This window comes from Caldisphaera lagunensis DSM 15908 (genome assembly GCF_000317795.1).
In the GTDB taxonomy this organism is placed as follows: domain Archaea; phylum Thermoproteota; class Thermoprotei_A; order Sulfolobales; family Acidilobaceae; genus Caldisphaera; species Caldisphaera lagunensis.
Genome location: NC_019791.1, coordinates 807,401 through 1,038,086, shown reverse-complemented (window position 1 = coordinate 1,038,086; position 230,686 = coordinate 807,401). Strand labels below are relative to the sequence as shown.

The window sequence follows — 230,686 nt, the reverse complement described above, 5'->3', positions numbered from 1 at the left end:
AATTTCATTAAATTTTCCCTTATATATTCTTCCCTTAAAGGAGGATTTACCCTATAATAACACCCTTGATTTTTGCTGTTATAAAATAAATGGTGCGGTGTTGTATCTACAGTATAACCGAATTTTTTTGCTTCTAAAACTGTTGAAGGACAGCTTGCATGGGTTATATGAACCTTTGCATTTTCATTAAATTTATGAATAACATCTACAGCTGCACCTTCTAGATGGCAACCTCTTAATATGCCTCTTAAAAGGTTTTCTTCATCATGGATTTTTTCCGCCTCAGGCAATTCAGGATGAACTATTGTAAACCTATTTAATTTTAAAACCTCTTTTATCATATCTTTTCTATTCCCAATATCTTCAGGATAAATTTTAAATCCTGCAATTGGTAGTTTTAAAACCTCTTCCATATCTTTTGTATTCTTTGGTATCGCTGAATAAACTCCATAATCCGTATAGCTTTTTTCTTTTAAACTATTAAGCTTTGATTTGATTGCTGAGTAATTATCTAGTCTAGGTTTTGTGTTTGGCATATCTACAACTAAAGTGATTCCAGATTTTAGAGCGGATTTGGTTCCAGTTTCTTCATCTTCTTTATATGATAGATCCAAACCCCTTAAATGTACGTGAAGATCAACTAAACCTGGACCAATAATATATTTTTCAAATTTGTAAACTTTTTCCATCTTTGGCAATTTGCTAATTGAATCAATTGTACCTTGATCATTTATGTTAACACAACCATTTCCTAAAAATCCTCTATAATCATACAAATAACCACAAATAGAAATCATTGAGATTCGCCAATAAGTTCCTTTATTATATCGTCTTCTGTTAATATTGATCCACAATAATCACATTGTAACTTTATTTTATCTTTGCTTAGTAAAGTAAAGCTACTTGTTATTGGCTCATTGGATTTTCTTGTTATGCATGTTGGATTATTGCATTTTAATGTGCCTTTTATTTTAGACGGTATCTCAACTTTGTATTTTTTCACAACCTCATAGTTTTTTATTATATTTATTGTTGCGCTAGGGGATATTAGGCTAATTTTTTCTAAATCTTCGCTATTTGGATAATAGTCCTCAAGCTTTACTATATCTTTTTTGCCCATTGTTGTGCTTGGCACATTCATAACAATTGCTATTCTATAACCTTCATTACCTTTTATGTTAAGTATTTTTAAAACAACCAATGCCCTACCAGAATTTATGTGGTCAATAACTGTTCCGCTTTCAATTTTGCTTACTAATAACTTATCATCCTTTTTTATACTCAAATTCATTCACCCCCAAGAACTAAAGATAAAAGTGCCATTCTTAATGGGACTCCTAGACTTGCCTGTGTAAAATATCCTTGGTAGCTTGTTTTATCGACATCTGGACTTAATTCATCAACCCTTGGCAAGGGGTGCAATACTTTTGCAGTTTTCTTTGCATATGTTTCCAATAATTTTTTGGTGATCTTATAGCTTCCTCTAACCTTTTCATATTCTTGAAGATCTGGAAATCTTTCTTTCTGGATTCTTGTTACATATATTACATCTGCATCAGAAATAACACTGATATCTTTTTCTTCCCTAAGCTTTAAACCATGATTCAATGCAAATAATTTTATTTCTTCCCTAAGACCTAGCTGAGGAGGTGATATTAAAATAATTTCCTTGGGTTTAAACATAGAAAGAGCAAAGATTAAGCTTGAAACAGTTCTAGAATATTTTAGGTCTCCAACTAAAGCAAATGTTAATCCATCAATTCTATCAAATAAAGTTCTCGTTGTATATAAATCAAGAAACGCCTGTGTAGGGTGATGCGACCTTCCATCACCTCCATTAATGATTGGATGTTCTGCTACGTCTGCAGCAAACAATGCAGCTCCTTCATACTTATGTCTTAAGACAATGGCATCAACATACGAATCGAGCATCTTAATCGTATCAGCGAATGATTCTCCCTTAGCAACGCTTGTTCCTTCTTCTCCAGTAAAACCTACTGTTTCTGCTCCAAGTCTTTTTGCAGCCGTTTCAAAGCTCATTCTTGTTCTTGTTGATGGCTCAAAAAATGCTAATCCTATTATTTTATCACTTAAAATTTTTCTAACATGATTTTCTTTTAGTTGTTTTCTCATATCATCTGCCTTTGAGAAAAGTAATTCTAAATCTTCTCTATTAAAATCTAACACGTTTACAACATCATGACCTGACCATACCATAAAATCACCCCCAAATTAACCATAAAGTTCATTAATTATATTATTAAATGTATTATCATTTATGATATTTTGCTTAAGCAAACTCTCCAAAATTTGCTTTAGTGTAAATAGGTAATGTAAATTTATGTTTTCTTTTCTTAAATTTTCAATACTACCTTGGCCTCTATCTACTATTACTAAAGAATAATTTACAATTCCTTTATTTTCTCTAACAGTTTTAGCTGAATTAATTAAACTTTCTCCGGTTGTTGATACATCATCAATTATCAATCCGTGTTTATTTACTACATCAGCTCCTTCTATTTGGTTATTCAATCCATGACCTTTTTGTTGTCTTACATAGGCCATTGGTAAATTAATAAGATATGAAGTTACCGAAGCCCAAGGTATTCCTCCTGTTGCTACCCCAATAATTACATCAATATTGTCAACCTTTTTTATTTCATTTACTTTTTGGCTAAGTAAATTACCTATTCTTTTGAAACCATCTACATTACCAAGCATTTTTCTCATATCTACATAAATTGAGCTATATTTTCCGCTCGCTAGCAAAAATTTTCCTATTTTTATTGATCCGGTTTCATACAAAATTTTTGATATAACATCTATCTCTTGCATTCATACATCCCTCTTTTCTGTTCATATATTATAACTTTTGTAGCTTCCTTTGGATCTGGAGCATTCATTATAGATCTACCTACTATTTCATAGTCTGCCCCATAACATAAAGCCGTTCCAGGCTTTGCTCCCTGGTAACCAATTCCAGGTGATAGAATTTTTATTTCATTTCCAATTTTGCTCCTAAATGTTCTTATAATCTCAGGTCTAGTAGCAGGTAAAACTACACCCCATGGATTAACATCTTTTATTATATTTATTATGTTATTAATTTCTTTATCATAAATTTCCTCAGATCCCATATGGCTCATTGATCCTACTAAAATCAATTTCATGTTATTTTTGTCAAGGAAATTCTTTAACTTATCTATGCCATCTTTTTTTCCAATAAATGAATGGGCTATAATGGAATCTGCATAATTCTTAAATAATTCAGCAGTTTCAACCATAATATCTCCAATATCTGCCAACTTTAGATCTAATATTATATTGTTGTTGCATATTTTTCTTATATTTAATAGCAAATTTAAATCGTGTTTTAGAAGCAAAGGCATACCCAATTTAACTCCAGCTACCATGTTGCATATTTTTTCTAAAACTTCTATTACATCTCTTCCATCGGTTGTATTAGACCTATCTATCGCTACAATTAAAGTCAAATGTACCCACTTTTTACTTTATGTACTTTAAGTTTAAAAGTTTAAATGTTACTGAACCATGATATAAATGATTCATGCAATTTACTTAAATTAGAGCTTGATGGATCCATTAAGCCATTTATACTTAATATGCCATCTAATAAATTGTTTGGTAATGAATCAAATAATCTATAAGTTAATTCTCCATAACCTTGAATTAAATAAGATCTTGTTATAGCTATCTCTTGGCCGCATTTCATTTCTGGATTTATTTTAAACGGTTCAAAAACTGCAATAACTGGTTTACCATAATAACCAGCTATTATGCTTGCATTTTTTGTTCCCACTTTATTAAAGAGACAACCATCAATCGTTATGTTATCAGCTCCAATAAGTACTAAGTTAGATTTCTCTATAGCATTACTAATTGATGCATCAGGATATAATTCAACATCAATTCCATAATTCTTAATTTCTGTTGCAAATATAGCCCCTTCACTACCTGGGTGTGATTCTGAAACCAAAACCTTTTTTATCATATCTTTATTTTCCTTTATGACGCTTAAAACATTGCTGCTATTGCTTATGGTAAATATCTTTATTTTTTCTTTAAATAATTCATAGCTATGCCTTATTATTAATTCTCTTGAGTAACTAATATAATTTAGAAATTTCTCAGCAGCTAAATAAAGTTCCTTCTTAGCTGCGCATGAATTTTTTAAGATTAATGATAAATTATATAAGCTTCCCATGGCTGGATTCGCATCTACTATTATTTTCGAAATTTCATTAATATCATCGCATGATACAACTTTTGTTTTTGATAACTCATATACAGCTTTTGCCATAGCTTCAGCGCTCCACGACGCACCTCTTACCCTTTCCCTAGAAACTTCATTTGCTATTTCTATGAGTTTTTCCATTTATAACGCCTATAATATCTAGTATAGGAAAAGATTTATTAATTAGTAATAACTGGATAGGGTATCCAGAGGTGGAAGTGTGAAGTCAGGAAACTTAATAATAGCATTGCTAATCATATTAATAATAGGGATAGGGGCTCTAGGTTATTCTATGATGTCTTTATACAATGAAATGCAAAAGGAAATAAACAACCTTAATTCTACTATATTAAATTTAAACAATAAGACACAGATTACTTATAATGAAAAATTATCAGAATTAGCAAATAAAATAGGTTCTTTAGAAAATAGTATTAATAATTTTAATTCCAGCGTTAATACTCAAATTTTAAGTCTTCAACAACAAATAAATTCATTAGAAACACAAAGTCAATTTCCAGTTACTCTAATAGATGCAACAAATACAAGTGTTACGATAACATCATATCCTGAAAGAATTGTTTCCTTGGATCCCGCTACTACTGAGATACTTTTATCAATAAATGCAACTAATCAATTAGTTGGAGTAGATAATGATAGCTTTTATTATTTACCTCCGCAATATGAAAATGAGTTATGGAAGTTATACAATGAGGGTAAGATAATTAATATAGGTAGCACTTATTCTGAACCAAATATAGAATTGATTTTGTCAGCAAAACCCGATTTAGTTATAGGGACGTATCAGTGGTCATTTTCTGCAGTTGCCCAAGAATTGAAAAACTATGGAATACCAACAGTTCTTCTACCTTCATATAATTCATTAAGCGATCTTTACAATGCTATTATAATGGCTGGAAGGTCTACGGGAAACATAAAAAATGCTGTTAATTTAGTAGAATCCATGTCTGCAAATATATCATATTTTAGATATTTGATTAATAATATATCTCCCCAAAATGTTTCATATTTGCTATGGATAAATCCAACTTATGTAGCAGGAGGTAATACGTTTCAAAATGATATGTTCATCTTATCAGGAAACAACAATGTTTTCTCTAATATATCTGGATGGCCTATAATAAGTCCAGAAGAATTATTACAAGCTAATCCTAGTATTATAATAATAGATAGTAATGGAGGATTAATAAATGAGACAACCCTTATTAGTTGGTTACAAAGCTCTATTGGGAATGCATATCAAAACATTTCAGCAATAAAATATAATAGGGTTTATACAATAAATGGGTATTATTCTGATTATTTAGATGAGCCAGGCCCTATGGTAATTTATGGCATAAAGTTATTGATGATGATAACTCATCCAAGTTTATTCAATTTAACCACTGTTCCAAATAATATTTCGCCAAATACATTTCCATTAAATAAATAGGCGAATGCGTTTGAAATCTATCAATAAAATATTAACAGTTTTTTTAATTTTATTGCTTCCCATATCGTTTTTATTATCATTGTCTATAGGCCCCTATAGTAAGGTTAGCATATATCAAGTTATCTTTTTTATTCTAGGAAAAAATTTGCCTTCTACATATATTGATATATTAAAATATAGGTTAATTAGATCATTAGCTGCATTAATTTTGGGAATAGGATTATCTTCATCAGGATTAACATTACAATACACATTAAAAAATCCTTTGGCTGATCCATATTTATTAGGGATAAGTTCTGGGGCAATATTTGGAGTAACTATTGCAATGTTTTTTGGATATTATTCTTTTTACCAATTATATATAATTGCTTTATTAAGCGCATTACTTAGCCTAGGTTTTATCTTATTAATTTCGACAATATTTAAATCCTCCTCTACTACAATAATTATAGCAGGAATTTCTTTATCTTATTTATTAAATGGGATAACAACAATATATATGATTAGACTAGGCCCAAAGATTCCTAGTATTTTATTTTGGTTATTTGGTAGTGTTGCTTTTACTACGTTAAATACCTTAGAAAAAAGTTCTATTTTGGTTATAATTTCATTATTTTTTATGTTTTATTATTGGAAGGCAATCAACACTTTAATGTTGGGAGAAGATGTTGCAAAAAGTCTTGGTGTTAAGGTTTCATATATAAGAATTGTTTCAGTATTATTTTCTTCAATATCTACAGCAGCATTGGTTGCTATGGCAGGGCCTGTAGGATTTATAGGATTAGCGGCTCCTTGGATGGCTAGGTTAATTATAGGAAGTAATTTTGGGAAGGCATTATTGATGAGTTTATTAACTGGAAGCCTTTTAGCTATATTTAGCGACATATTAGCTAGGTTGGTTATATATCCTAGTGAGGCACCATTAACAGCAATAACAAGTATATTTGGTGCCCCAGTTTTGATATATTTGACACTTAAATATAAGGGGAGGCTATAATGCAAAGCATTATAGTAAAAGATGTTTCCTTTTCAATTAAGGATAAGGAAATAATAAAAGACATAAGTTTTGAACTTGAAGAAGGAGAAATTTTAGCTATATTAGGGCCTAATGGAGTTGGGAAGACTACTTTACTTAAAATAATAGCTGGCTTAATAAAACCAACGAAAGGAGAAGTCCTAATTTATAAAAATCCGCCAGAGAAATCAAGAAAATATTTGTCTTATTTACCAGCTAATGCAAATATAGATCAATACGCAAATGTAGAGGACATATTGTTAGCAATGCTATATGGTAAGGATAGGAAATTTATTGTAGGAAATGATGATATAAAGAAAATTAAAAATTGGTATTTTAAATTATTAGAAAAAAATTATTTAAAGACGTCATTTAATAATTTAAGTAGCGGAGAACAAAGATTGGTATTGCTTTCTGGCTGTTTTGCTAGGGAACCAAAAATAATTCTTTTGGATGAACCAACAGCATTTCTTGATATAACTAATCAGGCAAAAATATTGAGATTTATTAAAGAGATGGCGTTAAAAATGAATATAACAGTTATATTTACCATGCATGAAATATATTATGCAAACATAGCAAACAAGGTTTTATTAATGAAAAATGGTAAGATAAAGTCATATGGTAAGCCTTCTGATGTTTTAAAAAAGGATATTATTGATGATGTTTATAAAATAGATGTATTGGAAATACCTTATGATAATAAAAAAATATTTTTCCCAAGTGTTTTTTAAAGCAGATTCTAATAAGAAAAAGTTTATATTAAGATTTAAAATCCAGATGGATAATATAATAATTGAGGCGAATTAGTATGGTATCATATAAGAGGTATGAACTTCCTCCATTGCCTTATTCGTATGATGCATTGGAGCCTGTTTTAAGCAGAGATATATTAACATATCACCATGATAAACATCATCTAGCCTATGTAAATGGGGCTAATGCAGCTATGGAAAAGTTAGAAAAATATCTTAATGGCCAAGAACAAAGCATAGATATTAGAGCAGTATCAAGAGACTTTGAATTTAACTATGGAGGTCATTTACTTCACACATTGTATTGGCTAAATATGGCTCCTACAGGTAAAGGAGGAGGAACACCAGGAGGAACAATTGCAGATGCTATAAATAAGAACTTTGGGTCTTTTGATAAATTTAAAAAAGTATTTGGAGATGCTGCTAAATTAGTAGAAGGAGTTGGATGGGCAATTCTAGCGTTAGACCCTGTTACAGGGGATTTAAAGATAACGCAAGTAGAAAAACACAACGCTGTTATAACAATGAATTTAGTTCCATTACTTGCATGTGATGTGTTTGAGCATGCATATTATTTACAATATAAAAATGATAGAGGTAGCTATGTAGATAAATGGTGGGATGTAGTAAACTGGGACGATGTTGAAAAGAGATATCAAAAAGCTTTAACTTTACCAAAGCTCATTTTGTAAAAAATTAAAATATTTCCATTTTACTTTTTTCTTGGTGTAAACGTTGAGGGTTATTGTTACGGCATCAACTAAAGGTATAGGTTACGGCATTTCTAAGGTTTTATTGGAAAATGGTAATGAAGTTGTTATTTCAGGCCATAATGGAGAAAATTTAGCAAATGCCTTAAATAACTTAAAAAATTATGGAAAGGTTTATGGAATAATATCAGATTTAAGAAATATAAATGACGTTAGAAACTTAATAGATAAATCAGTAAATATACTTAAAGGATTAGATGCAGTTGTTTATGTGGCACCCCCTCCAAAACCAGGTAATTTTGAAAGCACACCTATTGAGATGTGGGATGATGCAGTTAAATCATTACTTTTAAGCGCAGTCTGGGTAACAAAATTCTCTTTGCCATATATAAAGGAAAGTAAAGGATCTTACGTTTATTTAAGCAGTTTTGCAATAAAAGAACCTCAAGAAAATTTGATATTAAGCAATGTCGTAAGGATTTCTTTAGCGGGCCTAACAAGAAGTCTTTCTAAGGAATTGGGTAAATATGGCATAAAGGTTAATATGATAATGCCAGGTTGGATAGAAACTGAAAGAGTTGAAGAGGTAGTAAATTCTAGGGCAAAAAGTGAAGGGAAGAGCAGCGAAGACATTAAAAAAGAAATAGAGAAGGGAATACCATTAAAAAGAATGGCAAAACCAGAAGAAATTGGTGAATTAGTTAATTTTTTGATAGCAAAAAACACATATATAAGCGGGGCATCAATTCCATTTGATGGGGGTTTACTAAATAGTGTTTTTTAAATACTAGACAAATATTTTATTATTGCGTTTGCCGCATCCATTCCACTTTTTAATGCAGGTCCTAGTTGGCTTGGGCCGTGAACAACGTCTCCTGCAGCAAATACTCCCTTTCTTGTTGTCATTAAATTCTTATCAGTAACTATTGTTCCCCAGTCAGTTAATGTTATACCACAACAGTTGTTTGTAAGAGGTGCAGTTGGTCTCTCTCCAACTGCTTTAGATGCGAAATCGAATTCAGTTTCAAATTCGCTTCCAGGTATTGGAACTGGTTTAGGTCTTTTTTCTCCGGGAGCGTGAACCAATTGGTTCCTTATTATTTTTACTATTCTTTTTCCATTTTCTTCCCTAAATTCTGTTGGAACAGTTAATTCCCATATTTCTATACCAGCTGCCTCTAGATTATTCATTTCCATTACTCCCATTGGTGCCTCTTTTTTGCTCCTTCTATAAGATAATACAACTTTTTTCATTTTGTTTTTGAATTCATCATATGTCATTGGTATGTAAGCAGCATCCTCAGCAGTATATCCTCCTCCAATAACTAATAATCTTCCAGATAAATTTGGCACGATATCCCAAGGTCTATAACCAAATTTAGCTAGATGTGTTGCTACAATAAATTCCATTGATGGGAATACCCATGGTAAATCTTCTCCTTTTACTTTCATTTTATTGCTTTCCCATGTACCTGTTGCAATTAGGGTTGCATCATGTTCCTTTATTATATCTTCCAAATCTACTGATTGTTTAGGACTTATTATCTTATCCATTATTCCATAGCTTACATTTGCATTTATTTTTGTATTTAATACAAACTCTACTCCAGCATCCATTAATTCTTTAACCCCTTCCCTAACTGGGGGTTTTGGAATTCTATATACATGAATGCCAAATATTAACATGCCCCCTGGTTCTGGTAACATATCATATACTGTTACTTGATAACCTTTGCATCTTAAAAGTCCTGCTGCTCCAAGCCCCGCTGTCCCAGCCCCAATAATTGCTACTTTCTTACCAACTCCAGTTGGGACCTGATCCGGCTTGCACCTTAAAAATTTCACTTCTAATATCACCAGCATAAAAAATATAGGTAGAGATTAATAAATTGGTAAGATAAGAAAATATAATATGTGGGAAAAATGTCTTGTCAAGAAAAGAAAAGCGAGGATTGCAAGTCAAGGTGGCTTATTTGTAGGGAAGGACTTCCTAATGAAGTTAAAGATTATTTGAAAAATTTTAGAGTGTTGATGCCAAATGTTCTTTTAACAGGCGTTTCACAAGATATGAGCAATGTATATTATATGTTTTATACACAAAGAGGATCAGGCTTTTTTGTAGAGATGGATAATACATACTTTAATTTTTCAGAATGTAGGGAAATTATTAAAGGGGATTTATTAACAAATATACCTAGATTAGTAAGAAGTGATGAAAATTTAAGATTAGTTGAATACATAATAGATAATATAATGTTTCCCTCATGATTTCATCTATCAAATGTTATGCTAGTACATCTGACATGCTCTTAACAGTAAAGGGTCCACTTTAGAACATTTCTTGTTTCCATTAAGATTCTGATTATATATCTCATTTGAGCAGACGAACAGTTAGAGAGTGTCTGACTTTGCTAGATCCTATTTACTGGTTTAGATCTTTGATATGCCTACTCTTCTATTTAATTTTCTCTTAATTGTTAAGAAGTATGTTTGTGAACTTCATCATTAGTATCAATTGAAATAATAAAGCACTTCTCCATGATCTCTAGCGTGTCTTAAAGTCATTTGTAGACTATATATTATAATTTAAAAACATGCTCTCTATAAATAGAAATTGTGATTAGAATGAGTAATCAGCAGTACGATTATAGAGGAAAAGAATGTCCTGAAGGATATATATTGGTAACAAGACTATTAAGCAAACTAAATCCAGGAGAAACTATTGAGGTAATAATGGATTCATGGAGATGCGCTACTATGATAGCATATGAATTTGCTAAAGTTTCATCGATTGAAATGAAGGTAGATAAACTAAATCAAAAGGATATAAAGTTTGTATTTAAGAAGAAAAACTAATAAAATTTCTCCAATAAGCTTAAATCCTCTATAATGCATTTTTTGTCTACTTTTCCATTAACAATTTTAACTCCTTCTGACTCAAGTAGAGATTTTTTAAAATTCTTTCCATAAGGAGTATATCCTCCTAATTCTCCATTACTCATTACTACTCTATGGCATGGAACTATTATTGGATTTTTATTGTTTTTTAGTAAATAGGCAACCTTTCTTTGATTTATACCTAAAAATTTTCCTAAAGCTTTATATGTGGTCACATAACCCATCGGTATAAATTCCAAAACATCATATAGAATTTCTTCATCCATTTTCTCACTACTTCCTGTTAAAAACGAAACGCCCGGCCCCAGCTTGAAGTGCCTGCGAGCCCTTTCGGAACTCACTGGCAACTTCAACGCGGCCGGCTTAACTTCCGGGTTCGATACGAGTCCGGGTGTTACCCGGCAGCTATGGCCGGGCCAGGCAATAATCTAAGTTTTTAGTATACAAATATAAGCTTTACTATTTTAAAGTTATAAACTAAAAATAAAAATAAAAATTGGGGGAGGGGATAGATGGGCATTTGTGAATTAAAGGCTAAAAAAGGACTAATTAGGGTTTCTTCTCAACAAGATAAAGGAAAAATAAAGAGTATCTCTATAACAGGTGATTTTATGGTTTTTCCTGAGGATGTAATATGGGAGATGGAAAAAGGATTAATAGGAATAGATGTTGATGAAAAAAATATAAGAGAAATGGTAAAAAAATATTTATCTAATGCAAAACTGATGGGGTCATCAATTGATGATTTTGTTGAAGTAATTATTTGTTCTCTAAGGGGTGAATAAAATGAAATTAAGAGTCTTAATGTTTGAAACTCCTCACGATGGATATTATAATATAGCATTTGAGGAGGCGTTAGCTAGGGCAAGGGGTTGCAATATTATAGATGATACCTTAAGGTTTTTCAGAAATAAAAATGCTGTAATAATTGGCTATTTTCAAAAGGCGGAGGAAGAAGTAAATCTAGATTATTTAAAAAAGATAGATGCTCAGCTAATAAGAAGGCCTACTGGAGGTGGGGCTGTATATCATGATTTAGGAAATTTAAATTATTCTATTGCAGTATCTTATGATAAAGCAAAAAATATGAGTCCTGTTGATTATATATTTTCCGTTCTTATTAAAGGACCAATAAATGCTTTAAATTCATTAGGTTTTGATGCTAGACTTGAAAATATTAATGATATAGTAGTAAATAATAGGAAGGTAAGTGGAACAGCCGCAAGCACTTCTTGGAATACGTTATTTTTCCATGGAGCAATGCTTCTAAATACAGACATGGAAAAGCTTTCGTCAGTCTTAAAAATTTCTCAGAAAAAATTAATAGATAAAGGAGTAAGCAGTGTTAAATATAGAGTAACTAATTTATTTGATATTAATAACAAAATTAAAATCGATGATATTATTAATTCTTTCGTAAATTCATATAAACAACTTTTGAATTATGACGATGTTTATTATTCAATACCAACTAAAAAGGAAATTGAAATTGCTAGCCTGATATATGAGGAGAAATATACTAAATATGAGTGGAACTATAATAGGGAGAGCCATTCTGTCTTTCAAAAATTAGAAGAACAGATAAAGGAACTTTGCCAAGTGATATCAAATTGATAGAAGGAAGCGTAACATCTTATGTAAAGCAACAAAATAAAGTTATAGTTTATTTGTCCAATGGTAAAAGCATTGAATATGAAAACGCAGAATTGTATATAACTAAGAAAAGAATAAATTTCATTAGAGCCATTTTTTCATTAATTTTCTTTTCATTAATTTCTTTTTCAATAATATATTATTTACCTCCATGGAAACTTTATGGATTAAAACCAGGAATACAATTTGCTTTTTCACTAGCCCTTTTTGCAATATTGGTTGCATCACTTTATTCTATATATATTTCAGCAGATTCTTTAAGAAAATATCCAATTTTAATAATAAAGCTAAATGGTGAAATTCATGAATATCTTTTACTATCTAAATATAAGAATCAAGAAAGTAAAGGCTAATTGATGTAGAAAGAACATCTAATGCAGAACCTGGACTTGCATTATTCCATAAGGATTTTAAATAATTAATAGAAAAATCTATTCCGTATTTATCAGCAATTCTTAAAGCAACTTTTGCATCCATCATCATTTTCTTATAAAAATAAAATCCATTTCTCTTAGCAGTTAAGGTATCACCATAGTTTGAAATAATAAACAATAGGCCTCTAAGGAATCCTTCCTTTACGTTTTTAAATTTCTTTATGTAATTTAAAGCGTTTAAAGAAATGCTATAATTATTTATTAGCTCATTATTTACTAAATCCCAACTGTATGCCTTTAATACTTCATAAAGGCTTTTTGGATAAGAAGTAAATATATCAGGCATTATTCCAATGTATTTTCCTAGGTATGATGGGGTAAGGATTCTTAATATATCGTAATAAATTTTTCCTTCTTTCTCTCCAGAATTTTTTATAATATTTGAAGCATTTCGCGTTAATTCCATAATATTAGTTGAATTTTTAAGGGATATTGCTAAAGGGATATGGAGTAGAAATTCTCCAAATGCTACGTTTTTCTTAATACCATAATTTATTAAATACTCTTTATATTCTATAAGGGCATTTAATAATGAATTTTCCTCATTTATGCATGCATCATGCATAATCTTTGAAGATATAGATGCATGAATTAAAAAGTCAAAGTAATTCTTGTCATCATGATTAAAGGGAGTAATGCCTCCAGGTTTTGGATATAGACTTGGCTCAACATATAAGCCCATAGATAAAATTGGTATCAAATCGCACTGCATTTTTATTACCTTAGATTACTCAAGAAGTCATCTAAGGTCTCTGATTTTAATAGGGCTTTTACGACTAAATTATTTGATCCAACTTTCCTCTTTAATTTATATAAAGATTCCAAAAACAATTCTTGAGGCATTGAGTCTGGGCCGCATCCTCTTTTGCTATAAAACAAGTCTAGTGCATAATTTAGTTGCATGTCTTTATATAAAATTAAATACGATACAATAACTGTCCCGGTTCTTCCACAACCAGCATGGCAATGTACATAAATTTTCTTTCCTTTCTTTAGATTATTTTCAATTATTTCAACTGCCTTACCTATATTGATTATGGGCTCAACATCAAAGTCCTCTATTGGCAATACTATTCTGTTATTATTTCCTCTAACAACACACGAGGGATCTAAAGTTATTATCAAATCAGCATTAATATTAAATTTTTCTAAATCAATACATCCTGGGCCAGCATATAGATTGCTTATTATTTCTTTTGGTAATCCTGCCAAAGTTATTCACCTATCAACTCTTTTGCCTTTTTAAATACATTTACCCATTGTTCCCATCCCATAAGCCCTGTGTTTGTATTCCTCGCGCTAGGATGATAGCTTGCTATTAATTTTTTATTTCCTGGCAAATCATAAACTGCTAAATGCTTAAATTCATATTTTACATTATATATGTTCGTTATTGTATCAAACGCTATTTTTCCTAAGGTTATTATTACTTTTAAATTTTTTAATAATTTTAATTCACTTAACAAATAAGGCAAGCAATTAGATATCTCATCTTTATTTGGCTTGTTTTGAGGAGGTGCACAATGAATTACTGCTGTAATATAAATATTTTTTATTTCTAATCCATCATCTTTACTTATGCTTGTTGGCTTATTTGCAAATCCTGTTTCATACAGAGCTTTAAATAGCCAATCACCTGAATGATCACCAGTAAATACTCTACCTGTTCTATTTCCTCCATTTGCTGCTGGTGCTAATCCAACTATCGCTATTTCTGCATTTTTGTCTCCAAAGCTTGGCACAGGTTTGGCCCAATAATTCCAATCTTTAAATCTCTTTGGCGGATGTTTTGCAACATCATTTATGTAATTAATTAACCTAGGGCATTTTCTACATGAAATTATTTTTTGGTTTATTTCTTCTATGTCTTCCATTCTATACCCTAATAGATTAATAACTCTTAAATTTTTAATTTATTTATAAATACTTCTATATCATTGGAGGATATGGAATAAGAATCTTCTTCAAACAAAATGTTTGGGTCTTTTAGCGCATGTCCAGTTAAAATTAAGACACCTTTATCATATTTATTAAGATAGCCATTATTAAGTAATTTATGATATGCTGCAATAGTAGAGGCGGATGCAGGCTCAACTCCTATACCTTCTTCTCTAGCTAGTTCTTTTTGACCTTCTATAATTTCTTTATCATCAACTTTTATTGCATATCCATTTGAATCTTCTATAGCTTTTATTGCCTTCATGTAATTAACAGGTTTTCCAATCCTTATTGCTGTAGCAATAGTTTCTGGATTTTCAACAAATTCAATTTTTTTCTTTTTTCCTATAATATAATCAGCAATGGGAGAAGATCCTGAAGATTGCACTGCAATCATTTTGGGAATTTTTTCTATTAAACCTGATTTTTCTAACTCCTTGAAGCCCTTCCATATTGCATATATGTTTCCAGCATTTCCAGTTGGAACAATAACGAAGTCAGGATTACCTATTTCCTCAAATATTTCAAATGCTATAGTTTTTTGTCCTTCTAATCTCCAAGGATTAAATGAATTAACAGGATAAACATCTTTATTCTTATTAAATAACTTTTTCACTTTATCCAATGCCTCATCGAAATTTCCATTTATTTCAACAATGTGGGCCCCGTGAAGGATTGATTGAAATAGCTTTCCTTTAGCAACTTTTCCTTTAGGTAAGAAGAGAATTGTTTTGAGTCCAGCCCTTGCTGAATATGCAGATGCTGATGCTGCAGTATTTCCTGTTGATGCTGCAACAACAATTTTATATCCTAAAGTTGCTGCAGAGCTTATCGCAATAGTCATACCTCTATCTTTAAAGCTACCTGTAGGATTAAGCCCTTCAAATTTAAAGTATAGGTTTTCAAATTTCCTTGATTTAATTAAAGGTGTATTTCCTTCATTTAATGATACTATTTTTTTATAATTACCAGGTATAAAATCTTTATATCTCCACACTCCTTTGCCTTTTAATCTTTTAATGTCTATTTCTTTCTCATTTATTATTTCTAACAAACCCCCACATTTAGGGCAAACTATAAGGTTTTGATCAATATCGAAAGTAGAATTGCAAGAAATACATTTCATGAATCCATGCTTGTCAATCATCCCACCACAAATTTAAGCATTTTCAGCATTTAAAAATTTAATGCTTTCATTGTTAACCCCCCGGTTAACAATAACATTAATAAAATTTGAATGAACAAAATATAATCTGTGGAAAAAAATGAAACTTTGCGACAAAGAAGTAGGTAAAATAGGATTCGGTACATGGGGTATTGGTGGGGGTTATTGGCAAAAAGATTATTCTAAAGATAAGGAATCAATAGAAATTTTAAGATATGCTTATGAAAAAGGGTTTAGACTTTTTGATACAGCAGAAATGTATGGTGATGGACATTCTGAAGAACTTGTAGGGAAGGCCTTAAATGAATATGAAGACGTTTTAATTGTTAGTAAAGTATGGTCAAATCATTTAAGGCATGATGATTTAATAAAATCAGCAATTAATAGTAGAAAAAGGTTGGGAATTAAATCAATAGACCTTTATTTAATCCATTGGCCTAATAATAGAGTACCAATAGAAGAGTCGATAAGAGCTATGGAAGAATTGATTGATAGTGGGGTAATAAGATGTATGGGAGTTAGCAACTTTGACGTAAAACTATTAAAAGATGCAATGCAATCTGCAAAGAAATATGAAATAGCTGTTAATGAAATTGAATATAACGTATTCCATAAAAGTCCTGAAAACGATATTATTCCATTTGCAAAGGAAAATAAAATAGAAATTATAGCATATTCTCCCTTAGCAAAAGGTGAGGTTATTTATGATAGTATTTTAAAGAAAATAGGGGAAAAATACAATAAAACATCTGTTCAAATAGCCTTAAATTATTTATTGAAAAATTCTATTCCAATTCCAAAGGCTTCTAATAAGAAACATATAGATGAAATAATGGGATCAATAGATTTTCAAATAAATGAAGAGGATTATGAAATATTAAAAAAATTGTAATTATTTAAATATCTATAATCTTATTAATAAAAAATTATGCTACAAATGGTATTTGAAAGTAAGGGATAAATAATCTTGGCTATTTGAATTTATGTTTTTATAAAAAAGAAGAATATAAGGTTTAAAGTTCATATAAATATTAGAGGAAAAGTTCATAGAAATATACGTAGAATGGTAAATAAAAAATGAAATCTGAAGAAATAAGAGAAGAAATAAAGAAAGTGTTAATTGATAATCCTTCAATAATAGCCGAAGCTATAGCTCAGAGGCCAGAAATAATTTATGAGGTATTGGCAAAGCTTACCCCATGGCAAAACCTCGCGACTAAAGATGATATTAGGGATGTGAAAAATTCACTCTCAAAATTAGATGCAAAGGTTACTGGCTTAGAAGAAAAAGTAGGGAACTTAGAAAAGCAATTTGCCACCAAGGAAGACATCTCAAAGTTAGTTACAAAAGAAGAAGCAAAGCAATTTGCCACCAAGGAAGACATCAAAAGGCTTGAAAATATTGTAAATGCCTTAGGTGCTAGATGGGGAATTTTATCAGAAAGTTCCTTTAGAAATGGTATATATGAAATTTTAAAGGATATAGGCTGGGAAATCAAAAATGAATTGATTTATGACAAAGATGGTTACGTTTATAATGATCCATCAGAAGTTGAAATAGATATTGTAATCAAAGATGGAAATATTATTATGATAGAAATAATGTCAGCACTAAAGAGAGGAGATCTACCTATAATAAAAAGGAAGAAGGAGCTTTATGAGAAAAAGGCCGGAGTTAAAGTTAGTGAAATAATCGCTATTACTCCTTTTATACATGATAAATATCAAGACAAAGTAATAGCTATGGCTAAAGATATGGGGATCAAGATAATTACTTCCTTAGATAATATTAAATAAACCTTATTAACTAATATTCAAATGATCTGGCTTCCTCCTAACTTTAACTTAATTAATGATTAGTTTATCTCTTTTTCCAGCATATCCCACGTTTAAACCACCATTCATGTTATCTACTTATATTTTAAATCCATATAAGTTTAATCCATATCGGAGTTTTTATTAGTAGAAAAGTCAAGATGCATATAGTAATATAATAAAAAAGGAAGATATTCACTCTCAAACTAAGATAGGCGAAAAGCCTGGGATATTAATGGTTCGCTAACACAATAGTTTCTGTTTTCTTTTTTGATCCAAGAGTGTTTCATTAGTTGCATTAAGTAATTATAAACTTCAGAATCACTTATTTCAATTCCCTCTTCAAGTTCCAAGGCTTTTTTCACATCACTCCAAGTTTTACATTCCTTCAATAAATTCATTATTGTCTCATACCTTTTTCTTGCAACTTCTCTTCCAATCAAAAAATTATTGAATTCTTTAATGATTAATTTTTTAGCGTATTCAAGCGTTAAATTTATACTTTCTTCAAGATCCTTCTTTTCCATATATGTAAAGCCAAAATAGGTCAACCAACCAGGAATTCCTCCAATTTTTTCGTATACCGTTTCATAATCTTTAAAATCAATGTTAATCTCTTCAAAACCTCTTTTAAGAAATTCTATTGCTTTTTCCCTATTAAAAGGCTTTAATTCTATAGTTGAAAATGCTCTTCCATAAAGTGGACTATTTGGATCATCAATTTTTAGAAATTCATATAGCATTCCCATCTCAGACCCACTTAATATAATTTTTATGTTTTTTAAATTATCGTAAGCATATGCAAGTGATGGTAAGATATTTATACCTTTTAATTTAATAAGCTCTTGAGCTTCATCTAAAACAATAATTACCTTCTTCCTAATTTTTTCCATAGCACTTAGAATAGAAGAAAAGCTTGGCCTTTCTTTTTTCTTCCAGTTAAATTTTATTTCATTTCCAAATATTTTTATACCTTGAATTTCTTTTAAAAAATCAATTAAATAGGGAAATTTATTTGCTAACTTGTTTATTTCATTTTGGAGTTCTAAAGAAAATTCCTTATAAGACAAGTAGTTATTTTGCTCAAACATTCTTAAGTCTAAGTAAATATAAGGCAAATTTAACTCATTCAAAGATATCCTTATTAAAGAAGATTTACCAGTTCTTCTTAATCCTAAGACTAATAATATAGGGGTCCTTAGCTCTTTTAACTTTTCTATTTCTTCTTCTCTATCAAAGAAATCCTTTCTATTATGTTTAGGCGTTATGTCGAATAGCACTTCTACCCCTAGAAGTAACTTCTACCCCTAGAAGTAATAAGTTTATCGATAAATGGGTTTTTATTATCATATGTGAAACTTACTGAAATTAATGATTTCTTTTATTAAATCTTATATCTTGTCCTGTTAATCTGTTTGTCTCATTACTTATCAAAAATGAAATTAGAGAAAAATCTTTTTTAAGTGGCTTGTTGTCTTATTCAAGACAAAATTTATTATCTTATAATTAATCATTTTTAATATAAAATTTTAAAATAGAACTTAGATTTAAAATTTAAAATATTAATTATATGATTTAACCTTTTGGGGGTTTAGGGGCGAAAGTCCCCTTCCATGAGGGATGAATAGCCCCCTTATAGAAATGTTTTTATGGTTATACTAAAACAATAAATATAAGGCTTCGGCTGAAAGTGCTGGGCCATACCCTAGGGACTGGGGATTAAACCTGTGGTGAGCAAACCCTCCATAACCTCTCTTCCACATGGGGCATAACGAAACGGTTCCATTCGATGGAATCTCCGCTGTGGGTGTAGGGGAATCGAGGTTGCTCTAAGAATCAGGAAATCCTACCGCGAGGTGGAGATGCTCCGTCCGTAAGAGCAGGGTAGTTTACTAATTGAGTTAAGTAATTATAAACTTCAGAATCACTTATTTCAATTCCCTCTTCAAGTTCCAAGGCTTTTTTCACATCACTTCAAAATAATAGTATTTATAGAAGGGAAGCCCATACAATTTAAATTCTATAATAAAAAGAAAACTTTTTATTGATAGAAATCAATCATAATCTTTATAAGCATCTCTAGTTATTTAATTTAATATAGCAGATCCCAGTTTCTATTTTAGATAATATAAAAACAATTTATTTAAAATAACTCTTATCTCCTTCTCAATAAAATAACTCCAGCAACAATAATTAATACAACTGCAACAATAATTATAAAATCAATCGAATTATTTGAAATTTTTGGAGCTAAAGGTGAAGATGAAACAGTTGTTGTAGATACACTATTTGTTGTTGATGAGCTCGTAGGAGTAGTTGATGTGGTTGTCATTGATGTTGTACTACTTGTTGTTGATGTGGTTGTCATCGAGATACTTGTTGTTGATGAGCTCGTAGGAGTAGTTGATGTGATGGTTGTTGTTAATGCCGTTGTTGTAGTAGTAGGAGTTGTAGTAGTAGGAGCCTGTATAAATGATACATGAATATCAGCACCAGTTCCATTAACAGTTATTTTTCCCGATGAAGGCGTTACATTATAGCCTTTAACAGGACTTATGGTATATGAGTAAGTACCGTTGGGCTCATCAAATGTTATTGTGTTAGATGTAGATGATTTGGTTATACCATTAAGAATTACAGTCCATAATGTTCCAGATGGCAGACCTGATTCTGTAAAGGTAACGGAATAAGCGACAACGGGAGATAAAATTCCCGTTGGTAGAATGGTTACTGTATCTGAACCTGAGTTTGCGACATACATATACCCATTCTCAGGATCATAAGCAATACCTATAGGTTCATCCTCTACATTGACGATTTCTATTACTGATGTATTTGAGATTACTGAAACTGTATTAGAAACAAAGTTTGTAACATACATATACCCATTCTCAGGATCATAAGCAATACTAATGGATGTAATCCCAACGTTAATATTTGCAATTACTGATGTATTAGAAATTACAGAAATGTTACTGGAACCTAATCTGATAACATACATATACCCATTCTCAGGATCATAAGCAATACCTACAGGCGCAATGATTTTATTAGTGGTTTGTATTTGAGGGCCTAGAGTAATATTTGCAATTACTGATGTATTAGAAATTACAGAAACCTTGTTAGAATTAATGTCAATAACATACATATACCCATTTGCAGGATCATAAGCAATATTAGCTGGTCCGTTGCCAACAGTAATATTTTTAATAACTGATGTATTTGAGATTACTGAAACTGTATTAGAAACAAAGTTTGTAACATACATATACCCATTCTCAGGATCATAGGCAATACCTACAGGCCAATTCCCAACATTAATGTTTTCAATTACAAATTTATTAGAGATAACCGAAACTGTATCAGAACCTACGTTTGTAACATACATATACCCATTCTCAGGATCATAAGCAATACCTATAGGCCCACCGCCAACAGTAATATTTTTAATAACTGATGTATTTGAGATTACTGAAACTGTATTAGAACCTGAGTTTGCGACATACATATACCCATTTGCAGGATCATAAGCAATACCTACAGGCCAATTCCCAACAGTAATATTTTTAATAACTGATGTATTAGAAATAACAGATACCGTATCTGAACCATAGTTTGCGACATACATATACCCATTCTCAGGATCATAAGCAATGCCATTTGGTGCATTCCCAACAGTAATATTTGCAATTACTAAGTTATTATAAATAACAGATACCGTATCTGAACCATAGTTTGTAACATACATATATCCATTTGCAGGATCATAAGCAATACCTATAGGCCAACTACTAACATTGACGTTTGCAATTACTAAGTTATTAGAAATGATAGAAACTCTATTAGTATAAAAGTCAGTAACATACATATATCCATTTGCAGGATCATAAGCAATACCGAAAGGCCCACCTCCAACGTTAATAACGAAGACAAGCGGGGAGAGCTGTGCCATTTTTGAATCCTGAGGTTGTAAATATTTGATTAGTTTATTTTCTCCTTGAGAAGATGAAGAAAATGTTTGCATTACTCCTCCTGAAGAATCTAGTCTTTTTACATGTTTATTTTCTATTTCTTGAGAAATTGAAAATAAGTAGCTTAAATTATTTGTAGAAATAAAGATTGAAGGTTCCATCATATTATTATCTAGCATCTTTTTGATTAGAGTTTCATTTAAAGAAGGTTTAAAATATCGCGTTTGATTATTGGCAAAGGCAATAGAAATGGGACCCACTAATGATACAACAAATAGAAGTATTAACAATATAGAAGAACTTTTTTTAAATGGGTTTTTAAAATCCACAGGACTCCACCTCTAATAAAACATTATATTAAACCTCTTTTTATATATTTTTCTATATTTTATGCTGTGTCAAATAATTAAACAAAATAAATGGGAATATGTTGAAAATGCTTTTGGCATCATTTTTCCTTCATTTTTATATTATAAAAAGATATAACCATCATATTATTGTCTTATGATCTCTTCCTTTAATCTTCTTTCTCTTGAAAGCAAAATTTTTAAAAATGTTTTGCAAAACTAATAAAAATTATTACCACTTTCATCATATCTTTACTATTTATCTTTTAACTCCTACTTCCTTTTATTGCCAGATTAAGCGTCTTTCGGCCTTCTCATTTCTTAATTGTTCCTAATAATCTTGATTCCAGAGTATTAGCCTTATTGATCAGATTTCATTTTTAATATACATCTCTATTTACTTCATAAGTCCATTTTTTCTATAAATCGGATCTTCCTCTACATGAAACTAAAAATAAGAGCATAAAAGCCCATGTAAACTATCCCACCTTCACACACAGGGCTTTGGAGTTTCCATAATTATTAATAGTAAATCTTCATTACTCCTTTGTTATGTTTGCATATTGTGGCCCGTATCTCTTATTAAGGCATGGGTTATGTTTATGCTGTTTCTGTCTATATTTCCAGAAAAACATCTCTTCATATGAAAACATTCCAGGATTCATATTTCGTTAAACACTTTGTTTTATGATTTATACACTCTTCTTAGAGGGGGATCTTTAGGTGATATCTTAGAAATTTATGATATGAGGCGCCGCGGGCGGGATTTGAACCCGCGCGGGGATTAACCCCATCGGCTTAGCAGGCCGACGCCCTACCGGGCTGGGCGACCGCGGCATCAACTCTTCATTCACATTATAATATCTAAGTTTAAGGTTTTTAAGGTTTTCAATATCGTTGGTTCGCGAATTTTAAATAATTTGTTTAAAACAACATGATTGAAAAATTTTTATTATAAAGATTTATAGTTTAAATATATTAAATCAGATCGGGGATGCTTGTGTATGAGATAAGAACCTTAACAATTCATTATGGAAAATCCCTTTCTGATGATATGGAAGACGCTAAAGATGAAATAGAAACTTTTTTGTCAAGGTTTTCAGAAGAAGTGGATAACTATAAAAGTCAATTTGGTATAAGCCCAACATATTTAAGGATCGCATTTCCAAATCCACCCTTTTTGGATGATTTGGAAAGCTTTGTAAAGTTATTAGAAGACCTAACAGAAAGATATTCTATTAATTTGGGTCAATTAGATTCTAATTATAACAGCTTATCTGAAGCAATATTATTGATCGCAAGCAATAAAATGTTTGCATCAATATTAATGAAAGGTAATGATTGGGATGAGGCTATAAAGATATCAAAGGCATTGCATGAATTAACATCTAATTCTCCAGAATTGGGAGCAAATATTGGCGTGAACACATTAAATGAAAAACATTTTATAACACCATATTATCCATTAGCATCAGCAATTCCAGGTAAAATTATGATATCTGCAGCATTAACTTATCCGAATTATTTAAAGGATTCTTACACAAAAAATGGTTATGATGGAATGATTTCTTCTATTATAAATGCTGGGAAGATCGCTGAAGATATGGCCATGCATGTTGCAAATGCATTAAATATAGAATATGCTGGCGTTGATTTAAGTGTTTCTCCTTGGATGGAAGAATCGAGCTTAGGGCTTGTCGAACAAGTTTCAGGGGTAAGATTACCTAAGCCTGGATTCGCATATGGGTTAAAAAGAGTTAATGATGCCTTATTGATTTCCTCTAAGAGTTTGAAAACCACTGGATTTAATGAGGTAATGCTACCAATTGCAGAGGATTCAAAATTAAAAGCAAGGGCAAGTGAAGGAGAATTTAATGCAAGAGATTTGGTAAAATTAAGCGGTGTTTGTTTGGCAGGCTTAGATTTAGCAGTAGTTCCTCATAATATAGTTGATGTTGCAGGTTTGTTATTAGATGAATCAGCATATGCAAAAATGAAGTCAAAAGCATTAGGGGTAAGAATTATACCGGTTGAAGGTGTAGAGCCAGGAGATAAAGTAGACCTAGGCAGATTCGGAGAAACCCCAGTTATCTCCATATAAAATTTTTGTCCCTTGTGCTGGCCTCACTATTTTAGCCTCAGCATTTATGTTGCATTTCTTATAAATATTTAAACCTGTATTTATTAGATTCTCTGCATTTTTCTCATATAGAACAATTATTGATGGTCCTGCACCACTTATTGCAACTCCATAAGCGCCTTCATTATGCAAGGCTTCTTTAATTTCCATAAAACATGGAACAGCCTTTGCTCTTGCATTTGTAACAATAGTATCATTCATTGCTTTCCCTGCAGCTTTAAGATCACCCTTCAATAATGAAGAGATGAGAATTCCCAAATTTGCAGTATCATGTATGTGATGTTTAAATTCCACAAATTTTGGTAATAAGGATCTCATATATTGTGTTTTATTTTCTAGGTAATAATTAATTGGTCTAAATATAATGAAAGATGCATTAATATCAAAGCTATAAGCAAGTATATTATCATCAATATTTCCTACAACAACAAGCTTTCCTAATAGAGATGCAGAAACGTTATCATAATGAGGAACTCCTGCAGAAACTATTTCCCCTTGGCCTGCATATTTTATTAATTCTTCCCTTTTTAGGCCTAAATCTAACACATTCGATAATGCAAAAACAGCTGCGGCAGCACTTGCTCCACTACCTCCTAAACCAGATGAAACAGGTATTCCTTTCCAAATTTTGATACTTATATCGTAGTTGTTTAGTTTTAAGTCATTCATCATATATCTAATAGCATAAGAAGCGCTATTGTTTTCGCTAACATTAGATGAGAATGGCCCATCAATTTTTTCAACTTTAATATCCCCGGCACCATTTTTTGCTGATATAGAAACTACATCATAGTAGGCATCGTGAGCAAGAGATAAAACATCAAATCCAGGTCCTAAATTTGCAGAGCTAGAATAGGCTTTAGCCCACACTTCTTCCATCTTAATCACCTTTTTGCTAAAAACGAATAGTTTAAGAAATATAAATCTTTATTTTGTGTTTGATATGATAAGTTTCATATAAGGAAAAAAATTATAAATTTAAATAAAAAAGAACTATAAATCTGCTAATAAGAATAAATAAGGGATTTTTATTAATAGTTATGTAAAAATAATGAAGCTTTTTTAATTAATAACTAATAATTTTTGCATCAGCTAATATGTTAAATAAATTTATAAGATCTTCATTATTAACATTCTTTTTACCATATTCAGCTAATAAGAGAGTGTAAACTTCTTTTAGAGGTCTCTCTTTTGATAAGAAGAAAGCTTCTCTTAGATAAACTGTTGTGCCTAAAGGACTTCTGTTTAAAATTTCAGATATCTTTAATGAAGCGTCTAAATTATATTTTGCAATAGCTCTTAACCCTTCTACCATTGGTGGTTTATTTTTTATGATATTATCTCCACTTGCTTCAATTTTTATATCTATATCTCTTTTTTCTAAATTAAATAATTCAGGTAAGTATTTTAATGCAAGCTTAGCTGATATTAAATCATTATTTGATAAATGATTTATTATGATTTGATTTAATAAATCATTGTAAAACATTGAAGTATCAACATCAATTAAAGTTAACGTATAAGAAGCTAAAGAAGCAATTGAAGAAGAAAGCTTAAGCATAAACCTAGATATCCTATTCATATCATCTAAATCAGTATGGTATGCGTAATCAGGCCATTGATTTAGCATAACTGATGGTATACCATAAGATATTGTAACATCATGATCACTTCCTCCATCATATGGAGTCAAGAGGAATCTATCAAATCCCATTTTGTTTGAAATTATTTTCGCTGCATAATATATTGCCGCGCTTGATTTAGATATATTGCTTATGCTATTGCTAATAATTTTCAAAGGCCCATCTCTTTCACTTGGATAAACCCCAACCATATCGAGGTTTATAGCTTCTGTAACAAGGCTAGATAACCATGAATTAAAAACCACGCTGCTTCCCGTATATTCTGGGAACCAAATAAATCTAATTGTTTTATCTGGTTGTTTTATTTCACCTTTTTGTATCATTTCGCTTAAAACAATTGCTGTTTCCATCAATGAAACTGTACCGCTTCCGTTATCATTTGCTCCAGGACTTGGATGACACATATGAGCCATTAATATTGGTCCTTTAGAATTTTTATCCCCAATCCAGGCTAAAATATATGGAAATCCGGGATCCTTCTTAACATCAGCATCTAAATACATAGATACTTCCTTATCCTCAATATCATTTACCAAATAATTTGGTATAGATATAGCTGGAATTGTATATTTTGCTGCTTCTTCTCTACTTAAAAATAATGATTTATAAGGAACAGCTTCTGGAGGAGAATTCTTTGAATAAAGAAGTACTCCTAATGCTCCATTTTCATATGCAAGCCTATAAACTATGTAAGACAAACCATCTGATACAACTATTTTTCCTTTAGCCTTTTTATATTCTTCAGGATCATTCCATTTGTTTATTTTTACTGCTTTACCAATAACCTTTCCATCAGATGGTGGAGAATGAGCAACTGGTAATGTAGGGTGTTGCTTGCTATTTAATTCTACATCACCTATTTTTAACCATGTAAATCTGTGTATCCAACCTGTTGGCGCACCAATCCATTCTGGAACTGAAGTTCCACCAAATTTTAGAAATTCAACATTTAATATATCGGGAGAATTTTCTATTAAGGTTTTTTCAATAAATTTTGCGGCATCTAAAATTTCTGCACTTCCCTGAATTCTATTATACCTTGTATAATTTGATAAAAATCTATAAACCCTATAATCATTTGTATAATTAATAAATTTGTTATAAAGGTTTCCTAATGTTTCTATTTCATTTATCATGGTTATCCCCAATAATTTTGTTAATTTAAAGATTAAATATTAATTATGCGCTTTTTAAGTCCGAAAACTCTAATAAAATGGGGTTAGCTATTGGTACTAGAAGGATTAAGGAATGCAGTAACGAAGTTTTTAAAAGGAGGTAGCACATATAAAGATTCTGTTGAAGAATTTATTAAAGATCTCCAAAGAGAACTAATAAAATCCGATGTTAATATAAAATTAGTTAAGGAATTAAGTGAAAATATAAAGAAGAAAGCATTGGAAGAAGAACCTCCTTCTGGTATAAGTAGAAAAGAATGGTTTATAAAAATAGTATATGATGAATTGAGCAATTTATTTGGGGGAGATACAACTCCAGACGTTGAGCCTAAAAAAATACCATGGATAATATTATTAGTTGGAGTCCAAGGTTCCGGAAAGACTACAACGGCTGGAAAATTAGCAAGTTTTTATGTTAAAAAGGGTTATAAAGTAGGTTTGGTTGCAGCAGACACTTATAGACCAGGTGCATATGAGCAACTCAAAATGCTATCAAATTTAAGCGGAGCAATGTTTTATGGAGATCAAAACAATAATAAGGCAGAAGAAATCTCAATAAATGGAGTTGAATATTTTAAAAACAAAAACGCTGATATAATAATTATAGATACAGCAGGTAGACATGGTTATGGTAATGAAAAGAGTCTTCTCGATGAGATGAGAAACATATCTAATAAAGTCAAACCTGACGAAGTAATACTTGTTTTAGATTCTTCAATTGGTCAAAAAGCATTTGATTTAGCTAAACAATTCCATGAGACAACACCAATAGGTTCAATTATAGTAACAAAGCTTGATGGAACTGCTAAAGGTGGTGGAGTATTATCAGCAATAGCTGCAACGGGGGCTAGAGTTAAATTCATAGGCACAGGTGAAAAGATAGATGAACTAGAACTTTTTAATCCATCAAAATTTGTCTCAAGGTTACTAGGACTAGGAGATTTAGATGCATTACTTGAAAAAATAAAATCTGTCCAAGATAATATAAATATAGAAAAATTGCAAGAAGATTTAGCTAAAGGAAAAATAACTATGAGGACATTGTATGCACAATTAAAGAGTTTAAGGAAAATGGGGCCTTTTAGCAAAATATTGCAAATGTTACCAACAAGCTCATTACCTGTTCAAATAAAAAATGAACAATTAAAGATTGGTGAAGAGAAGGTTGATAAATGGCTACATATAATAGAAAGCATGACCTATGAAGAACTTGATAACCCTGATATCATTGATAGGAAGAGAATGAGAAGGATTGCAATTGGTAGTGGGACAAGTATTGAAGATGTTAAGGATTTGATTGTTTATTATAAAAACTTGAAGGCAATAATGAAAAGGATTAAAAGAGATAGGGGAATATTAAAGAAATTAGGAATGCAAAATATAGAAGATTAAATAGCTGGTGCATTTTTCCCTTTATTTATTGTTATTTCTATAGAGGGTAAGGTTTTCTTACTTCCTTTTTCATCACTTATCTCTTCTGAAAATATATTTAAATCTTTAAGAGTTAAGTCTTTATAATACATGTTTTTAAGGTATTCGACCAAATCAACTGCTTTGCATATATTTGACCCTCTAGCCCTTATTTTAATTTCTTCAGCATTTTCATAATTAAACATCTGTATGGCTACCAAAGCGTAATTCATTAAAGGTTTTCTACCAATATAAATCAATTTTTGCTGATTTTCTGACAATTCTTTCACCTATTTTAATTTTGAAATAATATATTAAAAGCGTTTGTTTTTGCTAATTATTTTAGCGATCTTCTCAAAATTATTTCAAGGACTATTGATATAAGGATTAATAAGATGCCTAACTCTATACCTAAAGATAAAGATATGTGACCATACCCCGTTACTTTGAAATTTTCATTTATTAATACAGTTGAAGAATTTGGAAATGCTAGCACAACAATGCTTTCTTCAGGATTAACTGTTTTCTTGACTATATAGCTATTTCCTACCTTTTGCGCATTTTTTACTAGCCCTTGAAATGCCTGTTCTGCAGTTATCGGATTTCCTTGAAGACCTGTAACTACAAAATATACTCCTGTTTGAAAATCGTCGTGGGAGATGGTATTAACAGTCTTTAATCCTAGACCTCCCGCTTCTCCCAATAATGTAAGGGGATTACCAGTTAAGTTCATGTAAAGGGCTTGAGAAACTCCAGTAATATTTATTTGTGCAACACCAGAACTTGTGGGCACAATTGCAGCTAAAATAGATGGTGCTGATTTTCCATCATATCCAATGCTCCATGATGAATAAGTTTTCACACCATATTGAGTTGCAAATACTGATGCTATGATTAAAGCTATGGCTATCCCAAAAATTATCCTAGGCAAAAGTTTTTTAAACCAAAACATTATGGTTCGAACCTCCTAGTAAAGTATATTATATAAGTTATGAATAATGCTAAAAATATTAATGGAACAACAAAAATTTCCCATAATGGAGTTGAAACTTTAGTTATCATATCATATACAACATTATATAACCCCATGGAATTTGCTATTTTAGTTAAAATTTCAATATTGTTTAAAGATCCTATTAATGCCAATATAATACTTGTAACAGTAAATCCAAAATATCCGGTAATGCTAATTACTGCTGATGTACCAGAACTTTTTGTTTTTATAGATGCTAAGATAAATATAGATCCATATAATTGGGCTTGAATTAAATAAGAAACCCACATTATTAAGAATTCTCCAATATTTCTTCCAACAACAGGGTATAACATTACACCTGAAACTATAGCTGGTATTCCCAATAATATAAGAGAAGGTATGAAAACCCTTGTTAAGTAAATAATTAATGAGGATTCTCTTCTTGATATAGGATAAGTTAGATATAATGGCATAACCCCTGTTTGGACTAAGTTAACTAAGTCTGATGATGCTCTTAAAGCTAAATAAAGAGAGGTAACAAATAAAACAGCCCCTAAAACAGCATTTGCAACTGCAGGAGGAGTTGTTACTGGTTCTAATACAGATAATATACCGCTTAAAGCTGATACTAAGATTAACATTATATCAAAGCTCGGTGGCCTTAACGAATCATATAGATCTATTAGAGCAAGTTCCCATGATTTCTTAATAGACATGTCTATCCCTCCAATATTTCCTCAATTACAGGCTCTATTAGTTCGATTCCATATATTTGTTGTCCATTTTTTATCTGATCAGAAAGGAGATTTAATAGCTTTGATATCCCCTCTTGGTTTTCTGTTTTTACATATATATTTCCTCCTTCAATGCTTAATGAGTATCCATTTTTTTCTAGGTTTTCTTTTATTATTCTTACATCTTTACATCTTATCCTAGCTATTGATATATTTTTGATTATATCATCTGGTGTACCTGTTTTAATAACTTTACCTGATTTCATTATTGCTATGCTTGTTGAAACCCTTAAAACCTCTGGCAAGACATGACTTGATATCATTATTGTTAGGCCTTTTTGCTTATTTATTTTTAAAAATAGCTCTAATATTTTGTTCCTTTCTAATGGATCTAAATTGCTTGTAGGCTCATCAGCAATAATCATATCAGGATCAGAAATTAATGCATGTGCAATGGCTGCTCTTTGCCTTTGGCCAGCACTTAGCTGAGAAAAAGGCTTATTTTCATAATTTGATAGACCAACTAAATCTATTGCTTCTTTAATTATTTCAGAATTTTTATTATAAATTTTCGTTACATGAGACAGAAATTCTTCTATTGGCATACTCATTGGCAATGAAGGTCTCTCAAATATTACTCCAACCCTTTCTCTTGCTGAAGACTCATAAAATGGATCTTTGTTAAAAAGCAGAACCTTTCCTGAATCTCTTCTTAACAAACCTAAGGATGTTTTTATTAAAGTAGACTTTCCTGCACCGTTAGGACCAACTAATGCCATTATTTCCCCTTTTCTTACTTTTAATGAAACGTTATTTAAAACTGTGAAATTTCCATATTTTTTTGTTACATCTTCTATTATCAGATCATCCATTTTTCCACCAGCAATATTGTATTGACAGAAATTTAATAATTATTATATTAATACTCCTTATTATTGCTTATAAATAATTCAACAAAGGCTACAAGATATGATTATTTTAAAAATTATTATAGGTAAATTAAAAAAGAATATTTATTTAACCTTTTTTTCATTATTAACTTTACCAGTTAAGCTAAACCTCATAACATCTAGCTTTAATAACTGTATTGCTAAAGCTGGATCAACACCTATAGGGCAAACCTCAGAACATGCTCCGATAAATTCGCAACCCCATACGCCATCTGGAGTATCTATTCTAACCAACCTAAGCTTTTCTCCTTTATCTCTTGAATCACTATTATATCTATATGCCTGCGCTAATGCTTGAGGGCCTAGAAATGCAGGATTCGAATTGCTTATTGGGCAAGCATCAACGCATAGGCCGCATTTTATGCAGTAAGAAAATGGTAAATAATAATCTAGCTCCCTTCTATCCTGTTTGTATTCAACCTTTGGATTAAATTTTTCTTCTATATCATCAGTATATATCCAAGGTATTACATATTTATGTTTGCTAAAAAACTCATCCATATCGGTAACAAGATCTTTTAATATTGGATGTCCCTCCATTGGTCCTACAACAACTTCATCTTTTTTAAGAGTTTCGATATGAGTTTGGCATGCCAATCTTGGCTTTCCATCAATTACCATACCACATGATCCGCAAATTCCCATCCTGCAGCTATATCTTATTGCAATTGATGGATCTTGAGTTTCTTTAACATTTATCAAAGCGTCTAGAACTGTTGTATATTTGTTAACTTTTACTTCATATGAGAACTCCTTAATTTCTCCCTTATCAGGCAAATACCTTTTTATCTTAAGCTTAACAGTTCTATTTTTATTACCATTCAACTCCTACCACCTTTTAAATAAACCTCAAAGAGGCCTATGATGCCATAGGCTATTGATCCAATAGCTATTAGTGCAAGAATAGTTTCCCTAATGTATTTGATTCCATGAAATGGTATCAATATTAAGCTAATAATTAAAAGTATTGGTATGCCAAACATAGCCAAATATTGCAAAAATGTAACCTTAGAAAACATAATACCTTTCCCTTTCATGGATACCACCAGATTATCATTGCAATGAAACCGATTATCCATATGGCCAAAACCAAATATGGAGCTAGCCTTAGATGAACCAAGTTTTTCTTATATCTTAATCTATATAGATGTGCATATTCATTGTTTAGTTTTCCAAATACCATACCTCTGCTCATTGATAATGCTAAGCCTTTAACGCTCTCAAATAGTTGGGGTATAAACAAAATCCATACTAATGCTGTGAAGGCCTTAACTGTTAAAGCAAGTCCTGGGTAAAATAGCCAAGATAATAAAATTATACCATATATTATAGATACTGGAATTTGAATTCTGTAGAAGATTGCATGAATAAATCCTTCTAAATAAAACGATCTAAGTCTAAAAATTCTTGATTGTGAGCCTCTTAAATCTTTTAACTTTTTCTTCTCTCCCATCTTAATACACCCTTTCTGTAGGCTTCCACTTTGTTATCATAACATCAATGTATGAAACTCTTGGATAGGAATCGGTTCTGTAAATAAGCGTATGTTTAAGGAAGTTAGTATCATCCCTCTTTGGATATTCAATCATAGCATGCGCCCCTCTTGTTTCTTTCCTGTTAATTCCCCCTTCAACTATTGCCTGAGCTAACTCTATCATGTTTCCTATTTCTATAGCCTCCTTAAGATTTGAATTGTATACCTTATTCTTATCAGTTATTGAAATATTTTTATATCTCCTCCTTAACTCAATTAATTTCTTTTTAGCAATTTCCAAACCTTCTACTGATCTATATACATAAACATATTTATCCATAGTCTCCCATAATTCTTTCCTTAAGTTATATGGATTTTCATTCCCATCGCTTGAAAGCATCGAGTCTATTTCTTTTTCAGCCTTATCTATATCATCTTTAATTTCATTAATTTCAGGAAAATCTGAATTTTCTAGTGCAAGTTTGGCTGCTGACTCTCCAATCATCCTGCCCCAAATAGCGCATTGACTTAGCGAATTACTACCTAATCTATTAGCACCGTGAACACTAACACAACCACATTCCCCTGCAGCCCATAAACCGTATATAGGTGTTTCTTTATCGGCCATAACTTGCCCATATAAATTAGTGTGGATACCTCCCATTGTAAAATGAGCTGCAGGCCTTACTGGTATAGGCTCTTTTGCAGGGTTGAAGCCCATCGATTTTATTACTATTTCTTTTATCATTGGCAACCTTTCATCTATTTTTTCCTCCCCCAAATGTCTTAAATCTAATAATACATAACTAAGACCAGAAACTTCATCAAAAAATCCTCTTCCTTGCTCAATTTCTGTAACTATTGCTCTAGATACTATATCTCTAGGGGCAAGCTCCATTTTTGATTTAGCATATTTCTCCATAAACCTTTTACCTTCATTATTAATTAAATAACCACCTTCACCCCTGGCTGCTTCCGTAATAAGAATTCCTGATGGCACCAAAGCTGTTGGATGGAATTGAACAAATTCCATATCTTTAAGGGGTATTCCTGCTTTATAAGCTAAAGCTATACCGTCACCTGTACTTGAATATGCTGTTGTTGTAAATCCATAAACCCTAGAGGCGCCTCCTGTAGCAATTATACATGCTTTTGCAATGAAAATCTTTAGCTCACCATTTGATAGATCCATTACGATTAATCCCTTAAATTTATTATTTTTTATTATTAAATGTGTAGCAAAATGTTCATGATAAACGTCTATATTTGAAAAACTTAGTATATTATCATACAATGCATTAAGCATAAAGAATCCGGTTTTATCAGCGGCAAACGCTGTTCTGGGTATTGTCATACCTCCAAAAGCTCTAAGCATTATTTTTCCATCTTCTGTTCTATTCCAAGGAACTCCTAGATGATCAAAAAACCTTATTTCATTAGGTGCCTCATTTACTAATATTTCGATAGCTGGCTGATCTCCTAAATAATCCCCTCCTTTTACTGTATCTAATGCATGCAATTCTATAGAATCCCCATTTTCACCAGGATAAAGAACTCCTGAAATTCCTCCTTCAGCTGAAACAGAATGACTTCTCATTGCATGAACTTTCGATATTAAAGCTATATGAAGTTTCCCTTTAGATACATAAGCTGCTTGCAAAGCAGCCCTCATGCCAGCTATTCCAGATCCAAGGACTACAATATCGTATTTCAATGTCTCCATTTTAAAGTCACCAAAATATTAGATATCATAGTTTGAACAAATTGGTTGTGTGATAGATAGAATTACAGTGTAAGATTTTTTCACCATATTCACCATTATCATTAAATAGAATATAATTACTATTAAACCTATCTCTATATTGTAAAATTGTGTGTAAATACGAATATTAAATTTAACTGGATGGGGATTAAGGGGGAGAAAGTCTCCTTCCTCGAGGAAGAGGATATATACCCCCCTTATAGAAAGTTTTTTATTATAATTCATCAATTCTGGGGAAAAATATTAGGCCTCGGCTGAAAGCACTGGGTCATACTCTAGGGGCTGGGGATTAAGCCTGTGGAGAGAAAACTTTGTAATCTCTCTTAATGGGACATAACAAGACGGTTCCGTTCTATGGAAACTCTACTTTGGGTGTAGGGGGATTGAGGTTACTCCTAGAATCATGAAATTCTATGCTAGATCGGGATTCCCCATCAGTCATAGGAAGTAGTTCAATGTTATTAATAACCATATTTTAAAATATTTAGATGCCTCTTATTGGTTAAACCATCTTTATTACCAAAGTTTTTTAAAAACAATTGTCTTGTAACTCAAATACTATGCTCTCATAACCACTAATTTTCATTCCTTTTTGGATGAAGATAAAAGAATAGTTACCATAAATATCGTAGATACCTTGAGAATCAATCTTAATAAACTTTCCACACCTAGGGAGAATCCATGTAACAAAATAGTCATATTCTGCGGTTGTTTCTTCATATATATTCTCATATGTGTTTTTTCCCTTAATCAAATTAAAAGGTATTTCAATATAAAAAACAACGAAGGAAATTTTTGGTATCTTATATCCTATCTTTGCATATTTGATAACAGGAAAAACATGATTTCCGTTGATTATGGTTTTCTCAGTGTTTATTTCCTTTTGCATTTCTTCTTTTAATCTTTTCTCTTCATTAATTTTATTACTTTGTCTTTTTATTAAGTTATAATATTCTTTGTTCGCATCATAATAATCAAACATTATTGTGTAGTGTATAGACTCTTTTGCCACATTAAATATTCCAGTCCCATAAATCGGTATAGCCATATTTAAAACCTCACTTTTTTAATTTTTATTTATATCCTATTAATTGGTGATAATTATGAATAATAAATGTAATGCTTTGGTAACAGCTTCTACCAAAGGCATAGGATTTCAAGCTGCATTATCTTTAGCTGAAAAAGGGTGTAATGTGGTAATAAATGCAAGGAATTATGATGAAATAAAAGAAGCTAAGAAAAAATTGAAAAGAGGAAGAAATAAAGTATATGGAATTAAAGGGGATTTATCTAAGAAAAATGAGATAGATAAGATATTAGACAAGGCATTACAGAAGTTAGGTAGCATTGATGTAGTAGTAATGAATTATGGAAATCCTAAATGTGAACCATGTAATCTCGTAGATGCAGATTATAATGATTGGCTATATGCATTTAATATGTATATTTATTCTACAGCTGAGGCCATGAACTATTTATATAAACATAATGAGAGGAAAGTAAATTTTATAATAATATCTAGTTTTTCCATATATTCCCCCATGCAATCAACAGCGTTATCTGATATAATTAGGATTAGTTTATTGTCTTTAGTAAAAACGTATTCAAAATATTATTCAGATAAAATAAGAGCTAATGCTCTTTTACTGGGTAGTTTTAAAACAGAAGGAGCAGAGAATTTAATAAAAAAGCTTTCTTCAAACATGGGCATAGATGAGCAGGATTTTTGGGATAAATATGTTAAATCGTTATCGCCATTAAATAGATTAGGAAGGTTTGAGGAACTTAGAGATGTTATATCTTTTCTGGCTTTTTCACCAGAATATTTGATGGGCTCGTTATTATTATTTGATGGGGGTTCTTTAAACTGCATTATCTGATAAAAAGAACGACAAGCCTTGCCTTAAAAAGTCAAGGTAGAATTTTGTGAACTATCCTGCCTTCACTAACGGAGCATCCCCACCTCGCGGAAGGGGACTTTCCCCCTTAACCCCCATCTAGTTAAATTTTTATCACTCTTTCTTTTAGGAGAGGCATAACAGAGTAGTTCTCATAAAAGGGAGTAACACCCAAGATCATGGCATAACATCGTCCTTTTGGGCTGGTATGATATTATACTACACCTCTACTATGTATTTTTTCATAATAGAAAATACATAGATGAAGATTAAAAAAGAAAGACTAAAAAATTTTAAAAATAAAATTAATATGGTGTATAAAATGGACGAAAAAATTGAAGGTAGAACTTATAAAAGCCTAGAGTCTGCAGTAAAAGGTAAAAATGTATTTGTTTTTGGAGCAGGCGGTGGGGGAGATATTGTTGGTGCTTATTATATATCAAATAAAGTAAAAAGATTTGGTGGAAATCCTTTAGTAGGAAGCGTTGTATGGGAAAGGTTTTCTGTAGATCCTTATCCTGGTCCAATTCCTTTAGAAATGATGGTTAATGTAGATCCGATAGGTTTTTCATCAGCATTAGTTAATTCAGATTCTTATGCTTTAAGATATGGAATGGAAATTGAACCTCAAATAACCAAATTTGTAAAGCTTATAGGGGAAAAGGCAGTATTTATTGATTTAACAAAAGGAACTGAAGGAGTTATAAGAGCTTTATATGATATATCTCAAAATTTTGATATAGATTTAATTATAGGAGTTGATGTAGGAGGAGATATTTTAGCTTTAGGATGTGAAGAAAATTTATGGAGTCCTTTGGCTGATTCAATATCATTAAGCGCTTTATATAATATAAATATGGATAGCTTATTGGCTGTATATGGCCCAGGAGGAGATGGGGAGTTAGAAACAAACACTATTTTAAAATACATTAGTGATATTGCTAAAGAAAATGGGCTAATAGAAATATTGGGTATGAATATGGAAGAAGCAGAGATCCTTGATAATTTAGTAAAGCATGTAAATACAGAAGCCTCATTAATACCTTTGATATCGTTTAAAGGTGAATATGGTAATAAGATGATAAGGAACAATACAAGAAATGTAATGCTTTCTCCTATATTATCTACATCTTACATATTAAATGTAGATATTGTTTACAAAAGGAGTGAATTACCAAAGTTAGTTAAAAATACAGGAGGTATTGGGCAAGCTAATCAGGCACTAAATAATCATTGCATATATACTGAGTTAGATTTGGAAAATGACTTGATGAAGCTCAGAGGGGAATCATCAAATAATCCAATTAATTTAATTGAGCTAAGAGATCAAGGTATAAGGAATCTAATTAAAAGAAACTGTAACCCTATAAAATGCTAAGTTATGCTTCTTGCTCTTCACTTTGTTGTACAACTCTCTTTTTAGTTTTATATTCTGTTAATAAATCTTCTAAGCTATCTATTCTTTGGATTAGATAATCTAGGGTTTCTTCTATCTGTCTATACTTTCCTTCCAATAATGTCATCTTAACTCTTACATCTTTTTCAACTTTATCTAATCTATTAGACAAATTTGCAATTATTAGGTTATCTTCGTTTTTATTTGAGAAACCACCTTGTAAACCTGTTTTGATATAGAGTTTTATTAAATCTGTTATCTGAATTCCTATTTCATCTGATTTGTTTTTGAGTTCGCTATACATTTGGTCACTTATAGAGAGATGTACTGTAGGCAATAGTAGTCTCCTCCTATTAAGAGTAGTACTGCAGGAGCCCTAATATATTAATATGCTCTCTGTATTCCTATTGTAAGAATGCTCTTGATAAATGTATTCCGTATTCAATAAAACTCTTCCTTGTATTATAGGAATTGGGTGTTACTGAAATAGGTGATTGATAGATGAAGGTGGTATCGTTTAAATTGGAAGAAGATTTGTTAGAGATTTTAGAGGAATACTCAAAGAAAAGGAATGTACCTAAAAGCGAAATAATAAGAAGGGCTTTGCAGAACTATATTATGGCCGATAAAGATAAGCCCTTTGTAACAAAAAGAATAAAAATATATACTTAAAATTTAAAAAGGAAAATAAAAATTATTCTTTAGGCATTTTGATTATTACAGGTTCTTTCTCCATCTGTTTCAAATCCACTCCTGGTAGTGTTGTTGCTTCAGGAGGTAATGGAACTCTTTCACCTTTTTCTGGTGGAGGAGGTAAGGGTTGTGATGACTTCTTCTTATAGAGTCCTAATCTATATTTAAATAATTTGCTACGTAATCCTTGAATCGCACCGGCAGGGTCTACAGCTTTTGGACAAACGGCACTGCATGTTGCTGCAAAATGACATCTATGGCATCCATGCTCAGTATCAATTATTGCAAATCTTTCTTTATGCCCCTCATCTCTTATATCATTGATGAACCTATATGCATACATGAGAGCCTGTGGACCTAAATATTCAGGATCTGCTGCTACTACTGGACAGGAGGAATAGCAGAGACCACAAAAGATACAATTGCTGAATTGCAAAACGTCAATGAATTCTTCAGGATTCATCTTTAGATGGCCTTTTGGATTTTCTTGTTCTTCAGTATCTTTTCTTATTAGATATGGTTTAACGCTTCTATGTTTGTTGAAGAAGTCTGAAAATTCAGTCATTAGATCTTTTACAACTGGAAAGTTTGGCAATGGCTCAACCGTAATTACATTTCTTGCATCACTTGCAACTTGGGAAACCTGGGTTTGGCATGCTAACATTGGTGTTCCATTAATGCTAACTCCACAGCTTCCGCAGAGACCCATCCTACAGCTATATCTTATAACTAGTGTATGATCTATTTTTTCCTTTATTTCTAATAATGCATCTAACATTGTCATTCCTTTATGTGTTTCCACCTTATATTCCTGCCACCAAATTCTTTTTGTTTCTGGATTATACCTCCTAACCCTTATTATTACGACCTTTGGAGGAAGTTTTGTTGCAGCCTCAATATCTAATGCCATCCTTTCTCACCTCATATTGGGGGTAATTTTATTATTGTAAGAGCTGCTATAGCTGAAAAAACAATAAATACTATCCAGAAAAGAACATTTATTATTTTGTTATAAGTTTCTCCTTGATGTAATTCAAACAGCATTCCTCTTACACCATTTAATCCATGGAATAGAGCAACCCATGCCAAAAGCAATAATGCCCAACCAGCTTGTTGATATTGATTATAAACGAAAGAGCTCGTTAATGTTTGATCAAAGGTAGAGACATTAAATAGCCATGGTAGTCTTTGTAACAAATGATATCCTAATAAGAATATAAGAAGTATAGCAGTTATATACTGCCAAACCTGGATATTAGATGCTTTTCCTGCCATCTTTTATCACCCAAAAATTAAAAAGGCTGAAAAAGCCCACAATACTATGGCAACAATAAATTCAATATATAGCCATGTTCTTTGAGGCGCATTTAAAGTGGGTGCTTCATAAGGTGGCTTTGGTTCAACGGGTTTTCCAATACCTACTCCAAAGAATTCTGTTAATAATAATCTAAATCCATTTAATGCATGGAAGAAAACAGCGCCTGCGACTATCCACTCACCTAATTTAGCCCACCATGCCGATTCTATACCCATTATATATGTCCATGCTGCCCATCCAGAATAGCCATGTATTGGGTAGTATTGAGTCCAAACTGGTGAATCAGTTTCTAAAATGTGAGCTAATAAGAATGCTATAATTATGAAGCCAGTAACTCTATGCAATACAAATGCAACCCTCTCAGGGTTATTTTTAGCACGAATTAACCAAGGATTTAAACTAGCTCTCCAAAAGCCTTGTCTATTTTCCATTTCTATATTTTTCTTACCAAAATATTCTTCTTTTTCCGACATAATAACACCCCCTAATATTTCCTTTCAACGGGCTTCCAAGTATTTATTGTAACAGGAGAATATAATATTGAGACATCATCATTCCCATTTCTTATAACTAATGTATGTTTAAGCCAATTGTTATCATCTCTCTTCGGGAAATCTGTTCTGAAATGAGCACCCCTACTTTCTTCTCTATTTAAGGCAGCCTTTGATATCATTAATGCATTATCTAATAAGTTCATTGTTTCAATTGCAGCAACTAAGTCAGTATTATAAATATAACCCTTATCTTCAATGTATGCATTATTAATAAACCTCTTCCTTAATTCTAATATCTTTGATAGACCTTCTTTCATACCTTTATCATCTCTAAAAACATAGAAATCTTTAGACATCGTTTCTTGCAATTCATGTTTTATTCCATATGAAGGTTCCCCGCTTTCCCTCTTTAACAACCCCCATACCCAGTCCTCTTCTTGTTTTGTCCTCTTAGGATCTGGACCATCTGGGAAATCTGAATTTAATGCATATTGAGCAGCAAGCTCCCCTGTTATTCTACCGCTTGTTAAACATTCTGCAGTGCTATTGCTTCCCAATCTATTTGCACCATGTATTGATGCTGCACTTGCCTCTCCAGCTGTAAATAGACCTCTAATCCAATTTCCATGCTCATCTAAAACCCTATAATATGGATCTGCATTAATACCACCCATATGATAGTGCATTGATGGGAAAACTGGCAAGGGTTGTTCAACAGGATCAATACCATCATATCTTATAGCTATTTCTCTTATAGATGGTAATTTATCATTTATTTTTTCTTCACCTAAATGAGTTAAATCCAATAATAAATATGGCATTCCAGAGGCTTCATCTATAAAAGCTCTCCCTTCTAAATACTCCTTTACCATACATCTGCTAACAACATCCCTTGGTGCTAGTTCTTTCATTTTTGGAGCACAATCATTTCTTAACATAAACCTTTCTCCTTTATTGTTTAATAAAACACCTCCTTCCCCTCTAGCACCTTCTGTAATCAAGATACCGTTTGGAACTAAACCAGTCGGATGGAATTGAACGAATTCAGGATCCTTTACAGGCACACCTGCTCTAAAGGCCATTGCAGTTCCATCGCCAGTCGCAGAATGCGCATATGTTGTAAATGTATATAATCTTCCTACTCCTCCTGTTGCAATTATTGCTGCTTTGCTCTTAAATAAATACAATTTACCATCTTTCATGTTTATCGCATATAACCCTTTATAAACTCCATCTTCAACAACAAAGTTTGTTGCAAACCATTCATCATATCTTTCCCATTTATCATATTGCAACAATTTATTATATAAAGTTCTTAGTTCAGCATGACCTACTTTATCTCCTGCATATGTTGCCCTCGGAAAAGTTAAGCCTCCAAATGGTCTTTGAGCAATTCTACCATCTTCTCTTCTACTCCAAGGCATACCCCAATGATCTAATAAAAGAATTTCTTCCGGCATAAGTTTAACAAAGGTCCATACTGCATCTTGATCTGCTAAGAAATCACTACCCTTTATTGTATCCCATGCATGTAATGCTAAGCTATCCCCTTCTTCAGGATATAAAACGGCTGAGGTTCCTCCTTCTGCAGAAACGCTATGACTTCTCATTAAATGTATTTTGCTTACGACTCCAACATCTAATTTATCCCCATATTTTCTCTTTATTTCTACCGCAGCCCTTAAACCGGCAAGGCCGGCACCTAAAACTATAATATCATGAGTTATAGTTTCTACTGTCAACCCGGTGTACGCCTCTTAATTCACAATTATTATCATAAATATCCGAATTTAAAAGGTCTATTATAACACTTGTATAATACAATATATTAATTAATAATATAATTAAAGAATATATACACTATAAAATTGTTATTATTTCCTTTTTGCTATATCATCAACATATGACTTATGATCTAAGAATTCATTTTTATCAATGCTTTTTGCCTCTATTAAGGCAATCCATCCATTATCATATGGTTCTTTATTAATTAATTCTGGTTCATCCAATAACCTTTCATTTACATCTAATACTTTTCCTTCTATTGGTGAATATACTTCAGCTGTTGCTTTAACTGATTCCAATACTGCTAATGTACCGTTTTTATTTATGTTTGACCCTTTCTTGGGTAAATCAACCCCTACAATATCTTTCAATTGTTTTTGAGCATAATCTGTTATACCTATTCTTATTTTATCTCCTTCAAATTTTACCCATTCATCACTTTTTGTATATAAAAGAGAATCGTCAATTATAACATTTTGATTACCTACCTTAACTTGATACCTACTCATAATTTTCACCTCTTTTTATTAGTAAGTTTAAAATTTTAAACTTTAGATTAGCTTTTTATTTTTAATAATAGTTACATAGAATAATTAAAGATTGATGTTTTTATTATATAGCTAAGTTGAATAAAGCTAAAAGAAAATCTTGAGCATATAAATTTGGGTTAAATAAATTAATCTATGATAAGAAATTCAATTTATTCATAAGAAGAGAGTGTATTTTATTTAAAGATAACGAAAAGAAATCAAAAGGGACAATTAATATCTTTTTTGCTATTAAAAGCCCTAGCGAAGCATCCTCCTTGGCATAACGAGTTTATAGAGCAACTTTTACATTCCTCCTTCTCCATATACCATTTATTCCTAAATCTTGTGAAACCTTTTTTCCATATTTCTCTCAGATCATCTTTTAATGCATTTCCTTCTTTAAATAAAGGATTTATTAGGAGTTCACATCCATAAATATCTCCATTAGCATCTATAATAAACCTAGATCTACCTGCAGGACATGAGTAGTAATTATTTATTTTATTCTTTAAAGAAAGATAAACATCAAATAAGTTATCAATGAAAAATCTAAAACCATTTGTTGTTATCTTTATTTTATATTTTTTATTTAATAATCTAAGCTTATTATAAACTTGTATTGCGGACTCTCTTTTTAATAAGACATTATTTATTTTTGCTCTTCCAAATTGTTGTACAGGTGAAAAATTTATAGATTTTACATTTAATTCTTCAGCAATTTTAATCATATCTTCAATGTAATCTTTATTCTTTTCTGTTATAACATAACTTAACGATGTTGGTATATTTTCATTTATTAAATTCTTTACCCCTTCTATTGCTAATTTGAAGGAATTTTTACCTCTTATTAAACTATTTATTTCTTCATTAGGCCCATCAATGCTTATTTGTATTTCATTAATATTTGATTCTTTCAATTTTTTAGAAACTCCCTTTGTAATAACCGTTCCATTGCTACTTAGGCTTGTATATAATCCTAGAGATGTGGAATAAGAGATTATATCAAAAATTCCATGTTTTAATAAGGGCTCCCCTCCTAATATATACAATACATTTGTACCTATATCATTAAGCTTATTTATAACTAGTTTCCATTCATCTTTATTAAGTTCATCATTTAATGGACTTCCTGCTGAAATATAACAATGTGTGCAATTTAAATTGCATTCCCTAGTAATATATATTGTTACTTGATATGGGCCTTCTGACATAAGATATTTTCCATCGTTTTCTAGATGGGATAAAGGTGTTGCAGGACAATCTGTAAGAAATGCCTGCTCATCAAAGGTTAGGTACATTATTGTCTCCTATTATACTTTTAATAAACGAACCTTTAATAATGAATAGCTATAAATGTAAATATTTTATTTATAAAAATAGGTAGGAGGCCTAAAGAAAAAGAATAATCTTATATTTATTAAATTTGAATAAATCTAACATCATTTGATGCTTTTTATTAATTTATTATATAAATCATCAATAGAAAATAAAATGTTTTCAGTTTTTATACCTTCTATTTCAATTTTTTTAATTCTTGCCTTTATTCCATAAAAATACACTTCATTAACTGGAGTTCCTTCTAATGCTAAAATAGAAGTTATTGGTTCCATTGGAGGAGAAGCATAAAAATTGCCAGTTATTAGAACCTTGTCTATGTAGTTTTCTAATAATTTTGCGGAGAAGTTTACATAAAAACCTTCATTTCTTGATGAAGAATTGAATTCATAATCTTTATTCCCATAACTTATCCAGCTTTTCTTTAGATACGAGTCTGAGGAATATTTATTAGGTATAACATTTATCATTTCTTCATTTACATTATTTATATTACTTTTCAAACAATACTTTATATCATTTAGGTTATTGTTAGTTATTATTTCAATTACACTTATATTACCTATTTTTGTTATACCATAAGCAAGTTTTTTATCTCTAGAAATAGATAAACCTCCATATATTTCTGTTCCAGATATACATTTTGAGAATAATTTAGCTCTTTCGTTAACTTTTTTAAGAGTTTCAACCCTATTTGTTAGTATACTTAAGTATACATAATTTTCATAAAAATCTATTTTTGGCCCTCCAGTAATTCTTCTATATGTATTTTCTCTACCTTCATATTTGTAATATAGACCTATAGAATTTCCATCGTCTTTTAAATGAGTTAAAAATAAATATGTGGAACCAGGTTCCTTAAATAAATTCCCTATGAGTTCTTCATTAAATGCTTGAGATTCATTAAATTTTATGTTTTTTTCATTTATAAAAAATTTAGCAGGCAAATTTTCACCATATAAATGTATCTATTAGAAAGTTATTTGCTTTATGCCAAGCTTAACCCCGTTACTATCATCTTTCCAGAATAAACTTTATTATATGATGATACATCTTTTGTAAACCCTAAAACATTATTGATGAGCTGTTTTATGTTTCCTGAAACAATTATTTCTCTGAATCCTCCATCTTTATCCCATGCAACATTTGCTGAAACACTAAAGTCTCCTGTTTCAAAATTGCTAGTATGTACTCCTTGGACTTGATCTATATAAATTGCGTCGCTATCTTCATTTATTATTTTCCCTTGAAAAACCAAGTTGCTTGTAGAAATTACAGGTAAAGAAGTAAATGCTCTAAAAGCTGAATGTGTATTATCCATGTTTGCTTTCTTAGACCAATAAGTATTAGATAAGAATTTTTTGAAAACTCCTTCCTTAATTATTTCAGTTTTCATAGATGGTAGTCCTTCTGCATCAATTTCTCTTGACCAAGGCAAGTAAGGATTTAATGGATCATCAACTATAGTTACTTTTGATTCAAAATAGTCATTTAATTTAAATGGCGTCCTATTCCTATAATAACTTTCTAAACTAATTCCATGATTAATTAATGGGACAACAAGATCATCTAACGCTTTTTGAGTAAAAATTACATTGTATTGCTTCTTTTTGTTTTCAAACTTCCTTCTTTTCTTCATTATATCTATCTTAAATGTAAGATCATTTAATAATTTTTCTATATTAATATCATTAAAACGCTTTGATGAAATACCCTCAAAAATCTCAGGTCCTACTTCATCTCCCAAATAATTAGCAACTGCCCCTACGTATATAAATGATGTCTTTGAATTGACATTTAACCCATTTGTATTCATTATTTCTATTATTGTATATCCAGCAATAGCTCTTTGGTTTATAAAATTAAGTTTATCTGATATAGATCCTAGAGATTCCATATAGTATTTTAGTTTATCAATAGGGTTATATATTTCTTCATCAAATATACCATTTAATCTTGTTACTTCTTCTTCGTTTGGAAGGTAATTAGCGTTATCTTCTTTAGATGCATTTGATGAACTAACAGCAAGTTCATATAAATCATCAGAAATTTTATTCCCATAAGAAAATCCTAATTTTTTATTTTTTATTATTCTTAAGCCATAACCGTCTTCTTCATATGTCATACCATGTTGTTCATTTTTATCATTAGCAATTTCAAATATTTTTATTTTACTATGAAAAATTTCAGCATCAATTTTATCATTTAAAGCCTTTTTTATAATAAAGCTTAATTCTTCACTCATTTACACCACCAACTTTAATTTTTTCAACCTTAACATATGGACCACCAGTACCTACATAGACTCTTTGACCCATTTTTCCACAAACACCAGGCCAAACAGCAAAATCTTTTGATATGTCAGAAATTTGAGATAATGTATCTAATGTATAACCTGCTATTCCAACGTTTCTTAAGGGGTATTTAATTTCGCCATTTTCAATTTTATATCCTTCTTCTATGCCAAATTGAAAAGTACCATCAGAACTAGTTTGACCTCCTAATACCGAGCTCATTAAATATCCTTCTTTTATATCTTCCATCATTTCTTCTAAGCTTGATTTTCCTGGTTTAAAATATGTATTTCTCATTCTTATTAAAATACTGCTCCTAAAATCTTCGGATCTTCCATTTCCCGATGGTAATTCGTTTGTATAGAAAGCATAGGTTCTGTTATTCATAAATTCTTTAACAACACCATTCTCAATAATTTTAACTTCCCTACCTTCTACTCCTTCATCATCATAAGGAGTTATCCCAATAGCTGTTGGATATTCTAAAAATGGTGAATCGGAAACATTTACAAATTCTTTAGCAATTTTCTTCCCTTTCATTTTTCCTAAAACTCCAGAAGCTGCTAAATCTGCTTCAGCTAAATGACCAAGAGCCTCATGAGCAAATACACCACTTACTTCAGGAGATAAAATAACTCTAGCTTCACCAGCTTTTGCAGGTTTTCCTATTAGTTGCTTTGAAACTCTATTCAATACTTTTTCTATAGATTCATTTATATCAAAAACTTCTAATGGATATCCTAAGTATGTAGAAAGAGAAATATGGGCGCTTGCATTTATATCGTTTTCTTTAGCAACAACTGAGATAGACAATGAGGTTATCTTATAATTAACCTCAATATACCTGTTATCACTGCTTGCATATCTTTTTTCTATTGAGTTTTCTGAAAACCTTATGTTAACTGATTTTATTCTTTTATCTGATTTAAATATATCATCTTTTATTTTTGATATATCATAAATTATCTCTTCAGGTTTCTTATAGTTTGGGTATTTTTCTTTAATAATAATTCTATCCTTCTTTTCTTTAAGTTGATACACCTTAGTTTCTCCTTTACCTATTGCAAGAGATATTACATCTTTTAGATCTACATTTTCAAGATTTGTTGTAAACTTGTATCCAAAATTTCCTTTATATAATGCCCTTAATGCATACCCTTCAGATATACCATTATTTGTTATTATATTTCTTATTTCACTACTATCAGCTACCAAAGTCTTTATTTTCATATATCTAATGTCAGCAAAATCAGCACCTAGAGATAAAAGTGTGTTTACTTTATCCTCCAATCCAACCCCAAGAGAACTTATAATTATCTGGAAATTAATAAGTTTATCTTAAAAGGAAAATTCAATAATAAAAACTATTTTTGTTTTTCTTCCATTATCTTAAATATTGCTGAATTAATTATTATCAAAATGCCAGTTATTATGAAAGTTATGGGAAATCCTGTATAATTAATCATATAACCTGATATAAAAGATCCAATTGTAAAGCCAAAAGCTATTAATGTTTCATAAATCCCTAATGTTGATCCTTCTTTTTCTGTTTTAGTAGTTTCTAAAACCATTACGTTCGCTGCTGTAAAAAATATGGAATAAGCTAAACCTCCACCTAAAGAATAAAAGACAAATTGTGATAAAATTAGATAAGTTTTGTTGAGAAACAAAAACATTGATAACCCTATCATGAAAAAAGAAATCCCCCTTAATGATAGTGTAATCCAAGAAGCCCTTATTTTTCCATATGTATTTATGAATCTAGGAGAAAAATAAAAAGAAATTATTTGGGAAAATGTACCCAAGGAGAAAATCGCTAAAATTATGCTATCAGATATACCATAAATTTTTAGACTAGCAGAATATTGAGTTAAGATAATTCCATAGGACAAATAGAACAAAAAATTTCCCGTATATAAAAGAATGATACGCATATTTTGTATTTTTTTGTTCTTGAAATCGAAGGCTTTTTTTAATGAAATCTTTAAGAATGAAGGGTTAAAAATCTTAGACATAATTCTTATTTTAATTAAGAAAGATTTTAAGACGTTAATCCATGATAACTCTTTATGATTATTTTCAATTTTAGGTAAAAAATAATAAGACAGTAAGGAAGATAACGTCATTAAGATGCCAGTCATTAAAATTAAAAAGTTAACTTTAAAATAAATTGCTAAGGCAGAAGATCCAAGAAAGCCTAATAAATAACCAATTGTATTCAAAAAATTTAATTTAGCGTTCTCAATTACCCACATTTCTTTTGCAAAAGTTTTTATAATTATTAAATATAACGAGATTATAAGAGCCGTATTAAAGAAACTCCAAATGCCATATAAAATTTCAACTTCCACCACAGATTTAGCATATGCCATAGGTATTACAAATAGTCCACTTGTTAATAAACCTAATATGGTTAGTTTTTTCAAATCATAATAATCTGATATGTATCCCCAAACAAAAGATCCAATAATCCAGGTTATGTTTCCTAAAGTTGCTGTATATGATATATCTATTGCATTTCCTCCTAGTTTTAAAATAAGCAAGGGAAGCATTATTAAAAATGGCATAAATCCCATGCCATATGGTATTAAAGTATACATCCATTTATCATTGTATTTTATTTTTTCCATCTATTGTCCCTTTCTTATGCCTCATTAACTTAATTAATAATTTGGTAATATAAGAATTCAATATTATATTATAAATAACATATTGCAAAAATAATTTTTAAAGGAAAATATAATATTCGTTTTACATTACGTCTTAATCATAAATAATTAAAATTCAAGATAATATTTTATAAAAATTGTAAATAAAAATTTTATTAGTATCTTTTTCTATATGATGGTTTTCTACCATAACTGCTATAACTTCTCCTTTCTTCTTCAACAACCTTGTCTGACATATTATTACCTGTATTTACATTTTCGATTTCCTTTTCAGAAACCGTTATTGACCCATTGTTTTTATTTAAAGAGAGTCTCATGCTTCCTTTAAATGTAGAAACAAAGGCATTCTTTATGTTTATTGTTTCTCCTTCTTTTACTTTGTTTATCGAATTATCCCATAAAGTCATAATTATTGTTCCACTTTCATCCCCAACTAAGACATCAGAAACCTTGTGTGACATACCATCTTTACCAAAAACATTCCTTGGCTCTGATACCTTTATGACCTTTACACTTATTTCCTCAACAGCGCTTTTAGGCGCTAACTCATTTACCTTCAATTCTTTCGCCAAATATTAGTTGGGACAGATGTTAATAAGCTAATATGGAATTATCTAGGTAATCTTTCAATTGTTTTAAATATATATACATTAAATAATAATATTATACCAGCTATTATGTAAGTAAATCCAAAACCCATATATCTAACCATATAGCCTGAAACGAATGAACCTAATGTCATAGCAATACCTGTTAGCGTGCTATAGACTCCTAAAGTAGAACCTTCCTTACCGCTTTTCACTATCTCAAATATCATTATGCTTGATGCTGTATAAAATGCTGAAAATGCAAGTCCTGCTGCTATAGGATAAAATATTATACCAGATAAAATTAATGATATCTTATTAGCTATTATAACAGTTAAGAGTCCAATAATAAAATACGAAGATCCCCTCATAAGCAATGAGATCCATGAAGTTCTAGCCTTTCCTAATTTATTAATAAATCTAGGGGATAAGTAATAGGAAATTATTTGGAATAACATGCCAATTGAAAATATTATTAAAATTAGGCTATTTGAAAGTCCTCCCTCTTTTAGTCCTGCTGGATACTCTGTATTGAAAATACCTGATGCAATGTAAAATAAGAACATACCAATGTATAGAAGAGGGACGTAAGCAGAAACTAAAGATTTTAACCTAGATAAAGAAAATATCTTAAATGAATATTTTGAAGGAAAATGAATGAAAATGGTTGGTATCTGTTTTAATCTAATTAAGAATGACTCTAGGTTATGAAGTAGTGCTGTTCTTTCAATATGTAATTCTGGCTTTGGTATAAAATAATAAGATAATCCAAACGAAATTAAGACTAGTATTCCCATTAGTATCACTATAAAATCAAGCTTAAAATATATAGCTAATAAGGAAGACCCTAAAAGGCCTATCAAATATCCTACTGATGACAAATAGTTTAATTTTGCATAACTGGACGCCCACAAATCTTTTCTTACTGTGCTCATTATTAGTAGAGATAATGGTGTGGAGCTTGCAGTATTTAAGAATGATAGTATAGAATATAAAATTTCTATTAGACTAATTGATTTAGTATATGAGATAGCTACTAAAGTTAACCCAACTGTAGATAGGCTTAACAATATTTGTTTTTTCCTATCAAAATAATCTGCTGCAAATCCCCATATTAATGATCCTATAATACTGGTTAGATTTGCTAATGAAATAGTATATGCAACATCTATTACATTCCCTCCCAATCTTAATATTTGCAATGTTATAAGTGTAGATAGAGGCCCCATGGCTATATTATAAGGTATTAATGCATACATCCAATTATCTTTGTATAGCTTTATCCCCACCCTCCCACCCTCTTATGATTTTTATTGATTCCTTTCACATTTTAAGTCAAACAGCTATTTTTACAGTAATAAGATTTATATTTTTATCTTTCAGATTTCATAAGATTTTTATTATAAAGAAAGAAGGTATCATAATGCAAGCAGGTTGGGAATGATTTCTAGTTGTTTTTCTATTATTTTAATTATGTTAAATGTTACCTTTACTTAATTAATAGAAAGAGATAATAGTGGAATCATTAAATGATTATTTCATAGATCTAGATATCCTATCTCATAGGAGTATAAAAAGATTGGTAATTTTTAGCCTTTTTGTCATTATAATTTTAATATTTGAAACACATAATTTTGTATATGTTTTTTCTCAGAAAAATTAAAAAATATTAACTTTCAAATAAAAACTTTTATTGATTAAAAGTAGTTGGTGATAAAAATGACCATAAGGGTTTGGATAGAACCAAGGGAAAATTGCATAGCTGATATGGTTTGCGTTAGTCTAGCTGGAGACGTTTTTGAAATGTCAGATGTTGATGGAAAATCTAACGTAATTGCAAAATGGAGAAAGGATCCGAACAACATAAATGAAGGATTTGTTCCAGATGATCTAAAAGATGCTGTTGATGCAGCTGTTCAGAGTTGTCCTACACAGATAATTCACGCTGAACCTTCACAAGAGATTATACAGCAACAACCAGCATAAATTAATTCTACTTTTTGGAATAAAAATAAATATAACCAATTTTATATATAATCTGGGATAAATTTGGTTGATATAATAGGAAAATATAGAGATGGAGGAATTAATTACACTTTTAGATATGCAAGTAGAGAAGATAAAAAAAGAATAATAGAATTTTATGAATCAATGGATAATGAATCAATATATTTTAGATTTTTAAGTTTTTTTAAAGATTTTTCTTCTCATGTTGAAAAAATTTTTAGTGAAAAAAATAAATATGGATTTGCGGTTATTGGAGAAGATGAAAAAGGAAATATAGCAGCATTAGGCGAAAATTTTTCATATAGTTTAGAAAGCGCTGAATTGGCATTTATAGTTTCACCAAATCATAGGAGAAGGGGATTAGGATCAATTGTAGCAGCCTTTTTAATTTTGGGCTCATATGCAAGAGGAATTAAAATTATGGAGGCTTATTTTCATGCTGAAAATTCTCCTGCATATAAAATAGGTCTAAAGATGGGGCTTAATATGGATTTTGAAGAAGATGTGTATCATGGAAAAGCCCCTCTTGAAAAAATATACAAGATTGCATTAAATGCATTAAGAGAAAAAAACGTTGAGCTATACATGAATATAAAATAAGTATAAATATTTTAGTTTACTGTTGTTATTTTAATTTAATAAACTAATGAATTAATGTTTTGATATAATTAACATTTTATATTTCTTCATTTCATTTATAAGGGGTGAGAAATTAGTGGTTAGGATTGCTATGTTCTCTGGGGGTAAAGATGGATTAAGAGCTGCGCAAATAGAATGGCCTGTTGACGCCTTTCTCTTTCTAATTTATGAGTTTCCTGAACCAAGTCCTCATATAGTTAATTTACAGACAACAATTGCTTCTGCATCTGCAATAGGGGTACCCATAGTTGTAAAAAGGTTACATAAAGGTAAGGAATTTATAGAAACAGTTGAACTATTAAGAAAACTTAATACTGATACATTAATAGCGGGAGATGTATTTGTAGAGGATCATCTAAAATATATGGAAAACCTTGTTAGAGAAGCTGGAGCGAAATTAAGAGAACCTTTGTGGAGTTTGGATACATTAGAAATTTTAATGAAAGATATTGAAGATAATTATAGCTTTAAAGTTCTGGGAGCAAGACCTAAAAATTTAAGGGAAAGCGTTGGTAAAATAATTAATAAAGATAATATAAATTGGTTTTTAGAGTTAGCTAAAAAAGATAATGCAGATCCTTTGGGGGAAAAAGGGGAATATCATACAATAGTATTAAAAAGTCCATTGCATAAAGAAGAGTTTTCAGTTAAGGATTTAGAAATCAAGGAATTGGATTGCTGCAGAATTTTATTAACGAGTAGCTATTTTAATCAAAAAATTTTTTAAAGATCACATAAGTGGGAAAATTTATAAACTGGTTAAAACAAATTTAAACGCAGGTGGTGTTAATTGTCGACGCACTCGTTGTTGATAACGTACCTGATAGGCTAGTTTTTTTGTTAAGACAAGGTGGAATTAATGTAGACTATGTTCCTGGATTACAAAGGGATAATTTAATAAATGTTCTAAAAAATTACGAAATTCTAGTTTTTAGAAGTAGATTAAAAATAGACAAAGAAATTATTGATAGCTCAAATAAACTTAAATATTTAGCAAGGTTTGGTGTTGGTTTAGATAATGTAGATATAGATTATGCAATGAAAAAGGGTATTAAGATAATAAATGCACCCAATTCCCCTAGTAAGAGCGTTGCTCAATTAATAATATCAATGATTCTTATTTTAGAAAGGCATCTCTACACAATAATTGAATCAGTAAAAAAAGGTGAATGGCCAAAAGGCAAAATATTAGGTAATGAAGTTGAAGGCAAAACATTGGGTATCATAGGATTTGGTAGGATTGGGAGGGAAACAGCTAAGATTGCACATTCATTGGGAATGAAGATACTGGCAAACGATATTATTGATGTGAGCAATGATGTTAAGAAATTTGAAGGTATGCAAGTTTCTTTAGACTATTTATTAAGGAATAGCGATATAATTTCTATAAGCGTTCCACTAACTCCTTTAACATATCATATGATAAATAAAGATACTATTTCATTGATAAAAAACAATTCAATATTAATTAATACAGCCAGAGGGGAAGTCATTGATACAAAGGCTTTATTAGAAAACATTAACAAATTTAAAGGTATTGGATTAGATGTGTTAGAGCAAGAGCCTCCTAAAGATAATTTATTTAAAGAGTTGATATCACATGAGAATGTTATTGTAACATCTCATATAGGATCTGAAACTTATGAGGCAATGGATAGGCTTAGCGAAGAATTAGCAAAGAATATAATAGAAGAGGTGAAGAAGAAATGATAAAATATATGACGCCAGGACCTATACAATTACCTAACGAAGTTTTGGATTATATTAAAAGACAACCTTATTTTCATAGATCAAATGAATTTAAAGAAATATTTTCTTCAGTTTTGGAGAAGATGGAAAAAATTGTTAAAGGAAATGCGATAATTTTTCCAGGTACAGGAACCTTATCTATAGATACTATGGTATACAATTATGTTAATCCAAAAGAAGAAGTTATATTATTAGATATAGGTGAATTTAGCAAAAGACTTGGTGAAGCCCTTATATCAAGAGGGGCAAGGTTGTATGTAATAAAAAGTGAATTAGGAGAAGTTGTCCCTCCTGATGTCTTGCAAGACTATGCGAAGAAAATTAAAGATTTGAAGGCAATAGCAATGGTTCATAATGAAACGAGCCTAGGTGTTGCTAATAGATATGTTGAAAAAATACAAGAAATTGCTAAATCATTAGATGCAGTCCTCTTAGTTGATAGCGTTTCAGGAATACCAGCTGAAAGGATTGATAAAGAAATAGATGTTATAGCAACTGCATCACATAAAGCATTTATGTCAATACCAGGTGCATCAATTATTTTTTATAATGTTAAACCAAGAAACCTAGATAAACTCCCCTTAAGTATGGATTTAAATAAATTCATTAATATGAAAAACAAATTCGAAACTCCATATACTCCCCCAATAAATGTTATATATGGTTTAGATTATTCAACAAGTTATATACTAAAAATAGGTTTGGATAGATATACGGAAATTCATAAGGAAAGAAGCGATTATTTAAATAATTTGATAAAATTAAAATCAATTGCAAAAGATGAATTTAAAAGCAATACAGTTTCAGCATTTTACACAAACAATGCTGAATTAATTGTTAAAAGACTAAGAGAAAAAGGATATGCAATAGCAACAGGTATGGGAGATCTTTCAAAAAAAGTAATAAGAATAGGCCTTATGGGAGATATAGATTTTAATGATATTAAAAACGTTGCGGAGGTAATTAATGAATATGATTGATGAGAAATGTAAGCTTTGCTTAATTGAAAATAGGGTCAAAGATTTAATAAGATTAAAAGGAGGAGATAAGATACCATATTTGTTAAAGGACTTGTCTTATCAATTGGAATCAAATAAGGATAGGGATTCATTGTTTGTTGATAGTTTTAATTATATAAAGAAGTTAATTAAAGATGAAGATCCATATAAAGAATTGAAAATGAATTTAAATAAAATTGGTAAAGAAGCTTCTTTAATAGTAAGAAAAGAGCTTATAGAAAACAACTGGAACTTAGATCTTGCATTAAAATTTTCTGCCTCAGCAAATATAATAGATATAAATGTTTTAGGTTATGAGTATGTTGATTTAAAAGATGCTTTGCATGATGAAGTAAAAGTATATGAAAAAATAAATTTGCCTAAAGAAAAGGAAATTTATTTAATTTTTGATAATTCTGGAGAAGTTTATATAGATCTTTTATTAAAAGAATCTTTAATAAAAAATGGATATAATGTAAAAACAGTGATAAGAAAAAATAGCTATGAAATCGATGTAACATCAGATGAAATAGATGCAGATATAATTATTGATGGCAATTATTCACCAATTAAAAAAATAAATGAGGGATTTATCATAGCTAAAGGAATAGCTAATTTAGAGGCATACTTATTTTCTAATAAAAAAATTGATACCCTTCACTTGTTTAGAGCTAAGTGTGAAGTATTAGCAGAAAGATTTAATGTTAAGAAAAATACGCCTATAATAATAAGTGGGAAAAATTTATTAAATGTTTTAAAAATTAATAATTTAACTTTTCATAAGTGATGCAAGATTCTACTATTATATCCCCTTTCTCTTCTGACCTCCTCTCCACACTAAAAGGCGAGGCTTGTCGTTCCTCTTTTCAACCTTAAGAGAAACCTAGCCCTAAAAGGTAAATCATTTGTTACATCGAAATCAGATCATTAATATATAATTTTTTCTTTCATATTTTTATCTTATGTATATTTTTATTATTAAAGAATTGTTGATATGTTTTAAGTATTATAAGAATGCTAGATTATATGATTATTAGAGGTATTAAAATTATTTAAGAATTTTTTTAAAAAATATTACAAATTATTTAAGGTAAATATTGTTATCTATAATATTTGCATTTAAGAAAATTTTTTATTGCATATAAATTAGTTTAGCGTATCCTCTTAAATGAATGACGCAAGACTTTTTTTGATATCATAATTTCATTATTTTGATAATTATTAAGCTTGACAATAAATTATTGATTATTTAAATTTTAATTATTTGTGTTATTTAAATTATTTAAATTATGTTTTCCTCTTAATGCAGACGCAATAGCAGCTATTATAATGATTATAGATGATATTAATAAAACAGATCTTAGAGCATACATAAATGCTGGAGCAATAACCTTCGGGAACCATGTATTGCTTAGAACTTCGCTTAAACCAGATGGATCGCTATTTCCAAGTTGAGAGGCTAAGTTAGGCAAACTACTTAGGACTGACTGCATTGGATTATATCCTAGAAATGCTGCAAATAGAGCAGCAGTTGGAGGCATTTTTGATATCATATATGCTATATTATTTGGAAAACCAGCCGAAATCAAAGCAGTATATAAAGTATTTGGTAGTTTAGCTTCAAATGCGGATAACAATAAGGAAAAGTATAATGCAATGCTTGTAGTATTTGCTATATTTGTCATAACCGCTCTCATACCGGAAGCAACGCCCCTATGATTTGCTGGAACAGAATTCATTATTGATGCAGTATTAGGTGCAACGAAAAGGCCATTTCCAGCACCAGCTAAGAAAATGAAAAATGCAAATTCTGGGTATGGAAAGTCATATTTTAAAGTTATCAATAATAAAAATGAAATTAAAACTACTATCATACCTCCTGTTGCTAAACCTCTTGCTCCATGTTTATCAGACAAAGCTCCGCTAATAGGGCCAAATGCAACGAAGCCTAGCATTAATGGTATCATATAAATTCCTGCCCATAATGGGGTTACTGAGAAGGAATAACCATGTAATGGTAACCAGATACCTTGCAATAAAACAACTAATGTTATCATTAGACCCCCATAAGCTAATCCAGCTAATAAAGCAGCAAAAATTCCTGCTGAGAATAACCTCGATTTAAATAATTCAAGTCTAAACATTGGATACTTTACTTTCATCTCAATAAATGGAAATATTGCTAGCAAAGCAGCCCCAGATATTAATAAACCAATTACCATAGGATTATACCAACCTAAAGGATAGTTTTTGTATGGTTCCAATGCATAGGTTATTCCAGTTAAAAGCAATACTATACCTAAGATAAAATCTATGTTACCAATTATATCAATTTTTTCATTTCTATTCCTTATGCCTATTTCTTTTAAAGATTTATATGACCATATTGTTCCTATTATCCCAAATGGAACGCTTATTAAAAATACTAGCCTCCAATTTATTGTTGCTAAAATGCCTCCTACGATTAAGCCTAATATGCTTCCCAATAAACCTGAGATCTGGTTTAAACCTAATGCCTTACCTCTTTCAGTTAATGGAAACGCATCAGTAATTAATGCAGTGCTGTTAGCCATTAATAGTGAACCACCAATAGCTTGAATAACTCTAAATGCTATTAATTCGCTTGCGGCAAAATCCCCTTTGCCAAAAGTAATTGATAACAAGATTGAACCAATGGTAAATATAATGAAACCTAATCTATAAAGCTTTACCCTACCATAAATATCAGAAAGCCTTCCTATTGATACAACTAAGGCTGAAGTAGTGACACCATAGCCCATTAATAGCCATAGAAGATAGGAAAAAGAGGATGGTAATAATGGATTTATGTTTATTCCTTTAAATATTGCTGGCAAAGCTATTAATAAAACTGTAGAGTTCATCATGCCAATTAAAACCCCTAATGTAGTATTTGATAATACATTCCATTTGTATTCCATGATCTCACCAGCATTATATTTTTTGCCTATATTTCCTTAAAATACATAAGAGAAGAGAATTTATAAGTTTTGATGCAAATTAACCTTTAAAAAATATTTAATAAAAATTAAAAAAATATTATCCCTTAAACCACCAATAGAATAGAGAATCCCCTCCGCCTCCTATCATTGGATTTTCTTGATAACTTATTTGATTTTTATATGGTATCATATATGGTTTTATTATCCAATACATATTCTCTTGATAAGTGTAGACATATAAATATAAGTTAACTGCTATTTGTTCGGCCTCTTTATAATATTTAGCAGCCAAAGCGTTATTTCCAGATAAAGCAGCATTATTTGCCAAGTTTATTAAATTATTCAATTCTTCATATTCTTGAGACTCATTAGCAAATAGATTTGCAAGATAGGAATTACCTTGGGATGCAAAGTATTTGCTTAGGTTTTCAAAGTATGATACATTCCAACCAGCAGCAGCTGGGAAGAACCCTCCCTGTAAATACATAGCATTTGTAAAATCAGAATCTAGTGGGAAATCTGCTATCCATCCACCAGTAAATATAGGTTGTCCATTTAATCCAGGTACCCAGTAAGACATCATAGTTGATCCGGGCATATAAATGGGTGTTGCCTTTATGTTTGGATCCATTTCATTTAATAGTTGGCTCCACATCTGTGCTCCAGTAAAATCAGTTATATCACCACTAAATATTACGATTGGGAAGTTTACTGATATGTTATAAAATCCAGATTCTTCCATTAATTGCTTTGCATATGTTAAGTTAAATGTTGGACAACCTGTTAGCTCCGTTGGTGGAATATAATTTGGTAATCCAGGTATTATAACTCCACAATAATAATTGCCAAAATCAAAATGATACTTAACATCACCTAATATATCATTTAGATATTCTGTATAATTAAATGCATATGCAAATGCTTTTCTAACCAATGGATTAGCAAAGTAATATGAAGGTATTGAGTATTGTGCACCTAAAGCTTTTAGGTTTGGTTGGCTTATATTAGCGTTAAATACATAAAACAGCTCAGTTAAAGCAGGGAATGTGTAAATCTTTGCCTGTCCTTTGCTTTCTAATTGCTCAACCAAAGGTATATATTGTGTTGGTATATCTTCTAAGATATCAGCTTGTCCAGATGCAAACATTTCATATGCAGTGTTTGGATCTTTAACCCAATATATTATAACAGTATCATTTGGTTTAGGTATATCAGGAAGTCCTGGATAGTATGGATTAGGAGCTAAAACAATACTTTGTCCCGGTGATAATGATTTAACCATATATGGTCCTGAACCCATAGGACTCCATTCTACAACTTGGTTATAATTACCAACATTTGCTTGCTGCTCATATTGATAAAATCCAGCTGGAGTGAAATTAATTCCTGCTCCAACTTGTTCTAACCATTTAGCGTCTAATATACCAGTGCTTAATGGATCAGCTAATGCGGTATATAAGGCCTGAGGGGCAGTAGGCCTCCATAAATGAAATATAACTTCATTTGTTTGATTATTATAAGTAACAGAATTCATTATTTCTTCAAATGCTTGGGTATCATTAGGTGATGAGACTATGGGAACACCTGCAGTTACATTAGGTATTAAATATTGTGCAATTATCCAATCAGGAGTTCCTGGTAATCCCCCAACAAATAATAAGGCCCTAATTATTGAATACCATACATCATAAGCAGTTACAGGATCTCCATTAGAGAAATACAATCCAGATCTTATTGGAAATATATATTCAGTATAATTATTTTTTATCAAGCCATTTTGTACAGTAGGAACCTCTGCTGCAGCATATGGTATAAATGATGTTGTGTTTGATCCATTATATAATAGCAATGTCTGGTAAACATTTGCTATCACCTCAAATCCTACTACTTCATAATCTATATCGGGATCTAAAGAATAAGGACCTCCAGGTTGATTTTCTGCTACTTGTATAACACCTGGGTTTGGTACACTACTTGAAAACTCAAATAATGAAAATGCCATATTTATGCCTGATACTGCAATGCTTTGATATGTTGTATAGTTATATGTTTTCCCAGATGAAACGTTTTTAGTTATTACTGTTAATGATACAGCATATAATCCTGGTGAAGAATAAGTTACATTAACTGGGTTTTCTTCAGGTAATAATGTTGTTTGGTTTGCCATAACAGTCATTGTTTGACCATTACCAAAGTTCCATACATATTCATATATTGTCATGTTTTGACCAGATGGTGGTTGCAAAAATCCTCCTGATAAATAAACTGTTTCACCTGTTGAGAAAATTGGTGCTGTTGGATTTCTTGTTATGTTAAATGTAATTGTTGGAACTGTAACTAAATCTGATAGGCTTGATGGTACATTTGGTGCTACTGTTATTTCTATTAAATTACTTAATGAAGAACCCATTAATGAACCGCTTTGATATACATTATAATAAACTAAATAATGACCTGGATAATTATAGGTTACATTAACGTATTGTGATGTTGTGTTTATTACTTTCCCATTACCTGCATAGAATAATGCATATCTATTGCTTGATGGGGTAAATGATGATAATACAAAGTTAATTGGTGTTCCTGCTACTGATGCATATGTTGATGTTGCAACTGGACTTAATGTTGAAAATGTTGTTGGAGTTGTTGAGGTTATGGATGTAGTAGTACTTGTTGTAGTGGTTGTAGCAGTTGATGTTGTTGTAGATGATGTAGTAGTACTTGTTGTAGTTATAGGCTTTTTAGTTGCATAATATGCTGCTACTCCTCCAACAATAATTACCACGATAATTACGATTATTATTCCATATAACGCGCCTTTAGATAAGGATCTATCTTTCCTACCCAATATTATCCCACCCCACTAATTAATTTGTACTAAAAACACACTTATATAAATTAATGAGAGGTAAAAATGCATATAAAATAAACTGAACTACTAACTTACTGGAGTTTCATTTTACATTTATTAAATCCCATAAGTTCAAATCCTGCATTACAATATAATAAAGAATTTTTCTTATTTTTAATTAATTAAAAATTTATATTAAATGTATATTATCTTTTAATAATCATTACAGCTGCAATTAAAATAACAATAATTGCTATATAAATATAGCCTAATATTTGATTTTGTCGTTTTAACTTGTGTATTAGAATAGGTACTACTTTCTGAAGAAGGACTTGTAGAAGTTTTTGTAATGTGTCTTATATTACTAACTGGTATCTCACTTATAGCATATTTGCCTATCAATAGTCAATAACTAGATATTGGTATAATGCTAACCCCTAATTCTGCATTGCTTATAGGAGAAAACTCATAAACAGTTAGCTTATTATCGCTAGCAATCAAATTTACGTTATTTAAAAATACATTTGATATTTCAGGCTCTATAGCTATTTCTCTGCTAATATTTTTAGTATTATTTGAAATAACTATGTTTAATTTAACTGATATATTGAATCCTTGGGTTAAAGAATTGTTAAACCTTATCATTAAGGTATTATTAACAGTTAATAATGATGAATTTATTGGGAAGATATCGTTAAATGGCTTTTTAACATAATTAATAATAGCATTATCATAAATTATTGGTTGTTTTGCTAACCAAACAAGCCCATTATTTGGAGGACCTGCTTGGAATGTCAAATCGCTTCCTTCGCTTACATATAAGTAATTCCAAAGAGTATAATACATATAAATTGGATTAATCTTTTCTTGAATATTACCATAATTCAAAGCATACAATGTCATATTAGTTACTCATTAAATCCTATTATACTAGCATTTAGAGAATATTTGAATGATAATGGAACAATTCGTGATATGCTTTGGTTTAATAATGAAGAGAAAGCAATTAAATATTCTCTTGCTAAACTTACATTTCTCCATCTAAAGCAACAACATCAACACTTCCTGGATATTCCATGTATATCTTAGCCAAATATTGTATTAGCTCTTCTTGGGTCAATTTTGGTGATTGGATAAAGTAAATAAAATCAAATAGATTTGATAGATTTGTATCCCTTAATATATTTTTTGGCCTGCAGAGTTTTGTATAAAATAAATACCATGAGGTCCCAAGTTTAAGTTTTAACTTACAATAGTTAAATCTGGTACCATTTGTATAAATGCTTGGTAATCTACATCAGTTACATTGATTCCCACATCATTATATAGCCATATAATGCTCATGTTAAACGCTTGCTCTGGAGTTCATGCAGCATATTTGCATTTATATCAAATACATATTTAGTCATGTTTTTACCATTAATAGCTATATTAAAAGATCAGGCGACCTTCCATTATCATATTCTATTATAGTTATTAGATGATAAAATGGAACAATTAATACTTACAATCTTCTTGCAATAATTGCTTATAAAGCTTAATTGTCTCATTAGTTGCTATTAAATCATGTGTAATATTTACATTACCTCCTATAAAATAAAGCGAAGTTTGATGTAAAAATGATTCCCATTTATATAATAAAACTGATGGGTAATCAATATTAAAGGTCGTTTTATATTTTTTATAAGTATTTTCAGCAATTCATAAACACCTGCTATTGAAGGTGAAGGATTTCTGTTAAGGCTTATTCAACAGGCTCTATCAAATTTAATAGAAGGGATGAGGTTAATTTTGATGTTAATACAAACTCAATAGCTGTTTCCAATAAAAAATCTGGGATTAACCTTTTAAGAGTTTGGCGTAATTTACAAAAAATAAGTTTATATTCCAATTTTTTATTAATAAACTTGGTGGAAAATGGAGCAAATTAATAATTTAAACGTTATTATTCCAACATTAAATGAGGAAGATGGTATTGGTTTAACTATTGATGAAATAACACAATATGTAAACAAAGAAAACATAATTGTTGTTGATGGAAATAGTAAAGACAACACAAAAAATGAAGTAGAAAAAAGAGGAGTAAAATTTTTCATTCAAAAAGGGAAGGGAAAGGCAGAAGCAATAAAAGAGGCATTAAATCATGTTAATAAAGAAATTGTATTGATAATTGATGGTGATTATACTTATCCGGCTAAATATATTAAGGAAATGCATAGCATATTAATGAATGATGAAGAAGTTGATGAAGTTATAGGAGTTAGGAACAGAAAAAACCAAAGTATTGTTTATAGGTTTGGTAATTGGTTTCTAACAAATTTTTTTAGTTTATTATTTGGTGTACATTTAAATGATGTATTAAGCGGTATGTATATGATAAGGAAAAGGGCATTAGAAGGAGCTCTATTTGAGATGAGGGGATTTAGTGTTGAGAGTGAAATAGCTGCCCACATTTCTTCGACTGGAAACAAAATAGCTCAAGTTAATATAGATTATAGAGAAAGAAAAGGTAAGAAGAAACTTGGTATAAGACATGGAATTAAAATAGCTATTGATATGTTAAGGCTTTCTTGGAGGTATAACCCTGTAACCCTATTTTTCTTTGTTGGGTCTTTATTGATGATTCCGGGTTTAATAATAGGTTTCTATACAGTATATGATTATGTTTTTCTTCATATAGACCACTTTGTTAAGGCAATCATAGCACTTATATTAACTGCAACAGGTTTTCAAAGCTTAATGCTATCAATACTAAGTATGTATTTGAAAAGAATGGAATTAAGGATAAAGAGCTATTTAAATAAGAAATAATTATCTTTACATCATAATAATTAAGATAATTAAAATGGAATAATTGCGGGTAAAGCAATTGATGTTTAAAAAAGATCTTCGATTTAAATAATAGCTTGTTGTCTTTAGTTAGTAAAAATCCGAGCGTTAACCTAAATACTCACTCTTCATATATCAGAGGCTAACTCGGATCAGAGATTCATTTTCATCTTGGATCAGTTTATATTTATTTGGTTTAACTATGACATTAGCTCAAATACTAGGTAAATTGAGGCATGTACCAGTAGCTTAACTTCTCTCTATCATTTATCATCTAATCTAGGTTCAAGCCCTAATAAATAAAATGGAAATTAAAATTATATAAAAGAAAGACAAAGATCTTTTATTATTGATATTCAAAAATTATATTTATAATATTTAAATAATATTTAAAATATAGATAATTAATAATTAGATATATAATATAACATGATATTAAAAAATTTCAATTTAATTTATTTAGGGTAACCTCCTATTAATTTAATATTACTCAATAGAATAGTTATGGTTTAGTCCAAAATATATAATATATTTTGGTTAATACTAATATATTTGAGAATTAAGCCAGCCTGTTTAATTGTTATAATAGGTTTTATTTAATTAAGAAACAAAGATTATAAATAATTAATTTTATTTAACTTATTAAGACTAGCTAATTAAAAAAGGAAGAAATCAAAAAATTATTTTAATCCTATGCGTTAAACTATTATTGGGCCGTGGTAGCTCAGCCTGGTGGAGCGCTGCCCTGGTAAGGCAGAGGTCCCGGGTTCAAAGCCCGGCCACGGCTTTTTAATAATGCTATATAAACCATTATTTTTAGATAACAAAAATTAATAACTTTAATTTTAATATTTTTTCTATAATTTATTTAAATTAATTCCTTCTTTTGCTATGTAAATTATTGAGCCTTTCTGATTATATTATTCCGTCTTTAGGTTTATCTTTATTCCATTTTCATCTCTTACTTTTATTAGCAGAGCATTTTTATTCATAATCTTTTCTGATATTTTTTGCTTTTTTCCACAAAGAATGAGGTAAATTGTTTTCATATATTTAATCTATAGATTTAGCTGTTGTGATAAGATCAATCTTCCGATATAATAGGATCGTTTAATTAATTTTGATAGTAATTTAGCTGAAAAATACCCCATTATTATGTGATATGTATCAATGATCTTAGTATAATCAATGGCATCTATAGTTAGCATTTCAACAACATCATATAACTTACTGTTTAACTTCTTTATCATTAGTACTGTTATAATTATCTTTGTATCAACCTAGGATGAGTTTGCATTATTATCAATCTTATCAAGCTAAATAATAGCCTGTATTGTTTTTCTACATTAGTCTTCCTTAAATCCTTCTCTTTTAAACAACTTTAACTAATAAATCCTACTTCTTTAATCGGTTAGGATTGTAGATTTGCAACTAAAACAATATCTTTTTTTATCTACTTTATTATTTCATTAACAAATTCTTTACCAATTCTGATCCAATTACATATTATATTATGATTTAATTATATCGTTTTTGGTTTCACCAAGTCTTTTTGTCATGTTAAATCTTCCTATTTTACCTGAAAGCTAGCAATAAATACGGTTAAAGGATCAATGCCAAAAAATTGCTACTTAATTAATTTTATCCAAAAAGATGCAACGTGTGTATCTTCATAACCTACTGTTGTTATTGATTGAATTTCAAAAAGTTTTAATATTACCTAGAACATTTCTTCCTAAATTATATTCTGAAAAGGTACTATAAATAATTATTGATATTAGCAGAATAACTATTTATATAAATATGTTTCCCAAAAAATTCATTAATTTTATAATAAAGTAAAATAGAACCATTCTCATCTGTTAATTTAATATAATGCTGAGATATAAGTTTATAATGAGATCAATAAAGTAAACTGCTCACATCCTTCTAGGACATAATTTCAAATAGAAAAGATGGATATTTGTAACGCCTTTTAATATAATTGATTGTATTTCATTATACAAACATTTATGCTTATTAATTTTTTATCTAATTGATTTATATTAAATAATTTTTTATCTAACTATTAATATTTAATTTTATACAATTAAGAAGAATTGGGAGAAAAATTGAAGGAAAAAATTGCGATAATTCATGCTCTATTTGATGAAATTGGCGGAGGAGAAAAACTAGCATTATCAGCAATAGATGCCTTGGTTAATGGAGGCTATGATGTAAAGGTTTATACAGGAACAAAAGTTGATCAAGAAAAGATTAAAAATATATTAGGCTATAGCCTTAAAAATGACGATATTATACATATAAAATCAAAACTATCTATTTTTTTAGCTAATATAACTGGAAATAAAGCTGTGAGATTAAGAAGGCTTATGATTTATAGAAAATTGTTTAATAAAGAATTTTTAAATAAGTTAAGAGATAATTATGATCTTATCATTGATACACAAAGCAACCTTCCAACACCAACAGATATTACATATATACATTTTCCAGCTACAATTGGTACAACAAATAAAAGAAACTTTATTGAAAAATTATATGATGATATAGTTTCTTTAGCATCAAAAGGATTAACAAAAACTAGACCTGGAAGGACTTTAACAAATTCAAAATGGACAGCAAATAAAATTTATAAAGAATTTGGAATAATAGCTGATATATTATATCCTCCAGTTGATCTCGATTACTTTAGCAAAGTATCTTATGGAAGCCATAACAATAAGAAAATAATAACTATTTCTCGTTTTTCTCCAGAAAAAGGATTGGATAAGATTGTTGATATTGCAAAGCAGTTGAAAGAATTTGATTTTTATATTGTTGGAGCAACTACACCAGTTTTAAGCGATAAAGTTATTAACACTATAAAAAATAAAATAAAAAATGAAAACGTAAAAAACGTATTTTTAATGCCTGATCTTCCAAGAAATGAACTATTGAAAATTATGGAAGAATCAAAAATCTATCTCCACCCACCATTTGCTGAACATTTTGGAATTAGCATAGTTGAAGCTATGGCATCAGGCTTAGTACCTGTTGTATACAAAGATGGTGGAGGTTGGTATGATATTGTCTCTAATATTGATAAAAATTTAGGATATAAAGAAATTAATGAAGCTGCTAATTCTATAAAATACGCATATGAAAAATATGATTCATTAAAGCAATTATCAATAAATATTAGCAAAAAGTTTTCCAGAGAAGAGTTTAAATTAAATATACTAAAAATGGTTAACTACGCCCTAGAAATAAAGCAATTGGAAATGCGATAACTTAGCTCAAACCTCTTTTTTTAGGAAATAGTTAAACGATATTCCTAGATCATATATCAATAAAGTTTTGACGAAAAATAAAAAGGAATAAATTTCCATATATAGTAAATATGAAAGCAATAAAAAGTAAGCCAATGGTTATTAAAAACTCATTATGTTTAGTTATTGATATAAGCAATTCACTCTAACAGTGAGCAGAAAGCCTGAATCCTTCAGGGTGATGATAAATGTCCACAAAATTTTTAATATCTTGCAATAATTAAATTTTAACATGGTTTGTCAATGAAGCTAGCCCGATTAAGAGAGGAGAAAAGCGGTTCCTAAAGATAACTGTAAATAAATATGGGGAGAGAAGGAATAAGAATAAAGAAGAAAAAGAAAGCTTCATGCTCTCTGGCCTATGGCTATTGAAGTTAACATGAGCAGCATCGTTGTAGGAAAAGATTACAAAAACTACGTAAAGATACAAACCCGCTTAAAGAATGCTCATAGCTATAAGACTCTTACTAAACTAATATAGAAGAAGTACCAAAAAAGATGAAAGGAGAATAAAAGAATATTTTTAAGGACAAAGATTTTTTTAAATCAAAGCTAGAAATGTCATGGTTTGTAAAGAAGATTGGCAAACAGCTTGTTGATGTAGCTAAAAGTAAATTCCAACATTATCATTTTGGAAAACTTAAATAATATGGTTAAGAAAGTGAAAATAGGAAAAAGTATAGAGACGGACTTTATTTGATTCGATATCGCTGCGTTCAATACTGGATTGATTAGAAGACCATCAAGCATGGTCTAAAAGTTATTTATGATTCATCATATTCCTCTACTCATTACCCAAAATGTAGGAAGGTAATGAAGGAAGTCTCTCATAGATGATTCAGATGTTCATCTTGTGTTTATGAGAATGATAGTGTGTTATCATGCATCATGAATTTATGTGGAAGGTGTTCTCTGATCCTTTCTGTGTTCATATGGGAGATGTAAACACGAATTGATAAGAGGAATTCTCGCTATCACGGGAGGAAGTCTGTTGGTGGACTGACTTGATTTATTGAAATATACTTAATAAGTATTGTTCCATTTATATTATTTGATAACATTGTAAAACTTAATGGACTTACAAAATTGGAAACTACTATTTCAAAGCTTAGAGTTATCCATTTATCTTGTTGTAAGTTATCAGTAAAATAAGATTTTTCATATAAATAAGTATATGAATTATTAGTTATTGTATAAACTCCTATTGTTATGTTATTTCTATACATATCATTAACATAAACTATATAGCTTATGTTATATGTACCAGGAGGTAATCCATATAATCCTGTAGTAAAAATTAGTTGTATTGTTTTATTTAATTGATTATAATAATCAGTAATATTTATTAAATTATTTTTTATATAATTTGAATAAATAGGATATATATCTTTATATGTAAAATTATATTTTAATGGTATATACATCTTTAATGAACCATTATATCCTCTTTGTAATATATACATACCATCTACTTCTGCTAATAAACCAAAATCATTATTATAAAATAGTTGAGATAAATTATAAATTGTGGTTTCCATATTTGATCCTACTTGAGAAATCCAAAAAGGACTCCATGGATCCCCAACAATATAATTTACATAGCTAATAGGGGTTTCTCCTTGAACTAATAGGTTTCCTCCATCAGGTCTAGGTAGAAACTCTGGCATGTTATTCTGGATAGCTAATTGATTCGTGTTGTTTGGTATTAATGAAATCATCTTAACAAAATTATTATATACAGTAAAATTTGCATTTGTTCTTTCTTGCATGTAGAAATTCATTGATGTTCTATAATTAAATGGACCATATGGTTCAAAAAATAAAGCAAAAGAAAATGTTGTTAAAAAGATCAATGCTGATATAAATATTACTAGATTAATTTTACCTTTATGCTTCTTTCTTACGTTTTTCTCATTTTTTGAATAATTTTTTCTCTTATTAAATACACTTAAACCTTCAATTGCACCTAGAAAAACAAATGCAATTATAATCGATGGATATTGTATGATAAATACTGTTGGATATTTATACCATGGGTATGGAGAAAATAGTATTAAGATTACATATGATATCAAAAATATTGACCATCTCCATGATAATAACGTTAAAAATAACAGTGGCGCTAAGAGAAGCGTTAAAGTTAAAATAGCCCAACCTAAGAATGTTGTTTTAATTATACTAACACTAGATTGAAAAGAAAAAAGAGGTGGAAGAAGAACTTGCTCATTCAATTGTTTTAAAAATGCTAATATACTATCTTTTGAAAAAGCTGCTGAAGGTTCTTCAAGGCTTTGTATTCTAACTGTTGAAGCTAAACTTTGTAATGAAGATTTGATAGGGCTAATTTGATTATGCTGCATATACAACATTGGTAAATTTAATGAAAATAGTAAAAATAATACTGACAAAGATAAAACAGATAAACCAAATATTGCTTCTTTTTTAGCAAATTCTCTTTTTTTAAGATAATCAAATAATATTGAAAATAATATTATAGTTGAAAACATTATTGGATATATCTCATATGGAAACCTTACTATGCCGCTTAAAATTAATAATATACCTGAAAAAATGTATTTTTTCTTTAAGTAAAAAAGTAAAAATAATAAGAAGAAATAAACAAAGTTGGGAACAATGCTTGTCTATGAACATCAAACCAGTTTATTCCAGCTAAAGGAAAATATATAAGCCAGCTAAGAGATATAAACAATGATGATAAATCGCTTTTTAAGAAATGCTTTGCAATACCATATAATGGAAACACAGCAAGAGCTAAGAATATTGTTTGAAAAACTATTAATGCTTGAGATCTTATAGGGTATAAAAACTTTAAGAATGGAATAAAGAAAATTAATGCACCTTCTGATCCCAAATAATTTAAAATTCCTAAAAAGTTGCTGTGCATAAAATCATATGTTGATTGTAAAACTATTCCTAAATCTCCAACATTTGCATTTAATGAATAGTATCTCATTAATGCTATATAAGACCATGAAATTACATAAATAACAAATGATAATATTAATATTATTTTTGTTATATTAGATCTCAGAAAACTTAACAATTTTGCTCCTATTCTTTCAATAATATGTTTTAGCTTAAAAGTTTATTTGTCTCTAATGACTTTTACTGCTTACAAAATACGATTATTCAGGATAGCAAACAGGAACTTGGATATAATATTTTTAATGCTAAATAAACGGTAAAACATGAAAATACATTATCTGGCAATGATTTTAGAAGTTCATTAAATTTTGTGCTATTAATAAATTTAATTAATAATTGTATTGCATATTAGTTTGTCAGTTATATCATTCTTAGAATTGTATTACAATTTTTAAAATCATATTAATTTAATAATATAAAAACTTAATATGGAAATTTACTTGACATATAACTATATCATTTAATTTTAGTGCATGGATTATTCGTGTCTTTCGATTTTTTCCATTAATTAAAAATTTTTAGAAATTAATCTAATATAATCTTATACTATAGGTTAATTTTATAAAAAATACTTTATCAATTATCCTTAAAAATACTTATTAATTATGATTGTTTTGATATGACTAAATTAAATAATAAATAACTAAATAGGTTTAATCTATTAAGATTTAGAAAGAAAGTTACTAAATATTTTTGATTATACAAATATATTTTTTAATAATACAATCAAATTAGCTAGACTTTATTTTGTATACTTCTGCTTTCAAAAAAGAGACTTTTTCTAAATATCCTAAATCAATAAGTTTAGATAGTTTTCTATTCAATTTATTTTTATTAATATTTGTTTTAATCATTATTTCATTTATATCCATAATCCCTCTATTCTTTTTTATTGTATATAGGATTAGTTTATCTTCATCATCAAGATATTTATTAATCTTATCTTTAATATTTGTTATGAATAAACTAAGTCTCGAAGGTAAATTCTTATTAAATACAAAAAAAGATAATGTTGCAAGATTTATAAACATGTTAAATAGGCTAGTATTAGATAAAATTGAACCTAATAGAGAAAATTTTAATAATCTCCATTGAGAAATAGGTAATTTTAATTGTTTACTATCAAGATTTAAAGCTCTTATGTTGGCTAAATAATCAAATGCTAATTTCTCGCAAAACACATTTGATGATTTTTCACAATTACTTTGAAATTTTTTAAAAAATGAAATATCTGTTTGAAAAGATTGATAATTTGCTAAAAAGGTAAATGACGTATTTGTATTATATAATTGTTCATAGCTATTTTGATTTTTTAATACATTTTTATTAATATGTACTCTATAGTATGTTAACCTTTTACTCGTATAGAATAAAAGACCTTCACTAAATGATGATATTGCCATAATAGCCAAATCAATCATACCCCCTTTTAGACCTTTAATATTTTCAGCTATATTTCTATTTACAGCAATGGAACTATTATTACTATAAATTTCATATTTTGCAATAATTTTTTCCCATCTGGGATCATCACTTTTCATTATTATGTTAAATGAAGGTTTAATGGCAAAAAATTTTTTATCTATTATATTGTTGTTTTCATCAATTACATCAACATCATTACTTATATATATTAGGTTTTTAATTTTTTGAAAGCTTTTATATATATACATTAGCCTTTCTGGTTTATACATATCATCATCTTCCAAAAAGGTTATTATATCTCCTTTAGATTCGTCTATACCTAAACTAAGTTTTTCTCCTAATGTATTGTTCTCTTCTATTACTATATTTTTCCAATTATTTCTTTCTATTATTTTATCAGATAATTGATCTTCAAAATTTTTTATAACAATTACTTCAAACTTATCCTTATCTAAGGTTTGTTTTTCTAAACTTTGCAAAGCATATGGTAAATATTTCTTTCTATTATGAGCAGTAACTATGACCGAAATTTTTGGATATTCCATACTATACGCCATTATTAATATTAATAGTAAGATTTAAAAGATTAATTGAAAAAATAAGATAAAATATTAATGTCGATCCTTAAAACTATACAAAAACCTTTATTATTTTGTAATTATCACAATACTTTTTCAATTTCAAACTGTATTTAGATCTTTTATGGAGATTATCTTTAAAGTTTTCATAATTAAAATGTTTCACCTCTCATTTTTCTAATTTTTACTATTAAAAAATCCTATTGCTTACAATTTGCAAATATTAACATTATTTTGAAGAGTAAGAAATTATTAATAGATTTTTATCAACAATATCAAATAAATCACAGTTTTTATGAGCAATATTATTCAAATTTTTTATTATACTAGCTTGGTATATTATTAGCTTCTTAGATAAAATCGAGTTACTGTCAATCTTCCTTCGTTTCCCAATTCCTTATAAAAATCAATATTTATAGGATAACACTAATTTATAATTCCTTCACATATTTTATCGATAATTTTTATCTTTAAAGTAAATTTTATATTATGAGATATTTATCATCTAGTAATATAACAGTTTTTACAAGGGGGAATCTATCAAGATTAGGATTTTTAACCAATCCTTATATTCGAAAATAGTATATATTTTTGTAGCAATCTTCTGTTAAGGCTTTAAACATATTTCCTTTAGTTTTTCATACTATTCTCCATGAAATTTCTCAACAAGATCCTCTTTATTTTATTTTCTTTCCATGATAGAACAGATCTCGATCCATTTTCATAATCTATATAATAAGGCTAGTATGGATGTGTTTATGAGGAATTGTTATAGGAATTTTAACCCTAATTCTTGCATTACTCATAATATCTGTTCCCAAACGAGAAATAAAGAAAAATACTTTACTAATCTCCCATTAATAGCAAGACTTCATTATTTAAAATACCAATTCTATTTTATTTCTCTTTATCCTTGCCTCTGAAAAAAAATAATCGTTTTATTATCGATGTTCTATTTATGCTAGAATTACCTATTATGTCTCAAAAATTTTCCCTCAAAGCTTGTTTTAGGGTATAATAATTTTTAAAATTTTATTTAAAAATTTTATACGATTAGATCTTATTTCCTTTTTCATCAAATATCTTTATTTTGTTTGTTCTAACAAACAAATTCATCTCAGTTCCCGCCTTTATATGTCTTTCCGTGTTTACGTCAAACTCAATAGATTCATCATTAATTGGACTAACAACGGCCTTAAATATACCTGCCACATAGCTTGTAACTTTAACCTTAACTTTACCTACATTTACAAACTCAGGAATCTCATTAGAATCTGATATTCTAATATCCTCAGGTCTAATTCCTATATATACAACTTGTTTTTCTATTTTTCTATTGTTTATTGGAATTATAATATTTCCTAGATTAATTGCGTTATTATTTATTTCTGCTTTAATAATGTTTATATCACCTAATAAACGTGAAACTGTTACATTTACTGGGTTATCATAGATTTCAGAAGCATTCCCCTTTTGAACCAAAATGCCATTAAAAATTACTCCTACTTGTTCAGCAATAGAGAATATATCTGCTGGATCATGAGAAACAATTATAGTTGTTAGCTTTAATTCTTTCTGGATCTTTTTTACTAAAGCCCTTGCACTATCTCTTATTTGTGCATCTAGGTTACTGAAAGGCTCGTCTAGGAGTAATAATTTAGGATTTTTTACTAAAGCCCTTGCTAAAGCAGCTCTTTGCATTTGACCTCCAGAAACTTCTCTTGGATAATGGTCTAATACATTCTTTATATTTAAGATCTCTGCAACTTCATTTACTTTTTTACTTATTTCTGCTTTAGGTACTTTTTGATTTCTTAGGGGAAATGCTATATTATCAAAAATTGTCATGTTTGGATAGAGGGCCCAGTTCTGGAAAACCATTGCTATTCCTCTATCAGCTGGATCTATTATAACTTTATTAGGTGCAGAAACCATTACATTGTCAAAATATATGTATCCATCTGTAGGTACCTCTAACCCAGCGATAAGCCTTAGAAGTGTAGTTTTTCCTCCTCCGCTAGGGCCTAGTATACCAAAAGACTCTCCATCATTTACCTCTAGAGAAACCTTGTTTGCAGCATATATTAATGCTTTTCCTTTCTTAAAAATCTTCGTGAGCTCCTTTAGGATAACTTTTGCCATTAATTATTTCCCCCTAATATTTCAATATATACATATAAATTACGGTTTAAAGACTTTAATAAAAAGATAATTAAATAATAAATTAATATTATTTATAAATATTAAAAATTTGAAATATTATGCATCAATTAATATTGCTTTATTTTTCTACAACCATAGATCCATCGTTGCTTTCAACTATGTTATAGAAAGAATTATATTTGAATTCCCTGATATATTCACTATGTATATTATTAGCAATAATTTCAGCCTTATCTTTATATGCCAATATTATTGCAGACCCCCCAAATCCTGCTCCAGTTAATCTAGCACCAAGAGCACCATATTTTACTGCCCTATTTACTATAAAGTCAAGCTCTTTACTGCTAACTTCATAGTTTTCAGCTATATCTTTGTGTGATTCTACAAGAATTTTTCCTAGCAAATCAAGATTATTTTCTTTCAGGGCATCTCTTGCAATTAATACTCTTCTATTTTCTCTTATTATATATCCCATCCTTTTCTTATATAAGCTGTTTAATTTCTCTAATTCTTTTTCTGTTATTTCCTTAGATGATTTTTTATTAAGATATTTTAAGCTTTCTTCAACAATTCTCTTCCTTTCTGTATATTCAGTTTTTGCAAGTTCTCTCTTTACACCAGTATTATAAACTATTATTGATATATCCATTGGAAATGGTATGTATTCATAGAATAAATTTTCTGTATCCAAAAAAATTGTATAACCTCTTTTCCCGAATTCTATTGCAAATTGATCTAGTATCCCAGAAGGAACGCCAACAAATTCATTTTCTGCCTTTTTTCCTATCAAAGCCATTTGGATTTTATCTAGGTTTAATTTGTATGTATAGTTTAACGCAGTAATTATTGCCAATTCAATACTTGCACTAGAGCTTAACCCAGAGCTTATAGGTAAGTTACCATATATTCTTCCATTAATACCTCCAGGTTTTAGGTTAATTTTATAAAGCGCATTGTATATACCTAATACATAATCAATCCATTTGTTTTGTTTTTTATTAACTTCACTTAAATCTAATTCTATTTCTTCATTATATGCATCAGAACGAATTTTAATTTTATTATAAGGAATATATTCAAAATAATTCCCCAAATTTATTGCCATAGGCATAACATATCCAAAAGAATAATCTGTATGCTCTCCTATTATATTTACTCTTCCAGGAGAAAATACCTTTGGCATTTTTTCACCTCAATCTACACATTTGCCTTTATATGGTTTATTAATTTTTTTGCATGTTTCCTTAAGCATTTTTGCATTTTCTTCAGGTACTCCATCATATGTGAAATCCCAAGTGCTCATTTCTATTCCCGCTGCATATTTTATTTTATCCTTATCTCTAAGTATCGGGTATATTTCTAAATGCATATGGAATATATCATGATAATTTCCCCTCAAAGGTGCTTGTATTAAAGCAAACGAATATGGCATTTCTCTGTTAAATAAGTTGTTTAAAACACTTAAGGACAATTTTAATGCATCAGCAAAATCAATAATTTGGTCTTCATTTAATTGAGTTATATATTGTAAATGATTTTTTGGATATATGTGCAATTCAAACGGCCAACTTGCATAATATGGTAAAAAAGTTATAAAGTTTTGATTTTCATAAATTACTCTAACCTTTTCTCTTGCTTCCTCTTTTATAATCTTGCAAAATATACATTCATTATATCTTTTAAAGTAATTTCTGGAATTTTGTATCATGTTTCTTATCCTTAGCGGAATAAAAGGCATAGCATAATATTGCCCGTGAGGATGTGTTAAACTAACCCCTATTTCTTCACCTTTATTTCTGAATATCATTAAATATATTATTCTCTTATCTTTGATATATTTTTCTGTTATATTTATCCATTGCTTAATGACTTTAACCAATTGCTCTATTGAAAATTCATCCAAATCTTTAATATCATGAATAGGTGTTTCTATAATAACCCCACATTCCCCATTAGCTTTTGTTTTTCTATAGAATCCTTTGCTCTTTACATCTTCAGATTCAAAGCTTAGGACTGCAAATTTATTTAGTAAAACTAACGTATCCCATCCATATCCAGTTTCTTCTGCTCCGGGACAAAATGGACAGTAATTCGTTGGTCTCCATCTCCTTTCCCTCCTTACAGAAGATACCATAATCCATTGGCCAGTTATTGGATTATATCTAAGCTCTCTCAAGTCTCTCGCCATGATATATGCAATAATTTGTTCTAATATATATTAATTCTATGGGAAATGAAAGAAGTTTAGGATTATGGTTGAGAATAAATGAATTAAGAGTAAATGAAAGAACTCTATATAGTTATATAAAAGAGTTTTAGAGGATATAACGTTATAAAAATGTTAGATATAAAATAGGGAAATTTGAGTTTGTATACAACAAAAAAGTCTAAAATAAAATGTCAAAGAAATTAATATAATTTAATCTATGGTATTTAATGATCTGTTTAATGATAATAGTATTGTATAGAAAATTAGGATTTGATAATTGATTACTAATAGTTGAATTTAAACAATCTTTTATTATTTATATTATTGGTGTTATTAATAAAGCCTTTGATATAGCATATAAGTTAAAAATAATAATTTATAAAACATATATTTAATAGATTTATATAATTAATAACAAATATTAGGGGGATTTTAATATTATAATAAGTTTCTGATGTTTTATAAAGTTAATATTTTAATTTTTTTATATAATTATGAAAACTTAAAAACTTTAAATTACATAGTAATAAGCAGAAAAAAAAGTATGAGAAGGTGTATTCCTTTTGAAAGACAGAGGAAAAGGTATAAGTAAAGGGGCATTGTACGGGATAATTGGTATAGTAATTGTTGTAATAGTTTTGGGAGGTGTCGCAGCTTACTATGCAACTAAAAAGCCAGTTACAACGACAGTCCCTACTGTAACAACAGTCACAACATCAGTCCCAACGGTTAGCACAACAACAGTTACCACATCAGTTCCAACAACAGTATCAACAACAACAGCTCCAGTAACGACCGTTTCATTTTTAAATTGGTGGGGTCCTGAAGATCCTCCAGGTTTAGAATGGATAGCAAGTAACTTCTCTAAAGAATATCCTGGATATACTGTATCTTATACATCAGTACCTGGTGCAGGAGGAACAGTAGCACAATTCGTTATATTAGGTATGATAGAAGCAGACAAACCACCTAATTCGTTCCAAGCTCATTATTCTCCAGTTATGTGGTCATATGTAGAAGTAATGCCGCAATTAGCCAAGGACTTCGTTAACTTTACTCCAATTGCACAACAGACAGGATTTTATAATTTAGCTGTTAAAGAGGGATTATTGGCAGGCATGTTTAATGGAACAATGTTCTCATTACCAGTTGAAGCACATAGAGCTATATTATTGTATTATAATCCTCAATTATTAAGAAAATATAATATATCATATCCAATTATGACCGTGCAACAATTGGTAAATGATACAGAATACTTAGCATCTAAAGGTGTAACAAATATATGGGTCGTTCCAGGTGGCGATGGTGGTTGGGATCAGTTGAATTTATGGGAAAACATACTATTAGGATTAGCCTCTGAGGAATATGGACCTAATGGTGGAGCAAAGATTCTAAATGAAATAATGTATGGTGTTATTAACTTAAGTGATCCTAATATACAATCATTGATAAATCAAACCGATTATGACTTTTTGTTGCTTACAAAATATGACTATTCTGGATGGCAAACTGGAACTTGGTCTTCTGGGCTAGCTAATATAATTAATGGAAATGCTTTCTTCCAGACAAATGGTAATTGGGTCACAGAATACGCATATATATGGTATCATGTTAATGCCTATGCGCCTGTACCTCCATACACAAATTGGACAAATGTAACACTTATGGAGCAACCATTCCCCGGAACTTGGGGTAACTATGTAGTTAATGAGGATTCAATAGCTGTACCATCAGTTTATAATCCAGCAGAACAATTAGCTATAACATTTGCAAAATTCTGGGATTCATATAATGGAATGGAGATATGGACGTCTAGCGGAAAAGGTGTAGAAGTTTGGAGCAACGGTACAGATTTCTATCCTACAACAGCGCAATGGTATGATTACGTAACATTCAAGAATATTTCAGCAACAGATCCAGCTGCATTCACTATATCTCCGAGCGACGAATCTTTGTTTACAGATACTTTCTCTGCTATGATATCACAGGCATTAGCATTACAAAATGGTGGAACTGCTTATATTTCAACATTTAACTCACAATTCGCTTCAATAATGCATCAACAATGCAGCGAGTGGCAAACAGCAGCACAGAATGGCTTTGGATTCTTAGGTATGAAAGGTTCACCATTTGCAGATTACTTGCCTCCATGGGTTAACCCAACAACTTATACATATATGTCAAACTATACATGCCCCTCATATACTTGGTAAATTTTTTATTTTTTAAATTTTTTTTATTATAAATAGGTTTATAGCTTGGCTTATACAAAACTTGATATAGGGGAGAATTATTATGAAGAAACAGGCATACCTAATGGTAATACCGACACTATTTTTTTCTGGACTATTATTAGTTACAGTAGTGTGGAATTTATGGCTGTCTTTTCAAAATTGGTCAATACTTGTTCATAAGCCAAAGTTTGTAGGATTATCTACCTATCAGTTTTTGTTTTCCCAATATTTCTTTAAAATTTCTACAACACATACAATAGTATTTACAATAGGTTTGATAGCTATAGGAAATTTATTAGGTTTATTTATAGCTGGGCTTCTTTATTTTATACCAAGCAATGTACAAAGATCTATTTATCTTTCAATTTTTATATACCCTTTAGCAATAGCAAGTTCAACAAGCGCATTGATATGGGAATGGCTTTTAAATCCAACTATTGGGATTGATTGGTTATTGAAATTAATGCACTTACCAGCCCCCTATTGGCTTGGTACGCCTAATATGTCTTTGCTTTCTATGGTTATGATTGAAATATGGGCATATACCGGTTTAGCTGCTCTATTCTATTTAGCAGCATTTATGGGCATTGATAAATCCATTATAGAGGCAGCTAAATTAGATAAAGCTGGTAATTTTAAAATACTATTTAGAATTTTAATACCAAATTCTATGAATGGATTTATAATTTCAACTGCATTACTATTTTTGTTTTCATTTAGATTGTTTACAATTCCATTTGTATTAGGAGGTTCCGCAACTTCACCGACTTTAATGACTTATGTTATGTATGTCTATAATTTGTTTATATCAGAATATTTCTCTGCATCAGCAGCAATGGCAATAATTGTTACAATTATAGCAGCAGCAGTTATACTTCCATTTGCTATATTTGGCCTAATGAAATGGGTATTTAAGAGGTGAGAGAAATGGGTTCTGAAATTGGTGATAAAAAGTATAAAAGTGAAAATTACTATTTTAGAGTTATTAAATATGCAATACTACAATTAGTAGCTGCAGCATTAGTAATCTTATGGTTAATACCCTTATATGCATTATTCATAGGAGGACTAAAATCCAATATAGCTGCAGCATCTACTCCAGCATTATTACCACCATCAAAACCAAGCGGAGAAGCATTTTATTTTGTGTGGCATGGCTTTGGAGGTATATATGGTTTAATAGGATTAGAATATCCTTTAATTAGGGAAGCATTAATTGCTTTACCTGTTGCTGCACTTGCTACATTATTAGGGACTATGGGAGCATATTTCTTCTACATAATAATGGATAGACATTATATTTTAAGTACTATAGGATTTGCAATTATATCTCTTGCAACATATTTACCAATTGAAACAACTACTGTTCCATTAATTCAGATAGTTTCAAGCTTACATATATATAATACATATTATGGAGTAATCTTTGCTTATTTTATGTTCTACACTCCAATGGCAGCTCTATTAATGTCAATATTTATGCCATCAATTCCAAAGTATTTATTGGAAGCAGCAAAGATTGATGGAAGTAATGATTGGATAGTTTTTTGGAAAGTTATGATGCCGTTATTAGTTCCAGGATTTTTATCAACATTCATATTCACATTTCTAGAAATATGGAATAATTTCTTTATACCAATTCTATTAGTTTCAAATCCAAATTTGATGCTTTTATCTATTGGAGTTAGGCAATATGCAGGAGGTTATGCAATAATTTATAATAGATCTTTCGCAGCAGGTGTCATAGGATCAATAGTTCCCTTGGTAATTTTTATATTATTAGGTAGGTATTTTATAAGAGGTTTAGCAGCTTTAGGAGGAGGAGCTAAAGGTATATAGTTTATTCATTTCACAAAATTTATTTAAATTTTTTATTTTAATTATAATAAATAATATATAATGATTTCTTGTTAATTTATTTAATTTAAAACCTATTTTAATTACCACATATACAATCTACACAAAAACAATAATTCGAATTTCCTGTTTCCCTATTTCTCTTCCTTTTTTGTCTTCGAGTTAAGAAAGATAAATAAATGAAGATAATATAGGAAATATTGTTAAAATCAGTCATATAAAATATTACTAGGTCATCCTAGTTGTAGTATCGATTTCTTCTGCAAGCAAGGTTTTTGTTTGTTAAATGCCATAACATCAGAATCAGAATTGAATTTTTATAAATATGTTGCAACATTAACTCCAATAAAAAAACCCATGGCCTATCGCTGGACAAACAAATCATTGTGAACAAATCCCAATAGCTAGTAGTGATGAAAATAAAGGCGATAGATCACAAACAAATGAACACTAAGGTAATCTTTTAGGGAAGTAGGTCATTTGATTTTAACATATTTTTCTCTTTTTATCATTTTTTACTTCCTTAGAAGTAGAGATAAAAAATACCATAACTAAAAATTCCAGTTATAGTTTAATTTGAAAGCATTATTTTGATATGCGATGTTTTCCCTGAACATCACATATAAAAAGACATAAATTATTTTATAAAAATACTTTATTATGAGTGAAAAAATGAAAGTATTGGTATTGGGTTTAGACGGGCTATCACCTCAAATATTAAAAAATGCATTAAAAAAAGTTGATTTACCAAATCTAGAAAAAATTATTAAAAAAGGAGAAACCCATAGCTTATTATCAATACCACCTGTTACACCAATTGAATGGACAAGTATAGCAACTGGTGTAAACCCTGCTAAGCATGGGATATGGGGTTTTACTAAATTAATAAAGATCATTGATGAAAGAAAAGATGCAAATGAAAAAAGTTATAAAAAAATTACTGCTAAATGGAGATACTATACAAGCAAAGATGTTAGGTTTCCTCGTTTTTTTGAAATTTCATCATTTAAAAGAAAAAATACTTTAGTAATAAACTATCCATTAACTTGGCCAATAGAAGGAAATTGGAATACAGCAAATTCTGATATAATAAGTGATACACTTATCTCGCCTAGAGTAGAAACCAATAGGGATGATTTGAAAAAATTTTTGAAATATTTTGATCCTGGATTAAATCCTTATGATAAAACAATCTCATATATAAAAGGATTTGAAAAAATTATTGAAGAGAAAAGTTATGAGTTATATACAATCATTTTACCCTTCCCTGATCAAGCTTTTCATAAGGATCCCGATGAGGTATTAAATATTAGAAAAAGGTCAAGAAATATATGGGAAGAAATAGATTCTCTATTAGCCTTTTTTTTAAATTTTGATAACATATTTATTGTATCAGATCATGGTTTAGCAGCTTATAGAAAATATGCAAATCCTCTTGTGCCCATATTATATGGTAATGGATATGAAAAAAACATGTTTACAATTGCATATACAATAGTTGATAAGCTTTCCCTCTATTTAAAAATTCCTTTTAGATTAATAATAAAAAAGACATTAATAAGAAAATATTTTAATTTTTTGAGGTACAGAAATGAATTATATAAGTTAAATCAAATAGAAGCATTTACTGGTTATGAAAGCGAAATAGAAAAGATTGGCTTTAGCCATGATATGCATGATCCAGCCGATGTATGGACTACCTATTTTTTAAATGATGAAATTAGAGATGAAATAATAAAAATAATAAAAAATGATGAAGTGAGCAAATATGTTGATATTAAAAAATGTGAGGAATTGTTCAATGGTATTTATTTTCCTGATTTCCCATCAGCTCTATTTATTCCTAAATTTTTTAATGACACATATCTTGACTTTTCTAGATATCCATTCTCTCTATCAAGGCTTAGATTAGATTTAAGAACAAATCATCATATATATGGTACATTTATAGCATATGGAAGGGGTATTAAAGAAAAAGGCAAAATCAATTTATCATCACCATTAACTAATTATGATGTTTCTCCAACAGTATTGAGTTCTTTAGGATTGCAAATACCAAGAGGTATAGATGGTAAAGGAATTATAGAACCCATAGGTAATCCTTTTCCTTACGATATAGCTATGAGAATTAAAAAAATATAATATAAATTAAAAATCATTTCCTGATAATTTTTACGATGTAAAAATATTCTTTTTCTCTTAGAGACCCCATCCAAAGAAAGACGCGGTTAATTTACATTAATATAAACAACTATTAAATTATTTTAATGTCTTCTCTTTTCTTACTTTTACTCCCCTCTTCTCTTTCTTTCCTACTTAAACCTTTATTAACAAACCTTTTCTTTATTAACAAACCTAGCTTCTTTAATTTTCCGAATATAAAAATCAAGATTATGTTGGTAACAAATAATTTCTACATCTTTACCTAAAACTCTAGCTTTCTCTTCATCAATGCTGAGTTTATAATTTAGCTATAATCTTAGTCATAGCTTTACTCCTTAAGATATCTACTTTTCTTAAATTTCTAAATCAAGCCTTTGTGAATAGATGACATCTTTATAGTAATCTAATGCTAATTTTAATTATAATCAGTATTCTCTTAATATTCTATAAATTCTACGATATAATATCTCTAAACAAGCAATTTTGTTTTGAAATAACCACACTAAATCAATCTTTTAGCATAACATAAGAATTAACTCTATAAGAAATATAGAGAAACTCATAGTTAATGTACTTACGATTCCCTTTGATTGACTATGCTTTGCATAGCTTAATCTCTTGATAAGTTAATTAATAATGTTTAAAATTTTATCAAGCCTTTGAAGAAGGTAGTTCTATTGTTAGTTTGTAGGTTATCATTAAGATAATTTTTAATTATAATATAAAATGCGGCGGCCGGGATTTGAACCCGGGACCTCTGGCTTGGAAGGCCAGCGTCCTAATCCAGGCTAGACTACCGCCGCCCAATTATATTGATTAGATTACCTCTTTTTATTTTTACTGTTTTACCTAGCTATTTTATAAATTATTTCGAGTATTTTAAAAAATTATTGCTTTTGTTGATTATCTAATATATAGTACTATTCTGACATACTTCCCCACGCTAAGGAATTCCCTTAGGGTTTATTGGTTTGTGGTTTATAGCTTTCATCTTCATCATCTCATAGCTAGTGGAGGGGATTCACTCAGCTCCATTTGTCTAGCAGCATATAATGGTTGGATCTTCATTATATTACTTCTATCCATTTGGGGGCGTTACCCTCAATTCCACTTCATCGAGACTCAGGGAGATATGTTTTATATAGGGACACTGGAACAAACCGCGTTGAACTCACCATGAGGGTAATTTTCCCCAAAACTGTATTGCCTTTCATTTTAAAGTATTCGGGCAGTCAAAAAACTTTACCCCACCATGAATAGAGAGACTTGTTGTTTTTTATCACTGTTAAGAAAGTATGGAAACCAATAGAGGGATTAGAGAGTTTAGAAAAAAGTTTTCAGAATTATACAACAAAACATAAGGAAAAGATACTAATATTAGTGTTATCCCCTCAAGTAAATAGAATGTGTGAAGAGGATATAGTAAAAAACCAGTAAAACAAATAATAGCATTGAATCAAGAAAATTGATAACTCTTGACCCATTTTTATTCTGCTAAACTAATAAACTCTATATCACAATTCAACTATATCGTATGAGTACAATTGGCGATGTAAAAATCTATATTGAATTTGATGGGGAATATGTACAACTAATAACAAAAGACATTAGAAAGAGGAGCAAATGAAGTTCAGACTAATCGTTTATAGAAAGGAGAAGATAATATAAACAAGTACTTTGCCAGGGGCCACAACTGATTTACCAAAGGATCAAGTATAAGATCTATGTAACAAAGTAAGAAATCCCATAGAGGCATCTTAATGAAATCAAGTCATTTCTTTTGTTTACCAGCAACTAAGTATGTTTAGAACTCTAGTATTTCTGTATAGTAATGCTTATCTATTTCATATTCACCATATACAAAGAGAAGATCTTGTCTACTCATTTATTTATTGATAGCATATTTAATGAAATATTGTTTAGTTAAAGATTAAATTAAGTTTATTAACTATATAGGTTTATTTTTAAGGAAGGTAGATTTTGTGTTACCGATTCAGATGGAGCTTTGGGGTTTCTAGTACCTTCATGATATACCTTTATTCTCCCCTTGGGATGCTTACATACTTCTACTCATACCTCTTATTAAGGCATCGGCTATGTTCACGGATGCATTCACTTCTTCTTTCACGGAAACATCCCATTTATATTTGCAAGCCTATTTATATATGGATAAAATAAATATGTGTGCAATTATTCCAGTCTTTGAAATTATAGTAAATTATATTTATGGTATTCTTTATTGTTTGTGAAAATTCTGGATAATTAAAGTAGATAACTGCTATAGCCCTTATAGTTGCCATAAACAATAATAACATCTGATAAGAATGGCTTATATATAAATTAGAAACAAAGGTTTGATTACCAACAACTGTTAAAGTTGACTTTAGTGCTGGTATATTCCATAGTGATGACATTAGCGCAATTACTTAGTAAATTGGGTATGCGAATCATGGCTTAATTCCTCTCTATTCTCTCCTTAGATGTTACTTTATGATTGAAAGTCCTTTGAACTGCAAGAATAATAACAAAAACAAGTCTTAACATGATATAAGAGTTCATGTAAAAACATATCAATTTAACAGAATTATTTAGGCTTAGAATTTAATATATAGAGTCAACCAAAATCACCTCTCTTCTGGGTGACTAGATGTAAAATATCAAAGCATGGACGATTTCTGCGATTGGATTGAGTTACACTTTCTAAAAATATACAAAAGTATGAACACACTATTTGATTTTACTATGTTTTAATATAATCAATATAAATAAAATTATTATAAATTAATAAATTTAGCAAGGATTATAGATAATGCATTATTATTAAATAAATTAAGTATTGATTTCATTTATTATTATTTCAAAAATTCTTATTCATGTCTCATGAATGACACAACCTTGATTTACAATAAAAAATTTATATAACAAGTCATAAATTTGTAGGATTATGTTTCTTCTAAGGAACTGATATCAAATCTTTATTTCCGTCTTTTTCCTTGAAATATTGTTTTGATATTAATTTATTATAATTAGTTTTTTAATGCTATCAAAAAATTTTTGATTTATAGAATTTCAAATTATAAAAAACTTTTAAATTTTTATAATAGTTATTATAGTAGGATTAAAAATGGAAATCTTCATGATAGGACCTGCAGATATTAATGGAAAATTAGGGGGAAGTGGAATTCATAATGCAGAAATAATAATTAGATTACCACATTTAGGTTTTAGAGTTATTTATTCTCCATATCCTTCTACATTATTTTGGGCTTTAAACGATGAAGCCTTAGTTGATTCATTACGTAAAACATTAAGAATTATGGAACAAAACAAAGTTATTATTCCTAGCATAGTTTTTTCCTATTTGGAAGAAAAAAATAAAATATTAAAAAGGCTTAATATTGAATCTAATTCCTTTAGCAAAGCTGAAGAATTTATTAAAGAAAAATTAAAATATATTCATTATAAGAACTTTCCTCAATTAAGAGATGAAGAAATAAAAATTATGAAAAATATTATAAGTGATGTAGGTGATGTTCAATATATAATGAATCTTGTTGCTGAAGTTCCATCAGAATTTATTTATTTTGCTAAGATTTTTAAAAAACGTATTTATAATATAATTCACCATAATCCTTTTAACTGGTATATGGCGTTACGTAAAACTGCATCTATGTTTTATACGAATTCTATATCCAATATTAGAAATATGGTTGGATTAAGTCTTTTTTCTCCCTATTCTAGCATTAAATATTATTATGATAAATTAATTAGCCTAAATTTACCTATAAATTTTATATGGATTAATCCTGCTTCATATTTTCAATTTAGAAATTCCATGAATTTAAATAAAAACATAAAAAATTACTTTATTTACCCAGCTAATGCAATTGATCCTCTAGCTTTATCAAATGAAAGCTATGATAAAGAGAATTATTTTGTTTATGCAGGTCATCTAGATATTTTTAAGGGTTTATATGATATGCCTTATATATTAAAAGAATTAAAAAATAAAATCGATGATTATATTGTTTTTGTTGGTCATTCTTCTAATGAAACAACTAAATATATAAATAAATTGAAGAAAATATACCCTAAAATTAAATTTTTAGGTTTTTTAAAAAATAAAGAAGAACTATTTAAAATATATTCAAAGGCAAAGGGTCTTATTTACCCAACACATATAGATGGCTATTCTTTGGTGATACTTGAATCTCTAGGAGTTAAAACACCAGTTATTACTTATGGAATTCCTGAATTGGTTTATTTATATAGAAATATTAAACCTGTTAGGATTGTAAACGAGTTTGATTTTAAATCATTTGCAAACGAAATAATTAAGCTTTCAAAAACAGATAATACAAGAGATCTTTTTGATAATACTGAAAGTTTTATAAGAATTCATAGCTCATGGGATAATGTCGCTAAACAATATGCAAAGATATTTAAAGAAACTATGAAATAAAAGAAATAAAGTTAATAAATATCTGCAATTCTTTAGAAAGCTTTATCAAATTATTATTTAATTCTTTTTTTTTTACTCTATCAAAATGAACTTCTTCTAAACATCCCCAATCAATAAGTTTTGATAGTTTTCTATTAAATTTATTTTTATAAATATTTGTTTTAATCATTATTTGATTTATATCCATAATCCCTTCATTCTTTTTTATTGTATATAGGATTAGTTTATCTTCATCATCAAGATATTTATTAATCTTTTCTGTCATATTTTTTATGAATAAACTAAGTGTTGAAGGTAAATTCTTATTAAATACAAAAAAAGATGATTTTGCAAGATTTATAAATATGTTAAATAGGCTAGTACCAGATAAAATTGAACGTAATAGAGCAAATTTTAATATTCTCCATTGAGAAATAGGTAATTTTAGTTGTTTACTATCAAGATTTAAAGCCCATATGTTGGCTAAATAACCTAATGCTAATTTCTCGCAAAACACATTTGATGATTTTTCACAATTATTTTGAAATTTTTTAAAAAAAGAAATATCTGTTTGAAAAGATTGATAATTTGCTAAAAAAGTAGATGACGTATTTGTATTGTATAATTGTTCATAGCTATTTTGATTTTTTAATACATTTTTATTAGTATGTACTCTATAATATGTTAACCTTTTACTTGTATAGAATAAAAGACCTTCACTAAATGATGATATTACCATAATAACCGTATCAAACGAATTCCCTTTTAGACCTTTAATATTTTCAGCTATATTTCTATTTACAGCAATGGAACTATTATTGAAATGAATTTCATATTTTGCAATAATTTTTTCCCATCTAGGGTCATCACTTTTCATTATTATGTTAAATGAAGGTTTAACGGCATATAATTTTCTATCTATTATATTATTTTCATCAATTACATCAAAATTATTACTTATATATATATTAGGTTTTTATTTTTTGAAAGCTTTTATATATATACATTAGCCTTTCTGGTTTATACGTATCATCTTCCAAAAAGGTTATTATATCTCCTTTAGATTCATCTATACCTAAACTAAGTTTTTCTCCTAATGTATTGTTCTCTTCTGTTACTATATTTTTCCAATTATTTCTTTCTATTATTTTATCAGATAATTGATCTTCAAAATTTTTTACAACAATTACTTCAAACTTATCCTTATCTAAGGTTTGTTTTTCTAAACTTTGCAAAGCATATGGTAAATATTTCTTTCTATTATGAGCAGTAACTATGACTGAGATGAATTGATTGTTCATTAGCAGTTCCCTTATTTTGTAATATAAAAACTAGTATTTATATAATTAGTATGGCTAAAAAATTGAATAAAATTATAAGTATTAATTCTGTTAAGGTTGTTACTATTTTGCAGTATTAATATTGTTTAAATTTATTAAATAATAAACCCAAATATATCAAAGAAGAGTATATAATGTAATAATTTAAAAAAATGCCTTTTTTCCTTATAATTATACTATTTAAATGATCAAAAATAAATCTTTTTAAAACTTTGTAAACTATATATGAATTATGATCTATAACTTAAAAACTAAATTATTTTTATTTAGTTATCCTTTTCTACCTTTAAAGAATAATATTCACTTTTCAATATATTTAAAGCATTTTCTGTCTCATAAAAATTAATATCAATAAACTTTTTTGTATTATCAAAATTAAGAGAAGAATCTATAGGCCTTTTAGCTTTCCATTTCATTTCATTTATATATGTTTTTCTAATTAAATCAGTATCAAAACCCATTTTCTCTGCTAGTTTTACGGCAAATTCGTATCTGCTTAACCTTTCACCTCCAACATGAAAAACCCCTATTAATCTCTTTTCTGCTATTTCTATCAACGCTTTGGCTAAAAGAGTTGTATTCGTCGGTGATGTGAACTGATCAACTACAGCCTTTATCTCTTCTCCATTTTTTAATTTATTTATTAAATACATTGCAAAATTTGATCTTCCAATACCTATACCATAAATAGTACTAGTTCTAACTATGGCGTAATTAGTTAAAGTCTTTACCGAACTTTCTCCTAATAACTTTGTTAATCCATAATAATTTATTGGATTTGGTGTTTCATTTTCTTTATAATTACCTTTTTGACCATCAAATACATAGTCTGTTGATAAATAGATCATGTGTATATTGAATGCGTTTGAAACCTTCACTATATTTAATGTTGATAAATAATTAGAATTAAAACATTTTTCTTTTTCTACTTCACAGTTATCAACATCTCCCATACCTGCTATATGTATAATTGCATCAGGTTTTTCTTTTATTATTATATCTTGGGTTAACATTTTATTGGTTAAATCCGCTTTAATTAATTTAATTTTTAAATCAGGAATTTTTTCATGATATATCCCAACTATTTCATGATTTTTTTCAATACCCTCAATGACCGTTTTATAGCCTGGTAAGCTTGTTATTCCTGTTATTAATAATTTCATTACCATTTCACCTTCCAAGGTGTTTTATTTAATACTTTTTCATTGATTAATGGTTTCCACCACCATTCATTACTTACATACCATCTAACTGTTAGCTCTATTCCTTTTTCAAAATTATATTTTGGATACCAATTAATCGATTTTTTAATTTTCTCAGATATTGTTTTATACCTCTTATCATGTCCAGGCCTATCTTCTACAAATTCAATAAGTCCTTCATCCTTATTTAATAATTTTAAAATCTTTTTTACTACTTCAATATTTTTCACTACATCATTGCTAGATACGTTATAGATCTCACCATATTTATTGCTTTTTTTACTAATCTCATATATTGCATTACATGTATCTATAACAAAAGTCCATTGCCTTTCTTGATTTCCATCTCCATATAATGGAATCTTTTGATCGTTTAATGCCTTTATAATAGTTTTGGGAATAAGCTTTTCTGGGAATTGATAATATCCATAATTATTTGATGGTCTCAATATAATTGCATTAATATCATAAGTTCTATTGTAAGAAAGAATAAATAAGTCTGCTGAAGCTTTTGCTGCAGAATATGGGCTTGAAGGTTTCAATGGGAAATTCTCGTCTGCTTCACTATTAAATAGATCCCCATATACTTCATCAGTTGAAATATGAATTAACTTTATTTCATTTTTTCTTTTGCTTTCTCTAATTATTTCTAAAATATTAAAAACTCCAATCAAATTGCTATGCAAAAATGGCTCTGGATTTGATATACTTCTATCAACATGAGTCTCAGCAGCAAAATTTATTATTATATCTATGTTTTCAATTAATTTTTTCATAATATTTTTATTGGCTATATCTGCATTAATTAGTTCATATTTTCCTTCTAATCCCTTTAAATTGTTAATATTTGATCCTATTCCCATATAATCAACTATTGTTATTAAATTATTTTCTTCTTTATAATTTTCCAATAAATATCTAACAAAATTGCTCCCTATAAATCCTAATCCACCAGTTATTAAGTATCTCATTAAATTTCACCTATAGCTCAATTTCAGAATAATCACTAACATGTAACTTAATAACTTTCCTTGAATTTTCTTTTATTTTAGAATTTCTTCCTATTAGGCTATCTTCAATCCTTTTAACGTTTTCTATAATTGTATTGTCTAATATTATACTGTTTTCAATTTCAGAATTAACAATTTTTACGTTATTTCCTACGCTAGTATAAGATCCAATAAATGAATTTCTTATCTCTGAATTTTTTCCAATAATTAGTGGACCCCTTATTATTGAATTTTCTATAATTGTTTTTTCATCAATTTCTACTCTTCCCCCAATGTTTGAATTTGTTATAATAGCCGAATTGCTAATTTTCTTTTGAATTTTTTCATCTAAAATTAATTGGTTTGCTAAAATTATATCATCTTTTTTCCCAGTATCTAGCCACCATCCATCAACTATGCTAAAACCCAATTTGTATCCTTTTTTTAACATTGTTGATAAAGCATCTGTTATTTCCAATTCTCCTCTTTTACTTGGCTTTAATCCCTTTATGATATTAAAAATCGATGGCTTTAAAAAATAGATACCTGTTAAGGCTAGTTTGCTTATGAATTCCTTTGGCTTTTCTATTAGATCTATTATTTTATTATCCTTTACTATTGCAACTCCAAAGCTTCTTGGATCATCAACTTCCTTTAGCAATACCATTGCATCATAATCATTTTCCTCAAATTCTTTTCTATATTTAGATATACCATATTGCAATAAATTATCTCCTAAATATACAATAAAAGGCTCTTCGTTAACAAATTCTTCTGCCATTAAAACTGCATGGGCAATCCCTAATGCTTCACCTTGATAAATATATGTTATATTTGCATTAAATTGTTTTCCATCCTTATAATAATTTACGACGCTTTCTGGATATGTATTACCTAAAACAATTGCTATATCTTTTATCCCTGCATTTAATAAATCATCTAAAACATGATGGCTAATTGGTTTGTTAGCAATTGGAATTAATTGCTTAGGACCGCTAAATGTTAATGGTCTTAGCCTAGTTCCTTTACCGCCATGAAGAATTATGCCTTTCATCTTTTTTCACTTCGTTCATTTTCTAAAAATTGTTTTAAAGTTGGCCATGAGCTATCCTTTTTTGATAATATTGGTTCTTTTATTGGCCAATCTATATTTATATCTTTATCATTCCATATTATTCCCCCTTCATTTTCTGGAGAATAAAAATTGTCAACCAAATAAACTACTATAGCTTCATCGCTTAAAACTTCAAATCCATGAGCAAAACCTCTTGGTATGTAAAGCATTTCCTTATTTTTATCAGATAAAATTGCAGAAACATATTTTTTAAATGTTTTTGAATCAGGCCTTATATCTACAGCAACATCAAAGATCTCTCCTTTAATAACTCTAACGATTTTTGCCTGAGCAAATTTACCTTTTTGAAAATGAAGACCTCTTAGAACCCCTTTTCTTGAATATGATTGATTTTCTTGAATAACATTAAAATCAAGATTGCTAAAAGATCTTTTCTCAAAGGTTTCCATAAAATATCCTCTATTATCTTCAAATACTTTAGGTCTTATTATATAAACGTTATCAACACTTGTTTTAATAAATTCAAAGGGCATGCTGCACCACAATTAATTTGTGTTATAAAATATATATTTATTTGTTTTCACAATGCAAAATGGGGGTATGATGAAAAATATTATTAATGTTATGCTAATCTCTATATTATATTCAAGATCATTCCTATTATTAATGATAACTCTTTCTATACCTGTTGCATTATCAAGCTCATTAATATCTGTACCTTACTCAATTTCTTATTCAACACATTTAATTCAGACTACAAACCTAAACATTTCAATGGAACTATATAAATTTAATAACAAAAATATCATGATTTTTGGATCAAAAAATGAAAGCTATCTTTTAAGCTATTTGAATTTAAATATTATAACTGGAAAAGAAGGTGTATTGATTAGCGGCAATTTGAATAAAGAGGTTAATTCAACGATTTCTCTATGCTTAAATGATGGGTGCAAAGCATACAATATTTCTGGTATAATAACTTCCCCATATAATATTACATTAATAATATTACCATTTAATTTTAATGCAACTCAAATATCATTAACCAATAATGGAGTTAACCTTGCATTAATTGGATCTAGCCTATCATTAATAAAATTGGTTTTGTTGCTGTCTATAATAATTTTAATTTTTTCAATACCCGCCCAAGTATTTTCATATGAAAAAATGGTAAATAATATGGAATCAACATTTGCTAATCTAAAGACCATGGGCTTATCAAAAAATAATATAATTTTTTACTTTATAATATCATCTTTAATAGTATCATCATTAATAATTTTATATGGAATTTCTTTAGGCATATTTATTTATCAATTAGGTCTCTTCTTTCTCTCTAGATTAAACCTTGTTTTGCCTTATGGTATCCCAGACCCATTAATTATTAGTCTATTATTTTTTATCTCAATATTAACCTCACTTTTATCATCTCTAATCTCAATAGGTGAAAGAATTGATAAGATATCAATTTAACAAGGCTACATATCTTTTCCTAATATTAGTGTTTACTTCAATAGTTACATCATCTCTAATAATATCAGGGGAAATTATGGGGGTTTATAATTTATATAACATAATACAATCATTAGGAGGTAAGAACAGCTTAATAATAACAGGATATTCAGTTTCTCCATATACTTCATTAATAAATAAAAATGATTTGTTAAATAAACTAAGAAATACAAGCGGTATAGAAAATATTACTTTTTTAGTTATTTCCCTTGGTTATGTTAATGGAAAAGATGTTGCATTTATAGGAAATAATAATGTTAGTGATGCGTATTGTGCATATCCTAGTTATTATGTTAAAAATGAACTCAACTTAAAGATAAACCAAACAATTCTTGTTTATCCAGCATTATCTAATTTTCCTATTATACTTAAGGTTTGTAATTTTTCAAATCTTTATCCATGGGCTATTTCTGTTAATATAAATACTGCATACTTAATTCATGGAGGAGGGATTAATTATGGTTTGGCATCTCTTGCAATAATAGATTTTAAAAATTCATCCTATAAACTATCAGCTATGAAATCTTTAAGCCTAACTCCTGTCCAAAAATCTTTAATAAACACTGCTTTAATATTAGTTCAGAATAACCAAGGCGAAAAGATGCTTTTTAATGAAGCATCTCAAGCATATTTTAACAAACTTGGAATACCTAAAATAGCATTTTTATCTCTTGCAATAGCATCAGCATTAATAATTTCGATAGCCTCTTATACTATTGGCCTTATTTTTAACTTAATAGATAAGGATAGGATAGAAATATTAAATAACTATGGTATATCAAAGATGAAAATCATGTTTAATTCAATTGCCATAAGCCTTTTATTATTGCTAATTTCTTTTATTATATCTCTATTTATTTTTAATAAAATAAAGTATTTATTATCAACAAATTTATTAGGTCTTCCATTAATACCCTCAATAAACATTTATATTATGTTATCAACGTTAATATCAATAATGGTAATCTCTACTATAAGTATTATTATCAACAATGGTGATTATAATGAATAATAAAAATAAAAGAAAGGATACATATTATTATTTATTATTAATAATTTCTCTAGCTATATTTATCAGATTATTACCTTTATTTATTTTAAGAGAACCCCTATCAACAGATGTTTGGCCATTAATAAGAGAAACAAACATAATAGTAAGCAATAGTAATGTCAGGATATGGAATAATTCAGCTTTAGGAGGATATAATAATAGAATTCCTGGAGTATTGCTCTTTGCATCAGTTGTATCGAAAGCAACAGGAATTTCTCCGTTTTATGTATATTCCGTAATCAATTCATTGATTATAGGTGAATCAATGTTGCTTTTTTATTTATTTATAAAGAAACTAGGAGGTAATGGATTAATATCAATATCTTTTACTTTTTTCTCTGGACCATTTCTCATATTTACATCATCATTATTAAAAGAAGTGTTTGCTTATCCCTTCTTTTTTGCAATTCTTTTACTATCATATTTTGCTAAAAATATTAAAGATTTAATCTTAATTTCATTAACATCGATTACATTAGTTATAACACATCCGTTACCAACAATTTTTCTTGTATCAACCTTATTATTAATCCCTATCCTAAAATTTAGCATAAAATATATTTATGGTAATAGAAAGGAATTATTATTAAAATATAGAAATAATGATAAGTTCTTATTAATTACATCTCTAATCTTGGCACTTTCTTTTTTAATATATTATATTTCTTATGGAGTTTATGGAGTTAAAGGATATTTAGTAAACTCTATTACTCCAACTTTCTCATTTTATATAATTTTAATAGTTTTTACTTATATATTCTTTATGCCAAAGTATCATATATATTTTAAAAGCTACTACTATTTTTTATTAATTTTTCTTGGATTATCTATACTTTACATCTCAACCTTTAATTTCATAGTTCTGTCAAACAAAAAATATGATTGGCAAATAGCGCTTATAGGTTTACCATTAATACTTTTAATACCTTTGTGGACTGAGTTTGAGTTTTTTAAACCAAAAGATCATTTAGTAGTTTCTTCCCTCTTTTTGGTATTTACCTCATCATTTCTATATGCAATAATTTCAAATACTGCTTTGCAATTAATTTCATATAGGTTTGTAAACTATATAATAATAGGAGGAGGCATTGTTTCAGGTCTATTATTTAACACAATACCTAAAAGGAGATCCTTAATTTTTTCTGAAATAATTCTATCAATAATTACGGGAATCTTAACAATTTCAATAATTTCAACAAACCTTTTATATAGCCTTCACTGGTACCTTTCTTCCCAATGGAGGTATTCTTATGGGTTTGTTAATAGTGCCTTTACTGTATATAAATTAAACACTGGAAATTTTCCTTTATATGGAGATGTTAAGGTTGCTTATTTATTTAATAGTTTAACTAATATAAACATGATATTAAGCGGAAACATGCATGGTCTTCTAATTTTATATAAAGAGAATTTTGAACTCGGTTTTTACACTCCTATAAATGTTTATAATTTAAATATTCTTCCAATAAACCTTAACTCAGATGTTGTAATGAGGTCTCCCTACATATATGTTATATATTATAGGTGACAGGAATGATTAAACTTATAGAAATAAAGGTATCAAAGAATAAAAAAGAAATAATAAAAAGGGCGAATTTAACATTAAACAAAGGAGAAATTGTTGAAATATATGGAAAAAATGGATCAGGAAAAACCACTTTACTGAAGGTGTTATCACTTATTCAAAAGGTAGATGAAGGTAATGTTATTTATTTTAATAAAAATATAACAAACTATAAAGAAAGTAATCTGTCTAAGATAAGGCTTAATTATATTGGATATGTTGAACAACAATATAGACTAATTCCGGGATTAAATGTATTGGAAAGCATATCATTACCTTTATTACTTAAAGGAATTAATAAAAAGGAGGCCGAAAAAATTTCTATTGAATTAATAAATGAGATGAATTTAAAAGGAAAAGAAGGTGAAGTTGTTGATAATTTAAGTGGAGGTGAAAAGCAGAGGGTATCAATAGCTTCAGCAATTGCTAAAGATCCCAAGGTATTAATACTTGATGAGCCTTTCTCTAACCAAGATGATATAGGAGAAGAAATAATAATTAAAAAGTTAAAAGAACTTAAAATTAAAGAAAAAATAATAGTTTTTTCATCACCTTACATGATTGAAGGTATTGCAGATAAAATTTATATAATGAAAGAAGGTATTTTAATGGAAAAAGATTGATTACTTTTTTTCTTTTTTCCATACAATCTCCTTGTTAAAGAAGTTTTTAATTTGTGAAATTGCTAGCAAAAACTGCATTATAACCCACGTTCTTATTTGAGATGATAATAATGAAATGAAAAATGCAAATATTAAAAATAAAGAGATAATGTTTCCTAAAAATGACGATATCAAATCAAGAGACAAAGCTATAATTAAAAGCCATGGGTTAATTAAATGAATATAATATTCAATAATCAATATTTTTTTATAACCTTTATCCTTTACTTTATTTATATCACGAATTGCTCTAGAAAAGTGTTGAATTAAATGTTTGGCCCTTCTAATCCTCCAATGAATGTATCCTTCTTTGGGAACAAGCTCGCTGCATATTATATCATTTACAGCAACAAACCTTTCCCCCTTTAATGATATTTCATGAGAAGAACTGCTATCATCTGCTCCAATTTCCTCATTAAAACTTTCAATTAAACCTCTTCTAAATGCAAGGAACTCTCCATGGGCTATTGGAGTTGAATAAATACAGCTTTCTCCTAATCTTAACACGTTATATAGATCCCTATAGGTACTTTCAATTGAGTTATTTCTTACTTTTTTAATACATGTTACTCCTCCAAATTTTTTTAAATAGATTACTGCTTTCTTTATTGTATCTAAAGTTTCCCAAGATGAATCAGCATCTGTTATTATAACAATATCTCCATTTACATTTTTTAAAGCATAATTTAATGCATTTGCTTTCCCTCTTCTCTCACTTTGTTGAAAAACCTTCACATTAAGCTTCTTTGCTATATTTACAGTATTATCATTACTTGCTGAATCAACAACTATAATTTCCATTTTATCCTTTTCATAATCTTGCCTAAGTATATCTTTAATTTTTTCCTCTATAGTTTTTTCTTCATTGTAAGTTGGAATAATTATAGATACTAAAGGGTAATTATCTAAATCCAAATCTTCATTATTTTTAAGATTGCATTTAGAATTACTTAACATGTATCTATAATAAAATGTAGGAATTGATATGTGAATTATAAATATAGATATTGCTAATATGAGCAATATTGTTGATATTATCAACTTTTTCTCCTATTTTTATTATAGTATAGGGGAATTTATTTTCAAATTAATTCTTAAAGGAAGAAAACTTAAATTTAAAATAGTATCAAATAAAAGGGGGGCACAATTGAAACCTAAATTAGTGTTGCTAACAGTAATATTTTTGGTGTTGCTAATACCGATAATTTCAAACATATCTTTTTCATCCAATATAAGCTGTAATGAAACCTTTAATGAAATTCAAAATGCTTATAACTATATTTCAAAGGCATCATCCTTAGGATATAATATATCTAAATATGAGTCCTTGCTTAATGAATCTTTAAATTATTATAACAGTGCATTAATTTCAAATAGAAGTAATCTATGCAACTTATCTTATAATATTGCTAAAAACATAAGTAATAATGGTACCCTTATTATTAAATCAGCAGAAAGTCATTATTATTTTATTGTTGCATTAAGGCTTCTTTATATTTTTGTTTTCTTATTGCTTTCATTTATACTATATAAATTTTCACCATCTATATTTTGGAAGCTTTGGATAAAATCACATAAAAACTATGTGGTGGAGAAAAATGATAGACGATAAAATTAAGTATATTTTATCTGGCTTCTTTATAATCATATCGATCACATTTTTGGGGAACTTTTTAATGACATATTGGAAACCTGGGCCTTATAGCTTGCTTGCAACTCTAAATACTAACAAAGAATTAGGAGGATATCCTAATAATGTACCAGTAAACTCTACATTTACTTTATATGCCTATATAGAAAATCATGAAAACAAAATTGGATTTTATGAAGTAAATGTCTATATTTTAAATGCATCAATAGATGTTAATTCAACATTTTATTTGCATAAAAAGCCTTATTTAAAAATATACTCAATAATAAACAATAATGGAAATTCAACGATACCATTTAATGTAACATTTGAAAAATCTGGTCAATATAAGATAGCGTTGCTACTTTTCCTTTATAATGGAACAGATTTTCAATATACTAATCTTTACAATCAGCTATACGTTAATGCAACGGTGGGATAAATGGGATTGAGAGAAGAAGATATAATAAAAATAATTGAGAAAAATAGTAAAATAAAAATTATAGATATTATTAATAATATGAAAAACAATAATATTAAAGATGTTGATATAGCAAGGTTTATATACAAATTAATAGAAGATAATAAAATAAAGTATACTAATTATCCAAGAAATTTTCTCTCATATTTTTTTAGTATAAGAAACTCTTGGGTATTAATTTCTTTATTAATAATATCAGTATCTATGATTTCTTCAATTTTTATACCTGATAAATATATTTTAGTTAAAGGAATTTTAGTATCACCAATTCTTTTCTTTTATCCAGGTTATGGAGTTGTTGAAAGCATTTATCCAAATAAAAATGATTGGGGAGAATTGGAAAGAGTTGCGATATATATAGCAATAAGTTTAGCTATAATACCTTTAATAGGTCTCATATTAAATTTATTACCTCAAGGCCTAACAGTTCTTTCAGTATCTTTATCTTTATACATTTTTTCACTATCAATGCTAATACTTTCTTCATATAGGAAATTTAATTACTATTTGATGAAGGTGTTATAATAATGAAACTTAAAGAACTAGGTATTTTATTATTATCAATATCAATTCCAGTAATGGTATTTTCCATATTTGTAATTAACTATATGGAATTATTTTATGTTTTCTTGGGAATCTTCATAATTGGTCTCGCCTCTTTTTCAATATCAGATAATTATATTTTTCCTTATGTAATTAGGGAAATGATAGAAAGTTCAGCATTAAATATAGAGGCAATATTAGAGGAGTTTGATGCAAGGGGAAAGGGAATTTACTTAAATAAAGAAGGTAGAGATATCGCGTTTATACCTTATGAAGAAAATGAGTATTTTGAAAAAGATCATGTGAATAAAATAATTAGCTCTCCTTTAAGGATATTAAATGAAAGAGGTGTAACAGTTTTCATTCCAACTCCTCCAATAAATAAGGAAGGTGATGAAAGAGATGAATCTTTTTTAAAGAAAATTTTGATAGAGCATCTTGATTTAGCTGACGATGTTAAGCTAATTAAAAATGATGTTGAAAATAAATCAGAATTAATAATAAATATTATAAATCCAAAGGGAAGGTATTTAAACATACCTAGATATGAGAAGTGTTTAGGTCATTTAGAAAGTAGCATCGCTCTTTCATCCCTATCAAAATATTATGGGAAACCAATACATTTTGTTAGGGAGGCAAAAAATCAAAATGGTATCATATTAGAGGGTGAAATTTTAAATGGATAGATCTAATAAGTTTATTCTAACAATATCAATATTAATATCTTTATCGTTTATATCTTTAGCATTTCTTAATGTTAATGAACTTGGACCATATATAGGTTTATATGCTCTAATATATTTGGTATCATACCGTATAATAGCTCCACGGGCTAAAAAGAATTATATAGGTATAGCATTGTTATTATTATTTATCTCTATAGCTTTATTAGAGGTGTTAAGTCTAATTGGTATACCTGTCCCGAAGGTATGATATTATAATAACAATAGTATTGATAGCTATAATTATAGCGACAATAGCCTATCCTTTAATTTACTTTAGGTCTTATTATTCAGAAAAGATAGCAAATCCTTATGAAATAACAAGTCAAAACCTATTGCTATCGTTGGCTTATTATAAGGTAATGCATGAAACATATTTAGGAAATTATTCATATGCAAAATCAATTTTAAAATTAATAAGCAATACTTCTTTCATCAATAATCCTGAAATCAATGATTTAGTAAAAAGGTTTAACACTTATATCAACATGATTATTACACAACTTAATGAAACAGAAAATAATATTTCTCTAGGTTATCATTACCTAGAAATAGGGAATTTATCATATTCATATAACCTATCATTAATAGCATTAAATACGTTGAAGAAGGCTAACGCTTCTACACTATGGCTATCATATCTGGGTTCTGTTTTAAAAAATTCGATCGGTCCTTATTCGTATTTAACAAATGGTATAAATGAAATAAAGAAGTCTGAGGGGAATTTAACTTCTTTCATATATGAATTACAAAATGATATATATGAATCAAAAGGTAATGTATCTGTAAAGCTCTACTCAAACGTTTCATCTGCATGGCTTGGAAATACAACAAAAATTTATGGCAATGTCACATACTTAAATATAGGGCTAGCTAATGCTACTGTTATGATATTATTTTATAATAATGAAACCAATTTAACAACAAATGATTCTGGTAATTTTTCAATAAATTATAAAATACCTTACATTTATGAGAATAAGACATGTATTTATGCATATTTTATTCCTTATAAATATGAAAATCTAAGAGAAAACTCTTCATTTGTTTGTATTAAACTAAATTATTTCAAGCCTAAAATAAATTTAAACACAAATAATACTAATGTATTGCCAGATACCTATATAAAGATATATGGAAATTATTCAGAAAACAATACTTATAGCAACTTTGGTCAACAATATTTGTTTATAGAATTTAATAACAATTTAATAAAGGTAAGATTAAATTATAATGGTACCTTTAGCTATAACTTATTAATTCCAAATGTAGAAAATGGAAATTATACAATAAAAGCATTTGTACCATCTCATGAATTATATTATAAATCAACTTCATCTATAAATATAAAAGTTTATAGGCTTTTTACTAATATTAGTGTAATTACACCTTTGATAGCAATAGCAGGCCAGACAATAACAATTCATGGCAAGTTATTTTATAATTCAACTCCGATAAAAGGTATTATAAATGTTTATGCATTTAATGAAAATAAATCAAGCATAACTAATCCTGATGGAAGTTTTTCATTAAATATCAAAATACCAATATACTATATGAATTTTTACTCAACAATACTAATAAACTCAACAGCTAATGAGAACATTTATAATCCTGCATATGCAACTAAAAGAATTATTATAATTAATCCTCTTTTTATAGCCTTTGGTATAACTATATTATTTGGAGGATCAAGGTATGCCTATGCTTTAAACAAGGAAAATGAAAGAAAGAAGAAGAAAGAGAAGAGAGGAGAAGAGATTAGAAATGAAGTTAATAGAAAAAGACAAAACAAAATTGATTTAAAGAGAGAAGAGATTAGAAATGCATTTAATGTTTTTATTAATAATGTTAAAACTTTTTTGGGAATAGATTTGGAAGAATATATGACATTAAGGGAGTATTTTTCACTAATTAAGAATAAAGTTAGGAATAAAGAAGATATGTTTGATAAGATTAACAAATTACTAGAAAAAGAAATTTATGGATATGGATTAAGTGAAGAAGAGAGAAACGAATTGCTAATACTCTTATCGGTGAGGTTAAATGATTAGCAAATTAAATATTGGTTTATTTATTTCTATTTTTATAATTATTTGTCTAATAATCTATTTTCCAACATACCAACCATTTTCACCATTTAATAATGCTTGGGATGGATTTTCTTTATTATATAAAAACTCATCAGGAATTGTTGATAACCCATCTCAATTATCAAAAATTAATGGAATATTAATATTACCTGTTCAAATTAAGCCTAATAATTTAAATCTATATTATTTAAATTCATTTTTAAACAGAGGAGGAACTTTAATAATAGTAGGAAATGGATCAAATGTAAATTACTTGCTAAATGGTATTGGATCTAGCATATACACTTATAATTATACTGTTTTAGACAATGTTTTTAACTATAATTCACCTCTATTTCCATTAGCAATATTTAATTCAAGTAAAATTGTTCTTTTTTCAACTTCATATTTAAAAAATGGGAATACATTAGCTAACACATCATTCTTTTCATATATAAAACTAAAAAATAATGTTACATATGGTCCCTTTTCAGTTATATCAGAACAAAGCATAGGTAAAGGGGAAGTAATAGTTATTTCAGATCAATACTTTTTTACTAATTATTTAATTAGAATTAATAATCACAATAACATAGAATTATTAAAATTAAAGAAATATTATATAGCAACATTCCTGCTACCACAATTACCTCAATATAAAATGAAATTGTTAATATTGAACATATCAGAAATTTTTAATTACCCTTATGTTCAAGTTTTAATTTTTGCCTTATTATTTTTAATTTCATCAATTATTTACAACATATACCCTTCATCAAAAGAAATAAATTATCCAAAAATAGCAGATTTGATAAGGGAGCACCCAGATTGGGATGAGAAAATTTTGAGAAAAATACTTGAGGAGAGAAATAATGAAGCCTGAAGGAGCAGCTAAAATAAAAAATGAAATAATAAATACCATAGGTAAATATTATGTTGGAGGAAAAGAAGTTATTGAAATAATGCTTGAAAACTTAATTTCAGGAGGACATATATTACTTGAAGGATACCAGGGATTAGGAAAGACAACAATCGCGAAGCTTTTTTCCCAAGCAATTGGAGTTGAATTTAAAAGAATTCAAATGGTATCAGATTTGCTACCTTCTGATATAATAGGTACATCTATATGGGATCCTGAAAAAAAGGAATTCAAGATAAGAGAGGGACCAATATTTAGCAACATTGTTTTAATAGACGAGTTTAACAGAGCACCTCCAAGAACACAATCAGCATTATTGGAGGCAATGCAAGAAAAACAAGTAACAATAGATCTAAATACAATAAAATTACCGGACCCATTTTTGGTAATAGCAACTCAAGTCCCATATGATACTGGAGGCATTTTTCCATTAACAATAACTCAAATAGATAGGTTTTCATCTAAAATTGTAATTAGTTTACCTTCAAGAGATGAAGAGATAGAGATATTAAGAAGGGTAGATATTTTAGATACCCCATCTATTAAGCCAATAATAAACAAGGACTTAATATTTGATATGAGAGAAAGCATAAAAAATGTTAAGATAAGTGATGAGATTTTGGGATATATTTTGGATATAATAAATGAGGTTAGGAAATTTGGTAATTTGAGCGTTAGATCTTCTCTCTGGGTGCTTAAGTTATCAAGAGTAAACGCATTTTTAGATGGTAGGGATTATGTTATACCAGATGATGTAAAGAAGGTCTCATATCATGTTTTGAGACATAGAATATCAAGTGAAAGTGCTAATCCTGATAATATAATAGAAAATGCTTTAAGAAATGTTAAGGTGCCAAAGATTTGATTGGCAAGATCTTTTTAATTTTTTCATTATTTTTGATCGCATTTGGTATTTCATTTAAAATAATTGATTTTCTTGTTATTTCTTCCCTAATTTTAACATTTTCTATTATTGATTATTTATCAATAAGAAAGCCTAGATTCTATTTAAAACCTTTAATAAATTATCTAGAGATGAAAAGAGGGGAAGAATATAGCTTAATCCTTCATATAGAAGGCGATAGAAAAGGTGAAGAATTAATACCTCCATTTAGTTTTTGTAAAATTAACGAAGATAATTCAAAAAATTCTTTTATCATGATTATAAAACCTAATAAATCTGGTATCTATGAGTTAAATTCATTAAAGGTAAAAAAGAAATCATTTCTTTTCGAAAAAACTTTTTTAGTAAATGTTAACCCCCCAGTAAAATTTTCTGTTTATCCTAAATCACTAACAAAAATTAGAGAATTTTTATCTTTAGGCATAGGATATACAAATCCATCAAACATAACTGGTTTAGGTGAAGAATATGCCTATACAGATGAATTAAGGTCAGGAGATGATACAAGGAGAATTGATTGGAAGAAAACAGCCAAAACGGGTAAAATAATGGTAAAAAAATTTTACTGGGATTTGTATGGCGGTAGCAGTATAATAATAGACTTGGAATCAACAGATGAAAATTCAGCAGATGATATAGCTACAGAGGCTTTAAATGCCTTAAGGTTTTCATATTACATGAATTCAAAAGTCTACATTTATGATGGAGAAAAAATCAAAAGCGTTAACAAAAATATTTATAATGCTTTACTTTTAATTTTAGATATGCTAAAAAAATATTATCCCGAATACAATAGGTTATTGGATTATTATAAAAAAAAGACTGAAAAAATAAAAGAAAACATTAAAGATCTCGATTATATGCGTTCAGGAGATACAAAGGTAATTATAGTTTCACAGCTTTTAAGTGATTTGATTTTTAAAATTAAAGAATTATTTAATGAAAAAGTTATGGGTATAATAATACAGCCATCAAAGCCATGGATTTATATAGATGATATTGAGGTTAGCTATAATATAAGAAAAAGATACGAAATTAATTATGAATATGCAAAAAATAATGGATTTGAAATTTTTAAAAGCTTTAATGAAATTGGTGGACTAAATGAATAGGGATAAAATTGTTTTGATTTCATTTTTAATTTCTTCAACTGTGATAGGTATTGTATATGCTTATTACATGTTTTTATCAGGGAATGAAGGGGTTTATGGAATTTATGATATTTTTGGTCCCCTATCTAGGTTTCCTATAATATCTATCTTGTTTATTTTAATGGAATCATTGCTTTTAATTGCATCTCTAATCTCAACAAAAAAAGAAGGTAAAATAAGCACATTAATAATAATTTATTCTATAGCCATAATAATTATATTAAGGTATTTATGGCCTGATATATCAAATTACTATTACATGACAGATTTTGAGGATTCTTTTAATCATAACTTGCAAGCTACATATATAACGACTAATGGTCATATACAGCAAAATACATTTTCTTCATTGCAACCAGGTTATTGGTTAACCTTAGCCTTTTTTATACTAGAAATCTTTGGGAAAACTTCTTCAATAACTTCTCCACCATTTTATTTTATAATAAAGTGGTGGACATCAATATTTGTTCTATTATCGCTTCCATTTGTATTTATCATGTTTAGATTTTTTGGATTAAATAGAAAAGAAACGGGGGTAGCAATTATAACATATTTGATTTTATCACCAAGTTTTTCATATGTGGTTTCTAATGATTACGCATTGATACCTTTTGCTTTATCTGTTGCGTTTTTTGTTAGATCATTAAAAACCGGAGAAAAGAACGATTATATAATGTTCTTTATATCTTTTTTATTTGCTATTTTTAATCATCAACTCATAGCTTTATGGCTAGAGTTTGGCGTATTAGGTGTTTCCATTATATTGTTAATGTTTAAAAGGTATAGAATAAAATCATTTTATTTGCTATCATCATTTTTAGTCGCATATTTAATGAGGATAATCTATGCTAGTGGAAATTTGTTACAACAAAATTTTATTCCTGTAACAAATGAAATATCTTCTGGAGTTAAGACATTACCTCATTTATATTCAGAGGCAATAAGAGCTTTACCAGCTTATACATATGCAGTAAGCATTAAAGCAGATGATTATATATCGCTATTGTCTATTTCCTTTATAATTTTGTTATTATTCAGCCTAATTTATAAAAAAATTGAAATCCTGATTCCATTTATGTTTATGTTATTTAGCGGTTTAATTGCTGCATTTCAGGTATTAGGCATGGGAGGTGTTGGATGGGCTGATAGATTGCCTAAAGATCTTTTACCCTTAATTTCTTTTGGTTTTTCGTTACTATTATTTTATAAAATTAAAGATAAAAATGAAAATAATAAAAAAGATAAAAAAAATAAATCAAATAATATAAATTATGGTGTTAAAATTTTAGGTGTTTCATTAATAATTTTTGTCTCAATATTTTCATTATATGCAACTTGGGCAGGTTATTCAACTGTAGCTTTTCCATATAGCGAGCCTTTTGGTGAAGCTGGTATAGGTATAGGAATAACTAGTTATTTATCACCAAATTTTGATTTCCATTATTATATTGACTTTGGCCCACCATTTTTAAATGTAAATTCCTCTACAGGTTATTATGAATTTTCTTGGTCTTATTTTATATATGGTGTTTACGCCTTTTACCCTAATGCAACATATGATATAAATTCAATAAATTATGTTGCGAATGAATCAAATATAATTTTGATGACTCCAAGTGTTTATATAATAGGGAAATTCAGATAAATTAAAATAAGAATCATGTTAATGATTTTGTTTATTTATATTTTTAATAATCTTCAATTGACGTATTTATTCTATGGATTTATAGACATACTCTTATCAGATAAATTTGATTACCTCTTACCTTTTTTGATTTAGGTATTTTAATAAAACCTAGAGAAAAATTTTTAAATATGACAATTTCAAATTACAATAATTACAAATCCCTAGAATTTTTTTCAATATAATCTATTATAAAATTTATTTCAATAATCTTTAATATTATTAAAAATATAGGCAAAATAATATATATTTCAAATAGATATTTATATATTAAAATAAATAATCAAATTAGGGGATACTATTGAAAATAGCCATAACACGATACGGAGATCTAACAACTATAGACGGAGTAAATAGATATATATATATAACTTAGCAGAATATTTTATAAACAAAAATCACGATGTTTTGCTTATCTCTAATATTATATCAAAAGATCCAATAAGGTTTGGAAAAGAGATATTTAGTGTAAACTTAGAAAAGGCAAGATTTTATAGTTTTGGAAAATTTAATAATAAAACATCAGATATTCTTTCGTGGTACTATAAGGGTAGCAAAGCCGTTAAGAATTACGATGTTGTTATATTAAATGGCATTGTTCCAATTAGTCATAAAAGGAAAGTTGGAATTATTCATCATCTTTCTCCAAACTTAAAATCTATGAAATTTCTAATCTATAAATTTCTTTATAATAATAATAAAATAAACGTTTGTGTCTCAAATAAAGTTAGATATGAGGCAGTTAAAAAAGGCATTAATTGTGATCATGTAGTTAATCCTCCTATAAAATCTGAACTTTTTTCAATAAATAATTGTAAAGATAAAAATGAAAAGTTTATCTTACATACAGGAGCAGATTATAGAAAGCACCCAGAAGTTTCCTACGAAGCTGTAAAAATTTTGAATGAAAAGTTTAATCTTCAAATAAAATTAAAGATTGTTTTAAACTGGCCAATAGATAAGACCTTTAGTGATATAGAAACTAAATGTTGTATAAGCTTAAAAGAACTATTAGATCTTTATTGCAATTCTTATTTATTGTTAGCACCATACGAATATGAAGGATTTGCTTATACTATTGCTGAAGCACAAAACTTTGTACCAGTTATAGCGGGACCAGGAATACCTGATGATGCATATATAGATGGTCTTACTGGTATAAAAGTAAATACGCTAGATCCTTTAGATTATGCAAATGAAATATACAATTTGATAAAAAATGAAAAACTATATAATTTGATGAAGGCAAATGCAATGATATTCTCTAAAAGATTTGATATTGATAACATTGGCGAAAAATTTGAAAGCATTTTAAATTCTATAATATAGGCGAATTTTTATCAAAATCTTTATTTACATATATATTTAATTTAATTGAAAATTTAAATATATAATTATCTCGAGATAAGGATTTGTTTGGATACGAACTTAACCTTGATACATCATCAATAATAGAAGATCGTAAAAAATCATGTAAAGATTTTAAAGAGCCCATAATAATGATTGTTAATAGTTTCAAAATAAATTATTAGTAAACATAAATTACATTTTATACAATTTGTTAAAGAATTTATTATCATGTAAAGATTTATACAGTTTGTTAATAATATAAAGATATTTCTATTCATCAATATTTTATATGCCATATAGTTATTAAAAATAAAAATTATATTAATTATAATAATTTTTAAAAATTTTTAAATTTATGGCTAAATTAGACTAAAGAAATTCAATATATTTGAATTCACATTTTTAATTTTTTAAAATATTATATTAATTATTTTTCTGGCAAAACTTCATTATTTTTGTTTTTAAAATTATATAGAGAATCTCTTATTCCTTTAAATATACTTATAAATCGCATTGGTCTATAGGATATTATTATCATTGACGCCATTACGAGTTTAGATAAGAGTTTAATATTTTTTTCCCATTTAAGTATAAATGATGTTGATCCGAACGATTTCCAATAAAGTCTTTTATTTTCATCCATATTATTCCTATCACCACCTTCTTCGATATCTAAATGTATTATCCAAGCCCTCGGATCAAAAACTATATTAAAGCCCAATGATCTTATTTGTCTTTGTAAATCACTTTCTTCCCTAAAAGCCGTTGGCGTATCATATAACTTATCGTATCTGACCTTATTTAATATATCCCCATCTATAGAAAAGAAATGTGGAACATACTTGGCATATCTTGGACCATGCTTTATATCTAAAAAAACATAGCCAGTAATATCTGATAAGTTATCTGCAATTATAGTGTTTAAGAAAAAATCAGGATCAATGGATCTTCTTGCCAGATTTATAACTTTTCCTCCACACATACCTGCACCATTTTTTATATGTAATGAAAGTATTAGAGGCGTTTTATTATCTATTAAAATATAATCATCATCTGCCATTATTAATTCGTCGCATCCAAGTTCGTAGCCCAAGATAAGTATTTTATTCCTTGAATTCACACTCCCACTTCGGCCAATATTTACTTGATAATAAATTTTTTTATTAAATTGGTCCAAAATTTGCTTATACCTATTTGCTTCAACTTTTTTATCGGCATCAGCAACCACTAATATCAAATCTATATAATTATTGTTGTAAAAACTTAAAAGGGATCTATTGAATATTTCGGATCTATTATATGTAGGTATCCCAACACAAATCATTTTTATCCCAAATAAAAGATTTTAAGCAAGTTTATAAGTTTAATTAAATTAATAAATGAAAGATTAGAAATTAATAGCCAAACACTTTAAATCATTAATTTTGTAAAAATAATTTTCTAAAATAAATTCAAATAAAATACTTCATATATAGACATAATAGAATCTATAAAATTAAAATTTATTATAAAAAATATTATTTAGCCAATATAGAGGGATTTAAATACTTACATATTATAAAAATAATAAAGATTGTTGTCTTAAAATAATCATTAATGTATATAAATATAATAACTAAGAACCATATATATTTATATTATATTTTGCATACAATAAATTAATAAAAAATAAAGCTTTATTTTAGGCTGGGCATTAAAAACAAAACTAAATATTTTATGCGTTTAAAAAGTGATATAATAGATAATGGTTCAATTTTGATCTTATTGCAAAATATCACGATGTTATTATATATTGGGAAACAATTTCCAAATATTGATTAAAGAAATTTGTATAATACTATCCAAAAACAATTTTAGCTTATGCATTGAATAAATAAAATTAATATAATAAAATATATTTCGTAAATATTGGTCATGATATTATTAAACACTAATAAAATAAAATTTAAAATAGTTTAGTGTTCATTTGAGATTAATTTATTAAAATCTAATAATCTTGAGTTTAGTTTATCTATAAAAATCTTTTTGTATTATGAACACGTATAATTTTATAATATAGGGAATTATATAAATATAAAAACTTAGTTTTCTCATTAATAAATGGATTTAATTATGGATAATGGTTTAATTATAGAAGATGGTTTTAATAATAATTACGAAATGCAGACATTAAAATACCTTCTAAATACAAAGTTTTTAGAAACTATTAAAAGCTTTGATATAATCTTAAAATACAATAAATCTAAAAGTAGGAAAGTCAAATTAAAATTTAACAACAAAATTTACTATGCAGATTTTCCAACATTAAAATCGATACTATATGCTAAAATTTTTGGTTATAACATCGAAAGCAATGAAATAATAGTCAATTTCTTGAAATATAAGATAGGAATTCCAATAAATAAAATAGCAGGCCTAGATCCTCTTTGGGAATATATTAAGATGTTAATTAATTGCAAAAAACACAATAATAATTGCCCATATCCTACAAAAGTAAAAGGGTATGACATAATAGACATTGGTGGTTATATAGGGGATTCAGCTTTATTCTTTTATAACTTTGGAGCAAATCACGTTAAAGTTTATGAACCTGTATATTATGATTTAGCAGCTAAAAACCTTGAAAGGAATGGATTGCCTATAGATGTCGAAGCAAAAAGCGTTGGATATGATAAAGAAATGTGTGTCTCTGAAGATTTAAATGCAACTGGATTAAGAAAAGGAAATTTATGCTTTCAACTAATTACTCCTGAAGAAATTATACAAGATAACTATGATTTAGTTAAAATGGATTGTGAAGGACGCGAGATATCATTAGTTAACACTCCATGCAGTTATTTAAACAGAGTTAATTCATATGTTATGGAAGTACATTTTAGTTATGATAACGTTACAAAAATAATAGATAAGTTTAAGCTATGTGGTTTTAATAGATTTAGGGTTGTAAGAATAACCCCAAATGGATTTTTGCATTATTTATATATAAATAAGAAGTGAAAATAATATTGTTTTTATTTTGAGACATTAATATTTATCCATTAAGTGTAGCAATATCTTTCCAAAATATTAGGTCCCATTTTTAAACCTAACGGAAATAAAAATGTAACTGAATGAAGGTCCTATCATAGGATGAATTCAGCAACTTAACACCTAAAAATTTTTAGTAATATCTAAAATTATTCAAATAATTATTCTAATAATCTATATAACTAAAACAAATTTTAGTAATTAAGATATTAATAAAGAATAATTAAATCGGCTCGCGATCTAATAAATTCATAAATAAATGGTAATTCTTTTTATTGCAAAAATTTTCTATATATAATTGAATAATTTGTAATTCATATAAGCAGTGGCCAAGCCTTAATCCTAACTGAAAATTTATTCTCATAATCTATATGAGAATGAAATCTATATAAAGTCAAATGAGAATTATCAACTAGATTTATACTATTATCACAAGATATCAAGAGTAAATACACAGTTTCTTTTTCATTACTTGGAGATCTAAATACAAAATAATCTTTTTTATTTAATTTATAAAATTTATTAAATTTTCTATCTAAAACAAGTTTTAATAATAATTAATTCATATGTTTCCAAAGAAAGAAAAATTATTTCTGTAGTATTTTAAATATTTAACTTTATCAAAGAGTGTATAAATACCCAAGCTAGCTTGTAGAAATAGATCATCATATTCAAGATAAGAAATCTCTTCACCTTATTATTCTTCAATACCAACAGAATATTGATGTACAATATTTTTTATTTATTGTTAAGTATTTACGTTATTTAACCATCGTATTAATAACTAAAATTGCTAATTACTAGCATATCAAACTGATCTCTATCTAATATTTTAATCCTTAAACTATCTTCTACGTGATTTAAAAACTGATTTCAATTATATGCTTTAACTGCAACTGACATAAAAGGTCATGCTCCAATCTAACCCATAAATCAATATTTATTAAGCTAAAAATTTTTATGAAATTTTTATGAAATAGAACTAGATAATAGCTTATTACTATATTATTTGGTTTCTAATTTAACTCAATAAATTTATTTTAAACGCAAACAAAATAAATTTAAGTAAAGTATAGCAATAATAAAACGGTGCAAAATTTGAAAATATACCATATTACACATACCTATTATCCAAATATTGGAGGACTTGAGAATGTAATTAATAAGCTATCAAAAGCACAAACGAAACTTGGACATGAAGTTTATATAGTAGCACCAAAGATAGGTAATAATGCTTACTTTGATGATGAGAATGTGCTTAGAATAAAGTATTTTAAACTTGGGTACAATGATTTATCGTTTCCCCTTGAAGATACCCTTAATAAAATTAAAGATGCTGATATAATACATGCACACTCTCATTCATCATATTTTAACATTAGTATAATAAAAAAAGCAAAAAAGAAGGGATTAAAAACTGCACTATATTATATGGCAGTAGATTCTTTAAGGGATCATCCTAACCCAATAATAAGAAATGTTGGCTTTTTATATGCAAGATATTTAACAAAAACAAGCTTTAATTATACAGATTTAAAATTATCAAGAAGTAAAAGAGACATTGAAATACTAAAGAAAAACTACGGAATAAATGATGTACATTATCTTCCAGATGCCATTGATGAAAAAATAATGACGATGCCATCTCATGAAGAAGAATTTAGAAAGAAATTTAATATTTATAATGAAAACATTTTTGTTTATGTTGGCAGAATGCACTATTTAAAAGGTATAGAAATATTATTGAAAGCAATACCACATGTAATAAATGAAGTCAAAGATTTAAAGATATTGCTTATAGGTCCAGGAGATAACAGGAGATTTGTAAAGTTAGCAAAAAAACTAAATATTCAGAATTATGTAGAATTTTTAGGTTTTTTAGATGAGGAATTAAAATATGGAGCAATAGATTCTTCTATTGCTTTAGTATTACCTAGCCTAAGTGATCATGTAGAAGTTTATTCTGTTGTAGTTTCTGAATCATGGGCTAGGAAAAAGGCCGTTATAACAACAAATGTTGGAGAGTTATCTTACAGAATAAAAAACATGGAAAACGGAATATTGGTTAAGCCTTATGATCCTATTGATATTGCAAATGCTATGTTATTGCTTATTCAAGATTCTAATTTAAGAAAGAAATTAGGAGAGAATGGGCATAAAGAGATAAAAACGTGGGATAAAATAGCTCAAGAATCGATCAGATTATACAAAACTATTTAAAACATTTTATTGATTTACGTTTTTATCGTAATATTAGATTCTCAGACAATTTATAAAAGATTTTAAAAATTTTTAAAAGTGCTAGCTTTGTAAAGATCCTAGCTTTGATTAATTTTAAATCTATGATAGAAGAGATATATAGCAGATATCAAAATATATATTTAGGGAATTAATATGACAGAGCCTTATATATCAGTTATTGTTACTGCATATAATAGAAAACAATTTCTTCCCTAAGCTTTAAAAAGCCTTGAAAATCAAACTTTGGATCACAACAAATATGAAGTAATAGTTATAAAAAATTTAGTGATATAAATTCCTATAATATAATCAATAGAAACTCATGGAAAAACATAGTTACAAACGATACAACCCATAGTGGAAAATTATCTATAGGCATTGAGCAATCAAAAGGAAGTATTATAACATTCTTAGAAGATGACGATTTATATATGCCTGAAAGATTAAGTTATATATTATATTATGAGAATCATGTTAAGAATTAACGCTATTGTAGGGAAATGATATGTTTTCATAATGGAAGAAAAGATATCTATGTATTTGGAAATGAAATCATGCAAAATAAAAATTTTGAATATGAATATATCGTAAATCTAGGTTTAAGGAAAAATTGACTATCTAAACTTATTCTTAAAAAGAGGTTTTTTATTTTAATCTTAGTAGTATTGCCGTAAAAACAGATATTATTGAATAGGGGATTCATTTTTGAAAAGGAATATCAATGTGTCTTATCATTTAATTTTTAATATTGTACTAAACTATCCTTACGAAGTATGTATGATATTCGATCAAAAAATTAACTTACTTTAGGCATTCTTTATCATCAACCTCTAATCGTGCTCCAATAGAACAATTCGATATAAGGAAAAAAGTGCAAGTTTCTGACCTCCTCCCTGCCATAAAGACCAACGCTTGTCATTCTTTTTTCCTACAAAGATTTAACTTTATGGGGGTTAAGGGTGGGTCTCCTACCGTGAGTGAGGGGATGAATAGTCTCCTTATAGAAGGATTTATTATTTCGGGGAGAAGATTATTAGGCTTCAACTGAAAGCGCTGGGTCGTACCCTAGGGACTGGGGATTAAACCTGTGGTGAGCAAACCCTCCATAACCTCTCTTCCACATGGGGCATAACGAAACGGTTCCGTTCGATGAAACCTCCACTATGTGTAGGGAGATCGAGGTTGCTCTGAGAAGCAGGAAATCCCCATCTTGAGGTGAGGATGCCCTCCGAAAGGGCGGGGTAATTCACTGCTATCCAAAGCCTTAATTTATTGGAATTGAAATTTGGTAAAAATTTATTTAGTAAAGACGTTTGTAATACCGAAATTGAATTAAATACTTGCTTTATAGACAAACACAATTATTTTAGATCGCCATGTGACTTAATAAACTATTATAAATCTATGATGTATCAAGATTTTAATCCGAAATTATTTTTAATAAAATCTGCAGAATTTCTAATAGGATTTTCTTCCATTTTTATTAAAAAGTATTATTAGCTAATAAGATATAGCAGATACAAAAGAAATATAGACAAATTATAAGAAATTAAATTATTTTATTAATTAATTATATTAATATTATAGATAATTGGATAAATATTTAATTTTATGTATATACAGAATTTGCTCGATAAGTGATAATAATGAGATTAAAACTTTTAGTTATAGATGATACAGATTTATCAAGCTTTGACAAAGGGCAGCAATACAGAACTTATAATACCTATTTTTCTCTTTCTAAATATTTAGAAATAAATTTTCTATTACAAAAATTATCAAATCCTTCAAAATTAAGGTGGGCAAACTTTTATGTAGTAAATGATTTCTCAAGAACAAACAGTTTATTATATACGGACTACATATCTTTGTTTAATCTTAATTTATTTAATAATATAATGAAAATTATCAAAAATATAAATCCAGATCTAATAATACTTGAGCACATTTATGGTATAAACAGGCCATCATTACTTGCATCTAAGTTTTTGGGGGAAAAAATTATTTATAATAGTCATGGAGAAGAAATTGAGGTATGTAAAAATTCTAGATGCAAATCATTAATTTATCCCGTAGAATACAGTTTTTATAAGCTATCAGATTACATTTTTTCAATAAGCTATGAAGATGCTATAAAAGCTTGCTATTATTATAATTTGCCAATTTCAAAGTTTAAAATATTACCTATGGGTATAAGAAAAATAAGATGTAATAAACTTAACAAAGATTTAATAAGAAATAATGAGAATTCTAAAATTATTGCAGTATTTCATGGTAACCTTGATTATGAACCAAACCTTATTGCATTTCAAAAAATCTTAAATATTTCAAAATATTTTCAAGATATAAAATTTATAATATTGGGTAATTCGTTAAAAATTAAACCATTTAAAAGTGAAAACGTAGAATATTTAGGGTATGTAGAAGATATAGACCATTATCTTTGTTTATCGGATTTTGCAATTGCCCCCTTAGTGGAAGGAACTGGTGTAAAAACAAAGATTTTAGACTATATATCTGCTAGGTTGCCTATTATTACAACAAGGAAGGGGATTGAGGGAATAAACGTTAAAGATCTAGGTAATTATCCCATATTTGTATACGATGAAGTAAATAAAGACTTTTTAACTGGTATACAATACATTATGAAAAACATTGAAACTTTAAAAGAAAAAGCAATAAGGGCAAACATAAAGTTACCCACATGGGATGATGTTCCTATTTTAATGCTTAAATACATTTATGAAATAATAAATGTAAAGGGGGAATAAAATGAAATATTGCCTATATGGTACAGTTTACAATAATGTCAATACTGTAGAAAAAGCAATAGAATCAGTATATGATGCAATTTTCGACCAGATAGTAATTACTGATAATTTTAGTAATGATGGTACATATGAGAAACTTATAAAAATGAAAAAAGATTACAATTTAAAGATTTATAGGCTTAAATCATCAAGAGGTTTAGGGATGGCATATTCGTTAAAAAAATGTCCAAATAATTCGTTAACTGCATATATACATTTAGATGTAATATATAATAATATGTTAATAAAAATTATGGAAACTGAACTCTCAAAAGTAATAATATCAAATATCTTTCAATGGAGCTATGTTGCAAAAAAAGAAGAGATAATTAATAAAGGAAATTGGAGAGATTTGCAGGCTGCAGAAGAAATGGATCTCATATCTCGGGTAGGTATTGATTATTCAATACCAATTGTTATTGGATATAATGCTAGTTGGAAAATGAAGGATTCTGAAAGAAGGTATAGCAATGGATTTTTCAATTATGTAAAAAGAAAGTATAGGATTTATCTTGATCATATTAGAGGAAATGGTATATCAAAAAATTATTTAAAGCTAAAAATAAAAAACGATAATGAAAATAAAGAAATGCTATATAAGTTAATTTCTCCAGTATTTTGGAACATTTTATTCAAAATATCAGATCTTTATGGAAAATACCATAACCATGTGATCCCAAACGATTTATATGTTTATTTAAATATATATAAAAAGATCATTGATCCAAAAGATGTAGGATTAAATAATGAAAAATTTATGGCCTATTCTCCTAAAAAAATTTATGGAATAGATTTCATAACATATGCTGACAATGAAATAAAAAAGAAAATAAGCAATATCAAATGTGATTATATTAATAATAATGTAAAAATTTATTATATTAATAATAATGTAAAAATTTATTATAATCTATCAACATAATTAATGATAAAACTATGATTCAATTTCATTTTTGATTAAATTTAGCATTATTTTATCTTCCTCTTTTGCTTTGTTATTTTTTGAAAGGCTTTTATGATAATAATGAAAAACAGGATTATCTGGTACATATAAATAAGATAATCCTTTTTTGACTAATTTTACTCCTATGTATTGTTCATACATATGATAATATTTTACATTATTAATTTCAGGAAAATCTATATCATTGATTTTTTCTCTAAAAAATGCCATATTTACACCCCTAAATGGTAAAGATATACATTTCCCCTTTGGAATACATGATCCATGAAATATTTTATAGTTTTTCGATATAAAAACACCGTTTTTAAAATCCTTAAATAATATATGTGGTTTAATAAAATACTTTACATAAAAATTCCTATATAAAGATGTGATTAGTTTATCATCTGGACTTTTTATAATTTCTTTATTTTCATTTATCCATATATCCCTACTGCAAACTCCTGCATAGTTTTCTTTTAAACTATTAAAATAAATTTCATAATTTTTTATCCAATCCTTGGGTAAAATTACATCATCATCTGTTATTACTATTATATCGCCCGAGGCCTTATTTTTGCCAATATTAAGAGCATTTGTAACATGTCCTTTCTCTTGTTTAACAAATTCCATAGATAGATCTATATTATCAATGAGTTTTTCTATTATGTTATTACATTTATATATAACTATAACTTCATCTGGCTTTCTTTTTTGATTTTCTAATGAACTAAGGGCTCCTAATAAAAACTCATTACATAGGGTGGGAATAATTACTGATATCTTTAAGTTTTTCAAAGTTTTTCCCTTGCCTCATAATTATATTTAGCGTATTTTAGTTTAAAATTTATTAGGTAATTTTCAAATAAAAGTAAATATAAAAACTTTTTAGAAAATTTAATAAAGAATTTCATAATTTAAAACATTAAATTAATGAAATATAGCATGATTATATAATCTCCAATATTAAAATTTTTAAGTCACAGTTTTGGTTAAATACTTAAGTCTTATTTGTATGGTGCGATTCCTTTGCTAAATAAAGGATTTATAAACTGATAAATAAGGATCCAATTGATCCTATCGTATTAAAACATTTAATAATAAAATAATATTAAAAAGATAATAATATTCAAGGTTATTTTAAGCATAAATTTATATGAAAGGTGAAAAATAATAATGATTATTTAAAAGATTTATATGACGTTAAGTAATTAATATATATGTTAAAATTATTGATCAGGCTATCGAAATAACTCTGAAATCCAAATAAGTAGATTTTATTATGTTGATTCAATTATGGAATACAATTCTTTAAAAAAATTGCAAATAAAATAGAAAAGAATTATAATATTTTCTAAATCTCAAGAATTTTTAATCAAGATTTGATCATTAAGGAATATGTAGTTCAGGAATCTTAAAGGATTTAACAAAATATAATAAATTACCTGAGAATTTCTACTGATCAAATATAGTGAATGTTCAGGAATGATTAAGAAACGGCATTAAGTAAAAGATTATAACATTGTTAATATTTTTATACATAATTATTGATTAATCAAGCATTAATTAGCCAAAATAAGTAAAAGACTTAGTTTTATGCAATTAAAATAGATAAAGGCTAAAATTATATTTGATTATTATCAGAGACGTATGAACTAGTCTATTTAGATAAGAAATTTTAAGTCTATAAGCATTATAAGTTATTTTAATTTAAAATATTTGTGAATAAAATAATTTGATATCCTATATTAGATTATGTAATAGAAATATCTTAGAAAATTAAGGGGTAAGCCTTAGCTGTTTTGATTTGAAACTTTTTACTGCATAGCGTAAAGTAAGTCGTATTTACTATGGATATAATGTTATAAAAAATTTAATGTATCCTTTAAACATTTTTGTTTTATAAATCAATAGACATAGCTGATTAATCATAGACATTAACGTTAAGCCAAAATTTAATTAATTTAACAATATAACAGATATAACATGATAACATTAAATAATTACTAAAAACATAAATAATGCCAAAAATAAGTATTCTACAGGGTAATTATAATGTCTTTACCATATATAACAGCTATTGTTACAGCATATGATAGAAAGCAATACATAAGACAAGCTTTAGACAGCATTTATAGGCAAACTTTAGATAAAGATAAGTTTGAAGTAATTGTTGTTGCAAATTATGAAGATATTAATTATGATAAGTTAAAATACAACTGGATCTATACAAAGGATCCTAGATTAGGGACTAAAATTGTTTTAGGTAGTAAGGAAGCAAAAGGAGAAGTTATATCCTTGCTAGAAGATGATGATTACTGGTTAAAAGATAAATTAAAGTTTGTTTATAACAAATTTAAAGAATACAATTTAGATTACCTAAGACATCAAGTATTAATAACTGATGAAAATTTAAAACCCCTAGATAAAAATTACCAGCCAAGAAATAGCATATTTTTTGATAGGATATTTTATTCGAAAAAAATTAATAAAAAACTAATAAATTTAATGTTCATTGTATGGAATAATAGTTCAATAAATATTAAAAAAGATATTATAGAGTTCATATCAAATAAATTAAAATGCTTAAAGATGTATGAGACTGATAAATTAATAAATATTTCATCATTAATATTTGGAAACAAAATACTCTTTTCATCAAAACGTCTTTCTTTATATAGAATGCACAATTCATCAAGTACAATTTTGAAGGACTGGAGCAATTATTATGATAATAATAGAAAAAATATAAGATATAAATTGCTCTTAGCAATAGATACATTAATAATGTATAGAATTGTTAAAAGCTATATGGAACAAAAACTAAAAAACAATTGGAATTTAGAATCATATAAAAACAGGGTATATGATTCTTATTACAAATATAAATTTAGAAAAGATAATGAAGATTTTCGGGAATTAAAACATTATGCAGTAAAACAAATATTAAATAATTTTTTAAAAATACATGACTATGATTTTTTTGAATATTTAAAAGTTTTAAAAATACCTATTTGTGATTTATTCTCAATAAAATCAGAATTAAATATAAATTGTCCATATTTTAATAATCCAATTTATTTGATTAAAAATCTAATAAGATTGTAAATTTTTCATAGAAATTTATAATATTATAATATTTATTTTAATGATAATATTCTTTACTGATTAACTATAAAAATATAACTCTGCAGTATTCAATAACTCAGCAGTCTAAGGCTTAAAAACCTCAGGATACATGTGACCTAGGCTGGTAATATATGAAAAATAGAAATTAGAATTTATACAACAGACAGCAGGCTGATAGAGGAAATAATAATAACCATATTTTATAAAGAAAAGAAACTGCGCTGGGAAGATGAGCTTCTAAAATTGAACGAATATAAAACGGGAAAATCATACGAATATCCAAACATAATAATATTATTAAGTTTAAAATGAAATGTGTATTGCACCTAGATAAGATAGAGTTACAAGGTTACATGGAAGATTTATGCAATTTCCCTATGTCCGACCTCAGGACTTTCTGGTGGGAGAATATGCAAATTGGAAAAACAGAGAGTCAAGTTTTCTGAATCATCAACTGATAAGTATTACTGTAGGATTATTCCGATTTAAAAGTAGTGTATTGTAGCTAGTACAAAACGAAGAAGAAGTATAATAGGGTAAAATCTAGGGCAAAATTCCATGCTACCGTGAGCGAGGAAATAAGAAAGTGCGTTAACATCATTATAATAAAAGACATTGTAGGCCCCTCAAAAGAGTTTGAACTGCTTGTAGATCGTATATTTGACATTATAGAAAAGGTAGACACATAAGCATACAATAGGAACAACATTTTTAAGTATTGCAAATAGCTCTAAATCAAGGGAGTAATACCTGTAAAATCTAGCGCGTTGTAGTGAGGCAGGGGCACGCAATATAAGATAATTAGATATCAATCGGAATAGATAAGAAACCAAGATGAGGGAAGACCTTATACTCGTATTCTTAAATTGGATACGCACGATAGGAAAGAAATGCAGGATAAATAGAAGAAGAATATGAATAATAGAATGAAATGGATGCAGAGGTATTCTACTCGTGTTCCAATAGTAATTTGTAGAATAATTGCTCTCAAGGAAGAAAACAGCTATATAGAATGAGGTCTCAAGGAATTCAAACTTACTGAACTTGTTCGTTATAATGTAAAATTTTTACTATATCAATAAATTATAATTGTTTGCATGACTTGCCTTATAAATATTTTCTTACTTTTCTTAACTAAAGATAAGGAAATGTTTAGTCAACTAAAGGATTGTATTATAAACAATCTTTTAAATAATATAATCCTTATATATAACTTTGATAATATAAATCTATCTATATGGATTTTAATATTTAATTTTTGCAATCAATTTCAACTAAAATTTGAGTTAAACCTAAATTGCTTATTTAACGGCTCAATTCGTATTTTAAAATCTTACTTAGGTTGTAAATTCTATTCTTTAAGCTTATGATTTTGGTTATTAAAAGTATTTTTATAATATTTTTATAATACATATCAACATATTAAGATATTACATTTTCCCCATAATAACAGAGATAGTTATCCTTTCATTGATTATAATATTGATAAAGGATTAGTACTTTTGTTTTTCATTACTCAATTTAATTGAGAGAATTACACTTAAACTCTCATTTTATTTCAATAACCGTGGTTATTTCTTTATAAATTCCTTTAATTAAGAGATCCATAACAATAATACCTACAAACCAATCAGTATGGATATTAAAAGTTATTATTCGCATATTAACTATATCATTAAATGTAAATTTGAATGGGCAAATATGTTGTTTTTATAAATTTAAATTTCTAAATTTAATACAAATAATTAGGAATAAAACTTGCTATATAATTCTTATTACTTTATAAACAAATATTGTTAGAGCTTTTATTTACGAGATACACAATAAATTGTGTAGGTGAAAATATAATACAGATAGATATAATTATTACATATAATTCCAATCTTTCTTTACTAGCTAAACCAATAATTCCATAGATGGTTTTGCAAGTCATGTAATTATAGTTGACAGTAACTCAAACGATAAAGATCAAATTAAAAACTTTGTATATCCTCCAAATTGTACTTTATAAAAATAGATTATAATTCTAGTATATCTGATGGATTAAGAGTTGTTGTTAATTATTTTGTTAACAAATACAATCCTGAACTATTATTATTTTTAGATAAAGCAATAATACCTTAAGATGTCGGTAAGGTCTTTTAAAAATTTTTAAGAAAGTTAACTAAAAAAGTAGCAGCATTTACAATTGGCATTAGCAGAGATAAGTGCAAACATTTTTATAATATGTATGGAATATTTTCAGTTACATATATGGTCATCTGAAACAATTAAAGTTTGGCACGGAGAAGTTTCTCAGGATCAAGCTGACTTTGATATATTTTATGGCATAAGAAAAAAGGATATATAAGTTTATTCACTAGTTATGTATCTATGTACCATGAATTAGGGTATATAGAAATTACACTTTTTTAAAAAGTGAGCCAGGTGATTATGAACCGCCTTTGAGAATTTATTTAATATTATACCGTACTATTTATTGATGACAAAATAAAATTTTATATTGTAATTCATAATTAAAGTTCTTTATGAGTATTGAACTTTTAAAATATAAAAGAAGAGTATTTAGAATCATATCTCTAGATTTTTATGCATGGACTGATGAAAAGCTAGGTTACGTATATAAACAATATTTTAACATAGATGAATTCATTTAATATTTATGTTTCGAATATTTTAACAATTATTCATAACATGAATAGTTGATATTATTTTCCTATTATTTTGAAATAATCTTTATTATGATCTTACAATTAATTATTTGTTTTTCTTTTAAATAATGCAAGATTATTTTTGCTTACCCATCTAATTCTCCAATATAATTCTCTTAATTCACTAGGTAATTTAGAGACAATAATATCTAAGAAAAGAACAGCTAACAATTTTTTATCTCCAATAAACTTATGTTCTTTTCCCAGCTTATATAAAATTAGAAAATCATAAAATGATGATATAGGTCTATTTTTAATAGCCCAACTCGGAGTAGAAGATGCCTCGATTCTTCTTATTAGTTCATATGGTTTTATGTAGTCAATGCATGGTATATTATTAGTATAATCAATAATTTTTCTAGCATCAACCGCCCATTTATTATATGTTTCTGCAAGAGTTATTAATGACTTTTTAAAATCTTTTCTATAGACATATCCATGAGGCGTAGATGAACTCATGTGTATTCTGTATCTAGTTAAACTTTGACCTGATAAATATAAAGAACCCTTTTGCTTAATTGCTAAAGATAGCATAGCTAAATCTGGAGAGCTCTTTATTGTTTTTAATAAATTTAATGATTCTTTTCTTTCAATTATTTCTTTAGCTATCGCAATAGAGCTAGCATTATGAAACCCACCGGGATTTATAAAAAGCTTATCGCAATATCTGCTTGGATCTTGAATGTATATATCTGGATATATCATATTCTGATCAATGATGTTACCATTTTCATTTATTATTTTTTGGTTATTATGAAAATATATTAAATCATTATATTTTTGAAATGTTGAATAAATATATTGCAATCTATTGCTCTCATATACATCATCATCCTCCAGAAATGTAATAATTTGTCCTTTTGCTTCCTTAATACCTATTTCATACTTTAAGCCCAAATCTGCTGTTTCTGGAATAATATTTTTCCAATTCATGCAATCTATAAAGCTATCTATTTTAGGATCTTCAAAATTCTTTATTACGATTACCTCAAATTTATTTTCATCTAATGTTTGATCTTTTAAGCTTTTTAATGCATCTAATAAATACTCCTTTCTTTTATATGCGGTTACCAAAACTGAAATGCTTTGATTATTCATAGACATACCAATTTATTATTAGATTATCTCGGAGATATAATAAATTTACTATGCTATTCTTTAGGAAGATCCAAAAAACTCCAAATGATCTCAAAGAAAAATTTTAAATTATTAGGCAAAACTTCATTTAATGCAGTATAATCTTCTTTATCAAGCATTTTAAAAAATTTGAAATTAAAAATTATTATTAAAATACCTAATGTAATATACAAAGGTAAATAAATAACATTAAACCCAGTTAAGTATTCGACAAAAAGTAAGCCAAATAATAAGATAAGAGATGATATGGAAACTTTTAAATACTCATTTAAATTTATTTTTAGTAAACCATGCTTTCTCACCCTAGGTAATGCAACAGCTATAAAGCTAATAAATCTAGACAAAACGTATGCTATTGCGGCTCCAGTAGCAAAGTATAAATTTATAAGATATGGAGCAAGAAAACCTATTATTATTGCTCCTATTACTGATTGTAAAGCTAAAGCCTTTGAGTCTTTTTTAGCGCTTAAAGCAATTGTTATAGGTATATCATAGCTCATTAATGCATGTCCAACAGTGAGTATAGTAAAGGCTTTCCAATCATGAACAAATCTTTGTCCCAACAATAATAAAATTAAAGGTTTTCCCATAGCTCCAACTAATAATAAAAAAGGTATTGATAAAATTGTTGTATACCTTATAGATTTTTCTACTATTTCTTTATTTAAACCATTTTTCTCTTCTAAACCTAATAATGCAGGACTTAATGATGCCGCGATTGAATTTGGTAACATCTGTGGAACCGAAGATGCAAGCATAATAGTTGAATAAATACCCAACTCAGCTAAACCTAACTTATACAAGACAAACAACTTGTCTACATTACTTAATAATGTAACAATTAATGATCCCAAAACTAAAGGTATAGCATAAGAAATTATTGGCTTTAATTTGCTCCTTGTATCCTTTCCAAATATGAGCTCTCTGCTCCACATAGTATAAAAAATTGAATTAATAGCATCACCTATAACCCAACCTACAACTAATCCAAAAGCACCATATCCCATAAAGAGTAATAGCATGCCGGTAAGATATCTTCCTAATGCCCATAAGATCTGTATTATTCCCATTTTACCAAACTTCATTAGTGCATTAGGACCTATTCCAGCATATGAATTATAAGATGATAAAGCTATATCAATACCTAAAATTTTAACTATGTTACTATAAACGGGAGATCTATAAAGTAATGAAGAAATTTGATATGAATACAGAAACATTACTATAAATATAACGAATCCGCTTGTTAATCCAATAATAATTCCTAATCTATATAAATATCTTGCTTCTTTCTCTTTTCCACCTTGATAATATCCAATAATAAACCTAGAAAAACCGTTTGATTCCCAAGTAGCAGCTAAGCTTATAAATGTTAATATTATTACTGAATCAAAATAAGAACCTAAACCGTTAAATCCTATTATTCTAACTATAGTTAGATAAAATATGAATTGCATTATTGTTACTGCTGCATTTGCTGAAAGCAGCTTTGACATACCTTTAAATACTTTTGCTCTAATTGACATAGCCATCAATTATAGAAGAAAATATGCTAAATTAAAAACTTAAATTAACAAAATATTTCTTATTGTTACATTTAATTTAAATATTTTAATTATTATGATATCAATGTAAGGGGTATTATTATAATTTTTATGTAAAATTTTAATAGAATATAGAATGTTCAGTGATTTGCTGACTGTAAAAAGTTTTATATTTATTAAATAAAATTTTTATATGCCAAAAATTAATGGGATTTGATAATAAATGTCATTTATTTAGGTTTTACAAATATTACTTATTATTACAATCAAATACAAAACACATTAAGATTTTAATAATCTAAATTTTATATAAATTATATAAAAAATTTTAATATACAATAAAGTTGTATTCGACTGATTTAGTTATCATAAAGTCCTGCATTTTATTCATAAATAAAATAGATTAAACCATTAAAATATCAAACATGTAGTGTTATTTTATCTTATTTTTTCAATTAATCTTTTAAGCCTTACTATTAATATTAATAATGGCGTATAGTATGGAATATCCAAAAATTTCAGTCATAGTTACTGCTTATAATAGAAAGAAATATTTACCATATGCTTTGCAAAGTTTGGAACAACAAACCTTAGATAAGGATAAGTTTGAAGTAATTGTTATAAAAAATTTTGAAGATCAATTATCTGATAAAATAATAGAAAGAAATAATTGGAAAAATATGGTAATAGAAGAGAACAATACATTGGGAGAAAAACTTAGTTTAGGTATAGATGAATCTAAAGGAGATATAATAACCTTTTTGGAAGATGATGATATGTATAAACCAGAAAGGTTAATGTATATATAAAAGCTTTCAAAAAATTAAAAACCTAATATATATAAGTAATGATGTTGATGTAATTGATGAAAACAATAATATAATAGATAGAAAATTATATGCCATTAAACCTTCATTTAACATAATAATGAAAAGTGATGATCCTAGATGGGAAAAAATTATTGCAAAATATGAAATTCATGGTAATAATAGTTCCATTGCTGTAAATAGAAGTATAGCTGAAAATATTAAAGGTCTAAAAGGGAGTATGATTGATTTAGCTATTATGGTAATATCATCATTTAGTGAAGGTCTTTTATTCTATACGAGTAAAAGGTTAACATATTATAGAGTACATATTAATAAAAATGCATTAAAAAATCAAAAAAGCTATGAACAATTATACAATACAAATACGTCATTTACCTTTTTGGCAAATTATCAATTTTTCCAAACAGATATTTCATTTTTTAAAAAATTTCAAAATAATTGTGAAAAATCATCAAATGTGTTTTGCGAGAAATTAGCATTTGATTATTTAGCCAACATTTGGGCTTTAAATCTTGATAGTAAACAACTAAAATTACCTATTTCTCAATGGAGAATATTAAAATTTGCTCTATTACGTTCAATTTTATCTGGTACTAGCCTATTTAACATATTTATAAATCTTGCAAAATCATCTTTTTTTGTATTTAATAAGAATTTACCTTCAACACTTAGTTTATTCATAAAAAATATTAAAGATAAGATTAATAAATATCTTGATGATGAAGATAAACTAATCCTATATACAATAAAAAAGAATGGAGGAATTATGGATATAAATCAAATAATGATTAAAACAAATATTAATAAAAATAAATTGAATAGAAAACTATCAAAACTTATTGATTGGGGATATTTAGAAGAAGTTCTTTTTGATGGAGTAAAGAAATATAGAATTAAATAATAATTTGATAAAGCTTTCTAAAGAATTGCAGATATTTATTAACTTTATTTCTTTTATTTCATAGTTTCTTTAAATATCTTTGCATATTGTTTAGCGACATTATCCCATGAGCTATGAATTCTTATAAAACTTTCAGTATTATCAAAAAGATCTCTTGTATTATCTGTTTTTGAAAGCTTAATTATTTCGTTTGCAAATGATTTAAAATCAAACTCATTCACAATCCTAACAGGTTTAATGTTTTTATATAAATAAACTAATTCAGGAATTCCATAGGTAATAACTGGTGTTTTAACTCCTAGAGATTCAAGTATCACCAAAGAATAGCCATCTATATGTGTTGGGTAAATAAGACCCTTTGCCTTTGAATATATTTTAAATAGTTCTTCTTTATTTTTTAAAAAACCTAAAAATTTAATTTTTGGGTATATTTTCTTCAATTTATTTATATATTTAGTTGTTTCATTAGAAGAATGACCAACAAAAACAATATAATCATCGATTTTATTTTTTAATTCTTTTAATATATAAGGCATATCATATAAACCCTTAAGAAGATCTAGATAACCTCCATAAACAAAATAATTCTCTTTATCATAGCTTTCATTTGATAAAGCTAGAGGATCAATTGCATTAGCTGGGTAAATAAAGTAATTTTTTATGTTTTTATTTAAATTCATGGAATTTCTAAATTGAAAATATGAAGCAGGATTAATCCATATAAAATTTATAGGTAAATTTAGGCTAATTAATTTATCATAATAATATTTAATGCTAGAATAGGGAGAAAAAAGACTTAATCTAACCAATTTTATAATATTGGATATAGAATTCATGTAAAACATAGATGCAGTTTTACGTAACGCCATATACCAGTTAAAAGGATTATGGTGAATTATATTATAAATAGGTTTTTTAAAAATCTTAGCAAAATAAATAAATTCTGATGTCGATTCAGTAGGATTCATTATATATTGAACATTACCCACATCACTTATAATATCTTTCATAATTTTTATTTCTTCATCTCTTAATTGAGGAAAATCCTTATAATGAATATATTTTAATTTTTCTTTAATAAATTTATCAACTTTGCTAAAGAAATTGGATTCAATATTATGCCTTTTTAATATTTTATTTTTTTCTTCCAAATAGGAAAAAACTATGCTAGGAATAATAACTTTATTTTGTTCCATAATTCTTAATGTTTTATGTAATGAATCAGCATAAACTTCATCGTTCAAAGCCCAAAATAATATAGAAGGATATGGAGAATAAATAACTCTAAAACCTAAATGTGGTAATCTAATTATTATTTCTGCATTATGAATTCCACCTCCACCAATTTTTCCATTAATATCTGCAGGTCCTATCGTGAAGATTTCCATTTTTAATCCTACTATCATAACTATCATGAAAATTTAAAAGTCTTTTATAATTTGAAATTCTATAAATCAAAAATTTTTTGATAGCATTAAAGAATTATACTAAATTAATATCAAAACAATATTTCAAGGAAAAAGATAGAAATAAAGATTTGATATTAGTTCCTTAGAAGAAACATAATCCTACAAATTTATAATTTGTTATATAAATTTATTGTATATCAAGGTTGTGTCATTCATGAGACATGGATAAGAATTTTTGAAATAATAATAAAAGACATCAATACTTAATTTATTTAATAATAATGCATTACCCATAAGCCTTGCTAAATTCATCAATTTATAATAATTTTATTTATATTGATCATATTAAAACATAGTAAAATCTAATAACTATTCATATTTTTACATATTTCTGGAATGTGCAATTCAATCCAATGCAGAAATCTCCATATTTTGATACTCTACGTATTGGTCATCAAGAAGAGAGTGACTTCAGTTAACTCTACCTATTAGATCCCGAGCCAAAATGATTCTGTTAAATTGGATTGTTTTTACATGAATTCTAATATCAGGTTAAGACTTACTATTAGTATTATCATTGCGAGTCCCAAGTAGTTCATGAAATTATTAGCTGTAAAATTGAATGTGATCTTTGTCTTCTCTTCTGTTTCTATAGTATTTGGATAGCATATAGAGGACATGGTCAAATCTTTTCTAACTATGGGGATTATGTAGAATAGCATTAATAAGACTTAGCTTTTGATACAATGGTCGATGGAATGAATAGTGTAGACGTGAGGCATAAGATGATGTTGGTTAATGACCAAAAATTTCAGCATAAACTGTTCGAATCAAAAAAATATAAGAGAGGAAACACTTTAACTTAATAGAAAGTTTCAGGGGGAAATTTTAATGATTTTTAAACAAATATATTTAAATCGAAAGTTATACTATGAAATTATGAGACAGAAATATGGTTTTCATAACGCTTTCAATATTATCTTTAAAAGAAACAGAAAATTAATTACTAACAATGGATATATAATGAAATATAACTATCAAAATAAAAAGGATATTTTTCAAGTATTCTTGCTTTCTTTTCTTCATGGAGCTGAATTTAGGGATAGAGAAGGTTTTTGGCATCTAGATCAGGAAAATGATATTGTTATTAACCCCTAATGGGTTAAAATTCTATATTGAGAACTTCGACCCGCTAATATTTTCAGAGACCTTTATTTATGATATACATTATTCTGATAATCTTAATGGTAAAATAGTAATTCAAGCTGGCGGTTTTACTGGAGATACGGCATTGTATTATGCATCAAAAGGGGCAAGAGTTTATTCCTTTGAGCCAGATCCAATTAACTATGAATTGGCTTTAAAGAACATATCTCTTAATCCTCATCTAGCGCAAAATATTATTATGAAAAATTACGCGCTTGGAAAAGACGAAATAATTGACTTTCCAATTACTGGTACTGGATTCTCATCAGCTTATAATCTAAATACAGGCAAAACCACTAAGGTAAGAAGTATATCAATCACTCAAATAATTAAGGAATTTAATATAACAGATCCATATTTATTAGATCTTGATATCAAAGGCAAAGAATTCGAAGTAATTAATGATGAATCTTTATCCCTTTTTAGGAAAGTTAGAATAGAATATTCTCCTGATCTAGTAGGATTGAAAGATTATGGATTTAAATCAATAAGAGTTTTTAAACATAATTGTTTAAATTACGATTTACATTATCATGGGACAATTGAAGCAACAAAATGAAATAAGAGATTCGGTGCCATAGTGAAGATTCGTATTAAAGATATATTATAACGTTAAGATAAAGATATAGATACTTCTGCAATTGGCAGGTTCCTTTTTTCTAAGAATGCTGAAAGATAGAATTTAAAAGAATTACTTGTTTTATTCTGCAGTAATGGATCTAAAGGATACAACAAGAGTATATAGCTAAAAATTAATTTATCCTTAATCAAGCTTTCTAATTAAACATATCAAGTTAATTCATAATTAACGTTATTTTATAATTATTTTATTTAAAATTAAAATTGAGGTCTTTAAATTCTGCTCATTAATATTTATGGGCCCGGGGGGATTTGAACCCCCGACCACAGGGACCCGATTCGGGTGCATATGCATACCCCGCATCCTGCCAAACTGGACTACGGGCCCTCCATATTAAATTAATATAGAAAATTTTAAAAATATTACTAAGCAATGCTTATCAAAACTTGTTTTTTTATCAATCAAATTAAACGCAAACTTCCATATATAAAAATGATCTTGATACAAGAAAAGCCAATAATGTTGAGGTCTATTCTTTGCTATACTTATTTTTCTCTATAATAAATATATCTTCTTGTTTATAGGAAATGTATTTAGATTTGATTATTTTATTTTAAAATCTTTATTATCTACATCTTAAATAATATTAAATAGCAAATAATATTATTTTCTTAAATAATTACTATTAAGGGTAAGAAAATGGCAACTCTAAAATTTGATGAAACTAAATTTAAGCCAATATCTTTTCATCCCTATGAAAAAAGATTTTTTAAAGATGGTTGTATTTATTCAGATTACGGTAAAATATGTTTCTCATTAGTTGATAAAGGTATTATAAGAATTGGAAACAATATTGAAGGAAACACAAATGAAACCTTTATAACAAATGGTTTTAAAATAAGTATTTTACCAAAACTAACCATTTATAATAATGAAAAAATTCTAGAAGAGTGGGGAACTGGAGAAAAAGAAGGAGATAGATCTTGGTTTGACCCTTTATTTGATCCAGAATTAATGGGAGAAAATAAATCAACAATAACAACTGGATTATTAACTTGCAAAGATGGTAAAACATGTTATTCATTTGCTCTTTCTTTATCCCCAAATGAACCTATTTATGGTTTAGGAGAACATTTTGGGCATTTAAACAAAAGAGGTTTTGATTTCATAACATGGGCAGCTGATATGCCTTCTACTCCAAACTATGCAACTTATATTCCAATACCTTTTATTTGGTCCCCTAAAGGTTGGGCCATTTTAATAAATACATCTTCACCAGTTTATTTTGACTTAGGCAAAGCATCTTATGATAGATTATTAATAATAACTAGAGGTTATTTTGATGCATATCTATTTTTAGGGAATGTAAAGGAATTATTTAAATCTTTATATAAAATAGCAGGAAAGCCAAGTAACGAATTACCAAAATGGAGCTTTGGTTTTTGGCAAAGTAAGTGTGCTTATAAAACCCAAGAAGAAGTATTAAATGTTTCTAAAGAATTAAGAAATAGAGGTTATCCAGGAGATGTAATTCACATAGATCCTCCATGGGAGGGTAATTGGGATAAATATGGTTGCGATACAATAGATTTAGAATGGGATGAAAAAGCATTTCCAAACCCTGAAGAAATGATTAAAAAGTTGCATGAAATGGGCTTTAAATTGTCTTTATGGATAAATCCATATATTGAACCAGAAACTAAGCTTTGGGAAGCTATGAAAAATAAATTGATGAAATCAAAAAATGGGGGTAAAGCAGTTCCTTTAGCTGATTGCCAAACTATAGAAAAAGCAGGAATTCCTGATTTGTTTGATAAGGAAGGATTTGAGACATTTAAGAATATATTAAAGGAAAAAGTGCTAAAATATGCTGATGTAATTAAGGCTGATTATGGTGAAGGCGTTCCTTATGATGCAATATCAAATGGATTAAGTGGTGAAGAGCTTCATAATTTATTTTCTCTTTATTATATGAAAGCTGTTTATGATGCAACAAAAGAAACAAAAGGTTATGGAATAGTATGGGGTAGGTCAGGTTATACTGGTGTTTGGCAATATCCATTACAATGGGGTGGAGATACACCATCTTCTTGGGAAGGGTTAAGGCAAGCTATAAGGGGTTTGTTATCATTTCATTCATCAGGTAGTATGTTTGCTTCATTTGATGTTGGTGGATTCATAGGAAAGCCTAGCGAAGAGCTATACATAAGATGGTTGCAAGCAGGAATTATGGTAAGTCATGTTAGGGCTCATGGAAATAGTGAAAGAGAGCCATGGAAATATAACGAGGAAATTACAAAAAAGATTTTGAAATTAAGGTATAAATTGTTGCCTTATATTTATAGTGAATCAATAAGATCTGTTAAAGAAGAAATACCACTTATAAGGCCTCTATTTTTTGAAAATCATAATGATCCAAATACTTATAATATAGATGATGAATATTATTTTGGTAAAAGCTTACTAGTTGCCCCTATTACTCAAGAAGGTAATAGAAGGAAAGTCTATTTACCTTCTGGTGAATATTTTGAATTCTTTTCAGATAAGATTTATGAAGGAAACAAATGGTATGATTTAACATATGATTTAGATAAGTTTCCTCTATTCGTAAAATATAATTCAATTATTCCAATGTTAAGCAAGGAAATTAGTTATATAGAAGATAAAAAGTACTTTGATGAATTGGAATTTCACGTATATGGCAAAGATGCTGAAATGGATTATTATGATTATGAAGTAGAGGCAAAAATTGTTTGCAAAAATGGAGAATGTAATGTATATAATTTACCAAAAGTAAATTATAAATTTATTTTCCATTAAATTATTCAACAACTTTTCCACTACCTATAACTGTAAATGGATTAATTCTTTCTTTTGGAGCAATTATTGCACCTAATTTTACTTCTCCAAGAAATTCTGTTATACCCTTTAGTCTATCTGGTAACATTTCTGGGGTACCTTCTATTAGATGGGAACTTTCTTCAATTTTAGCACCTTCACCAATTACAGAATTCCTTATTTCTGATAATGCTCCTACATAAGCATCTTTCATAATTAAAGAATTTGAAACTATTGTGTTTTCCCCAATAACTGCATTTTCCTCAATGCTTGTATAAGGTTTTATTATGCTTCCAGCTAATATCTGCGCCCTTCTACCAATATAGGCTGGACCAATAATTATCGCCCCTTCTTCTATTGTTGCATAATCATCTATTACAACTCCATTAGAAATTATTGCAGATCTGCTAACGTTTGCTGTATTGTTAATTTTAATTCCAGATGTATTTAAAATAATTTTTAATGCATCCAATAAATCCCATGGATATCCCACTTCAATCCACTTATTATTCCATATTATACCTCCAACTATACCTTCCTTTGAAACCATAGCCATTGCACTTTCAAATTGATCCTTTGATAATCTTTCTAATTGGTTAACATCTGAAACAATTAAACCAGCAAATACATAACCTCTATTTTTTAACCATGTTCTTGTTTTTTCATCAGCCTGGTTATAGCTTGTTATTTGCCCCCTATAATCAATTGTTACAAATCCATATGTTTCCAATCCTGTTGAAACAGAAGAAACACCTATGACTATTGGATATCCTGATGAAGCATAATAATCTATAACAGCTTTACCAATGCCTGGGCTTGCTAAAAAACCAGAATATGCTATCATAACCTGATCTTCATTCCTCTTTTTAGCTTCTAAAACAGCTGTATAAATTCCCCCTCTTATGTCTTCACCTTTTTGCCCTACAATATAAACATCTTCATCTCTTGGAATTGCCATGTTTTCATAACCTGGTGGAACTATAACAACGATTTTCCTTATGCCTGCATTTCTCAAAATTTCAACACTATAATCTAGCAATTGTTTACCTCCAATTTCTAGAAAAGACTTTGGTTTTTCTTTAGTTAAAGGCAAAAGCCTTTTTCCATACCCTCCAGCTAACACTACTCCAATCATTTTTATCACCTACTCAACAGTTACTGTTTTAGCCAAATTCCTTGGCTTATCCGGATTATAACCCCTCTCAACAGCTAATCTATAAGCAAGTATTTGGAATAACGGAGTTAAAATAAAAGGTTCTAATTCCAAGATATTATTTGAGGGGGGCATTTCTGCAAAATAAATATTTCTTTTATCTTCCTTTAACTCCAATCTCAAATCAGCTGGTTTCACAACTATTACTTTAGCATTTCTAGCTGCCATTTCTATCGCATTTCCTGCTATCTCATATGCATCGCTTGTAGAAACTATGTAAACGGGGAAATCTTTTTCAATTAAAGCTATTGGTCCATGTTTGCTTTCTCCTGCTGGATATGATTCTGCATGCAAATAAGTTATTTCCTTAATTTTTAATGCCCCTTCCATTGCTATAGCAGATCCTAATCCTCTACCTAAAATATATGATGAGTTCTTTTTATGAAAGTTTATTAAAAAAGGAATTAAGGTATCGCTTGCCTCTAATGATGACTGTAATAAATTAGGTGCATATTTTAGATAATTTAATATATTATTTTTCTCATCTTTATCTATTGTTTTTATTTCATAAGAAATAAAGGAGGAAAGCATTTCCAAGAGCATTATTTGAGACAAAAAAGTTTTTGTTGCAGCTACCCCAATTTCAGGTCCGGCCCTAGTATATAATGAAAAATCAGATTCTCTAACTATAGCGCTGCCTAAGACATTTGTTACAGCTATAATTTTAGCCCCCATTTTTTTAGCTTCTCTTATTGCTTGTAATGTATCATAAGTTTCTCCACTTTGAGAAACTGCAATAACTAGATCATCGCTCTGAAGAGAAGAAGAAACATAGCTCATCTCAGATGATATTATTGGATATGAAAAAAGCCGGGCTCTCCTTGCTAATATCTTAGAAAAAACTAAAGAAGCATGATAACTTGTCCCTGCTGCTGTCAAAAAAATTCTATTAGATGATGAGATCATTTCAGCTGCTTTTATTAATGCAGGATCCTCAATATTTCCTTCAAATGTTTCCCTTATTGCATTAGGTTGTTCATAAATTTCTTTAATCATGAAGTGCTGATAACCACCCTTACTAGCTGCCTCTGGTGTTAATTCAACAGTTTTTACTTTTAATGCTATTTCCTCAACGCTTAATTTTCTAAACCCTCCTCCAGGTAATAACTTATAAATTTCAAAACCTGTTGGGCTTATATATCCAAATTCTCCATCTTCTAGCAATAAAACAGTCTTTGTCATATCAAGTAAAGCAGGTAAATCGCTTGCTATTGCCTTTACGTTTTCATTAAATCCAATGATTAATGGTGATCTCATTTTTGCAAAATAAATTTTTTCGCTTTCTTTTTTATATAATATTCCAAATGAATAAGTTCCATCAATTTTGGATAATGCATTTGCTAATGCTTCAATAAAATTGTTATTTTTATTTACTTCTTCTTCCAACAGATGAGCAAACAATTCTGTATCTGTTTCACTAATTATTTTATGACCTTTGCTTTCTAATTCAAATTTTAATGAGGCAAAATTTCTTATAACTCCATTGTGAACAACTGCTATGTTACCTGTGCAATCTAGATGAGGATGAGCATTTTTATCATTAACTCCTCCATGGGTTGCCCATCTTGTATGAGCAATTCCTGTATAACCAATTAAATCTGATAGGTTTACCCTTTTCATAACAGATTGTAAATCACCAGCTCCTTTTTTATAATTTATAGAATCATTATTTATCACTGCAATTCCTACGCTATCATAGCCTCTATACTCTAATCTTTGAAGTCCTACAATAAGTTTATCAACAATATTGCATTTTTTATTAGTTATACCTATTATACCGCACAAAATTTCTCCCTCAAAATTCCATTTATTTATAGTTTACAAGGATTTTAAATTTTACCAAATAATGAAGGCTTTGCTGATGAGGAGAAAGCTAAATAAAAACAAGGAGTAAGCCAAATAAACAAGGAATAAATAATTTTAAAATATTAATAGGATAGCTTTAAGCTTGTTTCTAATCTTAGAAAAGGCTATCTAGAGGCAATTAATAAGAATTCTGGATTTATGTTTATATCAAATAATAGCCTCAAATAACGTTTATTTTAGATTTTGAAGGTGAACCATATAAGTATCAAGCCAATAAACCAAAAAGGAAATACTAAAAGTGATTTAGCAGTATTACAAGTATAGATTATAATGCCGTAATGGGATTGTAAGAATTACATGAATAAGCATTAACTATCATTAGACTTAATAAATGAAAAGATTTTAGATTGGGAATACATATCATATAAGAATTATTAATTTTATTTTTTAAATTTTATTAAGCTTTTTATACTAGTTAAACAAATTCTTTATATAGAATAATTAAGGTGCAAGATTAATGAGCATATTATCAACAATAAAACGGATAAATTATTATAGAAAAGTTTACGCTAATTGGATAAGCGTGATTCTCAATGTAAAACGACATAAGGAATTAATTCATGTAAAATTTAGAAACGAGAAAGCTATTAAAAATTCAGGGATTTGCACGTTACCATGTAGTTATGGATTGGTAGACCTTGTTGAACATGGCTTTCTTAATCCTAAACTATTATATTTTAATTCTGATGGAAAACTTTATTATAATGGCCATGAGGTAATTCAAGACTCGTATTTGTCTTTTCTTATATCTATCTGTGGATTTATGAAAAATGGAAATATATGGTATCATCCCCAATTAAATGCAAAGTTCAAAGAACCAATTAATTATTCCATTTATGAGGTCTTTTGTTTAGAAGATTATGGAGGGATTGATGTAAATGGTAGAGAAGTTGTTGATATAGGAGGAAACGTAGGAGATTCAGCTATTTATTTTGCTTTAAAAGGCGGCAAATACGTTTATTCATTTGAACCATTGCCAAATGTTTATAATGTTGCAATTGAAAATATTAAGTTAAACGGATTAGAAAACAAAATCAAGATAATAAATGCGGGAATAGCATCAAAAGAGGGAGAAATTTTAGTTCCTTCAAATTTTGATGTAGAGAAATCACATGACTTTTCAGTTAATAATAAAGGTGATATTAAAATACCAATATATTCGATAGAAAATATAAGGAAAATGATTAAAGATCCATATCTTTTAGAAATTGGATTGTGAAGGTTGCGAAGCTGATGTAATTCTCAATTCAAAATTAGATTTTGAAAAAGTTATATTTGAATCTCATTCTGGAAAAACCAATATTTCTCATGAGACATTGGTTAAAAAATTAGAAAATGATGGGTATAAATGTAAAACTAAAGGTATACATTCTAAAGATCTTGCTGTGATTTATTGCTCAAAACAGTAAATTATCATGCCTCACCGGAAGGGGTTCTCTGGTGAGGAGGATGAAACAATGTTCATGTCTATTAATTTTACTATACTACCTTTTTAAGCTAAATCTAAACTCCTTATTTTAAAGGTATATATTATTTTCTACTATTTAATATATCGAAAATTTTTGAAAACTGAACTAAAAGATTCAAAAATATTTAATGTAAATTAATATGTGAGATTAACATAAAGAAAAAGGAAATTTATGTTATTGGTAATCCAGAATATAATTTTTTATAAAACTAGGTTTAGAGGATATAAAATATATCAAGACTACGCTTTAGTTAATTAAGAGATGATTAATACTTCTTATAAATCTGAAACTGCAAGCCTGATAAAAATTTGAATTATTAACACTAGACTTGATGTATGGTAATAATATTGATATTTTAAATAAATACAATTCTTCTATTGGTACTCTAAGATTAGATAGTAGTAAATTGATACAAAATTTTGATTCCATTTTTAACCTTTAGAATAATTTATTTTTCTTATATATTTAGAGTAACGAATGATATAATTAATTAAATACAGAAAAACAATTTTGAAAAACCTTTATTATTTATCTCTTTTCTTTCAATACGATTCATTAATGTACAAATATTTCGATGTAAAAGGTTTATTTATTAATTTTTCTTATAACCAATGCATACACATTGTTAACTGGGGAGTTAACAATTACAAACCATTATTCACCCTCACTCATTGTTAATTGCATTTAAAGATGTTTAACTTTTAGGAGTTAATAAAGTAAATATACTCTTTCCTTAAGATTCTCTTATAATAAGATTTAGAAAAATGATAACATAGGCTTACCTGATTATGAGACTCAAGTTATCGAAGATTTAGAAAAATTTACATACATGAAGAACTAACTATGCTTAACCTTTTCAGTACGGATCGAAACAAAACAGTTTACGTTATTGGAACTAACGCTGTGTATTAATGAATATAGGTTACCCTGATAAGTAAAACTCATTGAGAAATGATCCACTATCAATAAGGATGGAATAGTTCACCATAATACTATTATAAACCAACAATATTCAAAACCTTTATCTCTTATAATATTGTTTATCATGTGTGTTAGTATTTGGATCTATATTTCCTCTAATTTCAAAACATTTCTCTTAAAATTCTATAATTAAAACTTTACACTCAATGGATTATTTGATAATCATAGTTTAAGGATTATCATGTATAGACCATAATAATTTCCTATCATTATATAAGATAAAACGTGACTAATTTATCACATTTTTCATGAAAAGGATATAGAAAAATATTGATTCTGAATAATTATCTTTTAACTAAATTTTTTTTATAAGGAAAACCGAATAACCTTAAAAAATAATAATCATAGCAATTATTTTAAAAAAAGGAATTATATTAAAAAGAACGAAGTGTTTTATATTATCATAGTAATTTGTTAAGCTTTATAGCATTTCTTATTAAGAGAACTATATTTTTTTAGAGAAATCTATACATAGAGAGATAAAATAAAAACAAATATGTAATTATAGATAATACCATAATTTTATTTTTAATAATTGGTGATAAATGTGGGTGAATTAAAGGAAATAGTAGATAATAAATGGCTTCTTGATCACTTGAAAGATGAAAATGTTAGAGTTATTGAGGTTGACTATGATCCAAACACAGCCTTTAATATATGGCATATACCTGGTTCTGTTTTGATAAGATGGAGAGAAGATTTAAGGCATAAAGTTTTAAGGGATTTCCTAGAGCCTGAAGAATTTGAAAGACTTATGGAATCAAAGGGAGTTAACAATAATACTACCATTATTCTATATGGAGATTATAACAATTGGTTTGCAGTGTATGCATTTTGGCTATTTAAGGCATATGGTCACGATGACGTTAGAATATTAAATGGAGGAAGAACAAAATGGGCTAAAGACGATTTACCGATTGAAAATGGGGATAAGGAAACTAAATATAAAGAAGGAAAATATAAAATAAATAAAGTTGATTGGGGAAGCCATAGAGTATTCTTCTGGGAATTGTTACAAAAAGTAACAAAAAATGAAATAGGAAAGACAACAATACTTGTTGATGTTAGATCTCCAAAGGAATTTAGTGGTGAGATAAGGGCACCTCCTGAATATGCAGATGAGCAAACACAGGTTGGAGGCCATATTCCAGGAGCTATTAGTTTTCCATGGTCACAGGCAGTTAATCCTGATACAGGAGAATTTAAAAGCAAGGAGGAATTAGAAAGATTATTCGAAAATGCTGGTATAAAGAAAGACAAAGAAGTAATAACATATTGTAGAATTGGAGAAAGAGCATCTCATACATGGTTTGTTCTAAAATATTTGTTAAATTATCCTTCAGTTAGAGTATATGATGGATCATGGGCTGAATGGGGAAATATTGTTGGTGCTCCAATAAAGAAAGGAACAGAACCATGAGGACAATTAATAAAATAAAAATTGATAAAATGGATGCGTGCGGAAATAAAAGTCCTATAAGCATTATGCAAGAAAGTATAAAGATGATAAAAAATTGTGATGAAAAAGTTGAAATAGAATTTAATGATTATGATTTTCTTGTTTCTTTGAAATATATATTAAAGATAATGGAGAGTCAATTCAAGTTGAGAATTGAAGAAAATGGAGTTAGAGATGGTTTTATCTCAATAAGTATAGTTCCAGAATGTTAATTTTTTTGATTGTTAAATCTGATTTTGAAAAAATATTTTAATTCAGGTAAATAAATGAATACAGGGATGAAGATACCACGGGTTTGATTGATGAAAGAACCTGTCTCAACCGACCAGATTTATAATTTTTAGAAATACTAAATAAATGGGTGAGAGCTTGGCTAAAGAATATTTATTTAAGGAAGGTAAAGAATTTTCTCTTATTTCAGATAGTTTCAAAAATGGAGAGGTTATACCTAAGAGACATACATGTGAAGGAGATAATATAAGCCCTAAATTAAGTTGGAAATTTGATGAAGCAAAAAGCTATACATTAATTGTTTACGATCCAGATGCCCCTATGAAAACATTCATTCATTGGGTTATTTATGATATACCTTCTTCAATAAATTCTCTTTATGAAGCAATACCAAAAAACGAAAACGTTGATGTTGGAAAACAAGGTAGGAATGATTTTGGAGAAATAGGCTACGATGGTCCATGCCCTCCAAGGGGTCACGGATTTCATAGATATTATTTTGCTTTGCATGGGCTAAATGTTGAAAGTCTTGATATAAGAGGGGAAGCAAATGCTAATAAGGTTTTAAACTCAATGAAAGGAAAAGTTATAGGATATGCAGTCTTGATGGGAAAATACCAAAGAATTTAAATTGTTGGTAATTAGGGGAAAACCTGCGTGAAAAAGGATAGTTTATATTGTAGGGGTTGAATATGCAGGGAACAGATGGAACATATACATGGTTATTGCATCAACCCCTACTAATGTAATGCCTGTTAAAATAAACATTACTGATAAGAATAAATAAAATGATCTAACACTTCCAACCTTTGTTATTGCTAATATATATGCATTTATAACAGCTAAAATTACTGAAAATGCTATTGCACCAATGTTTAATAATACTATCATACCTGGTTGAGGTGAAATAAATCCTGGAAATGTTGAAGATAAACCTGAGCTTAATGGGACAAGGAGAGAGTTAAAATAATAAGTTATTAATGCCATAAATTCTAGTATAGCAATTATGCTAGCATGCATTATAACTAATGCAGAAAAGAAATTTCCAAATACCTGCAATTTCCTTTGCCTAAGAGACAAAATCATGTTATCGAAATCTGATATTGCTACACCTACGTCCATTAAATTACCTCCATATTTCTCTGAATCTGAAAATATCTTTAATCCTCTATAAATTGTCTCGCTATTTGTATCCAACCCAAATTTCTGCATTGCAATATCGTTTTCAACCCCTAATGAAATAGTTGAATGTAATTTTTTAAGCAAACCCTTTAGTTTACCCAACTCAACCTTTGCCATTTCTTTTATTGCTTGCTTTAAATTTGGTACTTGAGATAAGTAGTTTCCTAAGCTTCTTATCATAACAGGGAAAAAGGTATCATAATCATTTATTATATTTTCCATATCATTTATTATATATCCTGATGGTATTAATAATAAACCAATTATGATTAATGATAGACCTATAGTTACATAATTGACCGCATCCGTTATAATATAATAAGACATAATTGAACCAACAACAACGCCAATTAAAGCTAAGATATCTGAAAACCTAGCTGTTGGATTTCTTGATGCCTTTGCTTCAAAATAATCCTTTGGGGCCTTTATTATTACTAGAGCACCCAAAATAACAATAATAAACATAGCGGCGATATAACCAAGTATAATCATTTTTAGACTTGAGCCTCCGAAGAAAAATGACAGCATAAGCATAGTTGATATAGCAAAGATAACTGAAACCATTGTTGATGTATAAACACCATAATATACATTTAATGATTCTAATGATCTATTATACATGTTTTCAAAATTAAATCTAAGTGTTTCAAACTCTACTTTTAAAAATTGTGTTATTTCTTCTCCAACTGATGATACAACAGCAAACCTTTCTAAAAACTCTTTAAATGCCTTATTTTTTTCCTTTAATGAAATCAAATTAACTGATTCAGGAACAGTATATCCCCACTTCTTTGACAATTCCCCTGCCTTCTTGAAGACTTTTGAATACCTTCCATGAGGGCCATCACCTGTTACCCTTAAAATAACTCCTGGAGGTTGTGATCCTGTTGATACTGAATACATATGAAGTAATGCATATAAAAAATCAAAATCTATTTTAATATAAGTTCTATTCCTTAAATAATTTGCTAAAAACAATAGCATTCCTATGCCCATTATAGAAAAGCCATAAATTAAAAATCTTCTACCAAAAATTATTATAATTATTAAACCAAAAAACATTAAAGCAATAGATATTATATTAAATGGACTTAACTTAATACCCCTTATATTTTTTAGAATCTTACTCATTTAGATTAAGCCTCCCTGATGTTAACTCTTTTAATGCATTTTCAATTCCAATTGATTCGGCTATAGTTATTGCTTTAAAAACCTTATAATAATCAAATATTTTTTTATTAGCCAATTCTCTCAGATATTTAGCTCTATATTCAAGTTCATCATATATTAATCCAAAATTTTTTCTGCTTAAACCTCTCATCCTTGCAATTTTTTCTTCTAATAAATAGGAAGAACCCTTACCTGAGAAGAGAAACTTGTCTGTGCTTGGATCCCAATTAAAAATTGGTATTGCGCTTACCTGATCGCTATTAGGATCATATCCTACAAGCTCATATAATGATAAGAGTCTTCTAACGAGTAGGCCTGTTTTAGAATATGTAGATGCCTGGAACCATGCAAAATTAAGATTATCCATATATGGTTTAGGTATATTAATTGGATTACCAGTTAATCTTTGTATTAGTCTAGTTAAGTCTCCCGCGTGAAATGTTGCCATAACTGGATGTCCTGTATCTTCAATTGGTATTGGATATCCATTATTAAAGCCAATATAATAATGTGCTCCATTAAGAACTAAATCATATGTATTTTCTTCTCCTCCATCTTCAACACTAATTACTTTTGCATACTTCCTATTATCTAAAAATATTAATCTATATTTTGAAAAAACTAAATCTGTTGAGTACATATAGCCAGAAAGCCATAAATCTAAAAGGACCCTAGAAAATTCTTCTTTTTTCACGCTTAAGTAATATAAATTTATATTTTTATATGATTTTATTTTTCCAATTTTGATATCATCTGTTTGAATTTCTTTTATTGCTTCCTTATTTATTATTATTTTTCCAATTTTGATATTAATTTTCAACTTTAATTCATTATTGATTATATCTAAATTCGTCAATAAGTTGTTTTTTCCATCAATAAATCCTTTTTTTATTAAAACAACTTTTTTATTACTTTTTGCATTCAAAAGACCTAATAGAAAATATTTTATTGCATCTTCTTTTATTTCAGGCCAATTTCTTATTATTTTTTGTTTTTAATTTCTATAAATCCATTTTTTATTAGCCAATCAACGAAATACAATTCTAGTTGATAAACATCTTTACTTTTTTTCATTTTTTTAATTGGCAATAAACTTATAAATGATTCATCAATTTTTTCTTTTATATAAAATCTTCCTTTTTTCCTATATATTTTGCCTCCTAAAACCAAACCTGTTAGATACCAAAAAATTGGGCTTGATAACATTAAAACACCTTTTTTAAATTTATATCTTCTTTTTATAATTTTATTCTCAAAGTTTTCAACTCTCTTAACTAAAATTTCATTATTCTTGTATAGGGATGCGATTTGTTCACTGCTTATTTCACCTAAATTCGTTATAAATTTATGATTTCTTGTTACATCAAAAACATTCCCATCATCTAATGTAATTCTTATTAATTTTTCTTTTGGCATTTTTGCAATAGCTAAAACATTTGCTTTCTTGATAACACCTTTATCATAGCCTGGTATTTCAATTTTATCCTTTAGATAAACAATTTCTTTTCCATTTGACAATATACTTCCATATTTGTTTTTATAGTTTGTAAAAAGTTCTCTTATTTCCTTAGCTTCATCACCTAAAATTACTTTCCCTTCTTTTATACATTGCATTGCTTGGAATGCAATTGCCCCTTCAGCACCTCTTATTTCACCAACAATTATATAATCTGGCCTTTGTCTTAAAGCGGCCCTAAGCAAATCAAATAATGTAACGCTAGTTTCTGGCCTACCAGTATCTCTAGCAAGCTCCCTTGTCCAGTTTGGATGAGGTAGTTGAATTTCCGCAGTATCTTCAATTGTAACAATTTTATGTGTTGGTTTTATAAATGTTGCAATAGCATTTAATGCTGTTGTTTTTCCAGATGCAGTTTCTCCACATATAAAACCGCTCATTCCTTCTCTTAATAATATCCATATATAGGCAGCTATCCTCTCATCAACAGTTCCCCAATCTATTAATAAGGTAGCCGGTATTACTATATGATCAAAGATAAGACCATAATGAAACTATTACACTGCTAAAGCTCATTGCTAATGCTGCAAATTCAGGTGGTAGATAAAATATTGGATATAAAATTCCAGCAGCAATTGGAACTAAAACACTATTATATCCAAAAGCCCAAGCCAAATTTTGCTTTATTTTATTTTCTAACTTATTTGATATATCAAAAAGATCATCAACCAATCTAATATCTCCAATTATTACATCTCCTGCAGTTTTTGCCAAATCAGTTCCTGAATTTATAGCAATCCCTATGTTTGCTTCTGCAAGGGCCTGAGCATCATTTATTCCATCGCCAACAAAGGCAACATAATGATTTTCATCTTTTAATTTTCTTATTAATTCAACCTTGTCCTCAGGCCTTAAGCCAGAAAAAACCTTTATTTCTTTAAAATAATCAACATTATCTTTACCTGTTGCGATAATTATATTTACATTCCTTTCTCTTAATTTATTAAATAAATCATAAATTCCTTCTCTTAATTTATCCCCAATATTTATAATACCGCCCAATTTTCCATTTATACATATAAAAATATCTCCATCCATTTCTTTAAAATCGCAATTTTCTTTAACAAAGCTCTTTCTACCAACAATAACTATGTTATCATTAATTTTTCCATAAACTCCTTCTCCCACAAATTCCTCAAATTCTTCTACTTTTTCTTTCTCATTGCTTAGATCTGATATTGCCTTTGCTATTGGATGATTACTAAGACTTTCAACGCTAGCAGCCATTTTGATTGCATTAGGCAAAAATTCTTTATATGATCTAACAAGGACTTTACCTTCAGTTAACGTACCTGTTAGGTCAAATACAATAGTATCTAAGTTTTTTATGTTGCTAAATATTTCACCATTCCTTATTATTATACCTTTTTTAACTGATTTATTTATAGTTGCTACAACAGCCATTGGAGTTGCTAACCCTAAAGCACATGGACAAGCAGATGCTAATACAGCTATTGCAAATAGCATTGATGTAAACAAGCTCTTTCCTAAAAAGAAGTGCCATATTATTAACGATAATATAGAAGCAATTAAAATAATTGGGACAAAGATAGCAGAAACCCTATCAACAAGGTTTTGTATTGGCAATTTTATTGCCTGTGCTTCTCTAATTGATTTAGCCACTTGATTTATATAAGAATTTTCTCCTGACCTTGTAACATATAGCTTTGCATAGCCATTAACAATTGTTGATCCTGAAAATAAAGGTAGGCCTTTACCTTTCTTAACTGGTATAGGCTCTCCTGTTAAAACAGATTCATTTACTTCAACAATCCCTTCATCAATTATTCCATCAACAGGTACCTGATCTCCGCTTTTTAAAATTATTGTATCACCAACATTTACCTCAGATACATCAACAATTACTTCCTTATTATTAATGATCTTCTTTACTTTTGTATTTACACTACTTTTTACTGACATTGAAAGCTTATATTTAAAGTACGATTCAAGCGTTTTTCCAATTAAAACAAATGTTATTAGTAAAACTGTTACATCAATTATTATAGGTAAACCTGATATTAAAGCATAAATGCTGTAAAAGAATGCAATACTTGATGATAGTGAAACGAGAGTATCCATATTACCACTTTTATTTTTTGTTGCCCTGATAAAACCTTTATGATAAGTGTATCCAGAATAAAAATAAACAGGTAGTGATGCTATCAATGCATATAGGTTTAAACCTGTGAATTCAAAAAATAAAGAAATTGCAGAGAAAATAACTGCAACAAAAAGCCTTGAAAGCATGGTATGAAATTCTTTTCTTTCCAATTCTTCAATTTTTATTTCTTTTTCAATTAAATTAATTTTATAACCTTTTTGATTTATTAATGATATGATATCATTTGTTGATATAGAAAGTGGATTAAATTCAACTTTTAAGAGACCATCTGCAGAAATGTTTGCCTCTATTATACCATCGATTGATTCTAAATAATTTTTAAGATTTGTGATTTCTTCAGGGTTTATGTTTATCTTACCAACTATTTTCTGAGTTAAAACATCATAGCCTGAATTCCTTATGTTTTTTACAACATCTTTTAATCTTAAATTACCAGTTATTTTTGCATCTCCAGTTGCTAAATTAACCTCTGCGTTTTCAACACCATTAACCTTTTTGATAGCATTTGAAACAGTTATTGCACATGTTGCACAATGCATACCAATTACTTTTATTTGTTGTTCTTTGTTTATTCTAAGCCCCTTCTTTTCTTCTTTATTTTCTTCATAGTTTTTATTCATTATGATCCCTTGGTAGCTATAATTTATTGGTTATATGCTGTTTAATAAAATTAATGAGGCATTCCTTTAGGGCCTTCCTTTAAATACTTTTCTGGATCCTTTTTAAATGAATTTAAACAATTTTCACTGCAAAAATAATATACTTGTCCTTTATACAATGTTTTGTATTTTGAGCTTTTATCAACTTCCATACCACAAACAGGATCTATCAATTGAATCACCAATATATAATTAGAGAATTTGTTTAAAGGTTTTTCTATATACTTTTTCAATTTATTTAATTATTAATTAATAAAATTAATATATTAAATGTCCTTATTGTATTTATCATTTATAGACTTTTCGCTCAAAGGTATTAAAAAACAATAATTTAAAATAAAAATTAAAGTATTTTTTCAATTAAATCATAAAACTTTAATCCATTTCCAGTTAGCATTAATACATAATCATTTACATCATAATTTAACTCTATAAGTCTAATTAATGCTATATAAGATGTTGCTGAAGTAGGCTCTACCATATATCCCATTTGCCAAAGTTTTTTCAATCCTAATTTTATTTCATCATCATCTAATACTATTAATCCCCCATTACTTTCTTTTAACGCTTTTATTGCATCTTCTCCTCTTGGAGACTTTTTTAATGCTAAACCATCTGCAAGCTTAGATTCTTTTCCTTTTGATTCATAAATAGGATCAATAAATTCTTTTAGCGATGCAGTTTCAATTCCTTGAACTGCAAACATTTTTGCATTTATACCAATCTCCTTTAATCCATAATATGTTCCTAAAAATAGAGAAAAGCTAGAGGAAGGTATTATAACACCTCTAGGTTTAATCTTCTCAATTTCTTTCGCAATACTTTTCATCCCTTCAATAAAGAATGGATTCCTTGCATGGGAAACATAAAAACAGCTCCTTGATAAATCCTCAGCAATTAAAGAAGCTTCATCCCTTGTATTAGATTCGATGATTTCGGCATTTAATGACTTTAATAATGCTTTCTTACCTTGGGGAGCTGTCTTAGGTATAACAATCTTACTTTTTAATCCAAGCCTAGATGAATAAGCAGCCGTTGATATACCAGTATTTCCACTAGAATCTTCTACAGCGCATTTATATTTTAACGATGAGGCTAATTGTAGGCTGTATGAAACACCTCTGTCTTTAAAGCTTCCTGTAGGGTTAAGATACTCCATTTTGAAATAAACTTCATAGCCATTTATATTTTCCTTTACTGAAGGAGTGTTTCCTTCCCCTAATATAGAATTGAATTTTGGCTTTTCCCCTTTTATATATAGAGATGATTTACAAACTGGACAAAAGGGATAATATTTATCTTCTTCTCCTTCAAACCCACATTTTTTGCAAAATAGCTTCCACATTTTAAACACAATTAATTTTTTGTATAAAGGGATAAAAAATTTTATCTAAAAATTTTAAAGTTTAAATTCTATTTTAATTTAGGGAGTGAACATGATTAAATATTATACTGATGAGATTCTCATGACTCCAGGTCCGACACAAATTTCCTTGGATATCTATAAGAGCATGATAACAAAGGCTAAAAATACTGATCTAGATGAAGATTTCATTAATTTTTATAATGATTTGAGAAAAAAGGTATTTAATTTATTAAACATGAAAAAAGGGGACATCTATATTATGTTAGGAGAAGCAATGCTTGGATTAGAAATTGCTGTTGCTAATACAGTAAAAGAAGGGGACAAGGTTTTAATTATAGATAATGGGGTTTATGGTGATGGATTTAAAGATCTAGTCAAAATGTATAGAGGAATTCCAATAACCATGGGTCTTGATTGGAGAAAGGAAGCTGATCCAAATGAAATTGACAAAGCATTTGAAAAGAACAAAGATATTAGCTTAGCAACCTTAGTTCATTGCGATACTCCCTCTGGTATGTTAAATAATTTAAATGAAATATCAAAAATTGTTAAATCTCATGATTCATATTTGATTGTAGATGCAGTATCAAGTATTGCTACAACAAATGTTGAATTTCAAAATATAGATATATTAATTGGTGGTTCTCAAAAGGCATTAAATATACCTGCTGGTTTAACAATAATGGCAATTAGCGAAGAAATATGGGAAAAAATTAAGAAAGTAAATTATCAAGGATATTATATGAATTTAAGTTTATGGAAGGAGATGTTTGACTATAATAAAACCTTCCCTTATACTATGAATGATACATTAATATATGCTTTAAATACATCAATTGATAAGTTATTTGAGGAAGGATTAGAAAATGTTTATAAAAGACATGAATTAGCTAAAAGAGCCTCCTTAAATGCTCTTAAATCTTTAAATTTAGAATTGTACCCTGAAGATGAAAGATATTCTTCCCCAAGCGTGACAGCTTTTCTTTTACCTCAAGGAATTAATGATAAAAAATTGAGGGAAATTACGTGGAAAAAATATGGAGTTATGATAGCTGGAAGCTGGGGTAAATTAGAAGGTAAGGTTGCAAGGATAGGCCATATGGGATACCAAGCTTCATTAAACAACTTGCTCATAGCTTATTCTTCATTATCAAAGGCTTTAAATGAATTAGGCTATAAGAATTCTGTAAGCGAAGTTTTAGGTAGTATTGAAGAAGTATATACTTAATTTTGTTGAACGTTCAGCAATACAAATATTTTAATTTTTCTTATCATATATCTGTGAAATATCATGGCTGAGATTAATAAAATTGATTTTGGGCCTTTAAACAAATATCAATGGCTTATCATAATCTCTTCTTCTTTTAGCATGTTTATTTATGGACTTGTTTTAGCATTACCATCAATTTCAACAACATGGAATTTTGTTCCAAGCAATGATTATGTTTATATATTTTTATCAATACCTGTAGGCACCCTTATAGGCAATATAATTATTGGAAGATTTGCAGATTTAAAGGGAAGAAAAAATATGTTCATCTTAACCCTTCTCCTTTATGGAGTTGGGTCACTTATTGTTTTATTATCAAATAGCTTTTCTTTTCTAATAATAGGTCTTTTTGTTTCTCAGATCGGTTTAGGGGGTGAAATGCCAACATTATTAACATATTTATCTGAAATGATGCCTATAAAATATAGAGAAATTGTATTAATTTTCACAACTAATATAGCTAATATTGGCGTTTTAATGGGAGGTATCTTATCATTAAGGCTTGGCTTGCTATCAATAAGCCAAGAGAGATTTTATTATTTAATTTCCCTTATTGCTTCTATTATATTAATGCTCATATTTAGATTGATGATACCAGAATCGCTTAGATGGAAAATAATAGAAACTCAAGGTAAAAAACAGATAAAGGTGGAGAAACTTTGGTTTAAAATTTACTTTTTAACATCTTTAATAATTGCAACAGCTTTAACCTATGCTTTGCTTGCCTTAACTATTGGTCCATATATTTTTCCTAATTTAACATCAATTTTATTAATAGTTTACAATCTAGGCGAAAGCATTGGGGGTTTTATTTCACTATATTTAGTTAAAAAAATAGGGACAAGGATTTTTACATTGTTTTCATATCTAGGAGGATTTATAACAATGATATTTGCAATCCTCGATTTCATGTTGTTTAAAAGTATTTTATACATTTTCATCACCCTATTATTTATAAATGGTTTATTTGGTGAATTTGCATGGGCAGCTAGGGTTTCATTAGAGCCTGTTATTTTTCCAACAGGTTTTAGATCGACTGGAATAGCGTTATCTAGGCTTTTACCATATTTTCTTTATGCTGCTTCAATTTTCTATGCTGCATCATTTAATGCTATGCAATATTTAATATATAATTTAATATTATGGGGTATTGGAGGACTAGCATCAATTTTATGGTACATCTATGGTATGGAAACTACAAATAAAAAATTAGAAGAAATAAATAATGAGCTAAGCTAATAATTTTATAACATCATCATATAATTCTTTAGCCTTTTTTAAATCATCTTCATTTTCAACGATTGCTAGACCATTATTCATTAAAATTATTTGTATTGCATTTCTTTGTATTCTTATACTATATTTATTTATTGTTATAACATCATATTTCCTTTTTATTTTCTCAACATTTTTATAAAAATCTATACTTAAAAACCTTTCAGGCCTTATTTCTATTGCATGAGTTCCACATATTCTTTCAGCACCTCTTTTTTCTTTTTTATTTAAAAATTCGTAATAGTGAAAACCACATGTCGGGCATTTATCATTTTTTTCTATCTTTATTTTTTCAATGCTAAAATCCCTACCATCTATTACAAACAGGACTCCATAAGGAACTTCGTTCCCTGCTAAATATCTTATAGCTAAATTAGATGAAAAGGATGAAACCAAAGAAGTCATAGTTCCAATTGAAGGTATAATATCACAGCTTTGATTTTCATTATTATTTTCAGGTATTAAACATCTTAAACATGGCCCTACATTGGGTTTAATAAACATTACATTACCATACCATGAATTTACCCCAGCATAAATCCAAGGAATATTATTTTTCACTGATACATCATTTATTAAAAATCTTGCATCCAAATTATCTGTACCATCTATTATTAAATCAACATCTTTCAAAAATTCTTCAGCATTTGTTGAATCAAAATCATCTATAAGCGTTTCAACTTCTATATCGTTATCAATTTCTTTAATGCCTTTTTCACATACTATAGCTTTTGGCAATGAATTTAACGCATCTTCCTCTTTAGCCATGTGTGTTCTGTGAAGATTGCTTAAATCAATATAATCCCTATCAATTAATTTTATTTTACCAACCCCAGCTCTAGCTAAAATTTCTCCTTGAGTAGAACCTAAGGCTCCGCAGCCTACAATAGCAATCTTAGAATTCCTTATTTTTTCCATACCTTCATATCCAATATCTTGCATTAAAATCTGTCTTGAAAACCTTGATAAGATATTTTTATCAATCAATTTTGTCCCCATAAATTAGAAAAAACGGAAATTTTTATTTGTTAAGTAGTTTTAATAAATCCTTCCTATAAACTGGGAATAATAGTTTTTTTTCTTTATCTATTACAGCTATAACAGATAAATCATTATCCCTTATTTTTCTCATAGCATCGCCTATTGTATTGTTATAAAGCAATGCATCAACTGGTTTCAAATAAGTATCGCATACTATTGTTGATTCATAATTATAAGAATCTATGTATATTAAATTCTTAACTGAAAAAACTCCTATTGGAATTTTGTCACGATTTACTACAATTATTTCAGATATATCCTTTTTTGAAAAAATTTTTGCAACTTCTGATAAACTTGTATCACAATAAACTATATCATAATTATCATTTTTAAGAGAAGATAAAGGCATTGATAATTTTATATTCATTTTTTCTTCTCCTACAATCTTATATTTTCTTAAAAATATTGGAGAAAGTATTGCAACAACAGCTATTGCTAAAACAGAAAAAGAATATTGTTGATTGTTTATAAAACCGCTTAATAAAGAGACCAATAAAAGGGAAGTATCTACTCCTCCTTTTGCTGTTTGAGCCCATGAATTTAGCCATTTATCATCTAATTTGATAATATTTGCTGATAAATAACCTGAGAGAATTTTTGTAAGCATTATTATAGCAATTAATGATAAAGATATAAATACAATATCAGGTGTTATTTTAACTACTTCTAAGCCTATATCTGCAAAAAATATGGGCTCAAAAAATCCATAAGTTATACCTCTTATTCTTTCAATTATTTCAGGTCTATCTTTGAAATAATCTCTAAAAAGGTAACCTAAAAATAATGCTGATATAGCTGCGTTAAATCCATAATAATCTGAAAAATAGCCAACTATTAAAATAATAGAAATTATTAATGCAGTTTCTATTTCTCTAGCCTTAAGAATGTGCATTACCTTTGCAAAAATTTTTGAATATAGCTGCCCTAAGGCAAATATTGCTATTACAACAATTGATGTTCCAATAAATGCCTCTAAAATCCTTCCCTTTTGACTAAAACCTACAAACAATACAATAAATATTATTTCTGTTATTATTGCTTGATAAAATAGTGTATTTCCTATTTCTGTTTTTGATATGTTAATTTCTGATAAAGCTCTAGCTAATGGACCAGTACTTGTCATAGCCAATGGAATTGCTAGAATTAAGGCTTCATTTATATTTAATATTTTAAATAATAATAAAATAAAAATTAATGGAATGAAGACTTGGATAAGAGAAGAAACAAATATTCTTAAATTAGGTTTCTTATCTAAAGTAAATTCTTCTACCCCTGCTAAAAATAAAATAAAAGTAATACCTAATTGAGATAAGAAATTTATTGATTGGTTTGGGATTATAAATTTCAAAACAGCTGGTCCAAGTATTATTCCAGAAACTATTATGCTAACAAATGCTGGTACATAAAATCTCTTCAAAGCCTCCTCTAGAACTTTAGATATTAATATGATCAACCCAATATATAAAAATGATAATATGGTATTACTTATCATTAAATAATTTTTCCTCCTAATCTAAAGGTATAAACTTTAGATCTAAGTTATATTGGTCTGCTATTTTCTTAATTGCCTTAACTTTTCTAGCAGTTACTTTTGAACGTCTTAAAATTCTTATTATAATACTCCCTTCCCCTATCTCAACCTTTGCATCTGGTATTATTTTATTAACTTTATCAATTATAGTTAATGCATCCTCTTCAGAGATGTTTTCATTACCTAATTTTCTCCCTTCTCTTCCCTTTTTCCTTACTGGAATAACCATAGTTTGTTCTCCAAATGTGTATAGTTCATATTCAAGTTCTCCTGTTATGAAATTCTTTACCTCTACAACTGGCCTTGCTAACTCGGCTTCTCTTAACCCTGTTGGCAATTTTACTGTTATTTCAACATCATAAACCTTTTCAACGCTACCATTATTAATGAATATAACTGTATCTATTATGCTAGGTATCATACCAAGCTCAACTCTTGTTGCAATTCTTTGTATAGCATCGATGGGGGTAGTTGCATGAGTAACGCCTACCATACCTATTCCTGCTAATCTTAAATCAACATATAGCTTAAAATCATCGTCGTCTCTTAACTCATCAAAAAAGGTATAATCAGGCCTTGATAAAAGTAAAATATCATGCAATTCTGTCATATTAGCATAAGTTTTTGAGTATTGGGTAACATCTGGAGGTAATCTCATATCTCTTGGGGATTCAATAGTTTTAACAATTTTTCCCTTTGATGAATAAAATTCTGCTAATGCTTGTGCAAATGTAGTTTTTCCTGCGCCTGGAGAACCACTTATTAGTATACCTTCAGCTCTTTCTAATAATCTCTTCATTAACTTTTCAGGCAAATTGTAATCCTCGAGTTTAAGCTTTGCTATTGGTCTCACAGCAGTAATTTCCCATCCATCACTTAAAGGAGGTCTAGTTATTATTATCCTATAATTTTTAAGCTGTATAATTGTTGATCCAGGTCTATCAATTTCAACAAAACCTTCTTCCATTGTTGATGCTCTTTCTATAATCTCCCTTGACATTTCCTCAATTTGAGATCTATCCATTTGTTTGTCTGAAAGTTTAACAAATATCCAATTCCCAGGTTTTCCTAACTTTGCTAATGGTAATGCACCTTCTTTTAAATGTACGCTCATTGTTTTTTCATCGAAGAATTCCTCTATTTTTAATTTTCCATATTTTCTAGAACCTGTATATAAAACAGGTAAATTTAATGCCTCAGACGATTCTAACATCATCAAATCGCTAGTTATAATTATTGCATTTGATTTCCATGCATAATCTCTTACCTCTTTTTTAATCTCTTCATAACTTAATTCTTTTAAAACCTTCTTATCTGAATCGATTATATCTATTTGAATCCCCCCTTTCTTTATGTTAACAATTTTTTTAATTTCATCAAGCCCTGTAAATCCAACACTCATACCTTTCTTGGCCTGATTATAAAAGTATTCAACTAAGTCTTTTAATATAACAACTCTTCCTATAGGAACCATACCTTCTTCAATTGCCTTCCTAGCACTACCATCTAATATTGCTTCAATATCAAGTAAGTATAGGCCTGAATTTTCTACCAATTTTTAAATCCCCTTACACTATTTTTAATATATAAACAGAGTAATATATTATATATTCTCTTACATCTAATCAAATAAAAAATATTTATAACATTTATACTTTACGAATTAGATTAAAAATGGTGAAAAAATGGTCTCAATGCTAATTACAGGCTCAACGATATTTACTGGAAAAGAATTAATTAAAGAAGGGTATGTTTTCATAAAAGATGGTAAGATAAAAGAAATTGGAACACAACCAGTTCCAGATGAAATTAGTGAACCCTCCCTATTATTAGGGGGTAAAGGAAGGATTGTTGCTCCATCACTTTCAGCAATAGCAGATATACCAATTTTTTTGATGAGATTTTATAAGTTAAAAATGAATAAGAGGATTGAATTTTATAAAATGTTAACTCAAAGAGATCTTTTTACATTATCCTTGCCAGCTATTTATGAATTAAATATGCATGGAATTACAACAATTTTCGCAGAGGCAATAAACATTTCTTATGTTTTAGATCTTAAAGATAAAATTGGCGGGTATTATGGTATTGCTAAGCCAGCTTGTATAAAGGACTTAAAAATACCTCCAAGTTTAATTGGAGAAATTGATGTTAAAGGTTTTGGATGTGATGGAGAAGGAATTAGCGATAATGATAGCAAATACTTGTTGCTTTTAGGTAAAAACAGTTATAGCATATCAGGCATTGATAACATTTATGAAAAAAGCGAAAAGTTAAGATCCCTAGCTGGTTTACCTCCTAATGTGATAAAAGAAAATAATAATGCTGAAATTGTTATTTATGATACATCAAAGCCCCCTGCTATGAATTTTTACAAATGTGATCTAGATTGTATAAAAAACGTATATAATGAAAATGCCATAATAGAAAGCTTGATTGCAGGAGAAGATGTTTTGGTTGATATAGGTGGACATTTAAGGATTGGACAAAAACATTTAAAAGAAGCTGAAAGTTTAGCTGAAAAAATAGCTAATGATGAAAAGTTTCGACAAATTTTATCTTAGGATTTATTTCATATAGATAAGGCATATTACTGCTTCCAATTTTTTCAACTTTTGAAGAACCAGAGGCTATAGCAAATTTCAAAGCTAATTCTTCATCATTTGTCTCTTTAAAAAATACATTATAAGATGCATCAAATGCATCTCCAGCACCTGTAGGATCTAATTGTTTAATATTTAAATTAATTTTCGCAGAAATTTTCTTATTCTTTTCTAATATTTCTGCTCCTAATGAACCTTTTTTAATGACAACAAATTTCAATCTATTATCAAATAACTCATTTAATTTGTTTTTCAAATTTAAGCAAGAAAATTCTTTTTCATTAATTAATAGCCAATCAATTAAATGCAAATTATTTATTATTTCTTTATTATAACATGCTTCTCCTCCCGGATCATAACTGATAGTTACATCTTTTCCATTAATTTTTCTGATATCGTTGCAATACTTTAGCAATCTTGGATTAATGCTTGAAAAATGAATGTGATCCCCAACAATTTTTATATCTTTTAAATCAAGTCTTTTATTTGCATTTATAGATGAAATCATTGTTCTAGTTGAGTTCCTCCTATTAACAATTATCATAACAACCCCGGGCTTTTCTTTAGTTATTTTTATATCTGATATGTCTACACCTTCTTCTTTAAGTTTATCTAGGAAGCCTAGCTTAATTATTTCTTTACCTGTTCTTGCAATTAGTTTAGATGCATGATTTAATCTTGAAACAGCAATTGCATAGTTTGTTGCTGCTCCTCCTAATCCTATCCACACATCTTTTGACTCAATACTTGAATCTATCTTTATCTTTTTGTTTATAAATGAAATAAAGTCTATATTTATGTTTCCTATTGATACGTGCAATTGCTTTTTATTTTCCATCATTTTTCCTCGTTTAATATCTGTATATTTTCTATTAAAATTATTCATAAGATAAATTATTTATACATATGTTTAAGATATATAAAAAAACTTATATATTTAGATTATATACATTAAATTGGGGAATACTATGGAGACGGTAATTGAAGTTAAGAATTTAACAAAGAAATATGGAGACTTCGTTGCAGTGGATCACATTAACTTTAACATAAATAAAGGAGAAGTATTTTCATTGTTGGGTCCTAATGGGGCAGGAAAAACAACAACTATAGGTATGTTATCAACCATAAAGAGGCCAACAGAGGGGGACGCATTTATTTTAGGACATAGTATAGTTAAACAAAAGTATTATGTTAGAAAATTAATAGGAGTTTCACCCCAAGATTTAACAGCGGATGATGAACTAACAGGATATGAAAATGTTTTGATAATGGCAAAACTTTTTGGCTATAGAGGAAAAGATGCTGAAGAAAGAGCTAAATGGGCCTTAGAATTTATGGATCTGTGGGACAGTGCATTTAAGAAGGTTAGAGAATATAGCGGTGGAATGAGAAGAAGATTAGAGGTTTCTATGAGCATTGTCCACAATCCTGCTGTTGTTTTTCTAGATGAACCAACTGTAGGTTTAGATGTACAATCAAGAAGGCATATATGGGAATTAATAAGAGATTTGAAGAAAAATGGAACAACTGTTTTGCTTACAACACATTATATGGAGGAAGCAGAATCGCTATCAGATAGGGTTGCAATAATAGATCATGGGAAAATTATAGCCATTGGAACCCCTGATGAATTAAAAGCAAAAATAAAAGGGGATAGAATTTATGTAACATTAAAAGATACAGATCATATGGATGAAATAATAGCAAAAATAAATGATATATTGCCAAATTCTACAAATAAGGTAGATGGACAAATACTAATTAAAACGGAATCATCTAGTGAATTTTTACCTCAATTAATAAAAATTTTATCAGACCATGAAGTTGTTGAGCTGAAAGTTGTTAAACCTAATCTAGAGGAGGTCTTTTTAGAATTAACTGGGAAGGGCTTGAAGGAAGATGAAGGAGGATTTGATAGATTTAAATATATGAGAGTTGTAAGGGGTGCAAGAAGATGATGCAGGAGGTTTATACATTAACTATTAGGGAATTGAAAAAATGGTTAAGTAGAAGGGGTACATTTATAGTATCATTAATAACACCTCTATTTTGGTTAGGCTTATTTGGAAAGAGCCTAAACTTTGCTTCCATGTTTACTCCAACTAATATCCCTCCTCAATATTCATCATTGCTTTCTCAATACGTTAATCAACAACTTTTAAACCTATTTGGAACAACAAACTATTTCACATATCTAGCAAGCGGTATGTTAGTTGTTTTTGGTTTCTTCCAAAGCGTTTTCGGAGGAACAAATTTGGTTTTTGAAAAAAGGCTTGGATATTTAAATAGATTATTAATGACACCAACACCTAGATCTGGAATATTCTTATCAAAGGTATTCGGTACATTAGTTAGAATAATGTTTTATGAGGTTGTTCTATTATTAATAGCATATGGTTTAGGATTCAGGTTCTATTCAGGAATAAACGCATTAAATATCATATTAGCAGGAATTGCAATAATTCTTATTGCAATAGGTTTTGTAAGTATTTTTGCAGCAATTGCTTTTAATGTAGATAATGTAGAAATTATGTTTGCAATTGTTAATTTAATAAACTTGCCATTAATGTTTGCATCTAGCGCATTATTCCCATTAAAACAAATGCCAAGCTGGTTACGAGAAATAGCAAAATTTAACCCAATAACATATGCAGCTGATATAGTTAGACACAACTTAATAGGAACACCAATTTCAAATTATTTGATAAGCTGGGTTATATTAATAGTTATATCTGCCGCTTTATTCATTATAGGAATGATTGCAAGCATAAATGCAATGGAAAGAGCATAAAAAAATAAAAAAACAAAAAATTTAAAAAAATTACTTTCTTTGTGACATCGGAACATATTTTAGTCCAACAGGACCTTTGTAATCTTCTGTTGGCCTCATTATCTTGTTTTTCTTTGTATCTCCTTCTCCTACTTGTTCTATATAATGAGAAGACCATCCAACGATTCTTCCCATAGCAAATATTGGTGTATACATTGGTATTGGAATACCTAGTTGATAATACAAAACCCCTGTGTATAAATCAATATTTGCTGGTAAGTTCTTTTCTTTCTTCATAACTTCTTCTGCTTTCTTTAAAACGTTTAGCCACATTTCTCCATCTTTTAATTGCTTAACAAACTTTCCAGCTACATCAGTTCTTGGATCATGGACTTTATACACTCTGTGACCGAACCCCATAATTAATTCCTTCTTTGCAAGTTTTTCTTTTATGTATTCCTCTATATATTGATCTAATGGAACACCTTTGGCCTTAGCCTTAGCTTGTGCATCTAAGAACATTGCCATGGCTTGCTCGTTAGCTCCTCCATGTAATGGCCCTTTCAATGCTCCAATTCCAGCTGCTATTGCGCTATAAATATCTGTTAATGTACTTGCAACTACCCTTACAGTAAATGTACTTGCATTAAATCCGTGATCCATGTATAAAACTAAGGTGCTTTCAAATGCCCTTGCTTCTGTATCAGTAGGCATTCTTCCAATTATCATTCTTAATGCATCTTTACCATGGGGCAAACTTGGATCTGGCCTGTATAAATTACCATCTCTCGATAGGTGCCAACCAGCTGCAAAAAATACAGGCATCGCTGCTATTAATCTTAATGCATGATCATATAATTCATCTCTATCAAATCTCCATTCAGGAGCATAATATTGACCCATCAAACTAACAGCTACTTGAGCATAGTACATTGGATGAGTTGCAGGTACATATTTTAATGCGTCAAATATTTTTTCTGGTATCTGACCCCTGTATGTATCTATTTTATTCTTTATTTCCTTATATTCACCCTCATTTGGTAAGTGACCATAAAGAATTAAGTGAGCTGCTTCATAAAAGTCTGCATGTTCCCCTATATCATCAATTGTATACCCTCTATATATTGTGCTTGTTCCCTTAGGATCAACTCCGCTAATATTTGTTGTATCAGTTATCACATCAACAAGGCCTTTTGGAACTCTTATATAATATCCTTGTTGGGGTGGAGTTAGGAATTTTCCCAAAGGGGTCTCTTCCACATCACATTCTATCTTACTAGCCATAATATCGACCCATTTTTATAAGTGTATTCATAAATACATAAAGTTTTAAAATAAAATGTTATGAATAGATATTAATTAAATTCTAAAATCCTTTATTGTTTAAAGATAAATTTTATTCTAAAATTATTGTTAAGAATTTTTCATAAATTCCAAAATTTCTTTATGCTTTTTAATCATAAACTCCTCTAAATCTCTATACTTTAACCCTTCTGAAGGATTTTCCAATTTAAAATTTACGCCTGTGCTCTCTAACTTATCTAAAAGATGAAACCTCCACTCTTTTCTTGATAATTTAAACGCTATAATTGGAATACCATTTGCTCTTTTCGCAAATTCTAACAAATTTAATATTTGAGAGGAATCTATATACAAGGGACCTTCCTTACTTTTGCTCTTTACCTCAATAACTAAAATTTTCCCTTCTTTTATTGCAATTAAATCTGGCTGATATCTCTTAGATACGCCAGCACCGCTCGATGGACCTCTAACAACAGCGAATCCGTTTTCCCACAGAAGGTTTGCTAAATCATTTTCAAGTCTTGTTGCTTTAGCTTTTACTCTCAACTTTCTCACACTTTTAATTATAAACACCAATTAAAATAAAGTTTATGTTCTAAATTTTTAATAAAAGGAGGAGATTTTATTTATATGCAAAATGGAAACTAATCCTTTGTTGAGGAGAAAGCCAATGTATTATAGTTTGCATTATTCTAAATATATTTTATGATAATTCATAGAAAAATTTGCAATTATGAAAGTCTTGCATAGTGATTACAGCAAAAATAATATAAAGCATTTTAAGAGGAAAGAGTAGGGTATCATATCAGAGAAACAAGTAAATTCCTGAAAAATTTTTGGAGTTTATGTTGCCATATATGAAAGAATTAATAAAAATCGTAAGAAATTATTCATGTTTGAAGAAATCTAGGCATTTAACATATTAATATTAATTTAGATCAGATTCTTTAACTATTTGTTATAAACATAAATAACATCTTTATAAACTACAACATTTATTAATAACAATGTGACCAAAATTGTCATCATATAAGTTTGAAGATAGGAGAAGATTAGTTTCTTATTTTAAGAATGAAGCTAAAAGAGAAATTAATTATTCAGATGATGTAAGAAAAACAAGCAATAATTCAATAAATCCTATTGTAAAATTGATAATGGAGGCAGTCTCTCAAGATTCAATAAAGCATTCTAAAATATATGAAACAATGTCATTAATAATAGAAAATCCTCAACTAATAACTGAAAAAGAATCTGAGATGGTTTTAGATGATATGAAAAGACATATAGAAAATGAAAAAGAATCAATAGAAGAACTAAATAATTTACTAAAAGATAAGGCAATACAGGATGATAAACCATTAAAGTTTTTAATTGAAATGCTTCTCAGAGATGAAAAATTGCATCACGCAATGTTATCAGATCTCTACAATATACTAATAAAAAATATAACGTTAACTGAAAGAGATATATGGGATCAAATATGGAAAGATTCTATGTATCATGGCACGCCAGGGGGATAATGGCTCCTTTATACAATTATCAATCCCGTATATGCTTTTTATTTAATAATATTATTTCTTTAAAAACTAACCAAATTTTTAATACATTGGCATTACAAAATATTTTTAATTCTATGTATTTAATAATCAAAAGGGGTTAAAATGGAATTAAATGAATTTTATTTATCCCAAATAAGTGATGTAATGAAATTGATGTATAATAGAGGCATTGTTCAAATAAGAGGAGGAAATGCTAGTATAATAGATAGAACAAGAAATATTGTTTATATAAGTCCAACTGGAGTACCAAGACATAAAATAAGCAATAATGATGTATCTGTGATTGACATTAACGGTAAAGCTATTGTAGGTTTTCCAAGCAGCGAATGGAGAATGCATCTATCTATTTATAAAGAGGTAAAGGATGCAATAGCAGTTGTTCATGCCCACCCACCTTATTTACTTGCATTGAATAGGTCTCATAAAAAACTTGATTTAGATTATTTAACTGAAACCTCATTAAGAATAAGCTGTATTGATGAAGTACCATTAATTAAACCAGGAACTCAAGAGTTAGCAGATGCTGTCGCAAATTCTGCAAAAAAAGGATGCAATGCAATTATATTAGATAATCATGGTGTTGTTGCTTATTCTAATGAAACTATATATCATGCATTAGAAATAATTGAGGCTATTGAGGATTTGGCTATTATACAATTACATTCCACATAATTCTTAATTATTATAAAATTTTTATATTATAAAATTTTAATTAAGATATTTGGAGTGAACTTTCCATCTCTACCTTTTTTATTTCAATTAATTTGTCAATGGACCTTTCAGCCATCTTGTATCTATTTATTACAAAATCCATTATATAATTCCCTATATTTAATATAACTGTCTTTATTATAGGATTATACATTTTATCCACAGCCAATGTTAGGCTTCTCTTAGATTCGCTTAATGCTTTTATCAAAGCTCTTCTAATAAATTCCCCTCTCAATGGATCCTCAAGCATTTTATCTAATATCGTAAAGTCCCTATGTCTAAGTGCACCCATTGGTATAAATGGTAGTGGAAATGTTATTACCCTTAATTTCTTTATTCTATCTAGTAATTCAAGATCCTTTATTATATCATAATCGTTTTCTCCTGGTAAGTTTAAAATCATTGTACCTACAACAACCCAGCGGTTATCATTAAGAATTCCAATTCCTTGTTCTACAATATCTTGATATTCTTCTGGCTTATATGGTAACATTTTCCCAGGCATTAATTTCTTTAAAATTCTTGGAGATCCAGATTCAATGCCCATTTCTATAAAACTCCATCTACCACCTTCATTCATATAATCAGCAACTTCTTGAACTAATTTAGGTGCTTCTACAGCAACAGCAGCAGTTGTAAAATCTGTAGATAAAGTATAATCATCCCCATATGATTTTATTAATTTATATGACTTTTCAACAAGATCTAAAACTTTATTAGGATTTGGGTGTATATCCTTTGCTCCATATCTGAAAAATTCTTCGCTATGAAGTGTTATATCCTTAGCATTTCCTTTTTCTATATTAATTTTTATTTCTTTTTCTATGTGACCTTCAAATGGAAGGGATTTTATCATACCACTAAGCGTGGGGGTGCAAAAAGTACAACCTCTACCGCAACCTCTAGTTACCTCAACAAGGCCTCCATTTGAAGGAGTTACTATTGTAGGTATCTTTTCTAGTGGCGCTGGTCCTCCATAAACTACACTTGGTACATCAATTCCATTTAATATATTTTTAAATATGCTTGGACCTAATGATTCGAACTCCCCTTCATAAACTACATCTATACCTAACCTTTTATTAAAACCAGTATCCGTTAACTGCCATGTTGCAGGTCCTCCAACTAATATCTTTATATGTTTTCTATGTCTTAACACGCTTTTGTTTGTCAAGATATTTAAGAAGGACCTCGCTATATATGGCATTCCTTTATAAGGTAAGTTGGCAAGCTTTAAGATCCAATAGGTAATACCACTCCCAAAACTTAAACCTAAGGGATCCATTACGTATATTCCTAAAATTCTAGTATTATCTCCCACAAATTTATCCAATTCATATGGACTTGCTATAACAATGTCTTCCCTTGGTATTCCAGACTGCAATAAAGAAGCCTCGACCTTTGATAATCCATATGGTGCTTTTTTTACGATACCTCTTTTGTTATCAACTTTAAAATAAAACCTAGAGATAAAAGGCAAAATATAATTATCGGGCAATGCACTTATAAATCCTGCAACAGTTGATCCCAATGTTTCGCTAGCAGTCGCACCTTCTGCTGTTAAAACTATCTTAACGCCATTGCCCAATTAGATCACCTTTATCTTTACACTCTATATATACAATATATATATTTAAAACCACTATTAATAAAACTTTATTAATATTAAATCATAACGTTTGATATTTTATACTGATAAATATTATCTTTCTTTTTTATATATCATATGGTGATTTTATGTCCTACGAAGAAGAAGCTGAAAAATATTATTTGAAAACTGGTTTAAAGGTACCTAATAGCTTAATAAAGGCAATTTCTCTAATAAAGGCCTCAGCTGCATTAGCAAATAAAGAATTAAACCTATTAGACAAAGAAATTGCAGATGCTATTGTTAAAGTCTCTCTAATGATTTCAGAAGGTAAGTTTTATGATGAGGTAATAGTAGATGTTTTCCAAACTGGATCTGGCACAGGTATTAATATGAATATTAATGATATAATTGCTAGGCATGCCTCAGAAATTTTAAATAAAAAAGTTCATCCCAATGATCATGTAAATATGTCGCAAAGTAGCAATGATGTAATACCATCTGCTATTAGGATTGCGTCATATATTGAAGCAAATGATAAGGTTCTTCCTTACTTAAACAATTTAATAAAAAAACTTGAAGAATTATCTGAAAAATATAAAAATATAATAAAACCTGGTAGGACTCATTTAAGGGATGCATTACCTGTAACATTTGGTCAAGAACTCTATGCTTACTACGATGAATTCTATAATGATTATAATAACTTAAAATATGCAATGGATCAGATCCTATACATACCACTTGGAGGAACTGCTGTTGGAACCGGAATTAACAGTCATGAGAAATTTAAGGATATCGCTTTAAAGCATCTAAGGGAATTTTTAAACATAGATGTGAAATCTTCAAATTCATTAATGAGGACGATGAGATTATTAAGTGATTTGTTACTATTAAGCTCTGTTTATAGGAAGATTGCTATTGACCTTTGGAAAATAGGTAATGACTTAAGGTTAATGTTTTCAGGACCAAATACAGCAATAGGAGAAATTGATATGGATATAAGCCTAGCCGGAAGTAGTATAATGCCTGGAAAAATAAATCCCATAACAGTTGAGGCTATAATGCAAGCTTCTAGCGAAGTAATAGGGCTAGATAATGCAAATTCATATATTTCATTATTGGGAGAATTTGAATTAAATATGGGCAATCCATCATTAATATATAACATATCTTTACAATCATTATTGCTGAAAGAATCTTTAATGAAATTAAGTGATGTTGTTTTACCAAGCATTAAACCATTAGAAGATAGGATGAAACAATTGGCTTTGAGCAGCCCTTCATTAATAACAGTTTTCTCACCATTAATTGGTTATGATAATGCGAAGAAATTATATGAAAGGATTAGAAAGGGAGAAAAACTAGAAGATGTTGCAAAATCATTGGGTTTAGATCAAGAAACTATAAATAAAATAACTGATCTTAATATTTTGGTTAAACCTGGGATACCCGTATTAAAAGTGAAAAAAGATGATGAAAAAGAATACAAATGAAATAATAAGGTTATTAAAATCAGCAAATTATCATTTAAATAATGGAGATTATGGTATTTCTTGCTATGAATCAAGGCTTTCAGCGATATACTCAATGGAAATTTTAGCAAATTATTTAAATATAGAAATAAATGGAAGTAATTTAAGGGAAATTTATAAACAAATAAACAAAATTGTAAATTTATCAAGCATAAGATATTGTATTGATTATTTAGATTCTTTAAAAAATTTGGAGGTAAACTATTGTGATACATATTGCTCTGATGAAATCCCAGGAGCAGAAGTTTTAGATTATGTAAATTATGATGATTCATTTAGGGCTTATAAATGTAGCAATGAAATAAAAGATTTTGTTTTCAGAATTATTAGTTAAAGCTCTATATTTTAATTTATTAACTTTAACGCGTGTTAATGTACAGGGGTTAAAACACTATGGAGGTAAAACACTATGGCTTTAGAGACAATTGATTTAACAGTTAACGTAGGAGAAAAGCAAATATTGAATAATATGAACTTAAAGGTAGAAAAAGGAGAAGCTCTAATATTAATGGGGCCTAATGGAAGTGGTAAAACAACATTAGCATTTTCATTATTAGGGCATCCTAAGTATCAAATAAATAAAGGAAAGATATTATTAGATAACAACGATATAACAGATCTTCCAACATATCAGAGAGCATTAATGGGTTTAGGATTAGCATTCCAAAATCCAGTAGAAGTTCCTGGTTTAATGCTATCCATGCTTATCAATGCAATATCTATGAAAAGGAACAAATCTGATTTTGATATTTCATCTATAGATCCAAAACTTATTATATGGGCAAGAAATAAAGCAAAAGAACTTGGATTAGTTCCGTCAATTTTAGAAAGGGAAGTTAATGTTGGGTTTAGTGGAGGAGAAAAAAAGAGATCTGAAATGCTTCAAATGCTAGTTATGGATCCTAAATATATTATTTTTGATGAACCCGATAGTGGTCTAGACGTTGATGGAATAAGGATTATTGGTGAGCTTATAAATAGCCTGAGAAATTCAGGAAAAGGAATTCTAATAATCACTCATCATGCAGAAATAACGAAGTTTGTTTATCCTGACAAAGTAATAGTTATTTCAAAAGGAAAGATAGTTGATGAAGGAGGAGAAGAATTGATCAAAAAGATTGAAGAATATGGATATAAAGATTATGAAGAGGTGCAGTAAATGGGTTCACCAATAGAATTAGCTAAGGATAAAGAACTAAAAGAAATAGTGGAAAATAGAGGAATAGAAGAGATATTAGGTAAATCAGTCCCATATCCTAAAGATATTGAAATAAAAGGAAAAATAACTAGAGATATAATAGAGGAAATTTCTAAGTCAAAGAAAGAACCTCAATGGATGCTTAATTTAAGACTAAAAGCTTTAGAATTATTTGAAAAATTGCCGATGCCAAATTGGATTCAAGGAATTGAGAGCATAGATTTAGAAGAATTTTCTCAATACGTTAAGCCAAAGGTTGAAGTAGCAGAAAATTGGGATCAATTACCAGATTGGATGAGAGACATGTATTCTAGAATAGGACTTCCTGAAACTGAAGCAAAAGTATTGTCAGGATTAACTGCAGTATTTGATAGCGAAAATATTATAAGCAGATTAAAGGAAGAACTTAAGCAGAAAAAGGTTATATTCATGCCTATGGATGAGGCTGTTCAAAAATATCCTGATTTGGTAAAAGAATATTTCGGTAAGCAGTTTCCAATGGCAGATCATAAATTCGCAGCACTACATTATGCTTTATGGAGTGGTGGAGCATTTGTTTATGTGCCCAAAAATACTAAACTGGTAAACCCTGTTGAGGCATTTTTTATAATAGGAGGAGAAATGGAAGGACAATTTGAACATACATTACTTGTTGCTGACGATAATAGCTCGGTTGGAACAAGCTATATACACTTCATAGAAGGATGTGCAGCACCAGTTTTAAGGAACTTTAGTTTCCATGATGGTATGGTAGAAATTTATGCAGGTAAGAATTCTCAAGTATATTTCTCAACTTTACAGAACTGGAGCAGAAGCATTATTAATTTTAATAATAAAAGGGCAGTAGCAATGGAAAATGCTCACGTAGAATGGGTAGAGGGTAGTATTGGAAGTAAGATGACATATACTTATCCAAGCACAGTATTAAGGGGTAGAGGGGCATCAACAAAAAATGTCTCAATTGGTATTTCAAATGGGCCATACATAAAAGATGTAGGTTCTAAAGCAATTCATGCAGCACCAGATACAAAGAGTATAATAATTTCAAAAAGCATAAGCTCAAATGGAGGGATAGCTGCTTATAGAGGTTTAGTCAAGGTATTAAAGGGAGCAGAAAGAAGTTTTGCTCATGTGCAGTGTGATAGCTTAATACTTGACGAAAAAAGTTCCGCATATACGTTACCAAGAAATGAGGTTGATGAACCAACTGCGATTGTTTCTCATGAAGCAACAGTTGGAAGATTGGGTGAGGATCAATTATTCTATATGGCAAGTAGAGGGATTAGAGAAGGGGAAGCTAAGGCATTAATAGTAAATGGATTTATAAGGGATGTATTAAAAAGCTTGCCATTAGAAACAGTTAGCATATTAACAAGAGTCATAGGAATGGAGTTCAGCGAATTCGGAAGCGTAGGGTGATTATATTGAGTTCAATAACTGTAGACATCAATAAATTAAATAAAATTAAATGGCAAGATATAGGGGACTCACCAACAACAAAATATTATACTGATTGGAATCAATATGAAAAGATATTGAAAAATCAAAGCGAAGCAACTTTTAAGATTCCTGAAGGAAAATTTGATTATATAGTTGGTAAATGTGGAAATACCAATAGGACATATGAACCTAAGCTAATAATGCCTGAAGAAAGTAAGATTGCAGGATATCATTTTTATTATTTAAAAGAAATTAATGAAATTACCTTAGATTCTGGTATATATAAAATATCTTTTTGCAATAGTGAAAGCGAGAGCTGGGTTTCACAACACTTAATAATAAATATAAAGGAAGGCGCAGATGTTTCTCTTATTTTATATGATGAAAGAAAATCTCCAGGCTCAACCGCTGTCGAGATAAATGCACATAGAAAATCAAAATCAAATGTTGCATTATTATTAAATCCAGACATTAAATATCCTACTGTATATTTAATAAGGAAAGCCTTATATGATTCCTCTTCTATGAATTCCCTTACATTTTCAACACCTACATCTATGAATAGAATAGAAGAAAAAGCTGTGCTATTTGAAAACTCAATTTTAAAACATAACTCATTATCTTTCTCATATAAAAACACTAGGGTTGATAATATAATTGATACAATTCAAGTTGGTAAGAACTCTGATAGCGATATTTCAGGTCTTGGCTTTGCATTTGACTCCTCTTTATCATCTGTTAGAGGTACTGCAGTAATAACATATGATGCTAAAAAAAGCAAGTCTAAATTTTTAGTAGAAGCCTTAATCTTAGGAGATGCTGCTAAGGCATATACAATGCCTATGATGAAAATAGAAACTGGGGATGTAATTTCTGCAACTCATAGATCAGCGCAATATAGGGTCAGCGATGATGTATTGTTTTATTTACAATCAAGAGGATTATCAAATGATGAAATAATTTCTCTCCTAGTATATGAAAAAAGCATTAACATGGCAAATCATCTAGAAAATATTAAAGATGTTTCACAACAATATATTAGAGATAAATTAGAGAAAATATTAAATATCAATAAAAAATAATTTAATAAATAAATAAAATTATAATTTTATTAATTTATAAATTTTAAAACTAATCAATTTATATCAATATTTTAGTAGAGATGCATTAGAATATTTTTCTTAGTTAGCTATTTAATTTCTTTTTGTTTATAAGTTCTCAAGAAGTTTGTTATTATTAAAAGATACGAATCCTTGAATATAAATATAAGTTACGATTTTAAAAGGGACCTGAATAACACCCCTCCTGATACTAATAAAAATACTATGAATATTATGTCTAATATGCTGATTTTTACCACCTAGATAATTAATGTTAAAAACAATTTTAAATGTTAATTTAAAAATGTATTATTTATATAAAGAATTATTTTGAATTTAATTTCAAATATTTATCATATATATTAGGATATTTTCTTATCAATATTGCATTCAACTCCATTACATTAACAACTCTTTGTCCTGGAGAGAATATAAAAAGATCTTGCTCCTCTATTTGCTCAGAATTTTCATATATTATATTTATTAAAAATTGTTTAGAAATTCCAGTTGAATTGCTTATCCTATTTACTTGGCTTAAAGCTTGATTAACCGTTATATAAGGATCATATCCTGATACAAAAGAATTATTATAATTAGCCCAAAAGAACGCACTATTATTTATTTTCCCTGCTATCAAATAAGATCCTATTATAGTTCCATTAATTATTATTAAGCTTCCTTCCGCATTATTTTTAGCAATTAAGCCTATTCCATTTAACATCAATGGGTAAACAAATCCCAGTATCAATATAGAAAATACAAATATAGCTAATGGAATCAATAAATATTGTCTAACATTCATTACTTAACACCCATTAAAATAGCTAATATAATATCAATCAATTTTATTGCAGCAAATGGAAGCAATGCACCTCCAATGCCATAAATCAAAAAGTTCCTAATAAACGTCTTCCTAGGAGATTCTGGTTTATATTTAACGCCTCTTAAAGCTAATGGAATCAATGAAGGAATTATTATAGCGTTGAATATCATTGTTGCTAATATTGCTGTTTGAGGTGTAGTTAAATGCAAAATGTTTAAATAACCAATTTTTGGGTTTCCTAATATTAATATCATTGGTAAAATTGTAAAATATTTTGAAATATCATTAGCTATACTAAACGTTGTTATTGCCCCTCTAGTTACTAACAATTGTTTACTAAGTTCTATTATTTTTACAACCCTCGATGGATTTGAATCTAAATCGATCATATTAGCTGCCTCTTTAGCAGCTCTTGTTCCAGAATTCATAGCAACTCCTACGTCAGCCTTAGCTAAAGCTGGGGCGTCATTTGTACCATCTCCCATTGCTATGACAACATGTCCTTTATTCTGCTCATCATGAACTTTATTTAGCTTATCTACAGGTTTTGCCTGAGAAATAACATTATCAATACCAGCCTCTGTAGCAATTACCTTCGCTGTTAGTGGATTATCGCCCGTAACCATTATTGGGGTTATTCCCATTATCTTTAAATCAGATATAACGTTCTTTATACCAGGTTTTAATCTATCTTTTAACACAATTATACCCATAGCTTTTTCATTAATAATTAAAAGCAATGGTGTTTCTCCTTTTTTCCCAACATCTTCTACTATTTTATCTATAACTTCCTTCTTCACATTTTTAACGTTTTTGATTAAGGAATCAACAGCCCCTTTTAATATTTTTATTTCTTCATTTTTATTTCCATATTCTTCTATAATTTCAACTAATTTAAGGCATGTCTTATCCTTTTTTATATAATCTAATAATTTATTAGGTCGTGATATCTCTATACCAGAATATCTTGTATTTATATTAAATTCAATGGGTTTAGACATTAAAGCAACATCTATTATTTCGTTTGGTATCCTTATTTTCATACTTTCTATCAAATCAATTATAGATCTCCCTTCTCTTGTGTTATCATTAAATGAGGCCAAATAAGATGCTACAGCAACACAATTTACATCAAAATTGTCTAGGGGAATAAATTCTACTGCTGCCCTATTTCCTTCTGTTATAGTACCAGTTTTATCTAAGAGAATAACATCGGCATCGCTAGCAGCCTCGATCGCTTTTCCTGACTTTGCTATTATATTATCTCTTGTTAATCTTGATATACCAGAAATACCAATAGCAGGTAACAATCCACCAATGGTTGTTGGCATTAATGCTACCAGTAATGCAATTATTAGGGCTATATTAACATAACTATATCCCAATGACTTTAAAATATAATAAAGTGTTGCTGTTACAATTAAAAATATTAACGATAAGCCAGACAATAAAATATTTAATGAAATCTCACTTTGTGATTTAGGTCTTTTTGCTTGAGAAACTAAGGAAATCATCTTATCAATAAAACTTCTGCCTCTTTCAGCAGTTATCTCTATTTTTAATTCTCCCTCAATAACTTTAGTTCCTCCTATGACGTGATCACCCTTATTCTTAAAGACAGGTTCCGATTCCCCTGTTATCATTGATTCATCAATATATGAAGATCCGTCAATAATAAAACCATCGATAGGAATTATCTCTCCTTTTTTAACTAAAATTCTCTCCCCTGGCTTAAGATTGTTAGATTTAACATCGACATAATGATCGTTAACAAGCTTATGGGCAATTATTTCTTTTTCAAAAATTTTTAATGAATCAACCCTTGCCTTTGCTTCATATTCTGAAAACGCTTCTGAAAATGTTGAAAACCATGCTGCAAAAAACAATGTTAAAGAAACTGCTATATAAAAGTTTATTTGATTAGCTGGAATTTGATTTGGTAACACGATCATAAGCAAAGTAACTATGAATCCCAAAACAACTACAAACATAACTGGGTTATTTTTTGCTAAATATACAGGATTTAACTTTAATATGGAATCAATAAATATTTTCTTCAAATTATATTTTTCATGGTACCTAGTTGTTTCACTCAATTAAATCACCACGATAATGGGCCTATTATCACAAATGGAATGAATGTTAATATTACCAACAAGAAAATCATAAAGATCAATACAGCCAAAAATAGAAGACCTTCTGTAGGTAATGGTTCAGGACCCCTCTTTCTCTCTTTCATGGCAAATGATTGAGATATTGCAAGCATTAAGCCAATGGGCAAATATCTTCCTAAAAGCATCACAATAGCTGTTGATATATTAAAGAAAATTGTGTTTCCTATGTTTCCTAAATATGAAGATCCATTATTAGCAGCAGCTGATGTAAATTCATATAAAACTTCAGTATAAGTATAGGAATTTATTGAACCAAAAATGTGGTATGCATAACCCATTGTCAAAGCTAGAGCTGTAGGTATCAAAATTATCAGAGGATGCGTTAGGAAAACCATTACAGAAAGCTTAACATCTCTTGGACTTATCTTCATACCAATAAATTCAGGCATTTTACCTACCATTAATCCTAATATGAACAATGTAAGCAAAACATATACGATAAGGTACATAAATCCTACTCCTATTGCGCCTGGTATTGATTGAATAAACATTGAGAACAAAAAAGCAATAATAGCACTATAAGACATAGCTGCTAGTGATGTATCAACAGCTCCTGTATTTGTTAACATTGAAAATGTATTGAAGAGAACAGCGGAATAATTACCAAAACGATAACTTACAATTCCAACAGGTTTTATAATTTCTGCTATAAGTATTGTTATGATCATACTTATCAATATTGTTGCTAAAAGCGTGTATCCTCTTTTCTTCCCTAAAATTCTTCCAAATGCAAGAGGAATTGATAATGGAAAAATTAGCATAAGGAACATTTCAAAATAATTACTTAAATTTGATGGATTCTCAAGTATGTTTGCTGAATTTGAGCCAAAAAAACCTCCTCCGTTATTTCCTAAAAATTTTATGCTTTCCAATGAAGCTACAGGACCTGAATAAATTATCTGATGAGAAAATGAATTAATTTCATAAAAAGGGTTAAGGTTTTGCGGAACACCCATGAAAATTAATAAAATTGCTGATATTATTGATAAAGGTAGAATAAGGAATATTAAAGACCTCATGAAATCAACATAAAAGTTACCTAAATGCTTACCTCTTCTTATAAATCCTCTAATAAATGCGAATGATGTAGCTAAACCTGTTGATGGTCCAATAAACATTGTAGTAATTATAACAAGCATTTGAGATGTTAGGGATAATGATGTTTCACCAATATAATGCTGAAGATTTGTATTAGTAACAAATGACACTGCAGTATTAAATGCTAAGTCAAAATTAATTCCTTTATAATTAGGGCCTATAAAGGATAAATGATTTTGGAACATTAAAAATACTGTATCAAAAACAATAAATATTATATTTAATGATAACAACGATAACAAATATTCTTTATAATTCATAGAATTTTCCTTATTAATTCCAAGAGTTTTAAATATAAAATTTTCAATTTTATTTAATTTAGTATTTGGTAAATCTTTTTCATATTTTATAAAATATGAAATAGGCATGCTTAATAAATATGAAACCATGAGAGAGATAGCTACAATTATAACAGTTTGAATTAAAGAAATGAACATAGCACCACCTAGTCATTAAGATTTGATGTAACACATTTTTGTTGGTAATGTCTTTTTATCTCCATTTTTAATCTCTAAAAAGATACATGGAGTTATAGGGGTTTAAAAAATTTTGGATTAAGTCCACTTATATTGCATCAGTTCATCCTTTATTTTTTCAGCATTGTTTGCAACTTCCTTAAGCCTTCTTTCATAATAGTTGTTTCCCTTATTATCTATCGTTATAATTAATGGTCCAAATTCTTCTACTCTAAACACCCACATAGCCTCTGGAATTCCTAATTTGTCAAGCCAGTAAACATCTTTAACTTCCTTAATTCTTTCTGCTGCTAATGCACCCGCTCCTCCTGTAAAAACTGCATAAACAGCATTGTATTTCTTCATAGCATCAGCAGTCTTCTTTCCCATCCCACCTTTTCCAACAACCATCTTTATACCTGTTTTTTCAATAAATTTATATTCAACACTTTCCATTCTCATACTTGTTGTTGGACCTGCAGCAACAATACTCCATTTATTATCCTTTTTAATTGCAACAGGACCACAATGATATAAAACCAAACCTTTTAAATCTAATGGTAGTTTTTCTCCTTTATCTAACAATTCTAAGGCCATTTCATGAGCTTCGTCTCTTGCAGTTACCATTATACCACTAATATAAACTATATCACCAATGTTTAACTTATTTATTATATCATCACTCAAAGGAGTTTTTAAATGATATTCATTTACCATATGCCTCACCTCACAATAACACAACCTGTTCCATTATATGAAATGTGTTTGCTAGTCATTTCCCAAGAACCATCACTATGAATTATTGCTGAAGATCTTCTCGTTGCCCAACAGCTTGTAACAATGCCAATAGCAAATGATGCCGGATGTCTATATGCATAATCTATTTTTACATCTAAAGCCGTCAATTGGCCTCCAAATCCATGAGGCCCTAATTCAAGTTTATTTATTTCATTTAATAAATCTACTTCCATTTTAGCTAGATTTGGATCAGGGTTCCTCTCTCCAATAGGCCTTAATAATGATTTTTTAGCTAATGTCATTGCTATATCACCTCCTGCTGCTATAGAAATTCCCACAATCAATGGGGGACAAGGTAATGGCCCAAATTTAACAATTGTATCTATTACTCCCCTTTTGAGCTTGTCAAATCCTTCTATAGGTTCGCTCATTATTAATGTCGACGGAAATTCACTACCTCCTCCCTTGGTCATAAACCAAACTTTTAGATCATCTCCTTCTACTATATCAAAGTGCATCCATGGTATATACCTTCCTGTATTATCGCCGCTATTCTTTTTATAAAATGGATCAACTGCATTAGGCCTTAAATAACCATCCTTAGTTACTTTTCTTAATGCTTGAGCAGCAATCTTTGAAATACCTGCTCTAATTGGGAAATTCTCCCCCATTTCTATAAAGAAGTATGGTGTTCCTGTATCCTGGCATATTGGTACCTTTTTATTACATGCTATTTCTATATCTTGCAATATAGCCTCTAGTTGTCTTTTAGCTGCTAAATTTGTTTCCTTTTCATATGCTGTCTTTAATCCTTCATATACATCAGCTGGTATGCTTGTAGAAGCGGTTTTTATTAACTCATAAAATATGCCCGTTAAACTTTCTTCTGTTATTCCCAAAATGCCTCACCAATCTTGAGTAATTGAACGAGAATAATATTTTTGCATACAAAAAATATTAATAACATTTCAAATTTATCTGATCAATTTTTCAATTTCTTCTACAACCATATTTGTTGAATCGTTTAATTTTAGACTATCAACTTCTTCTTTTTTCAATTTTTCAATTTCATTTTTTATGTTTATATTTAGAATTTCATTACAAGGATATACTCTAAAACCTTTTCTACCCTTTATAATATTTGCATTTTCTATGTGCTCAAAATGATTTTCTATGTATAAAAATATTGTTCTTTTCTTAAACAGATTAGACTCGATTATACTTCCATAGCCTGATAAACTTATTAAAATACCAGCTTCCTTTATTGTTTTTTTGGGGTCAGGATTAAAATATTTTGAAGAACCAATTATTTTTACATCATATTTATCATTAAGCTTATCTTTAATTTTTTCAGCAATTTTTAAAGCAGCGTTTGTACCTCCTACATTGATAAGAATGTTATCATTTTCTTTATAATCGTTTTCCAAATAATTATCTGTAAATACAGGTCCTAGATTGATGAAGTTATCATCTTTATCCCATAAGCTTAAATTAATTTTTAAAGCAAATTTTTCATTTATTCTACTAATTAAACCTGAATTCAGCCTTGGTATAATTAATTTTTCAATATAGCTATTATTCATGGTTACTTTCGTAAAATCGGTTAAAAATACTGATCTTTCTTTTGGAATATTAATAAACATAAATTCCCAAAATTCATCAGCAATTATTAAATCATAATCATTAAAATTTATTTCTTTTTTTATTAGTTCTGAATTATGCTTAACGGCTTTATACAATTGATACGAGTTTGATATGCTAATTCTTACTTTACAATTTTTTATCATTTTCTCTATATAATCTCCCAAGCTTAGAAGTTTATTAGAAACCTCTTCAAAATTTTCTCCTTTCTCTTTAATATATTTTAAAGCATTTCCGGCTGTTAGCCAAATTACCTCTCCATTAAGCCTCTTTTTTATATGATAATCCCTTGTTATGTGGCCCAATCCAACACTTGATGATGCATATAATATTTTCATTTCTACCATAAATTCTATAAGATTTTAATATTTAAACTTTTAATATATATTCTTTTATGCCTTAAGACATACTAATTAAATCCATTGTCTTGATATGAGATTTTCCCATTATTTCCCAAAGTTTCTTTGTTGTAAAGAAAACCATTTTAATGCCTTTTTTAATTCATTTTCATTAAAATCAGGCCATAACATATTTGTAAAATATAATTCTGCATAACTTACTAATAATGGAAAGAAACCACTTATTCTCCTAACTCCTCCAGTTCTAATTACTAAATCGATTGGTTTCATGTTTAAAGATGGCAAATTTGTTTCTCCTTTCTTTAGCAAATTAATTTCCCATTCTCCAGAATAACAATACGCTAAATTTAAAAATCCATTTTTTCTATTCTTTGTTTCTTCTTCAGTTTTTTGAATTTCATTTTGAACAAATTCAGGTGTTATACTTGTATCCCCAATTACCTTAACAGCAATATCATTTTCATTTAATTTCTTATTTTGTCTAATATATGAAAAACCTTCTTTAGATAACTCGAAAAGAAAATTTAATTCTTCTTTACTCCTTTTTATGCAATTTTCATAACTTAAAACATAAACAGATGCGTTATAAATTCCATAATCAATTATATTGTCTAATATCCTTTTTAAATTATCAAACCCATTCTTGTATGCAGTAAAATAATCCATTCCATTTCTTTTCGCCCACCTTCTGTTCCCATCAGGTATAATTCCTATATGAATTGGCAGATTTTTCGTTTTTATTCCCCTACGCTTTTACGTTATTAATCCTTGCTAATATATTTTATTGAATATTGATTTTTTAAATTTAAAAACATTTTCTTTTAACAGGGGATAAAAACTGGAAGATTGGCAAAAACTAATTAATGAAGTCATGAAAAATAGCAAAAACGAATGGTGCAAAGATTATGATGCATGTCCTTTAGAAGATTTTTTAATTAACATAGATGGATATGCATCGTCGAGAAGCAAATTACCATGGATGACATATGAAGATTGGTCGTTTAAAGCAGCTTTGGCGTCTGCAAGCGATGTTATTGTATCTGGAGGAAAACCAATCGCATTATCTTATAGTGTAGGAGCAACTGATGAAAATGTTTTAAAATCAGTATCATTAGGTATTGGTAAAGCATCAGAATATTTAAAAAGCATTGTTTTAAAAGGAGATAGCAATAAATCAATAAATGATTCGTGGATAGATGTAGTTTTTATAGGGAAAATGGAAAATAAAAAATATGTAAAAAGAAGTGGAGCAAAAAAAGGAGATTACCTAATACAAATAGGTTATTTAGGTTATGGTTCATTAGCCCAAAAGTTATTAGAAAATAAAATAAATATTAATGAAATCGATAAAAATATATTAAATAAAACAATAACACCAGATTTTCAAATAAATGCTTATATTCCTATATATAAATATGCAACATCTTCTTCGGACAATAGCGATGGATGGATGTCAACCTTATACAATATATCAGAATCAAGTAGAGTTAAAATTTTACTTGATTCAATAGAAATAGATCCATTACTTAATAACTATATTCACGAAGAGGAAGCATTATATAGCTGGGAAGACTATAATTTTGCTGCTACTGTTAGTGAAGAAAATTTAGACTATTTTTTAGAAGAATGCTCAAATTTAAACATAAGGTGCTTCGTTGTAGGGAAAATAGATGAAGGTTATGGGGTTTATTATAATAACAAAAAAGTAAATAATTTTGGATGGTTGTGGTAAAATTGAATATAAATAATGAGAGGTTAATTAAAGTTTCAGATTCAATAAAAAACTTCGGGTTAGACAATGTCTTAATTTTAGAAGAAAAATTAGACCCTCAATTTGATTATATTCAAAAGCTTAAAGAAAAAGTGGGAAAAAATTATGCAACAATTTATTCCTTACTTGTTTCCCTAATAAGTTATAAATTAACAATGAAAGGTGAAGATTGGTGGAAATGTTTTTCTGAATATTTGTCTGCTAAAGATATACCAAAAAATTTTGAAGAGTCGATAAATAACGTAATAAATTTCATTAATGATTGCAAAGGATCAATTATTGGAAGAGCTGCAAAGATAAAGAGGATTGAAAAAGTAGTTAAAGGATCTAGAGATATATTGTTAGAAATTTTAGAAAGACCAGAAGTTGTATTAGAAAAACCCAATAAAATATTGGAAGAAATTGCAAAATCCTTAAATAGTAAAGAATGGAAGAAAACAATAACATTTTCAATAAAAATGTCTTATTATGCTATAAAAAATAGAGGAGAACTAAGACCATTGAATATCGTTATACCTATGCCAATAGATGTCAGAATATCATGCATTTCATATACAAGCGGAATTATTGAAAGCAACTCATATAAAGAGATACTCAAAAAACCTAAAATTGCTATAGAAGCATGGGATAAGGTTTCTCAATTAAGCAACATACCTCAAATTCATTTAGATAGCCTTTTATGGATAATAGGTAGAAATTCTATGGAATTGAGCTTGGATGAAGCGAAAGAAAATGCTAAAAGAATCTTAATGAAATATTTTGATAAAGATAAAGTTGATTATTTATTATATAACCTATTTTATAGAGAATGTAAATAATTAATAAAAATATAAATGGAGACTTAATTTAAAATGCAATCATTATAATACAAACATCAACAAAAATTAAAGTTTATAAGCTTATATTCTTACCAATGAATCGCGAGGCTTTCGGTGGTAAAGAATGGGAGTTTACCAATATAGAGACATAAAAAAACCTAGTGGTGGATTGAGGCATTTAATTCATAAGAGGAAAAGAAGATATGCTATGGGAGAGATTTTTGTTCCAGTCGTTTTACAAGAAAACGATGAGAAAGTAATAAAAAGAGTTATGGGAGGTAATGCTAAAGTATCTCTAAGGAAAGTTTCCAAGGCAATAGTTACTGACAAAAATGGAAAAGCAAAGGTAACTAAGATATTAAATGTTCTGTCAACTCCATCAAATAGAGAATATGCAAAAAGAAATATAATAACAAAAGGAGCAATTATACAAACAAGTGATGGAAAAGCAAGGGTAACATCAAGACCAGGTCAAGACGGTATAGTTAATGCAGTTCTTATAGACTGACCCTCCAAGGGATCCCCCCATCGATACGACTAACCTTCCGGTTAGCTCAATTCTGTTTCAAATTGCTCCTCTACTACCATATATCTTAATGTGTCTATACATTTGTTTCCATAATTGAAGGCATAAGTGGGCATTAATCCCGACCAGCAAGGCTTTCTACTTACTTTAATTGAATCTCAGAAAACTTTTATTTCTAAACCTAGTTATCTTAATTGAGTGAGAGGTATGTCAACAAATTATCCATGGCATTGGATTATTGAATGGAGTACCCCAGGAACTGCTCATATGCATGCTGTTAACAAAGTTTATGCATTTGGTCAGTCAAAATTTCAGAAATGGATAATAGTAGATTATGTTGATTTAGGTAAGGCCTTAGTTATAGACGGAAAAATTCAATCTTCCTTGTATGATGAATTTGTCTATCACGAATCATTAGTCCATCCAGCAATGATATTAAATGGTAATCCAAAAAAGGTATTAATTTTAGGTGGTGGAGAAGGGGCAACAGCAAGAGAGGCATTGAGATTTAAGTCAGTTGAAAAAGTAATTATGGTAGATATAGATGATCAAGTGGTTGAGGTTTGTAAAAAGTATTTGCCTGAATGGCATCAATATTCATTTTATAATAGCAAAGTGAAGGTCATTATAGACGATGCAGAACATTATATAGATAATACTGATGAAAAATTTGATGTAATAATCTCAGATTTAGTTGACCCAGAAGAAGCAGGGCCGGCAGTTAGACTTTACACAAGAGAATTTTATAACAAAATAGTAAATAAGTTGGAAAAGAATGGAATTTTTGTTACCCAATCAACCAGTCCAGTTTTAACACCAACAGTACATGCAGTAATATTTAATACAATTAAGAGTGTGTTTAAATATGCCACTTCTTATTATTCTTACATAAGGAGTTTTGAAGGAATTTGGGGTTTTGTAATAGCATCAAATGACATTAATGTTGAAAATGTTAAAAACTTAGATGTAGATAACATGATCAATAAAATGGCTGAAGGTAAAAATAGATACTATGATAACGAATCACATGCCCATATGTTTAATGTACCTAAGTTTATAAGAAATATTCTAGAAAAAGAAAAGAGAGTTTCGACTCTTAGTAATCCAATATATTTACCTGCCTAATTAATAAAGGCATTTTTAATCAATATTTATTAATGGATTACTTGTTTATACCTTTAATACTATCCCTTCTTAGCTTTTATTTTTGTTAAAATTATAATGAAATTTCTAAATCTTTTCAGATTGAAATAGAGAAACTTCAAATTCCTGTAAAAAAATGGATAACAAAAACTTAAAAACTATGCTAAATTATACAATGATCTTACTCTTTTACCTTTACTTTTTAACTTTGATCTACCATAGCAAGGATAACAGAAGGAATTGTTAGCATAATTTATGCAAATAAAGCTCTACAAATAATTTTAATTAAATTTATCGCATGATATTATCTAAAAATAAAAAGTTTCTCTTTTCAATTTTTATTTATTTAATTTAAAATTATTTAGCCAAAATTCAGCAATTTCTTCCCTTTTAGCTATCCAAACATCAAAGGATTTTATATAATTTAAGAAATCTTTTAAAGCTTTAATCCTACCAGGTCTGCCTATTATCCTAACATGCATACCAATGCTCATCATTTTAGGCTCATATTTAGATTCTTCATAAAGTTGATCAAATGCGTCTTTTGCATATGAGAAAAATTCTTCAGCTGTACTAAACCTATTCATTGGATATAAGAAGTGAAAATCGTTAACATCAGGAGTATAGGGTATTATTAGAAACCCTTTATAATAATATGGCAAATCATCATTATATGCATCAGAATCATACATAAAACCAAGATCTTTAACAATATCTATCGTATTCACGCTAGGTTCCCTTGCGTAAAATCCTTTTGGTTTATATCCGGTAATTTTTTCTATTATTTCTACAGATTTCTCTATTTGTCTTTTTTCTTCATCATAACTTAGCCTATAATTTTCGAACCATCTTAATCCATGATCTACTATTTCATGACCTTGATTAACAATTGCCTTTGCAGCTATAGGATTTAATTCCAATGTGTGAGCAACCGCAAAGAAGGAAGCCTTAACATTATAATCATTTAATACTTTCAAAATCCTCCAAATAGCAACCCTGGTTCCATATTCATAAACGCTTTCCAACCCAACATCTCTCTCTTTTATATCTATTGGAGGAAACTCTCCAACTGATTCTACTATGCCATCTACATTATATGAATGCTCAGATCCGCATTCATAATTGAAAACAAGGTTTACTGCTAACCTCTTATTACCTGGCCATTTAAAATCTAAATGATTTTCTCCATAACCTATAAAATCTCTTTCATAAACCAAACTGTTCACCACAATAATTTAATTTTTTAAATCTTATTAAATTTTATCTTTTAGTTTTGATTCAGGGAGAGTTTTTTATATGCTTATAGTCAATGGTGATACTATGGATATTATCACATTTGTCCAACAAATTACGGAAAGAATTACCGCATTAGCTTGGGCACTTTTCTTATTAACATGGAGTGTTGGATGGACCATTAGGGGGTCTCCAATACCAATAAACAAATTAAAGAGATTAGGTTCAAGTTTAATAGAGGATTCTATATGGGCAGCTTTTTGGCTTGCAATTGGATCTTCTTTGTTTAGTTTCATTGTTTACGTCGTTAATTTAATAACAGGTTGATAAAAATGGATTATTTTTATTATTTATTAGCAATAAATTTATCTCTTCTAACTTTTTATATAGGTGTCTTAATAATAGCTTTACCAATACCTATTAAAGGCCTTAAAAAATGGGGTTCTTCACTTATAAAAGATTCAATTTTATCGTTTATAATTATAATATCAATATATTTTATTTATAACTATATAAATAACTTAGCAAATTCATTAGGAGGATCATGGGGATACTTTAACTTATGGTATTCAAATGCGATCTCTTTGAGTATAACAATAAAAGCCTTCTTATTGGAAATACTTGCAGTATCAAGCAAAATTCCTTTGGCCTCCCAGATAAGATCATTAGTTTCACCAATTAATGACGCTTTAACTGCAGAAATAATTTTCTTAGCGGGTCTTTGGGGGATATATTTTATAGTAAATTCTTTAGGCCAAACCTTACTAATGTTTGGAATCGTTTTATATTCAATACCTTTTAGAATTGCAAGAGATGCTGGAGCTTGGTTCATATCATTTATATTAGTTTTTAGCATTGGATTACAGCTTTTACCCGTTTTTACAACAAATATTGCAGAATCAGCCGGTGTAAATTTAAATGGACAAGCAATGAGTTTAGGATTAACGTTTGTTAATGCTAAAGCAACATATAGAGGTAATGCTATTAAAAATTCATTAATTTATGTTTATACATATAACAATTCATATCAACAGATAGCATTATATAAAACAGATAATAATGGTGAAATAGTTAGCCCATATTATGGAGATGAGATACCATTACCCAGCGAAGTTCCATCTTATATTTTCTCTGTAATAGATGGAGTAGCGTTTAAACTATATCCATACCCATTTTATCCATATAATTTAACTTTTAACAATCAGGGTTTTAATTTATATACAAACAACATTTTATATGAAAATGAAAACTATACATTAGCATTTGAGGTTAATGGGAATTATAGCTCATATATTTTAGGTAATAAGGTATACATTTATGGTAATGGGGGATATGTAGAAATAAGAGCATTAAATGGTTGTGTTTCAAACTTAACCCATATAAATTTCGTAGAATATTTTGGAGAATGGAATTTTTATAATTTGAAGGGATATTATTATAAATTTGTGCCAAACAATCAAAGCAATTCTTATTTAATATTTACCATAAATAATTGCAATGTTTCTCAAATAAACGTTAAATATATAGATTATGCAAATAATTATTTAGGACTAGAAAATATATTAACCCCATCAATTTTAGAATATTTGCTTCTTTATTATATTACCGTTCCTTTGATGTACTTTTCCTTGCTTATATCAATAACGTATGGTTTAGCAAGGTTGCTAGGAGGCAGGAGAGGTATTATACCAAGAGTGATATAATGCTTACCCCCTTTCAAATTTTTGATTTTATAATAGGTATTATAGCATTTGTTTCAATATTTTTAATATTAAAAAATATGAGATCTGGAACTGATCTTGCATTACCTTTAAAAATAAAACCAAAAAAGAAGGGCGAGGTTATTGAATATGAAATCAATGGGAAAAAGTATGCTGGTATTGCATATATATCAGATAACCTTCCCAGAGGAGGTGAAGATTTACCTAAGAGATTAATAAGAATTGCCAGATCATCAAGGCTAAGCGTCTCATTTATTTCAAATATGTATAACGTTAATAAAAGCTCATTATTAAAACTTATTGATGAAGAAATGAAAAAGGCTGACTTAAGTTTTTCTACAACAAATCAAACAAAATATAGGGAGAGATTAAGATTTTTGGAGGATTTATATAAAGAAGTTGCAAGAATAGGAGTGCCATACATAGGTAGTTTTGGATTTATAGTTTGGATTGATAAAGATGACAGGGATTCAGAATTATATGCAGAATCTTTTAGGAGTCTAGTTGAAGCTGAGGCCCAAATAAAAACAAGGAGGATTTCAAATATAGAAGAGATTTTATCTATTACTAATCCAATGGATACTATTGATGAATCCACATCTTTTGCTATAACTTCTGCTGATGATATAGGGGAATACGAAGGGATTGTTATTGGAGAAGAATATGATGAACATGGAAAAACAGTTTTATTATCATGGCCTGACCATTTTAAACATCATATAGGTATCTTTGGTCCAACTGGAAGAGGAAAAACAGTTTTATTAGCAGGAATTGCTATGCAACTTTCACTAATTTCATCCATTACGAAAAATCCTCAATCTATAATTGTCATAGATCCTAAAGGAGATCTATCCTCTCTATTAAGAAAAAACGCTGATTTTTATATAGAACCGGGCATAAATGATTGCGTTAAAATTCCTAGGATGAATGGCTTAGCAAATAAATTAATTGAAAGCTCTATGAAAACTGGTGAAGGGGGTAAAATTAATTTATGTGAAGGCCATATGGAAAAGAAGGGATTAATGGTATACAATTTATCTAAGATGCCTAACGAAACAAGGAATGTATATGCCTCCTTGTTAATATCATCTCTTGCCTTACAGGCAAGTGAAGAAGGTTTTTCCACACCATTGGTATTGATTATTGATGAAACGTGGAGAATTGTTAACAATTCATACTTTCATTTAGAATTTGCTATGAGGGAGGGTAGAAGTAAGGGACTTTATACGATTTACGCAACTCAAATACCAAGCGATGTAGGCAAGAATATAATAGATAATACGGGAGTTAAAGTTATATTTGGAGGTTTTACGAACTATTACGTTGATATATCACAGCAAATTGGAATTGAAAATGCTGACATATTAAAAGAACTACCTGTTGGTCACATGATTCTTAAAATAGAGAATAATCGTGAAAAAACCGTAAAGGTTATAGACTTTAACAAATTGCTTAAAAAAGGAGAAAATAGCTAAAAAATAGGTGCGAAAAATGGGAAAAAGTTTAAGGCAGCAAAGGGCTGGCAGAGGAGGTTCGCAGTTCAGAAATCCAGGATTTATACATGTTAGCCCTGGAAAATACTTGCCCAATGATGGTAAAACAGAGAAGGGTATAATAAAGGATTTAGTCCATGATCCAGGTAGATATGTGCCATTAGCTTATGTTATAACTGAATCTGGAAAGGAATTCTTTGTTCCTGCGGCAGAAGGAGCATATGTTGGTCAAGAAATCCAGATAGGAGAAAATGCTGAACCCAATTTTGGAAACATATTACCATTAAACAAAATACCTGAAGGAACATATGTTTTTAATGTTGAACTAAGGCCAGGAGATGGAGGAAAATTAGCAAGACAAGCTGGAAGCTATGCGTTGGTTTTAGGAAAAAGTGGGGATAAAGTTAGAATAAGACTTCCAAGTAAAGTTGAAAAGGAATTAGATGGAAATTGCAGAGCAACCATAGGCATTCCTGCTGGTGCAGGGAGAATCGAAAAACCATTGTTAAAGGCTAGCGCTTCTTATTATAAATCAAAGGCAAAGGCAACTAAATTCCCAACAGTAAGAGGGGTTGCAATGAATGTTGCATCTCATCCATTTGGTGGTGGTTCGCATCAACATGAAGGCAGACCCACAACAGTTGCTAGAAATACCCCACCTGGTAGAAAAGTTGGCCATATAGCTGCAAGAAGAACTGGAAAGAAGAAAAAGTAGTCATAATAATTCGGCAATCTTTATCATTTTTCCAACAACTTCATTTGCAGTTTTTCCAAATATAATTGCTCCAGGTTCCTTTCCAAAATCACCATAATCTATTATTATATCTAATGGATTACTCATGTTTTTAATACTCATGTTTTTAATAGCAAATTCTATTCCCCATTGCATTGATCCTCCTTCCTTCTCTTTCACATCTTTCGGTTCATATTTTCTATCATAATATGAATATGAAAAGTTTAATTTTTCAATTATTCTTTTAATATCATCATTATAAGCAATATTTGCTGCAGATCTATATTCTGGGAAATAATCCATAAACTTTAGTAAAGCCCTGGCAACATGATCACTAGCCCCAAATTCAGGTTCTTTTGCAAATATTAATTTATCTTTAAATTTTCTGATTCTTCCAGGAACTGCAATAACGTCATCTATACTTCTAGCATAAAACCTTGGTAAAGCCATAGCTAAATTTGTTGATATTTCTGGAATTAGTTTTGCAATGAGCTCTTGTTTTTCATCCAATAATTTCAATGCGTTTTTCATTTCAATATATACCATATATTTATGATAAGGTATTTCCATATATGATATTGGATTTACTGGACCATGGCCTTTACCTAATGGTAATCCATAAAATATAGCGTTGCTTATTAATTCTTTAGCAATCTTTATTGATTCAACTATTCCATAACCTTTAGCCAAATTAGCTGTTATTGATGCAGAAAACGAGCAACCTGTTCCATGATCACTCTTTGTATTTATTCTCTTTCCTACAAATTCTCTAAATTCTCCATTATAATACAAAACATCTATTGATTCCTCCCCCTTCATATGACCTCCTTTTACTATTGCAGCCTTTGCTCCGAATTCTTCTACAATTATTTTTGCAGCCTTTCTTGCATCATCTAAATTAAGTATTTTCATATTAGTGATTTTTTCTGCTTCTGGTATATTAGGGGTAATTACTGTAGCTCTTGGTATTAATTTTTTTATTAATATATTTACTGCATCTTCCCTAAGCAAAGGAGCACAACTCTTTGAAACCATAACAGGATCTATTACCAAAGGAAAATCATATGATTTTAGAGTGTTTGCAACTTCTTCAACTATTAGAGCATTGCTTAACATTCCTGTTTTTGCTGCATCTATTCCAAAATCATTATACACAGCTTCTATCTGTTTTCTAACCATATCTGGAGTTACATCGTAAATTCCAGTAACTTCATATGTATTTTGTGCTGTAACACTTGTTATAGCAACAGTACCATGAACACCTAAAGAAGCGAATGTTTTAAGATCTGCTGCTATTCCAGCTCCTCCACCACTATCACTTCCTGCTATAGTTAAAGCAACTGGAATTTGTTTGTACTTATTCATATTTTCCACCCTTAACTAATTCTAACGTCTTATAGAATATTGGCCAAAAATCATCTTTTTCTGGCTGTTTTATTTCTTTTTCATTACCATCAATTAAATATACCCCCCTCCCTTCTTTTGCTTCACCTATTATTTGTGCTTCAATACCTCTTTCTTTTAATAAATTGATTGCCTCATCTTTCATATCTTTGCTAATAGCAGCAATTAATGTGCCTTCACTTATTGATGCGTATGGATCGATTTTTAGATTAGTAAATCTAGAAAATGAATCTAAAACCTTTGAAACATCCTCTCTTATAAATAATTTATCCTTATAAACATCAATTCTTATATTGCTTGCCTCTGCAATATCATTTAATGCTCCCCAAACTCCATATTCTGTTGCATCATGCATAGCCTTTACCCCCTTCCTTAATCCAAGCTTAGATAATGTTAAAGCATCGTCAACAACTGATTGAAGCCAAAATATGTTTTGGGCATTTAATGCAAATTCCTTCCCATAGTCCTTTTCTAATACTTGAGGAAATAAAGAAGCTAAAATTCCTGCAGTCTCTATTGCTGGCCCTTTTGTCATTAAAATTAAGTCTCCAGGTTCTGCCATAGCAGGGGAAACATAATTATCTTTATCTGTTATCCCTATTAAAGTGGCACCACCTATCATTGGATAATCAATTCCTTCATACCTTCCTGTATGTCCTGCAACTATTGAAATCCCTAATTTTAAACATTCATTATGAATGTTTAGCCACATTTCCTTAAATTCATCATCTGTCATCTTCATAGGTAGGTTTAGATCAATAAACAAATATTTTGGAGGTATGCCTGAAACAGCTACATCACTTGCTAATATATGAACTGCGAACCATGAACTTTTCTTCCAACCATATTCCGGAACTATATAAACTGGATCTACCTCAATTATCAAATCTTTATCTCCAACCCTTAATACTCCGAAATCAACTCCAAATTGCGGACCAACCTTTACATCGGAACTTTTTACCCCTAAGTTAGGATATATTGTATCTTCAAACAATTTTCTATTAACTTTTCCAATTATTTTATTTGAGATCAAAGCAAACACCCTATAATTATTACCCTTATCAGTAGTAACAAGCAAGTTATTAAAGTTTTATATTTATAATTTTTATTGCAAATTTTTGTGTATTATTGCATAATCCAACACCTTTTATGTAAAAAAAGTATACCTAAGGTATAAGAATAAAACCAATGAAGATTATTAAGATTCCGGTGATAAAAATAGTATTCATAAACATTATACCGAAATTGCCTTTCAAAATCTATAATCAATATGGTAATGATAAAAAGGGATCTCCCATAAACTATTTTTTATCTATCACAAGAAATCAAAATATTAAAAGTTCTGAAGATATAGTAAATATGATATATAATGAAATAAATAGACTATGTATAGGATTGAGAATGGTATTAGATTCACATTTTTATTCTAAATATGGTAAAAACTATGTAGAAATCCTTATTTCTAATCCTTATTTAGCTTACAACGAATCATTAAAAATATTATCGGAAGACTCTGTTAGACTAATATTTAAAACTATCTTGAAAACATTTAATATAAATCATTATGAAATTGAAATGATAATAAATGAAATATCAAAAGGAAATGATAGAGCATTAAAACAAGATTTTCATCATAATGCTTTTTAATATTTTAAAAAATTTTTAAAATAATAAAACTGAAAGGTGGGCCCGGCCGGACTTGAACCGGCGACCTCCGCCGCGTCAGGGCGGCGTCCTAACCAAACTAGACTACGGGCCCTCATGTTTTAATTGAATGCTACCCCTTTAAAATCATTTCTTTTTTACAAATAAATGGTTAATACCTTTCACAATATAAATATCAAGAGGAGAGAATAGTGATTGCAGTAACCATCGAACTTCAAGATGAACATGATTTTATTTCAAGAGTAAACTCTTTCATAAAAAATTATGATATTAATAATGAAGATCTAAACAAATTAAATAGCCTTTTGAAAATATTAAAAGAGTTTGTAGGTAATTGCCATCACAAAAAGGAAGAAATATTCATATTTCCTTATTTAATAAATAAAGGTGGTGATGAGGCTTCATTGGCTAACAAAATGATAGATGAGCATAGGATTATTGAAAACTTGGAATCTCAATTAGAGTTAAACATAAATAAAAGAAATTTTAATGATACTAAAAATATTTTAAATGATTTAACATCTATATTAGATTCTCATATACAAGAAGAGAATACAGTAGTGTTTTCATATGCAGAATTTATAATTGATGATACTACAAAAGAGAAATTAATAAGAGAGATGTCTCAATATGAAAATAATACATATTATTGCAATAAAGAAAAATATGAAAATATACTCCAATCAATAGTTAATATTTAACTATAAATAAAAAATTTTTAATAATAATTTTTAATAATTTCAATAAATTTATTTTATATACAAAAAAGATATATAGCCTAAAGAATTAACAACTATCAAGGGGGATACTATGGAATATAAATGGAAGGCGCTCTCTGTTACGAGTGTTGGGTCATTTATGTCAGCAATAGATAGCACTGTTGTTCTTTTGGCATTAGTGCCTATAACAGAAGATCTTCATGCAGATTACGTAACAATAGTATGGATAGTTATTGGTTATTTGCTCGCAAGCACTAGCTTAGTTTTAAGCTTAGGCAGAATGGGAGATATGTATGGAAGAAAAAGAATATATAACTTAGGATTTGTTGTCTTTACTATAGGATCTTTATTTGCTGCATTGTCTATGAATGGAATTCAATTAGTTATATTTAGAGCTATTGAAGGTATTGGTTCAGCTATGATGATAGCAAATTCATTGGCAATAATATCTATAGCTTTTCCACCTAATGAGAGAGGCAAGGCATTTGGAGTTAACTCAATAGTATGGGCTACGGGGAATATTTTAGGTATTGTTTTAGGAGGGTTTATAATTACCTTTACTACTTGGAGATGGATATTTTTAATAAATGTACCAATAGGTATATTTGGCACTCTTTGGGCTTGGAAGACATTAAAAGAAACGAAGGCAAACAACATTAAAGAATCCTTTGATGTACCTGCTGCGATAGCTTTTACATTAGGAATCCTTTTAATACAATTAGGGGTAACAAATGGGCTTTTATATGGATGGCATGATATATCAACAATTATTTCGTTTATATTGTCACCATTTCCATTTATATTCTTTTTAGTTTGGGAAACGAGATTTGCCAAAGATCCAATAATTGATTTAAAGCTTTTCTTTGGAAATAGAATGTTTAGTGCTTCAACTTTTACCGCAACAATACAAAGCCTTGCATTATTTGCTGTTAACTTCTTGCTTCTCTTCTATCTAGAAGGTATATATGGTTTAAATGTTTTGACAGCATCTTATTTGATAATACCTATGGCATTAGTTAATGCTATAATAGGACCTTTTGGAGGTAGACTTAGCGATAAATACGGATCAAGATTAATAAGCACGATAGGACTTGGTTTCCAAGCTATTGCTATATTAATGCTTAGCTTTATGAATTCCTCTACACCTCTTTGGTATATAGCTTTAACAGAAGCAATTTTTGGTATAGGAGGAGGACTATTCTGGCCATCAAATACAAGTGCAGTAATGTCTGGAGCACCTAAAGGCAAGTATGGCGCAGCCTCAGGAGTTTTATCTACATTTAGAAACACAGGTATGATATTAAGCTTCGCAGTTGCTTTATCTGCAGTCGCTGCCAGATTGCCATCTTATATAGTATATCAATTGTTTGTTGGTACAATCAATTCAAAATTAGACGTATCAACAGCTAATATTTATTTATCAGCACAATCATTTGCATATCACATATCATTTGGATTACTAATAGTGGCAATGATAGTTTCCTTAATTAGACCAAGTAAACAATTACAAGGAATATCTAGCCAAGAAAAATTATCTCAGCAGCAAAAAATTCCATTGCAAAATAGTTAATTTTTAATGCATCTGTTGGCCGTCTTTGCTATAGTGTATTATTTGAGTTGGGCAACTCTGAGATGCTGCATCTACACAATCTTGCAATTCATCAGGAACTGTTCCCTCGCTCCTTGTTCCTTGTTCCTTTTTATCTGGATCAGGTCTCCATTTATTCACTATTTCTGCCTTTCCATCGATTTCATTCATCTGAAATACATCAGGGCATAGACTAACGCAAACCATATCTGCTATGCAATTTTCCCTTGGTTCTATCCAAACTTTTATGGTCATTTTTACTCACCAAATGATCTATATTTTTTCAGACTTTTAAGCTTTAATAAATATCAAAATTTATTTAAGAAATTTCCTATTTATATAAATGTATAATAAATTTAAGTATTACCTTATGTTGAATTAAACTACCTTTGCTCTTTTGGAAATAAACTGACTTTCCCCCATTAGGAAGAAACTCCCATAAAGTTAAAATATTTATTATTCTTTGTAAGGATTTTAATTGTGGTTTATATGAATTCAGGATTTGCAAGAATTTTGATAAGTAAATCATTAAGGGTATTCTTATCAGGAATAATAGCAATTATAACGCCTATATATTTAAAATATCTAGGACTAACGCCATTTTTAATAGGTATATCAATATTTATAATAGTATTGGGTAATGTAGTTACTAACCTCATATTAACCTGGTTTAGAAATAAAATAAACATAAAAACTTATTTAATGATAATAAGTCTGCTTTTTTCCATAGCAGGATTTATGATATTTTTTTCTACTCAACTTTACATAATTTTTATAGCCTTATTTTTAGGAAATATTAGTACATCAGGAACTGAAACAGGTCCGTTCCAATCAATAGAAACTGGAATTCTACCTGAATTAGTTAATAAGAATTTCATAAATAGAGCATATGGAATTTATAATTTCTTAGGATACGCGTTATCTTCTTTAGGATCATTAACCTCATCCATTCCTTCTTATCTTGGAGAATCATTGTTTTCATTTAAGATATTTTACTTAATATATGGAATAGGAGGACTTGTTATGCTTATTAATTATTCTATGCTTAACTTCAAAGAAGAACCCTCATTAAGAATACCAATAAAAAAATTTGATAAAAATGCAAAAAAAGATCTATATCTTATAACTACATTGTTTTCATTAGATGCCTTAGGTGGAGGCTTTATCCTACAATCAATTATTGCTTATTGGTTTAATTTAAGATATAATGTTTCGCTTAAAATATTGGGTCCATTATTTATGGCAGTAAACATAATTACTGCTATGTCTATATTATTGGCTCCATTAATAGCTGAAAAATTAGGTAATTTAAGAACGATGGTAATAACTCATTTGATTTCCAACTTTTTCTTGATAATGATACCAGTTTTCCCATCTTTTTGGTTAAGCGTGCTATTTTTGCTTTTAAGGCAGAGTACTTCCCAGATGGATGTACCAACAAGACAAGCATTCATAGTAGAAATATTTAAAAAAGAATATAGGGTTTCTTTTAATGCAATATCAAATACATTTAGAAGCCTAGCATCATTAGCAGGATCCCCAATTGATGGAATAGCATTAGGATATAGCCTCTTTACATTTCCATTATTTTCCGGAGGATTCATAAAAATTATTTATGATTTGGCTATATTCTATTACTATCATAATAGAGTTAAATAAAAATTCTATTTATACATTTTTGTTTCATCAATACTTTCCTCATTTAATTTTTTAAAATAGGTATTATATACATCATCTATAGTCTGTAACTCATTTTCATTTAACTCCATATTATTATCTATTATTCTTGAATAAATATCGATCTCATCCTTAGAAGTTATATTAGGTAAAACTGATGAAACGTTTTTGTTTGACAAAACATACAATATTGCTATTTCATGCAACTTAAACCTGTTAATCTTTTTTTGCAATATTTCTGCACCCTTTAAGGCTTCTTCAATCCATTTCATATCCTTGAATTTTCTATGTAATTTACTATCAAATTTAAGAGGCCATTTCATATCATTTAGAACATCGCTAGCATGAGGTACTCTAATAAAGTGATCAATATTATTAAATCTAAGAAACTTTTCTCCAGGATATCTCTCGATAATGTTATAAATATGTTCTAAACTATGATACCCCATTTCTATTGATTTATATCCCTCTTCTTCCCAGCCTAAAGTTGGACCTAAAGAAATACCATATGATAATATTTTTCCTTCCTCTTTCAAATCATTCATAAATTCAAAAATTTCATTGTTTTTTATTATTTCCATTGTTGGATTATGAAGCATTAATATATCAATATAAGATGTATTTAATCTATTCAATGAATTATCAATAGCATCTTTTAAATAATTTAGATCAAACCTCCTTCTATTTGTTTTTAGATCATAACCAATCTTAGTTAAGATAACTATTTCTTCTCGATTATTTTTAAAAACATTACCTAATAATCTTTCTCCTTCTCCTTTACCATATATATCGGCAGTATCAAAAAAGTTTATGCCTTTTTCATAAGCATATGTTAAAATTTCCTCATTATTAACAACTCCGCCCCATTCATAAGAGACTAGGCTCCAAAGTCCAATACCAATCTCCGATACTTCTTTGTTTATACTTTTTAATTTTCTATATTTCATTATTGATTCCCATTTTGGAAAAAATTAAGGATAAATTTAAGATAGAATATAAATTTTTAAGTTAAAAATCATGAATAGAAAAGATAATAAAAGTTTTTTAAAATTATTATAGAAATAAAAAACATCTGCTATAATACTGCATTTGAGATTGAGAGATTATTTAGGTCCTTATCTGATATGCTTAAAACAATAGAGTTACTGAATATCTAAGTGTATATAAAACAATTAGGTAATTTTTACTATGTTGGATTTATTCTTAAACTTTAATAATCTACTCATTAAATGCCTACAACCCGTTAACGTAATCCCTCAAATTATAACTTGGAAACCAATTGGGTATTTTGTTTATTGCTATTTTGTTGTTATTCATGTTGTTAATAATTGTATGATCATCAAAATACTAATTCATTCTTTATCACTATTATCGTAATATAATCTAAAAAATTACAAAATATTTTTTAAATCATTTTCATTATATATTGGCATGCTACAAGTCTTTCCTTTACATACATAAATCCTTGAACGATTACCATAATTTATCATTTGTTTTATATATGAGGGTAACTCATCCCTTCTATCATCACTTATAACTTCAACAAATTTTAAAGGATAGTAGGTGAGCAATGAAGCCTTATGGAGCTTTTCAGCTCTACCATCTTTTTCATCTATAATAACGATGTGAGCAATTCCATTTATTAATGATTCAATACTTAATGAAAGGCCTGCATGAAATACTGGTTCCCTTTCTATAATAGATGGTAATGTCTTAATCATTTTTTCGTCAATTTCTGCTCTACCAGATTGATATAGTTTTAGCCAAGCCTTTATTGCTATTGAATTTGGTGATTCATTTGGTGAATCTGAAAAGTATATCATGTTTTCCTCATCATTACTTTTCTTCCCTCTCTTTTCCTTAAACCCAACATCGCTTTTATACTCCATCAGTTCATTAAATAAAGATAGAGCATCATAAAGATAAGATTGATCTCCAACAACCTCATATGCTGTTAAACATGCTGATAGAGATGATGAAATATCATCAATTATTTTTTCATTATCATCATTAATTCTCCTACCTGATTTCCTAAGCTTTTTAATAACAGATAAAGATTCATCAATCCCTTTATTCGTTATTGGGCTTGTTATCAACAAAGCTTCAGCAACTCTTGCATTTTGATAAGTGTATAAATTTTCATCTCTTAATGGTTTTTTCCAAGATGTTTTATAGTTCTTTAAACGTTTTCTTATCTCATTTAATATATTCCACGCTTTTTCCCTAGAATTTAATAAATGAGATAATTCATCAATTCCCATTTTTCTTGATAAGACCTTTCTACCTTCAATTTCAGGTAAATTATAAAAATCAAATATTTTTACTGAAATATCGAAAAGATCATCTAAAGCATCTTTAAACTCCTCTTCGCTATATGTATAGTATTTTCCTTCAATACCTTCAGAATCTGCATCAATACTGTTTGCAAATCCATCATCAATTTTCAATTCATTTAATATAAAATTTGTTATCATCATTAAAGCATCATAAATTTCATCATCTTTAGTTAAGATATATGCATTATAATAATCAATTAAAATTTCTGCATTGTCTATAGACAGTTTTTCAAAATGTGGTACCTTCCAGTATCTATCAGTTGAATACCTATGAAATCCTCCTGAAACTTGATCGAATATACCACCATAAAACATTTGCTTTAACGTCAATGTTACTGCATCTAAATATTTCTTTCCATCATTATTTCTCTTTCTATAATATTGTGATAACATGTAGATATCAACAGTTGGATGAGGAAACTTAATATCAGAATCAATTCCACCATAATTTAAATCGTATGATGTGTAAATGTAATTATTTATTTGATCAATAAAACCAGAATTTAATTTTCCTTCTTCTATATTATTCTGATTTCCAAATACTAAGCTTAATGAATTATTTATTATTTTATCCTTTTCTTCTTTCCATAATCTAATTATTTCTAATAAAACCTTCTTAAATCCTATCATGTTAAATGAGTCTTCTGGAGGGAAATATGTACCACCATAAAATACCCTTTTATCAGGGGTCATGAAAACAGTTAAAGGCCATCCACCTTGCCCAAATAAAGATGAAATTGCTATTTGAAGTTTCCTATCAACACTAGGCATTTCATCCCTATCAACTTTTATTGCAATAAAATTATCATTTATGATCTTTGCGATTTCCTCATTATTATAATTCTGTTCATCCATGACATGGCACCAATGACACCATGATGCTCCAACATCAACTAAAATCGGTTTGTTTTCTTTTTTCGCTAATTCAAATGCTTCTCTACCCCAAGGATACCAGTTTACTGGTTGATTTGATGAATCCCTTAAATACTGACTTTTTTCATTTTTTAGCTTATTCATAAAAACACCGCTAATATAATTAAATCAAATACTTATAATAAGTTGTATATATAAAATGATTTCCTATCTTATTATCACTTTGGTTAATTATTATAAAATATAAATTCTTAAGTTGAATATATTGAATAGAAAAGATAATAAAAGTTTGTCAACAATTATTATAAATATGGTGATATAATTGGCAATAAAAAGGATGCCTGCACATGCAGGTTCATTTTATCCATCAAAAAAAGATGATCTGATAAAATCAATAGAAAGCAGTTATTTACACAAACTAGGTCCTGGTATGCTACCAAATGCTGAAAGGGAAAGAAAAAAAGAAAGTATAGGATACATGGTTCCACACGCAGGTTATATTTATAGTGGACCAATAGCTGCTCATAGCTATTTCAATATTTCTAAAGAGGGGAAACCCAAGGTATTTATAATAGCTGGACCAAATCATACAGGATTAGGAGAAAACGCATCAGTATGGAAAGAAGGAATTTGGGAAACCCCTTTAGGAGAGGTTGAAGTTGATAGCGAAATTTCTAAACTATTAGTTTCATATTCAAAATATTTTACATTTGATGAAGAGGCACATATATATGAGCATTCAGTAGAAGTTCAAATTCCATTTTTGCAATACATATTTAAAGACATAAAAATTGTTCCTATAGTCATAAAATTACAGAATTATGAAGTTTCCTTAGACTTAGCAAATGCCCTTTATAGGATTATTACAGAAAATGGTGTAGATTTAATATATATAGCAAGCAGCGATATGAATCATTACGAGCCCTATGATATAACATATAAGAAAGACGAAATAGCATTAAAGAAAATTGAAAGCCTTGATACAGAAGGTTTATTTAAGGTATTGGATGAAAACAATATAACCATGTGTGGTCCAGGCCCTGTAGGGGCATTAATTCATTTAAGTAAAAAGTTAAATTCAAAAGCAGAGATCTTAAAGCATGCTACTTCAGGAGATATAACTGGAGAAAAGGATTGGGTTGTTGGCTATGCATCTGCTAGATTTTTTAAAACATAAGACCATCTAGTTTTTAAATTATAGAATTAACATAAAATATGATGATTAAAATGAAGCTAAAATCATACTCTTCAGCAATATTATTGGGATTCCCTATTCCTGAATCATCTAATCCATATATAGCAGTTCCAATAAAAGAAGTTACATTAAATATTAACATAAATAAATGCAATTCACCTCTTGTTTATTTAGAAAATTTTCCAAATGAACTAAATGAATATATTAAAAATTTCTGGATTAAACTTAACAATGGACTTGATGAAAGATTATGTGCAAATATTAAACTTGAGAATGATTTTAAGGATTCTACATATTCTGGTTTATATTCAGTTACAACATCATTGCTTCTTTATGCACTGGGAAAATATAATAATGAAACGTTAAGCGAAGAGGAAATCATTGAACTCTCAAGGATAACAGACAATATACAAGATCCTTCATGGGCAGCAGTGCTAGATTCATTAAGGTATTCATCTATAACAGGTAACACAGTTGTGTATAGAAATGATGAAGAAAATTCAACCCTAATTAAAACAATCTTCCCGATAAAATTTGATAAAGTAATTACTTTAAGGCAAAGATTAACTAAAGAAATGCTGGGAAATGATGTCTATGGAGCTATAATACACTTAATGGGAATATCAGTGTTGGAAGCTTCAATTAATATAAGAGAATTAAATAACTTTAATAAGGTCTTTAATAAATTCAGGATTATAACAGATTCTCTATCACAAATAGTTTGGGATTTAAAGACATCAGATAATTGCTTTTATGTACCAGGACTTCCAAACACTGCAGAAAAAATATGTATAGAAAATTTCTAACTTATTTCTAGCCATATACTAGTTTTCTAAATTATTGGTATTATATCTATTTTATATAAAATAGAATTAAAATTATGAAGAAATTATAGATACCTAAGGAAATCTTTTCTTGCAAATCAGATTAATGAGGAATTTATGAATAACAGAATTTAACGCAAAAAATAAAACAAAATAACCATTACCTATTTTTTGGGGAAAAGATTGGGCTGCAATAAAGTTGTTATAAAACTTGGAGGAAGCTTAATAACTGATAAATCAAATCCGCATACAGTAAATTGGGAATCTTTAAATGATGTAATAGATCAAATAGCGAGATTTCATAATAAATATGACTCTAAGATAGTATTAGTTCATGGTGGGGGTAGTTTCGGACATTATGAGGTCGAGAGGATTAAGAAAAACAAATCAATTATTGATAAGGTAGCAACTTCTGAAATACAAGAGTCTATGTTAACATTGGCCTTGGCAGTAATAAAATTACTTGTTAATTCGGGTATACCAGCATCGTTACATCCTGCTCACACAATCTGCAATACAAATAATGCGAAAAATTGCAATTATATGCCAATTATAAGAGATTTGAATAATGGTTTAATCCCGGTTACTTATGGAGATGCGATTTTTGATAATGAAGGCAAAATAATTAGTGGTGATGATTTATCAGTAGAGATATCAAATATAATAAATTCTGATTGTTTATTTTTTGCAACAGATGTGGAAGGAATATTAGACGAAAAAGGAAATCTAATAAAAGAAGTAAACAAGAATTATAAAATAACTATAATCAATAGGGCACAATTTGATGTTACAGGAGGTATTATAAGTAAAATTAATAAGGCATTTAATTCAAAATCATCAAATATAAGAATATTATCTGGGAAAAAATTGTTTAATGCATTAATAGGTGAAGATGTTGGTACAAGAATCATAAATTAAAGAGACTTCACCACTAAATTTTTTGAAACTTAATTAAATATAAAACTAAGATAAAAAAGGAAATCTAAACCATTAATTATTATAGATTTCCTAATTATAAAAATCTCTATATATAGAGACTTTTAAATACTATTAATATAATTCTGAGAAGGGGGAGTAAAGTGGAAAAGAATAAAGTTTTTTTAATATTCTTTTTAATATCTATCATTGGTATCATTACATCTTCAATATCTTTTTATTATGTTTATAAAGCTAATAGTTCCCCTCCTGCCTGCTATTTTTCTGGAAACCTATCTCAAACAAGCATTTCATTAGATTGTTTAAAAGTTTTAAAGAGTTCCTATTCTTCACTGCAAATAAAAATAGGAAATATCGTTATTAAAGAAAATTTAGACATATTAGCAATGATCTATTTTAGCATAGGTTTAATCTTTTCCCTACTAGTGTTAATTAAATATTCAATAATTGGAGAATTAATTTGGTCAATAATAGGATTCTTATTTGTACCATATTTAATTTATTTAGAAATATATAAAATTAGATCAATTTGTATTTATTGCACAACAATGCATATACTGATTATATCACAACTAATTTTATCTATTTATTTTTTCATAAAATTATCTAAAATTTAATTTTAAATTCAAAATTTAAAAAAGTTATTTCTGTTTTGCTCTATTTCTTAAAGATACCAGCGTTGCATAAGCTATAACTACAATACCCACTAAGCCAAGTAAAAATCCTAGAATTATTGATAAATAGGAAGGCCATAGAATTATTCCTACAACAGCATAACCTATTTTTAATTGGTTTGTATAATTATTAATCAAACTAATTGTTCCATTAGTCGTAGATGGGGCAATCCACGTTCCGTTATATCCAGCTTGAGCTAAGGTTTGGTTATTCAGTAACAACTTCAAGGGATTTGTTGCATTATAAACTAATATTTTTCCTGATGAAATCTCAATGCTTAAACTTTGATTTGGTAACAATAAATAAACAGTCGAATTAATTTGTCTTTGGGCTTCTCTTATTGAATTAGAAAATGTATATTGCAATACATATGGTGATACCAAAAACAACAAGATAATTGCAACTGCTATTATTACTATACCTATAGTAAATAACCTCCTTGCATTGGGCATTTAAATTTACCTCAGATTTTAAATAAAGAAGAAAGATTATAAATAGATAGTTTTTTATTATTTACTACTCATTAAAAAACCTGAAAAGCCTAAAGCCCATATCAGATTGGGATAAACAATTAATCTTTCCATTCCCCCATAATCTATTGGCCCATAAATTTTTAATATATATAAAATTAAAGAAATTAACCCTATTGAGCCCATTATTGGCCAAAGGTAATTTTTATTTGATCTATAAGTAAAAGCAACATATGAAGAAAGGGACGAAAAAAGGAAAACTACAAGTGACATTAAAGTATGCAAATGATATGGAGAGGTTTCAGGAAATATTCCAACACCCGCAGCTCCAATTCCAGATAAAATTAAGAAAACTTGCAAAATCTTATTTTTCAAAAAAAAGCTAGATATTATCAATAGTAAACCCATGATTATAATAGATGTATTAAAAATATAGGCAGTAGAGCCTACACCTAAATCACTTATATAGTTTTTGGAAACACTATATCCAGGATATAGTGCCTCTGATACAATCATAAATAATAAAAATTGGGAAACACCTAAAAAGATAAGAATTCCAGATAATTTTTCTTTATTCATATTTGTGCACCATATCTTATACATATGATTAAAAATATAAATTTTTGTTTAAATTTCAAACATTATTATTTTACTACAAAAATTAAAATCTATTAGCATGAAATTTTGGAAAATTTCTACACTTAATAATCTTAGTTATTTATTTTTGATCTAATATTAGTGGGATTTATGTTATATATTTTTGATATAGTAATATTTAAATATTACTTATTTTTAATAAATCATGGTGAGACATAGGTGGGTGCATTAGCAAATACAGCTATGAATACTCTTTTTTGGGAAGCAGGAGTTATGACTTTAATAATAGGTTTTGTTAATATAGGAATTGGTGGGAACAAAATAAATCCAAAGGATTTTGGTATAGTGATCCTAAGCGGTGCATTAATGGAAACTCTAGCCTTATCTTTCGTTATAGAAGATAGAGCAGTATTTGATGCTACAGTTGCTGCTGCATTTGTGTTACTTTTATGGATGATATCAATAGCTTTAATATTAGGGGGAACAAATCTTTATGTTATTCAACATGCATTATGGTTTACTGGAATATTATTCTTTGGGTTTGCAACATATACAGCTTACCTTCATCTAATATTCATAACAATAATATTGTATCTCTTAGTTCCAGTAACAGTTTTTCTATCTCTTCACGGATATACTGGAAAAGCAGTATATGCTAAAATAGCAGGATATTGTTCAGCAATTGATGGATTCCTATTTTTAGTTTTAGCATTTACTGGAGCAATAGGAGTTGTATTACCTTAAATTAAAAAATAAAATTTTTATTTTTTATTAAGGGATTTATCAGATCTATGATTTTATTGCTTTTGGAAATCTTATCAACATAAGCAATATAACTATAGCTATAGCGGAAGCAGCTGTTAAATCGCCTATCATTCTTAACCAAATTAGGTTTTGAACTATTTGTAAATTCCAGAAGCCAATATGACCGTTTGGAGTAGTTAATGTTTTTATATACCAAAATCCATATTTTAATTCATAAATCCATTGTAATATACCTAATGGTAATAATGAGATCAACGCCTGTAAATAAAAGCCAACAGTATATACTATTGATGCTATCGATAAATACTTTAAATCTCTCTCATTAAATCCGCCTGACAATGTATATGCGACTACCCACATTAATATGGTTGGCAATCCATATGCCAATGGAAATGCTAAATGAGCATGTGCCATGGTAAATTGTAGATCATGAGTAAAGTAATTAATTATAGGTGCATTTATCAAACCTGCCCCAAAAACTGTTACTCCAACACTACCTCCTATTCCTGCCGCTAAAACAAAAGTAATTAAGGTCTTTTGGAATTGATTTAATGCATTTCCCTTATTTCTTCTGGCTGCTAATATTACATATGCCATGGCCATTCCTAATGGTATTGCCTCTAACACGCTAAGGATAGCACCTATGTACATCCAAACAACTGGAAATCCTGTCCAATAATAATGATGTGCAGTACCAATCATTCCAGTTAATATTTCTGTAACTGCATCTATCGTTACAACAACTTTTGCAAGACCAGCTGGAATTAGACCTTGCAAAACCAAAAGCAACGTTAAAACAGCTATAACTATTCCAGGCCAGAAACCTTCAACATTGGCATGAACAAATATCCATCTGAAAAATTCATCCTCAGTGAAATATGGCCATGGTTTTACTATAGGTAATGCACCAATAAATATACCTATTGCATCACCAAGAAGTAAATATGATAAAACTTTTGAAAATGGTTTTAATAGATCAACAGTTATTTTAGATGCCTTATAGAAAAGATATGAAACATATAGCAATAGGGCAGTAATTAGGATAAGCCAGAATGATCCTACCTCGATAACATCTCTTCCTTCTGCACCAAATATAAACCACCAAGGTGAAGGTATTAGTTGTAAATAACTTGCCCAAACTCCCAGTAGGGAACCGAGAGCAGTAAATATTCCTAGAGCTATTATAATTATCATTGTTTTTCTAGATATCTTTAAGCCAAAATAAGGTAAAACAAATAGAGAAAACATAACCCAGGTTAATGAAATCCAATATATTGCAAGCCAAATATGAAGAGCCCTTGCTACATTAAATGGTAAGAGAGAGAGCAAATCTAATCCATATAAATTCGGCGTTGAATATAAATGCATAACATAAGCACCTAATAATCCTTGGACCCCTGAGCCTATAGCAGCAATAAGCATAACCCAAAGTGCCAATTTCTGATCTTTATTTGGCTTTGGAAGATCAACTTTTACAACTGGATCATTCCAATGTGATAATAATTCCCTAATTATATATACTATAAGAGGTATGCCAACAGCAAAAATAGCCCCAACCATTGCAAAGGTAGAAAAATATGCGTTATTTGTTGGAGATGTTAAACCAATTGTATAAGGAAATCCATTAGTATATCCCATCATAGATATTAATGCAGACCATGTGAAATAAGCGGTTAAATCTTGAATTACCGTTTTATTTGTTATCAAATCTGGTTTTAATCTATATTGTGAAGAATTTGGACCTAAATAAATAGAATAGTAATTAATAGCATAATAATATGCATTACCAAATTGATTGCTAACTACTATGGTATTATTTTGTTTATAATACGTTGGGTCTAAATAGTCTTTTATCTCATTTAATTCTGTTGCATTATATGATGAGGGCATGTTGTTTTGAGATACTGGATCCAAGTAAGTCTGTTTTGCTATAGAATCTTGCATTAATCTTAGAGTATATCCAGTAAAGTCAGTACCAAAATATGCACCCATTCCTTCAATGCTTCCATAATCCATTAATCCATATTTTTGGAAATAATACTTCCCCATAATTATTTGCTGTTTTGTAAATAGAACAGTTCCATTTTGAGTTATAACCTCGTTAGGTACTGGTGGGAAATTTCTAAATGTATATGCATAAAGAGCAAATGCAAATATGAACACAAATATTACTGCAATCAACACTAACCTTGTACTATTATTTTGCATTTGGCTCACCAAGTTGTAATAATAATTTTTATCTATATAGATTAAATCCTAATCTTTTAGGAATTTTCAATATAAATTATTAGCCCTTTCTCGCTTAATTATTTTGGTGATCAAATTGGTATACTTAACAAAGGCAAAAATTAAAATTTATAGAGATGATTGCGAAGTAACAAATGAAATTTATGAAAAAGGATTAAGATTTAAGCATTTAAAGGTAAAACCAGGAATTGATGAAAGTGTACACATTATAAAGTTTGAAAAGCCTATAGAAAAAGAAACATTAAAGGGATTTAAAAATGTATTTGAATTAAATGAATACACAATACTAGTAACAGCTAAGAGCTGTAGCGCATGTAAATTAATGTCATTGGTAAATCTATTGATCCTTTCTGCTGAGCCCGATAGCAATAACAGCATAACTTATACTGTATTGGCAAAAAGCAATCAGCTAAACGAGGCTATAGAAAAATTCAAAGAAAGTGGATTAAGAGTAGAAATCATTAGTAAAGAAAGGCCTAAAAACACAGATTTAAGTCAGAAACAAATAAGAGCAGTATTAACAGCATATAAAATGGGATATTTTTGTAAAGATAGAAAAGCTACTTTAACTGAAGTTGCTAATTCCCTTAATGTAAAACCGTCATCATTAGAGGATGTATTAAGAAAAGGATTAGAAAAAATATTGACAAGTTATTTTTTAGACCAAGGTTTAATTGATGAAGATGATGTTGAGATTTATTGGTGTTAAGAACAAATTATATAACATAATCCCTATTAAAATAAACGATAGGCTTGAATACATTCCAATTTTCCCTATTTTCTTTATTTCTTTTACATTCCTTAATTTTTCCCCAGATAATATTAGCGCTGATATAGGAAAAGTGTATAGTAAAATTAGATCATAATAACCTAATAGATAAGTTATAGCGATTCCAAGAGATATTATAATCAATGGATATCCTATCGTACTTACCTTATCAATCTTTCTAAAAGGAAGTTTATATTCCACAATAACTGAGAGAGTTAGTGTAAAAATTATCCATGACAAAATTATTAAAAATTGTTCTACATTTATATTTGATATCATTAAGAGCCATATTAGAGATAAAGAGGCAATAAATGTACTCCCTATTATGTTAGATAAAACAAATTTTTTCTTAAAAGAAAATATTAAATATAATATTAATAAAGAAATTGGCATAATTAAATAAAAATTGTTTAGCTTTAACATAATTATGTAAGGTATAAACAGTATAACTAACAATATTAAATCTTTTAAATTTAATTTGGTAACTTTTAATCTTAAATAATTAAATGCATATATATCTATAATTCCATTTATTAACACTAATGGAACAAATATGGATATTTTTCTTGCTAGTCCTATAGCTAATGCTAAGGAAAGTATCATAGAAGACATTAAACCATGCGCCATAGGTCTCTTTTCCATGATCCCACAATATTACAAAAAATAGGTAATGTAAATATGGTTTAACCTAATATATTAGGTTTTTAACATTGTAATTTACATTAAAAATTCAATTCAAATAGCTATCATGTATAATGTTTTATTTAATTTTTAATTAAATTAAAAAAAGGTTTTATAGCTAAGAAAGCATATTAAATATTGGGTGACAAAAGTGGGAAATGTAGAATTTCCTAGTAAAGAATGGTCTGAGATATTCTGTAAAAAAATAAATGAAAATAATAACTATAAAAATGCAGCTAAGGGATGGAAATGGCCATTGATGTTTAAAGTTATAAAATTGCCAGAAGATTTACAGAAAAAATATCCAAGCGGGACTATTGGAATTAAGGCAGACCTGTTTGAAGGTCAATGTAGGGGAATTGAATTTTATGATGATGCAAGCAAAGGTAATGCTGATTTTGTTTTAACTGCAGAATACAATGATTGGATGAAAATACTTACCGGTGAACTTAACCCTGTTACTGCAATTTTGCAAGGAAAATTGAAATTAGAAAAAGGATCTATGGCTACTGTTATGAGATTTCCATCTGCTGCAGTTGAATTAGTTAAATCAGCACAAGAAGCTTCTAAATAAATCAATATATTTTGCTTAATAATTCTTTTATTTCCTCAAAACTAGGAGTTATTGGATTAAATGCTAAATCAGGGTCTCTTAATGCGAGTTCTGTAATTTCTTCAATTTTTCTCATATAATTATTTTTATCAATACCAATATCTCTTAACCTCAAAGGTTGACCAATTTTATTATATAAATCTATTAAATGATCTTTTAAATTATTCCTTTCTTGAAATCCATCTATTTTTTCTAATACAATTTTTATCTCATCATATTTTGATCTTGCAAAGTCGCTTTTATAATTATATTCAATAACATATGGCATTATTATTGAAACTGCCATTCCATGGGGTATATCAAATAATGATCCTAATGGGTGGGCTATAGCATGAACAAGCCCAACCCCAGAATTTGAAAAAGCAATACCTGATAATGTTGCAGCTAAATGAAGATTAGCAAGGGATTCATCACTACGCGTCATAACTGCATCAGGTAAATATTTAAAAAACATTCTAGCAGATTGAATTGCTAGACCTTCAGTTAATGGATTCGAGTTTATAGCTACAATCCCTTCTAAATCATTTGCTAAACCATCTATAGCAGTTATTATAAGTTGCTTTTTTGGGAGAGTCTTTAAAAAAGTAATATCTAATATACTTTCATACGGAACCAACTCATAGTTTCCAGAAGCGTATTTTATTTCATTATTATTTTCCTTAATTTTTAATACATAAGCAAAGCTTGCATCGCTCCCTGTTCCAGATGTAGTAGGTATTACAACAAGCAATGGTTTTTTATTTTCTATATTTAAAGATAAAAAGGGAGAAATGTCTTGGCTATTTATATCAGGCCTAAGAATTTTAGCTCTCAGTATTTTTGAAACATCTATTACGCTACCCCCACCTATGGAAACTATCAAATCAGGAACATAGCCTCCCATAGATTCAATAATCTTGTTTACAATATCAATATTTGGCTCGGGAATTATTTCTGAATATACTTTTATATTAATACCATTCTTAGTTAGCTCATTAACAAGACTAACAAATGAGTCTGTTTTTTCAATAATTTTATCTGTTACTATTAAAAAATTCTTTAAATTTAACATTGTGGACAAATTTAATAATTCTTCTGATGCATTTACATTATAAGCAATTCTCCTCGGCATAGAAAATATTACCATGATCTAACACCTATGAGGGGATTTCCACTCCTTCAAGCCATATACCAGCTAATATTTCAAAGTGAGGAGGTATTGCATTTTTATCAATAACAACATTTATTACTGATGATTTTTCATAACTAATAGATCTTTCTAAGGCCTTTCTTATCTCTTCAGGTCTTGTAACATATTCTCCATGGCATCCCATAGCCTCTGCTATTAAATCATATCTAATATCAGAAAATTCAACGCCAACATATCTTTTACTGTAATATAGTGTTTGACCTGATTTAATCATACCCCATGAACTATCATTAAGTACAATAAAAGTTATCTTTAGATTTTCTCTACAAACAGTCTCTAGTTCAGCTATGTGAAATCCAAAAGCACCATCACCGGTAATCACATAAACTTGTTTATCTGGATTTGCGAGCTTTGCAGCTATTCCATAAGATATCCCTGAGCCTAAATGACCAGAATCACCACTAGCGGAACTCAAGTAAGTTCTAGGAACATATATTTTATTTAAATACGAGGCCCATACTGTTGTGTTACCTCCATCTATTACTGAAATTGAGTCCTTTGGGAAGAATTCTCTTACTTCTCTAACAACTCTTAATGGGTGAATTGGTATTGAATTGGAATAGGATAAATCTTCCATACCTTTCAAATACTCAATTTCTGACTTTTTATATTCAGCCAATTTTTCAGGATATTCTTTTTTAGGCGAGGTATACTTTTTTACTGCATCTAATAATTGTGATAGAACCACCTTTAAGTCTCCTACAATACCTATATCAACAGGTCTGTTTAATCCGATATCATCTCCAGTTATATCAATATGGATCGTTTTTTGTTGCCTAAAGTCACCCCATGCTGGAGGTTTACCCCAATAATCAAGATCGCCCAATCTTGATCCAGCTATTAACGCAACATCTGCCTCCGATTGTGCAGCCAAAGCGCCTGGTAATGATGGCAATAATAAAGAAGGATAATCTTCTGGTATGCTTCCCCTTCCTCCTATTGATGTAGTTACAATTGCTTTCAAATAATCTATCAATTTAATAGCTTCTTCTGTTGCATTTGATCTTAATACACCTCCTCCCAAATGTATTAATGGCATTTTTGCTTTAGCTAAAATCCTAGCTGCCTCATCAATCAAATTTGGATCCCCTGCAGGACCCCTTATTGATCTATAATTTTCAGGCTTTAACAAATAAACATCATTTTCATCTCCAGTTTGATATAAAACATCTACTGCTACATCCAAGTGAACAGGTCCTGGTCTTCCAGTTAAGGCTTTTCTAAATGCCCATTGTAATAATTCTGGAATCCTGTTCCAATGGGAAATATATGCATTCCATTTTGTTATTGGCTTTAATAGATTTATTTGATCTAATGCTTGCATTGAGCCATGATCTGGATAGGATTTCCATGATTGATTTTGTGCTGTAATTATGATCATAGGTATTCCTTCAGCAAAGGCTGGATATACTCCACCTATAAGATTTGCAGCTCCTGGACCAACAGTTGCAATAACAACACCTGGCATGTTTGTTATTCTGGCATAACCATCAGCAGCATGGGCAGCGGCAGCCTCATGATGAAATGTTATGAATTTTATTTTATCATCATTATAAAAAGCATCTAATAATGGATATAATTGATCTCCAGGTACACCAAAAACATACTTAACTCCCTCATTAACAAGGATTCTTTTAATTAATTCACCACCTGTAATTTTAACCATATTAACACCAATTTATAAATTATTAAAAAGAGATTATATACGTTATAGTATACAGTTATTCATAATAATTATCAATTAGAAATTAGATCTCTTTTTATTTGACCTGTAACGCAGTGTATACCTCCTCCTCCTTTAACTATCTCATCTATTTTAATTTCCAAAACATCAACAGCATTTTCTTCTAAAACTTTTCTAATAGGATCGCATCCCTCCCCAATTAATATTTTATTTGGCTCTAAAGCTACAGTATTTAAACATAACTTTGTTTTTAAGTTGGTAGAGATATCAGAATATTCTACAGTTATTATGTTAAATCCCAAATTTTTAAGTTCATTGGCTACATCCCATGGAAACATTTGCCTTATTGTAATAATTGTATCTTCGTTTATTTGAGATACATATTCATCAATATGGATCCTAGCGATAGGTGTTTGTATTACAAATATATTATTAAATCCCATATCTCTCAGTAAAGAAATGAAGGATTCAACTCCGCTCTTATTATTTCTTTCTCCTATTCCTACAAGAGCTACATCTTTCCTTAATATTAATGCATTTCCACCTTCAAATATTTCATTATTTTGCATTTTCTTAACTATTGGCACATTTAGTTTATTTAAATATTCTTCGTATACTTTTTCTTCTCCCCTCCTTACATCATATTTAAAATTAGCTATTATTGCTCCCTTTGGAGTCATTAAAAATGGATCTCTAGCATATACCCCATTTGGCTTATCCTCAAGATCTTGAACTAGATTTATTTTTACCCCTTCTTTTTTATATAAATCTATTAAATCAGTTATTTCCTTTTTAAACTCATTTGGATCTACAACTGAAGAAAAAAGATAACTACGGTAATTATTTTCATTTACGATTTCCAGCTCTTTCCCAGGGACATGCATCATTATTTCTCTTAATTTCCCTACCTCTGAATCTAAATAAATCATGCACCTCATTCCTCCCTCCAATATCATTAATAGCCTAGGGAATATTTAAAATAGCGCTAAAATTTAGATTGGTTTTATAAATACTATTTAATATCTTTAAAAAGAATATAAAATCCAGCTGTAGCAATTGAATATAAAACAGATGTTATAAAAAATGGTAAATTTAAATAACCTAAATAGAAGAAATATCCTCCTATAGAAGGACCTACAGATCTTGGTATGGAATCTAAAAAATTTATTAAACTTTGAGCTCTAGCTCTTTCTTCACTTGGTATCAATTTCATAACAAAAGAACTAAAAATTGGACCAGTCATATTCATAAATGAATTTCTTACGATAAAAATAATTGATGCTTGATAAAAATTTTTTGAAAATGGAAGCAAGATTAGCAACACAATCCCAATAATATGAGTATAAACTATTGATTTAACTTTACCAAAGTATTGAGAAATTTTTGGTGAAAATAAAGTTGAAACTGCTAAGACTCCATTTGAAATAGCAAATATGGGACTCATCTGAGATGCAGTCATACCAAATTTTAGGTAAAACCATAATGATATGATAGGCAATATCAATCCTGCTCCAAGACCAACGAATGATTCTATTGAGAATTTTAATACGTTTTTTATTGATTTAAGCCTAAAATCTACCCTACCTGATCCTTTATATTCTTCTTTAACAAAAGAAATTAAAATTGTAGAAGTTAAAAGAATGAATAAGTTAAATAGAATAACAAGTCTTAACCTAATAAATAATGGAAGCATTGCACCAAATATTGATAAAAATGTATTTAATGAGTAGGACAAGCTATAATTTTTCTCAAGATTTTGTGATTTTTCAGCCATTAATGCACTGATTAATCCTCCCCCACTCATAACACTTATAATTAATAAGCCAAATGGAAATCTTAGGAATAGTAAAAAATAACCAAATATACTAATGCCTCTATTTATTATTGCTAATTTCTTTCTTCCGTAAGCATCACCTAAGGATGCATAAACCAATGAAAGAAATGAACCAATTAACATCTGGCCAGTTATTAAAAAACCAATTTGAGCAGAATTCAAACCTAGCTCATTTAGATATAAAGGGTTAACTAATTGAGATGATCCAAATATAATGCCATTTATTGCCATTGATGAAATTAATAGTATCTCATCTTTCTTCATTATTCTCTAGCCTGCTTTGAGACAAAATAATCTTATTTTTATTCGTTAATATCTTTTACATCAATGTTTTAAATTAAATAAGTTTATATAACTATGCCTTAATGCTAATTTTGTTTCAAATTTTTTGCCAAAAAATTCAGAGTTAAATTAATTGTTTAAGAAATTAAAGGATTAGAATGCCAAGTTAATATACGAAAGCATTAAAAAATTATTCTTATATAAAACGTTATGCGATTAAATTAAATTTTATTGTATATAAAGAATTTCATAAAATTTATTAGTTTTATTCTTATATGATAATAAAAATTAAAATCTATATAATTTATAATAATTCATAATATTAGTTTATGCGAGTTATTTTTCTTTAGAGAATGAAACTTTTTTTCCTATTACCTATTGTTAAAATTAAATATAAAATCATAGAAACAAAGAAAGAAACAAAATAACTTATATCAGCTCCGCCTAGCATTTTAGCAATAATTCCTTCATATGATAAGCCATAAGACGTTAAATTCATAAATGGCAAAGATATAAGCAATGCTACTATATAAGATATTATTGGCTTATAATCATTATCTATTGGATCTAATCTAATCCTTTTTCTTATAAAAAATGAAGCTATTAAAATTCCAGCCCATGGCATAATCCAATAGTCTAACGTTAATAGAAAGTTCTCATAATACATTTCAAACCCTATCACGCTTCCTATGTATGCTAATAAAAATCCTATAATTGCACCAGCCAATGCGGCATAAACCCTTTTAAATTTATAACTCAATGTTTGGGCTGATAAAGAATTGGAATAAAGATTTAATGCATTTGCTGATAATCCACCTAATACAATAGATATCAATGCTATTACTGATAAATATTTCCCTATAACCTGCGAAGTTGCTTGCATAATATTTAAGCTAGGATTTCCTGATGCTATATAAATTACTGTACCCGCAACTTCTGTCCAAATTCCAGCTATTGCACTTCCTAATGTAGCATATAATATAATTTTTTTCATGCTCGTATTTTCTGGTAAATATCTGGTATAATCACTAGCATAGGGGGCCCATGACACCATGTATGAAAAAACTCCTGCAAAAACTATTGCTGCCAAATAAGGTGAAAATATTACATTTTTATTATAATTTAACATAATACTTCCATTTATTTTTTCTAAAGAAATAATAATCAAAAAAAGAAATAAAGCACCCAGTATTATTGACATGGCTCTTTCAAAACTATGTAACATATCAATTCCATATATTCCTATAATAGCCATTATTACAACATTTATTAACAGAGAAGCATAATAAGGTATTTTTACTATTTCAACAAGTGCTTGAGCACCTATTATTACATTAACAGAGAACCAACCAAGAGTTGAAAGCCATTGTGCAAAAGAAAATACCTTATTTATTTTTTTCCCATATACTGTTCCTGATATCATCATTTGTGGCAAGCCAAACTTAGGGCCCATTGAAGACAAAAGTCCAACTATAAGACCAGCAATTATATTAGAAAATATAACTATAAAAATTATCCATGGCAAAGGGAGGCCATATAAAAAGCTTCCAAGGGCAAAATCTGCAATTGTTAAATTAGATGCAAGCCATATTATAAAGATTGATATTGGTTTACCATGCCTTGATTCTTTTTCTACTCTTTCAACCCCCCTCCATTCTATTGACAAATTCTCACCTAATAGAGAACAACTGTTCTCTAAGTATAAAAATTTTTATTGATATACTATAATAAAAAAGGATTAATTTGATAACTTTTTAATTTTTTCTAAATATTCTGCAACATCGTTTAAGCCAAGTCTTTCTAGGGTTGATTTCTTTATATAACCTGTTTCTTTATCCCAACCAAATCCTTCATATGATTCTTCTAAAAGCTCTTTTGGTTTTTCTACTTTTAATCCTTTTGCAGGACCAGACTCTATAGGAGTTATAACCCTCTTTGGGAGCATATCATGAGATTTTTCCAATCCTTCTCTAATATTAAATGCCCTCTTCAAATTCCATGATCTTTCACCCGCTTCAAATATTTGCATTGGTGTCAATTCAATACCTGTTAGTGATGAATATAGGGTAGCCAGCCTTTTTGGCGACAATGAACCAGTTTCAGTAGTAGCTGCATAGAAGTTGCAATAACCTAAGGAATTAATTACTTCACCATATAAAGCTATAACCCTATACGCTTTTCCTCTGTTAACTCCCACTTCTTCAAGCCTATCTGGTAACGGCCAAGGAAGACCAACCTCTCTTAAACCACTATCAACACCCATCATATCATAAGATGGATATATGGGATGTTCATGGCAGGCTCCTCTAGGACCTACAGCATATTGTATTGCTAAAAACTTAGATTCAACTCTTGGATCATGAGCAGGAAATTCCAAGCCTTTTACATGATTTACAAGATTCTCGGATCCTTTACCTATTTTTTTAGCAGCCCAATAGCTTCCTTCAGCTAATAAATTACCGAAGCCCTTTCTGTAAGCTATCATGTCTACTAATTCTAAAAATGTATCAGCATCTCCCCATTTTAACTTTATTCCACCTGTTTCTTTATCTGTAATCATTCCCATTTCATATGCCTCTATAGCCCATGAGATTGTATGACCCAACGTAATGGTGTCCATACCATAATTATTAGCCAGGTAATTATATCTAATTATAGCTTCCATGTTTCCAATCATGGGCATTGCGCCTGCCATATCAGCAGTTTCATATTCTGGTCCTTCGCTTGGTGGAGTAGAATAATTTCCTGCTGCAACATAAGAATACCTGCTGCAACCTATTGTACAACTATAACATGCCCTTCTCTTTATCATATAGTTATTTTCCAAATAATCAGCCGATATTTTATTTGCCTTCTCAAAATAACCAGTTCTGAAGTTTTGTGTTGGCAACCCCCCCATAGCGTTTAATCCTTTTAATCCTCCTATAGTCCCATGTGCACCCATGGCTCTATTACTTGGATCATTTATTATAGCATTTTCAGCTTCATAACTTAATGAGAGGAACCTTTCTGGGTCATATACTTTAACACCATATCCTCCAGCAGCAACAATTGCCTTTAATTTCTTTGATCCCATTACAGTACCTCCACCACTTCTGCCTGCTGCTCTATCATAATCATTCATTATTGATGCATATCTAACTAAATTTTCTCCAGCTGGACCAATTGCAGCTATGGAAACATCTTTAGCTCCAATTTCTCTCTTTAATGTATCTGTTGCTTGATGAACTGTCATGCCCCATAGATGAGAAGCTTTTCTTAACTCTGCCTTACCTCCTTCTAAATATAAGTATACAGGCTCATCTGATTTTCCTTTAATAACTATCATATCGAAACCGCTGAATTTTAAAAATGGTCCAAATTTACCTCCTGACCTTGTTTCTCCCCAGAAATTAGTTTGTGGAGATTTAAAAGCCCAGAATATATTACCGCTTCCTGGAGCTAAGGTGCCTGTCATTGGGCCTGCTGTTGCTATTAATAAATTATCTGGAGATAATGGATCTGTTAATGGTTCTTGCTCATCCCACATTAATCTAGCAGCGAAACCAAGTCCTCCTATATATAATTTAGGCCAATCTTTTTTGAGTTCATCGACAACGATTTTTTTCTTAGTTAAATCAACCCTCAAAATCCTTCCAGTATAACCATACCATTCATCCATTTATATCGCCTCCCTTGTTCTTGGAGAAGGATAAGGAACTATTGGAACCATGCCTTTTTTCTGAAGCTCTGCAAAGAAATACCTTTTATAATATGCTGCATCGTTAGCTTCTATATATGCTAAAGCATTTTCAGGACATGCCTTAACACATTGAGGATCTCCACCACATAAATCACATTTAACTGCTTTCTTTTCTATATGATCTAAGGTAATAACTCCATAAGGACAGACAACTATGCAATTTGTACATCCATCACATTTATTTCTATCTATTAAAACTGCAAATGTGTTCGGGTCTCTATATATTGCATTTTCAGGACAAACCCCAGGCATAGCACATAACCCGCATTCAATACAAAAGGTAGGTGCATCTAATGGTTCGTTTTCAAGTCTAACGACATGGATTGCCGATAATGATGGATCTATTATATTAAAATGCTGAAACGAACAGGCTTCTTCGCATCTACCACATCCAGTACATCTATCAGGAATTGCCATCAGCATCTTTACCAATAAAACCACCATAATTACTTAGTACTCCAAAAAATATAACTCTTATTATTTGTGTATTTATATCTTTTAAGGGATTTATTAGATAAAATTTAACATACTCTTTATATTTTTAAGAGCTTCGTTTTTTTCTTGTCTTTCCCCTCCTAATCTTATTATTAGGTCATTTATAATATCAAATTCTTGTTTACCTTCTCTTTCAATAACCTTATTAACTTTTCTCAAATTAAAGTCCTCAGATAAATAATGTCCATCTTTTTCTAGAAATGTAGATGAAGGGATAACCATTTTTGCTAAATATCTAGCAGTTGTATCAATTATTGGGCTTATTTCCGCTATAAATTCTATTTTACCTAATGATTTCATTAACTCCTCTCTTTTTGTTGACCATGTAACTAAATTGTTTCCTATTATTATCAAGACCTTTAGGTTTCCTATTTCATCAATTATTTCTTTATGTGTTTTATTTTCATTTTCTCTTTGAATAATATATAACGATTCAAGAACATCTCCATCCTTAATTAAAGGATTAATATAAACATTTCTATATGATGATTTCAAAATTAAATACAAATTGATTAATTCATTAATCATTTCTTCCTCTACTTCAACAAAAATCGATATGGGTAATTTATTTATATAGCTTAATACATTATTGGCCATATCTTCATATTGTTTCTCCACATTTATAGATTTAATTTTATCAAGAAACTCATTAATATTATTTACATGTTTATTAAGGTAATCCTTATCATATTTACCTTCTTTAATTAATTTTGCTTCAATTGCTCTGAACAAATTAATTAAACCTTTCTTTTCATTATATAAGTAAACATCTGATTGCTCATGAATAGATCTAAAGTCATCAATATCATCTATAACAATAAGATTTGATTTACCTCTTAACCAAGCTTGTCTAAACATAGATGATATTGCTGGATGATGTCTTTCTACATCACCAATAGAGATTATTGTGCCCATTTTTTCTATATCATTTAATTTTATAGGTTTTTCTTCTTTTATAATTGAATATAATTCTCTTATATTATTATAATTAAGATCAACTATGCTATATATATTATTAGTCTTTATCAATTCTTTTACTAATTTGTTTAACAAATAATATTCTTCAAGAGCTATTCTATTACTTATTACAAATCCAACGCTGTTTGGTCCATAATTTTTTATTGAATCTTGGATCTTATTTGCTAAAATGTTTAACGCTTCCTCATATTTTATCCTTTTCCAATTATTTCCTGATTTAAGCAAAGGTTCCATAATTCTATCATTGCTATAATATAAATTCTCCCATTGATATCTACCAACAATACAATTTGCAGAATATTTTAACTTTGTTTCATCACCTTTAATCATAACAGGTTTATCATTTGATATACCGACATTAACTGGGCACGTTGCTGAGCATAGAATACAAGAAGATTCAACAAATTTATTAGGACTTCCATAATTTATAACAAAAGAATCTTCTATAGCTCCGCTTGGACATACATCAATACAACTCCTGCAACTTATACATGAACTATTTCCTAATTTATCGTCTTCTGCAACAATTAAAGAATTATAACCCCTATTAACAACCCTCCAAACGAGCTTACCTATCACATCTTCACATACCCTGACACAATTATAACAATTAACGCATCTGTTCATATTTACATAAATATAAGGATGACTTTTGTCATAAAGTCCTTCATCTTCAACCTTTTTATTGCCGTCTAGCCCATATTTATTAAGCAATTCGTGAAATTTTTTATCAGGATATTTATCTTTATAACCTATAGGATAATTTTCAGCTAATAATTTCAAATTTTCTTTTCTTAGCATTTCAACATCAGGATCATCTGTAATTATTTCCATTCCATCGCTTATGTAGTTATTACAAGACGTAATTATTCCTTTTCCATTAACTTTGACTAAGCAAAGCCTACAAGAACCATAAGGATTTAGTCTTTCATCATAACACAGTGTTGGAACATCAATTCCATTATCTCTTAACGCGTTTAAAATAGTAATCTTTTTATTAAAATTATATTCAATACCATTAATTTTAACCCTCATCTTATCACCTCATTACCATATTTATTTAAAATTGAAAATACTACATCTCCCGTTCCAATTCCTAACCCACAAAGACTTGTATTCTTTAATGCTAACAATACATCATTTACTTCTTTCAATTCATTTTTCTCAAAATATCCCTTAGATATTAAATCCTTTAATTTCTTGGTCCCTAACCTACAAGGAGTACATTTACCACAAGATTCATAAGACGAGAATTCTAATATTTCATAAAGCAAATCGGCTATTTTTGTTTCATCATTGAATGCTATGATATTTCCATGTCCTAGAGATGAGCCTATTTCTTTTAATTCCTCATATCCAAGCTTTGTATTTAGTTCTTCTGGAGTTATGATCCCTGATAAGGGTGCTCCTATAATTAGACCCTTTAAATTACCTCTTTTTAAACCCCCCGCTTTCTTTATTATTTCATCCAATGTTATACCAAACTCTACCTCATATAATCCGGGTTTTTTAAATAATGAATTTAATGATATTAGTTTTGTCCCCCTACTTTTTGAAAAACCAAGATCATAATATTTTTTGCCTCCATTTTTTATAATATATGGTATGTTTGATATTGTTTCAACATTATTAACAACAGTAGGCTTGCCAAAAAGACCTCTTTCAGTTGGATAAGGAGGTCTTGAATTAGGTTCAGGTCTTCTACCCATAATAGCATTTATTAAAGCTGTTTCTTCTCCAACTACATAACTTCCTTTTCCAATTTCTACATTTATTTTTGGAATTTTTTTACCATTAAAGTAATTTTTAATTTCTATTATAGCGTTTTTTATCCTTGAAATGCTTTTTGGATACTCTCTTCTTATATAGAAATAGATTTCCTTTGCGTTTATAGCATAAGCTGCTATTAGAGCTCCTTCAATAACTAAATATGGAGAATATTCCATCAAAAATCTATCGCTAAACGCTCCAGGATCTCCTTCATCTCCATTTATAATTAAATATCTTTCTTCTTCTTTTTGATTATATGCTGATTCCCATTTTAATCCTGTTGGAAAACCTGCCCCTCCTCTACCTCTTAAATATGAAACCTTTACTTCATTTATTACATCTTTTTGGCTTAAAGAAGTAATAGCATATTCGTATGAGCTCATACCACCCATTTTTATATAATCTTTTAATGAGTAAATGCCATTTTTCAAATAATTTCCCAAAACAGGCTCTTTAGAAATGATATCTATTAATGGCTTAGGATCTTCATTCGTTGAAGACGGTGAAGAATAGCATTTACCAAGACAATATGTCCTTGGATTTTGTTCCTTAGCTTTATTCCAATAATCCATATTTTCGTTTCTATTTACAAAACATGAAAGACCTCTGCAATATTCTTCTGGTAATTCTTTATCAGCAAATGCATAGAATGTATTAATTTCTTTTTTAGGAAGGTTAATTCTAACCATCTAGCTCACAAGTTTTTAGTATATTTCAGAAGATAAAAAAGATTAACATAAGATCAAGATTTATTTTTCAATTTTTCATTAATAAAATCAAGTTTGATTTGGTATCTTTTCCTTCTATGCCTTGGTTCAGCCTTTGAACTATGTCCATGACTACCTTTTGTGAATAAGATTAATCTACTTTCCTTGTTGTTCATAAGTAATGAAACATGCATTGCTAAAGATTGATCAACAAAACATCTATAATCTTGGTTACTATGTATTAGCAATAGAGGCGTTGTAACGTTTTTTATTGAATAAACAGGACTTTTCTTCAAATATTCTTCTAAATTATCGAATGGAGTTTTACCTATTTGATCTATATCAAACCAATAACCTATATCTGAGGCATAATAATCTGATATCCAATCTGCTATTCCATTTTCACTTACAGCCGCTTTGAACAAATTTGTTTTTGTTATAAATACATTAGTCATGAAACCTCCATAACTTATACCAGTAACGGCCATTCTTTCTTTATCAACATTATAATTGTTTATAACATAGTTTAGGAATTGCATTAATTCATTGAAATCTTCTTCTCCATATTTTCCTCTTATATCAGCAAATTTTTCCTCATAACTATCACTTCCTGTTGGATTTGCATATACTATTGCATAATTATTTGATGCAAATAATTGCATTTCTGGATAGAAATTGTAGCCATAAAATCCCTTAGGACCTCCATGTATAAACAAGATTAAAGGCTTTTTATCACTTCCTTCAGGCATTATAATCCATCCATCGATTCTCTTACCATTAACATTAATTACCTCATGTTTAGGCTCATATAATTTTACATCATTCAAATATTCGTTATAATGGGTTAATTGATAAGAGGTTTTACTATCATATAAATAAACCTCAGGACCCTTTATTGGTTCTGTATATGCATATACTAACTTATCATTATTTGAGCTACCAGCTATAACGTATCCATTTTTAATAACTTCTTCGAATCCATCATTTTTATAGATCATTATTTTAGAATAACCCATATCATAAACTATTAAAGCAATGGAACCTAAGAATTCACCTAAAATAGATACAATGTTTCTGTCAATTTTATTACAACTTAAACAAATAGCATTATTATCAATTTTATATAGTTTTAAATGACTAGAAATTCCTATTTCATTGTTATGCATTAAAGCGTATAAAGTATTGTTAATACAAGTCAGATAATCTATTGAAAAAGCCTCTAAAACAATGCTTTCTTCCTTGTTCTCTATGTTTATTTTGACCAATTTTTGTTTATTGGGGTCTCTAAAATCTATTGGTGTTGAATAATATATGGCTCCATTACATGAACTTATTGCATAAATATAATTATTTTCTGTTTTTATCTCATTTAAATGTCCTGAATGTATATTTATTAAATAAATGGTATAAAGATAATTACCTATTAAACTTGAATCATCTTTCCAAAATGGTAATCTATCTGAATAGTAATAATCGTTATCTTCATCATAAAATTTATCATTATTAGGAACTATTGCAATTAAATTATTATCATCAAACCAATCTAGTTGTATAACACCATTTTTGAACCATGCTATTTTTCTTGGTTCTCCATTTAAGTTATATAAATAAATGCCTTGACCTTTAGTTGTTTCACTCTCTTCCCTTCTACTTAAAAATGCTATCTTTTCTCCATCAGGTGACCATCTAGGGGACGAATCGCTTCCGCTAGTCAAAAATGCTTCTTTCATATTATTCATTATTATATGAATAAAGTTAAGATTTTTATTTTTGTCAACATCAGGTTTTGTATAAGATATCGCAATATTACCTTTTGAGGATATTTTTACTTCGTTAATAGTAGTTAAATTAAGGATATCATCAATAGTGAAAGACCTTTTGCTCAAAACCAAAGCATACACCCAGATATCTTTATTAATATAAAATTAAAAATTTATCTTAATATTAAATACCTTAATATATTTAATTATTAATATTAATCTACTAAATTGTAGTTCTAAAAATCATAAGGGTATTTTATATTCCATAAATAAATGAAACAATATTTTAACATATAAAATGCAAATGAAATAATCGAGAATAAAACTATCATAAAGTAATTCTATTATGTTCATATATACAAAACTAAGCAAAAAATTTAAATATCTCTACTAATTTTGTATATTTAGACCTAAACGGTGGGAATATGTTTAGGGGGAATTATTATAGATCAATATCTAAAAATATTTTAGTAATTATTTTAGTAATAATAGTTGTAGTAGGAGCATCAACAGCAGTATTGCTATCAATGAAAAAGGGGCCCGCAAAGCCGTCTTCAAAAAGCACAACAACTAGTACTTCAACGGTTCAAACTACTTCAACGACAAGTACCTCTACTTCAACGGTTCAAACTACTTCAACAAGTCTAACAACAAGTACGCAAAATATGCTATCACCGCCTCTTCCGGAAAGTTATTCTGCATTAACAAATTCTCCATTATTAATAACTATAAGCTCTGTACAAAATGGTTATTATGCAATATTATTTGATGGAGCTGGAAATCAGCAAAAAATCACATCTCAATATGCGAATTTGACATATATTTATCCAGGTCAATATTTGGTATACTATAACTTATATAATAGTAATGGAGAACTTGTGGGTAGTTCATCTAATAATTTAATAGAAATTTTAGTGCTGCCAAACATATTAAATTCTACTTACGCATCTTTAATTACAATACCTGTAATAACTTCTAATATAGGACCGGTAATAAATGAAGGAGAAAAGTTAACATTAAATGCTGGTTATTTACAACCTCCTTCAGGAATTAATATAACCATAAAAGAATACGTTTGGAATTTTGGAAATGGTTCTACACTAATAATCCCATCTTTAAATGCAACAGGATACGCTTTGCAAGTGTATAAAACGGGATCTGGTAATACCACATATCTGAAACCAAAGTTAAATCCCGTTAATGTAACCTATAGTCAACCTGGGTTATATTCAGTTAGCCTAACCATTGTAACAGAAAATATATCAAATGGGAAGGTTTATAATTACACTACATATAAAACTATAGCAGTAACCTCTAACAATGTAACATTTAACTTATATGCATCACAATCTGCAATACCTAACCAAGGAGTAATTGTAGATGCTGAAGTAGTTCCAGGAGGACCGTTTACATTTGATCCTGATTTATTCCCAGATACGGTTAGTAATGAAATAATAAACAACATTTATGGTGCATTATTGTGGTATTATCAATCAAGTACAACTAAATTTATACCTATGCTTGCAGAATACATACCAACTGTTGGTAATTGGTCAAACATAACTGCTAGATATTTATATGGAGCAATTTCACCAAATTATACAATTTACATATTTAAAATAAGACCTGGTTTAAAGGCATCTAATGGAGATCCTATAACAGCATATGATGTATGGTATAGTATGATAAGAGCATTAGTGTGTGCTGGTGGAATACCAGCTGGATCTGGAACAAATTTGGCACCCTTCACCGTTCCTAACTATACATTGTTTACATTTATAGTGAGTTCTCCAAATGATTCCTTGGGTGCTAAAGAGATAATAGACTCTGTTTCCTATGATAATGCAACAAACACAGTTACTTTTCATTTAATACAACCTGTTTCACCAGCATTTTTCTTCAATATGATGACAACATTTGATTATGTAATGGACGCAAAATGGCTAGAGAGCGTAGGTGATGGATTAAATTTAACAGGGTTATATGATAACAACTTCACTCAATTAGCTCAAGCATTTTATCAATATCAACAAACATGCATAGCTGGTAATTATAATACACAAGTTCAATGGCCATCATCAAATGCAGGTTTTACTGGACCATATTATATAGCATCATTTACACCTGGAGAAAGCGTTGTATTAAAGCCAAACCCATACTGGCCCAATAACATAACATACTTCCCAAAGCCTAATGATACCGTTATAGTAGATTGGGTAAAAGATCCAACAACTGCTATAAACATGCTAGCTAGTGGACAAGCTGATATAGTAACTTTTCCAAAAAGCACTCCTACTCAATATATACCCACATTGATGCAATTGCAAAGTCAAGGTAAGATAAAAATGTATTCTGAGCCTTCATTGAATGAGTGGTGGTTTGCATTTAATTTTAATATAAGTGAACCTTTACTAAAACAAATAAACCCATCTTATCATATTCCATCATATTACTTTGCAAACCCATTAGTTAGAGAGGCATTTGCATATGCATTCAATTACACAGAATACATAAATGATGTATTGGGCAATGCAAAATATCATATGAATCTAGGACAGCCATGGTGCGGTATACAAATACCTGGTCTTGATTATTCAGTTCCACCATCAGAGATAACAGGTTGCCCAACATTTAACTTAACATATGCAAAACAATTAATGGAAGAATCTGGATTTTACAACATATCAGTATACTTCCCAATTATTGTATCAAGTGGTGATACTGTTGATTTCACAGCAGCAGAGATGTGGGCACAAGCATTGCATGAAATGGATCCAAATATAAATGCTCAACCATTATACATGCCGTTCTCAACTATAATATCATATATGATACCTGGAGAAAATCCAATGCCAGTATATTATTTGGATTGGAATGGAATTCCAGTAACATGGTATTGGCTACCTTTCATATATCAACAAGGTGGGATATATGCAGGTCCTGATGGAGTAGACGTTAATTATCTTGAACAGCTATCATTAAAATTCAATCAAACAAATAACACATATATAGGTGCATTAATTTGGCAGGAAGCTCAACAATATAATCAATTAAACAATGAAATAATACAGGCAGATCTAGCCGATGAACAAGGATGGGCCAATGCTTCAGCCTTAATTAAAAATGCCCAACAATCTGCTGTAAATCTATATCTATATGTTTATGTAGTGATACCTAGTAAATTCTGGATTCTAGGATCATACATGAATGCATATCAAAACAATCTGGCTTGGCAATCTAATCCAGCAATAACTAATGGGTTAGAATCATTCTTCTGGTGGTGGGAAAAGCCTTAATTTTATATTTTTTTATAAGATTATAACCTTCTTTTGAGAAGGTAATAAATAACAAAAAATTTTTATTAAACTAAAAAGTCAGTTTCATGCTAAATTAAAGGATTTTATATAATGAAGTATGTAACATTATCATCATTTTCAAATGAAGATTTTCTGTTATTAGTAATGCAACATTATTTTATCTATTTTTAAGTCAGATGCCCGTAAAGTAATCAAATAAATTAAGAAATTACAAGCTAAGGAAATCCTATTGAACAACAAAGAAATTAGGATGACATACCCTTAACGCTTAATAACTCTGAATGTTTAGACACATTTTAAACGAGGATGGCCCTCAGGCGGTAAACCAATGTCTTTAAATCCAATATTTAGACATCTATGTCCAAATTGTGGGAAGGAGATAACATCAGATAGATTAGAGAAAGGATTACCATGCAAAGTATGCTTAGAAACAGAATTAGAGGATAATGATCCGATTTTAATTGGAGAAATGCTCAAAAAATCAGGCAAACTTTATGGTTATTCTTGGCTATATTATTTGGAGAATAGTTTTAGAGAATTTAAAGAATATTTTGAAAAAACAACTGGATATATTTTATCTAGTGCACAAAAAAGTTGGGCCAGAAGGCTGTTATATCCAGAAAGTTTTTCCATTGTTGCTCCTACAGGAGTTGGAAAATCTACATTATTAATGGTTTATACCGCCTTCAGGGCCATTAATGGATCTGATAAAAAAATTATGTATTTAACGCCAACCGAAAATCTTGTTGCCCAAACATACGAGAGATTAAAAGCATTTCTTAATGATGGCATAGCATTTTATTATTCTTCAATGCCTAAAAAATTAAAAGAGGAAATGACTACAAAAATTAATAATGGAGAATTTAAAATATTAATTATAACTCCTGGATACTTAATGAAAAATTTCAATAAACTTAAAGAATATTCGCCTTTTGGATTAATAGTTGTGGACGATGTTGATAGCCTTTTGAGAAACAGTAAAAATATAGATAGAGTATTGGTTTTACTTGGTTATTCTCAGGAAAGCGTTGAAATAGCTTACGAGTTGGTTAACAAAAAAATGAATTATGGCATAGCCTTATCTAACAAAAAAGAAGATAAAATAAAGCAATTAGAACAGGAAATATCAGATTTACAAATGAAACTGTTATTGAGTAATAATGAAGAAATGAAGGGTCAACTAATTATTGCATCGGCAACTGGTAGGCCAAAAGGTATCAAACACCTAATATTTAGAGAATTATTAGGATTTGAAATTGGTGGTGGTACAGATTATTTAAGAAATGTTATAGACACATATAAGATCTCCAACTCTGTATTTAAAGATACAGTTGAATTAGTTAAAAAACTAGGTAATGGGGGAATAATTTTTATTTCACAATCATATGGAAAAAATGCTGTAAAGCCTCTTTTAGAAATGCTTAAAGAAAATGGAATAAATGCCATACAAGCCATATCAAATTCAAGAAGAGCTATCGAGAAACTTCAAAGAAACGAAGTAAGTGTAATTGTTGGTCTAGCAAGCAGATATGGAACAATTGTTAGAGGTATTGATTTACCAGAAATTATAAGATACGCTATATTCATAGGAACACCAGCAAGAAAGCTTGAATTAAAAACTGCATTAATTTCTCCTCAGAGACTTTTAAGAATTGTAATGTTCTTAGAGGAAAAAGATCAATCATTTTCAAGCCTAAGAAAGAGCTTAGAAAGCTTTCTTTCTAAGTATGGAGAACAATCTCCATTAGTTGCTGCTGTACTTAGAGGAGAATTAGAAGCTAAAGGCATATTGAAGACGATGAAGGAAGTTATAAATAATTCGATACCAAAAGTTTACAATGCAATACTTAATTATGTTCCTAACGATGGCAATATCATAAAAATAGGCTCATTTGTAATAAGAAACGAAAAAAATGCTTTATATCTTTATTCTTCTGATGGACCAACTTATCTTCAGGCTAGTGGAAGAACTAGCAGGCTTTATTATGGTCATATGACTAAGGGATTATCAATAATAATTGATGAGATGCCAGAATTGGTTGAATCTATGAGCGAAAAATTGAGATGGATAAGTCAAGCAAATTTTGTAAAGTTTGAAGACATAAATTTGGATGAAGTTATAAAAGAATTAGAAGAATCAAGAAAAATAAATGGAGGAAAGAAAGTAAATATAGTTAGCGAATTAATAATTGTTGAAAGCCCTACTAAGGCAAAGACTATATCAAGTTTCTGGGGTAAACCTGCTAGGAGGAGGGAAGGTAATCTTAATATTTATGAAACAACTACTGTAGATCCTCTAACAAACACAGTTTATCTTTTAACAATAACAGCATCAAAAGGGCATGTATATGAATTGATAGTGGATGATAATACAGATTCCTGTTATGGAATAAAAATTAATGATTCTGTAATAAGTCCATTGTATACTTCAATAAAAAGATGTTTAAAATGTGGTTACCAATTTACTCAAGAAACTAATGAATGCCCTAGATGCGGTTCAAGTATAGTCGTTACATCTGAATCTATTTTGCAATCAATAAAAAGGTTAGCAACAGAAGTTGATCAAATATTGATAATGACTGATCCAGATAGGGAAGGTGAAAAAATTGCATGGGATTTATATTTAGCATTAAGACCCTATAATAAAAACATTTATAGATCAGCATTCCATGAAGTAACATTAAATGCAGTTTTAGAAGCCTTAAGAAATCCTGGGAAACTAAATAAAGGTTTAGTAAATGCACAAATATCAAGAAGAATAGATGATAGATGGGTTGGATTTTCTACAAGCAAATATCTTCAAAATAAATACAGCAAACTATGGCTAGGAGCTGGAAGAGTTCAAACCCCAGTACTTGGATGGATCATTGATAGATACAATGAATACAAGAAAGAGCTTGGATATAAAATAAAGGTGAAGCTTCCTAGTGGAAACTATATTTATTATTATACAAAAGATAAAGAGCAAGCTGAAAACGCTGTTAAAAACAGCAAGATTAAATTAAAAACTCTAAGGATTTATAATGAAGAAATGAATCCATTACCTCCATACACAACGGATGCATTAATATATGATGCAAGTCAAAAATACGGCTTTACTGCACAAATAACAATGAAATTAGCGCAAGATCTATTTTATTCAGGTTTAATAACTTACCATAGAACTGATTCTATTAGAATTTCTCAATTAGGAATTCAAGTAGCAAAAGAATATCTCCAAAAAAATAATCTATTGCAATACTTTAAACCAAGAACTTGGAGTGAGGAAGGAGCACATGAAGCTATTAGAACAACAAGGCCATTAAATGCACAAGAATTGGAGAGAGGTATATTAGAAAGAACTATTAAAGTCCCTATAGAACTGACTCAGTATCATTACAAACTTTATCAGATGATATTTGAAAGATTTTTAGCAAGCCAAATGACCTCCTCAATAATAGAAAAAGCTGTAGTAAGAATAAGTTTAGGTGAATTAACAATAGAAAAAGATTTCAACGTGTCAATAATAAAGGATGGATTTACATTAATATCAAAACCAATTATTGAAAATTGGATCAAAAAAGAACCTAATGCTGAATATGAAATTAATGTAGATAATGTTATTTATTATAAAGGTAGTCTTATAGAGCCTTATAAAAATGGTGACTTAGTAATGCTCATGAAGAAGAAAAACATAGGAAGGCCTAGCACATATGCAAAAGTTATAGAGTCAAATATAAGACATGGATATGTTATCGAAAGTAAAAAGCAAAAATATATGATACCAACAAAGAATGGAATTGAGATATACCAGGACCTTATGGGTTCTATATTTAAGGAACTCTTGACAGAAGAAAGCAGCAGAGTTTTAGAAGAGCAATTAGATATGATAGAAAATCAGAAAATTTCCCCAATAGATTTTATTAATTCCGTTTATAATGAAATATTTGTAAAAAGATTGAATAATTATTGTAGATAAAATTGCAAAGACAAATAAAAGTTATATATTTAATTTCTCAAGGTTAAAGTAAAGATAGGTGCATTAAATGGAAGAAAGAGTCAAAATTAATTTGGGAAAGGAAGCTATTGAAGATTACGCATTACAGGCTATATTAGAACTTAATAAAGGAACAAAGCAGGTAGAAATTACAGGAGTTGGAGAAAATGTATGCAAGGTTGCTGAAGTATATTTAGCTATGAAATCTAGGTTAGGTGATAGCCTAAAAATAGTTTCATCATTAATAGGTACGTCTAAAACCAAAGGGAAGAAAAGCAGCTACTTAACAATAGTTATAGAAAAAACTGCATAAGCTCAGACGGGGATATTGACTTCATTTATCCGACGATATCAGCATCATCACCGCTTTATATTCCATTAATCATTAATATGCCCTCTGTAACACAGGCCAAGCTCATCTATCGCGCCTGCAGCGGTCTTCATCGGGCATTAATTAATATTATCTGCAAACATTTATATATTATTAGATCACATATTATAAATAGAGGTGAAAGTTTGTATAAAAAGATTCTTGTTGGTTATGATGGTTCTGAAGGTGGGGAAAGGGCATTATCTAAAGCTGTTGAATTAGGCAAAGTGCTAAATTCAGAAATATGCTTAATAACTGTTGTACCTCCTGCATCAGCAATAGTTGGAGAAATTGTTAGTCCTGATGTTATTAACAGTGCTGCAATAATTGATTCAACAAAGAAAAAATTATCTGAAATATCAAATAAATTATTGTCTGAAGGGTTTAATGCTAAATATGAAGTTCTTTCTGGAGACCCTGCAGATGCTATATTAAATTATGCAGAAACCCATAATTGTGACCTGATAGTGTTAGGTAGGAGAAGATTATCAAGATTTGAAAGATTAATTCTGGGTAGTGTAACTAGCAAGGTAGCAGGTAAAACAACTAAAGCTGATGTATTGGTTGTACCATAAATTTATTTTCTCTTACTTGGTATTAATGGTAATAAAGCCGTTGATATTACAGCTATTATTGCGAAAATTAACATATCATTATAGAAACCTATTTTATTTAATAATAACCCCCCTATTAAAATACCTATAGCACCTCCTATTGTATTACCAATCCCCCATATCAACGAATTGGCTTGTGCTGAAACATTTCTATCTACTATTTGACCTACATAACCTAATAAAACAGGGAATCCACTAAATGCAAAAAGTGAAAATAATACAAACATAAGAGCCATAATTATTTTAATTTTAATTAATAAAAATCCAATATAAAATAATGTAGCTAAAATAGTTGTTAAAAACACTACTTTCCTTCCCCCAATATCTCCAGTTAATTTTCCAAAATACGGTTGACCAAATATTGCTGTTGCATATGAAACAGTTAAAATAATGCTCATTATTTCTTTTGAATTAAGTAAATGAGATAAGTATGTTGGCACATATGTTTGTACACCTGAAATAAACATTGCCCTAATAAATATAACTATTGCTAAAGGTATCAAAACATAATAATAAGAGCTTAATGAAACCTTATTGGTTGAATCCTTATTTATTTTATATTCTATTTTTATTGGATTTAATCCATAGAATACAATAAATCCAATAATAAATGTGTAAATACCAATAATAGAAAGAGCTAATGGGCCTCCTAAATAATTTATTGTGAATACCAATATAACCGGAAATAATGCTCTCCCTATACTGCCAAAAGAACCATTAATTCCAAGAGCTCTAGGTGAATCCCTAGGGTCAAATGTGTGTTGTAATATTGACCCGCCTAAAGGATGATAAAAAGACAAGCCTGTTCCTAAAAATATTGATGCAATTGCTATGAATATTAAATCATATTTTATATATAAGAATGATATTGCATATAAAATAATTGATAATCCAATCAAGGCATATCCTAAAAGCATTAATTTTGCATGAACTCCTCTTCTATCAGCAATTATACCTACCCACATACTTATTAAACCTGATAATATGTTAATTAATGCCCCCATAACCCCAAGATAGGATGCAGATATTTTCATGTCTAGGTAATATGCTATAAGTATGGAAAATACAATAATAAAGCTATCATTAAGGAAATGCCCTAATGAAGTATATATCAATGCTCTGCGTTTATTGTCCATCATTCCTCCCTCACATTTTTGCTACAGTATAAGTTAAAATATTTATCTATATATAATAAATATATTAAATATTAATTGCTTGTAATGACATTCAATATTATTTTGGCAATCCTTTTAACAACATCATTATAATCCCCTTTTGTACCTTTTATTAAATTATTGCTTGTAACTAATGAACATGCAGATTTAACGCCTCTTAGATTTGAAATTGCAAATAAAGTCGCGCATTCCATTTCAATTCCTATGAAGTTTAATTTTATTAATATATCTATATAATCTTTCTCGGCATAAAATGAATCACTTGAAAAGATTGAACCAACATGATACCTTATTTGGTTATTATTAATTTCTTTAATTAAATCATAAACTAAATCATAGCTTGGATTTGTTGGAGGGCAGATATTATTAAAATACATTCCAAGCCCTGCACCACCATGCCAATATGAAGCACCTGTAGGTATTATAACATCACCTACATCAATTTCTTTCTTTAGCGAACCTACAGTTCCTAATCTAATCAAAACATTTGCACCTAATTTAATTAATTCTTCAATAACTATTGCTGCGCTGGGACCACCTATACCATGAGATGCTAAGGCAACTTCCTTATTATTATAATAACCCTTATAAATAAACAAATTTCTACTTTTGCTTATTTCAACAGGATTTTCCAATAATAATGATAAATTAATTACCCTCTGAGGATCTCCCATAATAATG

At 28.9% G+C, this 230,686-nt stretch carries 201 protein-coding genes, 5 tRNA genes, 1 rRNA gene and 1 pseudogene (2 of these 208 cut by a window edge); 96 read left to right on the top strand and 112 right to left on the bottom strand.

What is annotated here, in order from left to right; genetic code table 11:
- The 6 genes in view from pyrC to CALAG_RS04980 are tightly spaced (at most 41 nt apart) and all read right to left on the bottom strand, a layout consistent with a single transcriptional unit that may run on beyond the window.
- Positions 1-797, bottom strand: the 5' portion of a protein-coding gene (pyrC, locus tag CALAG_RS05005) for a dihydroorotase (RefSeq protein WP_015232647.1). It extends 427 nt beyond the left edge of the window; 797 of the gene's 1,224 nt are visible here — the first part of the coding sequence; the start codon lies at positions 795-797; the stop codon falls past the left edge of the window.
- Positions 794-1,291 carry an aspartate carbamoyltransferase regulatory subunit gene (gene pyrI, locus CALAG_RS05000; RefSeq protein WP_048816771.1) on the bottom strand — a complete coding sequence of 166 codons (498 nt, stop codon included), beginning with the start codon at positions 1,289-1,291 and terminating at the stop codon, positions 794-796. Before pyrI ends, pyrC begins: the two co-directional genes overlap by 4 nt.
- Positions 1,288-2,217: an aspartate carbamoyltransferase gene (gene pyrB / locus CALAG_RS04995; protein WP_015232645.1), complete on the bottom strand. Its 930-nt coding sequence runs from the start codon at positions 2,215-2,217 to the stop codon at positions 1,288-1,290. Before pyrB ends, pyrI begins: the two co-directional genes overlap by 4 nt.
- 15 nt (positions 2,218-2,232) lie before the next feature.
- The gene (gene pyrE / locus CALAG_RS04990; RefSeq protein WP_015232644.1) at positions 2,233-2,835 is read right to left on the bottom strand and encodes an orotate phosphoribosyltransferase; all 603 of its coding nucleotides are present in this window, start codon (positions 2,833-2,835) and stop codon (positions 2,233-2,235) included.
- Positions 2,823-3,494, bottom strand: a complete 672-nt coding sequence (gene pyrF / locus CALAG_RS04985) for an orotidine-5'-phosphate decarboxylase (RefSeq protein WP_015232643.1) — start codon at positions 3,492-3,494, stop codon at positions 2,823-2,825. Before pyrF ends, pyrE begins: the two co-directional genes overlap by 13 nt.
- Before the next feature lie 41 nt (positions 3,495-3,535).
- Positions 3,536-4,396: an eIF2B alpha/beta/delta subunit family protein gene (locus CALAG_RS04980; protein WP_015232642.1), complete on the bottom strand. Its 861-nt coding sequence runs from the start codon at positions 4,394-4,396 to the stop codon at positions 3,536-3,538.
- 79 nt (positions 4,397-4,475) lie between these two features.
- On the opposite strand from CALAG_RS04980, the gene CALAG_RS04975 reads away from it, so the two are divergent.
- The 5 genes from CALAG_RS04975 to CALAG_RS04955 all read left to right on the top strand — a co-directional run bounded on the left by CALAG_RS04975 (position 4,476) and on the right by CALAG_RS04955 (position 8,972).
- A complete protein-coding gene (locus tag CALAG_RS04975) occupies positions 4,476-5,708 on the top strand; it encodes an ABC transporter substrate-binding protein (RefSeq protein ID WP_015232641.1) in 1,233 nt (410 codons plus the stop codon).
- A gap of 10 nt (positions 5,709-5,718) precedes the next feature.
- Complete coding sequence (locus CALAG_RS04970) at positions 5,719-6,705, top strand: FecCD family ABC transporter permease (protein ID WP_015232640.1); 987 nt, start codon at positions 5,719-5,721, stop codon at positions 6,703-6,705.
- Complete coding sequence (locus CALAG_RS04965; protein ID WP_015232639.1) at positions 6,705-7,457, top strand: ABC transporter ATP-binding protein; 753 nt, start codon at positions 6,705-6,707, stop codon at positions 7,455-7,457. Before CALAG_RS04970 ends, CALAG_RS04965 begins: the two co-directional genes overlap by 1 nt.
- Positions 7,458-7,534: 77 nt before the next feature.
- The gene (locus tag CALAG_RS04960) at positions 7,535-8,170 is read left to right on the top strand and encodes a superoxide dismutase (protein ID WP_015232638.1); all 636 of its coding nucleotides are present in this window, start codon (positions 7,535-7,537) and stop codon (positions 8,168-8,170) included.
- 43 nt (positions 8,171-8,213) lie between these two features.
- Positions 8,214-8,972 carry an SDR family oxidoreductase gene (locus CALAG_RS04955; RefSeq protein WP_015232637.1) on the top strand — a complete coding sequence of 253 codons (759 nt, stop codon included), beginning with the start codon at positions 8,214-8,216 and terminating at the stop codon, positions 8,970-8,972.
- On the opposite strand, the gene CALAG_RS04950 is transcribed toward CALAG_RS04955, so the two are convergent.
- Complete coding sequence (locus tag CALAG_RS04950) at positions 8,969-10,033, bottom strand: FAD-dependent oxidoreductase (protein WP_245529221.1); 1,065 nt, start codon at positions 10,031-10,033, stop codon at positions 8,969-8,971. The genes CALAG_RS04955 and CALAG_RS04950 overlap by 4 nt on opposite strands.
- Before the next feature lie 78 nt (positions 10,034-10,111).
- Here CALAG_RS04950 and CALAG_RS04945 point away from each other — a divergent pair, with 78 nt between their 5' ends.
- Positions 10,112-10,456 carry a hypothetical protein gene (locus CALAG_RS04945; protein ID WP_048816769.1) on the top strand — a complete coding sequence of 115 codons (345 nt, stop codon included), beginning with the start codon at positions 10,112-10,114 and terminating at the stop codon, positions 10,454-10,456.
- A 357-nt stretch (positions 10,457-10,813) separates the two neighbouring features.
- On the top strand, positions 10,814-11,044 hold the full coding sequence (locus CALAG_RS04940; protein WP_048816768.1) for a sulfurtransferase TusA family protein: 231 nt from the start codon (positions 10,814-10,816) through the stop codon (positions 11,042-11,044).
- Here the strand turns inward: CALAG_RS04940 and CALAG_RS04935 are convergent.
- Both CALAG_RS04935 and rrf read right to left on the bottom strand, forming a co-directional pair.
- The gene (locus CALAG_RS04935) at positions 11,041-11,352 is read right to left on the bottom strand and encodes an MGMT family protein (RefSeq protein ID WP_015232633.1); all 312 of its coding nucleotides are present in this window, start codon (positions 11,350-11,352) and stop codon (positions 11,041-11,043) included. The two genes, CALAG_RS04940 and CALAG_RS04935, sit on opposite strands and share 4 nt — an antisense overlap.
- A 33-nt stretch (positions 11,353-11,385) precedes the next feature.
- Positions 11,386-11,505, bottom strand: a 5S ribosomal RNA gene (gene rrf, locus CALAG_RS04930).
- A gap of 93 nt (positions 11,506-11,598) precedes the next feature.
- Between rrf and CALAG_RS04925 the strand changes: the two genes are divergently transcribed.
- The 3 genes from CALAG_RS04925 to CALAG_RS04915 are packed head-to-tail and all read left to right on the top strand — an operon-like array spanning position 11,599 to position 13,092.
- Complete coding sequence (locus CALAG_RS04925) at positions 11,599-11,871, top strand: lipoate protein ligase C-terminal domain-containing protein (RefSeq protein WP_015232632.1); 273 nt, start codon at positions 11,599-11,601, stop codon at positions 11,869-11,871.
- 1 nt (position 11,872) lies between these two features.
- A complete protein-coding gene (locus CALAG_RS04920; protein ID WP_015232631.1) occupies positions 11,873-12,700 on the top strand; it encodes a lipoate--protein ligase family protein in 828 nt (275 codons plus the stop codon).
- Positions 12,679-13,092, top strand: coding sequence for a hypothetical protein (locus tag CALAG_RS04915; protein ID WP_157463202.1), 414 nt, complete (start codon positions 12,679-12,681; stop codon positions 13,090-13,092). The genes CALAG_RS04920 and CALAG_RS04915 overlap by 22 nt, the downstream gene beginning before the upstream one ends.
- Here the strand turns inward: CALAG_RS04915 and CALAG_RS04910 are convergent.
- Genes CALAG_RS04910 through thrC form a run of 4 tightly spaced genes read right to left on the bottom strand, consistent with a single transcriptional unit; the run spans position 13,061 to position 16,237 of the window.
- Entirely contained in the window at positions 13,061-13,885 is an 825-nt protein-coding gene (locus CALAG_RS04910) for a triphosphoribosyl-dephospho-CoA synthase (protein ID WP_015232629.1), read from the bottom strand. The two genes, CALAG_RS04915 and CALAG_RS04910, sit on opposite strands and share 32 nt — an antisense overlap.
- Before the next feature lie 5 nt (positions 13,886-13,890).
- Positions 13,891-14,385, bottom strand: coding sequence for a protein-tyrosine phosphatase family protein (locus CALAG_RS04905; RefSeq protein ID WP_015232628.1), 495 nt, complete (start codon positions 14,383-14,385; stop codon positions 13,891-13,893).
- A 2-nt stretch (positions 14,386-14,387) separates the two neighbouring features.
- Positions 14,388-15,047, bottom strand: a complete 660-nt coding sequence (locus CALAG_RS04900; RefSeq protein ID WP_015232627.1) for a uracil-DNA glycosylase — start codon at positions 15,045-15,047, stop codon at positions 14,388-14,390.
- Between the two features lie 26 nt (positions 15,048-15,073).
- Complete coding sequence (gene thrC / locus CALAG_RS04895) at positions 15,074-16,237, bottom strand: threonine synthase (protein WP_048816767.1); 1,164 nt, start codon at positions 16,235-16,237, stop codon at positions 15,074-15,076.
- 139 nt (positions 16,238-16,376) lie between these two features.
- Here thrC and CALAG_RS04890 point away from each other — a divergent pair, with 139 nt between their 5' ends.
- Entirely contained in the window at positions 16,377-17,168 is a 792-nt protein-coding gene (locus CALAG_RS04890; RefSeq protein WP_015232625.1) for an aldo/keto reductase, read from the top strand.
- A 185-nt stretch (positions 17,169-17,353) separates the two neighbouring features.
- Entirely contained in the window at positions 17,354-18,073 is a 720-nt protein-coding gene (locus tag CALAG_RS04885) for a PD-(D/E)XK nuclease family protein (protein WP_015232624.1), read from the top strand.
- Between the two features lie 224 nt (positions 18,074-18,297).
- Here CALAG_RS04885 and CALAG_RS04880 read toward each other — a convergent pair whose 3' ends face one another.
- The 4 genes from CALAG_RS04880 to CALAG_RS04870 all read right to left on the bottom strand — a co-directional run bounded on the left by CALAG_RS04880 (position 18,298) and on the right by CALAG_RS04870 (position 23,246).
- On the bottom strand, positions 18,298-19,371 hold the full coding sequence (locus CALAG_RS04880) for an AAA family ATPase (RefSeq protein ID WP_015232623.1): 1,074 nt from the start codon (positions 19,369-19,371) through the stop codon (positions 18,298-18,300).
- A 556-nt stretch (positions 19,372-19,927) separates the two neighbouring features.
- Complete coding sequence (locus CALAG_RS08105) at positions 19,928-20,059, bottom strand: hypothetical protein (protein ID WP_342662575.1); 132 nt, start codon at positions 20,057-20,059, stop codon at positions 19,928-19,930.
- Between the two features lie 187 nt (positions 20,060-20,246).
- Entirely contained in the window at positions 20,247-22,391 is a 2,145-nt protein-coding gene (locus CALAG_RS04875; RefSeq protein ID WP_015232622.1) for a YncE family protein, read from the bottom strand.
- Between the two features lie 770 nt (positions 22,392-23,161).
- A tRNA-Ser gene (locus tag CALAG_RS04870) sits at positions 23,162-23,246 on the bottom strand.
- A gap of 163 nt (positions 23,247-23,409) precedes the next feature.
- Between CALAG_RS04870 and CALAG_RS04865 the strand changes: the two genes are divergently transcribed.
- A complete protein-coding gene (locus CALAG_RS04865) occupies positions 23,410-24,510 on the top strand; it encodes a DUF711 family protein (protein WP_015232621.1) in 1,101 nt (366 codons plus the stop codon).
- Here CALAG_RS04865 and CALAG_RS04860 read toward each other — a convergent pair.
- A complete protein-coding gene (locus CALAG_RS04860) occupies positions 24,472-25,428 on the bottom strand; it encodes a homoserine kinase (protein ID WP_015232620.1) in 957 nt (318 codons plus the stop codon). The two genes, CALAG_RS04865 and CALAG_RS04860, sit on opposite strands and share 39 nt — an antisense overlap.
- 187 nt (positions 25,429-25,615) lie before the next feature.
- Complete coding sequence (locus CALAG_RS04855; protein ID WP_015232619.1) at positions 25,616-27,328, bottom strand: M28 family metallopeptidase; 1,713 nt, start codon at positions 27,326-27,328, stop codon at positions 25,616-25,618.
- A gap of 90 nt (positions 27,329-27,418) precedes the next feature.
- Here CALAG_RS04855 and CALAG_RS04850 point away from each other — a divergent pair, with 90 nt between their 5' ends.
- Positions 27,419-28,759 carry a signal recognition particle protein Srp54 gene (locus tag CALAG_RS04850; protein WP_015232618.1) on the top strand — a complete coding sequence of 447 codons (1,341 nt, stop codon included), beginning with the start codon at positions 27,419-27,421 and terminating at the stop codon, positions 28,757-28,759.
- On the opposite strand, the gene albA is transcribed toward CALAG_RS04850, so the two are convergent.
- The 9 genes from albA to CALAG_RS04805 form a co-directional block, all read right to left on the bottom strand.
- Positions 28,756-29,058 carry a DNA/RNA-binding protein AlbA gene (albA, locus tag CALAG_RS04845; RefSeq protein WP_015232617.1) on the bottom strand — a complete coding sequence of 101 codons (303 nt, stop codon included), beginning with the start codon at positions 29,056-29,058 and terminating at the stop codon, positions 28,756-28,758. The genes CALAG_RS04850 and albA overlap by 4 nt on opposite strands.
- A 56-nt stretch (positions 29,059-29,114) precedes the next feature.
- The gene (locus tag CALAG_RS04840) at positions 29,115-29,729 is read right to left on the bottom strand and encodes a hypothetical protein (RefSeq protein WP_015232616.1); all 615 of its coding nucleotides are present in this window, start codon (positions 29,727-29,729) and stop codon (positions 29,115-29,117) included.
- Positions 29,729-30,469, bottom strand: coding sequence for a hypothetical protein (locus CALAG_RS04835; RefSeq protein WP_015232615.1), 741 nt, complete (start codon positions 30,467-30,469; stop codon positions 29,729-29,731). The genes CALAG_RS04840 and CALAG_RS04835 overlap by 1 nt, the downstream gene beginning before the upstream one ends.
- Before the next feature lie 2 nt (positions 30,470-30,471).
- Complete coding sequence (locus tag CALAG_RS04830; protein ID WP_015232614.1) at positions 30,472-31,359, bottom strand: ABC transporter ATP-binding protein; 888 nt, start codon at positions 31,357-31,359, stop codon at positions 30,472-30,474.
- Positions 31,360-31,500: 141 nt separating this feature from the next.
- Positions 31,501-32,262 carry a succinate dehydrogenase/fumarate reductase iron-sulfur subunit gene (locus CALAG_RS04825; RefSeq protein ID WP_015232613.1) on the bottom strand — a complete coding sequence of 254 codons (762 nt, stop codon included), beginning with the start codon at positions 32,260-32,262 and terminating at the stop codon, positions 31,501-31,503.
- A complete protein-coding gene (locus CALAG_RS04820) occupies positions 32,259-32,474 on the bottom strand; it encodes a hypothetical protein (protein ID WP_015232612.1) in 216 nt (71 codons plus the stop codon). Before CALAG_RS04820 ends, CALAG_RS04825 begins: the two co-directional genes overlap by 4 nt.
- Positions 32,471-32,890, bottom strand: coding sequence for a hypothetical protein (locus tag CALAG_RS04815; RefSeq protein ID WP_015232611.1), 420 nt, complete (start codon positions 32,888-32,890; stop codon positions 32,471-32,473). The genes CALAG_RS04820 and CALAG_RS04815 overlap by 4 nt, the downstream gene beginning before the upstream one ends.
- A gap of 1 nt (position 32,891) precedes the next feature.
- On the bottom strand, positions 32,892-34,634 hold the full coding sequence (locus CALAG_RS04810) for a succinate dehydrogenase/fumarate reductase flavoprotein subunit (RefSeq protein ID WP_015232610.1): 1,743 nt from the start codon (positions 34,632-34,634) through the stop codon (positions 32,892-32,894).
- 568 nt (positions 34,635-35,202) lie between these two features.
- Positions 35,203-35,721, bottom strand: a complete 519-nt coding sequence (locus CALAG_RS04805) for a hypothetical protein (RefSeq protein ID WP_015232609.1) — start codon at positions 35,719-35,721, stop codon at positions 35,203-35,205.
- Positions 35,722-35,776: 55 nt separating this feature from the next.
- Here CALAG_RS04805 and CALAG_RS04800 point away from each other — a divergent pair, with 55 nt between their 5' ends.
- On the top strand, positions 35,777-36,553 hold the full coding sequence (locus CALAG_RS04800) for an SDR family oxidoreductase (RefSeq protein ID WP_048816766.1): 777 nt from the start codon (positions 35,777-35,779) through the stop codon (positions 36,551-36,553).
- Between the two features lie 340 nt (positions 36,554-36,893).
- Positions 36,894-37,949 (top strand): DUF1152 domain-containing protein, encoded by a 1,056-nt coding sequence (locus CALAG_RS04795; RefSeq protein ID WP_157463200.1) that lies wholly within the window; start codon positions 36,894-36,896, stop codon positions 37,947-37,949.
- A 1-nt stretch (position 37,950) separates the two neighbouring features.
- Here CALAG_RS04795 and CALAG_RS04790 read toward each other — a convergent pair whose 3' ends face one another.
- Positions 37,951-38,304 carry a hypothetical protein gene (locus CALAG_RS04790; protein WP_015232606.1) on the bottom strand — a complete coding sequence of 118 codons (354 nt, stop codon included), beginning with the start codon at positions 38,302-38,304 and terminating at the stop codon, positions 37,951-37,953.
- 164 nt (positions 38,305-38,468) lie between these two features.
- Here CALAG_RS04790 and CALAG_RS04785 point away from each other — a divergent pair, with 164 nt between their 5' ends.
- Complete coding sequence (locus CALAG_RS04785) at positions 38,469-38,639, top strand: ribbon-helix-helix protein, CopG family (protein WP_015232605.1); 171 nt, start codon at positions 38,469-38,471, stop codon at positions 38,637-38,639.
- A gap of 22 nt (positions 38,640-38,661) precedes the next feature.
- Here CALAG_RS04785 and CALAG_RS04780 read toward each other — a convergent pair whose 3' ends face one another.
- From CALAG_RS04780 to CALAG_RS04725, 12 genes are all read right to left on the bottom strand, one after another.
- Entirely contained in the window at positions 38,662-39,570 is a 909-nt protein-coding gene (locus tag CALAG_RS04780) for a succinate dehydrogenase/fumarate reductase iron-sulfur subunit (protein ID WP_015232604.1), read from the bottom strand.
- Between the two features lie 11 nt (positions 39,571-39,581).
- Positions 39,582-39,935: a succinate dehydrogenase hydrophobic anchor subunit gene (locus CALAG_RS04775; RefSeq protein ID WP_015232603.1), complete on the bottom strand. Its 354-nt coding sequence runs from the start codon at positions 39,933-39,935 to the stop codon at positions 39,582-39,584.
- Positions 39,936-39,941: 6 nt separating this feature from the next.
- Complete coding sequence (locus CALAG_RS04770) at positions 39,942-40,451, bottom strand: succinate dehydrogenase/fumarate reductase transmembrane subunit (protein ID WP_015232602.1); 510 nt, start codon at positions 40,449-40,451, stop codon at positions 39,942-39,944.
- A gap of 11 nt (positions 40,452-40,462) precedes the next feature.
- Positions 40,463-42,214: a succinate dehydrogenase/fumarate reductase flavoprotein subunit gene (locus CALAG_RS04765; RefSeq protein WP_015232601.1), complete on the bottom strand. Its 1,752-nt coding sequence runs from the start codon at positions 42,212-42,214 to the stop codon at positions 40,463-40,465.
- 132 nt (positions 42,215-42,346) lie between these two features.
- Entirely contained in the window at positions 42,347-42,766 is a 420-nt protein-coding gene (gene gcvH / locus CALAG_RS04760) for a glycine cleavage system protein GcvH (RefSeq protein ID WP_015232600.1), read from the bottom strand.
- Between the two features lie 239 nt (positions 42,767-43,005).
- The gene (locus CALAG_RS04755; protein ID WP_015232599.1) at positions 43,006-44,085 is read right to left on the bottom strand and encodes a radical SAM/SPASM domain-containing protein; all 1,080 of its coding nucleotides are present in this window, start codon (positions 44,083-44,085) and stop codon (positions 43,006-43,008) included.
- 141 nt (positions 44,086-44,226) lie between these two features.
- Entirely contained in the window at positions 44,227-45,069 is an 843-nt protein-coding gene (locus tag CALAG_RS04750) for a hypothetical protein (RefSeq protein ID WP_015232598.1), read from the bottom strand.
- A gap of 41 nt (positions 45,070-45,110) precedes the next feature.
- Positions 45,111-46,367: a TldD/PmbA family protein gene (locus tag CALAG_RS04745; RefSeq protein WP_015232597.1), complete on the bottom strand. Its 1,257-nt coding sequence runs from the start codon at positions 46,365-46,367 to the stop codon at positions 45,111-45,113.
- A complete protein-coding gene (gene tldD, locus CALAG_RS04740) occupies positions 46,360-47,706 on the bottom strand; it encodes a zinc metalloprotease TldD (RefSeq protein ID WP_015232596.1) in 1,347 nt (448 codons plus the stop codon). The genes CALAG_RS04745 and tldD overlap by 8 nt, the downstream gene beginning before the upstream one ends.
- A 74-nt stretch (positions 47,707-47,780) precedes the next feature.
- Positions 47,781-49,046 (bottom strand): MFS transporter, encoded by a 1,266-nt coding sequence (locus tag CALAG_RS04735; RefSeq protein ID WP_015232595.1) that lies wholly within the window; start codon positions 49,044-49,046, stop codon positions 47,781-47,783.
- A gap of 194 nt (positions 49,047-49,240) precedes the next feature.
- Positions 49,241-49,645: a single stranded DNA-binding domain-containing protein gene (locus CALAG_RS04730; protein ID WP_048816765.1), complete on the bottom strand. Its 405-nt coding sequence runs from the start codon at positions 49,643-49,645 to the stop codon at positions 49,241-49,243.
- A 50-nt stretch (positions 49,646-49,695) separates the two neighbouring features.
- Entirely contained in the window at positions 49,696-50,961 is a 1,266-nt protein-coding gene (locus CALAG_RS04725; protein WP_015232593.1) for an MFS transporter, read from the bottom strand.
- Positions 50,962-51,391: 430 nt separating this feature from the next.
- Between CALAG_RS04725 and CALAG_RS04720 the strand changes: the two genes are divergently transcribed.
- The 6 genes from CALAG_RS04720 (at position 51,392) to CALAG_RS04695 (ending at position 55,852) form a co-directional block, all read left to right on the top strand.
- Positions 51,392-51,658 carry a ferredoxin gene (locus CALAG_RS04720; protein ID WP_048816764.1) on the top strand — a complete coding sequence of 89 codons (267 nt, stop codon included), beginning with the start codon at positions 51,392-51,394 and terminating at the stop codon, positions 51,656-51,658.
- 63 nt (positions 51,659-51,721) lie between these two features.
- On the top strand, positions 51,722-52,279 hold the full coding sequence (locus CALAG_RS04715) for a GNAT family N-acetyltransferase (protein WP_015232590.1): 558 nt from the start codon (positions 51,722-51,724) through the stop codon (positions 52,277-52,279).
- A gap of 115 nt (positions 52,280-52,394) precedes the next feature.
- Positions 52,395-53,045, top strand: a complete 651-nt coding sequence (locus CALAG_RS04710; protein ID WP_015232589.1) for a TTX_0299 family putative ATP pyrophosphatase — start codon at positions 52,395-52,397, stop codon at positions 53,043-53,045.
- Positions 53,046-53,098: 53 nt separating this feature from the next.
- Positions 53,099-54,028: an NAD(P)-dependent oxidoreductase gene (locus tag CALAG_RS04705; protein ID WP_015232588.1), complete on the top strand. Its 930-nt coding sequence runs from the start codon at positions 53,099-53,101 to the stop codon at positions 54,026-54,028.
- The gene (locus CALAG_RS04700; RefSeq protein ID WP_015232587.1) at positions 54,025-55,047 is read left to right on the top strand and encodes a pyridoxal-phosphate-dependent aminotransferase family protein; all 1,023 of its coding nucleotides are present in this window, start codon (positions 54,025-54,027) and stop codon (positions 55,045-55,047) included. Before CALAG_RS04705 ends, CALAG_RS04700 begins: the two co-directional genes overlap by 4 nt.
- Positions 55,034-55,852, top strand: a complete 819-nt coding sequence (locus CALAG_RS04695) for an ARMT1-like domain-containing protein (RefSeq protein WP_015232586.1) — start codon at positions 55,034-55,036, stop codon at positions 55,850-55,852. Before CALAG_RS04700 ends, CALAG_RS04695 begins: the two co-directional genes overlap by 14 nt.
- Positions 55,853-56,321: 469 nt before the next feature.
- Here the strand turns inward: CALAG_RS04695 and CALAG_RS04690 are convergent, their stop codons facing one another.
- The 3 genes from CALAG_RS04690 to CALAG_RS04680 form a co-directional block, all read right to left on the bottom strand.
- Entirely contained in the window at positions 56,322-58,004 is a 1,683-nt protein-coding gene (locus CALAG_RS04690; protein WP_015232585.1) for an MFS transporter, read from the bottom strand.
- 118 nt (positions 58,005-58,122) lie between these two features.
- Positions 58,123-60,873: an ABC transporter substrate-binding protein gene (locus CALAG_RS04685; RefSeq protein WP_015232584.1), complete on the bottom strand. Its 2,751-nt coding sequence runs from the start codon at positions 60,871-60,873 to the stop codon at positions 58,123-58,125.
- Positions 60,874-61,281: 408 nt separating this feature from the next.
- Entirely contained in the window at positions 61,282-61,779 is a 498-nt protein-coding gene (locus CALAG_RS04680) for a hypothetical protein (RefSeq protein WP_048816763.1), read from the bottom strand.
- A 1,014-nt stretch (positions 61,780-62,793) separates the two neighbouring features.
- On the opposite strand from CALAG_RS04680, the gene CALAG_RS04675 reads away from it, so the two are divergent.
- Together CALAG_RS04675 and CALAG_RS04670 are read left to right on the top strand one after the other, a co-directional pair.
- Positions 62,794-63,687 (top strand): glycosyltransferase family 2 protein, encoded by an 894-nt coding sequence (locus CALAG_RS04675; protein ID WP_015232583.1) that lies wholly within the window; start codon positions 62,794-62,796, stop codon positions 63,685-63,687.
- A 731-nt stretch (positions 63,688-64,418) separates the two neighbouring features.
- Positions 64,419-64,492: transfer RNA gene (locus CALAG_RS04670), tRNA-Thr, on the top strand.
- Between the two features lie 271 nt (positions 64,493-64,763).
- On the opposite strand, the gene CALAG_RS07945 is transcribed toward CALAG_RS04670, so the two are convergent.
- A complete protein-coding gene (locus tag CALAG_RS07945) occupies positions 64,764-64,955 on the bottom strand; it encodes a hypothetical protein (protein WP_157463199.1) in 192 nt (63 codons plus the stop codon).
- Positions 64,956-65,816: 861 nt separating this feature from the next.
- On the opposite strand from CALAG_RS07945, the gene CALAG_RS04665 reads away from it, so the two are divergent.
- On the top strand, positions 65,817-66,977 hold the full coding sequence (locus CALAG_RS04665) for a glycosyltransferase (RefSeq protein ID WP_015232582.1): 1,161 nt from the start codon (positions 65,817-65,819) through the stop codon (positions 66,975-66,977).
- A gap of 1,013 nt (positions 66,978-67,990) precedes the next feature.
- Here the strand turns inward: CALAG_RS04665 and CALAG_RS04660 are convergent.
- From CALAG_RS04660 to galT, 6 genes are all read right to left on the bottom strand, one after another.
- On the bottom strand, positions 67,991-69,523 hold the full coding sequence (locus tag CALAG_RS04660) for a glycosyltransferase family protein (protein ID WP_048816762.1): 1,533 nt from the start codon (positions 69,521-69,523) through the stop codon (positions 67,991-67,993).
- 77 nt (positions 69,524-69,600) lie between these two features.
- Positions 69,601-70,080: a DUF2079 domain-containing protein gene (locus tag CALAG_RS04655; protein ID WP_048816761.1), complete on the bottom strand. Its 480-nt coding sequence runs from the start codon at positions 70,078-70,080 to the stop codon at positions 69,601-69,603.
- 613 nt (positions 70,081-70,693) lie between these two features.
- Positions 70,694-71,932: a glycosyltransferase family 2 protein gene (locus CALAG_RS04650; protein ID WP_015232581.1), complete on the bottom strand. Its 1,239-nt coding sequence runs from the start codon at positions 71,930-71,932 to the stop codon at positions 70,694-70,696.
- Between the two features lie 1,086 nt (positions 71,933-73,018).
- Positions 73,019-74,107 (bottom strand): glucose ABC transporter ATP-binding protein GlcV, encoded by a 1,089-nt coding sequence (gene glcV, locus CALAG_RS04645; RefSeq protein WP_015232580.1) that lies wholly within the window; start codon positions 74,105-74,107, stop codon positions 73,019-73,021.
- 139 nt (positions 74,108-74,246) lie between these two features.
- The gene (locus CALAG_RS04640) at positions 74,247-75,311 is read right to left on the bottom strand and encodes a galactokinase (protein WP_015232579.1); all 1,065 of its coding nucleotides are present in this window, start codon (positions 75,309-75,311) and stop codon (positions 74,247-74,249) included.
- A 9-nt stretch (positions 75,312-75,320) separates the two neighbouring features.
- Positions 75,321-76,304 (bottom strand): galactose-1-phosphate uridylyltransferase, encoded by a 984-nt coding sequence (galT, locus tag CALAG_RS04635; RefSeq protein WP_048816760.1) that lies wholly within the window; start codon positions 76,302-76,304, stop codon positions 75,321-75,323.
- A 596-nt stretch (positions 76,305-76,900) separates the two neighbouring features.
- Here galT and glcS point away from each other — a divergent pair.
- The 4 genes from glcS to CALAG_RS04615 all read left to right on the top strand — a co-directional run bounded on the left by glcS (position 76,901) and on the right by CALAG_RS04615 (position 82,573).
- Positions 76,901-78,553 carry a glucose ABC transporter substrate-binding protein GlcS gene (glcS, locus tag CALAG_RS04630; protein ID WP_015232577.1) on the top strand — a complete coding sequence of 551 codons (1,653 nt, stop codon included), beginning with the start codon at positions 76,901-76,903 and terminating at the stop codon, positions 78,551-78,553.
- An 82-nt stretch (positions 78,554-78,635) separates the two neighbouring features.
- Positions 78,636-79,496, top strand: a complete 861-nt coding sequence (gene glcT / locus CALAG_RS04625) for a glucose ABC transporter permease GlcT (protein ID WP_015232576.1) — start codon at positions 78,636-78,638, stop codon at positions 79,494-79,496.
- A 5-nt stretch (positions 79,497-79,501) separates the two neighbouring features.
- Positions 79,502-80,413 (top strand): glucose ABC transporter permease GlcU, encoded by a 912-nt coding sequence (gene glcU, locus CALAG_RS04620; RefSeq protein ID WP_015232575.1) that lies wholly within the window; start codon positions 79,502-79,504, stop codon positions 80,411-80,413.
- Positions 80,414-81,103: 690 nt separating this feature from the next.
- On the top strand, positions 81,104-82,573 hold the full coding sequence (locus CALAG_RS04615) for an alkaline phosphatase family protein (RefSeq protein WP_015232574.1): 1,470 nt from the start codon (positions 81,104-81,106) through the stop codon (positions 82,571-82,573).
- A gap of 748 nt (positions 82,574-83,321) precedes the next feature.
- On the opposite strand, the gene CALAG_RS04610 is transcribed toward CALAG_RS04615, so the two are convergent.
- Positions 83,322-83,397 (bottom strand) — tRNA-Gly (locus CALAG_RS04610).
- Between the two features lie 1,356 nt (positions 83,398-84,753).
- A complete protein-coding gene (locus tag CALAG_RS07940) occupies positions 84,754-85,008 on the bottom strand; it encodes a hypothetical protein (protein WP_157463198.1) in 255 nt (84 codons plus the stop codon).
- A 722-nt stretch (positions 85,009-85,730) separates the two neighbouring features.
- On the opposite strand from CALAG_RS07940, the gene CALAG_RS04605 reads away from it, so the two are divergent.
- On the top strand, positions 85,731-87,056 hold the full coding sequence (locus CALAG_RS04605; protein ID WP_048816759.1) for a glycosyltransferase: 1,326 nt from the start codon (positions 85,731-85,733) through the stop codon (positions 87,054-87,056).
- Here the strand turns inward: CALAG_RS04605 and CALAG_RS04600 are convergent.
- The 6 genes from CALAG_RS04600 to rfbC all read right to left on the bottom strand — a co-directional run bounded on the left by CALAG_RS04600 (position 87,046) and on the right by rfbC (position 92,174).
- On the bottom strand, positions 87,046-87,912 hold the full coding sequence (locus tag CALAG_RS04600) for a hypothetical protein (protein ID WP_048816758.1): 867 nt from the start codon (positions 87,910-87,912) through the stop codon (positions 87,046-87,048). The genes CALAG_RS04605 and CALAG_RS04600 overlap by 11 nt on opposite strands.
- Positions 87,913-88,003: 91 nt before the next feature.
- Positions 88,004-88,336, bottom strand: a complete 333-nt coding sequence (locus tag CALAG_RS04595) for a glycosyltransferase family A protein (RefSeq protein ID WP_048816757.1) — start codon at positions 88,334-88,336, stop codon at positions 88,004-88,006.
- Between the two features lie 305 nt (positions 88,337-88,641).
- Complete coding sequence (locus CALAG_RS04590) at positions 88,642-89,538, bottom strand: SDR family oxidoreductase (protein WP_157463197.1); 897 nt, start codon at positions 89,536-89,538, stop codon at positions 88,642-88,644.
- Positions 89,538-90,548, bottom strand: coding sequence for a dTDP-glucose 4,6-dehydratase (gene rfbB / locus CALAG_RS04585; protein ID WP_015232571.1), 1,011 nt, complete (start codon positions 90,546-90,548; stop codon positions 89,538-89,540). The genes CALAG_RS04590 and rfbB overlap by 1 nt, the downstream gene beginning before the upstream one ends.
- A gap of 10 nt (positions 90,549-90,558) precedes the next feature.
- On the bottom strand, positions 90,559-91,620 hold the full coding sequence (locus tag CALAG_RS04580) for a glucose-1-phosphate thymidylyltransferase (protein ID WP_015232570.1): 1,062 nt from the start codon (positions 91,618-91,620) through the stop codon (positions 90,559-90,561).
- Entirely contained in the window at positions 91,617-92,174 is a 558-nt protein-coding gene (rfbC, locus tag CALAG_RS04575) for a dTDP-4-dehydrorhamnose 3,5-epimerase (protein ID WP_015232569.1), read from the bottom strand. The genes CALAG_RS04580 and rfbC overlap by 4 nt, the downstream gene beginning before the upstream one ends.
- A gap of 70 nt (positions 92,175-92,244) precedes the next feature.
- Between rfbC and CALAG_RS04570 the strand changes: the two genes are divergently transcribed.
- From CALAG_RS04570 to CALAG_RS04555, 4 genes are read left to right on the top strand one after another with little or no spacing between them, the layout of a single operon-like run.
- The gene (locus CALAG_RS04570; protein WP_015232568.1) at positions 92,245-93,114 is read left to right on the top strand and encodes a permease; all 870 of its coding nucleotides are present in this window, start codon (positions 92,245-92,247) and stop codon (positions 93,112-93,114) included.
- Positions 93,095-94,165, top strand: a complete 1,071-nt coding sequence (locus CALAG_RS04565) for a hypothetical protein (RefSeq protein ID WP_015232567.1) — start codon at positions 93,095-93,097, stop codon at positions 94,163-94,165. The genes CALAG_RS04570 and CALAG_RS04565 overlap by 20 nt, the downstream gene beginning before the upstream one ends.
- Positions 94,158-95,732: a hypothetical protein gene (locus CALAG_RS04560; protein ID WP_048816756.1), complete on the top strand. Its 1,575-nt coding sequence runs from the start codon at positions 94,158-94,160 to the stop codon at positions 95,730-95,732. Before CALAG_RS04565 ends, CALAG_RS04560 begins: the two co-directional genes overlap by 8 nt.
- Positions 95,733-95,737: 5 nt before the next feature.
- Positions 95,738-96,391, top strand: coding sequence for an ABC transporter ATP-binding protein (locus CALAG_RS04555; protein WP_015232565.1), 654 nt, complete (start codon positions 95,738-95,740; stop codon positions 96,389-96,391).
- On the opposite strand, the gene CALAG_RS04550 is transcribed toward CALAG_RS04555, so the two are convergent.
- On the bottom strand, positions 96,392-97,471 hold the full coding sequence (locus tag CALAG_RS04550) for a glycosyltransferase (protein ID WP_015232564.1): 1,080 nt from the start codon (positions 97,469-97,471) through the stop codon (positions 96,392-96,394).
- A gap of 106 nt (positions 97,472-97,577) precedes the next feature.
- Here CALAG_RS04550 and CALAG_RS04545 point away from each other — a divergent pair, with 106 nt between their 5' ends.
- The 11 genes from CALAG_RS04545 to CALAG_RS04495 all read left to right on the top strand — a co-directional run bounded on the left by CALAG_RS04545 (position 97,578) and on the right by CALAG_RS04495 (position 107,865).
- Positions 97,578-98,042, top strand: coding sequence for a hypothetical protein (locus tag CALAG_RS04545; RefSeq protein WP_015232563.1), 465 nt, complete (start codon positions 97,578-97,580; stop codon positions 98,040-98,042).
- A gap of 64 nt (positions 98,043-98,106) precedes the next feature.
- Positions 98,107-98,502 (top strand): hypothetical protein, encoded by a 396-nt coding sequence (locus tag CALAG_RS04540; RefSeq protein ID WP_157463196.1) that lies wholly within the window; start codon positions 98,107-98,109, stop codon positions 98,500-98,502.
- Positions 98,503-99,066, top strand: a complete 564-nt coding sequence (locus CALAG_RS04535) for a DUF1616 domain-containing protein (protein ID WP_015232561.1) — start codon at positions 98,503-98,505, stop codon at positions 99,064-99,066.
- Between the two features lie 2 nt (positions 99,067-99,068).
- Complete coding sequence (locus tag CALAG_RS04530; protein ID WP_015232560.1) at positions 99,069-99,770, top strand: hypothetical protein; 702 nt, start codon at positions 99,069-99,071, stop codon at positions 99,768-99,770.
- Positions 99,763-100,017 (top strand): hypothetical protein, encoded by a 255-nt coding sequence (locus tag CALAG_RS04525; protein WP_015232559.1) that lies wholly within the window; start codon positions 99,763-99,765, stop codon positions 100,015-100,017. The genes CALAG_RS04530 and CALAG_RS04525 overlap by 8 nt, the downstream gene beginning before the upstream one ends.
- Positions 99,992-101,860 carry a hypothetical protein gene (locus tag CALAG_RS04520; protein WP_015232558.1) on the top strand — a complete coding sequence of 623 codons (1,869 nt, stop codon included), beginning with the start codon at positions 99,992-99,994 and terminating at the stop codon, positions 101,858-101,860. Before CALAG_RS04525 ends, CALAG_RS04520 begins: the two co-directional genes overlap by 26 nt.
- Positions 101,853-102,761 (top strand): DUF4350 domain-containing protein, encoded by a 909-nt coding sequence (locus CALAG_RS04515; protein WP_015232557.1) that lies wholly within the window; start codon positions 101,853-101,855, stop codon positions 102,759-102,761. The genes CALAG_RS04520 and CALAG_RS04515 overlap by 8 nt, the downstream gene beginning before the upstream one ends.
- The gene (locus CALAG_RS04510) at positions 102,751-103,662 is read left to right on the top strand and encodes an AAA family ATPase (protein ID WP_015232556.1); all 912 of its coding nucleotides are present in this window, start codon (positions 102,751-102,753) and stop codon (positions 103,660-103,662) included. The genes CALAG_RS04515 and CALAG_RS04510 overlap by 11 nt, the downstream gene beginning before the upstream one ends.
- Entirely contained in the window at positions 103,659-104,813 is a 1,155-nt protein-coding gene (locus CALAG_RS04505; RefSeq protein WP_015232555.1) for a DUF58 domain-containing protein, read from the top strand. The genes CALAG_RS04510 and CALAG_RS04505 overlap by 4 nt, the downstream gene beginning before the upstream one ends.
- Entirely contained in the window at positions 104,806-106,497 is a 1,692-nt protein-coding gene (locus CALAG_RS04500) for a hypothetical protein (protein ID WP_015232554.1), read from the top strand. Before CALAG_RS04505 ends, CALAG_RS04500 begins: the two co-directional genes overlap by 8 nt.
- A 447-nt stretch (positions 106,498-106,944) precedes the next feature.
- Positions 106,945-107,865 carry a glycosyltransferase gene (locus tag CALAG_RS04495; RefSeq protein ID WP_015232553.1) on the top strand — a complete coding sequence of 307 codons (921 nt, stop codon included), beginning with the start codon at positions 106,945-106,947 and terminating at the stop codon, positions 107,863-107,865.
- 448 nt (positions 107,866-108,313) lie between these two features.
- On the opposite strand, the gene CALAG_RS04490 is transcribed toward CALAG_RS04495, so the two are convergent.
- Complete coding sequence (locus CALAG_RS04490) at positions 108,314-109,210, bottom strand: glycosyltransferase family 2 protein (RefSeq protein WP_015232551.1); 897 nt, start codon at positions 109,208-109,210, stop codon at positions 108,314-108,316.
- A gap of 788 nt (positions 109,211-109,998) precedes the next feature.
- Between CALAG_RS04490 and CALAG_RS04485 the strand changes: the two genes are divergently transcribed.
- The 4 genes from CALAG_RS04485 to CALAG_RS04470 all read left to right on the top strand — a co-directional run bounded on the left by CALAG_RS04485 (position 109,999) and on the right by CALAG_RS04470 (position 116,886).
- Positions 109,999-110,883, top strand: a complete 885-nt coding sequence (locus tag CALAG_RS04485) for a class I SAM-dependent methyltransferase (RefSeq protein ID WP_015232550.1) — start codon at positions 109,999-110,001, stop codon at positions 110,881-110,883.
- A gap of 1,128 nt (positions 110,884-112,011) precedes the next feature.
- The gene (locus tag CALAG_RS04480) at positions 112,012-113,133 is read left to right on the top strand and encodes a glycosyltransferase family 4 protein (protein ID WP_048816753.1); all 1,122 of its coding nucleotides are present in this window, start codon (positions 112,012-112,014) and stop codon (positions 113,131-113,133) included.
- A gap of 1,667 nt (positions 113,134-114,800) precedes the next feature.
- Positions 114,801-115,925, top strand: coding sequence for a glycosyltransferase (locus CALAG_RS04475; RefSeq protein WP_048816752.1), 1,125 nt, complete (start codon positions 114,801-114,803; stop codon positions 115,923-115,925).
- 1 nt (position 115,926) lies between these two features.
- A complete protein-coding gene (locus CALAG_RS04470; protein WP_015232547.1) occupies positions 115,927-116,886 on the top strand; it encodes a glycosyltransferase family 2 protein in 960 nt (319 codons plus the stop codon).
- 12 nt (positions 116,887-116,898) lie between these two features.
- On the opposite strand, the gene CALAG_RS04465 is transcribed toward CALAG_RS04470, so the two are convergent.
- Entirely contained in the window at positions 116,899-117,705 is an 807-nt protein-coding gene (locus CALAG_RS04465) for a glycosyltransferase family A protein (RefSeq protein ID WP_015232546.1), read from the bottom strand.
- A gap of 1,257 nt (positions 117,706-118,962) precedes the next feature.
- Between CALAG_RS04465 and CALAG_RS04460 the strand changes: the two genes are divergently transcribed.
- Positions 118,963-120,015, top strand: a complete 1,053-nt coding sequence (locus CALAG_RS04460; RefSeq protein ID WP_015232545.1) for a glycosyltransferase family A protein — start codon at positions 118,963-118,965, stop codon at positions 120,013-120,015.
- Positions 120,016-122,034: 2,019 nt separating this feature from the next.
- Complete coding sequence (locus CALAG_RS08080; RefSeq protein WP_281086577.1) at positions 122,035-122,160, top strand: hypothetical protein; 126 nt, start codon at positions 122,035-122,037, stop codon at positions 122,158-122,160.
- Positions 122,161-122,789: 629 nt separating this feature from the next.
- On the opposite strand, the gene CALAG_RS04455 is transcribed toward CALAG_RS08080, so the two are convergent.
- Entirely contained in the window at positions 122,790-123,845 is a 1,056-nt protein-coding gene (locus CALAG_RS04455) for a glycosyltransferase family A protein (RefSeq protein ID WP_015232544.1), read from the bottom strand.
- A 53-nt stretch (positions 123,846-123,898) separates the two neighbouring features.
- Positions 123,899-125,410, bottom strand: coding sequence for a lipopolysaccharide biosynthesis protein (locus CALAG_RS04450; protein WP_172633883.1), 1,512 nt, complete (start codon positions 125,408-125,410; stop codon positions 123,899-123,901).
- Between the two features lie 518 nt (positions 125,411-125,928).
- Between CALAG_RS04450 and CALAG_RS04445 the strand changes: the two genes are divergently transcribed.
- Entirely contained in the window at positions 125,929-126,237 is a 309-nt protein-coding gene (locus CALAG_RS04445) for a glycosyltransferase family 2 protein (RefSeq protein WP_048816751.1), read from the top strand.
- A gap of 118 nt (positions 126,238-126,355) precedes the next feature.
- Positions 126,356-127,159 carry a hypothetical protein gene (locus CALAG_RS04440; protein ID WP_048816750.1) on the top strand — a complete coding sequence of 268 codons (804 nt, stop codon included), beginning with the start codon at positions 126,356-126,358 and terminating at the stop codon, positions 127,157-127,159.
- A gap of 53 nt (positions 127,160-127,212) precedes the next feature.
- Here CALAG_RS04440 and CALAG_RS04435 read toward each other — a convergent pair whose 3' ends face one another.
- Positions 127,213-128,565, bottom strand: coding sequence for a glycosyltransferase (locus CALAG_RS04435; RefSeq protein ID WP_245529220.1), 1,353 nt, complete (start codon positions 128,563-128,565; stop codon positions 127,213-127,215).
- A gap of 1,138 nt (positions 128,566-129,703) precedes the next feature.
- Between CALAG_RS04435 and CALAG_RS04425 the strand changes: the two genes are divergently transcribed.
- Positions 129,704-130,333, top strand: coding sequence for an FkbM family methyltransferase (locus CALAG_RS04425; protein WP_048816748.1), 630 nt, complete (start codon positions 129,704-129,706; stop codon positions 130,331-130,333).
- 317 nt (positions 130,334-130,650) lie between these two features.
- Here the strand turns inward: CALAG_RS04425 and CALAG_RS04420 are convergent.
- Positions 130,651-130,741 (bottom strand) — tRNA-Pro (locus CALAG_RS04420).
- A 312-nt stretch (positions 130,742-131,053) separates the two neighbouring features.
- On the opposite strand from CALAG_RS04420, the gene CALAG_RS04415 reads away from it, so the two are divergent.
- The gene (locus CALAG_RS04415; RefSeq protein ID WP_015232541.1) at positions 131,054-133,174 is read left to right on the top strand and encodes a glycoside hydrolase family 31 protein; all 2,121 of its coding nucleotides are present in this window, start codon (positions 131,054-131,056) and stop codon (positions 133,172-133,174) included.
- 1 nt (position 133,175) lies between these two features.
- On the opposite strand, the gene CALAG_RS04410 is transcribed toward CALAG_RS04415, so the two are convergent.
- Together CALAG_RS04410 and glmS are read right to left on the bottom strand one after the other, a co-directional pair.
- Positions 133,176-134,327: a nucleotidyltransferase family protein gene (locus CALAG_RS04410; protein WP_015232540.1), complete on the bottom strand. Its 1,152-nt coding sequence runs from the start codon at positions 134,325-134,327 to the stop codon at positions 133,176-133,178.
- Between the two features lie 9 nt (positions 134,328-134,336).
- Positions 134,337-136,190: a glutamine--fructose-6-phosphate transaminase (isomerizing) gene (gene glmS / locus CALAG_RS04405; protein WP_015232539.1), complete on the bottom strand. Its 1,854-nt coding sequence runs from the start codon at positions 136,188-136,190 to the stop codon at positions 134,337-134,339.
- 538 nt (positions 136,191-136,728) lie between these two features.
- Here glmS and CALAG_RS07825 point away from each other — a divergent pair.
- The 5 genes from CALAG_RS07825 (at position 136,729) to CALAG_RS04380 (ending at position 141,041) form a co-directional block, all read left to right on the top strand.
- A complete protein-coding gene (locus tag CALAG_RS07825) occupies positions 136,729-137,490 on the top strand; it encodes an FkbM family methyltransferase (protein WP_083859939.1) in 762 nt (253 codons plus the stop codon).
- Positions 137,480-137,680, top strand: coding sequence for a hypothetical protein (locus CALAG_RS04395; RefSeq protein ID WP_048816746.1), 201 nt, complete (start codon positions 137,480-137,482; stop codon positions 137,678-137,680). Before CALAG_RS07825 ends, CALAG_RS04395 begins: the two co-directional genes overlap by 11 nt.
- 1,579 nt (positions 137,681-139,259) lie before the next feature.
- Entirely contained in the window at positions 139,260-140,141 is an 882-nt protein-coding gene (locus tag CALAG_RS04390; RefSeq protein WP_015232538.1) for a sulfurtransferase, read from the top strand.
- On the top strand, positions 140,138-140,392 hold the full coding sequence (locus tag CALAG_RS04385; RefSeq protein ID WP_015232537.1) for a hypothetical protein: 255 nt from the start codon (positions 140,138-140,140) through the stop codon (positions 140,390-140,392). Before CALAG_RS04390 ends, CALAG_RS04385 begins: the two co-directional genes overlap by 4 nt.
- A 157-nt stretch (positions 140,393-140,549) precedes the next feature.
- Positions 140,550-141,041, top strand: coding sequence for a YbhB/YbcL family Raf kinase inhibitor-like protein (locus CALAG_RS04380; protein WP_245529218.1), 492 nt, complete (start codon positions 140,550-140,552; stop codon positions 141,039-141,041).
- A 42-nt stretch (positions 141,042-141,083) separates the two neighbouring features.
- Here the strand turns inward: CALAG_RS04380 and CALAG_RS04375 are convergent, their stop codons facing one another.
- From CALAG_RS04375 to CALAG_RS04355, 7 genes and pseudogenes are all read right to left on the bottom strand, one after another.
- Complete coding sequence (locus tag CALAG_RS04375) at positions 141,084-142,724, bottom strand: flagella assembly protein J (RefSeq protein WP_015232535.1); 1,641 nt, start codon at positions 142,722-142,724, stop codon at positions 141,084-141,086.
- On the bottom strand, positions 142,717-143,688 hold the full coding sequence (locus tag CALAG_RS08015; RefSeq protein ID WP_048816745.1) for a hypothetical protein: 972 nt from the start codon (positions 143,686-143,688) through the stop codon (positions 142,717-142,719). Before CALAG_RS08015 ends, CALAG_RS04375 begins: the two co-directional genes overlap by 8 nt.
- A 56-nt stretch (positions 143,689-143,744) precedes the next feature.
- Complete coding sequence (locus CALAG_RS08045) at positions 143,745-144,377, bottom strand: hypothetical protein (protein ID WP_342662588.1); 633 nt, start codon at positions 144,375-144,377, stop codon at positions 143,745-143,747.
- Positions 144,372-144,746, bottom strand: a pseudogene (locus CALAG_RS08100) (ATPase, T2SS/T4P/T4SS family); the annotation flags it as partial. The pseudogene CALAG_RS08100 and the gene CALAG_RS08045, both read right to left, overlap by 6 nt.
- Positions 144,747-144,750: 4 nt before the next feature.
- Positions 144,751-147,024, bottom strand: a complete 2,274-nt coding sequence (locus tag CALAG_RS04360; RefSeq protein ID WP_015232533.1) for a heavy metal translocating P-type ATPase — start codon at positions 147,022-147,024, stop codon at positions 144,751-144,753.
- Positions 147,025-147,074: 50 nt separating this feature from the next.
- Positions 147,075-147,236, bottom strand: a complete 162-nt coding sequence (locus tag CALAG_RS07810; RefSeq protein ID WP_083859938.1) for a YHS domain-containing protein — start codon at positions 147,234-147,236, stop codon at positions 147,075-147,077.
- 170 nt (positions 147,237-147,406) lie between these two features.
- The gene (locus CALAG_RS04355) at positions 147,407-148,408 is read right to left on the bottom strand and encodes a pyridoxal-phosphate dependent enzyme (RefSeq protein WP_157463194.1); all 1,002 of its coding nucleotides are present in this window, start codon (positions 148,406-148,408) and stop codon (positions 147,407-147,409) included.
- 91 nt (positions 148,409-148,499) lie between these two features.
- On the opposite strand from CALAG_RS04355, the gene CALAG_RS04350 reads away from it, so the two are divergent.
- Positions 148,500-149,657 (top strand): pyridoxal-phosphate-dependent aminotransferase family protein, encoded by a 1,158-nt coding sequence (locus tag CALAG_RS04350; RefSeq protein WP_015232530.1) that lies wholly within the window; start codon positions 148,500-148,502, stop codon positions 149,655-149,657.
- Positions 149,658-149,720: 63 nt separating this feature from the next.
- Entirely contained in the window at positions 149,721-150,938 is a 1,218-nt protein-coding gene (locus CALAG_RS04345) for an MFS transporter (RefSeq protein ID WP_015232529.1), read from the top strand.
- Here the strand turns inward: CALAG_RS04345 and CALAG_RS04340 are convergent.
- Genes CALAG_RS04340 through CALAG_RS04330 form a run of 3 tightly spaced genes read right to left on the bottom strand, consistent with a single transcriptional unit; the run spans position 150,930 to position 155,101 of the window.
- Complete coding sequence (locus tag CALAG_RS04340) at positions 150,930-151,961, bottom strand: HesA/MoeB/ThiF family protein (protein ID WP_015232528.1); 1,032 nt, start codon at positions 151,959-151,961, stop codon at positions 150,930-150,932. The two genes, CALAG_RS04345 and CALAG_RS04340, sit on opposite strands and share 9 nt — an antisense overlap.
- A 34-nt stretch (positions 151,962-151,995) precedes the next feature.
- Positions 151,996-153,507 carry a cation:proton antiporter domain-containing protein gene (locus CALAG_RS04335; RefSeq protein WP_015232527.1) on the bottom strand — a complete coding sequence of 504 codons (1,512 nt, stop codon included), beginning with the start codon at positions 153,505-153,507 and terminating at the stop codon, positions 151,996-151,998.
- Positions 153,508-153,523: 16 nt separating this feature from the next.
- A complete protein-coding gene (locus tag CALAG_RS04330; RefSeq protein WP_015232526.1) occupies positions 153,524-155,101 on the bottom strand; it encodes a PINc/VapC family ATPase in 1,578 nt (525 codons plus the stop codon).
- A gap of 130 nt (positions 155,102-155,231) precedes the next feature.
- Between CALAG_RS04330 and CALAG_RS04325 the strand changes: the two genes are divergently transcribed.
- On the top strand, positions 155,232-156,110 hold the full coding sequence (locus tag CALAG_RS04325) for an amidohydrolase family protein (protein WP_015232525.1): 879 nt from the start codon (positions 155,232-155,234) through the stop codon (positions 156,108-156,110).
- On the opposite strand, the gene CALAG_RS04320 is transcribed toward CALAG_RS04325, so the two are convergent.
- Positions 156,076-156,987, bottom strand: a complete 912-nt coding sequence (locus CALAG_RS04320; protein WP_015232524.1) for a PfkB family carbohydrate kinase — start codon at positions 156,985-156,987, stop codon at positions 156,076-156,078. The two genes, CALAG_RS04325 and CALAG_RS04320, sit on opposite strands and share 35 nt — an antisense overlap.
- Before the next feature lie 130 nt (positions 156,988-157,117).
- Between CALAG_RS04320 and CALAG_RS04315 the strand changes: the two genes are divergently transcribed.
- On the top strand, positions 157,118-158,107 hold the full coding sequence (locus CALAG_RS04315; protein ID WP_015232523.1) for a daunorubicin resistance protein DrrA family ABC transporter ATP-binding protein: 990 nt from the start codon (positions 157,118-157,120) through the stop codon (positions 158,105-158,107).
- Complete coding sequence (locus CALAG_RS04310) at positions 158,104-158,940, top strand: ABC transporter permease (protein WP_157463192.1); 837 nt, start codon at positions 158,104-158,106, stop codon at positions 158,938-158,940. The genes CALAG_RS04315 and CALAG_RS04310 overlap by 4 nt, the downstream gene beginning before the upstream one ends.
- A 30-nt stretch (positions 158,941-158,970) precedes the next feature.
- Here CALAG_RS04310 and CALAG_RS04305 read toward each other — a convergent pair whose 3' ends face one another.
- Together CALAG_RS04305 and hjc are read right to left on the bottom strand one after the other, a co-directional pair.
- Positions 158,971-160,203 (bottom strand): citrate/2-methylcitrate synthase, encoded by a 1,233-nt coding sequence (locus CALAG_RS04305; RefSeq protein WP_015232521.1) that lies wholly within the window; start codon positions 160,201-160,203, stop codon positions 158,971-158,973.
- 129 nt (positions 160,204-160,332) lie between these two features.
- Positions 160,333-160,776 carry a Holliday junction resolvase Hjc gene (gene hjc, locus CALAG_RS04300; RefSeq protein ID WP_425393255.1) on the bottom strand — a complete coding sequence of 148 codons (444 nt, stop codon included), beginning with the start codon at positions 160,774-160,776 and terminating at the stop codon, positions 160,333-160,335.
- Between the two features lie 464 nt (positions 160,777-161,240).
- Here hjc and CALAG_RS04295 point away from each other — a divergent pair, with 464 nt between their 5' ends.
- Positions 161,241-161,741 (top strand): hypothetical protein, encoded by a 501-nt coding sequence (locus tag CALAG_RS04295; RefSeq protein WP_015232519.1) that lies wholly within the window; start codon positions 161,241-161,243, stop codon positions 161,739-161,741.
- 141 nt (positions 161,742-161,882) lie between these two features.
- Entirely contained in the window at positions 161,883-162,452 is a 570-nt protein-coding gene (locus CALAG_RS04290; protein ID WP_015232518.1) for a class II aldolase/adducin family protein, read from the top strand.
- 40 nt (positions 162,453-162,492) lie between these two features.
- Here the strand turns inward: CALAG_RS04290 and CALAG_RS04285 are convergent, their stop codons facing one another.
- The gene (locus CALAG_RS04285) at positions 162,493-164,079 is read right to left on the bottom strand and encodes a B12-binding domain-containing radical SAM protein (RefSeq protein WP_015232517.1); all 1,587 of its coding nucleotides are present in this window, start codon (positions 164,077-164,079) and stop codon (positions 162,493-162,495) included.
- A 149-nt stretch (positions 164,080-164,228) separates the two neighbouring features.
- Here CALAG_RS04285 and CALAG_RS04280 point away from each other — a divergent pair, with 149 nt between their 5' ends.
- The 5 genes from CALAG_RS04280 to CALAG_RS04260 all read left to right on the top strand — a co-directional run bounded on the left by CALAG_RS04280 (position 164,229) and on the right by CALAG_RS04260 (position 169,334).
- Positions 164,229-165,575 (top strand): lyase family protein, encoded by a 1,347-nt coding sequence (locus CALAG_RS04280; protein ID WP_015232516.1) that lies wholly within the window; start codon positions 164,229-164,231, stop codon positions 165,573-165,575.
- Positions 165,556-165,948, top strand: a complete 393-nt coding sequence (locus tag CALAG_RS04275; protein WP_157463191.1) for a HEPN domain-containing protein — start codon at positions 165,556-165,558, stop codon at positions 165,946-165,948. The genes CALAG_RS04280 and CALAG_RS04275 overlap by 20 nt, the downstream gene beginning before the upstream one ends.
- 75 nt (positions 165,949-166,023) lie before the next feature.
- A complete protein-coding gene (gene sufC / locus CALAG_RS04270; RefSeq protein ID WP_015232514.1) occupies positions 166,024-166,773 on the top strand; it encodes a Fe-S cluster assembly ATPase SufC in 750 nt (249 codons plus the stop codon).
- A complete protein-coding gene (gene sufB, locus CALAG_RS04265) occupies positions 166,774-168,231 on the top strand; it encodes a Fe-S cluster assembly protein SufB (RefSeq protein ID WP_015232513.1) in 1,458 nt (485 codons plus the stop codon). It begins immediately after the preceding gene.
- Positions 168,232-168,236: 5 nt separating this feature from the next.
- The gene (locus CALAG_RS04260; protein WP_048816743.1) at positions 168,237-169,334 is read left to right on the top strand and encodes a SufB/SufD family protein; all 1,098 of its coding nucleotides are present in this window, start codon (positions 168,237-168,239) and stop codon (positions 169,332-169,334) included.
- A 343-nt stretch (positions 169,335-169,677) separates the two neighbouring features.
- Here CALAG_RS04260 and CALAG_RS04255 read toward each other — a convergent pair whose 3' ends face one another.
- The 7 genes from CALAG_RS04255 to uppS form a co-directional block, all read right to left on the bottom strand.
- Positions 169,678-170,154 carry a potassium-transporting ATPase subunit C gene (locus CALAG_RS04255; RefSeq protein ID WP_015232511.1) on the bottom strand — a complete coding sequence of 159 codons (477 nt, stop codon included), beginning with the start codon at positions 170,152-170,154 and terminating at the stop codon, positions 169,678-169,680.
- The gene (locus CALAG_RS04250; protein WP_015232510.1) at positions 170,154-172,271 is read right to left on the bottom strand and encodes an HAD-IC family P-type ATPase; all 2,118 of its coding nucleotides are present in this window, start codon (positions 172,269-172,271) and stop codon (positions 170,154-170,156) included. The genes CALAG_RS04255 and CALAG_RS04250 overlap by 1 nt, the downstream gene beginning before the upstream one ends.
- A gap of 5 nt (positions 172,272-172,276) precedes the next feature.
- Positions 172,277-173,884, bottom strand: coding sequence for a potassium-transporting ATPase subunit KdpA (locus CALAG_RS04245; protein ID WP_015232509.1), 1,608 nt, complete (start codon positions 173,882-173,884; stop codon positions 172,277-172,279).
- A gap of 117 nt (positions 173,885-174,001) precedes the next feature.
- Complete coding sequence (locus tag CALAG_RS04240; protein ID WP_015232508.1) at positions 174,002-174,619, bottom strand: FumA C-terminus/TtdB family hydratase beta subunit; 618 nt, start codon at positions 174,617-174,619, stop codon at positions 174,002-174,004.
- 5 nt (positions 174,620-174,624) lie between these two features.
- On the bottom strand, positions 174,625-175,539 hold the full coding sequence (locus tag CALAG_RS04235; RefSeq protein WP_015232507.1) for a fumarate hydratase: 915 nt from the start codon (positions 175,537-175,539) through the stop codon (positions 174,625-174,627).
- A 75-nt stretch (positions 175,540-175,614) separates the two neighbouring features.
- A complete protein-coding gene (locus CALAG_RS04230) occupies positions 175,615-176,628 on the bottom strand; it encodes a hypothetical protein (RefSeq protein WP_015232506.1) in 1,014 nt (337 codons plus the stop codon).
- Between the two features lie 99 nt (positions 176,629-176,727).
- Entirely contained in the window at positions 176,728-177,345 is a 618-nt protein-coding gene (gene uppS, locus CALAG_RS04225) for a polyprenyl diphosphate synthase (RefSeq protein WP_281086586.1), read from the bottom strand.
- 166 nt (positions 177,346-177,511) lie between these two features.
- Here uppS and CALAG_RS04220 point away from each other — a divergent pair, with 166 nt between their 5' ends.
- The 4 genes from CALAG_RS04220 to speE all read left to right on the top strand — a co-directional run bounded on the left by CALAG_RS04220 (position 177,512) and on the right by speE (position 180,880).
- A complete protein-coding gene (locus tag CALAG_RS04220) occupies positions 177,512-178,372 on the top strand; it encodes a thiamine-phosphate kinase (RefSeq protein ID WP_015232504.1) in 861 nt (286 codons plus the stop codon).
- A 2-nt stretch (positions 178,373-178,374) separates the two neighbouring features.
- Positions 178,375-179,229, top strand: coding sequence for an N-glycosylase/DNA lyase (locus tag CALAG_RS04215; RefSeq protein ID WP_048816740.1), 855 nt, complete (start codon positions 178,375-178,377; stop codon positions 179,227-179,229).
- 124 nt (positions 179,230-179,353) lie between these two features.
- Positions 179,354-179,737 carry a 30S ribosomal protein S8e gene (locus CALAG_RS04210; RefSeq protein WP_015232502.1) on the top strand — a complete coding sequence of 128 codons (384 nt, stop codon included), beginning with the start codon at positions 179,354-179,356 and terminating at the stop codon, positions 179,735-179,737.
- Between the two features lie 225 nt (positions 179,738-179,962).
- On the top strand, positions 179,963-180,880 hold the full coding sequence (speE, locus tag CALAG_RS04205) for a polyamine aminopropyltransferase (RefSeq protein WP_015232501.1): 918 nt from the start codon (positions 179,963-179,965) through the stop codon (positions 180,878-180,880).
- Positions 180,881-181,236: 356 nt separating this feature from the next.
- Here speE and CALAG_RS04200 read toward each other — a convergent pair whose 3' ends face one another.
- Positions 181,237-182,115, bottom strand: coding sequence for a polysaccharide deacetylase family protein (locus CALAG_RS04200; protein WP_048816739.1), 879 nt, complete (start codon positions 182,113-182,115; stop codon positions 181,237-181,239).
- A gap of 103 nt (positions 182,116-182,218) precedes the next feature.
- Between CALAG_RS04200 and cedA1 the strand changes: the two genes are divergently transcribed.
- Genes cedA1 through CALAG_RS04180 form a run of 4 tightly spaced genes read left to right on the top strand, consistent with a single transcriptional unit; the run spans position 182,219 to position 186,060 of the window.
- Positions 182,219-182,458 carry a DNA import protein CedA1 gene (gene cedA1 / locus CALAG_RS04195; protein ID WP_048816738.1) on the top strand — a complete coding sequence of 80 codons (240 nt, stop codon included), beginning with the start codon at positions 182,219-182,221 and terminating at the stop codon, positions 182,456-182,458.
- Between the two features lie 5 nt (positions 182,459-182,463).
- Positions 182,464-183,834, top strand: coding sequence for a hypothetical protein (locus CALAG_RS04190; RefSeq protein ID WP_015232498.1), 1,371 nt, complete (start codon positions 182,464-182,466; stop codon positions 183,832-183,834).
- Complete coding sequence (locus CALAG_RS04185; RefSeq protein WP_015232497.1) at positions 183,834-185,327, top strand: helicase HerA domain-containing protein; 1,494 nt, start codon at positions 183,834-183,836, stop codon at positions 185,325-185,327. Before CALAG_RS04190 ends, CALAG_RS04185 begins: the two co-directional genes overlap by 1 nt.
- 16 nt (positions 185,328-185,343) lie before the next feature.
- Positions 185,344-186,060 (top strand): 50S ribosomal protein L2, encoded by a 717-nt coding sequence (locus CALAG_RS04180; RefSeq protein ID WP_015232496.1) that lies wholly within the window; start codon positions 185,344-185,346, stop codon positions 186,058-186,060.
- Here the strand turns inward: CALAG_RS04180 and CALAG_RS04175 are convergent, their stop codons facing one another.
- Together CALAG_RS04175 and CALAG_RS04170 are read right to left on the bottom strand one after the other, a co-directional pair.
- Positions 186,061-187,443, bottom strand: a complete 1,383-nt coding sequence (locus CALAG_RS04175; protein ID WP_015232495.1) for a bifunctional hydroxymethylpyrimidine kinase/phosphomethylpyrimidine kinase — start codon at positions 187,441-187,443, stop codon at positions 186,061-186,063.
- Positions 187,436-188,524, bottom strand: a complete 1,089-nt coding sequence (locus CALAG_RS04170) for an AIR synthase family protein (RefSeq protein WP_216476006.1) — start codon at positions 188,522-188,524, stop codon at positions 187,436-187,438. The genes CALAG_RS04175 and CALAG_RS04170 overlap by 8 nt, the downstream gene beginning before the upstream one ends.
- A 203-nt stretch (positions 188,525-188,727) precedes the next feature.
- Between CALAG_RS04170 and CALAG_RS04165 the strand changes: the two genes are divergently transcribed.
- Positions 188,728-189,129 carry a hypothetical protein gene (locus tag CALAG_RS04165; protein ID WP_048816737.1) on the top strand — a complete coding sequence of 134 codons (402 nt, stop codon included), beginning with the start codon at positions 188,728-188,730 and terminating at the stop codon, positions 189,127-189,129.
- 37 nt (positions 189,130-189,166) lie between these two features.
- Here the strand turns inward: CALAG_RS04165 and CALAG_RS04160 are convergent.
- A tRNA-Val gene (locus CALAG_RS04160) sits at positions 189,167-189,241 on the bottom strand.
- A gap of 97 nt (positions 189,242-189,338) precedes the next feature.
- Here CALAG_RS04160 and CALAG_RS04155 point away from each other — a divergent pair.
- Positions 189,339-189,848: a hemerythrin domain-containing protein gene (locus tag CALAG_RS04155; RefSeq protein WP_015232492.1), complete on the top strand. Its 510-nt coding sequence runs from the start codon at positions 189,339-189,341 to the stop codon at positions 189,846-189,848.
- 109 nt (positions 189,849-189,957) lie between these two features.
- Positions 189,958-191,436: an MFS transporter gene (locus tag CALAG_RS04150; RefSeq protein ID WP_015232491.1), complete on the top strand. Its 1,479-nt coding sequence runs from the start codon at positions 189,958-189,960 to the stop codon at positions 191,434-191,436.
- 3 nt (positions 191,437-191,439) lie between these two features.
- On the opposite strand, the gene CALAG_RS04145 is transcribed toward CALAG_RS04150, so the two are convergent.
- Positions 191,440-191,709: a ferredoxin gene (locus tag CALAG_RS04145; protein WP_015232490.1), complete on the bottom strand. Its 270-nt coding sequence runs from the start codon at positions 191,707-191,709 to the stop codon at positions 191,440-191,442.
- 234 nt (positions 191,710-191,943) lie between these two features.
- On the opposite strand from CALAG_RS04145, the gene CALAG_RS04140 reads away from it, so the two are divergent.
- Entirely contained in the window at positions 191,944-193,113 is a 1,170-nt protein-coding gene (locus CALAG_RS04140; RefSeq protein WP_048816736.1) for an MFS transporter, read from the top strand.
- A gap of 5 nt (positions 193,114-193,118) precedes the next feature.
- Here the strand turns inward: CALAG_RS04140 and CALAG_RS04135 are convergent, their stop codons facing one another.
- Both CALAG_RS04135 and CALAG_RS04130 read right to left on the bottom strand, forming a co-directional pair.
- Positions 193,119-194,078: an aldo/keto reductase gene (locus CALAG_RS04135; protein WP_015232488.1), complete on the bottom strand. Its 960-nt coding sequence runs from the start codon at positions 194,076-194,078 to the stop codon at positions 193,119-193,121.
- Between the two features lie 444 nt (positions 194,079-194,522).
- A complete protein-coding gene (locus tag CALAG_RS04130; RefSeq protein WP_015232487.1) occupies positions 194,523-196,484 on the bottom strand; it encodes a thioredoxin domain-containing protein in 1,962 nt (653 codons plus the stop codon).
- 184 nt (positions 196,485-196,668) lie between these two features.
- On the opposite strand from CALAG_RS04130, the gene amrB reads away from it, so the two are divergent.
- From amrB to CALAG_RS04110, 4 genes are all read left to right on the top strand, one after another.
- A complete protein-coding gene (gene amrB, locus CALAG_RS04125; protein ID WP_048816884.1) occupies positions 196,669-197,517 on the top strand; it encodes an AmmeMemoRadiSam system protein B in 849 nt (282 codons plus the stop codon).
- A gap of 50 nt (positions 197,518-197,567) precedes the next feature.
- Positions 197,568-198,341, top strand: a complete 774-nt coding sequence (locus CALAG_RS04120) for a hypothetical protein (RefSeq protein ID WP_015232485.1) — start codon at positions 197,568-197,570, stop codon at positions 198,339-198,341.
- 201 nt (positions 198,342-198,542) lie between these two features.
- On the top strand, positions 198,543-199,277 hold the full coding sequence (locus CALAG_RS04115) for an isopentenyl phosphate kinase (RefSeq protein ID WP_015232484.1): 735 nt from the start codon (positions 198,543-198,545) through the stop codon (positions 199,275-199,277).
- A gap of 161 nt (positions 199,278-199,438) precedes the next feature.
- Positions 199,439-199,912 (top strand): vitamin K epoxide reductase family protein, encoded by a 474-nt coding sequence (locus CALAG_RS04110; RefSeq protein WP_015232483.1) that lies wholly within the window; start codon positions 199,439-199,441, stop codon positions 199,910-199,912.
- Positions 199,913-199,936: 24 nt separating this feature from the next.
- Here CALAG_RS04110 and CALAG_RS04105 read toward each other — a convergent pair whose 3' ends face one another.
- Together CALAG_RS04105 and CALAG_RS04100 are read right to left on the bottom strand one after the other, a co-directional pair.
- Positions 199,937-200,422, bottom strand: coding sequence for a hypothetical protein (locus tag CALAG_RS04105; protein ID WP_015232482.1), 486 nt, complete (start codon positions 200,420-200,422; stop codon positions 199,937-199,939).
- A gap of 57 nt (positions 200,423-200,479) precedes the next feature.
- Positions 200,480-201,019, bottom strand: a complete 540-nt coding sequence (locus CALAG_RS04100; RefSeq protein ID WP_015232481.1) for a DUF998 domain-containing protein — start codon at positions 201,017-201,019, stop codon at positions 200,480-200,482.
- A 237-nt stretch (positions 201,020-201,256) separates the two neighbouring features.
- On the opposite strand from CALAG_RS04100, the gene CALAG_RS04095 reads away from it, so the two are divergent.
- Positions 201,257-201,781 carry a hypothetical protein gene (locus CALAG_RS04095; protein WP_015232480.1) on the top strand — a complete coding sequence of 175 codons (525 nt, stop codon included), beginning with the start codon at positions 201,257-201,259 and terminating at the stop codon, positions 201,779-201,781.
- A gap of 45 nt (positions 201,782-201,826) precedes the next feature.
- On the opposite strand, the gene CALAG_RS04090 is transcribed toward CALAG_RS04095, so the two are convergent.
- The gene (locus tag CALAG_RS04090) at positions 201,827-204,010 is read right to left on the bottom strand and encodes a cbb3-type cytochrome c oxidase subunit I (RefSeq protein ID WP_048816735.1); all 2,184 of its coding nucleotides are present in this window, start codon (positions 204,008-204,010) and stop codon (positions 201,827-201,829) included.
- A 115-nt stretch (positions 204,011-204,125) separates the two neighbouring features.
- On the opposite strand from CALAG_RS04090, the gene CALAG_RS04085 reads away from it, so the two are divergent.
- Complete coding sequence (locus CALAG_RS04085; protein WP_048816734.1) at positions 204,126-204,758, top strand: helix-turn-helix domain-containing protein; 633 nt, start codon at positions 204,126-204,128, stop codon at positions 204,756-204,758.
- On the opposite strand, the gene CALAG_RS04080 is transcribed toward CALAG_RS04085, so the two are convergent.
- Positions 204,720-205,460, bottom strand: coding sequence for a hypothetical protein (locus tag CALAG_RS04080; RefSeq protein WP_048816733.1), 741 nt, complete (start codon positions 205,458-205,460; stop codon positions 204,720-204,722). The genes CALAG_RS04085 and CALAG_RS04080 overlap by 39 nt on opposite strands.
- A gap of 190 nt (positions 205,461-205,650) precedes the next feature.
- On the opposite strand from CALAG_RS04080, the gene CALAG_RS04075 reads away from it, so the two are divergent.
- On the top strand, positions 205,651-206,073 hold the full coding sequence (locus CALAG_RS04075; protein ID WP_048816732.1) for an SCP2 sterol-binding domain-containing protein: 423 nt from the start codon (positions 205,651-205,653) through the stop codon (positions 206,071-206,073).
- A gap of 1 nt (position 206,074) precedes the next feature.
- Here CALAG_RS04075 and CALAG_RS04070 read toward each other — a convergent pair whose 3' ends face one another.
- The 10 genes from CALAG_RS04070 to CALAG_RS04025 all read right to left on the bottom strand — a co-directional run bounded on the left by CALAG_RS04070 (position 206,075) and on the right by CALAG_RS04025 (position 220,685).
- Positions 206,075-207,238, bottom strand: a complete 1,164-nt coding sequence (locus CALAG_RS04070) for an iron-containing alcohol dehydrogenase (protein WP_015232475.1) — start codon at positions 207,236-207,238, stop codon at positions 206,075-206,077.
- 10 nt (positions 207,239-207,248) lie between these two features.
- Positions 207,249-208,967 carry a thiamine pyrophosphate-binding protein gene (locus CALAG_RS04065; RefSeq protein WP_015232474.1) on the bottom strand — a complete coding sequence of 573 codons (1,719 nt, stop codon included), beginning with the start codon at positions 208,965-208,967 and terminating at the stop codon, positions 207,249-207,251.
- Positions 208,968-209,038: 71 nt separating this feature from the next.
- Positions 209,039-209,923, bottom strand: a complete 885-nt coding sequence (locus CALAG_RS04060) for a dimethylarginine dimethylaminohydrolase family protein (RefSeq protein WP_245529215.1) — start codon at positions 209,921-209,923, stop codon at positions 209,039-209,041.
- A gap of 74 nt (positions 209,924-209,997) precedes the next feature.
- Positions 209,998-211,083 carry an MFS transporter gene (locus CALAG_RS04055; RefSeq protein ID WP_015232472.1) on the bottom strand — a complete coding sequence of 362 codons (1,086 nt, stop codon included), beginning with the start codon at positions 211,081-211,083 and terminating at the stop codon, positions 209,998-210,000.
- A gap of 364 nt (positions 211,084-211,447) precedes the next feature.
- Complete coding sequence (locus CALAG_RS04050; protein WP_015232471.1) at positions 211,448-212,767, bottom strand: purine-cytosine permease family protein; 1,320 nt, start codon at positions 212,765-212,767, stop codon at positions 211,448-211,450.
- A 72-nt stretch (positions 212,768-212,839) separates the two neighbouring features.
- The gene (locus CALAG_RS04045; RefSeq protein WP_015232470.1) at positions 212,840-214,762 is read right to left on the bottom strand and encodes an aldehyde ferredoxin oxidoreductase family protein; all 1,923 of its coding nucleotides are present in this window, start codon (positions 214,760-214,762) and stop codon (positions 212,840-212,842) included.
- Positions 214,763-215,266 (bottom strand): 4Fe-4S dicluster domain-containing protein, encoded by a 504-nt coding sequence (locus tag CALAG_RS04040; RefSeq protein ID WP_245529275.1) that lies wholly within the window; start codon positions 215,264-215,266, stop codon positions 214,763-214,765. It abuts the gene before it with no gap.
- Positions 215,267-215,353: 87 nt separating this feature from the next.
- Entirely contained in the window at positions 215,354-217,351 is a 1,998-nt protein-coding gene (locus CALAG_RS04035; RefSeq protein ID WP_015232468.1) for a molybdopterin-dependent oxidoreductase, read from the bottom strand.
- The gene (locus CALAG_RS04030; RefSeq protein ID WP_015232467.1) at positions 217,348-218,775 is read right to left on the bottom strand and encodes a complex I 51 kDa subunit family protein; all 1,428 of its coding nucleotides are present in this window, start codon (positions 218,773-218,775) and stop codon (positions 217,348-217,350) included. Before CALAG_RS04030 ends, CALAG_RS04035 begins: the two co-directional genes overlap by 4 nt.
- A 53-nt stretch (positions 218,776-218,828) precedes the next feature.
- The gene (locus CALAG_RS04025; RefSeq protein WP_048816731.1) at positions 218,829-220,685 is read right to left on the bottom strand and encodes a S9 family peptidase; all 1,857 of its coding nucleotides are present in this window, start codon (positions 220,683-220,685) and stop codon (positions 218,829-218,831) included.
- Between the two features lie 293 nt (positions 220,686-220,978).
- Between CALAG_RS04025 and CALAG_RS04020 the strand changes: the two genes are divergently transcribed.
- The 4 genes from CALAG_RS04020 (at position 220,979) to CALAG_RS04005 (ending at position 228,791) form a co-directional block, all read left to right on the top strand.
- A complete protein-coding gene (locus CALAG_RS04020; RefSeq protein ID WP_015232465.1) occupies positions 220,979-223,849 on the top strand; it encodes an ABC transporter substrate-binding protein in 2,871 nt (956 codons plus the stop codon).
- A 349-nt stretch (positions 223,850-224,198) separates the two neighbouring features.
- On the top strand, positions 224,199-227,828 hold the full coding sequence (gene rgy, locus CALAG_RS04015; RefSeq protein ID WP_015232464.1) for a reverse gyrase: 3,630 nt from the start codon (positions 224,199-224,201) through the stop codon (positions 227,826-227,828).
- A gap of 67 nt (positions 227,829-227,895) precedes the next feature.
- A complete protein-coding gene (locus CALAG_RS04010; RefSeq protein WP_015232463.1) occupies positions 227,896-228,159 on the top strand; it encodes a DNA-binding protein in 264 nt (87 codons plus the stop codon).
- Positions 228,160-228,362: 203 nt separating this feature from the next.
- Positions 228,363-228,791, top strand: a complete 429-nt coding sequence (locus CALAG_RS04005; protein ID WP_015232462.1) for a universal stress protein — start codon at positions 228,363-228,365, stop codon at positions 228,789-228,791.
- 2 nt (positions 228,792-228,793) lie between these two features.
- Here CALAG_RS04005 and CALAG_RS04000 read toward each other — a convergent pair whose 3' ends face one another.
- Entirely contained in the window at positions 228,794-229,966 is a 1,173-nt protein-coding gene (locus CALAG_RS04000) for an MFS transporter (RefSeq protein ID WP_015232461.1), read from the bottom strand.
- 71 nt (positions 229,967-230,037) lie between these two features.
- A protein-coding gene (locus CALAG_RS03995; RefSeq protein WP_015232460.1) for a purine-nucleoside phosphorylase crosses the window boundary here: on the bottom strand, positions 230,038-230,686 show its 3' portion. Its footprint extends 47 nt past the window's final position; 649 of the gene's 696 nt are visible here — the last part of the coding sequence; its start codon lies off the right edge, out of view; the stop codon is at positions 230,038-230,040.

Bases quoted from the DNA above. Each gene is read 5' to 3' on its own strand.
- pyrI (WP_048816771.1), bottom strand. From the start codon at position 1,291: ATGAATTTGAGTATAAAAAAGGATGATAAGTTATTAGTAAGCAAAATT.
- pyrB (WP_015232645.1), bottom strand. From the start codon at position 2,217: ATGGTATGGTCAGGTCATGATGTTGTAAACGTGTTAGATTTTAATAGA.
- pyrE (WP_015232644.1), bottom strand. From the start codon at position 2,835: ATGCAAGAGATAGATGTTATATCAAAAATTTTGTATGAAACCGGATCA.
- CALAG_RS04980 (WP_015232642.1), bottom strand. From the start codon at position 4,396: ATGGAAAAACTCATAGAAATAGCAAATGAAGTTTCTAGGGAAAGGGTA.
- CALAG_RS04965 (WP_015232639.1), top strand. From the start codon at position 6,705: ATGCAAAGCATTATAGTAAAAGATGTTTCCTTTTCAATTAAGGATAAG.
- CALAG_RS04960 (WP_015232638.1), top strand. From the start codon at position 7,535: ATGGTATCATATAAGAGGTATGAACTTCCTCCATTGCCTTATTCGTAT.
- CALAG_RS04945 (WP_048816769.1), top strand. From the start codon at position 10,112: ATGTCTTGTCAAGAAAAGAAAAGCGAGGATTGCAAGTCAAGGTGGCTT.
- CALAG_RS04940 (WP_048816768.1), top strand. From the start codon at position 10,814: ATGAGTAATCAGCAGTACGATTATAGAGGAAAAGAATGTCCTGAAGGA.
- CALAG_RS04935 (WP_015232633.1), bottom strand. From the start codon at position 11,352: ATGGATGAAGAAATTCTATATGATGTTTTGGAATTTATACCGATGGGT.
- CALAG_RS04925 (WP_015232632.1), top strand. From the start codon at position 11,599: ATGGGCATTTGTGAATTAAAGGCTAAAAAAGGACTAATTAGGGTTTCT.
- CALAG_RS04920 (WP_015232631.1), top strand. From the start codon at position 11,873: ATGAAATTAAGAGTCTTAATGTTTGAAACTCCTCACGATGGATATTAT.
- CALAG_RS04910 (WP_015232629.1), bottom strand. From the start codon at position 13,885: ATGCAGTGCGATTTGATACCAATTTTATCTATGGGCTTATATGTTGAG.
- CALAG_RS04900 (WP_015232627.1), bottom strand. From the start codon at position 15,047: ATGGAAGACATAGAAGAAATAAACCAAAAAATAATTTCATGTAGAAAA.
- thrC (WP_048816767.1), bottom strand. From the start codon at position 16,237: ATGAAATGTATTTCTTGCAATTCTACTTTCGATATTGATCAAAACCTT.
- CALAG_RS04890 (WP_015232625.1), top strand. From the start codon at position 16,377: ATGAAACTTTGCGACAAAGAAGTAGGTAAAATAGGATTCGGTACATGG.
- CALAG_RS04885 (WP_015232624.1), top strand. From the start codon at position 17,354: ATGAAATCTGAAGAAATAAGAGAAGAAATAAAGAAAGTGTTAATTGAT.
- CALAG_RS04860 (WP_015232620.1), bottom strand. From the start codon at position 25,428: ATGGAAGAAGTGTGGGCTAAAGCCTATTCTAGCTCTGCAAATTTAGGA.
- CALAG_RS04855 (WP_015232619.1), bottom strand. From the start codon at position 27,328: ATGATAAATGAAATAGAAACATTAGGAAACCTTTATAACAAATTTATT.
- CALAG_RS04840 (WP_015232616.1), bottom strand. From the start codon at position 29,729: ATGTTTTGGTTTAAAAAACTTTTGCCTAGGATAATTTTTGGGATAGCC.
- CALAG_RS04835 (WP_015232615.1), bottom strand. From the start codon at position 30,469: ATGTCTATTAAGAAATCATGGGAACTTGCTCTAATAGATCTATATGAT.
- CALAG_RS04830 (WP_015232614.1), bottom strand. From the start codon at position 31,359: ATGGATGATCTGATAATAGAAGATGTAACAAAAAAATATGGAAATTTC.
- CALAG_RS04820 (WP_015232612.1), bottom strand. From the start codon at position 32,474: ATGAAAGGGAAAGGTATTATGTTTTCTAAGGTTACATTTTTGCAATAT.
- CALAG_RS04815 (WP_015232611.1), bottom strand. From the start codon at position 32,890: ATGGGAGAGAAGAAAAAGTTAAAAGATTTAAGAGGCTCACAATCAAGA.
- CALAG_RS04810 (WP_015232610.1), bottom strand. From the start codon at position 34,634: ATGGAGACATTGAAATACGATATTGTAGTCCTTGGATCTGGAATAGCT.
- CALAG_RS04805 (WP_015232609.1), bottom strand. From the start codon at position 35,721: ATGGCTATACCGATTTATGGGACTGGAATATTTAATGTGGCAAAAGAG.
- CALAG_RS04800 (WP_048816766.1), top strand. From the start codon at position 35,777: ATGAATAATAAATGTAATGCTTTGGTAACAGCTTCTACCAAAGGCATA.
- CALAG_RS04795 (WP_157463200.1), top strand. From the start codon at position 36,894: ATGGACGAAAAAATTGAAGGTAGAACTTATAAAAGCCTAGAGTCTGCA.
- CALAG_RS04785 (WP_015232605.1), top strand. From the start codon at position 38,469: ATGAAGGTGGTATCGTTTAAATTGGAAGAAGATTTGTTAGAGATTTTA.
- CALAG_RS04780 (WP_015232604.1), bottom strand. From the start codon at position 39,570: ATGGCATTAGATATTGAGGCTGCAACAAAACTTCCTCCAAAGGTCGTA.
- CALAG_RS04775 (WP_015232603.1), bottom strand. From the start codon at position 39,935: ATGGCAGGAAAAGCATCTAATATCCAGGTTTGGCAGTATATAACTGCT.
- CALAG_RS04770 (WP_015232602.1), bottom strand. From the start codon at position 40,451: ATGTCGGAAAAAGAAGAATATTTTGGTAAGAAAAATATAGAAATGGAA.
- gcvH (WP_015232600.1), bottom strand. From the start codon at position 42,766: ATGAGTAGGTATCAAGTTAAGGTAGGTAATCAAAATGTTATAATTGAC.
- CALAG_RS04755 (WP_015232599.1), bottom strand. From the start codon at position 44,085: ATGTACCTAACCTTTGATGAGCAGGCATTTCTTACAGATTGTCCTGCA.
- CALAG_RS04745 (WP_015232597.1), bottom strand. From the start codon at position 46,367: ATGAGTGAAGAATTAAGCTTTATTATAAAAAAGGCTTTAAATGATAAA.
- CALAG_RS04735 (WP_015232595.1), bottom strand. From the start codon at position 49,046: ATGGAAAAAATAAAATACAATGATAAATGGATGTATACTTTAATACCA.
- CALAG_RS04720 (WP_048816764.1), top strand. From the start codon at position 51,392: ATGACCATAAGGGTTTGGATAGAACCAAGGGAAAATTGCATAGCTGAT.
- CALAG_RS04700 (WP_015232587.1), top strand. From the start codon at position 54,025: ATGATAAAATATATGACGCCAGGACCTATACAATTACCTAACGAAGTT.
- CALAG_RS04695 (WP_015232586.1), top strand. From the start codon at position 55,034: ATGAATATGATTGATGAGAAATGTAAGCTTTGCTTAATTGAAAATAGG.
- CALAG_RS04690 (WP_015232585.1), bottom strand. From the start codon at position 58,004: ATGGAATACAAATGGAATGTATTATCAAATACTACATTAGGGGTTTTA.
- CALAG_RS04680 (WP_048816763.1), bottom strand. From the start codon at position 61,779: ATGACATTGTATGCTTTGAATTATGGTAATATTCAAGAAAAGATTAAT.
- CALAG_RS04675 (WP_015232583.1), top strand. From the start codon at position 62,794: ATGGAGCAAATTAATAATTTAAACGTTATTATTCCAACATTAAATGAG.
- CALAG_RS07945 (WP_157463199.1), bottom strand. From the start codon at position 64,955: ATGATAAAGAAGTTAAACAGTAAGTTATATGATGTTGTTGAAATGCTA.
- CALAG_RS04660 (WP_048816762.1), bottom strand. From the start codon at position 69,523: ATGTTTTCAACTATAATATTATTTTCAATATTATTTGATTATCTTAAA.
- CALAG_RS04650 (WP_015232581.1), bottom strand. From the start codon at position 71,932: ATGGAATATCCAAAAATTTCGGTCATAGTTACTGCTCATAATAGAAAG.
- glcV (WP_015232580.1), bottom strand. From the start codon at position 74,107: ATGGCAAAAGTTATCCTAAAGGAGCTCACGAAGATTTTTAAGAAAGGA.
- CALAG_RS04640 (WP_015232579.1), bottom strand. From the start codon at position 75,311: ATGCCAAAGGTATTTTCTCCTGGAAGAGTAAATATAATAGGAGAGCAT.
- glcT (WP_015232576.1), top strand. From the start codon at position 78,636: ATGAAGAAACAGGCATACCTAATGGTAATACCGACACTATTTTTTTCT.
- glcU (WP_015232575.1), top strand. From the start codon at position 79,502: ATGGGTTCTGAAATTGGTGATAAAAAGTATAAAAGTGAAAATTACTAT.
- CALAG_RS04615 (WP_015232574.1), top strand. From the start codon at position 81,104: ATGAAAGTATTGGTATTGGGTTTAGACGGGCTATCACCTCAAATATTA.
- CALAG_RS07940 (WP_157463198.1), bottom strand. From the start codon at position 85,008: ATGTCATCACTATGGAATATACCAGCACTAAAGTCAACTTTAACAGTT.
- CALAG_RS04605 (WP_048816759.1), top strand. From the start codon at position 85,731: ATGATAGGACCTGCAGATATTAATGGAAAATTAGGGGGAAGTGGAATT.
- CALAG_RS04600 (WP_048816758.1), bottom strand. From the start codon at position 87,912: ATGAAAAGTGATGACCCTAGATGGGAAAAAATTATTGCAAAATATGAA.
- CALAG_RS04595 (WP_048816757.1), bottom strand. From the start codon at position 88,336: ATGAACAATCAATTCATCTCAGTCATAGTTACTGCTCATAATAGAAAG.
- CALAG_RS04590 (WP_157463197.1), bottom strand. From the start codon at position 89,538: ATGAAATTATTAATAACAGGAATAACAAGCTTACCAGGCTATAAAACG.
- rfbB (WP_015232571.1), bottom strand. From the start codon at position 90,548: ATGAGATACTTAATAACTGGTGGATTAGGATTTATAGGGAGCAATTTT.
- CALAG_RS04580 (WP_015232570.1), bottom strand. From the start codon at position 91,620: ATGAAAGGCATAATTCTTCATGGCGGTAAAGGAACTAGGCTAAGACCA.
- rfbC (WP_015232569.1), bottom strand. From the start codon at position 92,174: ATGCCCTTTGAATTTATTAAAACAAGTGTTGATAACGTTTATATAATA.
- CALAG_RS04570 (WP_015232568.1), top strand. From the start codon at position 92,245: ATGAAAAATATTATTAATGTTATGCTAATCTCTATATTATATTCAAGA.
- CALAG_RS04560 (WP_048816756.1), top strand. From the start codon at position 94,158: ATGAATAATAAAAATAAAAGAAAGGATACATATTATTATTTATTATTA.
- CALAG_RS04555 (WP_015232565.1), top strand. From the start codon at position 95,738: ATGATTAAACTTATAGAAATAAAGGTATCAAAGAATAAAAAAGAAATA.
- CALAG_RS04540 (WP_157463196.1), top strand. From the start codon at position 98,107: ATGACATATTGGAAACCTGGGCCTTATAGCTTGCTTGCAACTCTAAAT.
- CALAG_RS04535 (WP_015232561.1), top strand. From the start codon at position 98,503: ATGGGATTGAGAGAAGAAGATATAATAAAAATAATTGAGAAAAATAGT.
- CALAG_RS04530 (WP_015232560.1), top strand. From the start codon at position 99,069: ATGAAACTTAAAGAACTAGGTATTTTATTATTATCAATATCAATTCCA.
- CALAG_RS04525 (WP_015232559.1), top strand. From the start codon at position 99,763: ATGGATAGATCTAATAAGTTTATTCTAACAATATCAATATTAATATCT.
- CALAG_RS04515 (WP_015232557.1), top strand. From the start codon at position 101,853: ATGATTAGCAAATTAAATATTGGTTTATTTATTTCTATTTTTATAATT.
- CALAG_RS04510 (WP_015232556.1), top strand. From the start codon at position 102,751: ATGAAGCCTGAAGGAGCAGCTAAAATAAAAAATGAAATAATAAATACC.
- CALAG_RS04500 (WP_015232554.1), top strand. From the start codon at position 104,806: ATGAATAGGGATAAAATTGTTTTGATTTCATTTTTAATTTCTTCAACT.
- CALAG_RS04490 (WP_015232551.1), bottom strand. From the start codon at position 109,210: ATGATTTGTGTTGGGATACCTACATATAATAGATCCGAAATATTCAAT.
- CALAG_RS04485 (WP_015232550.1), top strand. From the start codon at position 109,999: ATGGATAATGGTTTAATTATAGAAGATGGTTTTAATAATAATTACGAA.
- CALAG_RS04475 (WP_048816752.1), top strand. From the start codon at position 114,801: ATGAGATTAAAACTTTTAGTTATAGATGATACAGATTTATCAAGCTTT.
- CALAG_RS04470 (WP_015232547.1), top strand. From the start codon at position 115,927: ATGAAATATTGCCTATATGGTACAGTTTACAATAATGTCAATACTGTA.
- CALAG_RS04460 (WP_015232545.1), top strand. From the start codon at position 118,963: ATGTCTTTACCATATATAACAGCTATTGTTACAGCATATGATAGAAAG.
- CALAG_RS04455 (WP_015232544.1), bottom strand. From the start codon at position 123,845: ATGAATAATCAAAGCATTTCAGTTTTGGTAACCGCATATAAAAGAAAG.
- CALAG_RS04450 (WP_172633883.1), bottom strand. From the start codon at position 125,410: ATGTCAATTAGAGCAAAAGTATTTAAAGGTATGTCAAAGCTGCTTTCA.
- CALAG_RS04445 (WP_048816751.1), top strand. From the start codon at position 125,929: ATGGAATATCCAAAAATTTCAGTCATAGTTACTGCTTATAATAGAAAG.
- CALAG_RS04440 (WP_048816750.1), top strand. From the start codon at position 126,356: ATGAAAAGTGATGATCCTAGATGGGAAAAAATTATTGCAAAATATGAA.
- CALAG_RS04435 (WP_245529220.1), bottom strand. From the start codon at position 128,565: ATGATAGTAGGATTAAAAATGGAAATCTTCACGATAGGACCTGCAGAT.
- CALAG_RS04425 (WP_048816748.1), top strand. From the start codon at position 129,704: ATGATATTGTTATTAACCCCTAATGGGTTAAAATTCTATATTGAGAAC.
- CALAG_RS04415 (WP_015232541.1), top strand. From the start codon at position 131,054: ATGGCAACTCTAAAATTTGATGAAACTAAATTTAAGCCAATATCTTTT.
- CALAG_RS04410 (WP_015232540.1), bottom strand. From the start codon at position 134,327: ATGATTGGAGTAGTGTTAGCTGGAGGGTATGGAAAAAGGCTTTTGCCT.
- CALAG_RS07825 (WP_083859939.1), top strand. From the start codon at position 136,729: ATGAGCATATTATCAACAATAAAACGGATAAATTATTATAGAAAAGTT.
- CALAG_RS04385 (WP_015232537.1), top strand. From the start codon at position 140,138: ATGAGGACAATTAATAAAATAAAAATTGATAAAATGGATGCGTGCGGA.
- CALAG_RS04375 (WP_015232535.1), bottom strand. From the start codon at position 142,724: ATGAGTAAGATTCTAAAAAATATAAGGGGTATTAAGTTAAGTCCATTT.
- CALAG_RS08045 (WP_342662588.1), bottom strand. From the start codon at position 144,377: ATGCAATGTATAAAAGAAGGGAAAGTAATTTTAGGTGATGAAGCTAAG.
- CALAG_RS04360 (WP_015232533.1), bottom strand. From the start codon at position 147,024: ATGAATAAAAACTATGAAGAAAATAAAGAAGAAAAGAAGGGGCTTAGA.
- CALAG_RS04355 (WP_157463194.1), bottom strand. From the start codon at position 148,408: ATGTGGAAGCTATTTTGCAAAAAATGTGGGTTTGAAGGAGAAGAAGAT.
- CALAG_RS04350 (WP_015232530.1), top strand. From the start codon at position 148,500: ATGATTAAATATTATACTGATGAGATTCTCATGACTCCAGGTCCGACA.
- CALAG_RS04345 (WP_015232529.1), top strand. From the start codon at position 149,721: ATGGCTGAGATTAATAAAATTGATTTTGGGCCTTTAAACAAATATCAA.
- CALAG_RS04335 (WP_015232527.1), bottom strand. From the start codon at position 153,507: ATGATAAGTAATACCATATTATCATTTTTATATATTGGGTTGATCATA.
- CALAG_RS04325 (WP_015232525.1), top strand. From the start codon at position 155,232: ATGGTCTCAATGCTAATTACAGGCTCAACGATATTTACTGGAAAAGAA.
- CALAG_RS04320 (WP_015232524.1), bottom strand. From the start codon at position 156,987: ATGGAAAATAAAAAGCAATTGCACGTATCAATAGGAAACATAAATATA.
- CALAG_RS04315 (WP_015232523.1), top strand. From the start codon at position 157,118: ATGGAGACGGTAATTGAAGTTAAGAATTTAACAAAGAAATATGGAGAC.
- CALAG_RS04310 (WP_157463192.1), top strand. From the start codon at position 158,104: ATGATGCAGGAGGTTTATACATTAACTATTAGGGAATTGAAAAAATGG.
- CALAG_RS04305 (WP_015232521.1), bottom strand. From the start codon at position 160,203: ATGGCTAGTAAGATAGAATGTGATGTGGAAGAGACCCCTTTGGGAAAA.
- CALAG_RS04290 (WP_015232518.1), top strand. From the start codon at position 161,883: ATGGAATTAAATGAATTTTATTTATCCCAAATAAGTGATGTAATGAAA.
- CALAG_RS04280 (WP_015232516.1), top strand. From the start codon at position 164,229: ATGTCCTACGAAGAAGAAGCTGAAAAATATTATTTGAAAACTGGTTTA.
- CALAG_RS04275 (WP_157463191.1), top strand. From the start codon at position 165,556: ATGAAAAAGAATACAAATGAAATAATAAGGTTATTAAAATCAGCAAAT.
- sufC (WP_015232514.1), top strand. From the start codon at position 166,024: ATGGCTTTAGAGACAATTGATTTAACAGTTAACGTAGGAGAAAAGCAA.
- sufB (WP_015232513.1), top strand. From the start codon at position 166,774: ATGGGTTCACCAATAGAATTAGCTAAGGATAAAGAACTAAAAGAAATA.
- CALAG_RS04255 (WP_015232511.1), bottom strand. From the start codon at position 170,154: ATGAATGTTAGACAATATTTATTGATTCCATTAGCTATATTTGTATTT.
- CALAG_RS04245 (WP_015232509.1), bottom strand. From the start codon at position 173,884: ATGTTCATTTCTTTAATTCAAACTGTTATAATTGTAGCTATCTCTCTC.
- CALAG_RS04240 (WP_015232508.1), bottom strand. From the start codon at position 174,619: ATGGTAAATGAATATCATTTAAAAACTCCTTTGAGTGATGATATAATA.
- CALAG_RS04230 (WP_015232506.1), bottom strand. From the start codon at position 176,628: ATGGTAGAAATGAAAATATTATATGCATCATCAAGTGTTGGATTGGGC.
- CALAG_RS04220 (WP_015232504.1), top strand. From the start codon at position 177,512: ATGAAAAATAGCAAAAACGAATGGTGCAAAGATTATGATGCATGTCCT.
- CALAG_RS04210 (WP_015232502.1), top strand. From the start codon at position 179,354: ATGGGAGTTTACCAATATAGAGACATAAAAAAACCTAGTGGTGGATTG.
- speE (WP_015232501.1), top strand. From the start codon at position 179,963: ATGTCAACAAATTATCCATGGCATTGGATTATTGAATGGAGTACCCCA.
- cedA1 (WP_048816738.1), top strand. From the start codon at position 182,219: ATGGATATTATCACATTTGTCCAACAAATTACGGAAAGAATTACCGCA.
- CALAG_RS04190 (WP_015232498.1), top strand. From the start codon at position 182,464: ATGGATTATTTTTATTATTTATTAGCAATAAATTTATCTCTTCTAACT.
- CALAG_RS04185 (WP_015232497.1), top strand. From the start codon at position 183,834: ATGCTTACCCCCTTTCAAATTTTTGATTTTATAATAGGTATTATAGCA.
- CALAG_RS04180 (WP_015232496.1), top strand. From the start codon at position 185,344: ATGGGAAAAAGTTTAAGGCAGCAAAGGGCTGGCAGAGGAGGTTCGCAG.
- CALAG_RS04175 (WP_015232495.1), bottom strand. From the start codon at position 187,443: ATGAATAAGTACAAACAAATTCCAGTTGCTTTAACTATAGCAGGAAGT.
- CALAG_RS04150 (WP_015232491.1), top strand. From the start codon at position 189,958: ATGGAATATAAATGGAAGGCGCTCTCTGTTACGAGTGTTGGGTCATTT.
- CALAG_RS04145 (WP_015232490.1), bottom strand. From the start codon at position 191,709: ATGACCATAAAAGTTTGGATAGAACCAAGGGAAAATTGCATAGCAGAT.
- CALAG_RS04140 (WP_048816736.1), top strand. From the start codon at position 191,944: ATGAATTCAGGATTTGCAAGAATTTTGATAAGTAAATCATTAAGGGTA.
- CALAG_RS04135 (WP_015232488.1), bottom strand. From the start codon at position 194,078: ATGAAATATAGAAAATTAAAAAGTATAAACAAAGAAGTATCGGAGATT.
- CALAG_RS04130 (WP_015232487.1), bottom strand. From the start codon at position 196,484: ATGAATAAGCTAAAAAATGAAAAAAGTCAGTATTTAAGGGATTCATCA.
- CALAG_RS04120 (WP_015232485.1), top strand. From the start codon at position 197,568: ATGAAGCTAAAATCATACTCTTCAGCAATATTATTGGGATTCCCTATT.
- CALAG_RS04105 (WP_015232482.1), bottom strand. From the start codon at position 200,422: ATGCCCAATGCAAGGAGGTTATTTACTATAGGTATAGTAATAATAGCA.
- CALAG_RS04100 (WP_015232481.1), bottom strand. From the start codon at position 201,019: ATGAATAAAGAAAAATTATCTGGAATTCTTATCTTTTTAGGTGTTTCC.
- CALAG_RS04090 (WP_048816735.1), bottom strand. From the start codon at position 204,010: ATGCAAAATAATAGTACAAGGTTAGTGTTGATTGCAGTAATATTTGTG.
- CALAG_RS04080 (WP_048816733.1), bottom strand. From the start codon at position 205,460: ATGGAAAAGAGACCTATGGCGCATGGTTTAATGTCTTCTATGATACTT.
- CALAG_RS04070 (WP_015232475.1), bottom strand. From the start codon at position 207,238: ATGGTAATATTTTCTATGCCGAGGAGAATTGCTTATAATGTAAATGCA.
- CALAG_RS04065 (WP_015232474.1), bottom strand. From the start codon at position 208,967: ATGGTTAAAATTACAGGTGGTGAATTAATTAAAAGAATCCTTGTTAAT.
- CALAG_RS04060 (WP_245529215.1), bottom strand. From the start codon at position 209,923: ATGAGGTGCATGATTTATTTAGATTCAGAGGTAGGGAAATTAAGAGAA.
- CALAG_RS04055 (WP_015232472.1), bottom strand. From the start codon at position 211,083: ATGAAGAAAGATGAGATACTATTAATTTCATCAATGGCAATAAATGGC.
- CALAG_RS04045 (WP_015232470.1), bottom strand. From the start codon at position 214,762: ATGGATGAATGGTATGGTTATACTGGAAGGATTTTGAGGGTTGATTTA.
- CALAG_RS04040 (WP_245529275.1), bottom strand. From the start codon at position 215,266: ATGCTGATGGCAATTCCTGATAGATGTACTGGATGTGGTAGATGCGAA.
- CALAG_RS04035 (WP_015232468.1), bottom strand. From the start codon at position 217,351: ATGAGGGTTAAAATTAATGGTATTGAATATAATTTTAATAAAAAGATT.
- CALAG_RS04030 (WP_015232467.1), bottom strand. From the start codon at position 218,775: ATGGTTAGAATTAACCTTCCTAAAAAAGAAATTAATACATTCTATGCA.
- CALAG_RS04020 (WP_015232465.1), top strand. From the start codon at position 220,979: ATGTTTAGGGGGAATTATTATAGATCAATATCTAAAAATATTTTAGTA.
- rgy (WP_015232464.1), top strand. From the start codon at position 224,199: ATGTCTTTAAATCCAATATTTAGACATCTATGTCCAAATTGTGGGAAG.
- CALAG_RS04010 (WP_015232463.1), top strand. From the start codon at position 227,896: ATGGAAGAAAGAGTCAAAATTAATTTGGGAAAGGAAGCTATTGAAGAT.
- CALAG_RS04000 (WP_015232461.1), bottom strand. From the start codon at position 229,966: ATGGACAATAAACGCAGAGCATTGATATATACTTCATTAGGGCATTTC.